This is a genomic window from Buttiauxella sp. A111 (assembly GCF_014189855.1).
GTDB classification, from domain to species: domain Bacteria; phylum Pseudomonadota; class Gammaproteobacteria; order Enterobacterales; family Enterobacteriaceae; genus Buttiauxella; species Buttiauxella selenatireducens.
In genome coordinates this window covers 342,766-573,451 of the sequence record NZ_BJFN01000003.1, presented here as the reverse complement: position 1 = coordinate 573,451, position 230,686 = coordinate 342,766, and the positions used below count along the sequence as shown (strand labels likewise).

At 51.3% G+C, this 230,686-nt stretch carries 207 protein-coding genes, 1 other RNA gene and 1 other annotated feature (2 of these 209 running past the window's edge); of the genes, 114 read left to right on the top strand and 94 right to left on the bottom strand.

The window, feature by feature from the left end; translation table 11 throughout:
- Positions 1 to 519, bottom strand: partial view of an exonuclease subunit SbcD gene (sbcD, locus tag BSPA111_RS11970; RefSeq protein WP_183271362.1) — the beginning only. Its footprint begins 699 nt before the window's first position; 519 of the gene's 1,218 nt are visible here — the first part of the coding sequence; the start codon lies at positions 517 to 519; its stop codon lies off the left edge, out of view.
- 202 nt (positions 520 to 721) lie between these two features.
- Here sbcD and phoB point away from each other — a divergent pair, with 202 nt between their 5' ends.
- The 4 genes from phoB to proY all read left to right on the top strand — a co-directional run bounded on the left by phoB (position 722) and on the right by proY (position 5,912).
- Entirely contained in the window at positions 722 to 1,411 is a 690-nt protein-coding gene (gene phoB, locus BSPA111_RS11965; protein ID WP_064549213.1) for a phosphate response regulator transcription factor PhoB, read from the top strand.
- Between the two features lie 22 nt (positions 1,412 to 1,433).
- Complete coding sequence (gene phoR, locus BSPA111_RS11960; RefSeq protein WP_183271361.1) at positions 1,434 to 2,741, top strand: phosphate regulon sensor histidine kinase PhoR; 1,308 nt, start codon at positions 1,434 to 1,436, stop codon at positions 2,739 to 2,741.
- Positions 2,742 to 3,150: 409 nt separating this feature from the next.
- Positions 3,151 to 4,473 (top strand): branched-chain amino acid transporter carrier protein BrnQ, encoded by a 1,323-nt coding sequence (gene brnQ, locus BSPA111_RS11955; RefSeq protein ID WP_183271360.1) that lies wholly within the window; start codon positions 3,151 to 3,153, stop codon positions 4,471 to 4,473.
- Between the two features lie 71 nt (positions 4,474 to 4,544).
- On the top strand, positions 4,545 to 5,912 hold the full coding sequence (proY, locus tag BSPA111_RS11950) for a proline-specific permease ProY (RefSeq protein ID WP_183271359.1): 1,368 nt from the start codon (positions 4,545 to 4,547) through the stop codon (positions 5,910 to 5,912).
- Between the two features lie 72 nt (positions 5,913 to 5,984).
- Here proY and BSPA111_RS11945 read toward each other — a convergent pair whose 3' ends face one another.
- Complete coding sequence (locus BSPA111_RS11945) at positions 5,985 to 6,278, bottom strand: YicS family protein (RefSeq protein WP_183271358.1); 294 nt, start codon at positions 6,276 to 6,278, stop codon at positions 5,985 to 5,987.
- Between the two features lie 184 nt (positions 6,279 to 6,462).
- Here BSPA111_RS11945 and malZ point away from each other — a divergent pair, with 184 nt between their 5' ends.
- From malZ to BSPA111_RS11925, 4 genes are all read left to right on the top strand, one after another.
- Positions 6,463 to 8,280 (top strand): maltodextrin glucosidase, encoded by a 1,818-nt coding sequence (malZ, locus tag BSPA111_RS11940; protein WP_183271357.1) that lies wholly within the window; start codon positions 6,463 to 6,465, stop codon positions 8,278 to 8,280.
- 141 nt (positions 8,281 to 8,421) lie between these two features.
- On the top strand, positions 8,422 to 9,063 hold the full coding sequence (locus BSPA111_RS11935; RefSeq protein WP_183271356.1) for a hydrolase: 642 nt from the start codon (positions 8,422 to 8,424) through the stop codon (positions 9,061 to 9,063).
- Positions 9,064 to 9,118: 55 nt separating this feature from the next.
- Entirely contained in the window at positions 9,119 to 9,661 is a 543-nt protein-coding gene (locus tag BSPA111_RS11930; RefSeq protein ID WP_183271355.1) for an antibiotic biosynthesis monooxygenase, read from the top strand.
- 23 nt (positions 9,662 to 9,684) lie between these two features.
- The gene (locus tag BSPA111_RS11925) at positions 9,685 to 11,553 is read left to right on the top strand and encodes an amidohydrolase (protein ID WP_183271354.1); all 1,869 of its coding nucleotides are present in this window, start codon (positions 9,685 to 9,687) and stop codon (positions 11,551 to 11,553) included.
- A 59-nt stretch (positions 11,554 to 11,612) separates the two neighbouring features.
- Here the strand turns inward: BSPA111_RS11925 and BSPA111_RS11920 are convergent, their stop codons facing one another.
- Together BSPA111_RS11920 and acpH are read right to left on the bottom strand one after the other, a co-directional pair.
- A complete protein-coding gene (locus tag BSPA111_RS11920) occupies positions 11,613 to 12,215 on the bottom strand; it encodes a peroxiredoxin C (protein ID WP_064549195.1) in 603 nt (200 codons plus the stop codon).
- A gap of 201 nt (positions 12,216 to 12,416) precedes the next feature.
- Positions 12,417 to 12,998, bottom strand: a complete 582-nt coding sequence (acpH, locus tag BSPA111_RS11915) for an ACP phosphodiesterase (protein ID WP_183271353.1) — start codon at positions 12,996 to 12,998, stop codon at positions 12,417 to 12,419.
- Between the two features lie 104 nt (positions 12,999 to 13,102).
- Here acpH and queA point away from each other — a divergent pair, with 104 nt between their 5' ends.
- From queA to BSPA111_RS11880, 7 genes are all read left to right on the top strand, one after another.
- Positions 13,103 to 14,173, top strand: a complete 1,071-nt coding sequence (gene queA, locus BSPA111_RS11910) for a tRNA preQ1(34) S-adenosylmethionine ribosyltransferase-isomerase QueA (RefSeq protein WP_183271352.1) — start codon at positions 13,103 to 13,105, stop codon at positions 14,171 to 14,173.
- 80 nt (positions 14,174 to 14,253) lie between these two features.
- The gene (gene tgt, locus BSPA111_RS11905; protein WP_064549189.1) at positions 14,254 to 15,381 is read left to right on the top strand and encodes a tRNA guanosine(34) transglycosylase Tgt; all 1,128 of its coding nucleotides are present in this window, start codon (positions 14,254 to 14,256) and stop codon (positions 15,379 to 15,381) included.
- Positions 15,382 to 15,402: 21 nt separating this feature from the next.
- Entirely contained in the window at positions 15,403 to 15,735 is a 333-nt protein-coding gene (gene yajC / locus BSPA111_RS11900) for a preprotein translocase subunit YajC (RefSeq protein ID WP_034457929.1), read from the top strand.
- 27 nt (positions 15,736 to 15,762) lie between these two features.
- Complete coding sequence (gene secD, locus BSPA111_RS11895) at positions 15,763 to 17,610, top strand: protein translocase subunit SecD (RefSeq protein WP_183271351.1); 1,848 nt, start codon at positions 15,763 to 15,765, stop codon at positions 17,608 to 17,610.
- A gap of 10 nt (positions 17,611 to 17,620) precedes the next feature.
- Positions 17,621 to 18,592 carry a protein translocase subunit SecF gene (gene secF, locus BSPA111_RS11890; RefSeq protein ID WP_183271350.1) on the top strand — a complete coding sequence of 324 codons (972 nt, stop codon included), beginning with the start codon at positions 17,621 to 17,623 and terminating at the stop codon, positions 18,590 to 18,592.
- Positions 18,593 to 18,733: 141 nt separating this feature from the next.
- Positions 18,734 to 19,099, top strand: a complete 366-nt coding sequence (locus BSPA111_RS11885; RefSeq protein ID WP_183271349.1) for a VOC family protein — start codon at positions 18,734 to 18,736, stop codon at positions 19,097 to 19,099.
- 71 nt (positions 19,100 to 19,170) lie between these two features.
- Positions 19,171 to 19,887 carry a YafY family protein gene (locus tag BSPA111_RS11880; protein WP_183271348.1) on the top strand — a complete coding sequence of 239 codons (717 nt, stop codon included), beginning with the start codon at positions 19,171 to 19,173 and terminating at the stop codon, positions 19,885 to 19,887.
- Positions 19,888 to 19,922: 35 nt separating this feature from the next.
- On the opposite strand, the gene BSPA111_RS11875 is transcribed toward BSPA111_RS11880, so the two are convergent.
- Positions 19,923 to 20,816 (bottom strand): nucleoside-specific channel-forming protein Tsx, encoded by an 894-nt coding sequence (locus tag BSPA111_RS11875; protein ID WP_183271347.1) that lies wholly within the window; start codon positions 20,814 to 20,816, stop codon positions 19,923 to 19,925.
- Between the two features lie 382 nt (positions 20,817 to 21,198).
- The gene (locus BSPA111_RS11870) at positions 21,199 to 21,759 is read right to left on the bottom strand and encodes a DUF3251 domain-containing protein (RefSeq protein ID WP_183271346.1); all 561 of its coding nucleotides are present in this window, start codon (positions 21,757 to 21,759) and stop codon (positions 21,199 to 21,201) included.
- 150 nt (positions 21,760 to 21,909) lie between these two features.
- On the opposite strand from BSPA111_RS11870, the gene nrdR reads away from it, so the two are divergent.
- The 6 genes from nrdR to pgpA all read left to right on the top strand — a co-directional run bounded on the left by nrdR (position 21,910) and on the right by pgpA (position 26,006).
- On the top strand, positions 21,910 to 22,359 hold the full coding sequence (gene nrdR, locus BSPA111_RS11865; RefSeq protein ID WP_064549177.1) for a transcriptional regulator NrdR: 450 nt from the start codon (positions 21,910 to 21,912) through the stop codon (positions 22,357 to 22,359).
- Between the two features lie 5 nt (positions 22,360 to 22,364).
- Complete coding sequence (gene ribD, locus BSPA111_RS11860; RefSeq protein WP_183271345.1) at positions 22,365 to 23,474, top strand: bifunctional diaminohydroxyphosphoribosylaminopyrimidine deaminase/5-amino-6-(5-phosphoribosylamino)uracil reductase RibD; 1,110 nt, start codon at positions 22,365 to 22,367, stop codon at positions 23,472 to 23,474.
- A gap of 85 nt (positions 23,475 to 23,559) precedes the next feature.
- A complete protein-coding gene (ribE, locus tag BSPA111_RS11855) occupies positions 23,560 to 24,030 on the top strand; it encodes a 6,7-dimethyl-8-ribityllumazine synthase (protein ID WP_183271344.1) in 471 nt (156 codons plus the stop codon).
- A 20-nt stretch (positions 24,031 to 24,050) separates the two neighbouring features.
- Positions 24,051 to 24,470, top strand: coding sequence for a transcription antitermination factor NusB (gene nusB / locus BSPA111_RS11850; protein ID WP_139878831.1), 420 nt, complete (start codon positions 24,051 to 24,053; stop codon positions 24,468 to 24,470).
- Between the two features lie 65 nt (positions 24,471 to 24,535).
- Positions 24,536 to 25,513: a thiamine-phosphate kinase gene (gene thiL, locus BSPA111_RS11845; protein WP_183271343.1), complete on the top strand. Its 978-nt coding sequence runs from the start codon at positions 24,536 to 24,538 to the stop codon at positions 25,511 to 25,513.
- Positions 25,500 to 26,006, top strand: a complete 507-nt coding sequence (gene pgpA / locus BSPA111_RS11840; protein ID WP_183271342.1) for a phosphatidylglycerophosphatase A — start codon at positions 25,500 to 25,502, stop codon at positions 26,004 to 26,006. Before thiL ends, pgpA begins: the two co-directional genes overlap by 14 nt.
- A 57-nt stretch (positions 26,007 to 26,063) precedes the next feature.
- Here the strand turns inward: pgpA and BSPA111_RS11835 are convergent, their stop codons facing one another.
- The 4 genes from BSPA111_RS11835 to xseB all read right to left on the bottom strand — a co-directional run bounded on the left by BSPA111_RS11835 (position 26,064) and on the right by xseB (position 30,170).
- Entirely contained in the window at positions 26,064 to 27,038 is a 975-nt protein-coding gene (locus BSPA111_RS11835; protein WP_183271341.1) for an aldo/keto reductase, read from the bottom strand.
- Positions 27,039 to 27,093: 55 nt separating this feature from the next.
- The gene (gene dxs / locus BSPA111_RS11830; RefSeq protein WP_183271340.1) at positions 27,094 to 28,956 is read right to left on the bottom strand and encodes a 1-deoxy-D-xylulose-5-phosphate synthase; all 1,863 of its coding nucleotides are present in this window, start codon (positions 28,954 to 28,956) and stop codon (positions 27,094 to 27,096) included.
- Positions 28,957 to 29,027: 71 nt separating this feature from the next.
- Entirely contained in the window at positions 29,028 to 29,927 is a 900-nt protein-coding gene (gene ispA / locus BSPA111_RS11825) for a (2E,6E)-farnesyl diphosphate synthase (RefSeq protein ID WP_183271339.1), read from the bottom strand.
- Positions 29,928 to 30,170: an exodeoxyribonuclease VII small subunit gene (xseB, locus tag BSPA111_RS11820; RefSeq protein WP_183271338.1), complete on the bottom strand. Its 243-nt coding sequence runs from the start codon at positions 30,168 to 30,170 to the stop codon at positions 29,928 to 29,930.
- Between the two features lie 191 nt (positions 30,171 to 30,361).
- Here xseB and thiI point away from each other — a divergent pair, with 191 nt between their 5' ends.
- Complete coding sequence (thiI, locus tag BSPA111_RS11815) at positions 30,362 to 31,813, top strand: tRNA uracil 4-sulfurtransferase ThiI (protein ID WP_183271337.1); 1,452 nt, start codon at positions 30,362 to 30,364, stop codon at positions 31,811 to 31,813.
- Positions 31,814 to 31,887: 74 nt separating this feature from the next.
- Here the strand turns inward: thiI and yajL are convergent, their stop codons facing one another.
- A complete protein-coding gene (gene yajL / locus BSPA111_RS11810) occupies positions 31,888 to 32,481 on the bottom strand; it encodes a protein deglycase YajL (protein ID WP_183271336.1) in 594 nt (197 codons plus the stop codon).
- On the bottom strand, positions 32,441 to 33,355 hold the full coding sequence (gene panE, locus BSPA111_RS11805; RefSeq protein WP_183271335.1) for a 2-dehydropantoate 2-reductase: 915 nt from the start codon (positions 33,353 to 33,355) through the stop codon (positions 32,441 to 32,443). Before panE ends, yajL begins: the two co-directional genes overlap by 41 nt.
- Positions 33,356 to 33,494: 139 nt before the next feature.
- On the opposite strand from panE, the gene BSPA111_RS11800 reads away from it, so the two are divergent.
- Positions 33,495 to 33,986: a YajQ family cyclic di-GMP-binding protein gene (locus BSPA111_RS11800; RefSeq protein WP_064516617.1), complete on the top strand. Its 492-nt coding sequence runs from the start codon at positions 33,495 to 33,497 to the stop codon at positions 33,984 to 33,986.
- A gap of 114 nt (positions 33,987 to 34,100) precedes the next feature.
- Here the strand turns inward: BSPA111_RS11800 and BSPA111_RS11795 are convergent, their stop codons facing one another.
- From BSPA111_RS11795 to BSPA111_RS11760, 8 genes are all read right to left on the bottom strand, one after another.
- Positions 34,101 to 35,471, bottom strand: a complete 1,371-nt coding sequence (locus BSPA111_RS11795; protein WP_183271334.1) for an MFS transporter — start codon at positions 35,469 to 35,471, stop codon at positions 34,101 to 34,103.
- A gap of 147 nt (positions 35,472 to 35,618) precedes the next feature.
- Positions 35,619 to 36,506 (bottom strand): heme o synthase, encoded by an 888-nt coding sequence (gene cyoE, locus BSPA111_RS11790; RefSeq protein WP_183271333.1) that lies wholly within the window; start codon positions 36,504 to 36,506, stop codon positions 35,619 to 35,621.
- 11 nt (positions 36,507 to 36,517) lie between these two features.
- A complete protein-coding gene (locus BSPA111_RS11785) occupies positions 36,518 to 36,847 on the bottom strand; it encodes a cytochrome o ubiquinol oxidase subunit IV (RefSeq protein WP_183271332.1) in 330 nt (109 codons plus the stop codon).
- Positions 36,847 to 37,461, bottom strand: a complete 615-nt coding sequence (locus tag BSPA111_RS11780) for a cytochrome o ubiquinol oxidase subunit III (RefSeq protein ID WP_183271331.1) — start codon at positions 37,459 to 37,461, stop codon at positions 36,847 to 36,849. Before BSPA111_RS11780 ends, BSPA111_RS11785 begins: the two co-directional genes overlap by 1 nt.
- Positions 37,451 to 39,442, bottom strand: coding sequence for a cytochrome o ubiquinol oxidase subunit I (gene cyoB / locus BSPA111_RS11775; RefSeq protein ID WP_183271330.1), 1,992 nt, complete (start codon positions 39,440 to 39,442; stop codon positions 37,451 to 37,453). Before cyoB ends, BSPA111_RS11780 begins: the two co-directional genes overlap by 11 nt.
- A gap of 20 nt (positions 39,443 to 39,462) precedes the next feature.
- A complete protein-coding gene (gene cyoA / locus BSPA111_RS11770; RefSeq protein ID WP_183271329.1) occupies positions 39,463 to 40,410 on the bottom strand; it encodes a cytochrome o ubiquinol oxidase subunit II in 948 nt (315 codons plus the stop codon).
- 473 nt (positions 40,411 to 40,883) lie between these two features.
- Entirely contained in the window at positions 40,884 to 42,359 is a 1,476-nt protein-coding gene (gene ampG / locus BSPA111_RS11765; protein WP_183271328.1) for a muropeptide MFS transporter AmpG, read from the bottom strand.
- Between the two features lie 48 nt (positions 42,360 to 42,407).
- Entirely contained in the window at positions 42,408 to 42,986 is a 579-nt protein-coding gene (locus BSPA111_RS11760) for a lipoprotein (protein WP_183271327.1), read from the bottom strand.
- Between the two features lie 310 nt (positions 42,987 to 43,296).
- Between BSPA111_RS11760 and bolA the strand changes: the two genes are divergently transcribed.
- The 9 genes from bolA (at position 43,297) to BSPA111_RS11715 (ending at position 53,813) form a co-directional block, all read left to right on the top strand.
- On the top strand, positions 43,297 to 43,614 hold the full coding sequence (gene bolA / locus BSPA111_RS11755) for a transcriptional regulator BolA (RefSeq protein ID WP_183271326.1): 318 nt from the start codon (positions 43,297 to 43,299) through the stop codon (positions 43,612 to 43,614).
- Between the two features lie 356 nt (positions 43,615 to 43,970).
- Positions 43,971 to 45,269, top strand: a complete 1,299-nt coding sequence (gene tig, locus BSPA111_RS11750; RefSeq protein WP_183271325.1) for a trigger factor — start codon at positions 43,971 to 43,973, stop codon at positions 45,267 to 45,269.
- Between the two features lie 321 nt (positions 45,270 to 45,590).
- Positions 45,591 to 46,214 (top strand): ATP-dependent Clp endopeptidase proteolytic subunit ClpP, encoded by a 624-nt coding sequence (clpP, locus tag BSPA111_RS11745; protein WP_034457992.1) that lies wholly within the window; start codon positions 45,591 to 45,593, stop codon positions 46,212 to 46,214.
- Between the two features lie 131 nt (positions 46,215 to 46,345).
- The gene (gene clpX / locus BSPA111_RS11740; RefSeq protein ID WP_034457994.1) at positions 46,346 to 47,620 is read left to right on the top strand and encodes an ATP-dependent protease ATP-binding subunit ClpX; all 1,275 of its coding nucleotides are present in this window, start codon (positions 46,346 to 46,348) and stop codon (positions 47,618 to 47,620) included.
- Positions 47,621 to 47,817: 197 nt separating this feature from the next.
- Positions 47,818 to 50,172: an endopeptidase La gene (lon, locus tag BSPA111_RS11735; RefSeq protein WP_183271324.1), complete on the top strand. Its 2,355-nt coding sequence runs from the start codon at positions 47,818 to 47,820 to the stop codon at positions 50,170 to 50,172.
- A 211-nt stretch (positions 50,173 to 50,383) separates the two neighbouring features.
- The gene (gene hupB, locus BSPA111_RS11730) at positions 50,384 to 50,656 is read left to right on the top strand and encodes a nucleoid-associated protein HU-beta (RefSeq protein ID WP_034457998.1); all 273 of its coding nucleotides are present in this window, start codon (positions 50,384 to 50,386) and stop codon (positions 50,654 to 50,656) included.
- Positions 50,657 to 50,890: 234 nt separating this feature from the next.
- Positions 50,891 to 52,762, top strand: a complete 1,872-nt coding sequence (ppiD, locus tag BSPA111_RS11725) for a peptidylprolyl isomerase (protein WP_183271323.1) — start codon at positions 50,891 to 50,893, stop codon at positions 52,760 to 52,762.
- A 163-nt stretch (positions 52,763 to 52,925) separates the two neighbouring features.
- A complete protein-coding gene (locus BSPA111_RS11720) occupies positions 52,926 to 53,291 on the top strand; it encodes a helix-hairpin-helix domain-containing protein (protein ID WP_183271451.1) in 366 nt (121 codons plus the stop codon).
- 123 nt (positions 53,292 to 53,414) lie between these two features.
- The gene (locus BSPA111_RS11715) at positions 53,415 to 53,813 is read left to right on the top strand and encodes a YbgC/FadM family acyl-CoA thioesterase (protein ID WP_183271322.1); all 399 of its coding nucleotides are present in this window, start codon (positions 53,415 to 53,417) and stop codon (positions 53,811 to 53,813) included.
- Between the two features lie 33 nt (positions 53,814 to 53,846).
- On the opposite strand, the gene queC is transcribed toward BSPA111_RS11715, so the two are convergent.
- Together queC and BSPA111_RS11705 are read right to left on the bottom strand one after the other, a co-directional pair.
- Complete coding sequence (gene queC, locus BSPA111_RS11710; protein ID WP_183271321.1) at positions 53,847 to 54,542, bottom strand: 7-cyano-7-deazaguanine synthase QueC; 696 nt, start codon at positions 54,540 to 54,542, stop codon at positions 53,847 to 53,849.
- Positions 54,543 to 54,637: 95 nt separating this feature from the next.
- Complete coding sequence (locus BSPA111_RS11705; protein WP_183271320.1) at positions 54,638 to 56,341, bottom strand: SgrR family transcriptional regulator; 1,704 nt, start codon at positions 56,339 to 56,341, stop codon at positions 54,638 to 54,640.
- A gap of 103 nt (positions 56,342 to 56,444) precedes the next feature.
- Between BSPA111_RS11705 and cof the strand changes: the two genes are divergently transcribed.
- Positions 56,445 to 57,266 (top strand): HMP-PP phosphatase, encoded by an 822-nt coding sequence (gene cof / locus BSPA111_RS11700; RefSeq protein WP_183271319.1) that lies wholly within the window; start codon positions 56,445 to 56,447, stop codon positions 57,264 to 57,266.
- Between the two features lie 157 nt (positions 57,267 to 57,423).
- Here cof and BSPA111_RS11695 read toward each other — a convergent pair whose 3' ends face one another.
- The gene (locus BSPA111_RS11695; RefSeq protein ID WP_183271318.1) at positions 57,424 to 58,476 is read right to left on the bottom strand and encodes a PLP-dependent cysteine synthase family protein; all 1,053 of its coding nucleotides are present in this window, start codon (positions 58,474 to 58,476) and stop codon (positions 57,424 to 57,426) included.
- A 114-nt stretch (positions 58,477 to 58,590) separates the two neighbouring features.
- Between BSPA111_RS11695 and BSPA111_RS11690 the strand changes: the two genes are divergently transcribed.
- The 5 genes from BSPA111_RS11690 (at position 58,591) to amtB (ending at position 64,620) form a co-directional block, all read left to right on the top strand.
- Positions 58,591 to 59,052 carry an Lrp/AsnC family transcriptional regulator gene (locus BSPA111_RS11690; protein WP_183271317.1) on the top strand — a complete coding sequence of 154 codons (462 nt, stop codon included), beginning with the start codon at positions 58,591 to 58,593 and terminating at the stop codon, positions 59,050 to 59,052.
- Positions 59,053 to 59,159: 107 nt separating this feature from the next.
- Entirely contained in the window at positions 59,160 to 60,938 is a 1,779-nt protein-coding gene (locus BSPA111_RS11685; RefSeq protein WP_183271316.1) for a SmdA family multidrug ABC transporter permease/ATP-binding protein, read from the top strand.
- Entirely contained in the window at positions 60,931 to 62,709 is a 1,779-nt protein-coding gene (locus BSPA111_RS11680) for a SmdB family multidrug efflux ABC transporter permease/ATP-binding protein (protein ID WP_183271315.1), read from the top strand. The genes BSPA111_RS11685 and BSPA111_RS11680 overlap by 8 nt, the downstream gene beginning before the upstream one ends.
- 253 nt (positions 62,710 to 62,962) lie before the next feature.
- A complete protein-coding gene (gene glnK, locus BSPA111_RS11675) occupies positions 62,963 to 63,301 on the top strand; it encodes a P-II family nitrogen regulator (protein ID WP_183271314.1) in 339 nt (112 codons plus the stop codon).
- Between the two features lie 32 nt (positions 63,302 to 63,333).
- Positions 63,334 to 64,620, top strand: coding sequence for an ammonium transporter AmtB (amtB, locus tag BSPA111_RS11670; RefSeq protein WP_183271313.1), 1,287 nt, complete (start codon positions 63,334 to 63,336; stop codon positions 64,618 to 64,620).
- A 166-nt stretch (positions 64,621 to 64,786) separates the two neighbouring features.
- Here the strand turns inward: amtB and tesB are convergent, their stop codons facing one another.
- Positions 64,787 to 65,647: an acyl-CoA thioesterase II gene (gene tesB / locus BSPA111_RS11665; protein ID WP_183271312.1), complete on the bottom strand. Its 861-nt coding sequence runs from the start codon at positions 65,645 to 65,647 to the stop codon at positions 64,787 to 64,789.
- Between the two features lie 215 nt (positions 65,648 to 65,862).
- Here tesB and BSPA111_RS11660 point away from each other — a divergent pair, with 215 nt between their 5' ends.
- Positions 65,863 to 66,441: a YbaY family lipoprotein gene (locus tag BSPA111_RS11660; RefSeq protein WP_183271311.1), complete on the top strand. Its 579-nt coding sequence runs from the start codon at positions 65,863 to 65,865 to the stop codon at positions 66,439 to 66,441.
- A 74-nt stretch (positions 66,442 to 66,515) separates the two neighbouring features.
- Here BSPA111_RS11660 and BSPA111_RS11655 read toward each other — a convergent pair whose 3' ends face one another.
- Entirely contained in the window at positions 66,516 to 66,827 is a 312-nt protein-coding gene (locus tag BSPA111_RS11655) for an MGMT family protein (RefSeq protein WP_183271310.1), read from the bottom strand.
- Between the two features lie 202 nt (positions 66,828 to 67,029).
- Here BSPA111_RS11655 and ffs point away from each other — a divergent pair.
- Positions 67,030 to 67,126, top strand: an RNA gene (gene ffs / locus BSPA111_RS11650) — signal recognition particle sRNA small type.
- Positions 67,127 to 67,371: 245 nt separating this feature from the next.
- On the opposite strand, the gene BSPA111_RS11645 is transcribed toward ffs, so the two are convergent.
- A complete protein-coding gene (locus BSPA111_RS11645; protein ID WP_183271309.1) occupies positions 67,372 to 69,348 on the bottom strand; it encodes an alkyl/aryl-sulfatase in 1,977 nt (658 codons plus the stop codon).
- A 280-nt stretch (positions 69,349 to 69,628) separates the two neighbouring features.
- On the opposite strand from BSPA111_RS11645, the gene BSPA111_RS11640 reads away from it, so the two are divergent.
- Positions 69,629 to 70,267 (top strand): helix-turn-helix domain-containing protein, encoded by a 639-nt coding sequence (locus BSPA111_RS11640; protein WP_183271308.1) that lies wholly within the window; start codon positions 69,629 to 69,631, stop codon positions 70,265 to 70,267.
- A 64-nt stretch (positions 70,268 to 70,331) separates the two neighbouring features.
- Here BSPA111_RS11640 and BSPA111_RS11635 read toward each other — a convergent pair whose 3' ends face one another.
- Positions 70,332 to 71,762, bottom strand: coding sequence for a PLP-dependent aminotransferase family protein (locus tag BSPA111_RS11635; protein ID WP_183271307.1), 1,431 nt, complete (start codon positions 71,760 to 71,762; stop codon positions 70,332 to 70,334).
- 90 nt (positions 71,763 to 71,852) lie between these two features.
- On the opposite strand from BSPA111_RS11635, the gene BSPA111_RS11630 reads away from it, so the two are divergent.
- The 3 genes from BSPA111_RS11630 to BSPA111_RS11620 all read left to right on the top strand — a co-directional run bounded on the left by BSPA111_RS11630 (position 71,853) and on the right by BSPA111_RS11620 (position 73,774).
- A complete protein-coding gene (locus tag BSPA111_RS11630) occupies positions 71,853 to 72,467 on the top strand; it encodes a YitT family protein (RefSeq protein ID WP_183271450.1) in 615 nt (204 codons plus the stop codon).
- Positions 72,468 to 72,502: 35 nt separating this feature from the next.
- Positions 72,503 to 73,324, top strand: a complete 822-nt coding sequence (locus BSPA111_RS11625; protein WP_183271306.1) for a GNAT family N-acetyltransferase — start codon at positions 72,503 to 72,505, stop codon at positions 73,322 to 73,324.
- Between the two features lie 96 nt (positions 73,325 to 73,420).
- The gene (locus tag BSPA111_RS11620; RefSeq protein ID WP_183271305.1) at positions 73,421 to 73,774 is read left to right on the top strand and encodes a DUF1428 domain-containing protein; all 354 of its coding nucleotides are present in this window, start codon (positions 73,421 to 73,423) and stop codon (positions 73,772 to 73,774) included.
- A 77-nt stretch (positions 73,775 to 73,851) separates the two neighbouring features.
- On the opposite strand, the gene norW is transcribed toward BSPA111_RS11620, so the two are convergent.
- Positions 73,852 to 74,985, bottom strand: a complete 1,134-nt coding sequence (gene norW / locus BSPA111_RS11615) for an NADH:flavorubredoxin reductase NorW (RefSeq protein WP_183271304.1) — start codon at positions 74,983 to 74,985, stop codon at positions 73,852 to 73,854.
- The gene (gene norV, locus BSPA111_RS11610; protein ID WP_183271303.1) at positions 74,982 to 76,421 is read right to left on the bottom strand and encodes an anaerobic nitric oxide reductase flavorubredoxin; all 1,440 of its coding nucleotides are present in this window, start codon (positions 76,419 to 76,421) and stop codon (positions 74,982 to 74,984) included. The genes norW and norV overlap by 4 nt, the downstream gene beginning before the upstream one ends.
- Before the next feature lie 218 nt (positions 76,422 to 76,639).
- Here norV and norR point away from each other — a divergent pair, with 218 nt between their 5' ends.
- The gene (gene norR / locus BSPA111_RS11605) at positions 76,640 to 78,154 is read left to right on the top strand and encodes a nitric oxide reductase transcriptional regulator NorR (protein WP_183271302.1); all 1,515 of its coding nucleotides are present in this window, start codon (positions 76,640 to 76,642) and stop codon (positions 78,152 to 78,154) included.
- A 24-nt stretch (positions 78,155 to 78,178) separates the two neighbouring features.
- Here norR and BSPA111_RS11600 read toward each other — a convergent pair whose 3' ends face one another.
- Positions 78,179 to 79,738, bottom strand: a complete 1,560-nt coding sequence (locus tag BSPA111_RS11600; protein WP_183271301.1) for an EAL domain-containing protein — start codon at positions 79,736 to 79,738, stop codon at positions 78,179 to 78,181.
- A 142-nt stretch (positions 79,739 to 79,880) separates the two neighbouring features.
- Between BSPA111_RS11600 and BSPA111_RS11595 the strand changes: the two genes are divergently transcribed.
- Entirely contained in the window at positions 79,881 to 80,603 is a 723-nt protein-coding gene (locus BSPA111_RS11595; protein ID WP_183271300.1) for a GntR family transcriptional regulator, read from the top strand.
- Here BSPA111_RS11595 and BSPA111_RS11590 read toward each other — a convergent pair.
- A complete protein-coding gene (locus BSPA111_RS11590) occupies positions 80,591 to 81,790 on the bottom strand; it encodes an enolase C-terminal domain-like protein (protein ID WP_183271299.1) in 1,200 nt (399 codons plus the stop codon). The genes BSPA111_RS11595 and BSPA111_RS11590 overlap by 13 nt on opposite strands.
- Positions 81,791 to 82,105: 315 nt before the next feature.
- Between BSPA111_RS11590 and BSPA111_RS11585 the strand changes: the two genes are divergently transcribed.
- A complete protein-coding gene (locus tag BSPA111_RS11585; protein ID WP_183271298.1) occupies positions 82,106 to 83,479 on the top strand; it encodes a PTS transporter subunit EIIC in 1,374 nt (457 codons plus the stop codon).
- Positions 83,480 to 83,568: 89 nt separating this feature from the next.
- Here BSPA111_RS11585 and BSPA111_RS11580 read toward each other — a convergent pair whose 3' ends face one another.
- Genes BSPA111_RS11580 through BSPA111_RS11565 form a run of 4 tightly spaced genes read right to left on the bottom strand, consistent with a single transcriptional unit; the run spans position 83,569 to position 86,878 of the window.
- Positions 83,569 to 84,240, bottom strand: coding sequence for a methionine ABC transporter permease (locus BSPA111_RS11580; protein WP_183271297.1), 672 nt, complete (start codon positions 84,238 to 84,240; stop codon positions 83,569 to 83,571).
- On the bottom strand, positions 84,225 to 85,016 hold the full coding sequence (locus BSPA111_RS11575; protein WP_183271296.1) for a methionine ABC transporter ATP-binding protein: 792 nt from the start codon (positions 85,014 to 85,016) through the stop codon (positions 84,225 to 84,227). The genes BSPA111_RS11580 and BSPA111_RS11575 overlap by 16 nt, the downstream gene beginning before the upstream one ends.
- Positions 85,013 to 85,822 (bottom strand): MetQ/NlpA family ABC transporter substrate-binding protein, encoded by an 810-nt coding sequence (locus tag BSPA111_RS11570; protein ID WP_183271295.1) that lies wholly within the window; start codon positions 85,820 to 85,822, stop codon positions 85,013 to 85,015. The genes BSPA111_RS11575 and BSPA111_RS11570 overlap by 4 nt, the downstream gene beginning before the upstream one ends.
- An 18-nt stretch (positions 85,823 to 85,840) precedes the next feature.
- Positions 85,841 to 86,878 (bottom strand): isopenicillin N synthase family oxygenase, encoded by a 1,038-nt coding sequence (locus BSPA111_RS11565; RefSeq protein ID WP_183271294.1) that lies wholly within the window; start codon positions 86,876 to 86,878, stop codon positions 85,841 to 85,843.
- Positions 86,879 to 87,199: 321 nt separating this feature from the next.
- Between BSPA111_RS11565 and ykgO the strand changes: the two genes are divergently transcribed.
- Complete coding sequence (ykgO, locus tag BSPA111_RS11560) at positions 87,200 to 87,340, top strand: type B 50S ribosomal protein L36 (RefSeq protein ID WP_183271293.1); 141 nt, start codon at positions 87,200 to 87,202, stop codon at positions 87,338 to 87,340.
- A 40-nt stretch (positions 87,341 to 87,380) separates the two neighbouring features.
- On the opposite strand, the gene BSPA111_RS11555 is transcribed toward ykgO, so the two are convergent.
- The 6 genes from BSPA111_RS11555 to acrA all read right to left on the bottom strand — a co-directional run bounded on the left by BSPA111_RS11555 (position 87,381) and on the right by acrA (position 94,375).
- A complete protein-coding gene (locus tag BSPA111_RS11555; protein WP_183271292.1) occupies positions 87,381 to 87,839 on the bottom strand; it encodes a YlaC family protein in 459 nt (152 codons plus the stop codon).
- Positions 87,840 to 87,941: 102 nt separating this feature from the next.
- A complete protein-coding gene (maa, locus tag BSPA111_RS11550) occupies positions 87,942 to 88,508 on the bottom strand; it encodes a maltose O-acetyltransferase (protein WP_183271291.1) in 567 nt (188 codons plus the stop codon).
- Positions 88,509 to 88,829: 321 nt separating this feature from the next.
- Positions 88,830 to 89,048 carry an HHA domain-containing protein gene (locus BSPA111_RS11545; RefSeq protein ID WP_121265420.1) on the bottom strand — a complete coding sequence of 73 codons (219 nt, stop codon included), beginning with the start codon at positions 89,046 to 89,048 and terminating at the stop codon, positions 88,830 to 88,832.
- Positions 89,049 to 89,077: 29 nt separating this feature from the next.
- The gene (tomB, locus tag BSPA111_RS11540) at positions 89,078 to 89,452 is read right to left on the bottom strand and encodes an Hha toxicity modulator TomB (RefSeq protein WP_034458068.1); all 375 of its coding nucleotides are present in this window, start codon (positions 89,450 to 89,452) and stop codon (positions 89,078 to 89,080) included.
- Positions 89,453 to 90,003: 551 nt separating this feature from the next.
- Positions 90,004 to 93,153 (bottom strand): multidrug efflux RND transporter permease subunit AcrB, encoded by a 3,150-nt coding sequence (acrB, locus tag BSPA111_RS11535; protein ID WP_183271290.1) that lies wholly within the window; start codon positions 93,151 to 93,153, stop codon positions 90,004 to 90,006.
- A 22-nt stretch (positions 93,154 to 93,175) separates the two neighbouring features.
- Positions 93,176 to 94,375: a multidrug efflux RND transporter periplasmic adaptor subunit AcrA gene (acrA, locus tag BSPA111_RS11530; protein WP_183271289.1), complete on the bottom strand. Its 1,200-nt coding sequence runs from the start codon at positions 94,373 to 94,375 to the stop codon at positions 93,176 to 93,178.
- A 142-nt stretch (positions 94,376 to 94,517) separates the two neighbouring features.
- Between acrA and acrR the strand changes: the two genes are divergently transcribed.
- Positions 94,518 to 95,159, top strand: a complete 642-nt coding sequence (gene acrR, locus BSPA111_RS11525; protein ID WP_183271449.1) for a multidrug efflux transporter transcriptional repressor AcrR — start codon at positions 94,518 to 94,520, stop codon at positions 95,157 to 95,159.
- A gap of 130 nt (positions 95,160 to 95,289) precedes the next feature.
- On the top strand, positions 95,290 to 98,670 hold the full coding sequence (gene mscK, locus BSPA111_RS11520; protein ID WP_183271288.1) for a mechanosensitive channel MscK: 3,381 nt from the start codon (positions 95,290 to 95,292) through the stop codon (positions 98,668 to 98,670).
- A 2-nt stretch (positions 98,671 to 98,672) separates the two neighbouring features.
- Here mscK and rsmS read toward each other — a convergent pair whose 3' ends face one another.
- From rsmS to priC, 3 genes are read right to left on the bottom strand one after another with little or no spacing between them, the layout of a single operon-like run.
- Positions 98,673 to 98,828 (bottom strand): pleiotropic regulatory protein RsmS, encoded by a 156-nt coding sequence (rsmS, locus tag BSPA111_RS11515; RefSeq protein WP_183271287.1) that lies wholly within the window; start codon positions 98,826 to 98,828, stop codon positions 98,673 to 98,675.
- The gene (locus BSPA111_RS11510; protein ID WP_183271286.1) at positions 98,829 to 99,077 is read right to left on the bottom strand and encodes a hypothetical protein; all 249 of its coding nucleotides are present in this window, start codon (positions 99,075 to 99,077) and stop codon (positions 98,829 to 98,831) included.
- A 38-nt stretch (positions 99,078 to 99,115) separates the two neighbouring features.
- Positions 99,116 to 99,652, bottom strand: a complete 537-nt coding sequence (gene priC / locus BSPA111_RS11505) for a primosomal replication protein PriC (protein ID WP_183271285.1) — start codon at positions 99,650 to 99,652, stop codon at positions 99,116 to 99,118.
- Positions 99,653 to 99,890: 238 nt separating this feature from the next.
- Here priC and BSPA111_RS11500 point away from each other — a divergent pair, with 238 nt between their 5' ends.
- From BSPA111_RS11500 to BSPA111_RS11485, 4 genes are all read left to right on the top strand, one after another.
- Positions 99,891 to 100,268, top strand: a complete 378-nt coding sequence (locus BSPA111_RS11500; RefSeq protein ID WP_183271284.1) for a DUF454 family protein — start codon at positions 99,891 to 99,893, stop codon at positions 100,266 to 100,268.
- A gap of 149 nt (positions 100,269 to 100,417) precedes the next feature.
- Positions 100,418 to 100,969: an adenine phosphoribosyltransferase gene (gene apt, locus BSPA111_RS11495; RefSeq protein WP_034458083.1), complete on the top strand. Its 552-nt coding sequence runs from the start codon at positions 100,418 to 100,420 to the stop codon at positions 100,967 to 100,969.
- A gap of 147 nt (positions 100,970 to 101,116) precedes the next feature.
- Entirely contained in the window at positions 101,117 to 103,033 is a 1,917-nt protein-coding gene (gene dnaX / locus BSPA111_RS11490; RefSeq protein ID WP_183271283.1) for a DNA polymerase III subunit gamma/tau, read from the top strand.
- Positions 102,366 to 102,430 (top strand) — a sequence feature (DnaX frameshifting element). (Overlaps the previous gene by 65 nt.)
- Positions 103,034 to 103,159: 126 nt before the next feature.
- The gene (locus BSPA111_RS11485; protein WP_124024797.1) at positions 103,160 to 103,489 is read left to right on the top strand and encodes a YbaB/EbfC family nucleoid-associated protein; all 330 of its coding nucleotides are present in this window, start codon (positions 103,160 to 103,162) and stop codon (positions 103,487 to 103,489) included.
- Between the two features lie 82 nt (positions 103,490 to 103,571).
- Here BSPA111_RS11485 and BSPA111_RS11480 read toward each other — a convergent pair whose 3' ends face one another.
- Positions 103,572 to 104,477 (bottom strand): LysR family transcriptional regulator, encoded by a 906-nt coding sequence (locus BSPA111_RS11480; protein ID WP_183271282.1) that lies wholly within the window; start codon positions 104,475 to 104,477, stop codon positions 103,572 to 103,574.
- A 110-nt stretch (positions 104,478 to 104,587) separates the two neighbouring features.
- Here BSPA111_RS11480 and BSPA111_RS11475 point away from each other — a divergent pair, with 110 nt between their 5' ends.
- From BSPA111_RS11475 to BSPA111_RS11445, 7 genes are all read left to right on the top strand, one after another.
- Positions 104,588 to 105,457 (top strand): pirin family protein, encoded by an 870-nt coding sequence (locus BSPA111_RS11475; protein ID WP_183271281.1) that lies wholly within the window; start codon positions 104,588 to 104,590, stop codon positions 105,455 to 105,457.
- Between the two features lie 65 nt (positions 105,458 to 105,522).
- A complete protein-coding gene (locus BSPA111_RS11470; RefSeq protein ID WP_183271280.1) occupies positions 105,523 to 106,200 on the top strand; it encodes an isochorismatase family protein in 678 nt (225 codons plus the stop codon).
- Positions 106,201 to 106,308: 108 nt separating this feature from the next.
- On the top strand, positions 106,309 to 106,914 hold the full coding sequence (recR, locus tag BSPA111_RS11465; protein ID WP_183271279.1) for a recombination mediator RecR: 606 nt from the start codon (positions 106,309 to 106,311) through the stop codon (positions 106,912 to 106,914).
- 115 nt (positions 106,915 to 107,029) lie between these two features.
- Positions 107,030 to 108,904: a molecular chaperone HtpG gene (gene htpG, locus BSPA111_RS11460; RefSeq protein ID WP_183271448.1), complete on the top strand. Its 1,875-nt coding sequence runs from the start codon at positions 107,030 to 107,032 to the stop codon at positions 108,902 to 108,904.
- A 277-nt stretch (positions 108,905 to 109,181) separates the two neighbouring features.
- The gene (gene adk / locus BSPA111_RS11455) at positions 109,182 to 109,826 is read left to right on the top strand and encodes an adenylate kinase (RefSeq protein ID WP_034458097.1); all 645 of its coding nucleotides are present in this window, start codon (positions 109,182 to 109,184) and stop codon (positions 109,824 to 109,826) included.
- 191 nt (positions 109,827 to 110,017) lie between these two features.
- Positions 110,018 to 110,980: a ferrochelatase gene (hemH, locus tag BSPA111_RS11450; RefSeq protein WP_183271278.1), complete on the top strand. Its 963-nt coding sequence runs from the start codon at positions 110,018 to 110,020 to the stop codon at positions 110,978 to 110,980.
- A gap of 63 nt (positions 110,981 to 111,043) precedes the next feature.
- Positions 111,044 to 112,348 (top strand): inosine/guanosine kinase, encoded by a 1,305-nt coding sequence (locus tag BSPA111_RS11445; RefSeq protein ID WP_183271277.1) that lies wholly within the window; start codon positions 111,044 to 111,046, stop codon positions 112,346 to 112,348.
- 140 nt (positions 112,349 to 112,488) lie between these two features.
- Here BSPA111_RS11445 and ybaL read toward each other — a convergent pair whose 3' ends face one another.
- Complete coding sequence (gene ybaL / locus BSPA111_RS11440) at positions 112,489 to 114,165, bottom strand: YbaL family putative K(+) efflux transporter (RefSeq protein ID WP_183271276.1); 1,677 nt, start codon at positions 114,163 to 114,165, stop codon at positions 112,489 to 112,491.
- 214 nt (positions 114,166 to 114,379) lie between these two features.
- A complete protein-coding gene (locus BSPA111_RS11435) occupies positions 114,380 to 115,588 on the bottom strand; it encodes an MFS transporter (RefSeq protein WP_183271275.1) in 1,209 nt (402 codons plus the stop codon).
- Positions 115,589 to 115,777: 189 nt separating this feature from the next.
- On the opposite strand from BSPA111_RS11435, the gene ushA reads away from it, so the two are divergent.
- The gene (gene ushA / locus BSPA111_RS11430; RefSeq protein ID WP_183271274.1) at positions 115,778 to 117,430 is read left to right on the top strand and encodes a bifunctional UDP-sugar hydrolase/5'-nucleotidase UshA; all 1,653 of its coding nucleotides are present in this window, start codon (positions 115,778 to 115,780) and stop codon (positions 117,428 to 117,430) included.
- Positions 117,431 to 117,591: 161 nt separating this feature from the next.
- Here ushA and BSPA111_RS11425 read toward each other — a convergent pair whose 3' ends face one another.
- The 4 genes from BSPA111_RS11425 to copA form a co-directional block, all read right to left on the bottom strand.
- The gene (locus BSPA111_RS11425) at positions 117,592 to 118,479 is read right to left on the bottom strand and encodes a GyrI-like domain-containing protein (RefSeq protein ID WP_183271273.1); all 888 of its coding nucleotides are present in this window, start codon (positions 118,477 to 118,479) and stop codon (positions 117,592 to 117,594) included.
- Positions 118,480 to 118,580: 101 nt separating this feature from the next.
- Positions 118,581 to 119,060 (bottom strand): Cys-tRNA(Pro)/Cys-tRNA(Cys) deacylase YbaK, encoded by a 480-nt coding sequence (gene ybaK, locus BSPA111_RS11420; RefSeq protein WP_183271272.1) that lies wholly within the window; start codon positions 119,058 to 119,060, stop codon positions 118,581 to 118,583.
- Positions 119,061 to 119,310: 250 nt separating this feature from the next.
- Positions 119,311 to 120,105 carry a TraB/GumN family protein gene (locus tag BSPA111_RS11415; protein WP_183271271.1) on the bottom strand — a complete coding sequence of 265 codons (795 nt, stop codon included), beginning with the start codon at positions 120,103 to 120,105 and terminating at the stop codon, positions 119,311 to 119,313.
- Between the two features lie 89 nt (positions 120,106 to 120,194).
- Positions 120,195 to 122,702, bottom strand: coding sequence for a copper-exporting P-type ATPase CopA (gene copA / locus BSPA111_RS11410; protein ID WP_183271447.1), 2,508 nt, complete (start codon positions 122,700 to 122,702; stop codon positions 120,195 to 120,197).
- A 234-nt stretch (positions 122,703 to 122,936) separates the two neighbouring features.
- On the opposite strand from copA, the gene cueR reads away from it, so the two are divergent.
- Entirely contained in the window at positions 122,937 to 123,338 is a 402-nt protein-coding gene (gene cueR / locus BSPA111_RS11405) for a Cu(I)-responsive transcriptional regulator (protein WP_183271270.1), read from the top strand.
- Positions 123,339 to 123,422: 84 nt separating this feature from the next.
- On the opposite strand, the gene BSPA111_RS11400 is transcribed toward cueR, so the two are convergent.
- The 5 genes from BSPA111_RS11400 to tesA form a co-directional block, all read right to left on the bottom strand.
- A complete protein-coding gene (locus BSPA111_RS11400; RefSeq protein WP_183271269.1) occupies positions 123,423 to 123,869 on the bottom strand; it encodes an NfeD family protein in 447 nt (148 codons plus the stop codon).
- Positions 123,866 to 124,780, bottom strand: coding sequence for an SPFH domain-containing protein (locus tag BSPA111_RS11395; protein WP_183271268.1), 915 nt, complete (start codon positions 124,778 to 124,780; stop codon positions 123,866 to 123,868). Before BSPA111_RS11395 ends, BSPA111_RS11400 begins: the two co-directional genes overlap by 4 nt.
- Positions 124,781 to 124,870: 90 nt before the next feature.
- A complete protein-coding gene (locus BSPA111_RS11390; RefSeq protein ID WP_183271267.1) occupies positions 124,871 to 125,725 on the bottom strand; it encodes a co-chaperone YbbN in 855 nt (284 codons plus the stop codon).
- 58 nt (positions 125,726 to 125,783) lie between these two features.
- Positions 125,784 to 126,554, bottom strand: a complete 771-nt coding sequence (locus BSPA111_RS11385) for an SDR family oxidoreductase (RefSeq protein WP_183271266.1) — start codon at positions 126,552 to 126,554, stop codon at positions 125,784 to 125,786.
- 28 nt (positions 126,555 to 126,582) lie between these two features.
- Entirely contained in the window at positions 126,583 to 127,212 is a 630-nt protein-coding gene (gene tesA, locus BSPA111_RS11380; protein WP_183271265.1) for a multifunctional acyl-CoA thioesterase I/protease I/lysophospholipase L1, read from the bottom strand.
- Between tesA and ybbA the strand changes: the two genes are divergently transcribed.
- The gene (ybbA, locus tag BSPA111_RS11375; RefSeq protein ID WP_183271264.1) at positions 127,180 to 127,866 is read left to right on the top strand and encodes a putative ABC transporter ATP-binding protein YbbA; all 687 of its coding nucleotides are present in this window, start codon (positions 127,180 to 127,182) and stop codon (positions 127,864 to 127,866) included. The two genes, tesA and ybbA, sit on opposite strands and share 33 nt — an antisense overlap.
- Positions 127,863 to 130,277, top strand: coding sequence for a putative ABC transporter permease subunit YbbP (gene ybbP / locus BSPA111_RS11370; protein ID WP_183271263.1), 2,415 nt, complete (start codon positions 127,863 to 127,865; stop codon positions 130,275 to 130,277). The genes ybbA and ybbP overlap by 4 nt, the downstream gene beginning before the upstream one ends.
- 46 nt (positions 130,278 to 130,323) lie before the next feature.
- Here the strand turns inward: ybbP and mnmH are convergent, their stop codons facing one another.
- From mnmH to ppiB, 5 genes are all read right to left on the bottom strand, one after another.
- Entirely contained in the window at positions 130,324 to 131,409 is a 1,086-nt protein-coding gene (gene mnmH, locus BSPA111_RS11365) for a tRNA 2-selenouridine(34) synthase MnmH (protein WP_183271262.1), read from the bottom strand.
- Between the two features lie 129 nt (positions 131,410 to 131,538).
- Positions 131,539 to 132,609 (bottom strand): 5-(carboxyamino)imidazole ribonucleotide synthase, encoded by a 1,071-nt coding sequence (gene purK, locus BSPA111_RS11360; protein ID WP_183271261.1) that lies wholly within the window; start codon positions 132,607 to 132,609, stop codon positions 131,539 to 131,541.
- The gene (purE, locus tag BSPA111_RS11355) at positions 132,606 to 133,115 is read right to left on the bottom strand and encodes a 5-(carboxyamino)imidazole ribonucleotide mutase (protein ID WP_183271260.1); all 510 of its coding nucleotides are present in this window, start codon (positions 133,113 to 133,115) and stop codon (positions 132,606 to 132,608) included. The genes purK and purE overlap by 4 nt, the downstream gene beginning before the upstream one ends.
- Before the next feature lie 138 nt (positions 133,116 to 133,253).
- A complete protein-coding gene (lpxH, locus tag BSPA111_RS11350; protein WP_183271446.1) occupies positions 133,254 to 133,973 on the bottom strand; it encodes a UDP-2,3-diacylglucosamine diphosphatase in 720 nt (239 codons plus the stop codon).
- Positions 133,974 to 133,987: 14 nt separating this feature from the next.
- Entirely contained in the window at positions 133,988 to 134,482 is a 495-nt protein-coding gene (gene ppiB, locus BSPA111_RS11345; RefSeq protein WP_183271259.1) for a peptidylprolyl isomerase B, read from the bottom strand.
- 188 nt (positions 134,483 to 134,670) lie between these two features.
- Here ppiB and cysS point away from each other — a divergent pair, with 188 nt between their 5' ends.
- Both cysS and BSPA111_RS11335 read left to right on the top strand, forming a co-directional pair.
- Complete coding sequence (gene cysS / locus BSPA111_RS11340) at positions 134,671 to 136,059, top strand: cysteine--tRNA ligase (RefSeq protein WP_183271258.1); 1,389 nt, start codon at positions 134,671 to 134,673, stop codon at positions 136,057 to 136,059.
- A gap of 104 nt (positions 136,060 to 136,163) precedes the next feature.
- A complete protein-coding gene (locus BSPA111_RS11335) occupies positions 136,164 to 136,826 on the top strand; it encodes a helix-turn-helix domain-containing protein (protein ID WP_183271257.1) in 663 nt (220 codons plus the stop codon).
- Between the two features lie 44 nt (positions 136,827 to 136,870).
- Here the strand turns inward: BSPA111_RS11335 and ahpF are convergent, their stop codons facing one another.
- Together ahpF and ahpC are read right to left on the bottom strand one after the other, a co-directional pair.
- Complete coding sequence (gene ahpF, locus BSPA111_RS11330) at positions 136,871 to 138,430, bottom strand: alkyl hydroperoxide reductase subunit F (RefSeq protein ID WP_183271256.1); 1,560 nt, start codon at positions 138,428 to 138,430, stop codon at positions 136,871 to 136,873.
- Positions 138,431 to 138,503: 73 nt separating this feature from the next.
- Positions 138,504 to 139,067 carry an alkyl hydroperoxide reductase subunit C gene (gene ahpC / locus BSPA111_RS11325; RefSeq protein WP_183271255.1) on the bottom strand — a complete coding sequence of 188 codons (564 nt, stop codon included), beginning with the start codon at positions 139,065 to 139,067 and terminating at the stop codon, positions 138,504 to 138,506.
- Between the two features lie 436 nt (positions 139,068 to 139,503).
- Here ahpC and opgB point away from each other — a divergent pair, with 436 nt between their 5' ends.
- Positions 139,504 to 141,792 (top strand): phosphatidylglycerol--membrane-oligosaccharide glycerophosphotransferase, encoded by a 2,289-nt coding sequence (gene opgB, locus BSPA111_RS11320; RefSeq protein ID WP_183271254.1) that lies wholly within the window; start codon positions 139,504 to 139,506, stop codon positions 141,790 to 141,792.
- Between the two features lie 150 nt (positions 141,793 to 141,942).
- Here opgB and BSPA111_RS11315 read toward each other — a convergent pair whose 3' ends face one another.
- The 4 genes from BSPA111_RS11315 to BSPA111_RS11300 form a co-directional block, all read right to left on the bottom strand.
- Positions 141,943 to 142,302: a DUF4156 domain-containing protein gene (locus BSPA111_RS11315; RefSeq protein WP_183271253.1), complete on the bottom strand. Its 360-nt coding sequence runs from the start codon at positions 142,300 to 142,302 to the stop codon at positions 141,943 to 141,945.
- Between the two features lie 257 nt (positions 142,303 to 142,559).
- The gene (gene gdhA / locus BSPA111_RS11310; RefSeq protein ID WP_183271252.1) at positions 142,560 to 143,903 is read right to left on the bottom strand and encodes an NADP-specific glutamate dehydrogenase; all 1,344 of its coding nucleotides are present in this window, start codon (positions 143,901 to 143,903) and stop codon (positions 142,560 to 142,562) included.
- A gap of 100 nt (positions 143,904 to 144,003) precedes the next feature.
- Entirely contained in the window at positions 144,004 to 144,681 is a 678-nt protein-coding gene (entD, locus tag BSPA111_RS11305; RefSeq protein ID WP_183271251.1) for an enterobactin synthase subunit EntD, read from the bottom strand.
- Between the two features lie 200 nt (positions 144,682 to 144,881).
- Positions 144,882 to 147,164 carry a TonB-dependent siderophore receptor gene (locus tag BSPA111_RS11300; RefSeq protein ID WP_183271250.1) on the bottom strand — a complete coding sequence of 761 codons (2,283 nt, stop codon included), beginning with the start codon at positions 147,162 to 147,164 and terminating at the stop codon, positions 144,882 to 144,884.
- A 279-nt stretch (positions 147,165 to 147,443) separates the two neighbouring features.
- On the opposite strand from BSPA111_RS11300, the gene fes reads away from it, so the two are divergent.
- Genes fes through BSPA111_RS11285 form a run of 3 tightly spaced genes read left to right on the top strand, consistent with a single transcriptional unit; the run spans position 147,444 to position 152,848 of the window.
- Entirely contained in the window at positions 147,444 to 148,667 is a 1,224-nt protein-coding gene (fes, locus tag BSPA111_RS11295) for an enterochelin esterase (RefSeq protein WP_183271249.1), read from the top strand.
- Positions 148,654 to 148,875, top strand: coding sequence for an MbtH family NRPS accessory protein (locus tag BSPA111_RS11290; RefSeq protein WP_183271248.1), 222 nt, complete (start codon positions 148,654 to 148,656; stop codon positions 148,873 to 148,875). Before fes ends, BSPA111_RS11290 begins: the two co-directional genes overlap by 14 nt.
- Before the next feature lie 7 nt (positions 148,876 to 148,882).
- The gene (locus tag BSPA111_RS11285; RefSeq protein ID WP_183271445.1) at positions 148,883 to 152,848 is read left to right on the top strand and encodes an enterobactin synthase subunit F; all 3,966 of its coding nucleotides are present in this window, start codon (positions 148,883 to 148,885) and stop codon (positions 152,846 to 152,848) included.
- Positions 152,849 to 152,949: 101 nt separating this feature from the next.
- Here BSPA111_RS11285 and BSPA111_RS11280 read toward each other — a convergent pair whose 3' ends face one another.
- The 5 genes from BSPA111_RS11280 to fepD form a co-directional block, all read right to left on the bottom strand.
- Positions 152,950 to 153,279 carry a HigA family addiction module antitoxin gene (locus BSPA111_RS11280; protein ID WP_183271247.1) on the bottom strand — a complete coding sequence of 110 codons (330 nt, stop codon included), beginning with the start codon at positions 153,277 to 153,279 and terminating at the stop codon, positions 152,950 to 152,952.
- A gap of 32 nt (positions 153,280 to 153,311) precedes the next feature.
- On the bottom strand, positions 153,312 to 153,626 hold the full coding sequence (locus tag BSPA111_RS11275) for a type II toxin-antitoxin system RelE/ParE family toxin (protein ID WP_183271246.1): 315 nt from the start codon (positions 153,624 to 153,626) through the stop codon (positions 153,312 to 153,314).
- Positions 153,627 to 153,742: 116 nt separating this feature from the next.
- Positions 153,743 to 154,543 (bottom strand): iron-enterobactin ABC transporter ATP-binding protein, encoded by an 801-nt coding sequence (gene fepC / locus BSPA111_RS11270; RefSeq protein WP_183271245.1) that lies wholly within the window; start codon positions 154,541 to 154,543, stop codon positions 153,743 to 153,745.
- The gene (gene fepG, locus BSPA111_RS11265; RefSeq protein WP_183271244.1) at positions 154,540 to 155,532 is read right to left on the bottom strand and encodes an iron-enterobactin ABC transporter permease; all 993 of its coding nucleotides are present in this window, start codon (positions 155,530 to 155,532) and stop codon (positions 154,540 to 154,542) included. Before fepG ends, fepC begins: the two co-directional genes overlap by 4 nt.
- Positions 155,529 to 156,524 (bottom strand): Fe(3+)-siderophore ABC transporter permease, encoded by a 996-nt coding sequence (gene fepD / locus BSPA111_RS11260; RefSeq protein ID WP_183271243.1) that lies wholly within the window; start codon positions 156,522 to 156,524, stop codon positions 155,529 to 155,531. The genes fepG and fepD overlap by 4 nt, the downstream gene beginning before the upstream one ends.
- Before the next feature lie 302 nt (positions 156,525 to 156,826).
- Here fepD and entS point away from each other — a divergent pair, with 302 nt between their 5' ends.
- Positions 156,827 to 158,128: an enterobactin transporter EntS gene (entS, locus tag BSPA111_RS11255; RefSeq protein WP_183271242.1), complete on the top strand. Its 1,302-nt coding sequence runs from the start codon at positions 156,827 to 156,829 to the stop codon at positions 158,126 to 158,128.
- A 51-nt stretch (positions 158,129 to 158,179) separates the two neighbouring features.
- On the opposite strand, the gene fepB is transcribed toward entS, so the two are convergent.
- Positions 158,180 to 159,145, bottom strand: a complete 966-nt coding sequence (fepB, locus tag BSPA111_RS11250; RefSeq protein ID WP_183271241.1) for a Fe2+-enterobactin ABC transporter substrate-binding protein — start codon at positions 159,143 to 159,145, stop codon at positions 158,180 to 158,182.
- Between the two features lie 83 nt (positions 159,146 to 159,228).
- On the opposite strand from fepB, the gene entC reads away from it, so the two are divergent.
- The 11 genes from entC (at position 159,229) to ilvN (ending at position 170,202) form a co-directional block, all read left to right on the top strand.
- On the top strand, positions 159,229 to 160,410 hold the full coding sequence (gene entC, locus BSPA111_RS11245; RefSeq protein ID WP_183271240.1) for an isochorismate synthase EntC: 1,182 nt from the start codon (positions 159,229 to 159,231) through the stop codon (positions 160,408 to 160,410).
- A gap of 10 nt (positions 160,411 to 160,420) precedes the next feature.
- Positions 160,421 to 162,037 carry a (2,3-dihydroxybenzoyl)adenylate synthase gene (locus BSPA111_RS11240; protein WP_183271239.1) on the top strand — a complete coding sequence of 539 codons (1,617 nt, stop codon included), beginning with the start codon at positions 160,421 to 160,423 and terminating at the stop codon, positions 162,035 to 162,037.
- Positions 162,038 to 162,051: 14 nt separating this feature from the next.
- Positions 162,052 to 162,912 carry an isochorismatase gene (locus BSPA111_RS11235; RefSeq protein ID WP_183271238.1) on the top strand — a complete coding sequence of 287 codons (861 nt, stop codon included), beginning with the start codon at positions 162,052 to 162,054 and terminating at the stop codon, positions 162,910 to 162,912.
- A complete protein-coding gene (dhbA, locus tag BSPA111_RS11230; RefSeq protein WP_183271237.1) occupies positions 162,909 to 163,661 on the top strand; it encodes a 2,3-dihydro-2,3-dihydroxybenzoate dehydrogenase in 753 nt (250 codons plus the stop codon). Before BSPA111_RS11235 ends, dhbA begins: the two co-directional genes overlap by 4 nt.
- Complete coding sequence (gene entH, locus BSPA111_RS11225) at positions 163,662 to 164,078, top strand: proofreading thioesterase EntH (protein WP_183271236.1); 417 nt, start codon at positions 163,662 to 163,664, stop codon at positions 164,076 to 164,078.
- A 332-nt stretch (positions 164,079 to 164,410) separates the two neighbouring features.
- On the top strand, positions 164,411 to 166,516 hold the full coding sequence (gene cstA, locus BSPA111_RS11220) for a pyruvate/proton symporter CstA (protein ID WP_183271235.1): 2,106 nt from the start codon (positions 164,411 to 164,413) through the stop codon (positions 166,514 to 166,516).
- Positions 166,517 to 166,664: 148 nt separating this feature from the next.
- Entirely contained in the window at positions 166,665 to 166,862 is a 198-nt protein-coding gene (locus BSPA111_RS11215; protein ID WP_034456870.1) for a YbdD/YjiX family protein, read from the top strand.
- Positions 166,863 to 166,877: 15 nt separating this feature from the next.
- The gene (locus tag BSPA111_RS11210) at positions 166,878 to 167,900 is read left to right on the top strand and encodes a GTP-binding protein (protein ID WP_183271234.1); all 1,023 of its coding nucleotides are present in this window, start codon (positions 166,878 to 166,880) and stop codon (positions 167,898 to 167,900) included.
- Between the two features lie 118 nt (positions 167,901 to 168,018).
- Complete coding sequence (gene ivbL / locus BSPA111_RS11205; protein ID WP_183271233.1) at positions 168,019 to 168,117, top strand: ilvB operon leader peptide IvbL; 99 nt, start codon at positions 168,019 to 168,021, stop codon at positions 168,115 to 168,117.
- A 111-nt stretch (positions 168,118 to 168,228) separates the two neighbouring features.
- Complete coding sequence (gene ilvB, locus BSPA111_RS11200; RefSeq protein ID WP_183271232.1) at positions 168,229 to 169,917, top strand: acetolactate synthase large subunit; 1,689 nt, start codon at positions 168,229 to 168,231, stop codon at positions 169,915 to 169,917.
- A 3-nt stretch (positions 169,918 to 169,920) separates the two neighbouring features.
- Complete coding sequence (gene ilvN / locus BSPA111_RS11195) at positions 169,921 to 170,202, top strand: acetolactate synthase small subunit (protein ID WP_183271231.1); 282 nt, start codon at positions 169,921 to 169,923, stop codon at positions 170,200 to 170,202.
- 38 nt (positions 170,203 to 170,240) lie between these two features.
- Here ilvN and BSPA111_RS11190 read toward each other — a convergent pair whose 3' ends face one another.
- From BSPA111_RS11190 to BSPA111_RS11180, 3 genes are read right to left on the bottom strand one after another with little or no spacing between them, the layout of a single operon-like run.
- The gene (locus BSPA111_RS11190; RefSeq protein ID WP_183271230.1) at positions 170,241 to 170,984 is read right to left on the bottom strand and encodes an anti-sigma factor; all 744 of its coding nucleotides are present in this window, start codon (positions 170,982 to 170,984) and stop codon (positions 170,241 to 170,243) included.
- Entirely contained in the window at positions 170,981 to 171,481 is a 501-nt protein-coding gene (locus BSPA111_RS11185) for an RNA polymerase sigma factor (RefSeq protein ID WP_255459267.1), read from the bottom strand. The genes BSPA111_RS11190 and BSPA111_RS11185 overlap by 4 nt, the downstream gene beginning before the upstream one ends.
- Before the next feature lie 27 nt (positions 171,482 to 171,508).
- The gene (locus BSPA111_RS11180; protein WP_183271229.1) at positions 171,509 to 172,042 is read right to left on the bottom strand and encodes a tetratricopeptide repeat protein; all 534 of its coding nucleotides are present in this window, start codon (positions 172,040 to 172,042) and stop codon (positions 171,509 to 171,511) included.
- 158 nt (positions 172,043 to 172,200) lie between these two features.
- Between BSPA111_RS11180 and BSPA111_RS11175 the strand changes: the two genes are divergently transcribed.
- Positions 172,201 to 172,629 carry an OsmC family protein gene (locus tag BSPA111_RS11175; RefSeq protein WP_183271228.1) on the top strand — a complete coding sequence of 143 codons (429 nt, stop codon included), beginning with the start codon at positions 172,201 to 172,203 and terminating at the stop codon, positions 172,627 to 172,629.
- A 62-nt stretch (positions 172,630 to 172,691) separates the two neighbouring features.
- On the opposite strand, the gene lldD is transcribed toward BSPA111_RS11175, so the two are convergent.
- The 5 genes from lldD to BSPA111_RS11150 all read right to left on the bottom strand — a co-directional run bounded on the left by lldD (position 172,692) and on the right by BSPA111_RS11150 (position 178,423).
- Entirely contained in the window at positions 172,692 to 173,873 is a 1,182-nt protein-coding gene (lldD, locus tag BSPA111_RS11170) for an FMN-dependent L-lactate dehydrogenase LldD (RefSeq protein ID WP_183271227.1), read from the bottom strand.
- Positions 173,870 to 174,655, bottom strand: coding sequence for a transcriptional regulator LldR (gene lldR, locus BSPA111_RS11165; protein ID WP_183271226.1), 786 nt, complete (start codon positions 174,653 to 174,655; stop codon positions 173,870 to 173,872). The genes lldD and lldR overlap by 4 nt, the downstream gene beginning before the upstream one ends.
- Positions 174,655 to 176,310: an L-lactate permease gene (lldP, locus tag BSPA111_RS11160; RefSeq protein WP_183271225.1), complete on the bottom strand. Its 1,656-nt coding sequence runs from the start codon at positions 176,308 to 176,310 to the stop codon at positions 174,655 to 174,657. The genes lldR and lldP overlap by 1 nt, the downstream gene beginning before the upstream one ends.
- 268 nt (positions 176,311 to 176,578) lie before the next feature.
- A complete protein-coding gene (locus tag BSPA111_RS11155; protein ID WP_183271224.1) occupies positions 176,579 to 177,958 on the bottom strand; it encodes a PepSY domain-containing protein in 1,380 nt (459 codons plus the stop codon).
- Between the two features lie 39 nt (positions 177,959 to 177,997).
- On the bottom strand, positions 177,998 to 178,423 hold the full coding sequence (locus BSPA111_RS11150) for a DUF2946 domain-containing protein (RefSeq protein ID WP_183271223.1): 426 nt from the start codon (positions 178,421 to 178,423) through the stop codon (positions 177,998 to 178,000).
- A 444-nt stretch (positions 178,424 to 178,867) separates the two neighbouring features.
- Between BSPA111_RS11150 and BSPA111_RS11145 the strand changes: the two genes are divergently transcribed.
- The 4 genes from BSPA111_RS11145 (at position 178,868) to BSPA111_RS11130 (ending at position 183,898) form a co-directional block, all read left to right on the top strand.
- The gene (locus BSPA111_RS11145; RefSeq protein WP_183271222.1) at positions 178,868 to 179,416 is read left to right on the top strand and encodes a fimbrial protein; all 549 of its coding nucleotides are present in this window, start codon (positions 178,868 to 178,870) and stop codon (positions 179,414 to 179,416) included.
- Positions 179,417 to 179,530: 114 nt separating this feature from the next.
- A complete protein-coding gene (locus BSPA111_RS11140; RefSeq protein ID WP_255459264.1) occupies positions 179,531 to 181,987 on the top strand; it encodes a fimbria/pilus outer membrane usher protein in 2,457 nt (818 codons plus the stop codon).
- A gap of 11 nt (positions 181,988 to 181,998) precedes the next feature.
- Positions 181,999 to 182,718, top strand: coding sequence for a molecular chaperone (locus BSPA111_RS11135; RefSeq protein WP_183271220.1), 720 nt, complete (start codon positions 181,999 to 182,001; stop codon positions 182,716 to 182,718).
- Between the two features lie 10 nt (positions 182,719 to 182,728).
- On the top strand, positions 182,729 to 183,898 hold the full coding sequence (locus BSPA111_RS11130; protein ID WP_183271219.1) for a fimbrial protein: 1,170 nt from the start codon (positions 182,729 to 182,731) through the stop codon (positions 183,896 to 183,898).
- 78 nt (positions 183,899 to 183,976) lie between these two features.
- Here BSPA111_RS11130 and BSPA111_RS11125 read toward each other — a convergent pair whose 3' ends face one another.
- The 4 genes from BSPA111_RS11125 to BSPA111_RS11110 form a co-directional block, all read right to left on the bottom strand.
- Entirely contained in the window at positions 183,977 to 185,029 is a 1,053-nt protein-coding gene (locus tag BSPA111_RS11125) for an NAD(P)-dependent alcohol dehydrogenase (protein ID WP_304502623.1), read from the bottom strand.
- 132 nt (positions 185,030 to 185,161) lie between these two features.
- Positions 185,162 to 185,584 carry a cupin domain-containing protein gene (locus BSPA111_RS11120; RefSeq protein WP_183271218.1) on the bottom strand — a complete coding sequence of 141 codons (423 nt, stop codon included), beginning with the start codon at positions 185,582 to 185,584 and terminating at the stop codon, positions 185,162 to 185,164.
- Between the two features lie 267 nt (positions 185,585 to 185,851).
- Entirely contained in the window at positions 185,852 to 186,418 is a 567-nt protein-coding gene (locus BSPA111_RS11115) for a LuxR C-terminal-related transcriptional regulator (protein ID WP_183271217.1), read from the bottom strand.
- 230 nt (positions 186,419 to 186,648) lie between these two features.
- Positions 186,649 to 187,767 carry a YbdK family carboxylate-amine ligase gene (locus tag BSPA111_RS11110; protein ID WP_183271216.1) on the bottom strand — a complete coding sequence of 373 codons (1,119 nt, stop codon included), beginning with the start codon at positions 187,765 to 187,767 and terminating at the stop codon, positions 186,649 to 186,651.
- Positions 187,768 to 188,008: 241 nt separating this feature from the next.
- Between BSPA111_RS11110 and BSPA111_RS11105 the strand changes: the two genes are divergently transcribed.
- Positions 188,009 to 189,256 carry a mechanosensitive ion channel family protein gene (locus tag BSPA111_RS11105; protein WP_183271215.1) on the top strand — a complete coding sequence of 416 codons (1,248 nt, stop codon included), beginning with the start codon at positions 188,009 to 188,011 and terminating at the stop codon, positions 189,254 to 189,256.
- A 42-nt stretch (positions 189,257 to 189,298) separates the two neighbouring features.
- Here BSPA111_RS11105 and BSPA111_RS11100 read toward each other — a convergent pair whose 3' ends face one another.
- From BSPA111_RS11100 to BSPA111_RS11080, 5 genes are all read right to left on the bottom strand, one after another.
- On the bottom strand, positions 189,299 to 189,553 hold the full coding sequence (locus BSPA111_RS11100) for a DUF1158 domain-containing protein (protein ID WP_183271214.1): 255 nt from the start codon (positions 189,551 to 189,553) through the stop codon (positions 189,299 to 189,301).
- A gap of 113 nt (positions 189,554 to 189,666) precedes the next feature.
- On the bottom strand, positions 189,667 to 190,320 hold the full coding sequence (fdnI, locus tag BSPA111_RS11095) for a formate dehydrogenase-N subunit gamma (protein ID WP_183271442.1): 654 nt from the start codon (positions 190,318 to 190,320) through the stop codon (positions 189,667 to 189,669).
- The gene (gene fdxH, locus BSPA111_RS11090; protein WP_183271213.1) at positions 190,316 to 191,200 is read right to left on the bottom strand and encodes a formate dehydrogenase subunit beta; all 885 of its coding nucleotides are present in this window, start codon (positions 191,198 to 191,200) and stop codon (positions 190,316 to 190,318) included. The genes fdnI and fdxH overlap by 5 nt, the downstream gene beginning before the upstream one ends.
- 11 nt (positions 191,201 to 191,211) lie before the next feature.
- On the bottom strand, positions 191,212 to 194,262 hold the full coding sequence (gene fdnG, locus BSPA111_RS11085; protein ID WP_183271212.1) for a formate dehydrogenase-N subunit alpha: 3,051 nt from the start codon (positions 194,260 to 194,262) through the stop codon (positions 191,212 to 191,214).
- Positions 194,263 to 194,447: 185 nt separating this feature from the next.
- A complete protein-coding gene (locus BSPA111_RS11080) occupies positions 194,448 to 195,356 on the bottom strand; it encodes a LysR family transcriptional regulator (RefSeq protein WP_183271211.1) in 909 nt (302 codons plus the stop codon).
- A 106-nt stretch (positions 195,357 to 195,462) separates the two neighbouring features.
- Here BSPA111_RS11080 and BSPA111_RS11075 point away from each other — a divergent pair, with 106 nt between their 5' ends.
- Together BSPA111_RS11075 and BSPA111_RS11070 are read left to right on the top strand one after the other, a co-directional pair.
- Positions 195,463 to 196,335 carry an MBL fold metallo-hydrolase gene (locus BSPA111_RS11075; RefSeq protein ID WP_183271210.1) on the top strand — a complete coding sequence of 291 codons (873 nt, stop codon included), beginning with the start codon at positions 195,463 to 195,465 and terminating at the stop codon, positions 196,333 to 196,335.
- Positions 196,336 to 196,348: 13 nt separating this feature from the next.
- Positions 196,349 to 196,999 (top strand): DsbA family protein, encoded by a 651-nt coding sequence (locus tag BSPA111_RS11070; RefSeq protein ID WP_183271209.1) that lies wholly within the window; start codon positions 196,349 to 196,351, stop codon positions 196,997 to 196,999.
- A gap of 24 nt (positions 197,000 to 197,023) precedes the next feature.
- On the opposite strand, the gene BSPA111_RS11065 is transcribed toward BSPA111_RS11070, so the two are convergent.
- Complete coding sequence (locus BSPA111_RS11065) at positions 197,024 to 197,953, bottom strand: LysR substrate-binding domain-containing protein (protein WP_183271208.1); 930 nt, start codon at positions 197,951 to 197,953, stop codon at positions 197,024 to 197,026.
- Between the two features lie 383 nt (positions 197,954 to 198,336).
- On the opposite strand from BSPA111_RS11065, the gene BSPA111_RS11060 reads away from it, so the two are divergent.
- The 7 genes from BSPA111_RS11060 to BSPA111_RS11030 all read left to right on the top strand — a co-directional run bounded on the left by BSPA111_RS11060 (position 198,337) and on the right by BSPA111_RS11030 (position 206,849).
- A complete protein-coding gene (locus BSPA111_RS11060; protein WP_183271207.1) occupies positions 198,337 to 198,942 on the top strand; it encodes an ankyrin repeat domain-containing protein in 606 nt (201 codons plus the stop codon).
- 164 nt (positions 198,943 to 199,106) lie between these two features.
- Positions 199,107 to 199,871: a DUF2877 domain-containing protein gene (locus BSPA111_RS11055; RefSeq protein ID WP_255459263.1), complete on the top strand. Its 765-nt coding sequence runs from the start codon at positions 199,107 to 199,109 to the stop codon at positions 199,869 to 199,871.
- A complete protein-coding gene (gene fdrA / locus BSPA111_RS11050; protein WP_183271205.1) occupies positions 199,849 to 201,399 on the top strand; it encodes an acyl-CoA synthetase FdrA in 1,551 nt (516 codons plus the stop codon). Before BSPA111_RS11055 ends, fdrA begins: the two co-directional genes overlap by 23 nt.
- Complete coding sequence (locus BSPA111_RS11045) at positions 201,396 to 202,808, top strand: DUF1116 domain-containing protein (RefSeq protein ID WP_183271204.1); 1,413 nt, start codon at positions 201,396 to 201,398, stop codon at positions 202,806 to 202,808. Before fdrA ends, BSPA111_RS11045 begins: the two co-directional genes overlap by 4 nt.
- A gap of 11 nt (positions 202,809 to 202,819) precedes the next feature.
- Entirely contained in the window at positions 202,820 to 204,367 is a 1,548-nt protein-coding gene (locus tag BSPA111_RS11040) for a xanthine permease (protein ID WP_183271203.1), read from the top strand.
- 127 nt (positions 204,368 to 204,494) lie between these two features.
- On the top strand, positions 204,495 to 205,445 hold the full coding sequence (locus BSPA111_RS11035; protein ID WP_183271202.1) for a carbamate kinase family protein: 951 nt from the start codon (positions 204,495 to 204,497) through the stop codon (positions 205,443 to 205,445).
- 15 nt (positions 205,446 to 205,460) lie between these two features.
- Positions 205,461 to 206,849 (top strand): amidohydrolase family protein, encoded by a 1,389-nt coding sequence (locus tag BSPA111_RS11030; RefSeq protein WP_183271201.1) that lies wholly within the window; start codon positions 205,461 to 205,463, stop codon positions 206,847 to 206,849.
- Positions 206,850 to 206,896: 47 nt separating this feature from the next.
- On the opposite strand, the gene BSPA111_RS11025 is transcribed toward BSPA111_RS11030, so the two are convergent.
- Both BSPA111_RS11025 and yahO read right to left on the bottom strand, forming a co-directional pair.
- Positions 206,897 to 208,357, bottom strand: coding sequence for a TrkH family potassium uptake protein (locus BSPA111_RS11025; protein WP_183271200.1), 1,461 nt, complete (start codon positions 208,355 to 208,357; stop codon positions 206,897 to 206,899).
- Between the two features lie 163 nt (positions 208,358 to 208,520).
- The gene (gene yahO, locus BSPA111_RS11020) at positions 208,521 to 208,799 is read right to left on the bottom strand and encodes a DUF1471 family periplasmic protein YahO (protein ID WP_183271199.1); all 279 of its coding nucleotides are present in this window, start codon (positions 208,797 to 208,799) and stop codon (positions 208,521 to 208,523) included.
- A 929-nt stretch (positions 208,800 to 209,728) separates the two neighbouring features.
- Here yahO and BSPA111_RS11015 point away from each other — a divergent pair.
- The 6 genes from BSPA111_RS11015 (at position 209,729) to BSPA111_RS10990 (ending at position 215,657) form a co-directional block, all read left to right on the top strand.
- Positions 209,729 to 210,844 (top strand): AI-2E family transporter, encoded by a 1,116-nt coding sequence (locus tag BSPA111_RS11015; RefSeq protein ID WP_183271441.1) that lies wholly within the window; start codon positions 209,729 to 209,731, stop codon positions 210,842 to 210,844.
- Positions 210,810 to 212,357, top strand: a complete 1,548-nt coding sequence (locus BSPA111_RS11010; protein ID WP_255459261.1) for an efflux transporter outer membrane subunit — start codon at positions 210,810 to 210,812, stop codon at positions 212,355 to 212,357. Before BSPA111_RS11015 ends, BSPA111_RS11010 begins: the two co-directional genes overlap by 35 nt.
- Positions 212,354 to 213,448 carry an HlyD family secretion protein gene (locus BSPA111_RS11005; protein WP_183271198.1) on the top strand — a complete coding sequence of 365 codons (1,095 nt, stop codon included), beginning with the start codon at positions 212,354 to 212,356 and terminating at the stop codon, positions 213,446 to 213,448. The genes BSPA111_RS11010 and BSPA111_RS11005 overlap by 4 nt, the downstream gene beginning before the upstream one ends.
- Positions 213,449 to 213,459: 11 nt before the next feature.
- Positions 213,460 to 214,482 (top strand): DUF2955 domain-containing protein, encoded by a 1,023-nt coding sequence (locus tag BSPA111_RS11000; RefSeq protein WP_183271197.1) that lies wholly within the window; start codon positions 213,460 to 213,462, stop codon positions 214,480 to 214,482.
- Between the two features lies 1 nt (position 214,483).
- Positions 214,484 to 214,909, top strand: a complete 426-nt coding sequence (locus tag BSPA111_RS10995) for an ion channel (RefSeq protein WP_183271196.1) — start codon at positions 214,484 to 214,486, stop codon at positions 214,907 to 214,909.
- Between the two features lie 283 nt (positions 214,910 to 215,192).
- Positions 215,193 to 215,657 carry an SgcJ/EcaC family oxidoreductase gene (locus BSPA111_RS10990; RefSeq protein ID WP_183271195.1) on the top strand — a complete coding sequence of 155 codons (465 nt, stop codon included), beginning with the start codon at positions 215,193 to 215,195 and terminating at the stop codon, positions 215,655 to 215,657.
- Between the two features lie 76 nt (positions 215,658 to 215,733).
- Here BSPA111_RS10990 and BSPA111_RS10985 read toward each other — a convergent pair whose 3' ends face one another.
- Positions 215,734 to 216,909, bottom strand: coding sequence for an ROK family transcriptional regulator (locus BSPA111_RS10985; protein WP_183271194.1), 1,176 nt, complete (start codon positions 216,907 to 216,909; stop codon positions 215,734 to 215,736).
- A 487-nt stretch (positions 216,910 to 217,396) separates the two neighbouring features.
- On the opposite strand from BSPA111_RS10985, the gene BSPA111_RS10980 reads away from it, so the two are divergent.
- From BSPA111_RS10980 to lysS, 10 genes are all read left to right on the top strand, one after another.
- A complete protein-coding gene (locus BSPA111_RS10980; protein WP_183271193.1) occupies positions 217,397 to 218,647 on the top strand; it encodes an extracellular solute-binding protein in 1,251 nt (416 codons plus the stop codon).
- A 57-nt stretch (positions 218,648 to 218,704) separates the two neighbouring features.
- Positions 218,705 to 219,607 carry a carbohydrate ABC transporter permease gene (locus tag BSPA111_RS10975; protein ID WP_183271192.1) on the top strand — a complete coding sequence of 301 codons (903 nt, stop codon included), beginning with the start codon at positions 218,705 to 218,707 and terminating at the stop codon, positions 219,605 to 219,607.
- Entirely contained in the window at positions 219,604 to 220,443 is an 840-nt protein-coding gene (locus BSPA111_RS10970; RefSeq protein ID WP_183271191.1) for a carbohydrate ABC transporter permease, read from the top strand. Before BSPA111_RS10975 ends, BSPA111_RS10970 begins: the two co-directional genes overlap by 4 nt.
- A gap of 28 nt (positions 220,444 to 220,471) precedes the next feature.
- Positions 220,472 to 221,422 (top strand): carbohydrate kinase family protein, encoded by a 951-nt coding sequence (locus BSPA111_RS10965; RefSeq protein WP_183271190.1) that lies wholly within the window; start codon positions 220,472 to 220,474, stop codon positions 221,420 to 221,422.
- Positions 221,423 to 222,511 (top strand): ABC transporter ATP-binding protein, encoded by a 1,089-nt coding sequence (locus BSPA111_RS10960; RefSeq protein WP_183271189.1) that lies wholly within the window; start codon positions 221,423 to 221,425, stop codon positions 222,509 to 222,511.
- Positions 222,512 to 222,687: 176 nt separating this feature from the next.
- Complete coding sequence (cadC, locus tag BSPA111_RS10955) at positions 222,688 to 224,217, top strand: lysine decarboxylation/transport transcriptional activator CadC (RefSeq protein ID WP_183271188.1); 1,530 nt, start codon at positions 222,688 to 222,690, stop codon at positions 224,215 to 224,217.
- A gap of 365 nt (positions 224,218 to 224,582) precedes the next feature.
- Positions 224,583 to 225,920 carry a cadaverine/lysine antiporter gene (gene cadB / locus BSPA111_RS10950; protein ID WP_183271187.1) on the top strand — a complete coding sequence of 446 codons (1,338 nt, stop codon included), beginning with the start codon at positions 224,583 to 224,585 and terminating at the stop codon, positions 225,918 to 225,920.
- Positions 225,921 to 226,002: 82 nt separating this feature from the next.
- Positions 226,003 to 228,150, top strand: coding sequence for a lysine decarboxylase CadA (gene cadA / locus BSPA111_RS10945; protein WP_183271186.1), 2,148 nt, complete (start codon positions 226,003 to 226,005; stop codon positions 228,148 to 228,150).
- A 59-nt stretch (positions 228,151 to 228,209) separates the two neighbouring features.
- Positions 228,210 to 229,679 (top strand): oligopeptide:H+ symporter, encoded by a 1,470-nt coding sequence (locus tag BSPA111_RS10940; protein WP_183271185.1) that lies wholly within the window; start codon positions 228,210 to 228,212, stop codon positions 229,677 to 229,679.
- A gap of 267 nt (positions 229,680 to 229,946) precedes the next feature.
- Positions 229,947 to 230,686: the start of a lysine--tRNA ligase gene (lysS, locus tag BSPA111_RS10935; RefSeq protein WP_183271184.1), read on the top strand. The gene runs 778 nt beyond the window's last position; only the first 740 of its 1,518 coding nucleotides appear in the window; its start codon is at positions 229,947 to 229,949; its stop codon lies off the right edge, out of view.

Sequence of the window (230,686 nt, the reverse complement as noted above, 5' to 3'; positions counted from 1 at the left end):
ACAAGCCGCGCGGAAACACTGCTGATAATGTTCGCTAATGGACTCCATTAATGAACGCTGCTTTTCGTGGCCGGATAAACCTGCCTGGCTGTTTTGAATATCGCGGGGACGCAGAAATGGAATGGGACAGAGAATAGCCCCCGGCTCGCCATCTTTCTTATTGAGCACCATAGCCTGTTGGCTGACATCGTGACGGGCGCTGGCGATGACATAAGTGTTAAGGCACGCCATTAATTCTCGCGATTCGTTAAGTGTTGCAACAGAATCATGGTTTCCCGCGAGAACCACCAGGGAACATCCGGTCGCCTGAAGCTGCACCACAAATCGGTTATACAGTTCACGGGCATAGCTCGGCGGAGAGCCGGTATCAAAAATATCCCCTGCGACAATTATTGCATCCACATCATGAACGACTGCGGCATTGAGCAACCACTCAAGAAAAGCCTGGTGCTCTGGGCCACGGCTTTTGGTATAAAAATTTTGACCAAGATGCCAGTCTGATGTGTGAATAATGCGCATAACCTGTCCAGTGGCTTAAAAGCGAAGTCTCGATTATAAAGGGGTGAGTCGAAAAACGTCATATCTGTCTGTGTCATAAATCAAAATGATGAGTCATCAAACAGTCATGTATTTCATAAATCTGTAATAAATCTGACGCATAATGGCGCCGCATTGAAACAACAATTACACCTTTGGGTATCTTCCTTAAGCAGGGCGAATCATGGCGAAGCGTATTTTAGTCGTAGAAGATGAAGCTCCAATCCGTGAGATGGTGAGTTTTGTGCTCGAGCAAAACGGTTTTCAGCCTGTAGAAGCGGAAGATTATGACAGTGCAGTAAATCTGCTTATTGAACCTTTCCCGGATCTGATTTTACTGGACTGGATGTTGCCAGGCGGCTCAGGTATTCAGTTTATCAAGCATTTGAAACGTGAGGCATTGACGCGTGAAATACCCGTGATGATGCTGACGGCGCGCGGTGAAGAAGAAGATCGCGTGCGAGGCCTTGAAGTCGGGGCCGATGACTACATTACCAAACCGTTTTCACCTAAGGAGCTGGTGGCTCGTATTAAAGCTGTCATGCGCCGAATCTCCCCAATGGCGGTGGAAGAGGTGATTGAAATGCACGGGCTAAGCCTTGACCCGTCATCACATCGCGTGATGACCGGTGAAAATCCTTTGGATATGGGCCCGACGGAATTTAAGTTGTTACACTTCTTTATGACGCACCCGGAACGGGTCTATAGCCGTGAACAATTGCTTAATCATGTATGGGGCACCAATGTTTATGTCGAAGACCGAACAGTGGACGTCCATATCCGGCGGTTACGCAAAGCGCTCGAACACAGTGGTCATGACAGAATGGTACAAACAGTACGCGGTACGGGTTATCGGTTCTCAACCCGCTTTTAACCCCTTAGCAGGAGAGTGACGCGTGCTGGAACGGTTGTCATGGAAAAGGCTGGTGATGGAGTTGGTGCTCTGTTGTATACCCGCCATCATTTTGGGCCTGATTTTTGGCCATTTACCCTGGTTTTTATTACTGGCAGTCACTGGACTGCTGGTTTGGCATTTCTGGAATTTGCTGCGTTTGTCGTGGTGGCTGTGGGTCGATCGCAGCATGACGCCTCCTCCCGGTCGCGGAAGTTGGGACCCGTTGTTATACGGCCTTCACCAAATGCAGTTACGCAATAAAAAGCGCCGCAAAGAGTTAGGCAATTTGATTAAACGCTTTCGTAGCGGTGCGGAATCATTGCCTGATGCCGTTGTGTTGACGACGGAAGAAGGGACGATTTTTTGGTGTAACGGGCTGGCTCAACAACTGCTTGGGTTACGTTGGCCGGATGATAATGGGCAGAACATCCTAAACCTGCTGCGTTACCCGGAATTTACCCGCTATTTGACGCAAAAAGATTTCTCTCGTCCATTGACGCTGGTGCTCAACAACGGACGTCATCTTGAATTTCGTGTTATGCCTTACAGCGACGAACAGTGGCTGCTGGTCGCGCGCGATGTCACTCAGATGCACCAACTGGAAGGGGCGCGACGCAACTTCTTTGCCAACGTAAGCCATGAACTTCGTACACCGTTAACGGTGCTGCAAGGTTATCTGGAGATGATGCAGGATCAGACGCTTGAAGGGCCGCTGCGTGAGAAAGCTCTTGGCACCATGCGCGAGCAAACTTCGCGAATGGAAGGTTTAGTGAAACAACTTTTGACGCTGTCAAAAATTGAAGCGGCTCCGGCCATGGTACTCAATGAAAAGATTGATGTGCCACTGATGTTGCGGGTGGTGGAGAGAGAAGCGCAAACTCTCAGCCAGCAAAGGCAGACGCTGCAATTCGATATTGATCCCGTGCTAAAAGTGTTCGGTAACGATGAACAGTTGCGTAGCGCGATTTCAAACCTGGTGTATAACGCGGTAAACCATACGCCGGAAGGGACGCACATTACAGTGGGCTGGAAGCGGGTGGCAGGCGGCGCATGCTTTAGCGTGACGGATAGCGGGCCGGGTATTGCTGCGGAACATATTCCACGCCTGACCGAGCGTTTCTATCGCGTGGATAAGGCGCGTTCGCGACAAACCGGCGGCAGTGGATTGGGACTGGCAATAGTGAAACATGCTTTAAGCCATCACGATGCGCGTCTGAATATCGAAAGCCAGCCTGGCAAAGGTTCGACATTTTCCTTTGTGCTGCCTGAGCGGTTAATCGTTAGCGAAAAAGAAGTGCAGACAGAGTAGCTGAATGCTTCTGTGTCAAAAAAACTTTCCACAGGCCAGCATACTGGCCTGTGTTTTTTTTTGTTCACTTGTAAATCAAAAACGCTTAATCGGTTATAATTTAACCACACAATAAACCATACTACTTTCTAACAGATAAACAAATATACTGACTTTAAGTCTAATTTAAGGAGATCAATCTGGTTTTAGGATCCCTTCTTGCCTTCATACGCTATAAGCGTTTTAATTGCGCCCCTGTGATTAGTAGACCGACTGGATTTGAGTGGTAATTCAAACAACTATTCTTCGCCACCGATCCCGGAAAGGATTTTTCGCTGTCGTCACTATCAATCACCGCTTTTATACCGAGTGACCAGGTATAAAAATTTAAATACTTTCAACACCACACACCCACAGGCTGCAAAACTTTATGACCCATCATTTAAAATCTCGAGACATTCTCGCATTAGGGTTTATGACCTTTGCGCTGTTTGTCGGAGCAGGCAATATCATTTTCCCACCGATGGTGGGGTTACAGGCGGGTGAACACGTTTGGATTGCGTCACTCGGTTTCCTGGTCACGGCTGTGGGCCTGCCGGTTCTGACTATCGTCGCCATTGCTCGTGTAGGCGGTGGCATTGATAGCCTGAGCTCACCGATTGGCCGTCGTGCCGGTGTGCTGTTGGCGACGATTTGCTACCTGGCTGTTGGCCCGCTGTTTGCGACACCGCGTACGGCTACCGTTTCCTTCGAAGTGGGGATTGCGCCACTGGTCGGCACGGGTGAACTGCCACTGTTTATCTACAGCGTGGTGTACTTCGCTATTGTTATCGCCATTTCACTTTATCCGGGCAAACTGCTGGATACCGTAGGGCATGTGCTGGCGCCGGTGAAAATTGTCGCGCTGTTGGCGCTCGCTGCGGGTGCAATGTTGTGGCCTGCGGGGGGGATCAGTACTGCGACTGAGGCGTATCAGAATGCCGCGTTTTCTAACGGTTTTGTGAATGGCTATCTGACCATGGATACCCTGGCGTCATTGGTCTTCGGGATTGTTATTGTTAACGCTGCGCGCTCGCGTGGTGTGACTGAATCCCGTCTGCTGACGCGTTATACCATTTGGGCTGGTCTGATTGCAGGTATTGGCTTAACGCTGATCTACCTTGCGCTGTTCCGCCTGGGTTCAGACAGTGCTACGCTTGTGGCTGACCAAAATGCCAACGGTGCTGCCATTCTTCATGCGTATGTGGCACACACCTTCGGTGGTGCAGGTAGCTTCTTCCTGGCCGCGTTGATTTTCCTCGCCTGTATGGTAACGGCAATTGGCCTGACTTGTGCGTGTGCTGAGTTCTTCAGCCAGTATTTGCCGCTGTCTTACCGTTCGCTGGTGTTTATCCTTGGCTTGTTCTCGATGGTGGTTTCTAACCTCGGGTTGAGCCATCTGATTCAGGTTTCGATTCCAGTGCTGACGGCGATTTACCCACCGTGTATTGCGCTGGTGGTGCTGAGTTTCACCCGTCCGTGGTGGCATAACTCGACTCGCGTGATTGCGCCGGCAATGATCATTAGTACATTGTTTGGCATCATTGATGGGATTAAAGCCTCCGCAATCAGTGACATTTTACCCGCGTGGACTTCACGCTTGCCGTTGTCTGACCAGGGCCTGGCATGGTTGCTCCCAACCATCATCATGGTAGTGATTGCCATCATATGGGACCGCGCTGCAGGGCGACAAGTGGCTCAAACAGCCCACTAAAAATTATAATTTTGTACAACCACGGGGCTCTGCTCCGTGGTTTTTTTTATTGTTAAGCAGGTATGGAATCAATGGAAAACGCTAATAAACTCAAGCGCGGCTTGAGTACCCGGCACATACGCTTTATGGCGTTGGGTTCGGCAATTGGCACCGGGTTGTTTTATGGCTCGGCAGACGCAATCAAAATGGCAGGGCCCAGCGTCTTGCTGGCCTACATCATCGGTGGGGTTGCTGCTTACATCATTATGCGTGCGCTGGGGGAGATGTCGGTTCATAACCCTTCCGCCAGTTCATTCTCACGCTATGCGCAAGATAACCTTGGCCCGTTGGCAGGATACATCACAGGTTGGACCTACTGTTTTGAAATCCTGATTGTCGCGATTGCCGATGTCACCGCATTCGGTATCTATATGGGACTGTGGTTCCCGGCCGTACCGCATTGGGTTTGGGTATTGAGCGTGGTGCTGATTATCTGCGCCATTAACCTGATGAGCGTAAAAGTGTTTGGTGAGCTGGAGTTTTGGTTCTCCTTCTTCAAAGTCGCTACCATCATCATCATGATTGCAGCCGGTATCGGCATCATCGTTTGGGGCATTGGAAACGGTGGCCAGCCTACGGGCATCCATAACTTGTGGAGCAATGGCGGCTTCTTCAGCAATGGCTGGATAGGCATGATTATGTCGTTGCAGATGGTCATGTTTGCCTACGGCGGCATTGAAATCATTGGTATTACTGCGGGTGAAGCGAAAGATCCACAGAAGTCTATCCCACGCGCTATCAACTCTGTTCCGTTGCGTATCCTGGTGTTCTATGTCGGTACGCTGTTTGTCATCATGTCTATTTACCCGTGGAACCAGGTGGGGACGGAAGGTAGCCCGTTCGTGCTGACTTTCCAGCATATGGGGATTACGGCTGCGGCAGGTATTCTTAACTTTGTGGTGATCACCGCATCGCTTTCAGCAATTAACAGTGACGTATTCGGTGTAGGCCGAATGTTGCACGGCATGGCAGAGCAGGGCAGCGCCCCGAAAGTGTTCGCCAAAACTTCTCGCAATGGTATTCCCTGGGTCACTGTGCTGGTCATGTGCTGCGCACTGTTACTGGCGGTAGTGCTCAACTACCTGATTCCTGAAAACGTCTTCCTGGTGATTGCTTCGCTGGCGACGTTTGCCACTGTGTGGGTTTGGATAATGATCCTGCTGTCGCAGATTGCCTTCCGACGTAAGCTTTCTCCTGATGAAACTAAGGCGCTGAAATTCCCGGTGCCGGGCGGCGTAGCAACCACGATTGTGGGCCTGGTATTCCTGGTATTTATCATTGGGCTAATCGGCTGGCATCCGGACACCCGCATCTCGCTCTATGTTGGCTGCGTGTGGATAGTATTGCTGCTGGTCGGCTGGATGTTTAAACGTCGTCAAATACTCGCCACAAACTCGTAGATAACGTCTTTAACGTTGTCGACAAAAGGTAGTAGTAGGGTGGATTAGCGTCAGCGAAATCCACCCTACTGTTTACATCTCCGGGCACTCTACTTTACTAATTGCATCCCAGTAGTTTTTCTCGTTGTTACGTTCGAGCGCAATTCTCGCGTCGCGAATGTAACGCTTGTTCTCCTCATTGGAGAGTATTTTATTTGCCCAATCATCTTCATTCATTTTCTTTTGCGGATGGCAGGTCTTTTTTAAGTCTGCGGTAATCTGTTGTTTATACTTTCCAAATTGTAGAGATTCATAAGCTGAGCTGGCCAAAGCATTGGTGGAGCAAAGTACGAGCAAAAGCAGGGAAAGGGTTCGGGCAAGAGTCATGACGATCTCCTTTTATCAGGGCGCATCGGCGGGAGTGTTTTCACTATAGGTTTCGCTAACTTATTAAGCAACTGGCGCTGTTTCTCCACCCCCGCTTTCCTCCCCCAATTAAAATAGTAATGATGAGTGATACACGCTCGCGCTGTGGCAAGGTGGCGTCAATTTATTATCTGGGGATGCGATTATGTTGAATTCCTGGCACCTTCCGGTGCCCCCTTTTATTCAGACACGTAAAGACAAGCTTTACATCACTTTATGGGTTTCTGGCGATGATTTACCGCATCGTGTGGTTCTGCGTTATGAAAAAGATAACGAGGAAACCTCGGTGCAGATGACTCGGCAGAAGGCAGCACCGAGTGATGGCATCGTCGCATGGCGCGGGGTGATTGATTTATCTGAAGGGCAGCCGCGTCGCCGCTATAGTTTTAAATTGCTATGGCTGGATAAACAGCGCTGGTTAACGCCGCAAGGATTGAGATCGATCCCTCCCGCACGCCTTGAGCAGTTTGCGGTCGACCTGCCTGATGACGGCCCGCAATGGGTGCAGGATCAGATCTTCTATCAGATTTTCCCCGATCGTTTTGCTCGCAGCGAACAACGCACACCAGAACAGGATCAGATCTATTATCACCACGCTGCAAAACGCGACATCATACTGCGTGACTGGAATGAGCCTCTCATCGCAGATGCAGGGGGATCAACCTTCTATGGCGGCGATCTTGACGGTATCAGCGAAAATCTCCCGTATCTGAAGATGTTGGGCGTGACCGCGCTGTACCTCAATCCTATTTTTACCGCTCCGAGTGTTCATAAATACGATACCCAGGATTATCGCCGCGTAGACGTGCAGTTTGGTGGCGATCACGCCTTTTTGCGTTTGCGCAAAAATACCCAGCGGCTGGGCATGCGCCTGGTGCTCGATGGCGTGTTTAACCACAGCGGTGATACTCACCAATGGTTTGACCGTCAACAAACTCACGGCAGCGGTGCAAGCCACAATCCGCAATCCCCGTGGCGCGATTTTTACAGCTATAACCAGGACGGGCAAGCCCTCGACTGGCTGGGTTATTCAAGCCTACCGAAACTGGATTACCACTCTTCCGCGTTGGTTGACGAGATTTACCAGGGCGAAGAAAGTGTGGTGCGCTACTGGTTACGTGAACCCTGGGGGATAGACGGCTGGCGGCTGGATGTTGTGCATATGCTGGGTGAAGCGGGCGGGGCAAAAAACAATCTACGGCATGTCTCCGGCATCACCAGGGCGGCGAAAGAAACCAAGCCTGATGCGTATATATTGGGGGAACATTTTGGCGATGCCCGGCAATGGTTGCAGACGGATGCAGAAGATGCGGCGATGAACTATCGGGGGTTCACCTTCCCGCTGTGGGGATTCCTTGCCAACACGGATATTTCCTACGATCCACAGCATATAGATGCACAAACCTGTATGGCGTGGATGGATGAATATCGTGCGGGGCTTTCTCATCAGCAACAACTGCGCATGTTTAACCAGCTCGACAGCCATGACACCGCGCGGTTCAAGTCAATCCTTGGTAAAGATGTGGACCGCTTACCTTTGGCTGTCGTGTGGCTGTATTGCTGGCCTGGTGTGCCGTGCGTTTACTATGGTGATGAAGTGGGACTGGATGGCAACAACGATCCATTCTGCCGCAAACCTTTTCCATGGGACCCGGATCAACAAGATCTACAATTGTTGGCGCTTTATCAACGTCTTGGCAAGTTACGCCACAAAAGCCGGGCCTTGCGCCACGGTGGTTTTCAGGTGATTTACGCCAATGGAGATGTGGTGGTATTTGCTCGCGTTTATCAAAATGAACGAGTGCTGGTGGCGATTAACCGTGCTGAGCAATGCGATGTGACACTGCCGTGGAATCCGTTGTTAAGCGGCATAAGCTGGACACGACTCGAAGGTGAAGCCCATCTGGATAATCACCAGTTGTCACTACCCGGTGTTTCGGTTTCCCTCTGGCATAACCTCTGACTCTGTAACCGGTTTCCCTTTTCGCCAGGCGAGGGGGGAAACTGGTGCTATTCTTATCTCTCCCCCCATTCACAAATACCTTTCAGGCTAGATATTTCCAGCGCTCATGCCCTTCGGGCCAACTGAATCTGAGGAAACACTATGTCTATACGTGAACTGATCGACCCGACTAATTCCACGCTGATTTTCATCGACCATCAACCGCAGATGTCTTTTGGCGTCGCTAATATTGACCGGCAAACGTTGAAAAACAACACGGTTGCGTTAGCTAAAGCGGGCAAAATTTTTAACGTCCCCACCATTTTTACCTCGGTAGAAACGAAAAGCTTCAGTGGTTATATCTGGCCTGAATTGCTGGCGGTTCATCCTGAAATTACCCCCATCGAGCGCACTTCAATGAACTCCTGGGAAGATGCGGCATTTGTCGCAGCGGTGAAAGCCACCGGGCGCAAGAAACTGGTTATTTCAGCATTGTGGACCGAAGTATGCCTGACATTTCCTGCGCTAATGGCGCTGGAGGAAGGGTTCGAAGTTTACGTGGTGACGGATACCTCGGGCGGAACCTCTGTTGATGCGCATGAACGCTCGATTGACCGCATGGTGCAGGCGGGGGCGGTTCCCGTGACCTGGCAGCAAGTGCTGCTTGAATACCAACGCGATTGGGCGCGTAAAGATACCTACGACGCAGTGATGGATCTGGTACGAGAGCATAGCGGCGCGTATGGCATGGGCGTGGATTACGCGTACACCATGGTTCATGGTGCCCCAGAACGCAAAGCCTGATGAATTGCCGCGGGATCTTTCCTACCTTCTATTTTCTTTCAATCAGGACTCGCTCATGGCTGACAACAACACTGTCACGCTGGTGATTACCCACGCTCTTAAATCAGGCCAGGCTGCGCGTTATGAGCAATGGTTGGCGAAAATTATGCCTGCTGCGGCGCGTTATCCGGGACATCTTGGGGTACATGTCATTCGCCCAACCGCCGGGAGCGATGTGTACAACATCGTTATTCGTTTCAATACGCTGGAAAATCTTACGGCTTGGACGAAATCGGCTGAGCGAGAGGCGCTGGTTGATGAGATAAAACCCGCCCTTCGCCTTGATGATCATCTGGAAGTTCGTACTGAAAACGCTTTTTGGTTCACCCCTGAAACCCCAACGCTTAAACGGCCTGCACAATGGAAGCAATTCCTGATAACGCTAGCGGTGATTTTCCCGAGTACCAACGTCATTCCACGTATCACCGGCCTGCTTTTTCCTTCGCTGCACGGCTCGCTTTTATTACATCTCATCAATGATGCGCTGGTCGTAGCACTCGTGGTCTGGCTATGGATGCCAATAATGACGCGCATCTTTGCAGGCTGGCTGAAAAAGTAACGTTTCACTGAGGAGAATGGGTTATGTCGCAATCTGCTTCATTAATTCTCACCAACGGTCAGTTTCATACACTCGACCGCGAAATACCGCTCGCTGAGGCGGTGGCTATCAAAGACGGCAAGATTATTGCCGTGGGCCAGGAACCGTGGGTGATGACCTTTGCGAGCGATGAAACGCAACGGATCGATCTCAAGGGCCATACGGTGATCCCGGGCCTTAACGACTCGCATTTGCACCTGATTCGCGGCGGGTTGAATTACAACCTGGAATTGCGTTGGGAAGGCGTGCCATCGCTTGCTGACGCACTACGTATGCTAAAAGAGCAGGCAATACGCACGCCGTCACCGCAATGGGTACGCGTTGTGGGAGGCTGGACAGAGTTCCAGTTTGCCGAACGGCGCATGCCAACGCTTGAAGAACTCAATGAAGCTGCACCGGAAACCCCCGTTTTTGTGCTGCATCTTTATGATCGAGCGTTGTTAAACCAGGCCGCACTCAAAGCGGTGGGCTACACCAAAGAGACACCCAATCCACCGGGTGGCGAAATAGTTCGTGACCGGAACGGTAATCCAACCGGCATGCTTATCGCGAAGCCGAATGCGATGATTCTGTATTCGACACTGGCGAAAGGGCCGAAACTACCGCTGGAAATGCAGGTCAACTCGACACGCCAGTTTATGCGCGAGCTTAATCGTTTGGGTATCACCAGCGCCATTGATGCTGGTGGTGGATTCCAGAATTACCCGGAGGATTATCAGATAATCGACCAGCTACATACCCAGAAACAGATGACGGTACGTATCGCCTATAACTTATTTACCCAACGCCCACAGCATGAGTTGGAAGACTTTGAAAAGTGGACCGATATGCTGAAACCGGGGCAAGGGACGGATTTCTACCGAGCGAATGGCGCGGGTGAAATGCTGGTGTTCTCAGCCGCAGATTTTGAAGATTTTTTGCAACCACGACCGGATTTGCCGGACGGCATGGAGCAAGAACTGGAGCGCGTAGTGCACCATTTGGTGGAGCATCGCTGGCCGTTTCGTCTGCATGCCACTTATAACGAATCCATCAGCCGGATGTTGGATGTATTCGAAAAAGTGGATCGTGAAATTCCGTTTAATGGTTTGCACTGGTTTTTTGACCATGCAGAAACTATCAGTGAAAAAAACATTGAGCGTGTTAAAGCGTTGGGGGGCGGGATTGCGGTGCAGCATCGCATGGCTTTCCAGGGGGAATATTACGCGGCTCGTTATGGAACTGAAGCCGTTAAACAGACACCACCAATTGCGAAAATGCTCGCTGCAGAATTACCTGTTGGTTTGGGGACGGATGCGACGCGTGTCGCAAGCTACAATCCGTGGACGGCGCTTTACTGGCTGGTGTCCGGGCGTACCGTAGGCGGTATGCAAATGTATGACGACAATAATCGACTTTCGCGTGATGTTGCGCTGGAGCTGTGGACTGCGGGTAGCGCGTGGTTTTCCAGTGAACGGGGTAAAAAGGGACGCATTAAAAACGGGCAACTGGCTGATTTGGTCGTGCTTTCAAAAGACTTCTTCAACGTGGTGGAAGAGGAAATAAAAGGGATTGAGTCGGTGTTGACGATGGTTGATGGCAAAGTGGTTTACGCAGCTGGCACGTTTACGCCACTGGCTCCACCACCGATTCCTGTACTTCCTGAATGGTCACCTGTTGTTAATGTACCTGGACATTATCGAGCCGACCCACCAGTCGCCGCAAAAGTGGGCATGCTTGCACAGGTTCATCAGTGTTGCGGGAGTTGTCGCGTGCATGGACATCAGCATGACGTGGCGCGTACTTCGGCCATTCCAGTTTCTGATGAAGGGGCATTTTGGGGTGTGATGGGGTGTTCTTGCTTTGCGTTTTAGCCTGATGACAAAAACAGAAAAGGCCGCTTGCGCGGCCTTTTTTCAAAAACGTTTAGCAATTACAGGCTAGAAACGTTTTCGCTCAGGTACTTAGCAACGCCGTCTGGAGACGCGTTCATGCCTTCTTTCCCTTTTTCCCACTGAGCTGGGCACACTTCGCCGTGCTCTTCGTGGAATTGCAGCGCATCAACCATACGCAGCATTTCATCAACGTTACGGCCCAGCGGCAGGTCGTTAACAACCTGGTGACGCACGATACCGGCTTTGTCGATCAGGAAAGAACCGCGCAGAGCAACGCCTGCGTCTGGATGTTCGATGCCATAAGCTTTCTGAATTTCACGCTTAATGTCAGCAACCATCGCGTATTTCACTTCACCGATGCCGCCTTTATCTACAGGGGTTTTACGCCATGCGTTGTGAACGAACTCGGAGTCAAAAGATACACCAACGACTTCTACGCCACGTTTCTGGAATTCTTCGTAACGCTTGTCGAACGCAATCAGTTCAGACGGGCAGACGAAAGTGAAGTCCATTGGCCAGAAGAACACAACGGTGGTTTTACCATTGGTGTGTGCTTTGAAGTTGAAGTTTTCAACGATTTCGCCACTGCCGAGTACGGCTGCAGCAGTAAAGTCAGGGGCTGGACGAGTAACCAGGACCATATGTACTCCTGTTAATTTTGTTAAAGTGAGTGTTAACGCAACGGGGGGGAGTATAGGGGCTGCAATCCCACTAACTCAAGCATACTGTGCCGATTAATCAGATAGGAATCACCTATCAAAAAATCGATATTTGTACAGCGGAGATCCAAAATAGCCCTTTTTTACAAAAGGGCAAGAAGTTAATAACCAGTGTGGGATCGGTTACAAACTTTTTTGTTCTGCCAACACCATCATGCGTGGGTAGAACTGCCAGAACAACTCTTCAAGCGCGTCGTAATGGGTATCAAGATCTTGCCAGGAAGCTCGCAAAGCATCGAGTTTTGGTCTACGGCTCGCCATACCATTGAGAACATTAGCAATAAACGCCATGTCGCTATAACGTTCAAGCCAGCGCTCATTCCACAGGTATTGATTAAGATTGATGAAGCGTTCTGGCGTATCAATTAAGAAGGGTTCGATATTGGCTCGTGCGTGCGCAACAAACTCAGGCAGTGGCATGTTTGGGCTGAGTGTGTGCCAGTGACGTGAGACAAAATGGTCCCACATGACATCCAGCGTTATAGGGGCGACACGGCGTGTTTCCGGGCGAAACCATTGCCGTGCTATCGCAACTTCCGGCAAACCATCGGTCAGCACATCCACGCGACGGTGCATATGGATACCCGCCACGACGTCGCCTGGATAACTTTCATTCGGGTTGCCACGGACAAAATCGGCGAGCAAATTTCCCAGAAGTGAGCTATCAGCAAGGCTTGCAAGATGTAAATGGGCGAGAAAATTCATAGTAACCTTATTCGTAAATGGCGTATGGGGAGGCTTATTCCTTGCAGGGAGTGTCCCCCGGCACTAGACTGTAGCGCCACTTTTTAAGTCTTGAGTTCTTTACCATGCGTGTTGCTGATTTTTCCTTTGAATTACCTGAATCCTTGATCGCCCACTATCCACAAGCACAGCGCAGTGGGTGCCGTTTGCTGTCACTGGAAGGGCCGACGGGTAATTTAACGCATGGCACTTTCACCGATCTGCTCGATAAGCTCAACCCTGGAGATTTGCTGGTCTTTAACAATACCCGCGTCATTCCAGCGCGCCTGTTTGGCCGTAAAGCCAGCGGCGGTAAGATTGAAGTCCTGGTTGAGCGTATGCTCGATGACAAACGCATTCTCGCGCATATTCGCGCCTCTAAAGCACCGAAACCAGGTGCAGAATTGCTATTGGGCGATGATGAAAGCGTACATGCCACAATGGTTGCGCGCCACGATGCGTTGTTTGAAGTGCAGTTTGAAGACGAGCGCAGCGTACTCGATATTCTCAACAGCATCGGCCATATGCCGCTGCCGCCGTACATCGACCGCCCTGACGAAGAGTCAGACCGCGAGCTGTATCAAACCGTTTATAGCCAGAAGCCCGGCGCTGTTGCGGCCCCAACTGCGGGTCTGCACTTTGATGAACCGTTGCTTGAAGCGCTGCGCAAGAAAGGGATTGAACAGGCGTTTGTCACGTTGCACGTGGGGGCGGGGACATTCCAGCCAGTGCGCGTAGACAGCATTGAAGACCACATCATGCACTCCGAGTATGCGGAAGTTCCGCAGGACGTGGTTGACGCGGTGCTGGCCTGCAAAGCGCGTGGAAATCGCGTTATCGCTGTAGGTACCACATCCGTTCGTTCGCTGGAAAGTGCGGCTCAGGCTGCACAAAATGACCTGATTGAACCGTTCTTTGGTGATACGCAAATCTTTATCTATCCAGGTTATCAATACAAAGTGATTGATGCGCTGGTGACCAACTTCCACCTGCCGGAATCGACTCTGATCATGCTGGTTTCTGCGTTCGCTGGTTATAAAAACACCATGAATGCTTATAAAGAAGCTGTTAACTCCGAATATCGATTTTTTAGTTACGGGGATGCCATGTACATCACGTACAATCCGCAGGCGATAAATGAGCGCCCAGGCGCCTAAATACTCAATTCGACGTCGCTGGTCTTTCCGACGACGTTTTGTCTTAACCATCAGACTGTTTCTCTGATGCTGGAGGAAATGTGAAATTTGAATTAGATACGACTGACGGACGCGCTCGCCGTGGCCGCCTGGTGTTTGACCGTGGCGTAGTAGAAACGCCTGCTTTCATGCCTGTTGGCACTTACGGCACCGTAAAAGGGATGACGCCGGAAGAAGTTGAAGCCACTGGCGCGCAGATTATTCTGGGCAACACTTTCCACTTGTGGCTGCGTCCTGGCCAGGAAATCATGAAGTTGCACGGCGACTTACATGATTTCATGCAGTGGAAAGGTCCCATCCTGACTGACTCCGGCGGATTCCAGGTATTCAGCTTGGGCGACATTCGTAAAATCACCGAAGCGGGCGTGCATTTCCGTAACCCAATTAACGGCGACGCGATTTTCCTCGATCCAGAAAAATCCATGGAAATTCAATACGATCTCGGTTCTGACATCGTGATGATTTTCGATGAATGTACGCCATATCCTGCTGACTGGGATTACGCTAAGCGTTCTATGGAAATGTCTCTGCGTTGGGCACAACGTAGCCGCGATCGCTTTGATTCCCTTGAGAATAAAAATGCGCTGTTCGGTATTATTCAGGGAAGTGTTTACGAAGATTTACGAGATATCTCGGTAAAAGGTCTGGTAGAGATAGGTTTTGATGGCTACGCTGTCGGCGGCCTGGCTGTAGGCGAGCCGAAGGAAGACATGCACCGTATTCTGGAGCATGTGTGCCCGCAAATCCCTGCAGATAAGCCTCGTTACCTGATGGGCGTGGGGAAACCGGAAGACCTGGTTGAAGGTGTTCGTCGTGGTATAGATATGTTCGACTGCGTGATGCCTACCCGTAATGCACGTAATGGTCACCTCTTTGTCACCGATGGTGTGGTGAAAATCCGTAATGCGAAGCATAAAGATGACACTTCGCCGCTGGATTCTGAGTGTGATTGCTATACGTGTCGCAATTATTCACGTGCCTACTTGCATCATCTTGATCGTTGCAACGAAATACTCGGCGCACGACTCAACACTATTCATAACCTACGCTATTACCAGCGTTTAATGGCTGGTTTACGTAAGGCCATTGAAGAGGGTAAATTAGAGCACTTCGTGAGTGATTTTTACGAGCGAACCGGCAAACCAGTTCCACCTTTGAATGTTGATTAATTTAATAATGAGGGATTTTTAATGAGCTTTATCATTTCTGATGCGGTAGCTGCAACAGGTGCTCCGGCGCAAGGTAGCCCGTACTCTTTGATTCTTATGCTGGTGGTATTTGGTCTGATCTTCTATTTCATGATCCTGCGCCCACAGCAAAAACGCACCAAAGAGCATAAAAAGCTGATGGACTCCATCTCTAAAGGGGATGAAGTGCTGACGACGGGTGGTCTGGTTGGCCGCGTAGTGAAAGTAGCTGAAACTGGCTATATCTCAATCGCGTTAAACGATACCACTGAAGTGGTTATCAAGCGTGATTTCGTAGCTGCCGTTCTGCCGAAAGGCACTATGAAGGCGCTGTAATATTCGTTTTTCCCTAAGGGAACTACCGTGCTAAACCGCTATCCTTTGTGGAAGTACATCATGCTGATCGTCGTGTTTATCGTCGGTCTGCTATACGCACTTCCCAACCTATATGGTGAGGATCCGGCAGTTCAGATCACTGGCGCGCGCGGCGTCGCCGCCAGTGAGCAAACGCTGATCCAGGTCCAGAACACCTTAAACGCAGAAAAAATCACCGCAAAATCTGTGGCCCTGGAAGAGGGTGCAATTCTTGCACGCTTTGACACCACTGATACGCAGCTGCGCGCTCGTGAAGTCCTGATGAGCGTATTAGGCGACAAGTACGTCGTTGCACTTAACCTTGCTCCGGCCACTCCTCGCTGGTTATCCGCTATCTCCGCAGAACCGATGAAACTCGGTCTTGATCTGCGTGGTGGCGTGCACTTCCTGATGGAAGTTGACATGGATACCGCTCTGAGCAAGTTGCAGGAACAAACCATAGATAACCTGCGCACTGACTTGCGTGAAAAGAGCATCGTTTACACCAACGTGCGTAAAGCCGATAACTATGGTGCTGACGTTATCTTCCGTGATAGTAAAACGCGTGATGACGCTCTATCTTATTTATCTCCACGCCATCGTGATCTGGTGATTTCCGCTCAGGGCAGCAACGCATTGCGTGCTGTAATGACGGACGCTCGTCTGAGCGAAGCGCGTGAATATGCTGTTCAGCAGAACATTAATATCCTGCGTAACCGTGTAAACCAACTGGGTGTAGCTGAACCTCTGGTACAACGTCAGGGCGCTGACCGTATCGTGGTTGAATTGCCTGGTATTCAGGATACTGCGCGTGCGAAAGAGATTCTCGGCGCGACAGCAACACTTGAGTTCCGTCTGGTTAACACTAACGTTGATCAGTCTGCGGCAACGTCTGGCCGTGTGCCAGGTGACTCCGAAGTGAAACAGACCCGTGAAGGTCAACCGGTTGTCCTGTACAAACGTGTGATTCTGACCGGTGACCATATCACTGACTCCACTTCCAGTACCGATGAATACAACCAGGCTCAGGTGAATATTTCACTGGATAATGCCGGTGGTAACATCATGTCTAACTTCACCAAGGATAACATCGGTAAACCGATGGCAACCCTGTTTGTGGAGTACAAAGACAGCGGTAAGAAAGATGCTACGGGCCGTGCAGTACTGATGAAACAAGAAGAAGTTATCAACGTGGCGAATATTCAGTCGCGCTTGGGTAACAGCTTCCGTATCACAGGAATTAGCAACCCGACTGAAGCACGTCAGCTTTCTCTGCTGCTTCGTGCAGGCGCATTGATCGCACCAATCCAGATTGTTGAAGAACGTACCATCGGTCCAACCCTGGGTATGGAAAACATCAAGCAAGGTCTGGAAGCATGTCTGGCAGGTCTGGCGGTTTCAATCATCTTTATGCTGTTCTTCTATAAGAAGTTTGGCCTGATTGCGACAACTGCATTGTTGGTAAACCTTGTCATGATCGTGGGGATTATGTCTCTGCTGCCAGGGGCAACGTTGACCATGCCGGGGATTGCGGGGATCGTGTTAACCCTTGCCGTAGCCGTCGATGCTAACGTACTGATAAACGAACGTATTAAGGAAGAACTTAGTAACGGACGTTCGGTACAGCAGGCTATCCACGAAGGCTATCAGGGCGCGTTCAGCTCTATTTTCGATGCTAACATCACGACGCTTATCAAGGTCATCATCCTGTATGCCGTAGGCACCGGGGCAATCAAAGGCTTTGCGATCACGACCGGTATTGGTGTGGCGACGTCCATGTTTACCGCAATCGTCGGTACCCGTGCCATCGTAAACCTGTTGTACGGCGGCAAACGCATCAACAAGCTGTCTATCTGAGGAGTGCGTTGTGGCACAGGAATATACTGTTGAACAATTAAACTACGGCCGTAAAGTCCATGACTTTATGCGCTGGGATTTCTGGGCTTTCGGCATCTCCGGATTCCTGCTAATTCTTTCTATCGTCATTATCGGTGTGAAAGGTTTTAACTGGGGTCTGGATTTCACCGGCGGTACGGTCATCGAAATCTCGCTGGAAAAACCAGCCGATTTGGACATGCTGCGTGGCGCGCTGGAGAAAGCGGGATTCCAGGATCCGTTGGTTCAGAACTTTGGTAGTAGTCGCGACATCATGGTGCGCATGCCACCTGCTCACGGGGAAACCGGTGGTCAGGTGCTGGGCAGCAAAGTGGTGAACGTGATTAACGAAGCGACCAGCCAGAATGCCGGTGTAAAACGTATTGAGTTCGTTGGTCCAAGCGTTGGTGCGGACCTGGCTCAAAATGGTGCTTTAGCGCTGTTAGCTGCACTGATTTCCATTCTGGTATACGTTGGTTTCCGCTTTGAATGGCGTCTGGCTGCTGGTGTGGTTATTGCGTTGATGCACGACGTGGTCATTACCCTCGGCGTGTTGTCGTTATTCCACATTGAGATTGACCTAACCATCGTCGCGTCGTTGATGTCGGTTATCGGTTACTCACTGAACGACAGTATCGTGGTTTCAGACCGTATTCGTGAGAACTTCCGTAAGATTCGTCGCGGTACACCTTATGAGATCTTCAACGTTTCTTTGACGCAGACTTTGCATCGTACGTTGATCACCTCTGGTACCACATTGGTTGTAATTCTGATGCTGTATCTCTTCGGTGGGGCAATGCTGAAAGGCTTCTCACTGACGATGCTTATCGGTGTTTCAATCGGTACTGTTTCTTCCATTTACGTCGCGTCCGCGCTGGCGTTGAAACTGGGCATGAAGCGCGAGCACATGCTGCAGCAGAAAGTGGAAAAAGAAGGTGCGGATCAGCCGTCGATTCTGCCTTAATCATCAGGTTGTTCACTGATAATAAAAACCGCAGCCATGGTGCTGCGGTTTTTTTTCGTCTGAGCAAAAGTCTACTGACAGTATGCTGTCAGTAGGGGTTAGTTAGACTCAATGTTGAACATCACCATTGAGGAGTTAAACATGAGCACTATCATCAATTGGTTTGAAATCCCGGTCGCGGATCTGGAACGTGCAACGGCATTTTATGAAGCTGTATTTGCTGCTGAATTTAAACGTGAGTCGATGTCTGGAATGGAAATGGCGGTCTTCCCGTATGAGGACCCGCATCCAGGCGGCGCACTACTGAAAGCCGATGCGTTTAAGCCTTCAGCGCAGGGAACCGTGGTTTATCTCCATGCCCCTGACTTAACGGCGATGCTTACACGAGTTTCTAAAGCTGGCGGGGAATGCGTCTTTGGTCCGCAGGTTTTGCCAGATAATATTGGCACGATTGCTCTTATTGTCGACACTGAAGGGAATCGAGTCGGGTTACATCAACCGGCCTGAGTACGGATATACTGAACAACAAACGCCTGCCGGTTATGCTGGCAGGCATGACATCTTCACAGATGAAGCCTATGAGCCGAAGAGCGGATCGTCTTTTTCAAATAGTACAAATTCTGCGTGGGCGTCGGCTGTCGACGGCGGCGCTGCTTGCCTCTCGCCTCGAAGTCTCTGAGCGTACGATCTACCGTGATATTCGTGATTTATCCCTTTCTGGCGTTCCCATTGAGGGGGAAACGGGATGCGGTTATCGCCTGCTTGCGGGCTATGATTTACCCCCTTTGATGTTTACCCCCACAGAAGTGGAAGCGCTGGTTGCGGCGATACGTTTAGTGCAAACGTGGAGTGGCGAAACACTTGCACAGGCGGCGGGCACAGCCGAGGAAAAACTGCTTGGCGTACTGACACCACAGCGACGAGTTGTGGCAGAGCGCTGCCGTATTATCTCTCCCGATTTTAATAAATACCCGCAGGTTAAAACCTGGTTTGACGTTTTTCATCGTGCAATCGGGGAGCTGCAAGTGCTTCATATCCGCTATGCAGATGAGAAGGGGAACGCATCGAGCAGGAATGTTCATCCGCTTGGGCTGACATTTTGGGGGGAAGTATGGTTGTTGGTAGCCTGGTGTGAAATGCGTGAGGATTACCGCAGTTTTCGGCTGGATCGCTGTTTGTCAGTCGATCCTACAGGGCAATATTTTTCTGAACGGCCAGATCGTTCTTTGGCTCATTTTATCCAGTTGCAGCAAAGCGAAGGGTGTTTGCCAGAGACAAAAAAACCGATCGGCTAAGTGCGGATCGGTTTTTTTAAATCTTCAGACGGTTATCAGAAGTTGTAGCCAACGACTAAGTAACCACCCCAACCGGTAGAACGTACGTTGAAATCACCCTCACCGAAGTTCAGGCTGGCATTATCCGCCCATTGCCCACCGTTGTGCCAGTAACGCGCGACAACTGAGTAGTGCCAGTGATCGTAATTCAGAGCAAGGATATGGCTGGAAGCGATAGAGTTGCTGGTACGAGCATGCTTGCCGTTATTGTCGATGAAATTGTCATCGCCCAGATCTGAACCCCAGTCGAAGTTGGTGAAACCGATGTAGCTCAGGTTACCGCCCCACAGGCTGGTAATTGGCACAAAGTATTTAACTTTGAAACGGTAGCCATCCCATTCGTTTTCGTTGGATGCGCCATAGTTCTGCCACTGGTATTTTGCATACACGTTCAGGGATAAGCTCATCGGCAGACCGGTTTCGATGTCGGTTCCCAGACCCATGTACCAGGTGCTTTGTTTGCTGGCTTCGTTGCCGTGCGCACCCATATCATAAATATAGTTGTTGGCAACGTACCACTCTTTGAATGGGCCAAATGCCAGGCTGGTGCCGGTCAGCTTATCAATAGAGAAACGTGGTTCGATCTCCATGAACATACGTGAACCGTCGTCCCAGACACCCTTGTCATTGCCGTTACCCCAGCCGAAGGTTTTTGGGATATCGATATAGCCATAAAAGTCTAACCAATCTTTTTTGGCAAACGCTTCATATTCCATGTAAACGTCGTTAGTGATCTGTGGACCAAAGCGGGTGTGGTAACTCCCCACAACGTTGACGCTTTGATGCCACCAATCAGAGAGATATTCGTCGTTTTTTGTATCTTCGGCGTGAGCCGTGAAAGAGCTTGAAAGCGCCAGAGCGGTACTAGCCGCCAAAATAATTTTTTTCATAATATTTATGCCACTGTTTTTTATACATGATTCCCGTGAGGGCAGGAGGCGAGTGATCACCCTTGGTCATTAACCATTCAGCTGGTTTCTTATTGACGCGCCTATTATAGAAATCCCTGCTCACAAAAATATGTTTCATTTCACATTATCGCCACATGCGTAATCGATTGCGTTCACGTTTGCGCACATTCAAAACGGGCGAGATTTTACCTGGTTCGTGAATTTAAGCAAATGGATGACCTGAAGTTACAAATTTATGTGACTCAGTTCACTCACTTTTGTGATGTCTTAATGGGGGTTTATCGAATGTCACTCGGGGAGATGTAACATAAAAATGTAAATGTTACTGAGGGTTAACCCCCGCAGCGCAGGGGATTGCCTGTTATTGGGCGGGTAACGCCTGGGAAGAATCAATCGGCTGGATGTCGTGAATGCGCACAAAACCCAACTGTTCAGGTGAAAAACCAGAAAGCACTAAGGGAATGCTGACATCACTCGGTGCAAGAACACTCGCGGGTGCATTGAATTGCTGCGACTGAACATTCACTTCCTGATAGTTATCGGTGGTGCCCTGAATTTGCCCCCATTCCACTTTGCCCGTAAATGCGGGAAGCGGATCGTTAGATTCACCCTTAATAATCAGCATCGCCCGGCTGCCGTTGTCTTGCGCGGTAACGCCGCTCAGGGACATTTGCAAATTACCTAACTGGCTGTTCAGACGCGCCGGAGTTTTCGAGCCGGGTAACAAATACACACCGGTTGTTGATTTGGCATTCAGCGCATTTTGCTGAGTCAGCTTGACAGTTTGGTCAGTGAGTTGTGTCATTTCTTTATTTAAAGAACCCACTTCGTTCTTCATCTGGCGCACTTCAGTTTGTTGGGCACACGCGCTAAGACTGACCAGACTGGTAACCAGGATAATTCTTAGGTAACTCTTTGTCATCACTAATTTTTCCTTAAAGTTTCTTCCTGATTTAAGCGTAGCTGGTCAGCAACAAAAAGTCATATTTCCAGGGATGACGTTGCATGCCTTTGTACTCCAGCCACTTCGCGGTAAACTATTGTTCATTTGACTAATCCTTCAGGACGCGCCATGCATTGCCCATTCTGTTTCGCAGTAGACACCAAAGTGATTGATTCCCGGCTTGTCGGCGAAGGGTCTTCCGTGCGCCGTCGCCGTCAGTGCCTGGTTTGCAATGAACGCTTCACGACATTTGAAGTGGCAGAGTTGGTGATGCCGCGTGTTGTAAAAAGCAATGATGTTCGCGAGCCGTTTAACGAAGACAAGCTGCGTAGCGGTATTCTAAAAGCGCTGGAGAAACGCCCGGTGAGTTCGGACGACGTGGAAATGGCAGTAAACCACATTAAATCCCAGTTGCGTGGAACCGGCGAACGCGAAGTGCCAAGCAAAATGATTGGTAATCTGGTGATGGAGCAGCTTAAGAAACTGGATAAAGTGGCGTACATCCGCTTTGCATCGGTTTATCGCAGCTTTGAAGATATCCGCGAATTTGGCGAAGAAATTGCCCGCTTACAGGATTAATGCTGATGTCGCTTGATGAAAAATTTATGGCTCGCGCGATGCAATTGGCGCGTCGTGGCCGTTTTACCACGACGCCTAACCCGAATGTGGGCTGTGTCATCGTCAAAGACGGTGAAATTGTTGGTGAGGGTTTTCATTTTCGCGCGGGTGAACCTCATGCAGAAGTACATGCTTTACGCATGGCGGGCGAAAAAGCACGCGGTGCCACGGCGTATGTCACGTTAGAACCCTGTAGCCACCACGGGCGCACGCCGCCATGCTGTGAAGCGTTAATTGCCGCTGGCGTTTCGCGTGTTGTTACCGCGATGCAGGATCCGAATCCGCAAGTTGCTGGCCGAGGATTATATGCGCTGCAACAGGCAGGTATCGAAGTCAGCCACGGTTTGATGATGAACGATGCTGAGGCGATAAACCGCGGTTTTCTGAAACGTATGCGTACCGGCTTCCCGTTTATCCAACTTAAACTGGGGGCTTCGCTTGACGGGCGTACCGCCATGGCGAGCGGCGAAAGCCAGTGGATTACTTCGCCTGAATCACGCCGTGATGTGCAGCGCCTGCGCGCGCAAAGTTCAGCAATATTAAGCAGCAGTGCCACGGTTCTGGCAGACAATCCTTCTTTAACCGTGCGTTGGAATGAATTAGATAGCGCGACTCAGTTAGCGTACGCCGAAGAAAATTTACGCCAACCCACGCGCATTATTCTCGACCGCGAAAATCGCGTCACGCCGCAGCACAAAATTATTGCTCAATCAGGGGAAACCTGGCTTGCACGGTGTAAAGCAGATGAGCAAAATTGGCCGGATGGCGTTGAGCAGTTTATCGTGCCAGAACATAACGGCCATCTTGATCTGGTGGTGATGATGATGTTGTTGGGCAAACGTCAGATAAACTCTATTTGGGTGGAAGCGGGCCCAACACTTGGCGGCGCGTTACTTCAGGCAGGCCTGGTTGATGAACTGATTGTCTACGTTGCGCCAAAATTACTGGGCAACGATGCGCGTGGCCTTTGTAACCTGCCAGGGCTTGAAAAATTAGCTGATGCGCCCGAGTTTAGTTTTAGCGAAGTCCGTCATGTTGGCCCGGATTTGTGCCTCCATTTGACGCCGCGATATTAGGGCCGTCAAAACGTAAGCAGACGCCAAAAGATTATGATAAAATCCGCCCCCCTGCGGGGCTAAACAGAACCCGTAAAGGAAGATTATGAACATTATTGAAGCAGCCGTTGCTACTCCAGACGCTCGCGTCGCCATCACCATCGCGCGTTTTAACAACTTCATCAATGACAGCCTGCTTGACGGTGCGATTGACGCCCTGAAACGTATCGGCCAGGTTAAAGATGAAAATATCACTGTGGTCTGGGTTCCGGGTGCTTATGAGCTGCCACTGGCGGCCGACGCTTTGGCGAAAACCAAACGTTACGACGCAGTGATTGCGCTGGGTACCGTTATTCGTGGCGGCACAGCTCACTTTGAATATGTTGCTGGCGGTGCCAGCAATGGCCTGGCACATGTTGCTCAGGAAAGTGGTATTCCAGTCGCCTTTGGCGTGCTGACCACTGAAAGTATTGAACAAGCCATCGAACGCGCTGGCACAAAAGCCGGTAACAAAGGTGCAGAAGCTGCACTGACCGCGCTTGAAATGATTAATGTATTGAAAGCCATCAAGGCCTGATTTTTTGTAAGGGGAAATCTGTGAAACCTGCTGCTCGTCGCCGTGCCCGTGAGTGTGCCGTTCAGGCGCTTTACTCCTGGCAGTTATCTCGAAATGACATCGCTGATGTCGAATACCAGTTCCTGGCGGAACAGGACGTCAAAGACGTTGACGTTAACTACTTCCGCGAACTGTTGGTCGGGGTGGCTACTAACAGCGCGTATCTGGATGGGCTGATGAAGCCTTATCTGTCTCGCCAACTCGAAGAGTTAGGTCAGGTAGAAAAAGCGGTTCTGCGTATCGCACTGTTTGAACTGTCCAAACGTGATGATGTGCCATACAAAGTGGCCATTAACGAAGCCATCGATCTTGCGAAAACCTTCGGTGCCGAAGACAGTCACAAGTTCGTGAATGGTGTACTTGATAAAGCTGCTCCGCAAATTCGTCCCCGCAAAAAGTAATCTCCAGGCCGGTTAATTCCGGCCTTTCTTTATCCTATATCCGTTTATATTCAGAGGCATAACGCATGGCATGCGGTGAGTTTTCCTTAATTGCCCGTTATTTTGATCGCGTAAGCAGTTCCCGTCGCGATGTGGAAACCGGAATTGGCGATGATTGTGCATTGCTGACGGTCGCCGAGAAGCAAACTCTTGCGATAAGTACCGATACACTGGTTTCGGGCATCCACTTCCTGCCGGATATTGATCCGCGCGATCTGGGTTTTAAAGCTTTGGCGGTGAATTTAAGCGATTTAGCTGCGATGGGCGCAGATCCGGCCTGGTTGACGCTGGCCATTACCCTTCCTGAAGTCGATGAAAGCTGGCTTGAAGCCTTCAGCGACAGCCTGTTTGAACAACTCGACTATTATGATATGCAGCTGATTGGCGGCGACACCACGCGTGGGCCACTTTCCATGACGCTTGGCATTCATGGCCTGGTGCCGGTTGGTCGCGCGCTTAAACGCAGCGGTGCACGTATTGGTGACTGGATTTACGTCACGGGGACGCCTGGCGATAGCGCCGCGGGTTTGGCACTCTTACAAGACCGTTTAACCGTCAAAGATCCCGTGCAAGCGGACTATCTTAAGCAACGCCATTTGCGCCCAACCGCTCGGATTTTGCATGGCCAGGCGCTGCGCGATCTGGCGAGCAGCGCAATCGATCTTTCTGACGGGCTAATTTCGGATTTGGGTCATATCCTTAAAGCGAGTGAATGTGGCGCGCGCGTGGATCTTGACGCACTGCCATATTCTGACGCCGTGAAAGCGAATGTCAGTGCTGAGCTTGCTCTGCAATGGGCGCTTTCTGGTGGCGAAGATTACGAATTGTGCTTTACCGTGCCAGAAATTAACCGTGGTGCGCTGGACGTGGCAATCGGCAATCTTGGCATTCCGTTTACCTGCATTGGTCAGGTAGGCCCTGCGTCTGAAGGGCTACAGTTCTTGCAAGATGGCAAACCGGTAACACTGGATTTAAAAGGATACGACCACTTTGCCTCGCACTAAAGATGTGGCTAAAAGCCGTCTAAAGCTCAGCAATCCCTGGCATTTGCTCGCAACCGGTTTTGGTAGCGGGTTAAGCCCGATTATGCCGGGCACTGCCGGGTCGCTCGCAGCGATCCCATTCTGGTATTTGATGACCCTGCTGCCGTGGCAACTCTACTCCATGGTTATTATGCTTGGCATTTGTATCGGGGTTTACCTCTGCCACCAGACCGCGCGCGATATGGGCGTTCATGACCATGGCAGTATTGTGTGGGATGAGTTTATCGGCATGTGGATAACCCTGATGGCGCTGCCAATCAATGACTGGCGCTGGGTTGCTGCGGGCTTTGTGATTTTCCGTATCTTCGATATATGGAAGCCGTGGCCAATCCGCTGGTTTGACCGCAACATTCACGGCGGTATGGGGATCATGGTGGATGATATCGTCGCAGGTGTTATATCTGCGGGTGTTATTTATCTGATAGGCCATCACTGGCCGATTGGATTGTTCTAAGTAATACCATCCTCACCCCAGCCCTCTTCTTGAGGGTAGGGTGAGGACATTGAATTGTTACTTAAAACCGACCTTTTCATGTGGGCGGTAAACAGCTTCCAGCTCGACAATCTCTTCAGGTTTCAGCGTTAAATCCACGGCTGCCAATAAATCATCCAGTTGATGTTCGCGAGAAACGCCAATAATTGGCGCAGCAATCCCCGGCTTGCTGAGTAACCATGCCAGCGCCACTTGCGCACGCGTAACGCCTTTATCTGCCGCAACATTCGCCAGTCGTTCTGCAATCAACGCGTCGTTATCCTGGCTTCCATCGTACAGATTTTTACCGACTTCATCCGAGACTGAGCGTGCGGTGGTGTCTCCCCACGGGCGAGTCAGTTTGCCTCGGGCCAATGGGCTCCACGGGATCACCGCAATCCCTTGTTCGTAGCACAGCGGCAGCATATCGAGTTCTTCTTCACGATAGATCAGATTGTAGTGATCCTGCATGGTGACAAAACGCGCCCAGCCATGTTGATCCTGCAAAGCCAGCGCCTGAGCCAGCTGTGAACTGTGCATCGATGAAGCACCGATATACCGTGCTTTACCCGCTTTCACCACATCATTAAGCGCCTCGAGAGTCTCTTCAATTGGCGTGTTGTAATCCCAGCGGTGAATTTGCAACAGATCGACGTAATCAGTTCCCAGACGTCGCAGGCTGTCATCTATCGAACGTAAAATCTGCGCACGTGTTAGGCCTTCGGGCAAATCGCCGACCTGAAAGTAGACTTTGGTGGCAAGGACCGCATCTTCACGACGCATGAAATCTTTCAGGGCACGCCCGACAATCTCTTCGCTGCTACCGTCGGAATAGCTATTGGCGGTATCAAAGAAATTAATGCCGTTATCGATGGCGTGTTTGATGATGAGGCGGCTGCTCTCTTCGGGAAGCGTCCAGGCGTGATTGCCACGGTCTGGCTCACCATAGGTCATACAACCCAGGCAAAGACGGGAAACCTTGAGGTCAGTTTTTCCTAACGTGTTGTATTGCATGGTTCCACTCCAGTTATGCAGGATACTTTAAGCATAGCAGGAGTGGAGGAGGGGATTATTTAAGCCAGGCGCGGATCCTTGATTCCATACCTTCAGCATTAAGGCCGATAGCCGCGCGGGCCTCATCCTGTGTGCCTTGCGGGATAAAGAAATCAGGTAAACCGATATTCAGCACGGGAACCATTTTACGGTTCGCCATCAGAACTTCATTGACACCGCTACCCGCGCCACCGATGACGGCATTTTCTTCGATGGTGACCAGTGATTCGTGGCTGGCTGCCAGCTCAAGAATCAGCGCTTCATCAAGCGGCTTCACAAAACGCATATCGACCAGCGTCGCATTGAGCGATTGTGCAACGGCTTCGGCTTCGGGCAGTAAGGTGCCGAAGTTCAGCAGGGCGATTTTTTCACCTTCGCGTTTCTTCAACCCTTTGCCGATCGGCAGCGATTCCAGCGGCTGCAACTCTGCGCCGGTGCCATTACCGCGCGGGTAACGCACGGCTGATGGGCCGTCATTGTAGTGATAACCGGTGTGCAGCATCTGGCGGCATTCGTTTTCATCGCTTGGCGTCATGATGACCATTTCTGGAATGCAGCGCAGGAAGGAGATGTCGAACGCGCCCTGGTGGGTTTGCCCGTCAGCACCGACTATTCCCGCGCGGTCAATGGCGAATAACACCGGCAGCTTCTGGATGGCGACGTCGTGAATCACCTGATCGTAAGCGCGTTGCAGGAAGGTTGAGTAGATCGCGACTACCGGTTTGTAACCGCCAATCGCAAGACCTGCCGCAAAAGTCACGGCGTGCTGCTCTGCAATCGCGACATCAAAATATTGCGATGGATACTGGCGTGAAAACTCCACCATGCCTGAGCCTTCGCGCATTGCAGGCGTCACCGCCATCAGCTTGTCGTCTTTTGCTGCGGTTTCACATAACCAGTTGCCGAAGATTTTCGAATAGCTTGGCAGGCCACCGGCAGCTTTTGGCAGCGTGCCACTTTGCGGATCAAATTTAGGCACTGCATGGAAGCTGATCGGATCTTTTTCCGCAGGGGCATAACCACGACCTTTCTTGGTCATGATGTGCAGGAATTGCGGGCCATTCAGGTCACGCATATTTTTGAGCGTATTCACCAGGCCTATAACATCATGGCCATCAACCGGGCCAATGTAGTTAAAGCCCAGCTCTTCAAACAACGTACCCGGCACCACCATGCCTTTCAGGTGTTCTTCAGTACGTTTCAACAGTTCTTTAATCGGCGGCACACCGGAGAAGACTTTCTTCCCGCCTTCGCGCAACGAAGAATAAAGTTTGCCGGAAAGCAGCTGTGCGAGATGGTTGTTTAGCGCGCCGACGTTCTCGGAAATCGACATTTCATTGTCGTTGAGAATCACCAGCATGTTCGGGCGAATATCACCGGCATGGTTCATCGCTTCAAATGCCATACCTGCGGTGATTGCGCCATCACCAATCACACAAACGGTGCGACGGTTTTTCCCTTCTTTTCCGGCTGCAACCGCGATACCAATGCCCGCGCTTATTGAGGTGGAAGAGTGGCCCACGCTCAACACGTCATATTCGCTCTCGGCGCGCCATGGGAAGGGATGCAACCCGCCTTTCTGGCGGATAGTGCCAATTTTGTCACGACGGCCAGTAATGATTTTATGCGGATAAGCCTGATGGCCGACATCCCAGATTAACTGGTCGAACGGTGTGTTATACACATAGTGAAGCGCTACGGTCATTTCTACCGTGCCAAGACCTGAGGCAAAGTGCCCGCTGGAACGGCTTACGCTATCGAGCAGGTAGCGACGCAGCTCGTCACACAGTTTCGGTAAGCTCTCTTTTGGCAACAGGCGTAACTCTGGAGCAGATTCCACCAGTGCGAGGGTCGGGTATTTGGCAATATCAAAACTCATTAGAAACTCATCGTGGTGTTTACCCTTCATCCTTCAAGCCTCTGCCTGAATGCCAAAGGGTAAGTTAATAATTATTTATCACGTTGGATTATATAGCTCGCTAACGCTTCCAATGCGGTAGTGTCTAACGACTGGCGAGCAAGTCCTTCCAGCGCCCGGAGAGATTCCTGATAGAGATCCCATGCTTTGGTTTTGGCATTTTCCAACCCAAGCAGTGCAGGGTAGGTACTTTTACCGAGTTGCTGATCGGCTCCCTGGCGTTTACCCAGTGTTGCGGTATCACCGATGACATCGAGAATGTCGTCCTGTACCTGGAATGCCAGGCCGATACTTTCAGCATAATGATCAAGCAAAGGCAGGGCGTTACGGCCTGCATCACCTGCGCTCAATGCGCCCATCCGAACAGCAGCACGAATTAACGCACCTGTTTTATGACGATGAATACGCTCAAGGCTTTGCATATCTGCATGCTTACCTTCGGCTTCCAAATCCAACGCCTGGCCACCGCACATTCCAGCAACGCCACTGGCCGTTGCCAGTTCTTTCACCATCGCGAGTCTGTCCGCAATCGCCACACCAGGCATTGGGGCATCACTTAGTATAGAAAACGCCAACGTTTGTAGGGCGTCACCGGCTAAAATGGCGCTCGCTTCACCGAATTTGATGTGGCAAGTCGGTTGCCCGCGGCGTAAATCGTCGTCATCCATGGCCGGTAAATCGTCATGGATCAATGAATAAGCGTGGATGCACTCAATTGCCGCAGCTGGAGCATCCAGGGTTTCTTGCGCTATGCCGAACATTTCCCCGGTCGCGTAGACCAGGAACGGGCGAAGTCGCTTGCCGCCAAATAGTGCGCCATAGTGCATTGCCTCAACCAGAGGAGTGTTCTGAAACGGCAGCGGCGCTAAAAAACGCAGCAGCGCATCGTTGGCCCGCTGGGCTCGGGCCTGCAACTGATGGTTAAAATCCATTTACTCGTTTTCCGCGGTAAAGGGCTTGAGTGGGGCGTCTTCGCTATCGTTTAGCAGGATTTGCACGCGTTGTTCCGCTTTCTGCAGTTTCACTTGACCCTGACGCGCAAGTTGCACACCACGTTCAAATTCATTTAACGCCTCTTCGAGTGCTAAATCGCCGCTCTCAAGACGAGTAACTATCTGCTCAAGCTCCACAAGCGCAGTTTCAAAGCTGGCCGTGACTTCGGTTTTTTTCGGCATAGTGAATGTCTGACTCTAATAATTTTTGCGACTCTGCCATGGTAGCGGAGTCATTTGTGTAACGCTATGGCTGACTGTTAGTGATATACTTTTGCGCCTCGGATGTAACGGCGCACTCGCCGCTGCAATTCTTTAAGTCCTTCAGCCCGCATATTTCATTATGTATGGCTCACCAACAAATCATGAGCGCCATGAAGTTTATCATTAAATTGTTCCCGGAAATCACAATCAAGAGTCAATCTGTGCGCATACGCTTTATTAAGATGCTCACCGGGAACATTCGTAACGTTTTAAAACACTACGATGAAGAAGGTCTGGCGGTTCTCCGCCACTGGGACAACATCGAAGTTCGCGCCAAAGATGAAAACCAGCGTATCGCCATTCGTGAAGCGCTGACCCGTATTCCAGGTATTCACCATATTCTGGAAGTGGAAGATGTGCCGTTTACCGATTTGCACAATATCTTCGAACAGGCGCTGGAACTTTATCGCGAGCAACTCGAAGGCAAAACCTTCTGCGTGCGTGTGAAACGTCGTGGTAAGCATGAGTTCAGCTCTATCGAAGTTGAACGTTATGTTGGTGGCGGCCTGAATCAACACATTGAATCAGCTCGCGTAAAACTGACCAAACCGGATGTCACGGTTAATCTGGAAATCGAAAACGACCGTCTGCTGCTGGTAAAAGGCCGTTATGAAGGTATTGGCGGCTTCCCGATTGGCACACAAGAAGATGTGCTGTCGCTGATTTCCGGTGGTTTCGACTCCGGCGTTTCCAGCTATATGCTGATGCGTCGTGGCTGTCGTGTGCATTATTGCTTCTTTAACCTCGGCGGTGCTGCGCACGAAATTGGCGTTAAACAAGTTGCGCATTATCTGTGGAACCGCTTTGGTAGCTCCCACCGCGTGCGTTTCGTGGCGATTAACTTCGAACCGGTTGTGGGTGAAATCCTCGAGAAAGTTGAAGACGGCCAGATGGGCGTGGTGCTTAAGCGTATGTTCGTGCGTGCCGCTTCACGTGTTGCTGAACGCTACGGCGTACAGGCGCTGGTGACGGGTGAAGCGCTGGGTCAGGTTTCCAGCCAGACGCTGACTAACCTGCGTTTAATTGACAATGTTTCCGATACGCTGATTCTGCGTCCGCTGATCTCTCACGATAAAGAGCACATCATCGATCTGGCGCGTGAAATTGGTACTGCTGATTTTGCGCGTACCATGCCGGAATACTGCGGTGTTATCTCTAAAAGCCCAACAGTGAAAGCGGTGAAGGCGAAGATTGAAGCGGAAGAAGCCAACTTTGACTTCTCTATTCTGGATCGCGTGATTGAAGAAGCGACCAACATCGACATCCGCGAAATCGCCAACCAGACCAAAGAAGTGGTGACGGAAGTTGAAACCGTTGACGCATTTGGCCCAAATGATGTGCTGCTGGATATTCGTTCTATCGACGAACAAGACGAGAAGCCATTTAAGCCAGAAGGCGTAGAAGTTGCTTCACTGCCGTTCTATAAGTTGAGCACCAAATTTGGCGATTTGGACCAGAGCAAAACCTATTTGCTATGGTGCGATCGTGGTGTGATGAGCCGTTTGCAAGCGCTGTATCTTCGTGAGCAAGGCTTTGAGAACGTGAAGGTTTACCGCGCTTAACACCCTCATCCCAACCTTCTCCCTGAGTGAGAAGGAGAAAACCCGCTTCCTCTCCCGCCTGGGAGAGGGCGGTTTTAGTAATCCCGATAGCTGTAAATTCCCGCCGCCATCACCAGTTGTTGTGAAACCTCATGGGCTTTTTCACGGCTCACCAGTAAATCGATAATCTTCAGTGCAAAATCTATTGCCGTGCCTGGCCCCTGGCTGGTCAGCAGGTTGACGCGTGGATCCCAGACAATGCGTTTATCTTGCCATTGGGATTCTGGAATCGTCTCTTTCAAGCCAGGAAATCCGGTCATGTTTGCGACCGGGAACAGCTCATGCGGAACTAATACCGTTCCGGCTGCGGCACAAATGGCGGCGACAATGCGTCCTGATAAGTGAAACTGGCGTACGGTTTCAACCAATAGCGGGCTATCGCGGAAACATTCCGCACCTTTTAAACCGCCGGGAAGCACGATGATATCGAACTCACCGTCAGCCACTTCAACTAATGGCGCATCCGCCAGCAGTTTTACCCCACGCGAGCAGGTAATGGTCAGATTACCGTCACTGGCAACGCTCGCAGTCGTGACGCTAATTCCGCCTCGCACCAGAAGATCAATGGTAGTAACAGCTTCTGTTTCTTCAGTTCCAGGAGCCAGGCAAACCAGTGCTCGAGCGCTCATACTCATTCTCCTTACGCTTTATCAGCTCATACAAGCGGTTGTTCACCGGCACGCAAAGGCCATGAACGCGCGCGCGTTGCAGTAAATAACCAGTAATGTAATCAATCTCAGTGTGGCGTTGAACCCGCACGTCTTGCAGCATCGACGAGATGTTCTCGCCAGTGCTTTCGATAACTTCGCCAACATAGAAAAGCAGCGCTTCGGCAGAGGTGTGATGCCCTTCGCGCTCCATCACTATGGCGACTTCGTTGCATATATCGCTCACTTCATCCTGATGATGGCGCAGTTCACCATTCGGGCAATTGTAAAGCGCGGTGAGGGGGTTAATCACACAATTCACCGCGAGTTTCTTCCAGCTCGCCGCAAGGATATTGTTGTGCCAGGCCATATCCGGCAGCGTGCGATGCAGAATATCGGCGAGATAGCTAAAATCGCGGCCTGCTGTATTACCTGGGCCAATGTGCGTTGTGCCATTGGCGACGTGAATAATAATATTGCCATCGCGACGCGCCGCATGGGTTGTGACGCCGGTTAAAAGTGGCTGGCGCAACGACTGCAACTCTTCAATGGTTCCCATTCCATTATGCAGTAGCAGAATAGGGCAATGGGACGGAAGTTTGGTGGCCAGCGTTTTCACTGAGCCGGAAACCTGCCAGGCTTTTAGTGTCACCAGCAATAAATCGCTGCTGGCGAGAAAGTCAGGATCGTTGGCGGTGAGCGTTTGATTGAACACGCTACCGTCAGTTTCGACCACGTTGACATGACAAAAGGGCTGCGGGACTCGCAACCATCCTTGAACTTCATGTCCTTGCTTATAAAGCGATGCCAGCCAAAGTTGACCGAGCGCACCGCAACCTAGCACGGTGATTTTCATTTTGCCTCCCCATCTGCACAAAGCCGCAGATGTTTTTGCTTAATCTATATTATACAGGGCTCTCTCCTGCTTTAACGGGTTGTTTTGCTCGGCCCAGCAGGTATTATGCAACGCAACAAAAAGAGAGGGAGAAGAAAGCATGCCATCTTTTGACATCGTGTCTGAAATTGATATCCAGGAAGTGCGTAACGCGATTGAAAACGCGGAACGTGAGGTTGCAACTCGTTTTGACTTCCGTAATGTGCCGGCGACATTTGAACTGAATGAGAAAAATCAGTCCATTAAAGTTGCCAGCGAGTCTGATTTCCAGGTCAACCAACTGTTGGATATTCTTCGTGCCAAGCTGCTTAAGCGTGGTATCGAAGGGGCTTCGATTGATGTGCCAGAGGAGTTTGTGCACAGCGGTAAAACCTGGAGCGTTGAAGCTAAGCTCAAGCAGGGCATTGAATCGACTATCGCCAAGAAAATTGTGAAGCTGATTAAAGACAGCAAGACCAAAGTTCAGGTGCAGATTCAGGGCGAAGAACTGCGCGTAACGGGTAAATCCCGTGACGATTTACAGGCCGCAATGGCGTTGGTTCGTGGCGGGGATTTGGGACAACCGTTCCAGTTTAAAAACTTCCGCGACTGATTCTGGTACGCCCTCACCCCGACCCTCTCCCCCGGGAGAGGGGGAAAGATAATTGTCCCCTGTCCTGAAGGAGAGTGGGAAAACCGGACTGTCCCCTCTCCCTCAGGGAGAGGGCTAGGGTGAGGGTTGTTTCACTAACTGTTCAATCTCAAACCGGTTCGTCAGCTTGCTGTCTATCTTCACGTAAGCGCTACGTTCCTGAGTAATAATATTCACTTCACTCACGCCTGCCTGAGTCAGCAGACGCTGCTTCAGTGTTTCGTCGTCGGCCACATCTTCAGGTAATTCAATCCGTAGACTTGCCACGTAAGGCGGTTCGGTCATGGTGCTGCTCACCAGTAGCCACACCATCGCCAACAACGCACCGGCCAGGAACACGGTTTGCGAATCAAATAATCCATCAATCCATCCACCGAATGAACCGCCAATCGCCACGCCCAAAAACTGGCTGGTGGAGTAAATTCCCATCGCCGTGCCTTTGTAACCCGCAGGCGATTCTTTGCTGATAAGCGACGGTAAAATGGCTTCCATCAGGTTAAAGGCGAGGAAGAACAACTGCACACCTAACACCAGTTCCCAAAAGTGCGGGCCCGAACCCCACAGCACAATTTCAGCAATCAGCAGTAGCGCAACGCAGCCCACAAACACGCGTTTCATGCGGCGTTTTACTTCGGCATAAATGATAAATGGCACCACGGAGACGAACGAAATGAGCATGGTACAAAGATAAACTTTCCAGTGCTCCGACGCTGGGAAACCTGCTTGTTCAAGCTGACCGGGGAGGGCAACAAATGTCGACATCAGCATAATGTGCAGGCACATAATGCCGAAGTTCAGCTTCAGTAATTTAGGTTCTGCCAGCACTTTGCTAAAGCAGCCTTTCACCATGCCGGACTCGCGGTTTAACACATGGCTTTTGGTGTTCGGAACCACCCACAGGGTGATCAAAATGCCGCAGCTTGCCAGAATCGCAATCATCCAGAACAGCGCATTTAAACCCAGACTGTGCGTAATGATTGGGCCAAGCACCATGGCGATGGCAAAGGTGACACCAAAACTGACGCCGATAAATGCCATGGCTTTGGTACGATTTTGCTCGCGCGTTAAATCAGAAAGCAGCGCCATTACGGCGGCGGCAATCGCACCGGAACCTTGTAATGCACGGCCAAGAATCACGCCCCAAATCGACGTGGAAAGTGCCGCAATCACGCTACCGAGGACAAAGATCAGTAAGCCACCCACAATAAGCGGTTTGCGGCCAATACGGTCAGAAAGCAGGCCAAAGGGGATCTGGAAGATAGCCTGTGCCAGGCCATAAATTCCGATGGCGAGGCCAATCAGCGCTTCGCTCGCGCCCTGTAACGCCATGCCGTAAGTGGTAAGAACCGGCAGTACCATAAACATGCCGAGCATGCGCAGTGAAAATACTGAGCCTAAACCCCACGTCGCACGTAATTCGACGGGCGTCATTTTGTAATCGTTCATTACCACCTCAGATAAAAAGCAGGTCTTAGTGTAGTGCGTGGGCAGGGGAGGGTAAATGTCTAGTTATTGAAAAGATATTACATGAGGGAATGATTGATGAAACTAATAAAAAAGGGCACCGAAGTGCCCTTTCAAGAGGTTCACGACTTACCAGACGTAAGTCAGCAGATTATGTGAATCTGGCACCATGAAATCGACCGACATCATCACGCTGAGGGACGTGATCGCGACAATAGAAAAGACGAACAATTTGCGCGCCCAGACTTTGTCGTCTTCCACTTTATATCCCCGTAATGCCATGCCCAACCACCAGACGCTTACCGCAGCAGCCACCACCAGATATTTATATCCAGCGTAACCGCCAAGAGACAGCATCAGCGTTGCGACAGCAAACGCAATGATATACAGCGTGATGTGGTTCTTCGCGACCGAAATGCCTTTAACTACGGGCAGTACCGGGATGTTCGCGGCCTGGTAATCTTTAAAGCGGAAGATAGCAATCGCATAGGAATGCGGCATCTGCCACAGGCTAAAGATAGCCAGCAGGATCAAAGCACCGGTATCAAACTCGCCGGTCACAGCACAGTAACCAATCACTGGTGGTGCTGCGCCCGAAAGGCTGCCAATCAGGGTGCCGTAGACAGATTTGCGTTTCATGTACAGGCTGTATACGCCGACATACACCACAAAGCCCATCACGCCTAACCACATGGCGAGCGGATTAGCACCAAACCACAGCAGCATGAAGCCAGCAATACCCAACAAGGTGGCGTATACCAGCGAGGTTTTCGGCGCAATCAGACCCTTGACCATAACCCTGTTCTTGGTTCGCTCCATCTTACGGTCGATGTCGCGGTCAATGAAGTTGTTGTAGACACAACCTGACGCCACGACCAACGACACCCCGACGAGAGTGGCGAAAAACAGGGAATAATCAATGCTGCCCTTTGAGGCCAGTAAAAATCCCCCAATGACAGAGATCAAATTGCCGAAAATAATTCCTGGTTTGGTTACTTGCAGGTATCGCTTTATCATATAAACCGCTCTTAATGAACCATCATGTTCTGGTTGAGGTTCCACATAATCCAGATAGAGCCGACCACCAGAATGGCGATTATCAGCGCGGTAAAGACAAAGGCCACCAGGTTCCAACGCTCTTCAGAAGAGGTGTTCATGTGCAGGAAGCACACCAGGTGAACCAGAATCTGTACCACTGCACTTACCAGTACCACGCCGAGAATCATGGCGTGGGAGGCAGTACCTGTCATTACCATCCAGAACGGGATTGCCGTCAGGATAATCGACAGGATAAAACCGGTCATATACGTTTTAACGCTACCGTGGTGGGCGCCTGCGTGTTCAGTTGAATGACTCATTACATCGCCCCCATCAGGTAAACAACAGAGAATACACAGATCCATACAACGTCCAGGAAGTGCCAGAACAAGCTCAGGCACATCAGGCGAGTACGGTTAGCGCTGGTCAAGCCGCGGCGGTAAACATGGAACATCATCAGCGCCATCCAGACCAGACCAGAAGTTACGTGCAGACCGTGCGTACCGACCAGAGCAAAGAAGCCTGACAGGAAGCCGCTACGATCCGGGCCATAACCTTCAACAATCAGATGATGGAATTCATAGATTTCCATCCCGACGAAGCCCGCACCAAACAGGAAGGTCAGCGCCAGCCAGGAGATAACCTGGCTTTTGTTGCCTTTGTTCATGGCGATGATCGCCATGCCATAGGTGATGGAGCTGAACAACAGCAGGGCAGTTTCGACCAGCACAAACGGCAGTTCGAAAATGTCTTTCCCTGCCGGGCCGCCGGCAGTGCCGTTCACCAGAACGGCATAGGTAGCAAACAAGCAACAGAACAGAATGCAGTCGCTCATCAGGTAGATCCAGAAACCAAAGACTTTATTGGTTCCTGCATCGTGATGCCCATGCTCCGCGGCGTGGGCGTTAGCGTGAGTGAGAGTTTCAGTTGACATTTTTCAGCCCTGCTTTGGTAATTTCATCGAAATGCTGGTTTTCCAGTTTTTCGACTTCCGCAACCGGAACGTAGTAATCCACATCTTCGTCGAAGCTTTTTGCAATCCAGGTGATGATGATGCCGGCAAAGCCAACAATCGCCAGCCACCAGATGTGCCAGATCATCGCGAAACCAAACACGGTAGCAAACGCGGCAATAATGATGCCCGCAGCGCTGTTACGTGGCATATGAATCTCTTCATAATGCGTTGGCTGTTTGTACGCTTCACCTTTCTCTTTCATTTCCCAGAATGCATCACGCTCATGAACGTGTGGCAAGTGAGCAAAGTTGTAGAACGGAGGAGGGGAGGATGTTGCCCACTCCAGCGTACGGCCACCCCATGGGTCACCAGTCAGATCGCGGTTCTGCTCACGGTCACGAATAGAAACGTAGAACTGAATCAGCTGCGACAGGATACCCAGTGCAATCAAGCCTGCGCCACAAGCTGCAATGACCAGCAGGGTGTGGAACTGTGGATCGATTTGCTGGCTCAAACGACGGGTCATACCCATGAAGCCCAGCACGTACAGTGGCATAAACGCGACGAAGAAGCCGATAATCCAGAACCAGAAGGCGCGTTTGCCCCAGGTTTCGTTCAATGTGAAGCCGAACGCTTTTGGCCACCAGTAAGTCAGACCAGCGAAGCAACCGAATACAACACCACCGATAATGACGTTATGGAAGTGAGCAATCAGGAACAGGCTGTTATGCAGTACGAAGTCAGCACCTGGAACCGCTAACAGAACACCGGTCATGCCACCGATAGAGAAGGTGACGACGAAGCCAATGGTCCACAGCATCGCGGAGTTGAACACGATACGGCCCTGGTACATGGTGAACAGCCAGTTGAAGATCTTCACCCCTGTCGGGATGGCGATAATCATGGTGGCGATACCAAAGAAGGCGTTGACGTTCGCGCCGCTGCCCATGGTGAAGAAGTGGTGCAGCCAAACGATGAACGACAGTACGGTAATCGCGATGGTCGCCCACACCAGTGAGGTGTAACCGAACAGACGTTTTTTCGAGAATGTCGCAACCACTTCTGAGAACACACCAAACACCGGCAGCACCAGAATGTAAACTTCTGGATGGCCCCATGCCCAGATGAGGTTGATATACATCATCATGTTGCCACCCATATCATTGGTAAAGAAATGGGTGCCAAGGTAGCGGTCAAGGGTTAACAGTGCGACGGTCACGGTAAAGATAGGGAATGCCGCGATAATCAGTACGTTGGTACACAGCGAAGCCCAGGTAAATACTGGCATTTTGAACATCGTCATGCCAGGTGTACGCATATTCAGGATAGTAACGAAGAAGTTAATACCTGTTAATGTCGTACCGATACCCGAGAGCTGTAGACTCCATATCCAGTAGTCGACCCCGACACCCGGACTGTACTCAATGCCCGATAGCGGTGGATATGCAACCCAACCGGTCTGTGCGAATTCACCCACCCCAAGGGACAGGTTAACCAGCACCACACCCACAACGGTGAACCAGAAGCTCAGGTTGTTCAGGAATGGGAAGGCAACGTCACGCGCACCAATCTGCAACGGCACGACAATGTTCATCAGGCCGATAACAAATGGCATCGCTACGAAGAAGATCATGATTACGCCGTGGGCGGTAAAGATCTGGTCGTAGTGATGAGGTGGCAGGAAGCCTGCTTCTCCAGCGGAAGCCAGAACTTGCTGGCTACGCATCATAATGGCGTCGGCAAAGCCACGCAGCAGCATGATTATCGCAACAATCACGTACATTATGCCGAGGCGTTTGTGGTCAACCGAGGTGAACCACTCTTTCCATAAATATTCCCACTTACCGAAGTAAGTGATAGCTGCAACTAGCGCCAGTCCTCCGACGATAATCGCGGCCACCGTAACCATGACAATGGGTTCATGGAATGGGACTGCATCCAGTGTAAGTTTTCCGAACATCGTATTATTCCTCGGCCCCTTTAGTGAGAGGTTTGGGCGTTACTCATGTCCATGCCTTCCATTCCTTCGTGCGCTGCGTGCTCGCCTTCAGGTTGGGTCATGTCCATGCTCTTCCCGTGCTCCATGAATTTGTTAATAACGTCTTTAAACAAATCAGGTTTAACAGCGGAGAAGTATTCGACTTTGTTGTATTCGCTTGGTGCTGCAAGCTTCTCGTAAGTTGCCATGTCATTCATGACTTCCGGAGATTGTTTCGCTTTAGCGACCCATTGGTTAAAGGTGTCCATATCCGGCGTGGCGATAGCCTTGAACTTCATACCGGAGAAACCTTTACCGCTGTAGTTAGACGAAATACCGTCGTAGGTGCCTGCTTCATCTGCAATCAGGTGCAATTTGGTCTGCATACCTGCCATTGCGTAGATCTGGCTACCCAGTCGTGGAATAAAGAAGGAGTTCATCACCGAGTTAGAGGTGATTTTGAATTCCACCGGGGTGTTGGCTGGGAAGGCAATTTCATTCACCGTCGCAATACCTTGCTCTGGGTAGATGAAGAACCATTTCCAGTCCATAGCGATAACTTCAATGGTAACCGGCTTCGCGTCGTGAACCAGCGGTTTGCTTGGCTCAAGGGCGTGCGTGGTTTTCCAGGTCAGAACCGCGAGGAAAATGATGATAAGGATGGGAATCGTCCAGACGACAGCTTCAACTTTGTTGGAGTGGGACCAGTTGGGGCTGTATTTGGCGTCTTTGTTTGATGCCCGATATTTCCAGGCAAAACCGATAGCCATTGCGATAGCTGGGATAACGACAATCAACATCAGCCCAAGAGCTGTCAGTATCAACGAACGTTGTTCCAGTCCAATTTGTCCTTTGGGGTCCAGAAGTGCAGAATCACAGCCACTGAGTAAAAATGTGCCTGCAATTAATGACAACCATCCCAAACTTTTATTGTATTTCCTGAGTCTCATTTAACGACCTCAATTCCAGGGAGCTCTATTGTCGTTTAAAGTGTGAAGGCATTTTACGGGAAGGTTACATTACTGTAAACATGAATGGCATGGTGTCAGTGTGGTGTTACCAGGTTCTGCCGACAATGTCACATAGAATGCAACAAACTGTAAAATATCGAGATAGCCCGCATGCTGTCTGGGTTATAACGAAAACCCGCCTTGTCGTAAATAGTACAGGTTAATTGGTATAACCAATCATTTTAATAAACATAATTTTAACAAATTAGCATCAATTGATAAACGAAATGATCTACAAAATAATTTAGGCAAAAGCTGAATCGGTTAAATACAGGGTGAAAATAATTTTCCTGCTAATAATCTAAAAAAGAGTCTTGCTTTCGATAAATAATTCAGCCTGGAGAGGGGTGTTTATTAATTAATCAATATAGTCACGCTGCGCAACTTATTATTTCTGGAATAAATCAGAGCGTTTACATTAAAGCTGTTTTACGTAATGCCAGATAATCAAGCACCCCGCCAAACACAATGCCACCGATAGCGAACAACGCTCCCCATTCCAGGAACTGGATGTTGAACGCCCAGTTTGTCAGACCTGTCGCATTGGTAATCAGCACCACTAACCAGACCGCCAGAAGTGCACATCCCAGCGTTAAGGCACGTAGAGCGATGCGATAGGCTGAAGAAAACTCGCTTCGTGGGATGAAGCTATCGTTATTCTGGGTGTATTCGAGGGTCGTTTTACAGACCAGTAATAACAAGATGCCCGGAACTGCTGCCACCACCGAGAATAAGTAAAACGTCGGCCAACCCTGGGCTTCGACAAACCAACCGGCTATCGGTCCCACATAAACACGCCCTACCGCTGACAGGGCAGAAAGTAATGCAAATTGAGTCGCAGAAAACGATTTATTACACAGCGTCATCAGAAGTGCGACAAATGCTGCCGTACCCATACCGCCACAGAGATTCTCAAAGAAAACCGCCGTTGCCATGCTGATCATATGTTTATCGGTAATCGAGAGGATCCAGTAACCAGCATTGGATACCCCCTGCAAAATGCCAAATATCAGTAAGGCGCGGAACAGCGACAGGCGCTGCATCAAAATACCGCCATAGAGGGCACCGATAATTGTGGCAATCAGACCCAGCGTTTTATTCACCATGCCGACTTCACCGGCGTCAAAACCCACACCGCGAATCAAAAATGTCGTCGTTAAACTCATGGCGAATGCATCGCCAAGCTTATACATCACAATCAGCAGCAGAATCAGCCATGCATTGTTGCGGCCAAAGAAATCACGCAACGGGGCGACCACCGCTTGTTCCAGACTTCGGGGGACGGGTATCGCGTCTGTTGGTTCCGGGGCGAGTAAAGTGGCGATAATACAAGGCAGCATCAGTGCCGCCATCAGCCAGTACATGCCTTGCCAGCCAAGGTATCTGTCCGCAAGCCAAAGTGCTAAACCGCCAGAAACCAACATCGCCAGACGATAACCCAACACGCTGATTGCAGCACCCGTGCCACGCTCTTCGGCTGGGAGAACATCTGTTTTCCAGGCATCGAAAACGATATCTTGCGAGGCAGAGCAGAAAGCAATAATGACCGCCAGCGCCGCCATCCAACGCAACTGTGAACCCGGTTCCAGGAAACCCATTCCGGCAATCGCAATCAGCAGCAGAACCTGAGTAATAAGCAACCAACCACGACGTCGACCCAACAACGGCGGCGTATATCTGTCCATCACTGGCGACCACAGGAACTTAAACACATAGGCTTGCCCGACGAGCGAGAAGAAACCAATGGTTTTAAGATCGATATTCTCAACCGTCATCCATGCCTGAAGTGTGCCGGACGTGAGGGCGAGAGGGAGGCCAGAAGCAAAGCCTAAAATCAAAAGGATGGCTGATTTTGGCTGCTGAAAAAGACGAAGATAATGGTTGGGCATACTTTGCTCTAAAACCAGCCCGCATGATGCGGACTGGTGAGGTATTAATTAACGAGCGTTCTGCTTAATAAAATCATGAACGCTGGTGTCCTGGGCCATATCAGCAATGGTATCAGTCAATACAGAGTTTACTGCATTGGCGATATTCTTGTTGGTGGCCTGGAACGCACCTTCTACGTTGTAGTTAGAACGGTAGTTTTTGGTCATCTTTGTGCCATTTTTGGCCGTCGCAATAATCACGATATCGGCTTTAGTGGCGATGTTGTATCGCACGCTGCCCTGAGAGACGTCTGCATACAACTGGTTTACGATGATTTGTAAGTCTACCGGGCTGTTAGGCCCAATCATATAACCACGGGCAGTCATCTGTTTTTCCAGAACTTCTTGCAGCAGGAAACGCAGATCACGAGATGGGGTCAGTGTAACCAGTTGGTTATCACGAGTGACTTTTGCCAGAGCCTGGTCTTTACGTTGATCCGCACCGTTGATGCTCACAGTTACGCCCATCAGGCTTGGATCTTGCTGTGGCAGGCTGATAGTTGGTGAAACATCAATAGTGGTTGGAGGTGTTGCACAGCTGGCCAGCATAAAAATGGCAACCAACGGGAATAATAATTTTTTTAACATGTTCGCTATCTCAATGTACTCAAGGGGCAGGCAGATAAAAAATCACGCCATCATAACACTGCATGTGCCCAGTGGAAGCAGTTAACGCACGTAATTTCATCGCGTTGCGCTTTTTCTGAGCGGTTGCAAAGCTATCTGACCATTTTGCCCGTGATTAGTGCCGTAATCACATTAAGCTACAGGGGCTTGGGGAAGGAAATCGGACGAAAGCTAAATAATTGTTGAAATTCCGTTATTAAAACGGCTAAAAGCGGCTAACATTTAAAGGGATGAGTGGCATCTCTACTCTACGCAGTCGAGGAGAAAGTTCATGATGATGCGCGAGCAAATAGAATCAAAATTAAGGGCAGCGTTTGAACCCGTGTTCCTGGAAGTCGTGGATGAAAGCTATCGTCACAATGTCCCGGCGGGTTCAGAGAGCCATTTCAAAGTGGTTTTGGTCAGTGACCGTTTCGCTGGTGAGCGTTTCTTAAATCGCCATCGAATGATTTACGGAACATTGAGTGCCGAACTTTCTACCACCGTTCATGCATTAGCCCTGCACACCTACACAATTAAAGAATGGGAAGGTTTGCATGATACTGTTTTAGCCTCTCCACCTTGCCGTGGAGCTGGATCAATCGCCTGAAGTTAACCTTCAGGCTTGCAACTTAGGGAACTTTTCCTTTATGTTGCGGTATATGAATCGTGTTTTATTAAACGGCCTGCGGGCCGTTTTGTTTTGTCTTAAATCGCCCTTGTTGTTCCAGGGTTTGGGCAATAAATCCAAAAGAACTGTGAAAAGGGCCGCAGCAACACTGTGTTGCCGTTCTCGACTCACCTTGGTGATGCCGCTATAATGCTGCGTCTTATTTTTCGGAATGTCTTCGGGACGATTCTGACGACAGGGAATGTGATTCTGATTCAGAAGGCATCCCGGTTCTGTGGAGCACAAATCAGCGCTTCCAGAGTTGACCGAGCACTGTGATTTTTTGAGGTAACAAGATGCAAGTTTCAGTTGAAACCACTCAGGGCCTTGGCCGCCGTCTCACGATTACTATCGCTGCAGACAGCATCGAAACCGCTGTAAAAAGCGAGCTGGTCAACGTGGCAAAGAAAGCCCGTATCGACGGTTTCCGTAAAGGAAAAGTGCCGATGACCGTTATCGCACAACGCTATGGCGCTTCTGTTCGCCAGGACGTGTTGGGCGAACTGATGACCCGTAACTTCGTTGACGCGATCATCAAAGAAAAAATCAATCCAGCTGGCGCACCGAACTACGTTCCAGGCGAATACAAACTGGGCGAAGACTTCACCTATGCGGTTGAGTTTGAAGTGTACCCAGAAGTTGAGCTGCAAGGTCTGGAAGCAATCGAAGTAGAAAAACCGGTTGTTGAAGTGACTGACGAAGACGTTGATGCAATGCTGGACACCCTGCGTAAGCAGCAGGCGACCTGGAAAGAATCAGAAGCTGCTGCAACTGCAGAAGACCGCGTAACCATCGACTTCACTGGTTCTGTAGACGGCGAAGTATTCGAAGGCGGCAAAGCGTCTGACTTCGTACTGGCAATGGGCCAGGGTCGTATGATCCCAGGCTTCGAAGACGGTCTGGTTGGTCATAAAGCTGGCGAAGAGTTCACTATCGAAGTGACTTTCCCAGAAGATTACCACGCTGAAAACCTGAAAGGTAAAGCGGCTAAGTTCGACATCGTTCTGAAGAAAGTTGAAGAGCGTGAACTGCCAGAATTTACTGAAGAATTCATCAAACGTTTCGGCGTTGCTGATGGTTCTGTTGCAGGTCTGCGTACCGAAGTGCGTAAAAACATGGATCGTGAGCTGAAAGGCGCTGTGCGTAACCGCATCAAGTCTCAAGCAATCGACGGTCTGGTTAATGCGAACAACATCGACGTACCAGCTGCACTGATCGACGGCGAAATCGACGTTCTGCGTCGCCAGGCTGCACAGCGTTTCGGTGGCAACGAGAAACAAGCGTTGGAACTGCCACGTGAGTTGTTCGAAGAACAAGCTAAGCGTCGTGTTGTTGTTGGCCTGCTGTTGGGTGAAGTGATTCGTACCCACGAGCTGAAAGCTGACGAAGAACGCGTTAAAGGTCTGATCGAAGAAATGGCTTCTGCCTACGAAGATCCGACTGAAGTTGTTGAGTTCTACGGCAAAAACAAAGAACTGATGGACAACATGCGTAATGTTGCTCTGGAAGAACAAGCTGTTGAAGCAGTACTGTCTAAAGCGAAAGTGTCTGAAAAAGCGACTACCTTTAGCGAACTGATGAACCAGCAAGCGTAAGCATAATTTTTGGCATCATCGCCAAAATATTGCTGCATCAAGCCCGTCACCCACAGGTGGCGGGCTTTTTTTATCAGTGACTCCCTGAAAACCCATCAATAAAACGCAGTTTCAGGGTTAGCGTAACAAGAAAAGGTTGTTATGCTTGAAACAGGGTAAGCTCATCCCCATAAATACGGGTATGGCTAGAAATGAGGATCCCTGACTGATAATCCGTCCAATTAAGGTTGCGAGGCGCGCAAGGAGCGTAGTCTTCTTTTTGCGTCTCAAGTAGAATCAGTGCATCAGGTATCGAAGGCTTAATTATTCCAGGAGACGGAAATGTCATACAGTGGCGAAAGAGATCAATTTGCACCCCATATGGCCCTGGTGCCGATGGTTGTTGAACAGACATCGCGTGGCGAGCGTTCATACGATATCTATTCCCGTCTGCTCAAGGAACGTGTCATCTTTATGACAGGCCAGGTCGAAGACCATATGGCTAACCTGATTGTGGCGCAGATGCTGTTTCTGGAAGCAGAAAACCCAGAAAAAGACATCTATCTCTACATCAACTCACCGGGCGGCGTGATTACTGCCGGTATGTCTATCTACGATACGATGCAATTTATTAAACCAGATGTCAGCACTATCTGTATGGGACAAGCCTGTTCTATGGGCGCTTTCCTGCTGACCGCTGGGGCTAAAGGTAAGCGTTTCTGCTTGCCGAACTCACGCGTGATGATTCACCAGCCGCTGGGTGGCTATCAGGGACAAGCAACGGATATCGAAATCCATGCGCGCGAAATTCTGAAAGTGAAAGCTCGTATGAACGAACTCATGGCGCAACATACTGGTAAGTCTCTGGAAGAAATCGAAAGAGACACCGAGCGTGACCGTTTCCTCGCTGCAAGCGAGGCGGTAGAGTACGGATTAGTTGACTCAATCCTGACTCACCGTAGCTAACGCCCGAAAACAGTGAGCCGTATACTATAGTTGAAGTAGCGGCTCCTGGCGCGCTTACGATTGGCTGCGCCGTAGAATGGCACTTGTGCCGGACTTGTACGGTGCAAAGAAACAGAAAAGAGGTTTTACCGATGACAGATAAGCGCAAAGACGGTTCAGGCAAATTACTGTACTGCTCTTTTTGCGGCAAAAGCCAGCATGAAGTGCGTAAACTGATTGCCGGGCCGTCAGTGTATATCTGCGATGAGTGTGTCGATTTATGTAACGACATTATTCGCGAAGAGATCAAAGAAGTCGCGCCGCATCGCGAACGTAGCGCGCTGCCGACTCCGCATGAAATCCGTCACCATCTCGATGATTACGTCATCGGTCAGGAACAGGCTAAGAAAGTCCTGGCGGTTGCGGTTTACAACCACTACAAACGTCTGCGTAACGGCGACAGCACCAACGGAATCGAACTGGGCAAAAGTAACATTCTGCTCATCGGGCCGACGGGTAGCGGGAAAACCCTGCTGGCTGAAACCCTGGCACGTTTGCTGGATGTTCCTTTCACCATGGCAGATGCGACAACGTTAACCGAAGCGGGTTACGTGGGTGAAGACGTAGAAAACATCATCCAGAAACTGCTGCAAAAATGTGATTACGATGTGCAGAAAGCACAGCGCGGTATCGTGTACATCGATGAGATCGACAAAATCTCCCGCAAATCTGATAACCCGTCCATCACCCGTGATGTGTCTGGTGAAGGTGTGCAGCAGGCGTTGCTGAAACTTATCGAAGGTACTGTTGCAGCGGTTCCACCTCAGGGTGGTCGTAAGCATCCACAGCAAGAGTTCTTGCAGGTTGATACCTCTAAGATTCTGTTTATCTGTGGCGGCGCATTTGCAGGCCTCGATAAAGTTATCGCAAACCGAGTTGAAACCGGTTCGGGTATCGGCTTTGGTGCGACAGTAAAAGGCAAATCTCAGAAAGCCACCGAAGGGCAGTTATTAGGCCAGGTTGAGCCAGAAGATTTGATCAAATTTGGTCTGATCCCTGAGTTCATCGGTCGTCTGCCAGTCGTTGCTACGTTGACTGAACTGAGCGAAGAAGCGCTGATTCAAATCCTGAAAGAGCCGAAAAACGCCCTGACCAAGCAATACCAGGCGTTGTTCAATCTGGAAGGTGTGGATCTGGAATTCCGTGACGAAGCACTGGACGCGATTGCTAAGAAAGCAATGGCACGTAAAACCGGTGCTCGTGGTTTGCGCTCCATCGTTGAAGGCGCTTTGCTGGACACCATGTACGATCTTCCATCAATGGAAGACGTCGAGAAAGTGGTGATTGACGAATCCGTTATCGACGGTCAGAGCAAACCATTACTAATTTATGGTAAACCGGAAGCGCAACAAGCATCCGGTGAATAATTCGCCAAAATAACCAGTCAGTTAGTATAAAAAGGGGGATTTATATCCCCCTTTTGTTTTTCCTTCATTCCTGGCATTGAATGCTCTGGAAACATCCCCATATACTGACTTACTTGTTGGTGATGCCAGATACCCGTGAGGTATTAAGCAGAGAGCATCCCCCATCACCAGGCGGACCTTAACTAAGAGAGAGCTCTATGAATCCTGAGCGTTCTGAACGCATTGAAATCCCCGTATTGCCGTTGCGCGATGTGGTGGTTTATCCGCACATGGTAATTCCACTGTTTGTCGGGCGAGAAAAATCCATTCGTTGCCTGGAAGCGGCCATGGATCATGATAAAAAAATCATGCTGGTGGCGCAGAAAGAAGCCTCGACAGATGAGCCAGGTGTAAATGACCTGTTCTCAGTGGGTACCGTCGCATCCATCCTGCAGATGCTGAAACTGCCAGACGGCACCGTTAAAGTGCTGGTTGAAGGGTTACAGCGTGCGCGTATTACCACGCTTTCTGACAACGGTGACCATTTCTCAGCTCAGGCTGAGTACCTGAATTCGCCAGCTATCGAAGAGCGCGAACAGGAAGTGCTGGTGCGCACCGCGATTAATCAGTTTGAAGGCTATATCAAACTGAACAAAAAAATCCCGCCAGAAGTGCTGACATCGCTGAACAGCATTGACGATCCTGCTCGTCTGGCAGACACCATCGCTGCACATATGCCATTGAAACTGACTGACAAACAGTCCGTTCTCGAGATGTCCGATATTAACGAACGTCTTGAATATCTGATGGCAATGATGGAGTCAGAAATCGATCTGCTGCAGGTTGAGAAACGTATTCGCAACCGCGTCAAAAAGCAGATGGAAAAAAGCCAGCGTGAGTACTATCTGAATGAGCAAATGAAAGCGATTCAGAAAGAACTCGGCGAAATGGACGACGCTCCAGACGAAAACGAAGCGCTAAAACGCAAAATCGACGCGGCTAAAATGCCGAAAGAAGCGCGTGAAAAAACCGAAGCGGAACTGCAAAAACTGAAAATGATGTCTCCAATGTCTGCGGAAGCAACCGTGGTTCGTGGTTACATCGATTGGATGGTGCAGGTGCCGTGGAATGCGCGCAGCAAAGTGAAAAAAGATCTGCGTCAGGCGCAGGAAGTCCTCGATACCGATCATTACGGCCTTGAGCGCGTGAAAGATCGTATCCTGGAATATCTCGCAGTCCAGAGCCGCGTAAATAAACTCAAAGGGCCAATTTTGTGCCTGGTTGGGCCTCCAGGTGTGGGTAAAACCTCACTGGGCCAGTCCATCGCTAAAGCGACAGGGCGTAAATACGTGCGTATGGCACTGGGCGGCGTGCGTGACGAAGCGGAAATTCGTGGCCACCGTCGTACTTATATCGGTTCCATGCCGGGCAAATTGATTCAGAAGATGGCGAAAGTGGGCGTTAAAAACCCATTATTCCTGTTGGATGAAATCGATAAAATGTCCTCAGACATGCGTGGCGATCCGGCATCAGCACTTCTGGAAGTTCTTGATCCAGAACAGAACGTGGCGTTCAACGACCACTATCTGGAAGTGGATTACGATCTGAGCGACGTCATGTTCGTCGCAACGTCTAACTCCATGAACATTCCAGCTCCGCTGTTGGATCGTATGGAAGTGATTCGTCTGTCCGGTTACACCGAAGACGAAAAGCTGAACATTGCTAAACAGCACCTGCTGACGAAGCAAATTGAACGTAACGCATTGAAGAAAGGCGAAATCACGGTTCACGATAGTGCTATTACTGGCATCATTCGTTACTACACTCGCGAAGCGGGTGTCCGTAGTCTGGAGCGTGAAATCTCCAAACTGTGCCGTAAAGCCGTTAAACAACTGCTGCTGGACAAAACGCTGAAGCACATCGAAATTGACGGCGATAACCTGAAAGATTTCCTTGGTGTGCAGCGCTTTGATTATGGCCGTGCAGACAGCGAAAACCGTGTAGGTCAAGTAACAGGCCTTGCGTGGACTGAAGTAGGTGGTGATTTACTGACCATCGAAACCGCTTGTGTGCCGGGCAAAGGCAAGCTGACTTACACCGGTTCTCTGGGTGAAGTTATGCAGGAATCTATCCAGGCAGCGTTGACCGTGGTGCGCGCGCGTGCAGAGAAATTGGGCATCAATGCTGATTTCTACGAAAAACGTGACATCCACGTTCACGTACCAGAAGGTGCAACACCGAAAGACGGCCCAAGCGCGGGTATTGCGATGTGTACCGCGTTGGTATCTTGCCTGACAGGTAACCCTGTTCGTGCAGATGTAGCGATGACCGGTGAAATCACGTTGCGTGGTCAGGTGTTGCCAATCGGTGGTTTGAAAGAAAAACTGCTGGCAGCACACCGTGGTGGTATCAAAACTGTTCTGATTCCGGATGAAAATAAACGTGATCTGGAAGAGATTCCTGACAATGTTATCGCCGACCTGGATATCCATCCGGTGAAGCGCATCGAGGAAGTTTTGGCTCTTGCATTGCAGAACGAACCCTACGGAATGCAGGTTGTAACCTCAAAATAGTGACCTGACGCATATTCGGTCAATAAAATCAGAGCTGGCGGGTGAATTGTCACTTGCCAGCTTTTTTTTGTGTCGCTACTTTAGATCGCTGGGGATGCATGTCATTAACAACGGGTGTTGTAAGGGCATGACAGGCCTGATATAACTGCTGCGCGGTCGCACTTTGAAGGATATCTGGTGCGATATAAATTATAAAGAGAGGAAGAGAAGAGTGAATAAATCTCAACTGATAGACAAAATTGCCGCAGGTGCTGATATTTCTAAAGCCGCGGCTGGACGTGCATTAGACGCTGTGATTGCTTCTGTTACTGAATCTCTGCAATCTGGGGAAGATGTGGCACTGGTTGGCTTTGGAACTTTTGCTGTTCGTGAACGTGCTGCCCGTACCGGCCGTAACCCACAAACAGGCAAAGAAATCACCATCGCTGCTGCCAAAGTACCAGGTTTCCGTGCTGGTAAAGCGCTGAAAGAAGCTGTGAACTGATTTATCGTCCGATATTTAGGGCAACGCTAGTCAAAGTTAGGTCAGGGCGCATCATTAGATGTGCCTTTTTTTATGCCTGATGACTAATTTTGTGCATGTTTGATGATTTGAACCCATTTTCTTGTCACAATACCCGCTAGCACGCAGCGGCACAGCAGTACGCATATTCAGGGATGCCCATTTAGCGACTGCGCTGGGTTTACCATTCACACTACAGTGGAGTGTTGTTACACCATGATGGACAATTTACGTACGGCGGCAAACAGCCTCGTAATCAAGATAATTTTCGGCATCATTATCGTGTCATTCATTTTGACTGGCGTGAGTGGCTACCTGATCGGTGGTGGCGCCAACTACGCCGCAAAAGTGAATGGTCAAGAAATTAGCCGTGGCCAGTTTGAAAACGCCGTTGCGAGCGAACGTAACCGCCAACAGCAGCAACTGGGCGAACAGTTTTCTGTACTGGCAGGCAACGAAGGCTACATGAAGCAGATGCGTCAGCAAGTGCTGTCACGCATGGTTGATGAAGCGTTGATGGATCAGTATGCCAAACACCTTGGCCTGAGTATCAGCGACGAACAAATCAAACAAGCCATCTTTAAAGAACCTGCATTCCAGAACAACGGCAAGTTTGATAACGCGCGTTATACCTCCATCCTCAACAATATGGGGATGACGCCCGATCAATACGCGCAAGCACTGCGCAATCAGCTGACCACTCAGCAACTGATCAATGCCATCGTTGGCACTGACTTCATGCTGACGGGTGAAACTGATGAGTTGGCGGCTCTTGTGTCACAGCAGCGTGTGGTTCGTGAAGCCACAATCGATGTGAATGCACTGGCTGCTAAGCAAGAGGTTACCGAGCAGGAAATTAACGCCAGCTACGAGCAAAACAAAAACAACTACATCGCCCCTGAGCAGTTCCGGGTCAGCTACATCATGCTTGATGCGGCTTCTCAGAAAGTTGAAGTGGCTGATGCTGACATCCAGTCTTACTACGACCAACATCAGGATGAGTTCACTCAGCCTCAGCGTAACCGCTACAGCGTGATTCAAACCAAAACTGAAGCCGAAGCTAAAGCGATTCTTGACGAGCTGAACAAAGGTGCTGACTTTGCTGCACTGGCTAAAGAAAAATCCGCTGACATCATCTCTGCTCGCAAAGGTGGTGATATGGGTTGGCTGGAATCAGGCACTACGCCGGACGAGCTGAAAAACGCAGGTCTGAAAGATAAAGGTCAACTTTCTGGCGTGATTAAATCGTCTGTCGGTTTCCTGGTCGTACGTCTGGACGATGTCGTGCCTGCGCAAACCAAACCGTTGTCTGAAGTTAAAGATGCGATTGCTGCGAAAGTGAAACAAGAGAAAGCAGTTGATGCTTACTATGCTCTGCAACAGAAAGTGAGTGACGCGGCAAGTAACGACAACGAATCTCTGGCAAGCGCTGAAAAAGTAGCGGGTGTTAAAGCTGTTGAGACAGGTTGGTTCGGCCACGACAACTTGCCTGCTGAACTTGACTTCAAACCCGTTTCTGACGTTATTTTCAATGGCGGTCTGGTTGGCGCTAACGGCACACCAGGTAGCAATTCTGACATCATCACTGTTGATGGCGACCGTGCTTTCGTTGTGCGTGTCACAGAACATAAAGCTGAAGCTATTAAGCCGTTAGCTGAAGTTCGCGAGCAGGTTATCGCGCAGGTTAAACATCAGAAAGCTGAGCAACAAGCGAAGCAGGATGCAGACAAACTTCTGAACGCGCTGAAACTTGGCAAAGGTGACGAAGCGATGAAAGCCGCTGGTTTAAGCTTCGGTGCTGCAAAAACGCTGACTCGTACTGGCCAGGACCCAATCAGCCAGGCTGCTTTCATGGTGCCATTACCGGCTAAAGACAAGCCTTCCTTCGGCGTTGCAAACGATATGCAAGGTAACGTTGTTCTGTTAGCGGTGGATGAGGTTAAACCTGGCGATATGCCAGCAGACCAGAAGAAAGCAATGGTTCAAGGTATCACCCAGAACAATGCCCAAATTGCTTTCGAAGCGTTGATGAGTAATCTGCGCAAAGAAGCGAAAATTAAGATGGGTGACAGCATCGAACAGCAGTAACGTTCTTCGGCGTTGCTCGCACTCCATTGCAATGCTCTGCAACATTCAAAGGCCGCTTTCGCGGCCTTTTCCACATTTAAATATTGCCATTTGTCCCTGTTTTTTTCTCCCGTTAAGGTGGCTTTGCTGTCAACACACAAGGAGGAACAGCATGAAACCAGGAATCAAAAGTGGAATAAAAACAGTTTGTATCGCCGTCGCACTTATCGGTGCCAGCGCGTGTTCACAGGCAATCGCTGCCCCAACGGCTGCCAGGAATGAGACTGCTCAACAGCACGTTGAAAAAACACCGACCACACCCATCACCACGGCAAAACCAGGCGATGCTGACGATGGCGTTGTGAGTATTAACACCGCTAGCGCAGAAGCTCTTGCGCAGGCGATGAATGGTGTGGGCCTGAAAAAGGCGCAATCGATCGTGAGCTACCGTGAAGAGTACGGCCCATTCAAAGCGCTTGAGCAATTACAGGAGGTGCCAGGGATTGGCAGTGCGTTGGTAGAACGCAATCTGTCTCACATTAAGCTTTAACGCTTAGTGAGCACAGCTCGCGCAGTCTAAAAAGTTTGCTATGCTAAATCACAGGTCATACCAGTTTGGTGTGGCCTGTTTACCTCGCCTGTTTATTAAAACTAAAGATAGGGTTTTAGCGCTATGCAAACACAAATCAAAGTTCGGGGTTACCATCTTGATTTCTATCAGCATGTTAACAATGCCCGCTACCTTGAGTTCCTCGAAGAAGCCCGATGGGAAGGGTTGGAAAACGCGGCCGGTTTCCAGTGGATGACGGACCACAACATCGCGTTCATCGTGGTAAACATCAATATTAACTATCGTCGTCCGGCAGTGCTTGGCGATGTGTTACGCATTGAAAGCGCATTACAGCAACTCAATGCTAAAAGTGGCGTTTTAAGTCAGGTTGTTAAACTTGAACCTGAAGGTGAGATTGTGGCTGACGCGCTGTTGACATTCGTGTGTATCGATTTGAAAACGCAGAAGTCGGTTCCGCTGGAAGGGGAATTGCGCGAGAAGCTAGTACAAATGATGGAATAAGCGGTTGGGCGTGGCGAGGCCACGCCCACTGAATTACTTCAGACCCGTTTTTTTCTTCATGGCTGCCATCACCGCTGGTTTATCCGCCAGATAATGGTTTAGCCCGTTAGAACGAAGGTTGCAGGCAGCACACTCACCACAGCCATCGCCCTGAATGCCGTTGTAACATGTCAGGGTATCGTTACGTACCAGATCCAGTTGCAGCCAATAATCTGCCAGCGCCCAGGTTTCTGCTTTATCCAGCCACATCAGTGGGGTTTCAAAACGAACATCACGACCCATGCCGAGGCTTACGGCGTGATTCAACGCTTTCACGAATTCATCGCGGCAATCCGGGTAGCCTGAGAAGTCTGTTTCACAAACGCCAGTGATGACCGCTTCGGCCTCAACCTGATAAGCATAAATGGCCGTGAGCGTCAGGAACAGGATATTGCGACCCGGCACGAAGGTGCTAGGAATACCATTTTCTGACGGATCGTAATGGGGTACTGGAATGTTGTCGCGCGTCAGGCTACTGACCGCTAATTCATTCAGCAAGGTGACATCCAGAACTTTATGGGCACGAGCACCCAGTTTCAGCGCGAGTTCACGGGCAACGTCAATCTCAGCACGGTGGCGCTGGCCATAATCAAACGTCACACAGTGGACTTCATCATACTGTTTTAAAGCCTGAATCAGGCAGGTTGTGGAGTCCTGACCACCACTAAAGACGACAACTGCACGTTTCATGTGTATTCCTGTAATATCCCTGCGTCTTGAAGTCGCTCGGGTCTAAATGCATAAAAATATATGTTAACGCCAGAGTAAGTGGCTGCCCAGCTTCTTCACACCATAGTGGGAGGAGGTAACCACGCACGGGTAAAATCGAACCATCCCCATGCGTTGAGTTCAATGCCATTCACGCCGGGTGGCGCACTGATTTGGTAACGGTAATTAAACAGTGGCGATACGATGGCGTCGCGCATTAATCCGCTGAACACGTCTTGCAAACCCGTGCTGCGGGCATTTTCGTCCGGGTGGATTTGTACGGTATCAAGCGTAGCCTGCAAATGTGTGTACTGGCTTTCCGTGAGAACCGCAGGCCACAGGACATCACTGCGCAGCCACTGCTCCAGCGTATAAACCGGTGCTTCACCAATCAATCGGTCGCCCATCATTAAATCCGCGTCTGCTAATGCTTCACAGTCGGTCCAGTTTTTTGCGTCGTGGAAAATTAGCGTTAATTCACAACCTAAAGCAGCAAGATAAGTTTTAAGCTGTTGTGCCATTACGTGCAATTCAACCGGCAAATGATAAAGCAACGTCAAGCGTGACGGGAGTGTCACCGCGTTGCGCTTTGTCCATTCCGGGATTTTCCAGCCTGGGATCATCTCGTGGCTTGGCATGATCAGCGATTCATCGACGGGCAGACTGGCGATAAGCTCTTGCTGGTGGATGATCTGCATCAGAAAGCGCGCCTGCTCTGGTGACAGATTACCGTTCTGCTTTACCGCCAGATAACAAAAACCGAGGCTGATGCTATTGCTGACGGGGCGCAGATGCACCAGTTCATCCTGTTGGCCAATGGCAATTTGCACCGGATGGCGGCAGCTGGTGCCCAATTCGGTATCGAACAGTTGCGGGGTTATCCAGTATTCCACCGCTTTGAGTAGCGGATGGCTGAGATGGTAAGACTCAAAACTCTCGATACGCACCAGATTCTCTTTAAAGCTGTTGATGCGAAATGGCCCACAGCCAATTTGCGTATCTTCCGGATGCGCCAGACGGCTGCAATAACTTGCCAGACGATGAGCCAGCCAGTAATCGGGGCTATGCAGCACAAAACGGATGCACTGCGTATGGGCAAGTTCAATGCTTTTCACGCTGACGAACAGCCGCCGCATTGCCGGGAGTGCCAATAGCATCATCAAACGTTGTTGGAGCTGCGTGGTTTCTACTGGTTCGCCATTGTGCCAGTGAAGCGTGGAGCGAATAAAAAAATACCAGTTCAGACCGTCTTCAGAGACTTCCCAGTGATGAGCCAGATCAGGTTGTGGAAGGGCGTTAGAAGAGGTGAAACGGGTGAGACCAGCAAAAACTTGCCCAGCCAAATGCTGTTCAGCACGGCCCGGCAGAAACCCCGGTTGCAGAGGTTCCAGCGGACGGTAATAAGGAATACGCAGCGTTGGCGTATCATTTTGCCATTGCCCACCGAGAAACGGTTGCAGCAACTGGCGCAATTGTTCCGGTGCGATTTGCGCCAGTTCAAGAGCATTCTGGTGCTGCCCTTTGTGCAACACCTGCTCCATCATTCCTGAACGAACGCTCTCCGGTGTCACCAGAAAGGTGAGAGTTCCTCGTTTCCCACGTCCTGATTGCGACTGCCAGGTTAACCAACCCGCGTCTTGCAACTGATTGAGTAACGTTCGCACATGCCGCTCACTGCAAAAACAGCGGCCAGCCAGCTCTGCGACAGTCACGAGTTGGTCTTCACCCGCAGAAGGCTGCCATAAACGCTGAAATTGGTTTAGTCGATTTAATAGTCTCAACGGTATAAACCCGGAACAATTTTCAGAAAGTATTCACTATTAGTTCCGTATATGCCAGGTGATACTGCCAACTGTGTTTTAGTCGTCACAAACTGGAGTGAACATGGCTCGTCTGGCTGCATTTGATATGGATGGTACGTTGTTAATGCCCAATCACCATTTGGGTGATGAAACGCTGCGTACCCTGAACCGTCTGCGTGAAGAACGCCAGATGACTCTTGCGTTTGCCACTGGCCGCCATGTTCTGGAAATGCGCCATATTCTGGGCTCTCTGTCGCTGGAAGCATTTTTGATTACCGGCAACGGGACGCGAGTTCACTCAATGGAAGGAGAGTTACTGCATCGGCAGGATCTCTCTGCGGAAGCGGCAGAAACAGTGATCCATGGGGCGTGGGATACTCAGGCAAGCCTGCATGTATTTAATGACACCGGCTGGTTAACCCAATATGAAGTTGGGGAAATGCTCAATGCTCACGTTTACAGCGGCTTCAGCCCGAAAATTGTCGATGTTAAGCGCATACCGTCTGATGAAGTGACCAAGATTTGTTTCTGTGGTCCTCACGACGATCTTCTGCGTCTGAAAGTTCAGTTGGAAGAGGCTCTGGGCGAGCGCGCGTTTCTCTGTTTCTCTGCGGTGGACTGCCTGGAAGTTTTACCGATTGGCTGCAACAAAGGATCGGCACTTAAGGTATTAAGTCAGCACCTTGGCCTGACGATGAAAGATTGTATGGCGTTTGGCGATGCGATGAACGACCGCGAAATGCTCTCAAGCGTGGGCCATGGTTTGATCATGGGTAACGCGATGGCGCAACTGAAAGCAGATTTACCGCATTTACCTGTTATTGGTCACTGCAATAAACAGGCTGTTTCTCATTATTTGACGCATTGGCTGGATACACCAAACCTCACTTATTCCCCCGAATGATAAGGCCTTAAGCCAGCCGGGCTTTTAGCCCGGCATTTTTTATCCCCGTCATACTTCAAGCTACAGGGGCGTTGGCTGCACTCACTTACCCGAATCACTTACTTGAGTAAGCTCATCGGGATAAGCTCCCTTGCCGCCTACCTGTAACTCGAATTATTTAGGGGATTGAAAGTAATTGGTTTATTTCACGTTGCCACGGCAACACATCACCGATATTTTCCTTCACCCATTCCGCGTTGTAATAGGATTCCAGATAACGTTCACCGCTGTCGCAAAGTAGCGTCACAATGGAACCGGTGCGTCCTTCAGCACGCATACGCGCGGCTAGCTGCAACACTCCCCACATATTTGTCCCGGTGGATGCGCCAACTTTGCGGCCCAGCACGGTTTCCAGCCATTGCATCGTGGCAATGCTCGCCGCATCAGGGACACGCATCATTTCGTCGATGACATCCGGAATGAACGACGGCTCGCAGCGTGGGCGACCAATCCCTTCAATTTTACTGCCCACTGCGCTGCGCAAGCTGCAATCACGTTTCTGCCAGTAATCCATGAACACTGAATTTTGCGGGTCGACTACGGCCAGTTGCGTTGGGTATCCCAGGTAGCGCAAATAACGGCCAATGGTCGCTGACGTGCCGCCTGTGCCTGCACTCATCACGATATAATCGGGCACCGGATGCGGTTCATGTTCCATCTGGCGGAAAATACTGTCGGCAATATTGTTATTACCTCTCCAGTCGGTCGCACGTTCAGCATAGGTGAACTGATCCATATAGTGGCCGTTTAGCTCACGTTCCAGCATTTCTGATGCCGCGTAGATTTCACACGCGCTTTCCACGAAATGGCAGCGTCCACCGTAAAACTCAATTTGTTCCACTTTACGTTTAGCCGTGTAAGAGGGCATGACGGCGATAAACGGCAACCCTAACAAACGGGCAAAATAGGCCTCTGAAACGGCGGTTGAACCTGAGGACGCCTCAATGATGGTCGTGCCTTCTTTAATCCAACCGTTACATAAACCATATAAAAATAGTGAACGGGCAAGACGATGTTTAAGGCTGCCAGTTGGATGAGTACTTTCATCTTTCAGGTAGAGCTGAATACCGGGAAATCCAGGTAACGCAAGACGGATCAAATGTGTATCCGCGGAGCGTTGGTAATCGGCGTTAATTTCGCTTATAGCGTGGTTTACCCAACTAGTCGTCATGATGTTGCCCGTTTGTTTATTTGTGCCTAGAGTAATGCAAAAAGAAGATAAAAAAGTTGCCTTTTAGCCTTTCAGGGGCGTTCAATGGAGAAAAAATTTCTCCTGGAATACGTCATGTTAGATAAAATTGACCGCAAGCTGCTATCCTTGCTGCAAAACGACTGCACCCTCTCTTTGCAGGCACTCGCTGATGCCGTTAATCTGACTACCACACCCTGCTGGAAACGCCTGAAACGGCTTGAAGATGACGGCATTATTCGCGCAAAGGTCGCGCTTTTAGACCCGGAAAAACTTGGCCTTGGTCTGACCGCATTTGTGCTGATAAAAACCCAGCATCACAGTAGTGAGTGGTACTGCAAATTTGTCGCGGTCGTCGCGCAGATGCCAGAAGTGCTTGGTTTCTGGCGGATGGCGGGAGAGTACGACTACCTGATGCGTGTGCAGGTAGAAGACATGAAACGGTATGACGATTTTTACAAACGGCTGGTGAACGGCATTCCTGGTTTAAGCGATGTGACTTCGAGTTTTGCCATGGAACAGATAAAATACACGACGGCTTTGCCATTAGAGCGCTGAATTATACCCGTCATACTTCAATTATTTAGGGTATTCACGTTCCCGGCCTCAATAGAATTTATTTCTCTGCCTGACATCGGCGGACAGTACTTCAGGAATCTGACTGCGTGCGATTATTTGCTCAATTAAGCTGGTACTTCACCCGCGAATGGCGACGCTATCTCGGGGCTGTCGCCTTGCTTATTATCATTGCAATCCTGCAATTGGTGCCACCAAAACTGGTGGGCGTGATTGTCGATGGTGTCACCCAACAGCGCCTCTCCGGAAGCGATGTGCTGATGTGGATTGGTGTGATACTTATCATTGCGGTGATCGTCTACATACTCCGTTACGTCTGGCGTGTGTTGTTATTCGGTGCGTCCTACCAGCTTGCTGTTGAATTGCGCGAAGATTATTACCGTCAGCTAAGCCGCCAGCACCCTGAATTCTATCTGCGTCACCGCACTGGTGATTTGATGGCCCGTGCAACCAATGATGTCGACCGTGTGGTTTTTGCCGCAGGCGAGGGCGTGCTCACTCTCGTTGATTCGCTGGTGATGGGGTGTGCGGTGCTTATCGTGATGTCGACGCAAATCAGCTGGGAACTCACGTTACTCGCATTACTGCCAATGCCCGTTATGGCGCTGGTTATCAAACGCTATGGCGACCAATTACACCAACGTTTCAAGCTTGCCCAGGCGGCATTCTCAACGCTTAACGACAGGACGCAGGAAAGTTTATCCAGCATCCGCATGATCAAAGCATTTGGTCTTGAAGACCGACAATCCGCACTGTTTGCCGCCGAAGCCAAAGATGCCGGGCAGAAAAACATGAGAGTAGCGCGGGTCGATGCGCGCTTTGACCCGACGATATATATCACCATTGGTACGGCAAACCTGCTCGCGATTGGTGGTGGCAGTTGGATGGTGATTCAGGGATCGCTGACTCTTGGTCAACTGACCAGTTTTGTGATGTACCTCGGCCTGATGATTTGGCCGATGCTGGCGCTGGCGTGGATGTTCAATATTGTTGAACGTGGCAGTGCGGCGTACAGTCGCATTCGCAGCATGTTATCCGAAGCGCCATCAGTCCCTGATGGCGACAAAGAAGCCCCAGCCGGTCGCGGCACCGTGGAGGTGAATATTCAGGCGTTCCACTATCCGCAAACGGCACGGCCAACGCTTGAAAATGTCACCTTTACCTTAAAACCGGGCGAAATGTTGGGGCTATGTGGGCCTACGGGAGCCGGGAAAAGTACGATTCTGTCTCTTATCCAGCGCCATTTTGACATCGACCAGGGCGAGATTTGTTTCCATGGGATCCCACTCGTACAGATGCAGCTCGACTCCTGGCGCAGCCGTCTGGCGGTGGTAAACCAGACGCCATTCCTGTTCTCGGATACGGTGGCCAGCAACATCGCGCTGGGTAAACCAGGCGCAACGCAGCAAGAAATTGAACATGTTGCCAGGCTTGCCAGCGTTCACGACGATATTCTGCGTTTGCCACAAGGTTACGAAACTGAAGTTGGCGAGCGTGGTGTAATGCTTTCTGGCGGCCAGAAGCAGCGTATTTCTATCGCCCGCGCGTTATTACTCGATGCGGAAATCTTGATCCTCGATGATGCCCTTTCAGCCGTCGATGGACGAACCGAACACCAAATCCTGCATAACCTGCGTCAGTGGGGCGAAAACCGCACGGTTATTATTAGCGCGCACCGTCTGTCGGCATTGACCGAAGCCAGTGAAATCCTGGTCATGCAGCACGGGCATGTTGCCCAACGTGGTAATCACGATGTGTTGGTGGGAATGCCGGGTTGGTATCGCGACATGTATCGTTATCAACAATTGGAAGCGGCGTTGGATGATGCGCCAGAAACGACAGCAGACGAGGAACCCGCCAATGCGTAAATCAATACAGCAATGGCCAACCATAAAACGCCTGCTGGCTTATGGCTCACCGTGGCGTAAACCGCTCGCAGGTGCGGTGGTCATGCTGTGGATTGCTGCTGCCGCTGAAGTCAGTGGCCCGATTATTGTGAGCTACTTCATCGATAATATGGTCTCTGAGCATCGTCTGCCTGTCGCGGCGGTAGCGGGGCTGGCGACAGCCTATCTGCTGCTGTCTATCTCGGCTGCGGGGTTGCATTACTGGCAAGCGTTATTGTTTAACCAGGCCGCCGTTGGCGTGGTGCAAAAACTGCGTACTGACGTGATGGATGCCGCGCTGCGCCAGCCGCTCAGCACCTTTGATACGCAGCCTGTTGGGCAATTAATTTCCCGCGTCACCAACGACACAGAAGTGATTCGTGATCTCTACGTGACGGTGGTTGCGACCGTATTGCGAAGTGCCGCCTTGATTGGCGCGATGCTGGTGGCGATGTTTAGCCTCGACTGGCGCATGGCGTCGGTGGCGATTTGCATCTTCCCCGCCGTCATTATCGTGATGTTCATCTACCAACGTTACAGCACGCCGATTGTTCGCCGGGTACGCAGCTATCTGGCTGATATCAACGATGGCTTTAACGAAGTCATCAATGGGATGAGCGTTATCCAGCAGTTCCGCCAACAAGCGCGTTTTGGCGAACGCATGGGTGCGGCGAGTCGTTCGCACTATCTGGCGCGGATGCAAACCCTGCGTCTTGATGGTTTTTTACTGCGCCCGTTGCTGAGCCTGTTTTCGGCGATGGTGCTGTGCGGCTTGTTGATGCTGTTTGGTTTTACCTCGGTCGGGACTATCGAAGTTGGCGTGTTATACGCATTTATCAACTATTTAGGGCGTCTTAATGAACCCCTAATCGAACTCACCACACAACAATCGATGCTGCAACAAGCGGTGGTTGCAGGTGAACGTGTCTTTGAGTTGATGGATGGTAAACGCCAGGATTACGGCAACGATAATCGCCCGCTGGAAAGCGGCCATATTGAAGTCGACAACGTTTCCTTTGCCTATCGTGGCGATCGCCTTGTGTTGCAAGACATCAACCTTGATGTTCCCGCGCGCAGTTTCGTGGCGCTGGTGGGGCATACCGGCAGTGGGAAAAGTACGCTGGCTAACTTGCTGATGGGCTATTACCCACTGACCAGCGGTGAAATTCGTCTTGATGGTCGTCCGCTGGACACGCTGAGCCACAGCGTGTTGCGTCAGGGCGTTGCGATGGTGCAACAAGATCCGGTGGTGCTGGCTGACTCCTTCTTTGCCAACGTGACGCTTGGACGCGACATCAGCGAAGCGGCAGTCTGGCAGGCGCTGGAAACGGTGCAACTCGCAGAACTGGCGCGCACCATGAGTGAGGGGATTTATACGCGGTTGGGAGAGCAGGGTAATAATTTGTCTGTCGGCCAGAAGCAATTGCTGGCACTGGCACGTGTGCTGGTCGACGCCCCGCAGATTTTAATCCTCGATGAAGCGACAGCAAATATCGACTCCGGCACCGAGCAGGCCATTCAGCATGCGCTGGCGGCGGTGCGTGAGCACACTACGCTTGTGGTGATTGCTCACCGTCTGTCAACGATTACTGATGCTGACACCATTCTGGTGTTGCACCGTGGGCAAGCCGTTGAACGCGGGACGCACAGTGAACTGCTGGCGCAACAAGGCCGCTATTGGCAGATGTATCAACTGCAACTGGCGGGTGAAGAATTAGCGGCGGCCACTCGTGAAGAGACCGCGACGGCCTGACGCACCAAAAACACGCATAAACCCAATGGGCATCCCCGTTGGTGCAGAAAAGAAACGCACCATGCACTTAAATGGTGCGTTTTTATTATCTAAGAAATTTCTTAATCCCAGTCATCGTAATTTCCAGCCATTGAATCCTTATACAGCGCGGTTTAACGCGCTGAAAATGCCTGTTTTTCATTTTTGGCATGGCCTTTGCTTTATCTAAACCGTGTTGTAGAGGCAATTACCCAATTCTGACTGGAGGGGATCTATGAAGCTGGTTACCGTGGTTATCAAACCGTTCAAACTCGAAGACGTACGCGAGGCGCTGTCTGCAATCGGTATTCAGGGGCTGACTGTGACCGAAGTTAAAGGCTTTGGCCGTCAGAAAGGTCATGCCGAGTTGTACCGCGGTGCTGAGTACAGCGTCAATTTTCTCCCAAAAGTGAAAATTGATGTGGCAATTGCCGATGATCAACTCGACGAAGTGATTGATGTCATTAGCAAAGCTGCCTATACCGGCAAGATTGGTGATGGCAAAATTTTCGTTGCTGAACTGCAACGTGTCATCCGCATTCGTACCGGCGAAGCCGACGAAGCCGCACTGTAATCGTCTTGCCACTCGTGAAAGGGATGGAAAAAATGAACAAATTAGCCTCTACCTTAGGCGTTGTAGCCCTGGCACTTGCGCCGTCAATTGCTCTGGCGGCACCGGCTGTGGCCGATAAAGCAGACAACGCCTTTATGATGATTAGCACCGCATTGGTGCTGTTTATGACAATACCTGGGTTGGCACTGTTTTACGGCGGCTTGATTCGCTCTAAAAACGTGCTGTCGATGTTGACGCAGATAACGGTCACATTTGCACTGGTTTGTGTGCTGTGGGTGGTTTACGGCTATTCATTGGCCTTTGGCACCGGTGGCAACTTCTTTGGTAACTTCGACTGGCTGTTACTGAAAAATATTCAACTCACCGCGTTGATGGGGTCTTTCTACCAATATATTCATGTTGCGTTCCAGGGGTCCTTCGCGTGTATCACCGTGGGGCTTATTGTTGGCGCGTTAGCTGAACGTATTCGCTTCTCTGCCGTGCTGATCTTCGTTGTGATTTGGCTGACGCTCTCTTATGTGCCGATTGCGCATATGGTGTGGGGCGGCGGTTTGTTGGCAACGCATGGCGCAATGGACTTCGCGGGCGGTACAGTCGTACACATCAACGCCGCGGTGGCGGGGCTGGTGGGGGCTTACTTGATTGGTAAACGCGTGGGTTACGGTAAAGAAGCGTTCAAACCGCATAACCTGCCAATGGTGTTTACCGGTACTGCCATCCTGTACTTCGGTTGGTTTGGCTTCAACGCAGGTTCTGCGAGTGCGGCAAACGAAATCGCAGCACTGGCCTTTGTGAACACTGTTGTGGCAACCGCAGCGGCAGTCCTTGGTTGGGTATTTGGCGAGTGGGCATTGCGTGGCAAGCCTTCTTTGCTGGGTGCGTGTTCTGGTGCTATCGCAGGTCTGGTTGGCATCACTCCCGCGTGTGGCTATGTCGGCGTCGGCGGTGCTCTGATTATCGGTATCGTGGCAGGTCTGGCGGGTTTGTGGGGCGTAACCCTGCTGAAAAAATGGCTGCGTGTGGATGACCCTTGCGATGTGTTTGGTGTCCACGGCGTGTGCGGTATCGTAGGCTGCATCATGACCGGTATCTTTGCATCAACCTCTCTGGGGGGGGTGGGCTACGCAGAAGGCGTGACCCTGGGTCATCAGGTACTGGTGCAGTTGGAAAGTATCGGTGTGACGATTGTCTGGTCCGCAGTTGTTGCGTTCATCGGCTTTAAGGTTGCTGACCTGACTGTGGGTCTGCGTGTACCAGAAGAGCAAGAGCGTGAAGGTCTGGATGTGAACAGCCATGGCGAGAATGCTTACAACGCGTAATTGTTTCCCCTCACCCTAACCCTCTCCCAAAGGGAGAGGGGATTGGCCGGATCTCATCTGCACGAGGGAGAGGGGAATGGCCGGTTCTCATCTGCACGAGGGAGAGGGGATCGATCAGTTTCCTCCCTCTCCTGGGGGAGAGGGCCGGGGTGAGGGCGCCCTGACCCTAACCTCGCTTACGCATCACACCTTCCTGCACCGTTGACGCCACCAACACGCCATCGCGTGAATAAAACTCCCCGCGAACAAAGCCACGCGCGCTGGAAGCCGACGTACTTTCCACGCTATACAACAACCAGTCATTCATATCAAACGGGCGGTGGAACCACATTGAGTGATCGATGGTCGCCACTTGCATACCCGGCTCAAGGAAACCAACGCCATGTGGCTGAAGCGCGACGGGAAGGAAGTTAAAATCAGAGGCATAACCCAGCAGATACTGATGTACGTGTAATTCCGTTGGCATTTTACCGTTGGCTCGCATCCACACCTGACGTACCGGCTCATCAACATGCCCTTGCATAGGGTTGTGGAATACAACCGGGCGGATCTCGAGTGGCTTTTCACAGAGAAACTTCTCTTTCAGGCTCTGTGGCAGCAACTTTTCAAACGCCATGGCGATTTCTGTTTCTGACTTCAGATTTTCCGGTGCAGGAGCCCCTGGCATGGCTTTTTGATGTTCAAAGCCAGGCTCTGGCGCCTGGAAAGAGGCGGTCATATAGAAAATAGGTTTGCCATTTTGGATCGCCGCAACGCGTCGTGCGCTGAAACTATTGCCATCACGCAGAGTTTCTACGTCATAAACAATAGGCTTTGAGCTGTCCCCTGGGCGCAGAAAATAACTGTGGAAAGAGTGCACCAGGCGTTCTGTTGGCACGGTTTCTTTGGCGGCATACAGCGCCTGGCCAACGACTTGTCCACCGAAAACCTGACGTAAACCTAAGTCCTCGCTCTGGCCACGAAAAATACCTTCTTCAATCTTTTCCAGATTGAGTAATGCCAACAAATTGCTGAGCGCCTGACTCATAAAAGGTCCTCAATGAAATAATAAAAATCGCGCAATTGGCCTGATTATAACAGGTTTCCAACAATCGCCACCCAGTGGCCCGACCTGATCTTGTGTTACGGTTTTAGGCAAAAATCAGTGATATGTGCCACACTTAGCGTGATAAGTATGTTTAACCACTCATTACTTGTGGGCCAACAGCCTGCTGGTGCATTGATGATAAGGAGAACAAATCAATGAAACTTGTGCACACGTTAAGTGGTTTAGCCATTGCTGTTGCGATGGTGGGATGCGCGCATAATAAAAGTGCTGACATCCCGACGCCAGCCCCTGCTGCAACGACTTCATCAGCAGCATCTTTAGCGCAGTCTGATATTCAACAGCCAAATGTTTCGGGGACGGTCTGGATTCGTCAACGTATCGCGTTACCGCCAGATGCAGTGCTTACGGTGACATTATCTGATGCATCTTTGGCGGATGCGCCGTCAAGAGTGCTGTCGCAGAGAGCTGTCCGTACGGAAGGGAAACAATCGCCGTTCAGCTTTGTGTTGCCGTATAACCCAGCAGATGTTCAACCTAACGCGCGCATCATTCTGAGCGCGGCAATCACCGTGAATAATCAGCTAATGTTTATCACCGATACCATTCAACCGGTAATAAACAATGGGGGAGTTAAAGCGGATCTGACATTGGTACCTGTTCAGCAGACGGCAGTTCCAGTGCAGGACAACGGTGGCGCAGCAACGACCGTTCCGTTGACATCCCCGACTCAGGTTAACCCTTCGTCAGCGGTACCGGCTCCAACGCAGTTATGATGCTAAGCGTTGCCGAGTAAAGTGTGGTTTTCAATCCACGACAACTCACTTAAGCGCCTCCTTCGAGGCGCTTTTTAGTAATTCCAGCGATAACGCTGCATATCAATTTGCCCGTTGCCAGACACCATAATTCCCTCTGAAAGCAACGCTTGCCGCTGGCGTTGTAAATCCGGGCCGGTCAGAGAAATCGTGCCATGACGGTTCACCACGCGATGCCAGGGTAATTTACTGCCTTCAGGTAGGCGCTTGAGAACACCGCCTACTTGCCGCGCGGCGCGGGGGGAACCTGCCAGCCGAGCCACATCGCCATAGGTCGTGACGTGACCTTCCGGTATAGCAGCGATAATCTGATAAACGCGCTGCGGGAATGAATCGTTATTTTCCATAGCTAACTCCATTTACCCTGCGCTTTGAAGTCACCCGGGTATAACAGCCTGAGGGTAAGGATAATCGTCGTGCGCTAAACTAGAAAGAAAAACAGGGGCTGCGCAAGAAAGCAACACCTGACCGCTCCTTGCTTGCAATTGCCTGGGGCAACATGGATAATGCGCCAGCGCGTTAGGTAACTAGCGCTCTCAATGGGGGCCCTGTTGGTTCTCCCGCAACACTAATTTGTGAATTCGGTCAGGTCCGGAAGGAAGCAGCCGCAGCAGATGACGTGTGTGCCGGGATGTAGCTGGCAGGGCCCCCACCCAATTCTGCCTCCCTGAGATTTCCATTCCATTCTTCTGCTTACTTTTCCTTTCGGGACAACGTTGATTCTCTCATTTTAAAGCTATGTGAACGCCTGCCTTTTATCGATATCGTTTGAGGGAAGGGTATTGCTGGAAATGAGCGGGTAGAGAGAGGAATTGTTGCTTTGAGGCGTTGTGGGGAATGATAAAGAACTGCAAAAAAAAGCCCTGCGACATACGCCACAGGGCTTTTGCATTATGGGGTAACGATATTGAACCAGAATTCAAAGTTATCCATAAAACCTAGCATCTCGTTCATCTTCTCACTGTTGCCTGTCACCTTAACCTCACCTTTATCCACCGCCTGTTTAAGCGTTTCTTCTTTAAGGATGATTCTGTTAAGCGTATCTCTGTTCAAGGAGAATGTTGCATCGGCATCTTTTGCTTCGGTGTTAGCGGTATGGTTTAACACCCCATTTTCCAACTCCAGCTTGTATTTGCCGCCATCGCTACCTAAGTCGATGTTAAACACCGCTTTGGTATCACCCGCCTTCTCACCATTGATATGTACCGCCAAATAATCGAAGAACATTTCTGGCGTCATTGCCTTAACGGTGTCAGGGCTGGCAGTATTTGGCGTTGGGCCAATTCCCACGCCATTTCGTAGTTCTTGAGCACCAGTCAGGTAGAAGTTGCGCCATGGGCCAGATTCAGCCTGATAGCCCATTTGCTCCAGTGCATCGGCTTCAAGGTTTCGCGCAGTTTTGTTGCTCGGATCGGCGAACACGACTTTGCTCACAACCTGAGCGACCCAGCGGTAATTGCCCTGTTCAAAGTCAGTTTTGGCTTTCTGAAGGACAGCATCAGCACCTCCCATGTATTCGACGAATTTCTTTGCAGAATCTTCTGGTGGCAGCTCGTCTAACGTTGCCGGGTTGCCATTAAACCAACCGAGATAAAACACATAGGTGGCTTTTACGTCGTGGCTGACGGAACCGTAATAACCACGGCTTGCCCAAGTTTTGGCTAAGTTTGGCGGCAATTTGATTTTTGCTGCAATTTCGTCGCGTGTCAGGCCCTGGTTTGCCATACGCAGCGTCTGGTCATTGATGTAACGATACATATCGCGCTGGCCTTTCATCAGGTTCACGACATTATCTTTACCCCAGGTTGGCCAGTGGTGTTGGGCGATAATAATTTCGGCATCGCTGCCCCAGCGATCAATTGCGGCGTTGATATATTTGGACCAGGCCAGCGGATCGCGGATTTTTGCCCCACGCAGAGAATAAGTGTTGTGCAGAGTGTGAGTAACATCCTCCGCCGCTTCGATCATTTTCTTCTCTTTGACATACCACAGCATTTCAGATGGAGCTTCAGAACCTGGCGCCATCATAAAGTCATAGGTCAGTCCGTCGATAACTTCTTCCTGCCCCGTGTGTGTTATGTAGTTTGTTGGCGCCAATAAGGTCACGGTACCTGCAGAAGTGGTAGTCCCCAATCCTGCACCCACCTGGCCTTTTGAATTAGCAGGTAAAAGATTGCCGTACATATAGCTTGCGCGACGACTCATGGCGTTACCCGCCATGATATTTTCGTCAACAGAGGCTTCCATGAACCCCTGCGGGCCATAGATTTTAACTTTTCCCGCCTTTACATCGGCTTCATCAACAACACCACGAACACCGCCGTAATGGTCAACGTGGCTATGGGTATAAATAACGGCAACTACCGGTTTTTTACCGCGATTTTTGTAATAAAGATCCATGCCGACTTTAGCTGTTTCTGCGGAAACGAGCGGGTCAATGACGGTAATGCCTTTTTTACCCTCGATAATCGTCATATTGGACAAATCAAGGTTACGGATCTGGTAAACACCGTCAGTCACTTCAAACAGACCGCTAATATTGATGAGTTGAGACTGACGCCAAAGGCTCGGGTTTACTGTATCTGGTGCTTTATCGCCTTCTTTAATGAAAGCATATTGTTGAGGATTCCAGACAACATTTCCTTTCTCACCTTTAATAATACTTTGTGGAAGTGCGGCAATAAAACCTTTATGCGCATTGGCAAAATCGGTTTTATCCGCGAAGGGAAGCTGGTTGTAAATTGCTTCATTGGCGCGTTTGGTTGCTGCCGTTGCTTCTTTTGTCGGCGCAGGAGTTGCCGCTGTTACTGACATGGTGACCAGTAAACCCGCGACAGCCAGACTACTGGCTATCAGATTCAATCTCATTAATTCAACCTCTAAGTGGCAATGTTATGTATTTGACGAATCAGAGTCGCCATAGCGAGAGTAAATATATTTTTTAAGCACAATCTAATATTGACGATTGATGTAGGTTAAAAAATCTATTCACTATTTCGTCAATTTTAGTGGATTGTTTTAAAGCACAATAGTCCCAAATGGGACTGTGCGTTATTAATAGGGGGCGAAATAGAAACTTTAGTCGGTACAGACATCCCACCCTCAGTTGCACTATACTGCAACAACTGATTGTATATTTGGGGAGCCTATGAAAGCTGATTTTGAAAACATTCACTTCTGTTATCAATCACTTGATTTGAGAGGCTTTATTGTTGATGTTTGTGAAAAAGGCGAGAAACTCATCTTTTCAGATAAAGAAAAAATAGAGCCAATATCTGGTTTTATTTACTTTCCCCTGGAGGGTTCAGTCGCCATATCCCATGCGGAAAGTGAACTCACTATTGGCAATGTCATTGAACTTATGCCAATTGGCCTAATGGAAAGGTATTGCCCACAACTCAACTTTGAATATAAATGCATGACACCTGTTGAAATGATTAAAATCTCCTGGCAGGATTTTGATGGTATCTTTTTTCAAAATGCTGAGTATATGCAGGTGTTATCAAAAATTTTGATTTTTATGACCATATTCTCTTTGGAGCTTCATTCTGAGAGGAAACAGTTGACAAGTTACCAAACGATTAAACCGATGTTATATCGTTATCTATACAGATCGAAGACATTCCCCAACGAAAGCGAAGGTCTGGCGAATTTTATTATTCGACGTACCAAATTATCGCGTACGCATGTGTTTCGTGTGCTGGCGGACTTAAAGGAAGGGGGATATATTTCAGTGAAAAGTGGCAAGTTGATTTCGATTAATAAAGTATTACCTGAAGATTATTAAAAAGTGGCAATTTATCTTAACCGGGTGCGGGTTTAATACTCATCGCACCCAATTTCGCCTCCCGCTAAACCACTGTTCTCCTTAAATATTCATCCCGCGTTTGTGCCAGGTTATCCCAAATCGGCTTTAATCGCTCCAGTGCTGCGCGCATTTGCGTGGGTTCAAGAGTGAATGGCAATCTCAAATATCGTTCAAATGCCCCTTCGGCTCCAAAACGTGGGCCTGCGCCAATGCGAATACCGATGGATTCCGCGCTGGCGGCAAAGACGGTTGCCAGCGGTTTTGGCAGTTCAATCCACCAGGATAATCCTCCTTCCGGGACAACGGTTATTTTCCAGTCCGGGAATATCTCTTTGATTGCTTCACCGCAGGCATCTCTATGCTGGCGCAGCATGTCGCGCCGCCCAGGCAGGAAGTTATCCGCTTCGTTAAATAAGTGGATGGCAGCGAGCTGTTCCAGAACCGGCGAGCCTAAATCCAACGTGTCGCGGATTTGAATCAGTGACGCAATGGTCCGCGCTGAGGCTCTGATCCAGCCTATCCTCATACCGCCCCAGAAACTTTTTCCGCCCGATCCCAGGGTGATTATTCGATCATCGTTATCAAAGGCGGCCAACGGTGGCGGTGGTGGGTTGTCAAACCACAGATCGACCATGGTTTCATCAACCACCACCGTGGTGCGCGTACGGGCAGCCATTTCGGCGATAGCGATACGCGTATCCACATCCATACAACGCCCGGTGGGATTATGGAAATCGACAATCAAGTAGGCTAACCGTGGAGAGGTTTGCGCAATGGTGGCCGCAAGCCCCTCAGTGTCCCACCCCTGTTCAGTCAGGCTTACGGGAACGGCACGGCAGGACGCACCTTTAATTGCCGTCAGCGCCATCGGATAAGTGGGGTGATCCATGACTACGCGATCGCCAGGGCCAGTCAGCAGTCGCAGTATCAACCCAAAACCACTCAGTGCGCCATTGACGATAATAATCTGATCGGCGTGAGTCGGCAGCCCTCGGGCAGCATAGCGTTGTGCGATAACCTGACGCAGTTCCGGCAACCCCTGCTGGTTGTAACCGGTCGAACCCAAATGTTCGGGCAAGGCAATCAACGCGTTGGCATAGGCCTGATGAATTTCGGGCCCCGCAGCAAGCGCTGCGGTGGAGAGGTCTAACGTTGCCCCTCGACCGGGGAGTGGCGAAACAGCTTGTAGCCCTTCCGGTAGCATGGTGACAGACCCCGAACCTTGTCGGCTTGCCAGGTATCCTTCATCACGCAATTGTGCGAGCGCGGTCGCTACAGTGGTTCGGCTAACGCCGAGCGCTTTTGCCAGTTCACGTTCACCCGGTAGGCGGCTATCGAGTGGCAAACGCCCATCCAGAATCAACAACCGTAGCCCGTCTGCCAGTTGGCGATAAACCGGGGTGCGGGTTAATTCCTGATGCCAGTTTCCCAGCAATTTTGTCAGAGATGAAGAACCGGTTCTGCGCTGCGCCATAGCAATCCACTTTGTATTAACTGGACCTTAATTTCAGATCCATTTTGCGTAAAAGTAAAGCCACAAAAGAACACTGAGGTGAAGAAGATGATCGCTCGACGCTTGCTGCAACTTTATACCGGCCTGGTACTGTATGGTGTATCCACGGCGATGTTCGTGCGGGCCAATTTAGGTGCTGATCCCTGGAACGTTTTCCACCTCGGCGTGGCGCGGATCTTCTCTTTAAATATTGGCATGGTGATGATCGTGGTGGGTGCGCTGGTGTTGCTACTGTGGATCCCGCTGCGCCAGAAACCAGGGCTTGGGACAATCAGCAACGTGATTGTGTTGGGTCTGGCCGCTGATGCCGCACTCGTCTTAATGCCGCCGATTGAATCGATGGTGATGCGCAGCATTTTACTGTTGGCTGCCATTCTGGTGAATGCGATTGCGACTGGGATGTACATCGGGGCAGGGTTTGGCTCCGGCCCGCGTGATGGTTTGATGACCGGGATTAATGCACGCACCGGTTGGTCAGTACGCAGCGTACGGACGGCGATTGAGTTAACCGTCTTACTGGCCGGTTGGTTGATGGGAGGCACGTTTGGTGTCGGTACGGTGCTGTATGCGCTGGCGATTGGCCCGTTTATCCAACTCTGTTTGCCGTGGTTTCGCATTCAGACTCGTTCGCAAAAAAACCTGGTTGAACCGACTATTGTGCCCTAATGTTGAAGCCAAAACCCCGATTCGATGAGGTAACAATGCATAGCGAGGTCATCAGCAACGCGGCGGCACACTGGAATAGCTATCAGCTTGCAGACATTTTGTCCCACTGTTTTGAAGGATATCTGGTCCCTTTCACCATTGACGGTGAAACCTTTGCGATGCGTTTTGCGGCAGAAGATATGAGTCTTAATGACAGTCGAGTCTGGACGCAAAATGGCGAACCGAAAGCGCTGGCGATCATCAGTCGACGTGGGCAAACCAGCCGTCTTGCCGCCTTCGCGATTCGTCCTGAGTTACGCGGACAAGGGTTCGGCAGACAATTTATGCAGCAGTTGATCGATGAAGCGCGTGCGCGTGGTGACCGAAGCATGTGGCTGGAAGTCATTGTCGGCAACGACTCTGGACTTGCGTTGTATGAACGCATGGGATTTGTGCGCCAGCAGACTCTGGTCGGGTTTAACGCCGTCAGTGCTGCGCTGTTTACACAAACGGGCGAATTGCAGGAAATCGACCCGCTGGTAATGGCAAACAAAATGATGACCGATGCCAACCTGCGATTGCCATGGCTGAGTGCGCCAGAAACGCTCTATAAATTACCGGGCAAAGCGTTCGTGTTAAATGATGTGGCGTACGCCATGGTGGCGACTGCTCCTCAAGGGTTCAGAGTGCGCATGCTTTATGTTGACCCAGCCGCGCGAGGTCAGGGCCTGGCGAAAAAATTGCTGACGCTGCTGCGCGAACGTTTTAGCGGGCTTTATACCGCAACGGCCATTCCCGAGCCCATTGCGCCGGTTTTCTTAAGTAGCGGCTACCGTCAGGATCCCATTACGCAATATGAAATGTTGCTCAAACTTTGAGCGGGCGGCATTCATTCTTAACGACTAAACTTATCAATCGTAATCATCACGGGTGGAAAACATCTACCCGTCTTCCCCACACCGTGGAGGTTTACAATGCCTTATGTTGATGGTTTCGTTGTTGCTGTACCGGCAGCAAATAAAGATGCGTATAAGGAAATGGCTGCCAAAGCCGCACCGTTATTTAAAGAATTTGGTGCACTACGCGTCGTGGAATGTTGGGCTGACGATGTGCCCGATGGCAAGCTCACTGATTTTCGTATGGCGGTAAAAGCTGAAGAGAGCGAAGAAGTTGTTTTCAGCTGGATTGAATATCCATCTAAAGAAGTGCGTGATGCCGCGAATGCCAAAATGATGTCTGACCCACGGATGAAAGAGTTTGGCGAATCAATGCCATTTGATGGCAAACGCATGATTTATGGTGGCTTTGCGCCACTGCTCGACGAGTAAATCGGGCGGGGGGCGCTAACGCCGACCGCTTTTATGCAGAGTGGATGCGCTTAGCGTCATCCACCCTGTAAAAACAGTTAAACCTTCAGCTCGCGTAACAATCCAAATGCCTGTTTCATATGGGCTTCACTCACAATAAACGCCCGCAATTGCTGCTCGATATCATAACCTTTCGCGATTAAACCTTGCGGCTCGACTGAAATCTGCCAGTGCAAATCACTACGCTGCGTTTCGCCCGCCAGATGCAACGGCAATTCAGGTGTTTTCACTTTGACCAGCATGGCTGGAAGTGCAAGACCATCAGTGGCACCCAACAAATTTTTGGCAAGCGTCATGGCGCTATATTGAATCGGTTGCAGGAACGGCAGTACCTTGCCGTCTATTTCTGCACAATCTCCGAGTGCGTAGATATTGGTATCAGAAGTCTGCAACTGGCGATTGACCTGAATACCGCGATTCACATCAAGACCGGCATGTTGCGCCAGCCCGATATTGGAACGCAGGCCAATCGCGGCGACAACCGCATCCACATTGACCATTCTTCCATTACTCAGCGTGGCATTAATACCCTGTTCTGTTTTTGTCAGTGATTCAAGGCGCTGATTAAACAACAGTTCCACGCCCATTTGATTCAGTCGATGCTGAAGGCGGCTGCTGACTTCCGCAGGCATCAGCGAGGCGAGCAGGCTGGCAGCGTTATCCACCAGAATCACCTGTTTGCCCGCGCGACAAAAATCCATCGCCAGTTCAGTACCAATCAGGCCACCGCCTAAAATCATCACCCGGCGGGAGTCACGCAGCGATGATTCACAGGCCATAAACTCTTGCTGGCTGTTAAGTGTCAACATCAGCTCTTTACCCTGAATGGGCGGAAGCAGGGCGCTTGAACCGGTTGCCAGCACCAGTTTGTCATACGGCCATTGCTGGTCACCGCATTTAACCAGACGTTCTTTACGGTCGATAGATGAAACCCAGCTATTGGCGTTCAGCGTGAGATTAAACTGCTCGGCAAACTCCCCGGCACGTTGCCGGGTGAGATCGTCTGCACGTTGGTTCAGGCTCATTACGTGGCTGAGATCGGGTTTGTTGTATTCATCCATACTGTCGGCGGCAATCAGGCGTACAGGAACCTGCGCATCATGCTTGCGGATGTTTTTAACCAGTTGGCGGGCGGCAAAGCCCGAACCGATAATCACAATGCCATGTTTCATTTTGCCTCCGTTGCCAGTACATCAAACACGTCTTTGCCGAGCGAGCATTCCGGGCACAGGAAGGTATCAGGCACTTCGCTCCACGGGGTGCCAGGTGCGACGTCCTGCATTGGCTCGCCGGTGGCGGGATCGTAAATCCACTGGCAAACGCTGCACTGCATTTGTGGACCTAAATCGGCGCAGGTTTTCACTTCAGCAACGTTTACCTGCTGTGGAGCAGCAGGTGTTGAAACCAGCGGAGTCAGCGCCCACTGACGAGCAATTTCGCGGCCATGCTGGCGGCAGACTTCCAGCGCGTCGAGGTCCGGACGCCATTTGGCTTTCAGGCTCATCGACATTTCAAAACCCGCATCCTGTAAGCGTGTAGAGAGGCGGTCTACCGCGCCGCCGCTCCAGCCGTGAGAACCGAAGGCGCTGGCACGTTTATTACGGAAACGCAGGCCTGTCATTTCCTCAACCAGTCCGGCAATTTTTGGCATCATCACGTTGTTCATGGTGGAGGTGCCGACCAGCACGCCCTTGGAACGGAAGACGTTGGTGAGAATGTCATTTTTGTCGCTACGGGCCACGTTAAAGATTTTTACCGCCACACTGGGGTCAACTTCGTTAATCCCCTGAGCAATGGCATCAGCCATCATGCGGGTATTGTTGGACATGGTGTCGTAGAAAATCGTGATTCTGTCTTCCTGATAATCTGCCGCCCATTTCAGGTACATTTCGACAATCTGAGTTGGGTTATCGCGCCATACCACACCGTGGGAAGTGGCAATCATATCCACCGGCAGGTTAAAGCCGAGGATCTCGGTAATTTTCGGCGTCACCAGGCGGCTGAACGGCGTCAGGATGTTGGCGTAGTAGCGCTGGCACTGTTCGAACAGCTCGCTTTGGTCGACTTCGTCGTTGAACAGGCGTTCATCGCAGTAGTGCTGGCCGAAGGCGTCATTACTGAACAGCACCGCGTCGCCTGTCATATAGGTCATCATGCTGTCAGGCCAGTGCAGCATTGGGGTTTCCACGAAGATCAGTTGTTTACCGTTACCGATATCGATGCTGTCACCGGTTTTCACCACGTTGAAGTTCCATTCAGGATGGTGATGGTGGCCGGTAATGGAATCAATGGCGTTAGCCGTACAGTAAATTGGGGTATCCGGGATGCAGGACATCAACTCCGTCAGTGCGCCCGCGTGGTCTTCTTCCGCATGGTTGATGATGATGCAATCAATATCTGCCAGGTCGATTTCGCTACGTAAGTTCTGCACAAACTCGCGGCTGAATTTGTGGTCGACGGTGTCGATCAGCACATTTTTTTCTTCACGGATAAGATAGCTATTGTAGCTGCTGCCACGCAGCGTTTTGTATTCGGTGCCGTGGAAATCACGCACTTCCCAGTCACGTTGGCCAACCCAATGAATGTTGTTTTTTACTAAAATAGCCATCTGTCATACCTCAAAAAGAATTAAAAAAATGATGCTTGTGCTGGATATATTACAAATGGCGTGCCAACTTTTTATTTTGTTGATTTTAAAGTGATTTAATGAAATTGGATAAAATTGAGTTGTCATAATGACAATATAAAGAAATGTCGTTTTGACAATTGAATTGTCTTTTTGACTACTGAAAGGTAAGTTAGCGAAATCGTTTTATGGAGCCGCTTATGAGCCTGTCTATTACTTCCCTTGCCAATATTGCTATCGAACTGCAAAGCGGCATTTCACATCAGGATCGCTTTGCCCGTTTGATTCGCACCCTGCGCCAGCTTTTAGGTGGCGATGCGACGGCATTGCTGCGTTACGAAGCGCGGCAATTTCGTCCGTTGGCCATTGATGGGCTGGCGGAAGATGTGCTCGGACGGCGCTTTGATTTAGATGCACATCCACGTCTGGAAGCCATTGCGCGGGCGGGAGATGTGGTGCGGTTCCCGGCAGATAGCGAACTGCCCGATCCTTACGATGGGCTCATTCCCGACCACACCGATTTAAAAGTGCATGCTTGCCTCGGCCTGCCGCTGTTTGCCGATCAAAACCTGATTGGTGCGTTAACCGTCGATGGTATGGACCCTTTGCAGTTCGATCATTTCAGTGATGAAGAGTTACGTTTGATAAGCGTTCTGGCTGCAGGTGCATTGAATAATGCGATGCTAATGGAACAACTTGAAAATCAAACGCCTGCTGTAACCATGCTTCCCGTCGCCGGTAAAACCAGCAGCACCGAAATGGTCGGGTTATCTGCGGGAATTATGCAGCTTAAGAAAGAGATCGAAATCGTCGCTGGTTCCGATCTCAATGTGCTGATCACCGGGGAAACGGGCGTCGGCAAAGAGCTGGTGGCGCGGGCAATTCACAGTGGTTCGGCGCGTGCCGCCAATCCTCTGGTGTATCTCAACTGTGCGGCGTTGCCGGAAAGTGTGGCGGAGAGTGAGCTGTTCGGCCACGTAAAAGGGGCATTTACCGGAGCTATTCACCATCGCACGGGCAAATTTGAGATGGCGGATAACGGCACTCTGTTTCTGGATGAAATCGGGGAGTTGCCGTTAACGCTTCAGGCAAAATTGCTGCGCGTTTTACAGTACGGCGATATACAGCGTGTGGGCGATGACAGCAGCCAAAGAGTCAATGTGCGCGTGCTGGCGGCGACCAATCGTGATCTCAAACAGCATGTGTTGGCAGGGGAATTTCGCGCGGATTTGTTCCATCGTTTAAGTGTGTTTCCGCTCCATGTTCCCCCATTGCGCGAACGAGGCGACGATATCACGCTATTGGCGGGGTTTTTCTGCGAGCAAAGCCGCGTAAAAATGGGGCTTAAACAGGTGGCGTTGAGCGATACTGCACGTGATTTACTGCGTCGTTACGACTGGCCAGGGAACATTCGCGAGCTGGAACATGCGCTTTACCGCGCGACCGTGTTAGCGCGTTCAGGCAAGCCGGACGGTGAAGTCTGGCTTCAACCGCAACATTTTCAACTGAGCGAAGCAGATACCAAACCGGCTGACATTCAGGGGGCAACAGTGCCGGTGGTGGATAATTTGCGTACCGCGACCGACGATTTCCAGCGCCAGATTATTATCAGTACGCTGGATGCCAACGCCGGAAACTGGGCGGCGAGTGCCAGACAGCTTCAATTAGATGTCGCCAATTTACACCGCCTGGCAAAACGCCTTGGCGTGAAATAGTGTCTGGCATTTTTCAGATGCGTTTCATCCCCTGGCGCTATAGTTTGCGACCCATTCGATGAACTTATCTTTTGGCAGGGCTTTACTGAACAACCAGCCCTGGCCGTACTGCACACCCTGAGTACGTAACCAGGTGGCCTGGACGGGGGTTTCGATCCCCTCGGCGACCATTAAAATCCCCAAAGAGTTGGCCATTTCAATGATATGCGGAGTGATATTTTTATATCCAATCGCGTCTACAAATGACTTATCTATTTTCAGAATATCGACATCAAGATCCTGTAAATAACTCAGGCTAGAATAGCCCGTGCCAAAATCATCAATATAGATTGCATGACCAGCCTCGCGATATTGCGCAATTATCGGCGCGGTCACTTTCGGATCGGCAAAACCGCGCTCGGTAATTTCAAATGCTATTTGACCCGGTTTGACGGAGTAACGTGACAAATAAGGGATGATGACTTCCAGTATATGTAAGCTCCGGACATCGCGGGTGCCTAAATTAACTGAAATATGATAATCAGGATGTTGGTGAAGCCACTCGCCTAGTTCGAGGAATATCAGTTCAATGACTTGCTCTGTTAATTGCGTGACCAGACCGGTATGTTCTGCCAGCGGAATAAATACATCCGGAGTGAGCATGGTACCGTCTTGCTGCTGCCAGCGAATTAATGCTTCTGCACCGACACTTTCGCCACTTTCAAGATTCACTATAGGCTGGTAAACCACGCGTAACTCATGGTTTTTGATGGCATCCATCAAACGATTTTGAGGCGATAACAGCCGACGTAAAACACGAAGTAAGAACCATCCTGTGGCGAAGCTGATGATTAATCCCACAGGTAGCCAAATATAGAGTTGCTGATACCAGGCTTCGGTCAGCGGTTCCACTGACGCCCAGGCGATCATAGCCAGGCCAAGATTCTCATCCCGACGAATGACATAGATATTATTATCGCTTTGAAACTCTTCTGCGCCCTGTGCCAGCGGCGTGCGCCAGTCATCTGAAACATAGGTACTATTTGTGGCGATAAGTTCGTTTTTACCCAGACCCACCATCGCAATATTGAGCGTATAACTACCGAAAGGGAGCACATCAATAAATGACATTGGGTCGACTAACGCAATATGCGGCGGTTTGCCGATAAAAATCATCTTGCGTTTAAAACCCGGTATCGGGGGAGTGGTATACCACGCACTAAAGCCGTGCTCACCGATGCGATCAGGTTCGCCTAACCGTTCATTGTAGGCAAACGATTCCAGCGAACTGCACAGAATACGGTTATCTTTTTCAAGCATCACTTCTTGCACATTACGATATTCAAGGGCGGTACGGCGCATGGCTTCAGCGTGTGCGTGAGAGCAGGTTTGGTCTTTAAAGCGGTTAATATCGTCAACGGCAGAAATAGCGTCGTCGATGACTTGCGCAGTACGCATCAAAGCGTGGTCGGCAAATTCATTCAATTCATTATGAAAAGCTTGTTCAGCCTTACGATGAGCAAGATAAATGCTCAACAAAATGGGAAGCAATACGGCCAAAATAAGGATACCGCTGACCAGGCTGATGAGCTTTCGGGACGTCATTCTGGTAGACCCCGTTATGAGAATAGTTTTTATAATGATTTTACATAGAAGAGGTTAGTCTATCTCACATGTTTGAGGGATGTTATGTTTTCATGCTAAGTGAGCATGAAATCTTTAGACGCGAGCATCTGGTGAGCATTGAATGAAGAAAAAAGAGTTTGTTATCCAGGATTTGTTGAGCAAAATTTATCAGCATAATGATTCGCAACGACGCAAATTACCCCCAGAGCGTCAGCTTGCAGAAGAATATGATGTTTCGCGTTTCACTATTCGCAAAGCCCTGGAAAGGCTGGTGAGTATTGGGGTGGTTGAAATTATTCAGGGGTCGGGGATTTGGATTAATACACAAGCCCGTAATAACCCGCTGGTATATAACTCCATTACCGAAAAACGTTTTGATCAGATGGCTTTTCGTATGGTCAATCTTCATAAAAAGCTACCGAATCGCGAAGAGCAGCAAGTCTTTGGTGTGGATGAAAATGCGTACATCTGGCAGTTTTGCCGCTTGCGATATGTCGATAATCAAAAGGTGCAAATTGAGATTTCACGAATGCCTGTGCAGGATTTCCCCGATCTTAATCAGCAAGTGATTGAACGATCCATTCAACAATATGTGCTCAGTAAAGGATTTCGAATTTCGCACCTGCTAACCAGTTATCAGGCCGTATCGATTAGCAAGGAACAGGCAGCATTACTGGAATGTAAAAAAGGGATCCCGGCGATGCATATCATTAACCGCGGGATCCTCGAAGGGGGACGAGTATTTGAAATCAGCGAAATCGTCGATATCAATTATTCCTGTACTTATGTCATCCCCTATAACCATGACAATTTGGCCTGGCGGCAGGGCACTCAGGGAGTATGAATGGCCCCGTTGGGTAAGCGGCTCTGCGTCCACTCATGTGGGCGATACTCCACGGGGAAGGCCTCTGCTTTTTGTTGGTCGAAGCTCACGCCAATACCAGGTTTTTCAATAGGATAGATATATCCTTGCTCAGCGACTGGCGCGCCGGGGAACACCGATTCGGTATTCGGTTGATTCGGGATAAATTCCTGAATCGCCGCATTGTGCAGATGAATATTTAAATGCGTATTCACCGCCACGCCAATCGGTGTCATATCTCCGGGGCCATGCCAGGCCAGACGCACTCCAAATGCCTGGCAAAGAATGGCGAGTTTTAGCGCAGGCGTTATCCCGCCGATTTGCGAAACGTGGCAGCGGATAAAATCGATGCGCCGATTCACAATGAGATCATGCCATTCAGCCGGGTTATTAAACAGTTCACCCATTGCCAGTGGAATGCTGGAGTGCGCGCGGATTTGTTCTAACCATGCACTGTGTTGTGGCGGCAGAATATCTTCGATAAACCAGGGTTGGTATGGTTCGAGTGCTTTTGCCAGTTGTACCGCCTGCTGTGGGAATAAACGTTCATGCACATCATGCAGAATATGGAACTGGTTGCCGTACTTCTCGCGTAGCGCTTTGAACATCGCCACGGTATTCGCCATGTATTCATCCTGGCAATAATACGCTCCAGGGGTTGGCGATTTCGTGGCATGCAGTCCTTGTGGCGTACCGCCGTAAAAACCTAACTGACAGCGAATATAGCGATACCCTTGCGCCAGCAGTTTGTCGACTTCGAGGAATAATCCTTCCAGCGTTTCACTGGCGGCGTGGCTGTAAGCGGCGATAGCGTCTTTCGATTTCCCTCCCAGAAGTTGATACAGCGGCATATCTGCCAGTTGGCCTTTAATATCCCAAAGCGCCATGTCAACACCGGCAATCGCGTTGTTGATAACCGGGCCGTTGCGCCAGTAGGCGTTGACCGTCATCATTTGCCACAAGTCTTCAATGTTGTTGGCATCACGCCCGAGAAGTAACGGTTTGAGGTATTCGTCGACCATCGCTTTGACGGCCAAAGGGCGCTGCTGGAAAGTGGCACAACCGTGGCCAATCACGCCTTTATCGGTGGTGACGCGCACCGTGACCAGGTTGTGGCGGTCAGGACGGGTGATGAAACATTCGATATTTTCAATAATGGTTGGTTTCACAAAATTACTCCACACCCTGGAATTATTTAGGGCAGTTCATGGGTGGTGACTTATTCAATGTCGGCTTCTGTTATTTACTATCACCTTATTTTTGTGTGCGGGTAAATGTTTTTTTTGCATATTTTTATTGGTCAGGAAAAGAGGCGTGATGCACGTAAAAACCATACCAATTATCGTCTTTTGGTGGTTTAAGCGCCTTTGTATTGGCTAATTGTGATGTTGTTCAAGTTTTATTGGTTTGTTTTTGTGTTTGTGATTCCCTACCATCATTGGCATTCAACACATAACAATAAGCAATTTTTTCGGGAGTGACAGATGGGGACTCGTGATGCCATTAATAATATTATCCACCTGATAGGTGGTGCAGATAATATTAGTAAAGCCTGGCACTGTATGACGCGCTTGCGCTTCTCTTTGATTGACGAAAATAAAATTGATCAGTCTGAGATTAAAAAAATCCCTGGTGTTTTAGGGGCGCAAATTCAGAGCGATCAATTCCAGATTATTATTGGCCCGCAGGTAAACAGTTGGTACGAGCAATTGACTCAAGTGCTCGGTTCCGCCCCTGGACAAACCGCGTCAACCCAGCAAAAGAAAGCACGTAAGAGCCTGGTATCAATGTTTATGGATACGGTGTCAGGTGTGTTTGGTCCGATTGTTCCCGCGATTGCGGGGGCCGGGATGATTAAAGGCCTGCTGGCGGGGCTGATCGCACTGAAAATGGTTTCAGCGAAAAGCGACACCGTGATCGTAATAGATTTGATTGCGAGCGGTGTGTTCTACTTTTTGCCATTTTTCCTGGCGATTTCTGCCGCGCGTATCTTCAAAACCAATGAGTATCTGGCTGCTGCGGTTGCTGCATGTTTGATGTACCCGTCGCTGATTGAAGCGGCGAAGGCGCTGGCAACCCATTCACCTAATGCCGTCGATGCGTTCTATTTCCTGAACGTCGTGCCTGTTTCGGTATTTAACTACGCTTCAAGCGTTATCCCGGTTATTTTCTCGGTTCTGGCACTGAGTTACATCCATCGCTGGGTGGATAAAGTCATGCCAGATATTTTGAAAACCGTGTTTACCCCAACGCTCACCCTGTTTCTCGCCGCATTGGTCGCGCTGGTGGTGATTGGGCCGCTGGGGATTTATCTGGGCAAGGCGCTGGCGTGGTTTATCGAAGGTTTGTTTGGTGTCTCAGCAAGTTTTGCCGGTCTGGTTGTCGGTGCGATTCGTCCGGTGGCCATTTTGACGGGTATGCATCACGCGATGACGCCCATCGCCCTGCAAAACTTTACCGACCGTGGTTATGACATGCTGATGCCAATGATGTTTATGGCCAATATGGCGATTGCGGGTTCCACTTTTGCTATCTGGAAGCAGAGCAAATCACGTGAAGAGCGTGCGGTAGTTCTGCCTGCGGCGATTTCGGCTCTGCTGGGGATTACAGAACCTGCGCTGTTCGGCGTTCTGACTCGCTATAAAAAAGCGTTTATTGCCGCAACGGTGGCAAGTTCCATCGCTTCGGCATTCATCGCCTTCTTCGGTGTGCGTTTGTATGGTTATATTTTATCGAGCATTTTTAGCCTGCCTGCTTACATTGGCCCGTACTTTATCTTCGCACTACTGGGCGTGGCGCTGGCACTAGGATTATCGTTTACCATGACGACGTTGTTGGTGCGCGAAAAGGCTGAGTGATAAGGGTCCAGGAAGGGTAAACATAGCGTCACATGCCAAAGGTAAATGGCGCTATTGATTACCCACCCTAAAAAAATCAAAGGATTATGCTAACGTCGGTGTGCCAGACGGCGTACTAAACGGTCACCGACACTTTGTACTATTTGCACCATCACCACTAAAATCACCACGGTGCCGACCATGACCTGATCGTTAAATCGCTGGTAACCGTAACGGATCGCCAAATCCCCCAGTCCACCGCCGCCAATCACTCCCGCCATTGACGAAAACCCAATCAACATCACTACCGTGAGCGTGATCCCCGCCAGCAGTGCCGGTAGCGCCTCGGGTAACAACACTTTTCCGATGATATGCCAGACATTGCCACCCATCGATAAAATGGCTTCGATGCGGCCTTTGTCGACTTCATCTAATGCGTTTTCCACTACCCGCGCAAAAAACGGAAATGCGCCAATCGTAATGGGAACCACCGCCGCAGTACTGCCCAACGTGGTGCCAATAATAATGCGAGTGAATGGGATTAAGGCAATCAACAGCACAATAAACGGCAGTGAACGCCCGACATTCACCACACTGCCAATAATCTGATTAAAGACCGGCGCGGGTAGCACTCCGTCGCGACGAGTGAGAAACAGTAATACCCCAAGCGGTAAACCGATAATCACGGTAAACAGCGCCGCAAGCCCGACCATGTAAAGTGTATCGAGGGTGCCATCAAGCAGTAATGACCATAAATCCTCCCATGCTAAGCGACTTCGCATAACACTCTCCCGGATACACCAATCCGGCGTAAAAATGCTTGTTCGGCGGCGTCGCCAGGCAGCAATGCCTGACGCAGACGGGAATAGGGGGTAGCCAGCAATTCAGATAATGAACCGCTTTCAACTAGCCTGCCGTTTTCCAGTAGCGCTGCGTGATCGCAAATCGCTTTCACGACCTCCAGTTGATGAGTAATCAGCACAATCGTGACGCCCAGCTTACGGTTGATATCCATTAATAGCGCCAGCACAGAAGCGGTGGTTTCGCTGTCTAATGCGCTGGTCGCTTCGTCACAAAGCAAGACATCAGGGTGCGCGGCAAGCGCCCGAGCGATGCCGACGCGTTGCTTTTGCCCACCAGAAAGCTGTGAGGGGAAAGCCTGCGCTTTATCGCTCAGGCCGACTAACTCGAGCAGTTCTGCAATGCGTTTCTGGCGAACCTCACGCCGCTGGCCGGCGATTTCCAGCGGCACGGCAATGTTGTCAGCCACAGTGCGTGCATGAATCAGATTGAAGTGCTGGAACACCATGCCGGTGCGCTGGCGATGAGTGCGCAATTCACGGTTATCAAGCGTGGTGATATCCACTCCATTCATCAGAATACGGCCCGATGTGGGCCGTTCCAGTAAGTTTAAGCAGCGAATCAAGGTACTTTTCCCGGCGCCACTGCGCCCGAGAATGCCGTAGATTGCGCCATCCGGTACGGTTAGCGAGATATCGTCCAGTGCCGGTTGGCCTGCTCCGGCGTACACTTTGCTCAGCCGCTCGAGGGTAATCATGATTGCGGAGTGGCGACCGGGATCACTGAGCCGTTGAATTGCTGGCGAATAAATTCAGCAACCTGCGGTGATTGCAGATCTTTCGCCAACTCTTTGATTCGCGGATCATTAGCCAGGTTTGGATTGGTGACCAGAATATTGGCGTACGGATTGTGCGTCGCACTTTCTAGCCCCAGCGCATCCTTCGACGGCGTTAATCCAGCCTCCAGCGCGTAGTTGCCATTGATTACGGCCAGATCAACATCATCGAGCGAACGCGGCAGTTGTGGTGCTTCGATCTCAACGATCTTCAGCTTCTTAGGATTGCTGGCGATATCACGTGGCGTGGCTTGATTCACTGAGGCATCTTTAAACTCTGATTTCAGCGTGATAAGCCCCTTGTCCTGCAAAAGATAGAGTGCGCGACTCAAGTTGGTGACGTTGTTCGGCAGGGCAATGGTGGCGTTTTCGGGAACCGACTTCAGGTCTTTATATTTGTGTGAATAGATACCAAGCGGTTCGATATGCACGGTCGCCGCGACGGTGAATTTTTTACCCAGCGCTTTTTCCTGATCGCGCAAATAGGGGACGTGCTGGAAATAGTTAGCGTCGACATCGCCGTTCGCCAGCAATTCGTTGGCATTTACGCCGTTACTCAACTCAACTACTTTGAGCTTTAAATTCGGATCGAGCTTTTGCACAAACGCGAGGATTTCTGCATGGGGTACTGCATCAGCCGCGATGCGCAAGGTTTCTGCTGCGTGAGCGCTGAAAGCCAGAGTCAAAGACAGCGCGATCCCTGCCAGTTTAAAAGAGGCATTTTTCATGGTGTTTTCCTTTAATGTTTAAGCGATGAGTTCAGTGCTGTTACGCAAGACATCCGGGTAATAACGTTCCGCCACGTCGGGATGCGAACGTAGGCGACCTTTTAGATAATTCCATCCAACATCACGCAGTAACGGGTTGCGAGGATCACTTTCAGGCCCATGAGCGTGTTGTGCGAGTTCAGGCGGCAATGCATAAACTGGGACGACAGCGTCTAATTGAGCGCCGAGGAAAAATGCAATCGACTGGCGTTCCTGGCCCGGCGGTGGGGAAATAACCCGATGTACCGTCGCCCGTAAATAGCCATTGGTGGCAAGCTCCAGCAATTCACCGATATTCACCACAAAACTACCAGGCAGAGGGGCGGCATCTATCCAGTTATCCGGCGAGACTTCGACCTGCAAACCCTGCTGTTGGTCTTGCAACAGGAAACTCAGGAATCCTGAATCTTTATGGGCACCGACACCCTGATTGCCCTCCGTAGCCTGCAGGCCTGGATAGCGAATCAACTTGATGTGTTCGTTGGGTTTATTGCCGTACAGGTTATCGAAGCTGTTCGCTGGAAGTTCTAACGCCTGCGCAAAAGTACGCAGTAGTTTGAGTGCGACAGCGGTCATTTCGCGCTGAAATTGCAACAGGGTAGGTTTCAGAGTCGGTAACGATTCTGGCCACAGATTTGGGCCTTGTAATCGCAGCCAACCGTGCTGCGCGTCGTTGATCGGAAGTGCCGGGCGTTCAGCGCCGATATCAAACTGTTCACGCCAGTCTGGTTTGCCGCGTGTTAATTCGCTGGCGGCGCGGTTGTAACCACGAAAATGAGGGGAGTTGATCATCGCCACTTTTTGTTTTTCCTCTTCGGGCAAAGAGAAAAACAGTCGCGCTTCATTCTGAACGGCCTGTTGCAGCTCAGGGCTGACACCATGATTAATCAGGTAGAAGAAACCGATGTCACGAGCGGCATGGCGTAATTGTTTAAGAAATGCCGCACTATCGGTGGCGGTGCCATTAAGGGCTAAGAGATCGAGTATTGGCAAGGCCTGGGTCGTTGTTTGGTTCATGATGAACTCCGCTTAAGACAAATAATTTCCAGACGAATTCTGATTTTTTGGCACAACAACATTTGCCTCGACAACAACAGCGCTGATTCATGGTTTATCCCTTTCTGGAATGAAGATGTGTTCGTGGAAATGACATTGCCGCAAGCCTGTCTCGCCGCCCAATATTGTTATCTTCTAAGTTATGGCGAGTTGGGGTTCTAAGCATTTGCAGAATCTGGATATCGACGCCAGGGAGGGTTTTGTTGGCAAACGGGCTTGCAATTTTCCCGTTCACTCTTTATTTTATTGTTATGTTATAACATTTAAATGAGAGCAAAGGTTATGCAGGTTCTGAATTCATTACGCAATGCAAAGCAGCGTCATCCGGATTGCCAGATTGTAAAACGCAAAGGACGGCTGTATGTGATTTGCAAAAGTAATCCGCGATTTAAAGCGGTGCAGGGCGGGAAGAAGCGACGTTAAGACAAGGGGCTTAAGCCCCTTTCTATACAACTCGGGAAGGTTAAGAACGCTCGAGTGAGAAGATATCGTAAAAAGAGAGTTCGCCTTTCGTGGCAACCATTTTATGCAGTAGCGATTTTTGTTGTTCGTCAACACCAGGGGAATGCAGGATTTTATCAATCAACGTCGATGGGACGTTGCGCGTGTTGTACCACTCGCCGTTGTAGCAAACGCGTAAATCAAGCACATCAATATCGTCGTAGCGATAGCGGGGGTTCACATCAAAAAAGAAGAAGCCATTCAGTAGTGCAAACAGGACCACCAGTAACCAGACCGAGCCTGCCAGGGTGTCCGACTCCAGCATCACCCACAGTGTGGCAAACCAACCTACCCACATACCGATAAACAGGCCCGGATGTTTGCGAATGAAGCTGATGCTAAAACGTGGACGGTTGTCGCGTTTTTCATCGGTATTAAGTTGCTCGATAGTATCGGTGAGCAGGCGCTGAATTTCGGTCATTATGGGCCTTCTGAACGGAAACACGACAGGCAGAGAACAGCTATTCTAAGAAGCCCTGTAAGGGTAAAAAAGTAACAGTTATGCCAAAAAAAACCATAACAGTTACGGGCTGACGACAGGAACCATTTTAATCACACGCGCTGGGTTTCCTGCCACCACAGCATTGGCTGGAATATCTTTCGTGACCACTGAGCCTGAGCCAATCACTACGTTATCGCCGATGGTGACACCGGGATTGATGACCGCGCGTCCGCCAATCCAGACGTTATCGCCAATCGTGACGGGCTTGCCAAACTCAACGCCACTGTTGCGTGTTTCTGCATCCAGCGGATGGGTTGCAGTATAGATATGAACACCAGGCGCCAGCATGCAGTTTTCGCCAATGTGAACCGGACAAACATCAAGAATGACGCAGTCAAAATTGGCGTAGAAGTTTTTGCCGAGAAAAATATTGTAGCCATAATCACAGCGAAACGACGGCTCAATATATGCATTAAGACTTTGACCGAGAAGTTGCCCCAGCAATTCTGCACGAACCGCCTGTTCATCCGGCGCGGTGTGATTAAAGCGATGAATCAAGTGGCGAGCTTTGATGCGGTCATCACGAAGTTGTTGGCAATCAGGGCGATAAAGCTCGCCTGCAATCATTTTCCGTTTTTCTTCACTCATAGTGATGCCTTTAATCAATAGACAGAACAGGCGTTACCGTAAGCGATTCGCTTGTGATTAATAAAAGCGTTGTTTCTTTTTGTGATTTTAATCACACAGTTAATGTGTGTTCGACAATCACAGAGAATGAACTGCGACAGACGTATGCAACCGCTGGGCTTACTGATGTACCGACGACCATCGTGTGTCACGCACGACAACGCAATCCAGCGAATAAAGCGAGTCAACCGCAATATGAGTTAAATTGGGTTATAGCATCCGTGTCCTAAGGCTACAGCAGCATTCGGTTTAAATCTTGAACGTAATAACATTTACGAAGTATTAGCGGATAAATTTCCATACAGAAGGTGGTATTTTATCGTAAAGCTTATTCATAGTGAGTTCAGCGAGTCGATGGTCAGCAGCTGAATAAAATACCGCCAGTTCATTATCTGATAATTCGTATTTATTTTTTTCAATTACACGTTCTAAGGTATCAATTGTTTGGCAGCGTCGCAGGCGCATCAAATAATCGGTCTTAGTTAATGGTTTAGTTGTCATGAAATCACCTTATACATCTTGTAATATTTTTAAAAGGAGAGACTTACAGGGTTAGCGCGGCTCTCTGTGACGAAACATCGGAATAATCGATTCCCGGACTTACGCCATTTCTGCAAGTCTTGTGCGTTGATGCCGTAGTTGCTGAATAGCATAAATGTATCGTCCAAATATTCGTCAATTTGTTCAATCAATTTACTCTCATCATCGTACTTAATTTTGTAATTAAGTGCGAAGGCAGCTATGTGCTCAATCAATTCATTCAACTGCAAGTTAATGGCCGAAGTAGGATCATTAACCCAACCATGATTACTCTCGCCAAGGTTGGTAAGGCAGTCATGATACAGGTTTTCGCAGAGAAATTTAAGCTGCGCAATATCATGCCGTTTTGGTGAGTATTCGTCCATAATGCAGCCCCTTTTATCGAAGAAATTTGATAAACACTACGCGTTGGGGTGGACACACCTGGATGAGGTGGGGATCAATAACAACGATTATTCCATATACTTTCACTATAAATCAATCCGCGGTAGATTTCCTTTCACTATTACGAAAAATTACATTTGTATCAAACCGGTTTACGCTAACGTAATGTTTATAAAGACTTTCACACTTTTTATAAGCATTGTCTTTTAAAACACATTTTATAGGTCATTAAAAAATAACTTTATTTTCAATGGGTTGTCTTGATGCTGCTGCAATGCTTTGTGGATGATCATAAATAAATAACAGGATAAGAATATTCCTAATAAAAAAGCATGAATCTCTACTTGCAAACTCACCACTTAGTTTAAGAAATATTTTGTCATGATATTCGAGAGAGATATCATCTGAATCGCAACATTTTGAAACTTTTAGCAGAGAAAGTAAGCCGCTTTCACTATTTAATAATACGACAAATTAGGTGAGCAGATATAAAAAAGGCCGCTTGCGCGGCCTTTTATTTACAGTTCAGAACTTACTTGTGATGCTCAATCGGGTGAGCGTGCTCAAGGTCTTCACTCTTACGACTGAAGCGACGGCGCACAACCACGAAGAACACCGGTACGAAGAAGATAGCCAGGACAGTTGCAGTCACCATCCCGCCCATTACGCCCGTACCTACGGCGTTCTGCGCACCGGAGCCAGCACCGGAGCTGATTACCAGCGGCATTACCCCGAGGATAAACGCCAGTGATGTCATCAGAATCGGACGCAGACGCATACGAACGGCTTCGAGCGTAGCTTCAATCAAGCCTTTGCCTTCTTTCTCCATTAAGTCTTTGGCGAATTCCACGATAAGTATCGCGTTCTTCGCCGACAAGCCAATGGTTGTCAGCAGGCCTACCTGGAAGTACACGTCGTTGGTCAGCCCACGTAAGGTCGCGGCAAGTAACGCACCGACAACACCCAATGGAACAACCAGCATGACCGAGAACGGAATTGACCAGCTCTCATACAATGCTGCCAGACACAGGAATACAACTATCAAGGAAATGGCATACAGGGCAGGGGCCTGGTTACCAGACAGACGTTCCTGATATGACATACCCGTCCAGTCATAACCGATACCGGTTGGCAGTTTGCTGGCCAATTCTTCCATCATGTTCATCGCTTCACCGGTACTCTTACCCGGTGCAGCCTGACCAAGGATTTCCATGGAAGGCAAGCCGTTGTAACGTTCCAGACGTGGTGAACCGTATTCCCAATGCGCAGTAGAGAACGCAGAGAATGGCACCATCTGACCGGTAGAACCGCGTACATACCAGTTGTTGATATCGCTTGGCAGCATACGGAATGGTGCATCAGCCATCAGGTAAACTTTCTTCACACGACCACGGTCGATGAAGTCGTTCACGTAGCTACCACCCCATGCAGCACCCAATGTGGTGTTGATATCGCTGATAGACACACCCAATGCTTGCGCTTTTTCCTGGTCGATATCGACTTTAAACTGCGGCGTATCTTCCAGACCGTTTGGACGCACACCCACTAACAGGTCAGGGTGTTTAGCAACTTCACCAAACAATTGGTTACGCGCCTGAGTCAGTTTTTCGTGTCCAAGGTTAGCCTGGTCAATCAACTGGAAGTCGAAGCCCGTTGCTGTACCCAGTTCCACGATAGCTGGCAGGTTAAATGCGAATACGATGGCATCCTGGATTTTTGAGAACTGGGCACTGGCGCGAGCAGCAATCGCCGGAACCTTGTTCTCTTCACCTGGACGTTCATCCCAATCTTTCAAGGATACGAATGCCAGACCGGTGTTCTGTCCCTGACCAGAGAAGCCAAAGCCGTTAACGGTAAATACGGAGTTAACGTTGTCTTTCTCTTTTTCCAGGTAGTACTTGCTCACGTCATCAAGAACGGCTTGTGTACGCTCTTGTGTCGCACCCGCAGGCAACTGAGCCATGGTCAGGAATACACCCTGGTCTTCATCTGGCAAGAAGGAGCTTGGCAGACGAATAAACAGGAGAGCCATACCCACCACAATCAACAGATACAACACCAGGTAACGACCCGTGCTACGCAAAATGTTACCGACGCTGTCGGTATAATGATGCGTGCTCTTATCGAACATGTTGTTAAACCAGCCGAAGAAGCCTTTCTTCTCGTGGTGTTCGCCTTTAGCAATCGGTTTAAGCAAGGTGGCGCAGAGTGCTGGTGTCAGAATCATTGCTACCAGAACAGAAAGCACCATTGCCGATACGATGGTAATAGAGAACTGACGATAGATTGCCCCTGTAGAACCGCCGAAGAATGCCATCGGTATAAATACCGCTGACAGTACCATCGCGATCCCGACCAGAGCGCCCTGAATCTGCTCCATTGATTTGCGTGTGGCTTCTTTCGGTGGCAATCCTTCTTCCACCATCACACGCTCAACGTTTTCTACTACCACGATGGCGTCATCAACCAACAGGCCTATCGCAAGCACCATCCCGAACATCGTTAGGGTGTTTATCGAATAGCCAAAGACGGCAAGGATAGCGAACGTCCCCAGCAATACCACCGGCACGGCAATCGTTGGAATCAATGTGGCGCGGAAGTTCTGCAAGAACAGATACATTACCAGGAACACCAGCACGATTGCTTCAACGAGGGTTTTTACTACCTCTTTGATAGAGATTTTAACGAATGGCGTGGTGTCATATGGATAAACCACTTTCAGACCCGCCGGGAAGTACGGTTGCAGTTTTTCAACTGTGGCACGTACCGCGTTAGCAGTATCCAGGGCGTTAGCACCGGTTGCCAGTTTAATACCTAAACCAGATGCGGGCTGGCCGTTGTAACGTGCGACAACGTTATAGTTCTCGCCGCCCAACTCAACTTTTGCCACATCTTTAAGCAGAACACGTGAGCCATCTTGATTCACTTTCAGCAAAATTTTGCTGAACTCATCGGCAGATTTCAAACGGGTCTGAGCAATTATTGAGGCGTTAAGTTGCTGACCTTTAACCGGTGGAGTACCACCTAACTGACCTGCTGCTACCTGGGCGTTCTGCGCTTTAATAGCATTAATAATATCGACCGGGGTGAGCTGGTAGTTATTCAGTTTGTTCGGGTCCATCCAGATACGCATCGCGTACTGAGCACCAAACAGCTGAACATCACCGACACCACGAGTACGGCTGATAGGGTCTTTAATGGTCGCGCCAACGTAGTCCGAAATATCTTCCTGTGTCATGGAGCCATCGGTGTTGATCATACCGAGAACCATCAGGAAGCTACTGGAGGACTTCTCAACGCTAACACCTTGCTGCTGTACTTCTTGAGGAAGCAGCGGCATCGCAAGTTGCAATTTGTTCTGAACCTGAACCTGTGCGATATCCGCGTCAGTACCAGAGTCAAAAGTAATGGTAATAGTTACAGAACCAGAGGAATCACTGGAAGAGGACATGTACAGCAGGTTGTCGATACCGTTCATGTTCTGTTCGATAACCTGTGTAACGGTATCCTGTACCGTTTTCGCATCCGCACCTGGATAGTTTGCTGAGATCGAAATCGCTGGTGGCGCAATGGTTGGATATTGCGCGATTGGCAATTTCATGATCGCAAGCCCGCCCGCCAACATAATAATGATGGCGATTACCCAGGCAAAAATCGGGCGATCGATAAAAAACTTAGCCATGTCTTAACGTCTCCTGTTTAAGTTAAGACTTCGTTTGTTCAGTCTGAGCGCCAGCGGCTACTTGATCCTGGCTTTTATCTTCTGCCGCTATTTCCTGCGCTTTTACCTGAACACCGGGTTTAACTTTTTGTAAACCGGTCACAATAACGCGATCGCCATCCTGCAACCCATTGGTTACCAGCCATTTATCGCCGATAGCCTGTGTTGCTGTAATATTACGGACTTCAACTTTGTCATCTTTGCCAATCACCATCGCAGAAGCATCGCCACGTGGTGTACGAGTGACACCTTGTTGTGGAACGAGCAGTGCGTTTGGATTGGTCCCTTCTTCCAGCTGTGCGCGGACAAACATGCCCGGAAGCAGCGTTTTATCTGGGTTAGGGAAGATGGCACGCAGTGTGATCGAGCCGGTGCTCTGGTCAACGGTGACGTCAGAAAACTCTAAAGAACCTTCTTGTGGGAACGCAACACCGTCGTTTGTGACTAACTTCACTTTGGCTTTGCCGTTTTCTTGCTTCAGTTTTCCGTCAGCCAACTCTTGCTTAAGGCGCAAGAAATCGTTGCTTGATTGGGTCACATCCACATAAATCGGGTCGAGCTGTTGTACGGTAGCCATTGCAGTTGCCTGACCGCTAGTGACCAGCGCGCCTTCAGTAACATCAGATTTACCAATGCGGCCACTGATCGGAGAGGTCACTTTGGTATAAGCCAGATTAATACGAGCCGTTTCAACAGCGGCTTTAGCGGCAACGACAGAAGCATTTGCCTGTTGAGAATCGGCAAGCGCGGTGTCGTAGTCTTGTTGACTGATGTACTTAGTGCCCAACAGTTTCTGATAACGCTTCAACGTCAGCTGCGCAATATTTGCACTTGCTTGAGCTTTCGCGAGGTCACCTTTGGCGCTGTCATATGCGGCCTGATAAGTCGCAGGGTCGATTTGGTACAGCGAAACGCCAGCTTTAATTTCACTCCCTTCTTCAAAGTTGCGTTTCAGAATGATGCCACTGACCTGTGGGCGAACTTCTGCAATACGATAAGCACTGGTACGGCCCGGAAGCTCAGTAGTTATCTGCAAAGGAGCACTTTTCAGAGTGACGACACCCACTTCTGGGGTATGCGGCGCACTCTTTTGTGCTTCTTTGTCATTACATCCTGTAAGCACTAAGCTGCCTGAAAGCATCAGAACGGCCGCCAGAGGCGTAAACCCTCTGTTTTTGTTCATATGTAAACCTCGAGTGTCCGATTTCAAAGTTGTTCAATGGATCAAATGTCCACAAACCCATTGCTGCGTTTATATTATCGTCGTGCTATGGTACATACATTCACAAATGTATGTAAATCCAACCACCTTACTTTCCCCATTTATGGCACGAAAAACCAAACAACAAGCGCTTGCAACTCGCCAACATCTTCTCGATGTGGCAATTCGCTTGTTTTCTCAACACGGTGTGTCCTCAACTTCGCTGGCTGATATTGCTAAAGCGGCCGGTGTTACCCGTGGTGCAATCTATTGGCATTTCAAAAATAAGTCGGATTTGTTTAATGAAATCTGGGAGCTAACTGAATCCAGTATTGGTGATTTAGAGACTGAGTATCAGGCAAAATTTCCTGACGATCCACTTTCTGTTGTAAGAGAGTTATTAATTTACATATTGCAAGCAACTGTCGCTGATGAGCGTCGCCGCTTAATGACAGAAATCATCTTCCACAAATGCGAATTTGTTGGAGAACTGGCGGTGTTACAACAGGCCAGACGCGAATTTTATCTGGAGGGAAAGGAGCGAATTGAAAATTCGTTGCAGCGTTGTATTGATGCAGAAATGTTACCAGCCGATTTGCGGATTCACCTTGCCGTTATTTTGATGCGCAGTTATATCACTGGGCTCATCGAAAACTGGCTGCTTGCGCCAGATAGCTTTGATTTACACGGTCAGGCAGAAGACTACGTTGCTATTTTGATAGAAATGCTTCAAACCTGTCCAACCCTTCGTACTACCCCACATTAAAATTATGCTTATTAGGGCAATTCCGAAGCGAGTTGACCAAGGATTTTCTGAAAAGTCGTGCTAATCTGAACGCTCGTATTTCGTCTTTAACTCGCCATCCATTCGGCCTGTTCTAAAACACTGTCAAACTATGCCGCAACTCTTGTGTTCACTGTATTCACGTCGCATACCAGCACGGTTTTTATTTATCGCGTTTATTAGCCTGTTTTGTCTGCTGGCGCAGCCAGTTTGGGCGAAAAATAATAATAACGATCTCCCGAGCCGCGATGAAATTCAAAACCAGCTGACCGCGCTTAATAAGCAAAAGACGCTGTCACCTAATGACAAACTGACACAACAAGATCTCAATGAAACGCTTGAGGTTTTGGACAAAATTGACCGGATCAAGGATGAAGCGGCAAAACTCCATCAGCAGATCAGTGAAGCGCCAAAAACGCTGCGCAAAGCAACGGATGCTCTAAACGAACTCAAAAATCAGCGAGAAGACCAGGCCAATGAAGAGGCTGAAATTGAAGCGCTGAGTTTGCGCCAGCTCGAGTCTCGTCTGAATGACTTGATGACGGATTTACAGAATTCACAAAGCGATTTAGCCACCTGGAATAGCCAACTGATTTCACTGCAAACGCAACCAGAGCGCGTGCAGAATGCGATGATGGCTGCTTCGGCTCAGCTTGAGGCAATCCGTAATCGCCTGAATGGAGTCACGCCTGGTGCTGCGGAATTGCGTCCAAGCCAGCAAACATTGTTACTGGCGCAGCAGGCGTTACTGAACGCGCAACTGGACCAGCAGCGCGACAGCCTGAAAGGCAACACGCTGTTGCAAGATACTCTGCAAAAACAGCGTGATTACACCAACGCCCATATCAACCAGATGGAACACACGCTGCAACTGTTGCAAAAAGCCGTCAGCAGCAAGCGCCTGACGCTGACCCAGCAGACTGCGCAGGAAGCCATCGACTCGGAAGATACCGTTAAAATTCAGCAGAATCCGTTGGTGAAACAAGAGCTGGATATTAACCACCAGTTAAGCCAACGCCTGATAGACGCCACTCAACATGCTAATGAGATGGTGCCGCCGAGCATCCGCATCAAAAACACGTTGGATCGTGCACTGCAATCAGAACGCAATTTGAAAGAGCAAATTGCAGTCCTGAAAGGCAGTTTGCTGTTATCGCGCATTCTCTATCAGCAGCAACAGCAGAACATGCCTTCAGCGGAAGACACAGAAGACCTGACCAATCGTATTGCGGATATTCGCCTCGAGCAGTTTGATGTCAATCAGCAGCGTGATGCACTGTTCCAGCCTGATGACTTAGTGGCGAAAATAGAAGAAGGGCACACCACTGACGTCACGCCTGATGTCCACGACGCGCTTTTGCAAATTCTGGATACTCGCCGTGAATTGCTGGATCAGTTGAATAAGCAGCTCGGCATGCAATTAATGCTGGCCATCAACCTGCAGAATAATAAGCAGCAACTGCAAAACGTGACGAAATCGCTGGACCAAATTCTGACCGAGCAGATTTTTTGGGTCACCAGTAACAAACCGATGGATTGGGACTGGCTGAAATCGTTGCCTTCTTCGTTACGCGATCAGTTTAAAAATGCCCATCTCAATATTAAAGGGCCGGAAAGCTCGCTAAAAATACTCACCATTCTGCTGCTGATGGTTCCAACACTGTTGCTGGCCGGTGTTATTCGCTGGCGTTTTAAAGCCATTGATCGCTATTTGGAAAAGCAGGCAAGTCGGGTTGGGCAACTGCGTAACGACAGCCAAATGCTAACGCCGAAAGCCATAGCGTTGACGCTGGTGAAAGTCTTACCCGGCGCGTTGATTATCTATGCCATCGGCTTAGGGTTTGCCGGAATAGATATGAACATCAGCGAAACCATGCTGGCATTCTGTAAACAGCTTTCTCTGTCCTGGCTGGTCTTTGGCCTGACGTACCAGGTGCTTTCGACCAACGGCGTTGCTGTCAGCCACTTTAATATGTCGCCACAGCAGTGCAGCCATTATCGCCGCCAATTGGTGCGAATCGGTTGTGCACTGTTGCCGCTGTTATTCTGGTCGGTGCTGGGTGAACGTTCTCCGTTGCATTTGGTTGAAGATGCGCTGGGTCAGCTTATTATTTTCTTCAACTTGTTGCTCATCACTGCATTGGTCTTCCCGATGTGTCGTGAAAACTGGCGCAACAAAAACAACCACACCATGCAGTTGTTTACCGTCACGGTGATGGGCGTGGTGCCTGTGGTGTTGATGGTGCTGACAGCGATGGGCTATTTCTATACGACTTTGCGCCTTGCGGGACGTTGGATAGAAACCATCTATCTGGTTCTCATCTGGAACCTGGTTTACCAAACTGTACTGCGCGGGCTGAGTGTAACGGCGCGTCGTATGGCGTATCGCCGCGCTGTGTTGCGCCGCGAAAATCTGGTGAAAGAAGGGGCTGAAGGTGGCGAGCCGGTAGAAGAGCCACCGTTGGCGCTTGATCAGATCAACCAACAAACCATGCGCCTTGCCATTATTGCTCTGTTCGCATTGTTTGCGCTCTTCTTCTACACCATTTGGTCAGATTTGTTTGGGGTATTCGGTTATCTCGATAGCATCCAGCTGTGGAGCTATAACGGCACGGAAGCGGGTGCTGCGGTGGTGAAAAACGTCACCATGGGCAGCTTGTTATTTGCGGTGATTGCTTTCGCTATCGCCTGGGTGTTGATTCGCAACTTACCCGGTTTGCTGGAAGTACTGGTGCTTTCACGCCTGCAAATGCGTCAGGGCGCTTCATACGCCATTACCACCATTCTTAACTACGTGATTATTGCTGTTGGCGCGATGACCATTTTTGGCTCGCTCGGTGTGTCGTGGGATAAATTGCAATGGTTGGCGGCAGCGTTATCGGTCGGTCTGGGTTTCGGTTTGCAGGAGATATTCGGTAACTTCGTTTCCGGCCTGATTATTCTGTTCGAACGCCCGGTGCGTATCGGCGATACGGTGACCATCGGTACCTTCTCGGGAAGTGTCAGCAAAATTCGTATTCGTGCCACCACGATAACTGACTTCGATCGCAAGGAAGTGATCATCCCGAACAAAGCGTTTGTTACGGAGCGATTGATCAACTGGTCGCTGACCGACACCATTACGCGAGTGGTTATCCGCCTTGGCGTCGCTTACGGCTCCGATCTGGATAAAGTGCGTGAAATCTTACTCAAAGCGGCGCATGACCATCCGAAAGTGATGCACGATCCTGAGCCGACGGTATTCTTCACCACCTTCGGGGCAAGCACATTGGATCATGAATTACGCTTGTACGTGCGTGAGTTGCGCGATCGCAGCTATACCGTTGATGAGCTGAACCGGACCATCGATCGCCTGTGTCGCGAAAATGACATTAACATCGCCTTCAACCAACTCGAAGTTCATCTGCGTAATGAAAAAGGGGATGAATTGACCGAAGTGAAACGCCACAACAATGGCAAAACGAACGGCGGCGACATCGTTCCGGTACAGTAAAATCAGCGGGAAGCGTTCTCTTCCCGCTTACGTAAAAAATCCTGACGGACAATCTCAAGCGCCGCAAGCGCGGTTTCCGTCGGGATTTCATGTTGTTCCAGTAGCATGATCAAATCGACAGCCAGTTTCACTTCATCGGGTGCATTTTCCAACGACATTTAATTAATCCGTAATTTGCGAAATAAAAAGAGAAATAACAGCGATCCGGCAAATGCAGCTAACAGTGCGCGCAGATCAAGCGTTGCCAGAGTACCCATATTAAAAGCAGTACAAATGTAGCCACCGATAAGTGCCCCCGCAGTGGTTGTCACGATAGCAACCGCAAACACGCCGCTTCTTGCCGGGAACAACACTTTCATCACCACCGCGACCAGAACACCCGTCACCAACCAGGCAAGTAGTCCCATGGCTCTCCCCCCGTACAGCAAACCCATAATAAGTATAGTTAGCTTAGCCCACGTTCCCGTCGTTCAATCGCACGTTCGATACGCGCAATGGCCTGGCGGCAGCGTTGCAGGCGGCCTTCAAGGGCGGCGAGCTCTTTTTGCAGTTTTTGCTGTCCAGCGAGAGTGGCTTGAATAGAAAGCTGGCTTTCACGATCGCTAATCATACTTTGCAGGCGGCGTTCGTAATCCTGATGCGTGGAGAGTTTCTCATACAGGTTTTCGACAACCGGCGGCTGGGGATCGTTTTTACGCATCTGCAAGGTCGCTAGTTCACGCTGCAATGCGGCAATTTGCGCCACCAGTTTTTCGGCAAGGTACGCAACTTGATCCGCTTTGCCGACTTTCACGCTAAGCTGTAACTGTGCGTGATTTGCCTGAACTTCGGTCAGATAATCTTTTAGTTGCGTACTGTGAGTGGAAAACAGTTTACGATCAAAGCGTGCTTGCGAGGCGCGTTGCAACGAAATGGGCGCAATGGCCTGCGCGAGTTCCGCGACGCGAATATCCAAAGCTTGTAACAGCGCAGCGGTTTTCACAAAATGACTCTCCAATACGACTCATATTTATACCCTAAATAATTCAAGTTGCAGGACTAAAACGCCAGTGCGTTTTTGAACAGCGCTTGCGCTGGCCCCGAAGGGGCGAGGCCACAGGCCGAGTAACGCGGCAAGGGAGCTTATCCCCAGGAGCTACTTGAGTAAGTGACTGGGGTAAGTGAGTGCAGCCAACACCCCTGCAGCTTGAAGTATGACGGGTATATTAATGGAATAGGGAATGAAACGGACTATATTAATCATCATTGGTTGGCTGGCGGTAGTCCTTGCGACGCTGGGAGTCGTATTACCTTTACTTCCCACAACCCCTTTTTTACTTCTGGCAGCCTGGTGTTTTGCCCGTTCCTCGCCACGCTTCCACCACTGGCTACTCTACCGCTCATGGTTTGGCAGTTACATCCGCCATTGGCAGCAGCATCGTGCCTTACCACCCGGAACTAAACCCAGGGCATTGATTTTTATTGTTTTAACTTTTGCTGTGTCCATTTACCTGGTCAACATTCTTTGGGTCAGACTACTCTTATTGATGATGATGTGCGCGTTGCTGTTCTGTATGTGGCGGATGCCGGTAATTGACGAAAAGCAACAAAAGCCATAAAGCGCATTTGCTGTGGTTGCAATTGTTGTTTGCAGACAGTAAATTCGACCGCTTTCGAGCACGGTATGATTGATTAATGAATCACCGATAGTGTATTTATTAAACAGATACGTGCTTAGTTAGAACCCCGTTTTTAGCAGGCATTAATTATGACCGCGACTGCGCAGCAGCTTGAATATCTGAAAAACAGCATTAAAAGCATTCCAGACTACCCGAAGCCTGGGATCTTATTCCGTGACGTTACCAGCTTGCTTGAAGATCCGAAAGCCTACGCCACCAGCATCGAATTATTAGTCTCACGCTTTAAAGATGCCGGTATCACTAAAGTGGTGGGTACTGAAGCGCGCGGCTTTTTGTTTGGCGCACCGGTTGCGCTGGAATTAGGTGTCGGTTTTGTGCCGGTGCGTAAGCCAGGTAAACTGCCACGCGAAACGATCGCGGAGAACTACGAGCTGGAATACGGTACCGATCAACTGGAAATCCACGTTGATGCAATCGAGCCGGGCGACAAAGTTCTGGTCGTGGACGATTTGCTGGCCACAGGCGGCACCATTGAAGCGACCGTTAAACTTATCCGCCGTCTGGGTGGTGAAGTGACCGATGCCGCATTTATCATCAATCTGTTTGATATTGGTGGTGAGCAGCGTCTGGAAAAAATGGGCGTGAAAAGCTACAGCCTCGTACTTTTCCCTGGCCACTGAGTTTAATCTCACCTCTGCAACGCACCAGGCCGGGCGGATAAGTACAACGTCATCCGCCAGGACATCAAACAGCCTCGCCCGATGGGTGAGGCTTATGTTAGCATTACCCCTCGAATTCACCTTCCCGCGATGTAGAGCCTATCTCGAATGAGCTACCAGGTCTTAGCCCGCAAATGGCGCCCACAAACTTTTGCTGATGTCGTCGGCCAGCAACACGTGTTGACTGCGCTGGCTAATGGCTTATCCATGGGCCGAATCCACCACGCCTATCTCTTTTCAGGGACGCGCGGCGTGGGTAAAACGTCCATCGCTCGCTTGTTGGCGAAAGGGTTAAATTGTGAAACCGGCATCACTGCCACCCCTTGCGGTGTGTGCGATAACTGCCGCGAAATCGAACAAGGACGCTTTGTTGATCTGATAGAGATTGACGCCGCCTCACGCACCAAAGTCGAAGACACTCGTGACTTGCTGGACAACGTTCAGTACGCACCGGCGCGTGGCCGCTTCAAGGTCTACTTGATCGATGAAGTCCATATGCTTTCCCGCCACAGCTTCAACGCGCTGTTGAAGACGCTGGAAGAGCCACCTTCGCATGTCAAATTCTTGCTGGCGACAACCGATCCGCAAAAGTTGCCGGTGACTATTCTTTCCCGCTGCCTGCAATTCCACCTGAAAGCGCTGGATGTCGAACAAATCCGCCATCAGTTGGAATACATTCTTGGCGAGGAGAAAATCACTTCTGAAACTCGCGCGCTGCAACTGTTGGCGCGTGCTGCGGATGGCAGCCTGCGTGATGCATTAAGTCTTACCGACCAGGCGATTGCCAGTGGTGATGGGCAAGTGACCACTGCGGCTGTCAGCACCATGCTCGGTACGTTGGATGACGACCAGGCTCTGGCGCTGATAGAAGCGATGGTGCAGGCCAATGGTGAGCGAGTGATGAGCTTGCTTAACGATGCCGCCGGTCGCGGTATTGAGTGGGAAGCGCTGCTGGTAGAAATGCTGGGCTTGCTGCACCGTGTGGCCATGGTGCAACTCTCTCCGGCTGCATTGGGCAACGACATGGCGGCAATCGAACAGCGTATGCGTGAGCTCGCGAGAGTCGTACCGCCTGCTGAAGTCCAGTTGTATTATCAAACCCTGCTGATTGGTCGCAAAGAGCTCTCCTGGGCTCCCGATCGTCGTATGGGCATTGAGATGACACTGCTGCGTGCGCTGGCGTTCCATCCGCGCAAACCATTACCAGAACCGGAGCAACCGCGGCAAGTGGCGAGTATTCCTGTCGTCAATCCTGTTCCGGTTCGACAACAAACTTCACCTCCGCCACGGCAAAATGAAACCCCGTTGCCGGACACCACAAGCCAGGTGCTGCAAGCGCGAACCCAGTTAATGCGCCAGCAGGGAGCCAACAAAGCAAAAAAGAGTGAGCCGGCAGCGCCAGATCTAGCGCGGCCGGCAGCTAAAACCACCGCTCTGGAACGTTTAGCCTCGGTAACCGAGCGTATTCAGTCCCGGCCATCAGTGGCAGAAGAAAAACCTGCCGAGAAGCCAGAAGCTTATCGCTGGAAGTCGCAAATTGTTTCTGATGTTGTTGAAGAACCGGTTGCGACACCAAAAGCATTAAAGCGCGCGCTGGAGCATGAGAAAACACCAGAGCTGGCGCAGAAACTGGCATTGGAAGCCATCGAGCGTGACCGTTGGGCGGCGGAAATTAGCCAACTGGTGTTGCCAAAACTTGTGCAGCAACTCGCGTTAAATGCCTGGAAAGAGCAGGATGGAAACCGAGTTTGTTTGCACTTACGCCCGGCATTAAGGCATCTGAATTCACCGTCGGCGCAGAAAACGCTGGCTGATGCGATGAGTACTTTTAGCGGAGAAACTGTTGAGCTGACTATTATTGAAGATGATAATCTTGCACAACGTACCCCGCTGGAATGGCGTCAGGCTATCTACGAAGAGAAGCTTGCACGTGCGCGGGAATCTATGAGTACTGATAACAATATCCAAACGCTGCGTCGTTTTTTTGATGCGGAGCTGGATGAAGACAGTATTCGACCAATTTGACAGGCTGGTTACACCGGTTTGTTGTAAACCCTGATAGCCGTTAATTGTTATACCCATCAACACCCCTACAGCTTGAAGGATGATGGGGAAATGCGATTAATCGGCCCGAGCAAAAGAGAGAAGACTATGTTTGGAAAAGGCGGTCTGGGCAACATCATGAAGCAAGCCCAGCAGATGCAGGAAAAAATGGCCCAGGTTCAGGAAGAAATCGCCAACATGGAAGTCACCGGCGAATCAGGTGCGGGTCTGGTAAAAGTGACCATCAATGGTGCGCATAACTGCCGTCGTGTGGAAATCGATCCAAGCCTGATGGAAGACGATAAAGAGATGGTAGAAGACCTGGTTGCAGCGGCCTTCAATGATGCAGCTCGTCGTATCGGCGAAGCGCAGAAAGAGAAAATGGCTGGCGTTTCCAGTGGTATGCAGTTGCCGCCAGGCTTCAAAATGCCATTCTGATTTTGATCCCCTCTCCTGGGGGAGAGGGTCAGGGTGAGGGCGTCCTGTCGTCAAAGCGACGCCTCACTTTTTTACCCCGTAATCACTCTTCATCAAACGCCGCATAACTCTCCACCAGAAAATCAATCAGTGCTCTGACCGCCGGTAACTGCCCGCGACGTGAAGGAAACACCAAATGAATGATTTCCCGTCTTGTACGCCAATCCGGTAACAATCGCACCAACGTTCCATCCAGTATCTGCTTCTTAATCATCAATATCGGTAGTTGAACAATCCCTACGCCCGCCAAAGCAGCCGCCCGTAGTGCAATCATATCGGTGGTCACAAAACGTGGCTTATGGTGCAGGATCACTTCCTGATTATCCGGGCCAAATAGACACCATCGGTAAATCTGCTGTGGTTTGGAGAGTGCCAGGCTCGGCCAGTGTTGTAGATCGGCGGGTGACAAGGGTTGCGAAAATTGCTCAACTAACTCAGGGCTGGCAACCAGACACATATTGCGATCGGCCAGTTTGCGCATCACCAGGTCACTATCTTCCAGTGGTAATGGGCGAACGCGTACCGCCAAATCGACGTTTTCATTCAATACATCAACCTGGCGATTTGTCTCCTCAAGCTGCACCGTAACCTGCGGATACATCGTCATAAACCGCGCCAGCATATCCCCAATATGCACATGCAGCAGGGCAATCGGACACGTCAGGCGAATAAGCCCACGCGGTTCGGCTCGCAGCGTGTTTATCGCCTCTTGTGCCGCTTCGGCCTCAATAATCATCGCTTTGCAATGGCGATAAAAAATCTGCCCGGCCTCCGTCACGGTGAAGCTGCGCGTTGAGCGCTGAATAAGCCGCGTTTCCAGACTCTCCTCCAGCAAGGCGATACGCCGACTTAACCGGGATTTTGGAATGCCAATCGCGCGGCTGGCGGGAGAAAACCCCTCAAAATCGACCACTTGCACGAAGTACCACAGGTCGTTGAGATCTTGCATCGTTATTGTCCTGTATATGGAACACTGAGTTCATTTCTGGAGTCTACCGGGATTTTCGTCTTATGAGTAAGCTTTAACTCAACAGAAATCGACACTCAATGGAGATAACGATGAAATCAATTTTAGGCGTGTATTCCGCACCGGCTTCCCACTGGGTGGGTGATGGATTCCCGGTTCGTTCACTGTTTTCCTATTCGAAATTTGAAAAGCAACTCAGCCCATTCTTGCTGCTGGACTACGCAGGCCCGGCGGATTTTAAACCGAGCAACAAAGGGCAGCGTGGCGTTGATGTGCATCCGCATCGCGGTTTTGAAACGGTCACCATCGTCTACAAAGGTGAAGTGGCGCACCGTGACTCCACCGGCAGTGGCGGGGTAATTGGCCCCGGTGATGTGCAATGGATGACGGCCGGTAGCGGGATTTTGCACGAAGAGTTCCATTCACCAGCGTTCAGCGAGAAGGGCGGCACCCTGGAAATGGTTCAGCTGTGGGTCAATCTGCCTGCGAAGGACAAGTCAACGCCACCAAACTACCAGTCGATTACGGATGCGGATATTCCGGTGGTGACATTGCCCGATAACGCAGGTCAGGTGCGTGTTATCGCGGGTGAAATGGATGGCAGTAAAGGCCCGGCACGCACGTTTTCACCGCTGCGCGTACTGGATGTGCGTCTGAATGCGCAAAGCACCACGCAACTGACGCTGCCTGACGGCTGGAACACCGCATTGGTTGTGCTGAAAGGCACGGTGCAGGTTAACGGTGAGGAAATTGCTCGTGAGGCGCAGCTGGTGGTACTGGATGCAAAAGGCGAAACCGTCACGCTTGAAGCCAATAACGACGCCGTTGTGCTGGTGCTGAGCGGTGAGCCACTCAATGAGCCAGTGGTGGGTTACGGGCCGTTTGTAATGAACACTCGTGAAGAAATTAAAGAGGCTATCGACGATTTCAATCAGGGTCGTTTTGGCCAGTCCATAGAGTAAAAAATCACGGCTATCGCTCCGGTAGCCGTTCTTTACGCACTATTTCACTATCAGAGGATACGAATATGACACCTGCAAACTTTAACGGACAAATTCCGACCATTGATGCCAACGATGCAGTCATGCTACTCATTGACCACCAGAGCGGTTTGTTCCAGCTAGTACACGACATGCCGATGCCTACGTTGCGCACCCACGCCACAGTACTGGCAAAAATCGCGACGCTGGCCAATATTCCGGTCATCACCACCGCTTCTGTGCCGCAAGGCCCAAATGGTCCGCTGATCCCTGAGATCCACCAATATGCCCCTCATGCGCAGTATGTGCCGCGTAAAGGTGAAATTAACGCCTGGGATAACCCTGATTTCGTTGCGGCAGTCAAAGCAACGGGGCGTAAAACGTTAATCATTGCGGGCACGGTGACCAGCGTTTGCATGGCGTTTCCGGCAATCAGCGCGGTTGCCGAAGGCTTTAAAGTCTTCGCGGTGATCGATGCTTCAGGCACTTATTCCAAAATGGCGCAGGAAGTCACCCTGGCGCGAGTAGTACAAGCGGGCGTGGTTCCGATGGATACCGCAGCGGTTGTAGCTGAGATTCAGCACACATGGAACCGTGAGGATGCAATGGAGTGGGCCAGCCTTTGGGGCGGTGTCTTTATTGAATATGGCTTGCTGATGGAAAGTTACCAGAAGGCGCAAGATGTGGTGACGAATCAAGAGTCTCTGGATTCTCAGCTCGCTTAAATAAATTCCCCCTGTGCGAGACATCCCGCAGGGGGACTATCTTTTTCTATACCCGTCCGCTGGGCTAATGTTAGGCTATGTCCCACTCTTTTTTCAGAAGTCTGAGCGATGCAAACCAGTCCTTTACTTACCGTCCTTATGGAATCCCTGCGCTGCTTGCCAGGTGTTGGCCCGAAGTCAGCTCAACGTATGGCGTTCGCGCTTCTGCAACGCGACCGCAGCGGCGGAATGCGCCTTGCTCAGGCGTTGACCCGCGCCATGTCTGAAATCGGCCACTGTGCGGATTGCCGTACTTTTACCGAACAAGAAGTCTGCGCAATTTGTTCCAATCCACGCCGCCAGGAAAATGGCCAGATTTGCGTGGTGGAAACGCCTGCGGATATCCATGCGATTGAAGCGACGGGACAATTCTCTGGACGCTATTTTGTGTTGATGGGGCATCTTTCACCGCTAGACGGCATTGGCCCCCAGGACATCGGTCTCGACAGGCTGGAACAGCGCCTTGAGCACGAAACCATCAAAGAGCTCATCCTTGCGACTAACCCAACGGTTGAAGGTGAAGCCACCGCGAACTATATCGCCGAACTGTGTGGGCAATATGGCGTAGATGCCAGTCGTATCGCGCACGGTGTGCCAGTGGGCGGCGAGCTGGAAATGGTTGATGGCACCACGCTTTCGCATTCTCTGGCGGGACGCCACAAAATTACGTTCTAATTGAAAATGGGGAGATTCTTTTCTCCCCCGCTTGAAATCTCCTCTGCTTATCCTCATATCTCCCTCAACGTTTTCATCACCCCTGTATTTTGATTTTGTTGAGGTATCAATGACCATGAAAGGACAAGAGACACGTGGCTTCCAGTCTGAAGTGAAACAACTTCTGCACCTGATGATCCACTCCCTCTACTCAAATAAAGAAATTTTCCTGCGTGAGCTGATCTCCAACGCCTCCGATGCGGCAGACAAATTGCGCTTCCGCGCGCTGTCCCAGTCCGATCTTTACGAGGGTGACGGTGAGCTGCGTGTGCGTGTCTCATTTGATAAAGAAAAACGCACTCTGACGATTGCTGATAACGGCATCGGTATGACGCGCGACGAAGCGATTGATCACCTCGGGACCATTGCAAAATCTGGCACCAAAGCCTTCCTCGAATCCATGGGTTCTGACCAGGCGAAAGACAGCCAGCTTATCGGCCAGTTTGGTGTGGGCTTCTACTCTGCATTTATCGTGGCGGACAAAGTGACCGTGCGTACTCGTGCGGCTGGAGTTCCTGCGGATCAAGCCGTGTTCTGGGAATCTGAAGGTGCGGGTGAATATACCGTTGCGGATATCACCAAAGCTGATCGCGGGACTGAAATTACCTTGCACCTGCGCGAAGGTGAAGACGAGTTCTTAGATGACTGGCGTGTGCGCTCTATCATCGGTAAATACTCCGATCACATTGCTCTGCCGGTTGAGATTGAAACTCGTGAAGAGAAAGATGGCGAAACTATCCTCGGCTGGGAAAAAATCAACAAAGCTCAGGCGCTGTGGACCCGTAGCAAGTCTGAAATTAAAGACGAAGAGTACAACGAGTTCTACAAGCATGTCGCTCATGACTTCACCGACCCGCTGACCTATAGCCACAACCGCGTGGAAGGGAAACAAGAGTACACCAGCTTGCTGTACATCCCGTCCCAGGCGCCGTGGGATATGTGGAATCGCGATCATAAACACGGCCTGAAACTGTACGTGCAGCGCGTGTTCATCATGGACGACGCAGAACAGTTCATGCCGAACTACCTGCGTTTTGTTCGCGGCCTGATAGATTCCAATGACCTGCCGCTGAACGTGTCGCGTGAAATTCTGCAAGACAGCCGTGTGACTCAGAACCTGCGTAGTGCGCTGACCAAACGCGTATTGCAGATGCTGGAAAAACTGGCGAAAGACGACAGCGAAAAATACCAAACCTTCTGGAAAAACTTTGGCCTGGTGCTCAAAGAAGGCCCTGCTGAAGATAATGCGAACCAGGAAACTATCGCTAAACTGCTGCGCTTTGCGACGACGCATACCGATTCCGCTGCACAAACTGTGTCGCTGGAAGAGTACGTCTCACGCATGAAAGAAGGCCAGGAGAAGATTTACTACATCACCGCTGACAGCTATGCGGCCGCGAAGAGCAGCCCGCACCTGGAGTTGCTGCGTAAGAAAGGCATCGAAGTTCTGCTGCTTTCTGACCGCATCGATGAGTGGATGATGAGCTATCTGACTGAGTTCGATGGCAAAGCATTCCAGTCAGTCAGTAAGACTGATGAGACGCTGGAAAAATTGGCTGACGAAGAGACGCCAGAAGCGAAAGAAGCTGAAAAAGCGCTTGAGCCATTTGTTGACCGCGTGAAAACGCTGCTGGGCGAGCGTGTTAAAGAAGTGCGCCTGACGCACCGTTTGACCGACACGCCTGCTATCGTGACCACTGACAGCAACGACATGAGCACGCAAATGGCGAAATTGTTTGCCGCTGCGGGCCAGGAAGTGCCAGAAGTGAAGTACATCTTCGAGCTGAACCCGGATCACGGTCTGGTGAAACGTGTTGCAGATACACAGGATGAAGCGCAGTTTGGCGAATGGGTCGAATTACTGCTCGACCAGGCGCTGTTAGCTGAACGTGGCACCCTGGAAGATCCAAACCAATTCATTCGCCGTATGAATCAGTTGCTGGCTTCCTAAGTTTTTCCCTCACCCTAACCCTCTCCCTCAGGGAGAGGGGACTGGATCGAGTATTTCCCCTCTCTTGTGGGAAATAGATCGAGTAGTTCCCCTTCTCCTGTGGGAAATGGATCGAGTTTTCTCCCTCTCCTGGGGGAGAGGGCCGGGGTGAGGGCATTTCAAATCAACTAACACCACCTGAAATACCTGCCATTCTTGAGGTGAATACGCCTTTAATGGTAAGGTCATCGCCTCAAATCTAAATACACAAAAATCCAAACGAATGGGGAATTACGCAATGCGTATTATTCTGCTTGGCGCTCCGGGCGCAGGTAAAGGAACTCAGGCTCAGTTCATCATGGAGAAATATGGCATTCCGCAAATCTCCACCGGTGACATGCTGCGTGCCGCAGTAAAATCTGGCTCAGAGCTGGGTAAACAAGCAAAAGACATCATGGACGCCGGGAAACTGGTTACAGATGAACTGGTTATCGCGCTGGTGAAAGAGCGTATTACCCAGGAAGATTGCCGCAACGGTTTCCTGCTTGATGGTTTCCCTCGTACCATTCCACAGGCTGATGCGATGAAAGAAGCGGGCATCAACGTGGACGTCGTTCTGGAATTTGCAGTACCAGACGAACTGATTGTTGAGCGTATCGTCGGTCGTCGCGTACATGCGCCATCTGGCCGCGTTTATCACGTCACCTTCAATCCACCAAAAGTGGAAGGCAAAGACGATGCAACCGGCGAAGAGCTGACCACCCGTAAAGACGATCAGGAAGAAACCGTGCGTAAGCGCCTGGTGGAATATCATCAGATGACAGCTCCGCTGATCTCTTACTACAGCAAAGAAGCGGAAGCGGGTAACACCAAATACGTAAAAATCGACGGCACCCGTAAAGTGACCGAAGTTAGCGCAGAGTTGGCTAAAATCCTCGGCTAACCTTACCCGTTATCTTTCAAGTTGCAGGTGTGTGAGCTGCCTTCCTGCACCTCGAAACCTTTTGGGTCGATAAAAATACCAGGACTTGTTCCTGGTATTTTTTTATCCATTTTTTACCCTTTCACTGTAATCGGTTCTCCTGTGCCACTTTTACGTTACAATTATCAGCAATTTGTTGATAAGGAGTGGAAATGAATCAGGAAAAAGTGGGTATTTTACTGGCAAACCTTGGCACACCTGATGCTCCTACTCCGGCGGCGGTAAAACGCTACTTGCGCCAGTTTCTTAGCGACAAACGCGTCGTTGATACCCCGCGTCTGCTGTGGTGGCCACTGCTGCGAGGCGTGATTTTACCGCTGCGCTCCTCACGGGTTGCAAAGCTGTATCAGTCCGTCTGGATGGACGAAGGCTCGCCGCTGCTTGTTTATAGCCGACGTCAGCAAGTCGCTCTTGCAGCGCAAATGCCGGGTACCCCAGTCGCGCTTGGCATGAGCTATGGCTCACCGTCATTGAAAAGTGCAGTGGACGAACTTTTGTCTCACAACGTTGATCACATCGTCGTGCTGCCGCTGTATCCACAATTCTCTTGCTCGACTGTCGCCGCAGTCTGGGATGAATTAGGACGCATTTTTTCCAACTACCGTTCGCTGCCGTCGATTTCCCTGATTCGTGACTACGCCGATAACACCTCCTACATCAATGCGCTGGTGGCTTCGGTCAAACACTCTTTCGCCCAGCATGGTGAGCCGGATGTTTTGCTGCTTTCCTACCACGGAATTCCGCAACGCTATGCCAACGAAGGCGATGATTACCCGCAGCGTTGCCGCGACACCACGCGCGAGTTGCTTTCCGCCCTCGAACTGCCACCAGAAAAAGTGATGATGACCTATCAGTCGCGTTTTGGCCGCGAGCCGTGGCTGATGCCGTATACAGACGAAACGCTGAAAATGTTGGCTGAAAAAGGGGTGAAACACATTCAGGTCATGTGTCCTGGTTTCTCCGCCGATTGCCTCGAAACTCTCGAAGAGATGGCGGTGCAAAACCGTGAAGTGTTCCTCGAGGCGGGTGGCACCAAGTATGAATATATTCCTGCCCTCAATGATGACCCGGCGCACATCGCAATGATGATGAGTCTTGTAGAAAAATATCGCTGATCCCGCTTTTGGCCGTTAATGTGCTACCATTTCCGGCCTGATTAGCTACTTCCGAACAACATCATGAAATTTCCCGGCAAACGAAAATCCAAACACTACTTCCCGGTGAGCGCGCGCGATCCTTTACTGCAACAGGCTCAGCCTGAAAATGAAACTGGCACTTCCTGGGTCGTCGGGATCGATCAAACGCTGGTGGATATCGAAGCCAAAGTGGATGACGAGTTTGTACATCGATACGGTTTGAGTTTCGGCCATTCACTGGTGATTGAAGATGATGTGGCCGAAGCGCTATATCAGGAGCTGGTGCAAAAAGATCTGATTACTCACCAATTTGCCGGCGGCACCATTGGTAATACGATGCACAACTATTCGGTTCTGGCCGATGACCGCTCTGTTCTGCTGGGCGTAATGTGCAGCAATATCGAAATCGGTAGCTATGCCTACCGCTACCTGTGCAATACCTCCAGCCGTACTGACCTCAACTACCTACAAGGTGTGGATGGTGCGATTGGCCGCTGCTTTACGCTGATCGGCGAGCAGGGTGAACGTACCTTTGCCATTAGCCCGGGTCATATGAACCAGCTACGCGCCGATAGCATTCCTGAAGAGGTCATTGCCGGTGCGTCTGCGCTGGTTTTGACTTCATATTTGGTGCGTTGCAAAGACGGCGAGCCCATGCCGGAAGCGACTATGCAGGCCATCGCTTACGCGAAAAAGTACAACGTACCGGTGGTGCTGACGCTGGGCACCAAATACGTTATTGCCGAAAACCCAGAATGGTGGCAGGCATTCCTGAAAGAGCATGTCTCGATTCTGGCGATGAACGAAGAAGAAGGGCTGGCGCTGACAGGTGAAAATGATCCGCTGCTGGCGGCCGATAAAGCGCTGGATTGGGTCGATTTAGTATTGTGTACCGCGGGTCCGGTCGGGCTGTACATGGCGGCCTTTACTGAAGAGTCAGCTAAACGCACCACACAACATCCGCTGTTGCCAGGAGCAATCGCTGAATTTAACCAGTACGAATTTAGCCGTGCCATGCGCCATAAAGATTGCCAGAACCCGATGCGTATTTTCTCTCATATCGCACCTTATATGGGTGGGCCTGAGAAAATTATGAATACCAATGGCGCGGGTGATGGCGCGCTGGCGGCATTACTGCATGATATTACGGCGAATAATTATCACCGCTCTAACGTGCCAAATTCCAGCAAACATCAGTTCACCTGGCTGACTTATTCGTCTTTGGCGCAGGTGTGCAAATATGCGAACCGTGTGAGTTATCAGGTATTGAACCAGCATTCTCCGCGTCTGACGCGGGGGTTGCCAGAGCGCGAAGATAGTCTCGAAGAGTCTTACTGGGAGCGTTAATCACCACGTTTTTTTGCCCTCACCCTAACCCTCTCCCACAGGAGAGGGGATAGTCCGGTTTTCCCCTTCTCCCGCAAGAGAGAGGATAACCCGTTTTTCCCCTTCTCCCTGGGGGAGAAGGTCGGGATGAGGGCGAAAACTTAACCCGTCACCGTTTCCTGAACCACCGGCTTATCCAACATCCCCATCATCGTATTGGCGATCTCACGCTCGCCCATCACCACCTGATTCGCACCACGCTCGGTGATGTAATCCACCTCATCGTCATAATGGGCGCGGGCAATGATCTCGATGTCCGGATATTTCGCGCGCGCTGTCGCGACAATCTCACCGGCCTCGTAACCGTTCGGAATCGTCAATAACAACCAACGTGCACAATCAAGATGGGCGAGATTCATGATCTCTTCATTGGCTGCATTTCCGAGTACAGCTCGGATCCCACGCTCGCGCAATTCATCAACCCGGCTACGGGAGGTTTCAATCACCACTAACGGAATACCCTGAGCCATTAACTTTTCACCCAGCAAACTCCCTACGCGGCCAAAGCCCACCAGCAGCGCGTGATTGCAAATATCCACCGGGATCTGCTTCTCGTCCTCGATGGCCTCTTCCAGGGTTTGCTCTTCCAGGGTTTCGGTTTTTGCGAGATAACGCTCAAGTACCGCAAACAAAATGGGATTGAGCATAATCGACAAAATCGCACCGGCCAGCACCAAATTTTGCCCGGTCTGCGGTAACAGATTGAGCGCCATGCCCAGACCCGCAAGGATGAACGCGAACTCACCAATTTGCGCGAGGCTTGTGGCGATGGTTAATGCGGTACGTTGTGAATGGCCGAACAGGCGCACCAGGAAGAAGGCGGCCACAGATTTGCCAAAGATGATGATAGCGACGGTACCGACTACCGCGAGTGGTTCCTGAATCAGGATCATCGGGTCGAACAACATACCGACTGAGACAAAAAACAGCACTGCGAAAGCGTCGCGTAGCGGCAGTGTGTCATGGGCGGCACGATGGCTGAGTTCAGACTCATTGAGCACCATCCCGGCGAAGAACGCACCCAACGCAAATGACACATCAAACAACTCGACCGCGCCAAAGGCGATGCCAAGCGCCAGGGCGAGAACGGCCAGCGTAAACAGCTCGCGTGAACCGGTAGCCGCGCTCCGCGCCAGGATCCAGGGGACCAGCCGGCGGCCTACAATCAGCATAATCGCGATAAATGCCACTACTTTGCCGATGGTCAGCCCCATGTCCAGCGCCAGAGTCGCAAAACCGACGTCGCCTTTTTCCATCATCCCCGCAACAGCAGGCAACAGAACCAGCGTTAATACCATCACCAGATCTTCAACAATCAACCAGCCAATCGCGATTTGCCCGCGCTGGCTGTCAATTAATTGCCGCTCTTCAAGCGCACGCAGTAACACGACGGTACTGGCGGTAGAAAGACACAGGCCGAACACGATACCGGTCATCAGCGACCAGCCCATCAGCGATGAAAGCGCCATTCCCAGTAGCGTCGCCACACCAATCTGGGCGATAGCTCCTGGGATGGCGATGGCCTTTACCGCCATCAAATCCTTTAAGGAGAAATGCAGACCGACGCCAAACATCAGCAGGATCACACCCAACTCAGCAAGTTCAGGAGCAAGCTTCGTATCCGCGACAAAACCTGGCGTAAAAGGGCCAGCTAATACCCCAGCTAACAAATAGCCCACCAACGGTGATATGCGCAGTTTGTTAGCAAGCATACCGAGTAAAAAGGCCAGTACGAGGCCTCCGACAATGGTGGTGATAAGCGGGGTGGCGTGGTGCATTCCGTCTCCTTGCGTAAGTGTTCAAATCCAAAAAGCTACTTTTAGTTTATGACAATTTTTCCATCGATGTAGATGTAAAATCAGCGAATATTGGATATAAGGCGCATTTAGACAAAAAGCAGCGTCTGATGGGAGTTTTATACGCTTAATTTAAGAAAGGTCTGGAGATATGTGGCGGGAGTGATGGGCCAGAGCGTCTCTCTGGCCCTTATAACTATGACTTATGTCGATTGTCAGGCAGGAATATGGTCAGTATCCCAAGAAGTGGCAGGAAAGCACATATTTTATAGACTAACTCGATACTTGTATGGTCGGCTACCAGGCCGAGTACCGCAGCCCCCAAACCGCCCATACCAAAGGCAAAACCGAAGAACAGCCCGGAAACCATACCGATGCGTCCTGGCATCAACTCTTGCGCATAAACCAGAATTGCTGAAAATGCCGAGGCGAGGATAAAACCGATAATAACCGTCAGGATCCCCGTCCAGTACAGCGAAACATACGGCAGGAAAAGGGTGAATGGCGCGACGCCGAGGATTGAACCCCAGATAACATATTTACGGCCAATCTTGTCGCCGACCGGTCCACCAATCACCGTACCTGCTGCCACCGCAAACAAGAAGGCAAACAGGTGGAACTGGGCGTTCTGCACCGACAAACCGAATTTGTGCATCAGGTAGAAGGTGTAATAGCTGCTGATACTCGCCATATAAAAATACTTGGAGAAAATCAGCACCAGCAAAACGGTCACCGCCTGAATCACTTTTTTGCGCGGCAGCGGGTTAACCACCGGCGCGGCTGTTTTACCTTTAGCCATGCGATGTTGCGCGGCATACCAGCGGCTAATCTGCAGCAATACAATAATCGCCAACAGGGCAGCCAACACAAACCAGCCGACGTTACCTTTACCGTATGGGGCAATGATCAGCGCAGCCAGCAACGGGCCGAGTGAGCTACCAAAATTGCCGCCAACCTGGAACAGCGACTGCGCAAGGCCATGACGACCACCGGATGCCATACGCGCCACCCTGGACGATTCCGGGTGGAATACCGAAGAACCTGTGCCCACGAGCGCTGCCGCCAGTAGCACCATCGGGAAACTACCGGCCAAAGCCAGAATCACTAAGCCGCAAAGTGTGAAGCACATACCAATCGGCAATGACCATGGCATCGGGTATTTGTCGGTGTAGTATCCTACTACCGGCTGAAGCAGTGATGATGTGACCTGGAAGGTCAGCGTTATCATCCCGATCTGGACAAAACTCAGCGAGAACTCGCTTTGTAAAAGCGGATAAAGCGCCAGAATGAGCGACTGAATCATATCGTTGAGCAAATGCGAAAGGCTGATTGCTCCAAGAATTCCGAACGCAGTGCGCGCCTTTTTAGGCTCCGTCGCCGCGAGAGTTTGTTCCGAGATTGCCATAAGTACCTGTAATAGATTTGATTATTATATTTTAGAACGGCTCACGGGAGGAACCGTAGAATATCGTTACCCTGCTAACATACCTTCTGAAAAGTTCCGAAGAAAGTCACAATCGTGAAAAGTTATTTGTCTATGCTAGTAGCTGTCTGCTATTGGTGCGGAAGTATTTATTGAATATGGAGATTTGCGATGAAGTTCGTAGTGAAAGGGGTGGCCACAGCATTGCTGATGGCAGTTAGCCTAACCAGCGCGTCTGCACTGGCGTGGGAAAAAGATAAAACCTATAACATCACCATTCTGCACACCAACGATCACCATGGTCATTTTTGGCGTAACGAACACGCGGAATACGGGCTGGCTGCGCAAAAAACTCTGGTCGATAGCATTCGTAAAGAGGTGGCAGAGCAGGGAGGCAGCGTACTGCTCCTGTCTGGCGGTGATATCAACACTGGTGTTCCTGAATCCGACTTGCAGGATGCGGAACCTGATTTCCGTGGCATGAACCTGATTGGCTACGATGCGATGGCTATCGGCAACCATGAATTTGACAACCCGCTCTCTGTTTTACGCCAGCAAGAAAAATGGGCCAAATTCCCGCTGCTGTCGGCCAACATTTACCAGAAAAGTACCGGCGAGCGCCTGTTTAAACCGTGGGCTATCTTCAAGCCACAGGGTATTAAAATCGCGGTTATCGGTTTAACCACGGACGACACGGCGAAAATTGGCAATCCGGAAAACTTCGTCGACATCGAATTCCGTAAACCGGCGGATGAAGCGAAACTGGTGATTCAGGAACTGCAATCGACTGAAAAACCAGACGTCTTGATCGCGGCAACGCATATGGGCCACTACGATAACGGTCAACATGGTTCTAACGCGCCAGGCGATGTGGAAATGGCTCGTAGTTTACCGGCTGGCGCGCTGACGATGATTGTGGGTGGACACTCGCAAAACCCAGTTTGTATGGCTGCCGAGAATAAAAAACAGGTTGATTACGTACCCGGCACACCTTGTGCACCGGATCAGCAAAACGGGATCTGGATTGTTCAGGCTCACGAATGGGGCAAATACGTTGGCCGTGCTGATTTTGAGTTCCGTAATGGCGAAATGAAACTGGTGCATTACCAGCTTATCCCAATCAACCTGAAGAAAAAGATAACCTACGATAACGGTGAAAGTGAGCGCGTACTCTACACGCCGCAGATCCCTGAAAACCAGCAGATGCTCTCACTGCTGACGCCATTCCAGAATAAAGGTCAGGCACAGCTGAATGTTAAAGTTGGCAGTGTTAACAGCCACATGGAAGGCGATCGCAGTAAAGTACGTTTTGTGCAAACTAACCTTGCGCACCTGTTGCTTGCGGCACAAATGGCGCGCACCAGTGCAGACTTTGCCGTCATGAGCGGTGGCGGTATCCGTGATTCTATTGAAGCCGGAGACATCACTTATAAAGACGTGCTGAAAGTGCAGCCATTTGGGAATACCGTCACGTATATCGATATGACGGGCAAAGATGTGGTCGAGTATCTGAGCGCGGTTGCGCAGAAGAAACCTGACTCTGGCGCGTATCCGCAGTTCTCAAATGTCAGCTTTGTGGCAACAGCCGCAGGTCTGCAAGATTTGAAAATCAAAGGTGAGCCAGTAGATCCCGCAAAAACTTACCGTATGGCGACATTGAACTTTAACGCTTCCGGTGGCGATGGATATCCAGAAATCGACAAAAAACCGGGCTACGTGAATACCGGTTTTGTGGATGCGGAAGTGCTGAAACAGTACATTGAGCAAAATTCTCCGCTTGATGTGAATGCTTACGAGCCGAAGGGGGAAGTGAGCTGGCAGTAAGAGCATTTCCCCTCACCCTAACCCTCTCCCAAAGGGAGAGGGAACTGACCGGTGTTCTCGCTGGCCTGGTTTTCTCCCTCTCCCAAAAGGAGAGGGGACTGACCGGTGCTCTCACTGGCCTGTTTTTCTCCCTCTCCTGGGGGAGAGGGCTGGGGTGAGGGCTATTTCAACGGCAACAAAATATCCGTTTGCTGCGCATGTTCCGGGTGATTTTGATCCAGTTCCAGGTAGCGGAAATAGACCGGGAAATCGCGTAACTCCTCACCGCTTTGCGGCAACCACTGACGGTAAAGATAGTAAACGCTATCACTGATGCGCTCGTAGGCACCGACATGCCGAACCACTGCACAACGGCCACCGGGCAAGGTTTTACAGATAACACCCTGCGGATTTTCTGGAACCATGCCGTTGGCTTCTTTGCTTAACTCCCCGCAAACATCGAAACGAAACTCTTCACCCGGAGTTGTCGCCGGGTCGCTGTACGGCACACCATAAGTCCCATGCGTAATGTAGTCTGAAAGCCCTGAAGCTTTACGCCACTCAATAAACGTCGCAACCGTATTATTGACCCGCATCGGGTCACCAAGATGTTCCAGCACTGCCACCTTCATCGGTTCGACGGTAATAATTTTCACATCCATATTTTCAAGCCTCTGCTGATTTTCCCTTCCGGGAAATTGAAAATGTACATGCCAGTCAACCCAGACAGGAGCTTTGCGAAACTCGCTGGGCGTCAGGCCGAAGGTATTTTTGAAGGCTCGGGAAAATGATTCAGGATTTTCAAATCCGGCATCAAGGGCAATGTTAATGACTCTTTCCTGTGGGTCGTTTACCAGCCGGAAAGAGGCCCTTTTTAACCGCATTAGCGTGATGTAACGGCTAATGCTGATTCCACAAAATTGGCTGAATTGCCGATGAAAGTGAAAACGCGAAAAACAGGCGACTTCGCTGAGTTGCTCGACGGTTAGCGCGCTGTCCAGATGCTGTTCGATATAGGCAAAAACTTGCTCAAAACGCCGGGCATAAAGCTGATGTCTTTCGCTATTCATTATTCCTCCCTCAAGGCGTTTACTGTGCCAGTGACTGATGGCGCAGTCCTGACTGATATTGCTCTTTATTTAGGGTATGGGAGGATTACCTGGTTAGTGCGTCAATCGCGGCGGGCAATCTCTGCAAAGGTCGCATTCAGCAGTTTTGCGAGATCAGCGGCGGCCAGTTCAATATCCAGCCCGCGCTTGCCTCCTGAAACATAGATAGAAGGAAAATTCTGCGCGGGAGCGTCGATGACTGTCGGCAGGCGTTTCTTTTGCCCCAGAGGACTAATGCCGCCAACCAGATAACCGGTGATGCGCTGTGCCACCATCGGATCGGCCATATCGACTTTCTTGGCACCCAGTGCTTTAGCCACTTTCTTTAAATCCAACTGTCCGGAAACAGGCGTAACGGCTACTGCAAGTTGCTTCATATCACCGTTGATGGAGACCAGTAACGTTTTGTAGACTTGCTCCGAATTCAAACCCAGCTTTCGGACGACTTCGTCACCAAAATTTGTCTCATTGGGATCGTGGTCGTAAGCATGTAATTGAAATGAAATGCGGTTTTTTTCGAGAAGTTTTACTGCTGGTGTCATATAACCTTCCTGGTGGCTTTGTCTTAAAAGCGCACGATCTAGTAAACAACGTGATATGTTTTATAAAAATTATATTGAGACTTAATAGTGATAGCGTAAATCGTCACATTGAGCGACAATTCCATTTCTGGCCATTAAATTGGTTAGAAGAACAACAATAATATACAAATTCCTCTTTGACGGGCCAATAGCGATATTGGCCGTTTTTTTATCTCTCGCCACCGTCCTGCCATTCGTATTATTGCGGGTCTCACTTCAATAGCTCGGGTAAATTTCCCTTTCCATACAAATGCAATGCGCCAACGGCAACGACATAGCGCCCGGCGGGCAATTGCTGCAGGAAATGCTGCCACGCAAGATTACGCTGATGCATCAGTACATCGTAGAGTTCGTCGCCAAACGTGTTCGGCAATTGCACATTCCCACGCTGTGGCGGTGCTTCCAGCCACCAACTGATCATCATTTGCAGCAGGCGAGCATTCGTGTGCCAGTGCGTTAGCGTGTCGGTTAACAGCGGCATACCGCCATCGGGCAAACGGGTGAGGATATCAATTTGATGCTGCGCACCTTCCAGCTCAATAACGGGAACCGCCATCGCTTTTGCCGCTTCCAGTAACTGAAAATCAATCCCGTAATTGGCACGCAAACCGAGGCGCTGCGCCTGGTGAGCTTGCAGTACCAGGGCTATTTGCCAGGCCGGTTGGTTATCAATTTGGCTCAACGGGATGCCCAACTCCTCGATTAGCGACATCACCTGTGCCCAGTTTTCGGCAGACAGGCGCTGCTCTAGCGGCAGGTCATCGGGAATATCGGGGAAGGGGGAATCGCTCTCAGTAATATCAGCCTCAACAATCAGCGCGTCGGCATCCCTGAGTTTGTTAATCAACTTCTCGGACAGCGGCGCCATGTCGCATGTGCCCATGTGAATACTGCCGAGTAGGTGCAGCGAGCGGTTACCTGGAAGTGTGATATCAAGCGCGGGCCAGGGATAAGTCGCGGCAGTGAAGCGTGAGAAAAGCGTGCTAATTCTTTGCAACAGACCCATATAGCTGATTTCCTGGCTAAAAAGTCATGCTACCGCTGCAATGCGTTGGGCGCAAATTTCCCCACTCCAGGTGGAGTGGGGAAGCCAGGTTAGTCTTTCGGTTTAAAGCGCAACAAACGGTTGGCGTTGCTCACCACGGTAATGGATGACAGCGCCATTGCTGCTCCGGCAACCACCGGGTTGAGTAACGTGCCGGTCAATGGATACAAGATCCCGGCGGCAATTGGGATCCCCAGGGTGTTATAGACAAACGCCCCTAACAGGTTCTGCTTCATATTGCGGAGCGTTGCTTTGGATATCGCCAGCGCGTCAGCAACCCCAACCAGACTGTGGCGCATTAAGGTAATGGCGGCGGTTTCGATAGCAACATCACTCCCACCGCCCATCGCAATCCCTACTTCAGCCTGCGCTAAAGCTGGCGCATCGTTGATACCATCGCCGACCATCGCGACTTGTCGACCTTGTTGTTGCAGCTTTTTAATCGCATCCGCTTTGCCGTCCGGCAGAACACCTGCAATCACTTCGTCAATACCGGCTTCTTTGGCAATCGCGTTAGCTGTTGTTGGGTTATCCCCGGTCAACATCACCAGACGATAGCCGTTACGGTGCAAGCGTTGCAACGCGCTAACGCTGTCAGCGCGCAGGGGATCGCGGATGGCAAATAATGCGACCAGTTTGCCATCTACCGCTAGCAGAACCGGTGTTGCGCCACGACTGGCCTGAGCTTCAATTTCTGCCGCCATCTGGGCGGTATCCACATTTTGCTCATCCATCAGCGCTTTGTTGCCGAGTAACAACTGATGCCCTTCGGTTTCACCGCTGACACCCAGCCCACGCAAGGTGCGGAAGGCATTCACTTGTGGCAGTTCTACACCGTCTGTTTTATCAAGAATCGCGCGTGCCAGTGGGTGGCTTGAGCCTTGTTCCAGTGCGCCCGCCAGCCTCAACGTATCAGCTTCAGACCAGTTGTTGTCAGTTATGACCGCGACCACTTGCGGTTTGCCCTCGGTTAGCGTCCCGGTTTTATCAAAGACGATAGTATCGAGTGTACTGGCACGTTGCAGCGCGTCGGCGTCGCGGACTAAAACACCAAACTCAGCGGCACGACCCACGCCAGAAATAATCGACATCGGCGTTGCCAGGCCCAGCGCACAAGGGCAGGCAATAATCAGCACGGTAGTCGCAATGACCAACGTATAAACGATTTGCGGAGCCGGGCCGAAGAAGTACCAGATTGCGGCGCTAAACAACGCAATGAGCACGACGACTGGAACAAATACCGCCGAGATTTTATCGGCAAGCTGGCCGATTTCCGGCTTACTGCTCTGCGCCTGGCGCACCATACGGATAATACGTGAAAGCGTGGTGTGGCTACCTGTTGCGGTAGCGCGGAACAGCACGCTACCGTCTTGCACCACGGTTCCTGCGTGAATCGGCTCATCAGTTGATTTTTGTTGCGGCACTGGCTCGCCGGTCAGCATCGCTTCGTCAAACCAGGCTTCGCCTTGGGTGATTTCACCATCGACCGGCACGCGGTCACCGGTCGTCAACCGCAGTACCATCCCTGCGGTCACTTCAGCCAGAGGGACACTTTTCTCACCTTCCGCAGTGACCACTCGTGCGGTAGGCGGCGTTAAATCCAGCAGGCGTTCCAGCGCTTTCGAAGAACGTTGGCGGGCGCGTTGCTCCAGCATATGTCCGAGGTTAATCAGACCGATAATCATCGCACTGGCTTCGTAATAAAGATGGCGTGCTTCCATCGGGAAGTGCTGCGGCCAAATGTTGACGGTAATGGAGTAGATCCATGCGGCACCGGTACCCAACGCGACCAGCGTATCCATGGTGGCGGTTTTGTTGAGCAAGCTTCGCCAGGCACTGCGATAGAAATGCCCACCGGCAAACACCATGACGCCTAGCGTGACAATGCCGATAGCCAGCCACAACGAACGGTTGTCATCGGTAACCATCATATTGTCACCGAACATTCCCCACACCATCACGGGAATACCGACGGCCAGCGCCAGAATTGCCTGCCAGCGGAAACGTTTAACGGCAGCATTGGCGGTTTCTTGCTGACGTTCACGGCGTTTCGCATCATCTTCAATGGCTTCAGCGCCGTAACCTACGCTTTCAACGGCTTTAACTAATGATTCGGCGGAGGCAGAGCCCATAATCAGGGCGCTGCGCTCGGCAAGGTTTACCCGCGCCATGCTGACACCGGGGACGTTTTGTAACGCACTCTGTACCCGGGTCACGCAACTGGCGCAGCTCATCCCGTTGATCAACAACTGTTGGCTATCGTCGTCATCTTTGGTGGCTGTCGGAAGCGAGTTGGATGCCGCTGTCAGTGCTTCCGACGGGATTGATGACTCTGCCAGCGGATCAGCCTTTGGGTGGCGAGCCTCCGTCGCGTCGTATCCGGCTTGTTTCACGGTATTGATTAATTCGTCAAGGGAAGCAGTGCCCGTTACGCTGGCGTGAGTTTGCGTCACCTCGGCTTGTTCAACGTCAGGCCGCTGTTCCAGGCTTTCCTTAACGCGTTTAACGCAATGACCACAAGTCAGGCCATCAAGGTTGAGATCGATTATATGAGACATCATCAGACTCCTTGTATCCCCATTGTCTTACAAATTGCAGATGCGTTGGCTACGTTCACTCACCCGAATCACTGACTTTAGTCAGCTCATCGGGCTTCGCTCGCTTGCCGCCTTCCTGCAATCCGAAATCCCTCGGGTATATAATTGGATTATTGAATTTTACTCGTCGAAGTTTTTTTCATGACTTACTATAAAGCTTAAACCTTCCAGTCAGGGGAAGGTCAAGGGGGGAAAGTGAATATTAGCGATGTTGCCAAAAAGACCGGTTTAACCAGCAAAGCGATTCGTTTTTATGAAGAGAAGGGGTTAGTGACCGTGCCGAACCGTGGCGAAAACGGCTATCGGACTTACACGCAAAAGCATCTTGATGAGCTGACATTACTGCGCCAGGCGCGCCAGGTCGGGTTTAATCTTGAAGAGTGCGGGGAACTGGTTAACTTGTTCAATGATCCGGCGCGCCACAGTGCGGATGTAAAAGCGCGCACTTTGCAGAAAGTCGCGGATATTGAGAAACACATCAGTGAATTGCAGGCGATGCGTCAGCAATTGCTCGCGCTTGCGGAATCATGCCCAGGTGATGACAGCGCTAATTGCCCCATCATCGATAATCTTGCGGGATGTTGCCACCGCCAATAATGGCGGTGAATGTCGCTCGCTAATCCACCCTGCAATGGTTTTTCGTCAGTCGGATTAGCGTGGCGACATTCTACAATACACGCGCTAAACGGCCTGTATTTTCAACGTGATGCCTTCAACAGCCACCACCACGACTTCAGTGCCTGCGGCTAAATCGCTCTCAGCCATCACCGGCCATGAACTATCGGCTACGCGCACATGGCCTCGGCCATTCACCAGGGTCGTCTCCAGACGCAAGTGCCTGCCAATGAGTTGATGACCGCGCTGATTGAGCACTTCACCCGGCTCTTGCTGCTTACGTGTTGACAGCCAGCGCCACCACAAAAAAGCAGCAACCAGCGTGAGAATGGAAAAGCAAACGCCTTGCCATTCCCAACCCAGTGGCACAACCCATACCAGCAAACCGGTCAGCACTGCTGCAACGCCGCTCCACAGCAGATAACCGCTGGCGCCGAGCATTTCAGCGGCCAGAAGCAGGCCACCCAGCGTCAGCCAGAAGATATGTGCGTGAGCAAACAGCAGGGTTATCATTTTTTACGCTCGTTACCGCTTTGCGCGATAAGTTCGCTAATACCGGCAATCGACCCCATCAGGCTGGTGGCATCCAGCGGCATTAACACCACTTTGCTGTTATTGGATGAGCCAATGTGCTGCAACGCGTCGGTGTATTTCTGGGCAACGAAGTAGTTAATCGCCTGAATATCCCCTTTGGCGATAGCTTCGGACACCATTTGCGTCGCACGAGCTTCCGCTTCAGCACTACGTTCACGAGCTTCCGCTTGCAGGAAGGCAGACTGGCGTTCACCTTCCGCTTTCAGGATTTTCGACTGCTTATCCCCTTCGGCTTTAACAATTTCAGCCTGGCGGATCCCTTCGGCTTCCAGAATATATGCACGTTTAGTACGCTCGGCTTTCATCTGAGCATTCATCGCGTCAATCAGTTCAGCCGGTGGGCGCACATCACGGATCTCGATACGGGTGATTTTGATACCCCATGGATTTGTCGCTTCATCCACGATATGCAGCAGGCGCGTATTGATGTTGTCACGCTGCGATAGCATTTCATCAAGCTCCATAGAACCCAGCACCGTACGAATGTTGGTCATGGTGAGGTTAATGATGGCGAGTTCAAGATTACTGACTTCATAGGCCGCACGCGGCGCGTCAACAACCTGAATAAAGCACACGGCATCGATGGCGACGTTGGCGTTATCTTTAGAGATGACTTCCTGGGAAGGGATGTCCAGCACTTGCTCCATCATATTGATTTTGCGGCCAATGCGGTCCATGAACGGCACCACAAGGCTTAAGCCTGGCATCAGAGTGTTGGTGTAACGACCGAAGCGCTCCACTGTCCATTGGTAGCCTTGCGGCACGATTTTTACCCCGGCGCCGACGATAATCAGCGCGACGAAGATCAGTACAGGAATGACGATTAACATCAAAAAAACCTCCATTGTTATTTTGATGTAAGTCTAACGCTTAACGCTGAAATTTTCTGCGACTTCCTTGTCCTGAATAAGCTTTTTGAATTAATAGAGCAACGAATAAATTTGGCGGCGATATTTAGATGCCAGTGCGTCACCTGTTCCGAGGGCGGCAAGGATTTCCATCATCATTTTGCGCACTTGCCCGTCTGCTGCACCGAGATCTTTTTTCAGATGGGTATACAGCAATTCCAGCGCTTCTTCATTGCGCCCGACCTGATGCAATTGCAGCGCCAGTTGGCTGGCTAACAGTGCATTTTCAGGATCTTGCTCAACCTGTTGTTGCAGCAATTGGATCTCGGGGGTATCAGCCGCTTGCTTTAGCAGCTCAATCTGCGCGACCAGCCCTTGATAACGGCTATCCTGGTCCTGTAACGGAATGGTTTTAAGCACCGCTTCAGCGTCTTCGCAACGCGTCAGTGCGATTTGCACTTCCGCCAGCATCAGGCCAATTTCGCTGTTTTGGTTAGACAATTGCCACGCATCTTTGAGCAACGGCAACGCTTCAGCGTGTTTGCCTTCTTGCATCAGTAGCATGGCTTCTTGCGCTTTCAACTCTTCTTCACGCGGTAGCACTTTTTCCAGCAGGGCGCGAATCGCTTCTTCTGGTTGCGGCCCCTGGAAACCGTCTACTGGTTGGCCATTCTGGAACAAGTACACGGTAGGAATGCTGCGCAAACCAAACTGTGATGCGACCATTTGCTCGGCATCGCAGTCCACTTTGGCAAGCAGAAACTGCCCCTGATACTGTGCGGCAAGTTTGTCCAAAACTGGCGTGAGTTGTTCGCAATGCTGGCTGCGCGCCGACCAGAAGTAAAACAGCACCGGCGTAGTAACGGATTGTTCTAGCGTCTGGTGCAGGTTCGCTTCGGTGATATCGATATTGTACTGTGCAGACATGAGTCACTCTCTTTTCAAGATTTGTTTTTTACATGGGGGTTGGCGGCGGGTGCTTCAACTAACCACGTAAAATTTTATCTAACATGCGACCCGGTAACAGACGACGCAACCATGTTAAAGCATGGGCAACTAACGTGACCGGATAGCGTAATTTTGGATTCGGGCTCTCAAAAGCATGGCGCACTTTTACCACCACTGCTTCCGGGCCAAGCGTAAAGCGTGCGGCGATCCCCGGATTTTCTACCGGATGGTCGGCTTGCGTCTGGTTTACGTTTTGCGAAAACTGCGTACGAATGGGGCCGGGCTCAATCAAACTGACTTTAATACCGCTGTGATGCAGTTCCATGCGTAGCGCATCAGACCAGGCTTCCAGCGCATATTTGCTGGCAGCATAGGCTCCACGACCCGGCGTGGAAACCAGTCCCATGACTGAACTGGTCATCACAATTCGCCCTTCACGATGCGGGAGCATCGCCGGAAGCAGCAGCATCGTCAGTTGATGGGTGCCAAATAAATTGGTCGAAAATTGCTGCTCAAGCTGTTCGCGCGTAAGCGTTTGTAGCGGCCCATAAACACCATATCCGCCATTATTAAACAGCCCGTACAGGCGATTACCCGTAAGCTCGATAACCTCTGCTGCCGCTGCTTGCACGCTTTCAGGGGAGTCGAGATCGAGCAATACTCCGGTAAATCCGGCCTGATTCATGCGTTCAACATCTTCGTTCTTGCGGCAGGCGGCCAAAACGCGGTAACCCTGTTGTTTTAAATCTTGTGCGCAGGCAAGACCAATACCGCTGGAACAACCTGTAATTAAAACTGATTTTTGCATAACTTTACCCGCGCGAAGCTCCGATTGTTCATGAGTCGTGTTTTACTAAAGGTGCCAGACGGGAGGACATCCAGTCGGCGATAAACGGTTGGGCATCACTGTTCGGATGTATGCCGTCATCCTGCATCCATTGCGGTTTCAAATAGATCTCCTCCATAAAAAATGGCAGTAGAGGTATAGAAAACTCTTTGGCAAGTTGCGGATAAATAGCGCTAAACGCCTCATTATAACGACGACCGTAGTTTGCCGGCAGACGTATTTGCATCAGCAAAGGTTGTGCCTTTGCTGCTTTCACATCGGTGATTATCTGGCGCAGACTTTTTTCGATGGCTTGTGGCTGAAAACCACGCAGTCCATCGTTGCCACCAAGTTCAATTAAGACCCAGCGAGGCTGATGTTGTTTCAGTAGCGCTGGTAGCCGCGCCAGCCCTTGCGGTGCGGTGTCGCCACTAATACTGGCGTTCACAACTTTGGTATTTTGCTGGTGCCATTTCGCATCCAGCAGCGCAGGCCAGGCCGCGGTTGCAGACATTCTATACCCGGCACTCAGGCTATCACCCAAAATCAGCAACGTGTCCGCATGTGCGGCGCGAATGGTCAAGAAAGCCAGAAACAGGAAGGGCACATGCCAGCGGAAAACATTGTTGAAGTTCATCATCTTAGTAAGTCCGTGGGTCAGGGGGAACATCAGCTCTCCATCCTTACTGGAGTTGAGCTGGTTGTCAAACCGGCGCAGACCATTGCGTTAATCGGGGAGTCAGGTTCCGGGAAGTCTACACTACTGGCGATCCTCGCAGGGTTGGATGATGGCAGCGACGGGGAAGTTCACCTCTGCGGCCAGCCGTTACACACCATGGATGAAGAAGCGCGAGCGGCGCTACGGGCGAAAAACGTCGGTTTTGTGTTCCAGTCATTCATGCTTGTGCCGACGCTCAACGCGCTGGAAAACGTCGAACTCCCGGCGCTACTGCGCGGTGAAAACGACGCCTCCAGCCGTGCGCAGGCCAAAGCCTTGCTCGAGCAGCTCGGGCTTGGCAAACGTATGGATCATCTTCCGGCGCAACTTTCGGGCGGCGAACAACAACGTGTGGCGCTGGCTCGCGCGTTTAATGGACGTCCTGGCGTGCTATTTGCCGATGAGCCTACCGGCAATCTCGACCGCCACACCGGCGACCGCATTGCGGATTTACTCTTTTCTCTGAATCGTGATTTCGCCACCACGCTGATCCTCGTGACCCATGATGAACAACTGGCTGCACGCTGCGACCGCCGCCTGCGTCTGCGTGAAGGTAAATTGTGGGAGGAAGCATGATTGCTCGCTGGTTCTGGCGCGAATGGCGCTCGCCATCATTACTGATTGTCTGGTTGGCGTTAAGCCTGGCAGTGGCGTGTGTACTGGCGCTGGGGAATATCAGCGATCGCATGGAACAAGGGCTTAATCAGCAAAGTCGCGATTTTATGGCGGGCGACCGCGCATTGAGAAGCTCGCGTGAAGTGCCGCAAGAATGGCTGGATCAAGCAAAAAAAGAGGGGCTGAAAGTTGGTAAGCAACTGACCTTTGCCACCATGACGTTTGCTGGAGACACGCCACAACTGGCGTCGGTAAAGGCGGTAGATGAGATCTATCCGATGTATGGCCAGCTCGACACCAACCCGCCGGGTTTGAAGCCAGAGCCGGGAAGTGTGTTGCTGGCACCGCGTTTAATGGCCCTGTTGAATCTCCATGTCGGGGATTCGCTGGATGTGGGTGACACCACGTTGCGTATTGCTGGAGAGGTTATTCAGGAACCCGATTCCGGTTTTAACCCGTTCCAGATGGCACCGCGACTAATGATGAACCTGGCTGATGTGGAAAAAACCGGAGCGATACAACCGGGCGGCCGCATCACCTGGCGCTACAAATTTGGCGGTACGGCGCAGCAGCTCGATAAGTTTGAAAACTACCTGCTGCCGAAGCTGAAGCCTGAACAACGTTGGTACGGCATGGAGCAAGATGACGGCGCGCTCGGGAAATCCCTCGAAAGGTCGCAACAATTCTTGCTGCTGTCTGCGCTTCTGACGCTGCTGCTGGCTGTCGCCGCCGTTGCTGTGGCGATGAACCATTATTGCCGCAGCCGTTACGATTTAGTGGCTATTCTGAAAACCCTTGGGGCCGGGCGTGCTGCACTGCGTAAATTGATTATCGGCCAATGGCTGATGGTGCTGGCACTCGCCGCGATAACCGGTGGTGCAGCGGGATTGGTGTTTGAGGCGGTGTTAATGCGCCTGCTGAAGCCTGTTTTACCTGCGGCACTTCCGCCTGCAAGCTTATGGCCGTGGGTGTGGGCCGTCGGCTCAATGGTGGTGATTTCATTGCTGGTGGGTTTGCGCCCTTATCGCCTGTTACTGGCAACGCAACCGCTAAGGGTTTTACGCCGTGACGCGGTGGCAAATGTCTGGCCTTTGAAAATCTATCTGCCGATTATTACGTTAGTCGTGGTGGCGCTGTTAGCCCTGCTGATGGGCGGAAGCACACTGCTGTGGGCGGTACTGGCGGGAACGGTAGTGCTGGCGGCGCTGTGTGGCATTGTTGGCTGGGGCGTGTTGAAACTGCTGAAAAAGCTGACGCTGAAAAACCTCGCGCTGCGTCTGGCGGTGAACCGACTGCTGCGCCAGCCGTGGGCAACGTTAAGCCAGCTCGCGGCGTTCTCGCTGTCGTTTATGCTATTGGCCTTATTGTTGGTGCTTCGTGGCGATCTGCTCGACCGCTGGCAGCAACAATTACCACCAGAAAGCCCGAACTATTTCCTGCTAAACATTGCTACTGAGCAAGTTCAGCCGGTGAAGGAATTTTTGGCTGAGCACCAGATTATCCCGGAGTCGTTCTACCCGATAGTGCGCGTGCGCATGACGGCGATAAACGGAAAATCGACCGAAGGGAATCCGGATGAAGCGCTCAATCGAGAACTGAATCTGACGTGGCAGAGCCAAAAGCCGGCGCATAACCCAATACTCGCGGGCTCCTGGCCGCCGAAAGCGGGTGAAGTGTCGATGGACGAAGGTGTCGCGAAACGGCTGAAAATAGGACTGGGTGATACCGTCACGTTTATGGGCGATACCCAGGATTTCTCCGCCAAAGTCACCAGCCTGCGTAAAGTCGACTGGGAAAGCCTGCGTCCTAACTTCTACTTTATCTTCCCGCCGGGTGCGCTTGATAACCAGCCACAAAGTTGGTTAACCAGTTTCCGCTGGGAAGGGAAGAACGGCATGTTGACGCAGCTTAACCGTGAATTCCCAACGGTCAGCTTGCTGGATATTGGCGCGATTCTGCGCCAGGTCGGGCAGGTGCTGGAGCAGGTCAGTCGAGCGCTGGAAGTGATGGTGGTGTTGGTGACGGCATGTGGTGTCTTGCTGCTGCTGGCCCAGGTTCAGGTCGGCATGCGTCAACGCCATCAAGAGCTGGTGGTGTACCGCACGCTCGGAGCCGGAAAACGCCTGCTACGCACGACATTGTGGTGCGAGTTTGCGGTGCTGGGTATGGTGTCCGGGCTGGTTGCTGCCATCGGGGCTGAAACCGCGCTTGGTCTGCTGCAAACTCGGGTGTTTGATTTCCCGTGGGAACCTGACTGGCGGCTGTGGGTTATTCTGCCTGTGAGCGGCGCGGTGTTGCTTTCGCTCTGCGGTGGTTGGTTAGGTGTGCGCCTGTTGAAAGGTAAAGCGCTATTCCGCCAGTTTGTTGGCTGACAACGACATGGGCTGGCGTTGTGTTAAACGCCAGCCCAGCCACTGATTAAGTCGCGTCACGCAGCCAGGCTTCCACCTGCTGATAGTTGCCGCGAAACACAATGTTGTCCGCTTTTTTGCTGAGCTGATAGCGATACATCGGGTCGTAATACTCTTCGAGCAGTGGCGAAAGCCACGCAAGATGCCCTTCAACAGACCCCGTTTTACGTTGCAGCACCAGCGCGTCTTCCAGTCGTGCGGTGAACTGTGCAAAACGCTCCATTCCAAGACGGCGGCGAATGGCGAACAAGCCATGATGCAGATACTCGCCGTAGTTTTGCCAGGCGGTATCTTCGTCGTGTACCGACAAAAATGCTTCACTCATTTGCTGGAAATATTCGGTTTTTAAACGCTCTAAACGCTGCTCAAATGGTTCATCAATCACCACAATTGGAGAGCGTAACATCTGTTCCCTGAAGCATTCCGGGATATGGCGCGAACCAATCATCCGGCCTTCATCTTCAACAACCCACCTTCTTTGCGGGCCGTCACTTTTCTTAAGCAGCGTCACCGCCAGGTTATTTTCAAAGTTGGTCTGTGAGGGTTGTTCGACAATGGTGCGGCCAAATGACGAACCGCGATGATGAGCCAGCCCTTCAAGATCGATACCTGTCGGCAGTGAACGGATTAGAATCGTTTTACCGCCGCCTGTATTACCGCTGACCAACACCATAGGCCAACGTGAGCGAGACTCAATCACATCCATCGCATAGTGGCGCAGCGCCTTATAACCGCCTTCGACCAGCGGATAGTCGACACCCGCTTCACGCAGCCATTGCTGAACCAGATGGGAGCGCAGGCCGCCTCTGGCACAGCACAGATACCCCTGCGGATTCTGGCGACAAAGTTCGAGCCACTTCTGCAAACGGGCTTCACGAATTTCACCCTGTACCAGACTGTGACCTAACTCAATCGCTGCTTGTTGCCCACGCTGTTTGTAGCACGTACCCACTTGCGCTCGCTCATCATCTGACATCAGCGGCAAATTCAGCGCGGCAGGCATGGCCCCCTGGGTGAATTCAACCGGCGCACGCACGTCGATAAGCGGAATATCGGCGCGCAGCAGATGTTCATAATTTTGGGTGTTGGTCATACCTAAACCTTAAGACGAGTGGGGGCGAAACGCTGGGGATTGTGCGCTTTGATAGCGAAAAAAGATAGTTATGGGTCGGATGGAGGAATTTGTAGGGCGGATAAGCGCAAGCACCATCCGCCGCTATGACTATAAGGCGAGCTGACTCTGCGCCCAGGAAATCCCGCTTGCGTATTCCGCAGGTAATAGTAGCACCAGCGCTTCAAGCGACGCGCCAAGTCTGCCGGTATCGCTGTCATTGAGATTGAGATGGCCCACTTTTCGACCTTCACGCACTTCTTTGTCGTACCAATGCAAATGCACTAACGGCAGTTTTAGCCAGTCGTAATTCAGGTCTGTGCCGATGAGGTTAACCATCACAGACGGTGAATTGACAACAGGTTGTGGCAGCGGCAGATCAACGATGGCGCGCAGATGCAATTCAAACTGACTGATGGATGCGCCGTTTTGCGTCCAGTGCCCGCTGTTGTGCACGCGCGGGGCGAGTTCGTTAATCAACAAACCGGCTGGCGTGATAAAGCACTCCATCGCCATGACGCCCACATAATTCAGCTCGTGCAAAATGGCCGACAGCATCGCTTCTGCTTGCTGCTGTTGCTCGATGTTGACCTGTGGGAAAACCACGCTGGTGCGCAGAATGCCGTCCTGATGCAGGTTATGCGTTAGCGGGTAAAATACGGTTGTGCCGTCATGCCCACGAGCACCCACGAGAGAAACTTCACCAGAGAAATTAATACCTTGCTCGACGATACATTCGCCGTAGCAATCATCGGGTAGCTGGTTGGTTTCCTGGCTGCGCAAACGCCACTGTCCACGCCCGTCGTATCCACCGACGCGGCGTTTCACAATCGCCAGTTCGCCCAAATTCTGGAATACATTGGCCCATTGGTCGCGGCTGGAAAGCAATTGCCACGGTGCGGTTGCCAGTTTGAGCTTATCGAACAGCTGCTTTTGCGTCAGGCGGTCGGCAATTATCGGGAACACATCGCGGTTCACAAACGCATTGTGGCGAGCCAGTTCGCGGGTGAGGGCGGTTTCAGGCCAGCGCTCAATTTCAGCGGTAATCACGCTTTGTGCAAACGGAACGGCTTCGGGTTCGGCATCTAAGCCAACCGGATAAACTGCGATACCCAGCGGTTCGCCCGCCTGGCGTAACATCCTGCCTAATTGACCGTTACCCAGCACGCAAACCCGTTTCATGCTTCACCCCGTGGGTCTGGGTTTTCCAGCACTTCGTCGGTTTGGCTTTGACGCCAGTTTTGCAGGCGTTGATTGAGTGCCTGGTCGTGCAGCGCCAGGATTTGGGCGGCCAGCAGTGCGGCATTAGCGGCACCCGCTTTACCGATAGCCAGCGTCCCGACCGGAATACCACGCGGCATTTGAACAATAGAGTAGAGACTGTCGACGCCGCTTAATGCAGCGCTTTGGACTGGCACACCCAGCACTGGAACCAGGGTTTTTGCCGCGATCATGCCCGGTAAATGTGCCGCACCGCCTGCGCCCGCAATAATCACCTGATAACCGTTGCCGCTTGCCTGTTCGGCAAAGCTGAAAAGTTTATCGGGAGTGCGGTGAGCGGAAACCACTTCAACATGGTGTGGGACATCAAGGGTGGTGAGGATTTCTGCGGCAAACTGCATGGTGGCCCAGTCACTTTTGGAACCCATGACAATGGCGATACGCGCCGGGGTCTGGTTGGAGGACATGCGTCTCAAAACTCCTGTGGGTATGCAAACATCACCGAACGTGGCTCGAACGGTCAGAAGGGTTCAGAGAATAGCATGAACATAGAGCAAGGAAAACGGTTGCGTGGCTGCGAATGCGGCAAAAAGAGGTGATTTTGTTTAGAAAGAGAAGGGGATGAGCTCCACATCTTCGGCGGTCACTCTAATCATCGACCCCTGCGTATGCCAGGCACCTAATACGCAGCGAAATGCGGGTTTGCCGTTAGCCGTTAGCGGGTGAATTTCCGGGCGATGAGTATGGCCGTGGATCATCCACTGAACCTGGTGACGGGTAAGGGCATCAACAACGGCGTGTGGATTCACATCCATAATCGCCATCGATTTACTGCTGTTGGACGCTTTACTGTTAGCACGCATTTTGGCGGCGACGCGTTTGCGAATAAATAGCGGCAGGGCGAGAAACAAACATTGCAGCCAGGGCTGGTGGACTTTCTTGCGGAAGGCCTGATAACCGTGGTCGTCGGTACAAAGTGTGTCGCCGTGTAGCAGTAACATATTGCGACCGTATAAATCGACAACCTGTTCTTCGGGTAACAACGTCATTCCGCTCAAGCGTGCAAAACGTTTACCGAGCAGGAAATCGCGGTTGCCATGAATAAAGAAGCAGGGCACACCGGAATCAACCAGGTCTTTGATAGCAAGGGCAATTTGGCGATGCAAAGGTTCGGGGTCATCATCACCAATCCAGGCTTCAAACAGATCGCCAAGGATATAGAGTGCGTCAGCTTCCCGCGCTGAGCCCGCCAGAAAACGCAGAAAACCGGCGGTAATCGCCGGTTCTTCTGAACACAGATGCAAATCTGCGATAAAAAGCGTCATCGCCATGGGGCGAATTATTCGCTTACGGTTACGCTAGTGATAACCACGTCTTCTTTAGGAACGTCCTGGTGCATACCGCTGCGACCGGTGGACACGCCTTTGATTTTCTCAACGACGTCCATACCTTCAACGACTTCAGCAAATACGCAGTAACCCCAACCTTGCATGCTTTCGCTGCTGAAGTTCAGGAAATCGTTATCAGCTACGTTAATGAAGAACTGAGCTGTTGCAGAGTGTGGAGCCTGAGTACGAGCCATTGCCAGCGTGCCTTTGGTGTTTTTCAGGCCGTTGTTCGCTTCATTCTGAATGGTGTCTTTGGTCTCTTTCTGCTTCATACCTGGTTCAAAACCGCCGCCCTGGATCATAAAACCATTGATCACACGGTGGAAAATGGTGTTGTCGTAGAAACCTTCGCGGCAGTAATCGAGGAAGTTTTTAACAGTAATCGGCGCTTTATCATCAAAAGTTTTGATTACGATATCGCCGTGATTAGTATGAAAAGTAACCATGCTGTGTATCCTATATTAGTCAGACAGTGTTCAGGCAGACGGTGCCGTGACACAAGGTGGTTGTTATAGCATAACTGCGTCCTGTACGTCAGTAAGCGATAACCTCGCAAAGCACACTGCATCCGGATAAAATTATGGTTTAATATAGCCAATTGCATTGTTTCGACACACTTACATGGAATCCCCTGATGTTAAAAATCTTCAATACAATGAGTCGCCAAAAAGAGGAATTCAAACCTATTCATGCCCAAGAGGTTGGCATGTACGTGTGTGGTATCACCGTTTACGATTTGTGTCACATTGGCCACGGCCGTACTTTTGTTGCCTTCGATGTCGTCGCGCGCTACCTGCGTTATCTCGGTTATAACCTGAAGTACGTGCGCAACATTACCGATATCGACGATAAAATTATTAAACGCGCTAACGAAAATGGCGAAGATTTTGTTGCGCTGGTTGACCGCATGGTGGCTGAAATGCACACCGATTTCGACGCGCTGAATATTTTGCGTCCGGACAGCGAGCCGCGCGCGACAAAACATATCCCAGACATCATCGAAATTGTTGAACAGCTTATCGAGCGTAATCATGCGTATGTTGCCAGCAACGGCGACGTGATGTTCTCCGTTGAATCCGATGCGGATTACGGCAAGCTTTCCCGCCAGGATTTAGAGCAATTACAAGCGGGTGCGCGTGTGGAAGTTGAAGCCAACGTGAAGCGCAATCCGATGGACTTCGTGCTGTGGAAAATGTCTAAGCCGGGCGAACCAAGCTGGTCATCGCCATGGGGTGAAGGCCGTCCTGGCTGGCACATTGAATGTTCCGCAATGAACTGCAAACAGCTTGGCAATCATTTTGATATTCATGGCGGCGGTTCAGACCTGATGTTCCCGCACCACGAAAACGAAATTGCACAGTCAACCTGTGCGCACGGCGGTGAGTACGTCAACACCTGGATGCACTCCGGGATGGTGATGGTCGATCGTGAGAAAATGTCTAAATCACTGGGCAACTTCTTCACTGTGCGTGACGTGTTGAAGTATTACGATGCAGAAACCATTCGCTACTTCCTGATGTCCGGTCACTATCGCAGCCAACTGAACTACAGCGAAGAAAACCTGAAGCAGGCGCGCACATCGTTGGAACGTTTGTACACCGCACTGCGTGGCACTGACGCCAGCGCTCAACCCGCCGGTGGCGAGGCGTTTGAAGCCCGTTTCCGCGAAGCGATGGACGATGACTTCAACACGCCGGAAGCTTATTCCGTGCTGTTTGATATGGCGCGTGAAGTCAACCGACTGAAAACAGAAGATGTGAACGCAGCAAACGGCCTGGCGGCGGCGTTGCGTCAGCTTTCAGCCGTGCTGGGCTTACTTGAGCAAGAACCAGAAGCTTTCCTGCAAAGCAGCGTGCAGGCGGATGACGGCGAAGTGGCTGAAATCGAAGCGCTAATCAAACAGCGTAACGATGCGCGCCAGTCGAAAGATTGGGCGCTGGCAGACCAGGCTCGCGATCGTCTGAACGAAATGGGTATCGTGCTGGAAGATGGCCCGCAGGGGACAACCTGGCGCCGGAAATAAGTTTCTGAATCCTGTTCACCAGAAAATAATGACAAGAAAGCGGCGCAAGCCGCTTTTTTTTATAAACTAGTATAAGGATGGCAGGAATTAAACAAGGCTAATTCATGGGCATCATAAATACCGAGAATCATGAAACACCATTCCCTTCATTTTATCCCCCAAGACCAACCGTTGAGTTAGATTGTGTGCAGAAGGCGCTATGGTCGCAAGGAAAGGAACAGGAATTCCATCCCGGCGAAGATATTTATGCCGTTAAGGGCGATGAAAAATCGATTTATCTGTTCACCGAAGGGCATTTTACGTTTGTTCGTGCAAAAGATGGTCTGGTGATTTCATCCCTAAGAGGCGGATTAGTTTACGGCATTGCTGAGTGCTTGCGTCCGCGAGGCGGTTTCTCTCTGAGAGTGGAAGAAGCCTGCAAAGCGATTGTCGTGCCCGCCGAACGGGCATTCGAAATTTTTACTCAGCAGCAGTTGTGGGAAAGTGTTGCCCATTTAATGGCCTGGTTTGTACAAAATATTACTTTGCGCGAAGAACATCTGGTTGGAGTGAGCGCGTATGTGATGATTCGCAGTAAATTGCTTGAGCTCCATCTTCAGCCGAGCGAGTTTCGCGCCAAAACAAATGTAGTGGATTACATAAAGGACCGAACTCAACTGGCGCGCAGCACTATTATGGCCATTTTGAGTGAATTACGGCGTGGCGAATATATCGAAATTAAACGCGGCAAGCTGATAACAATTAAATACTTACCGAAAGACTATTAAAAAAGGCCCAACAAGTGATGGGCCTTTTTCATAAATAAGCGGTTTTATGAATTGCGAATCAAATAATCAAATGCGCTCAGAGAGGCTTTCGCACCTTCGCCGGTCGCGATAATGATTTGTTTGTACGGGACGGTAGTGCAATCACCCGCAGCAAATACACCCTTCACGGTCGTTTCACATTTCGCATCAATGATAATCTCGCCCATGCGGTTGCGCTCAACGCTGCCTTCCAGCCAGTTCGTGTTTGGCAGCAGGCCGATTTGTACGAAAATCCCCGCCAGTTCAATCTCGTGAACGTGTTCAGTAATACGATCTTTGTACTGTAAACCGGTGACTTTCGCGCCATCGCCTTTCACTTCCAGCGTTTGCGCATTCAGAATGATGTCGACGTTTTTCAGGCTGCGAACTTTATTCTGCAAGACCTGGTCGGCTTTCATTTCTGGTGCGAATTCCAGCAACGTAACGTGTTCGACAATACCCGCCAGATCGATTGCTGCTTCAACGCCTGAGTTACCGCCACCGATCACCGCCACGCGTTTACCTTTAAACAGTGGGCCATCGCAGTGTGGGCAATACGTCACGCCTTTGGTGCGGTACTGTTCTTCGCCTGGAACATTCATATTGCGCCATTTCGCACCGGTCGCAATGATGATGCTGCGAGCACTCAGCGTTGCGCCGGATGCAGTTTGGATCTGATGCAAACCACCTTCGGTTTTCGCCGGGATCAGTTTGCTGGCACTTTGCGTGTCGATAACATCCACATCGTAATCATCAACGTGTGCTTTCAGTGCGCCCGCCAGTTTTTGGCCTTCAGTCTTCGGTACGGAAATGTAGTTTTCAATATCAACGGTATCTAATACCTGGCCGCCAAAACGCTCGCCCATCAGGCCGGTACGAATGCCTTTACGTGCGGAGTAAACCGCTGCTGCCGCACCCGCTGGGCCGCTGCCGACAATTAACACATCGTAGGCTTCACGTTTATTCAGCGCTTCGGCAGCTCGTTTTTCAGCACCGGTATCAATCTTGCCGACGATTTCAGCCAGCGTCATACGTCCCTGGCCGAACTCTTTACCGTTCAGGAATATCGCTGGCACGCCCATGACGTTGCGCTCCTGAATTTCATTCTGGAACACACCACCGTCAATCGCCGTATGGCTGATACGCGGGTTCAACACGCTCATCAGGTTCAGCGCTTGTACCACGTCCGGGCAGTTGTGGCAGGAGAGCGAGTAATAAGTTTCGAAATGGAAATCGCCATCGATTTCGCGGATCTGCTCAAGCAAATCTTGCGACTCTTTCGACGGATGTCCTCCGATCTGCAGCAATGCCAGCACCAGAGAAGTAAATTCGTGTCCGAGTGGAGAACCTGCAAAACGCGGGCCCTTATCGGAACCTGGATTAGTAATCAGGAACGACGGTTTGCGCACCGGCAAATCGTTATTAATGCTGAAAGAAACTTTGTCAGAAAGCTCGGCGATTTCTGCCAGTAATTCACTGACTTTTGAAGATTTAGGGCTGCCATCCAGAGTTGCAATTAACTCAACAGGTTTAGTTATTTTCTCAAGATAGGCTTTGAGTTGGGTTTTCATATTAGTGTCGAGCATGATGCGTCTCCCTAATGGCAAGAAAAAATCGGCTGCAAGCGCAGCCGATAAGCGTTACTGAATGTGAAGCGGTTTAAATTTTGCCGACCAGATCTAAAGACGGAGACAGTGTCGCTTCGCCTTCTTTCCATTTAGCCGGGCAAACTTCACCTGGGTGAGAAGCCACGTACTGAGCGGCTTTCACTTTACGCAGCAGGTCTGATGCGTCACGGCCAATGCCTTCAGCTGTCACTTCGATAGCCTGAATAATGCCCTGTGGGTCAACGATAAAGGTGCCCCGGTCTGCCAGGCCTTCGTCTTCACGCATGATTTCGAAGTTACGAGTCAGTGCACCAGTTGGGTCGCCGATCATCGCGTATTTGATTTTAGCGATGGTGTCAGAGCTGCTGTGCCATGCTTTGTGGGTGAAATGGGTGTCTGTAGAAACAGAGTAAATATCCACGCCCAGTTTCTGGAATTCGTCGTAATGGTCAGCAACATCGCCCAGTTCAGTTGGGCATACAAAAGTGAAGTCAGCTGGATAGAAGAAGAAAACGCTCCAGCGACCTTCTACGTCCTGCTCGGTAACTTCAATGAATTCACCGTTTTTAAAAGCGCTGTTTTTGAATGGTTTGATTTTTGTATTAATTAAAGACATCTGTACTTCCTCCGTTTTGCGATGGGAGAAAGATAACCAAGTTTCGCGTTTCGCTCTAATGGGTAGGTTGTATTGAATTGATAAGTAATACCTACCAATCGAAACGACAGGCATAAAAAAAGCCACCCCTTGCGGAGTGGCCTTTTAATGTTGCGCGTTACAATTCCACTTTAAAAAATCATAACAGCGGCGGGATTAAATCACTGATGCGCTGAACGGGTCAATCCACTCAAGCGTTGTATTAACGATGGTTCTAATAGCTGGCAGCTATTAATCATGCACGTCGATGACGTCCGGGATACGTACAATTCCGAAATGCATGTCACTTTCATGTCAGAGAAATTGCAGGAGTGTGACAACACAGCTAGATTTAGCGCACATACGTTTTTATGTACATTTTTGCGCAATGGCGCAGGTTAATTTCGAGGGTTAGGCGTTGTCGGAAATGTTTTCAATTGTGTTGTTTGTCGCAGCCATTGCCGTGTACGCCGTTAAAGCTGGACGTAACGTTTGGTGGTTTAGTGTCATCCTGCTTATTTTGGGATTATATATCGTCCTGAACGTGACGTTTGTCGCCAGTAACTACTTCACCGGTGAAGGCATCAACGACGCGGTGCTTTATACCCTGACCAGCAGCCTGACGGGCGCCGGAACAGGCAAATACATTCTTCCAGGCGTTGGGGTGTTTGCTGTCCTGGTCGCCGTATTTGGTGGTTTGGCCTGGATTCTGCGTCGCCGTAAAGGCTATCCCCATCACTTTGGATATAGCCTGCTGGCAATTGTTTTGGCGCTGGCCTCGGTCGATGCGTCACCTGCTTTTCGCCAGGTGACAGAACTGGTTACATCACAAACTCGCGCGGGTGATTCTGATTTCGATGTTTATTACAAAGTCCCCCATGGCACCATTAATAATCCGAAACTTAACCTCGTTTATATTTATGGCGAAAGTCTTGAACGCACTTATCTGGAACCGGAATACTTCCCTGACTTAGCGCCGGAATTAACGGGGCTAAAAAATGAAGGAATAGATTTCAGCCATACCGTGCAATTACCCGGCACTGATTACACCATTGCCGGAATGGTCGCTTCACAATGTGGTATTCCATTATTTGCGCCGTTCGAAGGGAACTCATCGGCTTCGATGTCGAGTTTCTTCCCAAAAAATATCTGCCTGGGTGACATCCTGAAAGCCTCGGGTTATGAAAACTACTTTATGCAGGGCGCAGACTTGCGTTTTGCTGGCAAAGACATCTTTTTACAGTCTCATGGTTTCGACTATATGTACGGGGCTCAAGAGCTGAAAAGCATGGTTGCCGACCCAAACTACCGCAATAACTGGGGCTTCTATGACGATACGGTGCTGGATGAAGTCTATGAAAAGTATATTGAACTGTCGAAAGCAAACAAACGATTCTCACTGTTTACGTTAACCGTCGATACGCACCATCCAGACGGTTTTATTTCAAAAACGTGCAAGCGTCGCAGTTACAATTTTGACGGCAAACAAAACCTGTCGTTTGGTGCGGTAGCCTGTAGCCAGGAACATATCGCCGCGTTGATCGAAAAGATAAAAGCGTCACCGTATTTTAAAAATACTGTGATTGTCGTTTCTTCTGATCATCTCGCCATGAATAACACCGCCTACAAATACCTTAATCAGCACGATAGAAATAACCTGTTCTTTATTATTCGTGGTGATAAACCGCAGGCAGACCTGGTGCCAGTAAAACGCAGTACTCTGGATAACGGAGCAACGGTGCTGGATGTTCTGGGGGGCGATAATTATCTTGGCTTGGGGCGCAGTAGTTTGTCTGGGCAGTCGATAGCCGCCGTATTTCTTAACGTAAAAGAAAAGGTGATGGCGTGGAAACCCGACGTCATTGATCTGTGGAATTTCCCTAAAACAATTACCCAATACGAGATAAACCAGCAGAAAAACACCTTCAGCTATTCTGGAGCGCATTTTAAAATGCCATTGCTGCTGCGTATTCTGGATAAGAAAATCGAGCCATTACCGGAAAGCGAATATTCTGCACCGCTGCGCTACCAACTGGCTGATTTTAAAGAAAACGACAAATTTGTTTGGGCCGACCGCTGCTTCAAAATGGCGCGTTTGTGGGAGCCAAAACTGGCACTTTCCACCGGTCTGTGTGTCGCCCAGGGGCAAATGGGCGGGCAGCCATCAGTGCGTTTAATTGAACAACCGCAGGAGCAACATGCGGTGCAATTTACCCAGCAAGCCACCGACAAGGCGCGTTTTAAAAATAATGTGGCACTGCTGAAACTGGATGAAAACGCCATTCGCTACCAGGCCGATAGCTTTATTTTCAATATCCCTGGCGCTCCGCAAAACGTGAAAGCGTTTACCGGGATTTCCCGTCCTGAAAATTGGGGGCGCTGGTCAAATGCCAATCTGGCACCGGAAGTGAAAATCGAATATGCCGAGCCGTTGCCGGAGAAATTTGATCTGGTCATTACAGCCAAAGCATTTGGCCCAAATATCGGCCAGCCGGTGCCGGTAAAAGTGGGAAGCCAGCAGCAGACGTTAACACTTGGCGAAGAACTCAGTACCACTACGCTGCATTTTGATAATCCTGAGCGCAGTAGCCTGGTGGAAATTATTCCGCCACAGCCTCAGTTATCGAATGAAGGTAATATTCTTGGTCATGAGCCGCGTAAGCTGGGGATTGGAATGGAAGATATTAAAGTGGTGCCAGCGGCGTAGAATAAAACGGCCCTCATCCCGGCCTTCTCCCCCAGGAGAAGGGGAAGGTCAAAACAGCTCGCCCTCATCCCAGCCTTCTCCCCCAGGAGAAGGGGAGAAACGGTTACCCCGCACGGGAGAGGGCTGCCTGCTTCGCTAAGCACAGACGCATTACTCAGGGCAGCGATACACATTCCCGGTCAGCGTTACGTTTGTTTGCTCGCTGCTGCCGGAGCCGTTATAGGCGCTGCCGGTCTGACCTGCACGCTGAGTCAAAATAGACACCACATTGCCACCCATATTAGCTGCCTGGTTTTTCAGGTCGTTACGCGCACCGGTTTCCAGGTTACTGTTTGATGTCCAGCCGCCGGTCACGAAATTCCCCTGGCTGCCGGTTACATCGCCGAGGAATTTACACTCTTTGCCTGGCTCGTTGTTGGTTACGCGCACGTGTTGAGCCTGTGAGTTCACGCTGTTAGCACTGCACCCCGCCAGCAGAACGGCCAGTGTAATAAGAGTTAGTTTTTTCATCGTGTTTCCTGGTAGGTATATTCAAATGCAAATAGATGCGCTGAATAATATCGACAGAAAAAAACTACCGAACGAGAAGATTCTTAAAACAGGAATGCCAATTGAGGGAATAAATAAAATTCGATTAATCGTTGAGGTGCCGTTTATTGATGTAATTAAATTTTTGATTTTTATTGGGGAATTAAAGAATGGATGTTATTAAACTGCGAAATAATAATTATGGCGCCCGGTAATCTACCAGGCGCCATAGTTAAATATTATAAAATACCTTGCCCTGCCATTGCGTCAGCCACTTTCACAAAGCCCGCAATATTAGCGCCGCGAACATAATGCGTTTGCTTATCTTCACCGCCGTAATTCACACAGGCTTCGTGAATATCCAGCATGATGTGATGCAGACGGACATCCACTTTTTCAGATTTCCAGCTCAGGCGAGCGGCATTCTGCGCCATCTCAAGGCCTGATGTTGCCACGCCACCCGCGTTAGCGGCTTTGCCTGGTGCAAACAACACGCCCGCATCAATAAACAGATTGGTGGCTTCAATGGTGGTCGGCATATTCGCGCCTTCAGCCACTGCTTTCACACCGTTGGCAATCAGCGTGCGTGCCGCGTCGGTATCCAGTTCATTTTGCGTGGCACACGGTAGCGCGATATCTACCGGCACGTTCCACGGTTGCTGGCCTTCGAGGTATTGCAGGCCGAACTCTTTTGCATAATCGGCAACACGCCCGTCACGGCTGGATTTGATTTCAGTCAGACGTGCCAGTTTCTCGGTGGTGAAGCCTGCTTCATCAACGACGGTGCCGTTGGAGTCAGAAGCGGTAATGACGCGAGCTCCCAGAGAGAGTGCTTTTTCGATGGCATATTGCGCCACGTTGCCGGAACCAGAAACGGCGACGCGCATCCCTTCAAAGCCCAGACCATGACGCTTGAGCATCGCATCGGTGAAATAGATTAGGCCGTAACCGGTGGCTTCCGGGCGAATCAGGCTTCCGCCAAACGAAAGGCCTTTGCCGGTGAACACGCAAGCTGTGTTGTTGGAGAGTTTTTTCATCATCCCCGCCATAAAGCCCACTTCACGCCCGCCAACACCAATATCACCTGCCGGGACGTCAGTATCTGGCCCCAAATGGCGGTACAGCTCAAGCATCAACGCCTGGCAAAAACGCATGATCTCGCCTTCGCTTTTACCTTTAGGGTTAAAATCGCTACCGCCTTTACCCCCGCCCATTGGCAGCGTGGTAAGTGCGTTTTTGAACGTTTGCTCAAAGCCTAAGAATTTCAGAATGGAAAGGTTAACGGATGGATGGAAGCGCATCCCGCCTTTAAATGGTCCAATCGCGGAGCTGAATTGCACACGCCAGGCGCGGTTCACCTGGACCTGATTTTTGTCATCAACCCAGGTCACGCGGAACTGAATCACACGCTCGGGTTCGACTAAACGCTCCAGCAGCGCAGAGCGACGGTATTGAGGATTTTGTTCGAGGAAAGGCCACAGTGTGGTCATGACTTCGCGTACTGCCTGAGCAAATTCAGGTTGGTGTGGATCGCGTTGTTGTACAGAAGAGAGGAACGATTCCAGAGAAAGCGAATTTTCCATAGATTAATGAGTCCTTGTTATAAGTGATGTTATAGATATGTGTGTTCTTTCGAATATAACATTCACTTATTACCGAACCGCAAGTAATTTCTCTTTATCCTCACTCAAACCGTATTAATGTTATTAATTGCGTAGCGTTACCTTCCCATATTACTTTGAATTTATTGCCTTTTTGATAGGAGCCGAGTGGCTGATTGAGCGTCATAATCATGTGTTTTTGTTCAATTTTACATATTGATGCCGCTGAAAAATCAAAGTAGCGCCCGACGTGGCGAAACAAAGCTTTAAATAAACTTTCTTTGGCTGAAAACACTAACGTTAACGCGTAATTAAAGGGGAGGGGGGATGCAGCAAGAAGTTCTCTCTCAGCGCTTTCAATAATTCCGTCGTAAATATCCCACGCCACCGCTGGCGCAATGATTTCTTCGTAGTCGATTCCCATTCCCACACGCAAAAGGGGATCATCAGCCACAACCGTTGCCAGCGCGACATTACCGCTGTGCGTAATACTGCCGGTAAATCCGGGCGGCCAGCAAGGTTCGCGGTGTAAACCGATTCCGGGAACAAAATCTGTTACTCCATGAAAACGCAGCGCTTCACGGGCGGCAATTCTGCCGGCCAGATGTTCGGCCTGGCGCTTTCTCGACGCGTGAGACAAACGTGGGTGATGGGGCAGCCACAGCAAATCGTGTGGCTCAAGTGTGGAAGCGTCAAAATCGACGCGGAAAAGGCGCTGGGTGGTGCCGGGGAACGTAAAGTTTGAAGCCTGGATTTGCATAATACTCTGCCTGAAAGGGCTGCCCTCACCCTAACCCTCTCCCACGGGGAGAGGGGATAGTCCAAACCGGGTTTGGTTTTCTCCTTCTCCCTGAGGGAGAGGAGTCTATCGATTTTCACCTTCACCCACGGGGTGAGGGGATGATCAATTTTCTCCTTCTCCCTCAGGGAGAAGGCCGGGATGAGGGCGGTTTTGCACACTTAGAAGTGGGTATTCAAACTCACATAATAAGTACGACCAGACTCGTTATACGTTGCGGCACCTGCACCGTACATATAACCGGCATCGCCGCCTGTGGTTTGGGCATTACCCGCGCGCCAGTGACGTTCGTCGAACAGGTTATCAATCCCCGTCGTCAGACTGATGTTTTTGGTCGCATCCCAGGTTCCACTCAGGCCAACAATGCTATAAGGGCTAACTTCGTTGGTTTCAGGTCCTGTTGCAGGCTGGCCTTTGTAGTTGTACTTCTTCGGTTGCTGTTTGCCATACCAGGTAAAGGTCGATTGCACAGAAATATCCTGACGAATCTGCCAGCTCAGCATGGAGTTCAACGTATATTCCGGAATAACCGACAGGCGCTCGCCGGTTTCTTTGTTCTTACTTTGCAGCATGTAGGTGACGTTATTGGTCCAGTTTACGGTGTTTGAAACGGGTACGTTCAATGTCCCTTCCAGGCCTTCAACAACGGCTTTAGGAATATTTTCCCACTGATAAATATCCGTTTTAGTGCTGCCTTTTGAGGTCTGACCGATAGGCGCGTAACCCGCTTCAATCTTGTCGCGGTAGTCGTTACGGAACCAGGTCACACCGGCAAGCCAGCCGTCACGTTTGAACTCAAGGCCGATCTCTTTGTTGATGCTGGTTTCAGCTTTAAGATCTTCGTTACCCATCATGTAGCAACCCACGCCGGTACCGCTGGCGTAGCAACCCTGACCTTTGCTGTACAGAATGTAGTTCGGGTTGGTTTGATACAGGCTCGGTGCTTTATACGCCTGGGCGATACCCATTTTCAGAGTGAAGTCGTCGCCCAAACCTTGAGACAGGTTCAGAGACGGGCTCCAGTTGTTACCCACAATGCTGTGATGATCAAAACGCAGGCCCGGCGTCAGCATGGTGCTGTCCGTCAACTCCATGTTGTCTTCAGCAAACAGAGAGAAGATTTCTGCCTGGGAGTAAGGGCTACGGTTAGTCCCGCTCATGCCAGGAATGTTGCCACCCATAAAGGTCTGATTGTTCGAAGACAGATCCTTCATTTTTTGCTGGTTCCACTCGGTACCCAGCGTCAGGTTCTGGTTGAAAACGAGATCAATCGGAATATTCACTTCGCTGTGCAATAGCACATCGCTCAGGTCGATATCACTGAATTTATCGCTGGAGAAGATCCCCTCAGTGCCGCCCGCCAGCCCTTCCTGCATACGCGAGTTACGGGTGTGTTCGTACTGCACCCAGTTGCTGGTTGTCAGGCCATTATCCCAACCGCCGTTCCAGGTCAGTGAGTAGCTCTGGCGATAAAGACGGTTAGTTTCGTTGCCGTAGTTATCTTTAACGATTTGGTTGGTGTTGGTGTTTTGCGTATCGCCGGAATACAGGTTGCCCTGGCGGCTGTAGCCCGCTTCAAATTCCAGTGACTGCATCGGCGCAAAGTCCCAGCGCACCACGCCATTCACGTCTTTATTGGTCACGCCTTCGCGGCCTGCTGGCAGCGTATCAGCGTAAATCCCGGTACGTTCAGATTGGTGACCCTGGTTAATGTCCCAGGCATCGGCCTGGGTTTTATCCAGATTGCCGTATAAACGGAAGCTGAAATCTCCGCCCAGCGGGCCGCTCAGGCTAAAGTTGGTTCGTTTGGTTGAGCCTTCATCATTGTGCTCAGGCGCATTGAGGTAGGTGTTCCAGGAACCGTGCCACTCGCCGCTGCCTTTTTTGGTGATGATATTCACCACACCACCGGCGGCACCGTTGCCGTAACGTGCGGCGGCAGGGCCACGGATAACTTCAATACGTTCAACCATTTCTGGTGGAACCCAGCTTGCATCGCCGCGCGTATCACGCTCGCCACGCCAGCCCAGACGCACCGAGTTACGGCTGGTGACCGGTTTTCCATCGATGAGAATCAGGGTGTTTTCCGGGCCCATGCCGCGAATATCAATCTGGCGACCGTTCCCGCGCTGGCCGCTGGTGGAGTTACCGGTGAGGTTCACGCCCGGCATGGTGCGGACGATTTCGGAAATATCACGTGCCGGTGGGCGCTTTTTCAGTTCTTCAGCGGTGATGGTTGAAACGCCTGGTGCCTGCAAGTTTTGCTCGGCAGCGGTAACCACCATGGTGTCTTCGTCTGCGGGATTCTGTGTGTTGTCAGTGTCTGCCGCAGCGGTCTGAGCCGTTGCGGATGTCGCTTGTTCTGCTGCAAAGGCAGGTTGAGCGACACCGTATATCCCCAAATTAATTAGCATTGCGAGGGAATAGTTAATTTTTTTATTCATTATGGCGGCCTGCTTTTCCGCTGAGCCCGGTGTCATTCCATTCCCAGAGGGAGCGGGCGCAGCATGATTTCACGTATTGATACCGAGATCTGTCCGGCAACGGCCCCGAAATGAGGGATTTGCGCGTTCAAGTTCGGCAATTTATTGTTTTTGCACCAGGAAGCTGGTAGCCCAAAGCGCGGAAATACGCTATTGCAAATGCAAATAATTATCAATAGTATTATCAATATATTTCAGCTTTATTGATCGTTATCATTAATTTCATAGGGTTATGTGGAAGTGACAATTTTGCTTACAGGAAGTGAGGGCTGGTGGCAGGAAAAGCAGATGCAGGGAATTCCGCTCATTACCTGCGAAAATGATGGCCAGTGTGCCGTCACCTTCTTGTGGCGAGATCCGCAAGGCTGTGAAAAAACCTCACCGATTAAACGGGTCTGGATTTATGTCACGGGCGTCACCGACCATCACCAACGTTCTCGCCCACAAACCCTGGAGCGCGTGCCCGGAACGGATGTCTGGCAATGGCAAACTCAACTCAGCAGCACGTGGCGCGGTAGTTATTGTTTCATCCCATCGACCCGTGAAGATGATTTCCCACCGGAAGCCTTTGACGGTATTGCGGCCGAACGTATAGCGCTGCGTGAAGGCTGGCGCAAACTGCTGCCGCAGGCAATTGCCGATCCACTCAACTCTGAAAGCTGGCTCGGTGGGCGAGGGCATCCGATGTCGGCGCTGCATCTTCCTGATGCGCCAAAACAAGCAGGTTGGGACAAACCGAATACCCTGTATGCCGCTCCACTTTGTATAACCTGGCAAAGTCAGCGTCTGGATAATCAACGTAAGGTCTGGATATTCTCAACCGGTGACGCGCAGCCAGAACAGCGCCCGTTAGCCATTTTGCTCGATGGGCAATTTTGGGCGGAAGGTATGCTGGTGTGGCCTGCGCTACAGGCTCAAACGGATGCCGGCGCGCTGCCGCCAGCGGTTTACGTGCTGATTGATGTTATCGACAACGCGACTCGCAGCAACGAACTCCCGTGTAATGCTCAGTTCTGGCAAGCGGTTCAGGAAGAGTTATTACCGCAGTTACGCGAGCTAATTCACTGGAGTGAAAATCCAGAAACGACTGTGGTGGCCGGGCAAAGTTTTGGCGGGCTTTCATCGCTTTACGCCGCCCTCCACTGGCCGGAACAATTTGGCTGTGTGCTGAGCCAGTCCGGCTCTTACTGGTGGCCGCGTCGTGAGACAAATCAACAAGGCGGATTGTTAATACAGCAACTCGAAGAGGGGTTTGCGTGTGACAAACCGCTGCGCATCTATCTTGAAGCCGGGGTCAGAGAACCTCTCATTCATCAGGTTAATCAACGTTTATTCCCCTTACTACTACAAACACAGCGAGCTGTTTTCTACCGTCAGGTTGACGGTGGGCACGATGCGCTTTGCTGGCGTGGTGGTTTGACGGATGGATTAGCATGGCTTTGGAGTGAATATGGAATTCAGTAACCCTTTCGACGCGCCGCAGGGACGTTTTTTTATCCTTGAAAATACGCTACAGCAGTTCAGCTTATGGCCTGAACATTGTGCATTACCTGATGGCTGGGTGGGGGTTTGCGAACCTGCATCAAACGAAGAATGCCAGCGTTGGCTACTCGACAACTGGACACAGCTGCAACCCGCAACATTTGCGAAAGAAGGGGTGAACGGTGAGTGAATTAACCATGGTAGAGCAGCAAACCGACACCTTGCCGCTGGTGGCGGCGCAGCCCGGCATCTGGATGGCAGATCAGCTTTCGCCACAGGCGAATGCGTGGAGTGTGGCGCATTACGTGGAATTAAACGGTGAGCTTAACGAAACGCTTCTGTGCCAGGCAATCATTGCAGGCATGAAAGAAGCCGATACCCTTTGCATGCGTTTTAGCGAAGTGGATGGTGAAGCGCGCCAGTGGATTGATCCCGCCACAATTTTTACGCCACCCATTTGCCGCGACCTGCGTGACGAGGCTGAACCTGAAGCCGTAGCGCTGGCTTTCATGCGCGACGATCTCGAGCAGGATTTACGCATCAATAGCGGTAAGCCGCTCTACCATCATCAACTGTTGCGTGTCAGCGAAACGCGCTGGTTCTGGTATCAACGTTTTCATCATTTGGTGGTGGATGGCTTCAGCTTCACCGCAATTACCCGCCGAATTGCCAATATTTATAGCGCGTATTGCCAAAACCAGGCGCCGGAACCCAGCCCGTTTACCCCCTTCAGCGAAGTGGTTGCGGAATACGAACATTACCGCACAACGCCAGCCTTCCAGCGCGATGCCGCATTTTGGGCAAGTCATGCTAAACAGTTGCCGCCACCTGCCACGCTATCAACACAGCCGTTGACTGGCACGGGCTCCTCTACGCAGTTGATTCGCCAGTCGCTCAGTTTTGATAATGCCGATTTCTGCGCCCTGGTGGAAAACGCACGTCTTCACAACCTGACTGCCGCCGATATGGCATTAGGTCTGGTGGCCTTGTGGCTCGGGCGTTTAAGCGGCCGCGCTGATTATTCTGCGGGCTTCATCTTTATGCGTCGCATGGGTTCCGCAGCATTATGCGCAACCGGCCCGGTGTTAAACGTGCTGCCGTTTGGCGTGAGTATCGAACCGAACTTTACGCTGCCACAGCTCGCGGAAAATATTGCGAAAGAACTTAAAAGCATGCGCCGTTATCAGCGCTACGACGCCGAACAAATCCAGCGCGACCTGGGGAAAATTTCCAGCGGTGAACCGCTTTATGGCGCGGTGCTGAACCTGAAAATGTTTGATTACCGCCTCGATTTCAATGGCATCGAAGGCATCACCCATCAACTGGCTTCCGGCCCGGTTCGCGATCTGGAAATTGCGCTCTATATCAGCGAACAAGGCGAGTTCTCCCTTGAAATGCTGGCAAATTCAGACCGCTACGATGCACAGACTTTGCAGCAACATCTCGCTCGTTTGCCGCTACTTTTGCGCCAGTTTGCGGTCAATCCCGCATTACGTTGTGTTGATGCCCAACTGTTGCACGATTGCGAAAGCGCATTACTCGAAAGCGTCAATGCCACGCAAGTTTCCGTTCCTGAAACCACGTTAAGTGCGCTGATTTCCGAACAGGTACGGCGCACGCCAGAAGCCCCCGCGCTGGCCGATGAAAACCACAAGTTCAGCTATCGCGAGATGCACGAACAGGTGCAGGCTTTGGCGCATCAGCTTCTCGAACGTGGCGTGAAACCCGGCGATGTGGTTGCGGTGGCGCTGCCTCGCTCAGTGTTTTTATCACTGGCATTGCAGGCCATTGTGGAGGTGGGTGCCGCCTGGTTGCCGCTGGATACCGGTTATCCTGACGATCGCCTGCATATGATGCTCGAAGATGCGGCTCCGCGTTTGCTGCTGGCATCAGACGATCAATTGCCGCGATTTAGCACCATCAACGGTCTGCAAACCTTCTGCTATCAGAATATGCTGCCAACGGATGATGTGCTGGACCTTCAGAATCTCTCGTCCCCAGAACATACCGCGTATGTGATTTTCACTTCCGGTTCTACAGGCCGTCCGAAAGGGGTCATGGTGGGGCAACAGGCCATCGTTAACCGGCTGTTGTGGATGCAAAACCACTATCCATTGACGCACGATGATGTGGTTTTACAGAAAACGCCGTGCAGTTTTGATGTCTCAGTATGGGAGTTTTTCTGGCCGTATATTGTCGGTGCTCAGCTGGTGATGGCGCCGCCAGAAGCGCACCGTGATCCGGAGGCGTTGCAGCAGTTATTCGCTCGCTACCGTGTGACGACCACGCATTTTGTTCCGTCGATGTTGAGCGCGTTTGTCGCAGCGTTAACCGACGACGCAGCGATTGCGAGTTGCGCCACTTTGCGCCGAGTTTTCTGTAGCGGCGAAGCACTGCCGACCGAGCTTTGTCGCCAATGGGAACAACTTACTCATGCGCCATTGCACAATCTTTACGGGCCAACCGAAGCCGCCGTTGACGTGAGTTGGTATCCGGCATTTGGCGATGAATTAGCTCAAGTCACTGGCAGCAGCGTGCCGATTGGCTGGCCGGTGTGGAATACCGGTTTGCGGATTCTGGACTCGGCGATGCGTCCGGTGCCAGTGGGGATTGCAGGCGATCTTTATCTCACCGGTATTCAACTGGCGCAGGGCTATTTATCTCGCCCGGATCTGACTGCCAGCCGCTTTGTCGCCGATCCTTTTGCCGCAGGCGAGCGGATGTATCGAACAGGAGATGTGGCGCGTTGGCTCGAAAACGGTGCCGTGGAATATCTCGGGCGCAGCGATGATCAGTTGAAAATTCGCGGCCAGCGCATTGAGTTGGGTGATATCGACCGTGCTTTGCAGGCATTACCGGATATCGCGCAAGCCGTCACTCATGCCTGTGTGCTGAATCAGGCGGCGGTAAGCGGTGGTGATGCACGTCAGTTGGTGGGGTATCTGGTGTCGGCTTCGGATAAGGTGTTGCCCGTTGATGCGCTGCGCGAGCAACTCAGCGCCGTGCTACCTGCGCATATGGTGCCTGTGGCGTTGATCCAATTGGATGAATTCCCGCTGAGCGCCAACGGAAAACTGGACAGAAAAGCCTTGCCGTTGCCTGAGCTGGCGTTGCGTGGTTCCGGACGTGCGCCTGAGTCGAACCTTGAAATCGTCATAGCAGATGCTTTTTCCCAGCTACTGGGCTGCGATATTCAGTCTGTTGACGACGACTTCTTTGCTCTCGGCGGCCATTCATTGCTGGCGATGCGCCTGGCGGCAGAGTTGCGCCGCACTCTTGTAAGGCCAGTGACGGTTGGGCAGGTGATGGTGGCATCCACCGTCGCCCAGCTCGCACAAACACTGGCGCAAGAGCAAAGCGAAGAAGAAGCCAGTCGAGCAGGTTTTGATACGGTGCTGCCTCTGCGTAAAAGCCATGGGCCAACGTTATATTGCTTCCATCCTGCTTCTGGTTTTGCGTGGCAATTTAGCGTGTTGCAGCGTTACCTCGACCCACGCTGGTCAATTATCGGCATTCAGTCGCCACGCCCAACAGGCCCGATGCAGCACGCCGAAAATCTGGCACAAGTTTGTGAAACACATCTGCAAACCCTGCGCGAACTCCAGCCGCATGGCCCGTATTACCTGATGGGATATTCGTTGGGTGGCACGCTGGCACAAGGCATTGCTGCACGGCTTGAGGCGGCAGGTGAAGAGGTGGCTTTCCTTGGTCTGCTCGATACCTGGCCGCCAGAAACGCAAAACTGGGCCGAAAAGTGTGCGAACGAACTCGATCCGGCGGTGTTGGATGAGATCAACCGTGAGCGTGAAGCTTTCGTTGCGGCTCAAAAAGGGCAGGCAAGTGACGCATTATTCCATGCCATCGAAGGCAACTACGGCGATGCGGTACGCTTGCTAAGCACCGCGCAAAGTGTGCCGTTTAGCGGCAAAGCCACGCTGTTTGTGGCGGAGCGAACGTTACCGCAAGGAATGGACCCGCATAAGACCTGGGCTCCTTGGATAGGTGAACTGGACGTGTTCCACCTGGATTGCGCCCATGTCGATATTATTTCCCCGAAGGCGTTTGAGGAGATTGGGCCGGTATTGCAGCGGGTGTTAGATACCCAGCGCCTTTCAAATTGCAGGGGTGTTGGCTGCTCTCATTCACCCGAATCACTTACTTGAGTAAGCTCATCGGGACTCATTCGATTGCCGCCTACCTGCATTTCGAAGATGCTTGGGTATAAATTAAGTGGCGAATGAAGTTTCTTCATTCGCCGCTTCTTTTATGCAGCCCGGGTTTTGCGTTCCAGCATCTCACTGAGTGTGATGATGCGGCTGATCTCTTCCTGGGTGCGAGGATCGTTCTGGATTTCCCAGATATCCACATTGGTTTGCAAATTGAGCCAAAAATCCACGGAAGTATCAAACGCCTTAGCCAGTCTGAACGCCATGTCAGGTGTCAGTTTGCTGTTGTTATTGAGCAGCTTACTGACCGTGTTGCGATGTACCTGGAGCATATCAGCCAGATCGGTCACCCGCAGGCCAGTAGGTTCGAGATACTCGTATAAAAGCACGTCGCCGACGGTGGTAGGTTTACGTTGTGCCTGGACCATTATTCATCCTTATTGTGCTGTTTCTGACCGAATCATCTATACAATTTGTAACTGTGGTCATCGAGGTAAATATCGTGCGCTTTACCATCGCGCCAGATGAAGATCAGTCTGTACTGGCTGTTGACGCGTATTGATGAATAGCCATTTAACGGTGCTCTGAGATCTTCGTAACGATTTGCAGGAGGCGATCGCAAATCCTTATAGGTTACGGCTGCATTAATTAAATCTAACTTGCGTGCCAAAGTGCTGACGATATCGGAAGGAATTTTTCGATGATGTCTGGTGAACAAAAAGAAATCTTCAAGCCATGCATCTCTGAAACTGCTTATCGTGCGCATCTTCTCCATGATGCTGGTTCCATCTAAGTGATCGGATGGGCAGTAAAACATGAATTGCACTTTTGCACAGTTCAAGTGTGCGCCTTTGCGAAGCACTACGCAAACTTTTAATCAGTTAATTTTTCTTACCCGCGTCCCAAAGGCACAACTAGCGGCGTATGCGCCACAGGGTCTTCAATAATCATGCAGCGCAGGCCATAAATCGCCTCGATAAGTTCCGGGGTGACAATCTCGGTCGGTGCGCCTTCGGCCACAATTTTGCCATCGCGCAGGGCGATTAAATGCGTGGCGTAGCGGCAGGCCTGGTTCAAATCGTGCAACACTGCCGCAAGCGTAAAGCCTTGTTTTTGGTTCAGCTCACGGAGTAATTCGAGTAAATCAATTTGATGGCTGATATCAAGCCAGGTCGTTGGTTCGTCCAGCAGCAGGATGGATGTTTCCTGTGCCAGCACCATGGCAATCCAGGCGCGCTGTCGCTGGCCGCCGGAAAGGGTGTCAACCGGCTGATCGGCTAAATCTTCGATATTGGTCGCTTTCAACGCCCGCGCCACCGCCTGGCTGTCCTCTTCCCGCCAACGGGAAAACATCGGCTGATGCGGATAACGCCCACGCGCAACCAGTTCTGCCACGCTAATATCGCCCGGTGCGCTGGCGTTTTGCGCTAATAGCCCTACGCGTCGCGCCACCTCTTTAGTCGCGAAACGGTGTATTTCATTGCCATCTAACCAGACCTGGCCTTGCATCGGTTTCATCAGGCGGCTTAGCGTGCGCAGTAGTGTCGATTTGCCACAACCGTTGGGGCCGATAATTGCGGTAAATTGCCCGTCGGGGATGGCGACGGTTAAACCCTCTGCCACCACATGATTGCCATATCCCAGCGTCAGTTTTTCGCCATGTAGGCGCGATGGTGAGGAAATCTGACTCATTTCTTACGGGACTCCTGAATCAACAACGCAATTAAATAGATGCCGCCGAGGCTGACTGTGACCACTCCAACCGGCAGCTGATACGGCATGAAGAGTTGCTGGGCGCAAAGGTCTGCCGCCAGCAACAAAGTGGCACCACATAAGGCCGATTGCATCAGACCCCAGCGTGAGGTGCCGCTTAACCGGCGGGCAATGTGTGGGGCGACGAGAGCGATAAATGAAATCGGCCCGGCAAGCGCTGTCGCTGCGGCAGTCAGGATGACGCCTGTTAACATCAGCAGCAGGCGCGAACGCTCAACCGAAACACCCAATGCACAGGCGCTGTCATCGCCCATTTCCAGTAAACGCATACGGCGAACCAGTAACGCGCCTGCGATTAACGCCAACAACATCAACGGTGCGGCAGGGTAAATTTTGGCCCACGTCAAACCGTTGAGCGAACCGGCATTCCAGAGCCCAGCGGATATCGCGGTTTCCAGCGACGCGTGCAGTAACAGCCAGGTGTTAAACGCCACCAGCATGGCGCGAACGCCGATACCGATAATGATTAAACGGAAGGTTTCGATACCGTTACGCCAGGCGAGCATCCACACCACCAGCGCGGTGAAGATACCGCCAGCCATTGCTGAACCGGCAATCGCTGTCTGATGCTGACCAAACAGCACCATCGCCACCAGCACACCGCTCCAGGCACCGGTGTTAAAGCCCATGACATCCGGGCTGCCGAGGGGGTTGCGCATCAGCGACTGGAAGATGGCACCGCTTACGCCGAGTGCCGCGCCAATCAACAGCGCCATCATGACGCGCGGCAAGCGCCATTCGACCACCACTAAAGAGATATTGCGCGGCGCGAAACCGAGGAGTGCATCGATAACCTGGCGGGCTGAGAGCGGCAATACGCCACTGCCCAGGCTCCATAATCCGAGCGCACAGCTGAGAACGAATAAACACAGGCAACTCATTAACAGGCGAGGGGAAGGGGAATTCATTGCCCGACTCCTTTGCGGCTGCGGCGCACCAGATAAATCAACATCGGCGCACCGATAAACGCGCTGACGACCGAAACGCGCAGCTCGCCCGGCACCAACATGCGGCCAATAATATCGGCGAAAAGTAACAGTGCCGGGGTGGCAATCAACGTGGCGGGAAGTGACCAGCGGTGGTCAGCGCCCATCAGCCAGCGCGCCAGGTGCGGCATCATTAGGCCGATAAAAGCAATCGGCCCAACGGCGGCGGTAGCACTGCCACACAGCAACGTAATCGCGACTAAACCCAGTAGTTGGGTACGCGCAACTTTGCTGCCAAGTGCGGTCGCGGTGTCGGTGCCCATGCTCAGGCTGTTTAGCGAACGGCTGATAAACAGTGCAATCGCGCAGCCCGTCAGTACCGGCAGCACGATAATTTTCAGGGTTTCGAGGGTGCGAATATCCAGCGTTCCGGCTTGCCAGAATCGTAACTGGTCATAGACCACCGGATTTAACAGCGCGATGCCGTTGCTCATGCCTTCAAGCACCGCGCCAAGCGCCACGCCCGCAAGCGTTAAGCGCACCGGACTCAACTGCCCACCGCCCTGGCTTCCGGTAAAAGCCACCACCAGTGCGGCAGATAATGCGCCAGCAAACGCCAGCCCAAGTAGCGCAACCGGCGATGAAAGGCTCCACACGGCGGCACCCAATACAATGGCAAAGCTGGCACCGGCATTGACGCCAAGCAGGCCGGGATCGGCGAGAGGATTACGGGTCAGAGTTTGCATCAACGCGCCCGCAAGTCCGAGTGCGCCTCCGGCGAGAATGCCTGCCAGTGTGCGGGGGAGTCGGGCATCAAGCACGATGGTGCAATCAGCACTTTGGCACTGGCCGCTGAGTGCATCCATAACCACTGCAACGGGCAGCGATTTTGCGCCCAGCAGCAGGCTGAGAGTTGCCATCAATAACAGCAAAAACAATAAGATCAGCAGTATTGATAACCGCGAGACAGACATAACGTTCTTTCCCTGAAAAATTGCCCTCATCCCAACCTTCTCCCACAGGAGAAGGAGAAAACCGTACAGCCCCTTTCCCTTAGGAGAAGGAGAAAACCGCATATCCCTCAGGCGAAGGCGAACACCGATTTTTCCCCTCTCCCTGGGGAGAGGGTTAGGGTGAGGGGGGATTTGTCCCGCCAACATAAAACATTATCTGACGGTAAAATTAATGATAGTTATTATCATTATCACTCTTATTTGTTTATGTTAGCATGAGCCGCCTCGCACCTGGAAAGAAAAATTCGCTTTAAGGCCATGTAATGAACCGCAATTCTTTGTTGCTCAATCTGAGTTTGCTCAAGACCCATCCCGCTTTTCGCGCTGTTTTCCTCGCCCGTTTTATTTCAATTGTGTCTCTGGGGTTACTCGGCGTCGCGGTGCCGGTACAAATCCAGACGCTGACCGGCTCTTCCTTGCAGGTTGGGCTTGCGGTGACGCTAACCGGCAGCGCGATGTTTATCGGCCTGATGATGGGAGGCGTACTGGCTGACCGTCACGAGCGTCGTCGTCTTATCTTGCTGGCGCGCTCTACCTGCGGCGTGGGTTTTATTGGCCTGACGATTAACGCCGCTTTGCCGGAACCCTCGCTTGCCGCGATTTACCTGCTTGGCGTGTGGGATGGCTTCTTTGGTGCACTGGGCGTGACCGCATTATTAGCCGCAACACCCGCGCTGGTGGGGCGTGAGAATTTAATGCAGGCGAGCGCGATTACCATGCTTACGGTGCGCCTCGGTTCAGTGATATCACCGATGATCGGTGGGCTGTTGCTGGCGTCCGGCGGCGTGGTGTGGAACTACGCGCTGGCGTCAGTCGGCACCTTCATTACGTTATTGCCGTTGCTGAGTTTGCCAAAGCTGGCGCCGCCGCCGCAAGCGCGTGAAAACCCGCTGCTTTCGTTGTGGAACGGGTTACGTTTTCTGGTCGGTAACCCGGTTATTGGTGGCATTGCGTTAGTTGGCGCGTTGCTGACGATGGCGAGCGCGGTGCGCGTTCTCTATCCCGCGCTGGCAGGCTACTGGCAGATGAGTGCGGGCCAAATCGGTCTGATGTACGCCGCCGTTCCACTGGGTGCGGCCATTGGCGCATTGACCAGCGGGCGCATTGCCCATCATGCCCGTCCTGGCCTGATTATGCTGGCGGCGGGGATTGTTTCGTTTATCTCGATTGGCATGTTCAGCCTGATGCCGGTTTGGGGGCTTGGACTTGCCTGCCTTGCGCTGTTTGGCTATCTCAGTGCGATCAGTTCTTTGTTGCAGTACACCTTAATTCAGACGCTGACGCCGGACGGGATGTTAGGCCGCATTAACGGTTTGTGGACCGCGCAAAACGTGACGGGTGATGCGATAGGTGCCGCTATTTTAGGAAGCCTGACGGTGGCGATGACGCCGGTTGCTGCGGCAAGTTCGAGCGGGCTGGCATTGACGGTGTGCGGGGTTGTTCTGGCGATCGTTCTGGTGCAATTACGGCGTTATCAGCAAGCCGCTCCGGCTGAAGTGGTCTCTTCCCCTTCTCCTGGGGGAGAAGGAAGGGATGAGGGCGTCCAGGCCGATAACCGACGCTGATATTCAGGCAACGAATCCCCTCACCCACAGGAGAGGGGATTGTCCCGTATTCTACTTACTGGCAAATAACTGACTCATGCGCGCGAGTATCTGAGTGGCACTGTAATAATCCAGACGGAAAGTTTCGGTGCCCAGCGCATAAACACGCTTCTGTTGAACGGCGGGCAGATGCGAGAGCAAAGGGTTGTCTTCCAGCGCCGTGGCGTCTTTCTCATCGCTGGCGAACAGGAATAAGCTCTCGCCATTCAAACCCGCTGCCAGGTTTTCACCGCCGAGTTGCACGATGTCATGGCGCTTGCCCATGCTTTTGCTGGCCTGAATGGCCGCAGGCAACGTCGATAGTGTAAAGCCAAGTTGCTGGAGTAATTTCCCTTGCGCGGATTGCTCAGTCCACAGGTTCGCTGAGTGAGAAGCGGGCGTGTAAACCAGCGCGGTGACGGGCTGCGGCGGCAGCACCATGCGCTGTTTGGCTTCGTTTAATTGCTTATCAAAGCTTGCGATACGCTCAGCGGCTTGTTTTTCGTGCCCGGTTATCTCGCCAAGTTGAGTCAGTAATTGCTGCCAGCTTTTGTCGTCGTAATTAATCACCAGCGTCGGCGCAATCGCTGAAAGCTGGTCATAAAGGGCGAGGGCGGAATCACCGCCGGTGGCGCTTATCAAAATCAGGTCAGGCATTTGTGCGGCCACGGCTTCGGCGCTGGCTTCACCAATATATAAACGCTGAACATGACGCGCTTTAGCCACATCGCCCCACTGGCGCAAGAAACCTTGTGAATCCCCCATGCGATTGCCAGGCGTAGTCGCACCACTTGCCACTACCGGTGCGTCAATCGCCAATAGCGAACCGGTCAGCGTTACGCTTGTGGAAACAATGCGCACAGGAGCCTGCTCCAGCGTGTGTGTGCCGTGGCTGTCGGTAAGGGTTCGGGGCCAGTCACCGGCATGAGCGAGGTGGCTCAAACTTAACAATACAAGTGTGGGAATTGTTAAAAAAAATTTGACCTTTGTTGACAGCATGTACTTTTCTCTTTAGGTTACGACCCAGAAAAGCAAATGATAATCATTATTACTATCTTTTGTCATGTTTTTACGGAGAGTTCATGGAAACGTTACTGGCTGAGGAACGACTCGAGAAACAGCTAACACCTTGTGCAAATAGCTTTTTCTTTATGTCGCCATATCGGAGTTTTTCAACAAGCGGCTGCTTCGCTCGCCTTGATAGCCCGGCGCTGGATGGCGCAAATCCCCATGGTCACCTGCAAACAACATTGCGTGAAGCGTTTGAAAACGCCAAAAAACACGGTATCGAAAAGCCCGTGGTGGTCGGCGCCATTCCGTTTGATCCCCGCCAACCTTCAGCCCTGTTTATTCCCGAACGCTGGCAGCCGTTCTCACGCGCCGAACGACAGAACGACGCCCGCCACACCGGCGCGTCAAAACCGCTAAACATTGCTGCGCGTAAAGCGATTCCCGAACAAGACAAATTTATGGAAATGGTGGCGCAGGCCGCCGCCGCAACAGCGCAGCCAGATATCGACAAAGTCGTGCTCTCGCGCCTGATTGATATCGAAACCCAAACACCGATTGATCTCGATGGGCTGCTCAATAATTTGATTAGCCAAAACCCAACCAGCTACAACTTCCACGTCCCGTTACCGGACGGCAGTTCACTGGTGGGGGCCAGCCCGGAATTGCTATTACGCAAATCCGGCAAGAATTTTAGTTCGTTACCGCTGGCAGGTTCCGCCCGTCGCGACAGAGAAAATATCCAGCACGACGCAGAGATTGGCGCGCAACTGTTGCGTTCCACCAAAGACCGCCACGAACACGGACTGGTGACGCAGGCGATGCAGACGGTTTTGCAGCCGCACAGCCAATCGTTGACGCTCTCTGATACACCGGAACTGATCACCACGCCGACGTTATGGCACCTCGCCACTCCGATTTACGGCCAGATTAAAGACAGCCAGGACAATGCGTTATCGCTCGCCTGTTTGCTGCATCCCACGCCTGCACTGAGCGGCTTCCCGCATGATGTGGCGCAAAAACTCATTGCCGAACTGGAACCGTTTGATCGTGAACTGTTTGGCGGCATCGTCGGCTGGTGTGACGCCGAGGGTAACGGTGAGTGGGTGGTCACCATTCGCTGTGCGCGCGTAGGCGGCAATCAGGTGCGTCTGTTTGCGGGTGCAGGCATCGTGCCTGCGTCGTCGCCGGAATCGGAATGGCGAGAAACCGGCGTCAAACTATCCACCATGCTCCGGGTATTTGGGCTTAATTAAGGACGATTTTATGGCTATTCCTTTTACTCGCTGGCCGAACGAACTGGCTGCACTCTACCGTGAAAAAGGTTACTGGGCGGATTTGCCGCTGACCGATATCCTCAGCCGCCACGCGAACAATGACGCGATTGCGCTTATCGACGGTGAACGCCATTTCAGCTATCGCGAACTCGAGCAGGCAGCAACGCGCCTGGCATCGGCACTTAAACGCCGTGGTTTGACTACCGGCGAAACGGCACTGGTACAGCTTGGCAACGTGTCGGAACTGTACATCACGCTTTTCGCGCTGCTGAAAATTGGCGTGGCACCGGTGAACGCACTATTCAGCCACCAACGCACCGAAATGGAAGCCTACGCAAAGCAAATTGAGCCGGTGGTGGTGATTGCCGACCGCAAACATAATTTGTTCGCCCATGACGATTTCCTGGATGCGCTGTGCGAACAAAATCCGTCGCTGCGTATGGCGGTTTTGCTCAATGAAAACGATCGTGAACGTTCACTGAGCGCATTGATTAATGAGCCGGAAGAGAACTTTGTTGCCACACCATCGGCGGCAGACGAAGTGGCCTTTTTCCAGCTTTCCGGTGGCAGCACCGGCACACCAAAACTCATTCCACGCACGCACAACGATTACTACTACAGCATTCGTCGCAGTGTAGAAATCTGCCGCTTTGATGCGAATACTCGTTTCTTGTGCGCGATTCCTGCGGCGCATAACTACGCGCTCAGTTCGCCGGGTTCTCTGGGCGTGTTTTACGGCGGTGGGCGCGTGGTGCTGGCAAATGACCCGAGTGCCACACTGTGCTTCCCGCTTATCGAACGCCATAAGATCAACGTCACCGCACTGGTGCCTCCTGCGGTCAGCCTGTGGCTACAGGCGATTGGCGAGTGGGGGAGCAATCAGGCCCTGGAGTCGCTACAGCTTTTGCAAGTGGGGGGCGCGCGTTTGAGCGAAGTGCTCGCGGCGCGTATCCCTGCTGAAATTGGCTGCCAGCTACAGCAAGTTTTCGGCATGGCGGAGGGGCTGGTGAACTACACGCGCCTTGACGATGACAACGACCACATCTTCAAAACTCAGGGCAAGCCTATGTGCCCGGACGACGAAGTTTGGGTTGCAGATGCTGATGGAAACCCGCTCCCGCACGGTGAAGTTGGCCGCCTGATGACGCGCGGGCCGTATACCTTCCGTGGCTATTACCGCAGCCCTGAACATAACGCCCAGGCCTTTGATACCAACGGTTTCTACTGCTCGGGCGATCTGATTTCTATTGCCGAAGACGGTTACATCACGGTTCAGGGGCGCGAGAAAGATCAAATCAACCGTGGCGGGGAAAAGATCGCCGCCGAGGAGATCGAAAACCTGCTGTTACGCCATGAAGAGATCATTCACGCAGCACTCGTTTCGATGGAAGACAGCTTGCTGGGCGAGAAAAGCTGCGCGTTTATCGTCGGCCTTCGCCCGTTCCGCGCCGTAGAGATTCGCCGTTATCTGCGCGAACTCGGCATTGCGGATTTCAAGCTGCCCGACCGCATTGAAATTGTTGAGCATCTTCCGCTAACCGCCGTGGGCAAAGTGGACAAAAAATGTTTGCGCCAGTTGATTGCTGATAAGCAACTGGCTTCCTGATTGACGGAGAATTTATGGCTATTCCAAAACTGAACGCATACACCTTACCGACGGCAGCTGACATTCCAGAAAATAAAGTGAGCTGGGCATTTGAACCCGAGCGTGCGGCGTTGCTGATTCACGATATGCAGGAGTATTTCATTGATTTTTGGGGCGACAATTGCCCGATGATCCAGCAGGTTATCGCCAACATTGCCGCGCTGCGTGAATACTGCAAACGCCACAATATTCCGGTCTATTACACCGCGCAGCCTAATGCGCAAAGCGATGAAGATCGTGCGCTGTTAAACGACATGTGGGGGCCGGGCTTAAACAAACACCCTGAGCGCCAGAAAGTGGTGGCAGAACTGGCCCCGGATGAGCACGACACGGTGCTGACCAAATGGCGCTACAGCGCGTTTATCCGCTCCCCGCTCGAGCAAGCCTTAAAAGAGACGGGCCGTAACCAATTGATCATCTGCGGCGTGTACGCCCACATCGGCTGCATGACCACCGCAACCGATGCATTTATGCGTGATATCAAACCGTTTATGGTGGCCGACGCGCTGGCTGATTTCAGCCGCGAAGAACACATGATGGCGCTGAAATACACTGCGGGCCGTTCCGGTCGCGTGGTGATGACTCGCGACTTGCTGCCAGAATCAGCCCCGCAAAGTAAAGCGCAATTGCGCGAACTGATATTGCCGCTGCTTGATGAATCTGACATTCCTGAAGACGACGAAAACCTGATTGATTACGGCCTGGATTCAGTACGCATGATGGCGCTGGCAGCGATTTGGCGCAAAATCCACGCGGATATCGACTTTGTCATGCTGGCGAAAAAACCGACTGTTGACGCCTGGTGGGCGCTGCTGTCACGGGAAGTGCAGGCATGAAAATCGACTTTAGTGGCAAAACCGTCTGGGTAACCGGGGCGGGCAAAGGCATCGGCTATCACACGGCGCTGGCGTTTAGCGAAGCGGGCGCGGACGTTATCGGTTTGGACCTTGCCTTCCCGCTGGAGGTTTACCCGTTTGCCACCGAACAGCTTAACGTAGCGGATGCAGGCCAGGTGGCGTGCGTATCTCAGCGTCTGTTGACCGAGAAACCGCAGTTGGATGTGTTGGTCAATGCGGCAGGTATTTTGCGTATGGGGGCAACCGATGCGTTGCCACTGCAAGACTGGCAGGACACCTTCGCGGTTAACGTCGGTGGTGCGTTCAATCTGTTCCGCGCCGTGATGCCGCGCCTGCGTGAACAGCGTAGCGGGGCGATTGTGACCGTGGCTTCTGACGCAGCCCACACGCCGCGCACCGGAATGTCTGCCTATGGCGCGTCGAAAGCGGCGCTGAAAAGCCTGGCGTTAACGGTTGGCCTGGAACTGGCTCCATTCGGCGTGCGCTGTAATGTGGTGTCGCCGGGCTCGACCGATACCGACATGCAACGCACGTTGTGGAAAACACCGGACGCCGAACAGCAGCGCATTAAGGGCTTCCCGGACCAGTTTAAACTGGGTATTCCGCTGGGCAAAATCGCCCGTCCGCAGGAGATCGCCAGCACGATTTTGTTCCTCGCTTCAAAACACGCCAGCCACATCACCTTGCAGGATATTGTGATTGATGGCGGCGCTACGCTTGGAGCTTAAATGAGCATCTGGAAACGCGAAATGACGCTTGAGGCGTTAAACCAAACCAGCAAAGGGACGATGGTTGAGCATCTCGGCATCGTCTACACGCGCATGGATGGTGAAAGCCTGGAAGCTGAAATGCCGGTGGACACGCGCACTCAGCAGCCGTTTGGTTTGCTGCACGGCGGCGCATCGGTGGTGCTGGCGGAAACGCTGGGTTCAATGGCTGGTTTTCTGACGACCAGCGAAGGGCAGTGCGTAGTGGGAACGGAAATTAACGCCAGCCACCATCGTGCCGTGGCGTCAGGCTCGGTGCGCGGGGTGTGTAAGCCGCTGCACCTGGGGAAATCTTCCCAGGTGTGGGAAATTGCTATTTTTGACGCACGCGATAAGCGTTGTTGCACCAGTCGTTTGACGACGGCGATATTGGGTTAAACCACCCTCACCCTGGCCCTCTCCCTGAGGGAGAGGGGAAGGATCGAGTTTTGATTTTCGCCCTCTTCTTGAAGACGAGAGGATTGACTGAGTTTTGATTTCCCCCTCTCCTGGGGGAGAGGGTTGGGGTGAGGGCATTCTTTGATTTTCTCGACCAGCAAGGAGTGAGTGCACTCCAGAATCTCCCCACATAGTGATCACCTTAACAAGCTGATGTAAAGACCTGGTCAAACCACTGTATTCTAACGTTTCATTATTGTTAAATCCGCGTGATTGTTCTAGAACAAAACGGTAACACCCTCTGCTTCTGGCCTGACACATGGAAAACAATTATGAATAACCCAGGGAAACACCTCGTCTGGGCGGTGCTTGCACTGATAGGTGCATTCGCGCTCGGCTATATCGCACTCAATCGTGGCGAGCAGATAAACGCATTGTGGATTGTGGTTGCCGCAATCTGCGTTTACCTCATCGCTTATCGTTACTACGGCCTGTTTATCGCTAAACGTGTCTTAACCGTTGATGCCACTCGTATGACGCCAGCTGTGCGCCATAACGATGGCCTGGATTATGTCCCGACGGACAAAAAAGTGTTGTTCGGTCACCATTTTGCCGCGATTGCTGGAGCGGGTCCGCTGGTCGGGCCGGTGCTTGCCGCGCAAATGGGGTACTTGCCTGGCATGCTCTGGTTATTGGCGGGCGTGGTGCTGGCCGGTGCGGTACAAGATTTTATGGTGCTGTTTGTCTCAACCCGTCGTGACGGGCGCTCGCTGGGTGAACTGGTGAAAGAAGAGATGGGCAACACCGCGGGCGTTATCGCGCTGGTCGCCTGTTTTATGATTATGGTCATCATCCTGGCGGTGCTGGCGATGATCGTGGTGAAAGCCTTGACCCACAGCCCATGGGGGACATACACCGTCGCATTCACGATTCCGCTGGCGCTGTTTATGGGCGTGTATATTCGCTATCTGCGCCCAGGGCGCATCGGTGAAGTGTCGGTTATTGGTCTGGTGATGCTGATCTTCGCCATCATCTCCGGCGGCTGGGTGGCGGAAAGCGAAACCTGGGCACCGTACTTTGACTTTACCGGTGTACAACTGACGTGGATGCTGGTGGGCTACGGTTTTGTGGCTGCGGTTTTACCGGTTTGGCTGCTGCTGGCACCGCGTGATTATCTCTCTACCTTCCTGAAAATCGGGACCATCATTGGCCTGGCAATCGGCATTTTGATCATGCGTCCTACGCTGCAAATGCCATCGCTGACTAAATTCATTGATGGCACCGGCCCGGTCTGGACGGGTGACCTGTTCCCGTTCCTGTTTATCACCATCGCGTGTGGTGCAGTTTCTGGCTTCCACGCACTGATCTCTTCCGGCACTACGCCGAAAATGCTGGCTAACGAAAACCAGGCCTGTTTCATCGGTTACGGTGGCATGTTGATGGAGTCGTTTGTGGCGATTATGGCGCTGGTGGCCGCCTGTGTTATCGACCCAGGCGTGTACTTCGCGATGAACAGCCCAATGGCGGTACTGGCTCCGGCTGGCACCACGGATGTAGTGGCGTCAGCGGCCAGTGTTGTCAGCAGTTGGGGCTTCCAGATTACCCCGGAAACCTTAACTCAGATTGCTAATGACGTCGGCGAGCAAAGCATTATTTCTCGTGCGGGTGGTGCACCAACGCTTGCAGTGGGGATGGCGTACATACTGCATGGCGCATTGGGCGGCCTGATGGATGTTTCATTCTGGTACCACTTCGCCATTCTGTTTGAAGCCCTGTTTATTCTGACGGCGGTAGATGCCGGGACGCGTGCGGCACGCTTTATGTTGCAAGACCTGCTGGGGGTTATCTCCCCAGGCCTTAAACGTACAGACTCGTTGCCTGCGAACTTACTGGCAACCGCGCTTTGCGTCATGGCGTGGGGTTACTTCCTGCATCAGGGCGTTGTTGACCCACTTGGCGGTATCAACACCTTGTGGCCGCTGTTTGGTATCGCCAACCAGATGCTGGCAGGTATGGCGCTGATGCTGTGTGCGGTCGTACTGTTCAAGATGAAGAAACAGAAGTACGCGTGGGTGGCACTGCTGCCAACGGCCTGGCTGCTATTCTGTACTCTGACGGCAGGTTGGCAAAAAGCGTTCAGCCCGGACAACAAAGTGGGCTTCCTCGCGATTGCTAACAAGTTCCAGGCGATGATCGACAGCGGCAAGATCCCGGCGCAATACACCGAGTCGCAGCTTTCTCAACTGGTGTTTAACAACCGTCTGGATGCGGGTCTGACGATCTTCTTTATGGTGGTTGTGGTGGTGATTGGTCTGTTTGCGATTAAAACCGCGCTGCAAGCGCTGAAATCGGACACGCCAACCGCGAAGGAAACACCATACGAGCCGATGCCAGAAGATGTTGAACAAGTTGTAGCGCAGGCGAAGAGCGCGCACTAATTGAGATTGGCCCTCCGCCCTCACCCTAACCCTCTCCCCCAGGAGAGGGGACTAAACCTCCTTTCCAGGGAGTGAGGGGATCGCGCTTCTCCCCCTCTCCAGGGGGAGAGGGCCGGGGTGAGGGGGACCAACAAGAACAGGAGTCACCATGTTCGACACCCTCGCGAAAGCAGGAAAATATCTCGGCCAGGCCGCTAAACTGATGGTTGGCGTTCCTGATTACGATAACTACGTGCAACACATCCGTCTGACGCATCCGGAACAGACGCCGATGACTTACGAAGAGTTTTTCCGCGAGCGTCAGGATGCGCGATACGGCGGTAAAGGCGGCGCTCGTTGCTGTTAATCTAAGGAATATGACATGAATCAAGCGGTATCTGTCACCCTCTTAACGGGCTTTCTCGGCTCCGGGAAAACCACACTTCTCAACTATTTTCTCGCCCATAACGGTAACGAACCCGTCGCCATTCTGGAAAATGAATTTGGTGCCGTAAATATCGACGGAGCCTTACTCAAGAGCGGTGAAAACGTCAACGTCGTGGAATTAAGTAACGGCTGCGTCTGTTGCAGTGTGCGAGGTGAGTTCACCGCAGCACTCAGAGAAATGCTGGCAAAGCGCGCGGCGGGTCAGTTGAAATTTGAACGGTTGATTGTTGAAACCACGGGTCTTGCAGACCCCGCGCCTATCGTCCAAACCTTCTTTGTTGATGATTATTTACGTGAAGCGTTGCGTCTTGATGCCGTCATCGCGTTGGCGGATGCAGAGCACATCTCTCGCCAGTTGGATGAACATGCAGTTGCCGCGGCACAGCTCGGTTTTGCCGACAGAATTTTGCTGACTAAAGCGGATCGCGTTGACGATGAAACCAAACAGCTGGCGCTGGAACGTATTCATCGGATCAACAACAAAGCGGATCTTTTTGAGATCGTGAACGGTGAATGCCCGGCAGATCACTGGCTCGATCTTAATGCCTTTGAACTGACCGATAGCATCGAGATGTCCGCAGAATTCCGTGTGATCCGCGCAGATTTGAACCATCTCGTTAGCTTCCAGCCGTTCCGTAAACCCTCGGCAAAACGCTCATGGGATGATGCGATTCAGGCTCACGTATTTGATGCCGGAATGCTGGATGTGAAAAAAATTGGTGCGTTTATGGAAAGCTGTATCGCCCGTTTCGGCAACGACATGCTGCGTTACAAAGGTGTTCTGGCGATTGCCGACCATCCCCAGCGCCTTATTGTTCAAGGTGTGCATAAAGTGGTGGGCTTTGATTATGGCTCGGCCTGGCATCCAGACGAATCACGGGTTTCACGCCTGGTGATTATCGGGCGTTATCTGCCGATTGACGAACTTCGACAGCAATTTGCGGCAACAACCATTTAAGTACTGTGATCTCACGCACGGTTTTTAGCGTCGATGAATAAAGCGGTTGTACGAAACGAAGCAGTGTGGTTGTATAAATTTCGACGTTAAAAACGCACAACACATATTCAGGACCCAAATGACTACATTCACTCGCAACGCTAACCTACTACTAACCGCGCTACCAGCCGCGGTGGTCGTCGTGCGTGTGGTGGTGGTCGTCGGCAATGCGCCGTAGGGTCTGAATCAACGCATCGATTCCAAAACCCCGCCGGCGCAAACCGGGCGGGGTTTCTTGTTTTAGTCCCCCGGCCAAAAGCGAAACGGCATAAGAAGAAGGACTGGAGCAATGGCAATATCGGAAAACCCACCGCAAGCACACCGTATTACGGGCGCACAATTAATTGTGCAACTGCTTGAACATCATGGCATTACCACCATCAGCGGTATTCCCGGTGGCACCGTCCTGCCGCTCTATAACGCACTCAGTCAAAGCCAAAAAATTCGCCATATTCTGGCGCGTCACGAACAAGGCGCAGGCTTTATGGCGCAGGGGATGGCGCGAACGCAGGGCAAAGCCGCCGTATGTATCGCCTGTAGCGGCCCTGGTGCTACCAACCTGGTCACAGCCATCGCCGATGCGCGCCTCGATTCCATCCCGCTGGTGTGCATTACCGGCCAGGTGCCAAAATCGATGATTGGCACCGATGCGTTCCAGGAAGTCGACACCTACGGCATCTCCATTCCTATCACCAAACACAACTACCTTGTCCGCGATATCACCGAACTGCCGCAGGTCATCTGCGACGCGTTCCGCATTGCTGAGTCTGGCCGCCCTGGCCCGGTATGGATTGATATCCCAAAAGATGTCCAGACCGCTGAAATCGATATCAGCGCACTGCCGCCTGTTTCAGCCCATACTCCAGCGCCCCAGTGTGAAGCACAGCAAATTGCCGATGCGGTTGAGATGATTAACCAGGCGCAGCGCCCGGTATTGTATCTGGGTGGTGGGGTTATCAATGCCCATCGCCGCGCCCGCGAACTGGCTGAAAAAGCGAACCTGCCGACCACCATGACGCTGATGGCGCTCGGGACGATCCCAGCGAAACACTCGTTATCTCTGGGCATGCTGGGCATGCATGGAGCGCGCAGTACCAACTACATTTTGCAGGAAGCGGATTTGCTGATTGTCCTGGGCGCGCGTTTTGATGACCGCGCGATTGGCAAAACGGAAGAATTCTGCCCGAACGCAAAAATCATTCACGTTGATATCGACCGCGCCGAGCTGGGTAAAATTAAGCAGGCGCACGTGGCGATTCGCGGGGATGTTGGTGAGGTTCTGGAGCAATTACTGCCAAAAGTCGAGGCCCAACCCCGCCTGCAGTGGCTGCAACAAGTGGCGGGCTTGCAGCAGGAATTCCCGTTCAATATGCCGGGTGCCGACAATCCATTAACCCCTTATGGTCTGATTAATGCGGCTGCTGCGTGTGTTGATGACGAAGCGATTATCACTACCGACGTAGGGCAACATCAAATGTGGGTGGCTCAGGCGTATCCGCTGAACCGACCGCGCCAGTGGCTGACTTCTGGCGGCCTGGGGACCATGGGCTTTGGCCTGCCTGCCGCAGTGGGTGCGGCATTAGCCGAACCCAACCGCAAAGTCCTGTGCTTCACCGGCGACGGCAGCATCATGATGAACATTCAGGAAATGGCGACCGCTGCCGATCATAATCTGGATGTGAAAATTATCCTGCTGAACAACCAGGCGCTGGGGCTGGTACACCAACAGCAAACGCTGTTCTACCAGCAGAATGTTTTTGCGGCGACCTATTCTGGACAAACGAACTTCCTGAAAATCGCTGAAGGTTTTGGCCTCGCCACCTGCGATTTGAACGCCGCAGAAAACCCGCAAGCGGCGTTACAAGACGCCATTTCGCGCCCAGGCCCATGTCTGATTCATGTGCGCATTGATGCCAGTGAAAAAGTATTCCCGATGGTGCCGCCAGGCGCTGCCAACATTGAGATGATTGGAGAGTAAGCCATGCAACAACTAACCGTTATTCTGGAACTTACGGTGAGCAACCATCCGGGCGTGATGTCTCACATTTGCGGCCTGTTTGCCCGCCGTGCTTTTAACGTCGAAGGGATCCTCTGTCTGCCCTTGCCGCAGGGTGATCAGAGCCGAATCTGGCTACAAGTCGCGGACGACCAGCGCCTCGAGCAAATGATAAGCCAAATCGACAAACTCGAAGATGTGGTGCAAATCAGGCGCGACGCTGACGGTGCGGGCGTGTTTGGTAAGCTGGCAGCATTGGTGCAGTAGGATTTTGGGCGGATGGCCGAGCGTGCTATCCGCCCCGATTACGCGCCAATAGCTTGTTGTAAATGCCCGGCAATCTCACTCATATTTCCCGCAGATCCATGCCCAATCACCATAAACTGATGGGTTTTATCGGCCCAAAACACAATGTTCATGCCCAGCCTTTGTTCACTTTTGGCAGCCATGGGTTGGCCTGCGTTTCCTGTAATGCACAGGGCTAATGGGCCGCTGGCCGGATCAAGCCAGGTAATTTGCGCAATACGACGATCCTCATAAGCCAGCGTCCGTGCGTTTTTCAGTGTGGCGTCAGGCAACATCATTTTTTCGCTCGTTAGCGTGAGTCCTAATTGCTGACCCGTCGAGTGCAGTTGGTTTTCCAGTGCTTCAGGCAATGGTGTGTCTACTAGTGTTTCTGGGGTATACAACGCCATGTACTGAGCGACTAATTCGCGCCAATTTTCTTCAGGTTGAGAGAAGTGCAGAAAAGCACGATCGCCAATCACACCTAAGGCCAGAAAACTCACCGCTGCGGCAATAAGCTGGCGTCGGGATACCGCAGCCGTTGGGGGAGTGAGATAGGCCGGCAAGCGAGGGGCAGGAGCCGCATCCAGCAGGGGGGCGAAAGCGGATTTAAACGGTAGACTGCTGCGCTCCAGGAGCACCAAACGTTCAGCCAAAAGCGCATCATGACTCAAGCGTTCTTCCAGCGCCTGACGCTCGGTTGGGCTCAGTTCATTATCCAGATACGCCACCAGCAGCTCATCGGTATTGACAGTAATTGTCATGAACCTTCTCCTTTTACAGAGCGCGAATCAGGCTGAAGTGCTCGGTCCTGAGATAATGTCAGCCGTGCGGTGGCGAGCCTGCTCATCACGGTTCCGACAGGAACATTGAGAATTTGGCCCGCCTCGCGATAGGACAACTCTTCCACATACACCAGAAATACCGTGTCACGCTGGGCTTCGGGTAAACGAGCCACTCGTTTCATCACGTCGTTTGTCCAGATAGGGTCGTCGCAGCTTTCGCTTCCCGTGAGTTCGTCGATATCCACAAAACCTTGCCCGCGGCGGATAAGCTGCGAGCGCACTTCATTGAGCCAGATGGAGTGCAGGATGGAAAAGAGCCAGCTATCCATCCTGCTGCCCACTTCAAACTGTGCGGCGCGTTCAATGGCTCGCACACAGGTGGCCTGCACTAAATCATCGGCAATATCTCGCTGATGGGAGAGCACCAGCCCATAACGCCACAGGCGTGAAAGGTATTGCGCAAGGTCACGGCGTATCGCTTCGCTACTAATTTTTGCCTCCGATTATGATTCGGGATGGCCGTCGATGGCTGCGGACAAATCGCGATACTCCTCACAACTGGTGCCACACAGGGATTTGATGGCGGCAAGCTGTTCACGAGCGAGATCGGGACGATTTTTTATCATGTACGCTTCCCCCAGATATTCGCGGACTTTGGGGTATTTCGGATCAAGCGCCACAGATTTTAAATAATAGCTGATCCCTTCGTCGGTACGGCCCAGTTTGCGGGTGGCATAGCCGCGATAGTTCAGGGCTTCTGCGGTGTTTTGATCTTTCAAAGTGTTGAGCATATCCAGCGCTTCCTGGTAGCGGCCCGCTTTTGCCAGTGCGTACGCATAATCGGTGCGGGATTCATCCCCAATCATCCCGCCTTTATCGACCATGCATGTTTTGGTTTTCGAGTCATAAATTTGCCCTTTAGGGCAAGTTGGAGGAACCGGTTCGTCGTTGCTACCTCCCATTGCCTGAGCGTAGCCGGAAAACAGCAGAAAACTGGTCGCCATAGCGGGAAGGAGTTGGCGGTATAAACGCTTCATGATAGTACCCTCGTGGTGTTCGGTAACCAGTAAACACTCGGGACCGCGAATTTATTCGTTTTATTTTTCTTCGCTGCAAGGATTGTTCTGAGTTGCCGGGCAAGCCCGTATTCAACTTCTATACTTGATGTTCGTGTCAATAAAAGAGGAGCGATTACATGACCATTCATAAGAAAGGGCAGGCTCACTGGGAAGGTGACATTAAGCGCGGTAAAGGGACTGTTTCCACCGAGAGCGGTGCGTTAAAACAACAGCCCTATGGTTTTAACACGCGTTTTGAAGGCGTTGCCGGTACCAATCCGGAAGAGTTAATTGGCGCGGCGCACGCAGCCTGTTTTTCGATGGCACTTTCGCTAATGCTTGGCGAAGAGGGCTATACGGCGGAAAGTATCGATACGACAGCCGATGTCTCGCTGGATAAAACCGACGGTGGCTTTGCCATTACCAAAATTGCGCTAACCAGCAACGTCAAAGTGCCGAACGCGGATAGCGCGTTGTTCGATAAAATTATTCAGAAAGCCAAAGCCGGTTGCCCGGTATCGCAACTGCTAAAAGCTGAAATTACCCTCGACTACAAACTTAACTAATACTCAGCAAGCGCTGTCCCCGGTAAATCCCGGCGGCAGCGCCGCATTTCCGTATCGCAAGCCTAGAAACCCGCAGCCATTGCGTGCGGCGACAGAATCTCTTTCAGGCCTTCACGCACCAGCAGCTCTGGGCTGATTTCAGCGATAGATTTTACTCCGGTCAACGTCATCGCAACGCGCATCTCTTTTTCAATCAGATTGAGCAGATTGGTCACACCCGCCTGGCCATGGGTCGCCAGCGCGTACAGATAAGCGCGACCCAACAATACGGTGTCAGCACCGAGTGCAATCATGCGCACCACGTCCAGGCCATTACGAATACCGCTATCGGCAAGGATCGCGATATCCCCTTTTACCGCATCGGCAATGGCGGGCAGGGCGCGGCACGACGACAATACGCCGTCGAGCTGACGGCCACCGTGGTTGGAAACCACAATCCCATCAGCCCCGAAACGCACCGCATCTTTGGCATCTTCAGGGTCGAGAATACCTTTGATGATCATCGGACCGTCCCAGAACTCGCGGATCCACTCCAGATCGCTCCAGGAAATTGACGGGTCGAAGTTATTCGCCAGCCAACCAATATAATCTTCAAGACCCGTGGGTTTACCCAGATAGGCAGAGATATTCCCCAAATCGTGCGGGCGGCCATTCAGGCCCACATCCCATGCCCATTGCGGGTGGGTCACGGCCTGCCAGTAGCGACGAAGTGCGGCATGTTGCCCACTCATGCCCGAGTGCGCGTCACGGTAACGTGCGCCTGGAGTGGGCATATCCACAGTAAAGACCAGCGTAGAACAACCTGCGGCTTTGGCGCGCTCCAGCGCATTGCGCATGAAGCCACGATCTTTGAGCACGTAGAGCTGGAACCACATTGGGCGGTCAATCGCAGGCGCGACCTCTTCAATCGGGCAGACGGAAACCGTAGAAAGCGTAAACGGAATACCTTTAGCGGCGGCTGCTTTCGCCGCCTGAACTTCGCCACGGCGTGCGTACATCCCGCACAAACCCACTGGTGCCAGGGCAACCGGCATCGACAGCGTCTCATTAAACAGTTTGGTCTCAAGGCTCAGTGCGGACATGTTTTTCAGCACGCGCTGCTTTAACGCTACCTGCGCCAGGTCGTCAACGTTACGACGCAATGTATGTTCAGCATAAGCCCCACCGTCAATGTAATGGAACAGGAATGGCGGCAGAATGCGTTTTGCAGCGGCGCGGTAATCAGTTGCAGCAGAAATAATCATGGAATTTCGTCCCTTTTTACGTCGGTATCTTCATCGGGCAGGCGGCTGATCCGCGCCTGTCGAGCTTCGTCTTCATGCAGGTTTTTGATGGTGGTATGGACAAACCCGAGGTGGGTTTTCGCCGCGAGGCGTGCGCGTTCAGGATCGCCGGCCAAAATAGCCTGCAGCAGTTCGTTATGTTGTTCGGTGAGCCCCGCAAAAATAGCGGGCACGGTGTACATGCGTTGGCGGCTGTGCATCACAGAAGATTGCAGCAGGTCGAAAAAGCCGCGCATCGTCTGAAGTAACACGATGTTATGCGAGGCTTCGGCAATCGCCAGATGAAAGCGCACATCGGCCTGGGCGGCCAGATCAGGATCGTCGCTTTCTTTGAATTTCACCGTCGCGTCAAAGCAGGCAATGAGCTTCTCTTTATCAGCCGGGGTTGCACGCATTGCGGCATACCAGGCGGTGCTGGCTTCTATTGCGTGCCGCGCTTCCAGAATGTCATAGCGATAGTTTGGATCGTTCTCAACCAGCGTTTTGAGTGGCTGCACGATGCGTTGCTCAGACCAGGCCTGAACTTCGTAACGCACAAACGTACCGCCGCCACGACGGCTAATTAATACGCCTTCGCTGATCAGTTTTTGAATGGCTTCACGAAGAGATGAACGCGAAACGCCCATCTCGGCGGCCAGCTGGCGTTCGGCGGGCAACCGCATACCCGCCTCCAGCTTACGTTCGTTAATTAATGCTTTTACGCGCTCAACCAGATGGTCGGCCAGGCGCGGTTGGTTGCTCATCAAGGGATCATCCAGGTTAAGACATAGGCCTGAAGCGTTGTGATAACGCCGACCATGCAGGTGAAAATCAGGCTGTGTTTGACGGTGAAGCGGAACAGGTCAGATTCGCGACCCACCAGGCCTACAGCCGCACAGGCGATGGCGATGGACTGTGGCGAAATCATCTTGCCGGTTACGCCACCGGTGGTGTTAGCCGCAACCAGCAGCAGATCGGACACGCCGATTTGTTGCGCGGTTGTTGCCTGTAATGCCGCAAACAGCGCGTTGGAAGAAGTATCTGATCCGGTCAGGAATACCCCCAGCCAGCCCAGGAACGGCGAGAAGAAAGTAAATGCGTGGCCGGTATGAGCCAGCGCCAGAGCAAGCGTTGCCGACAGACCGGAATAGTTTGAGATGAACGCGAACGCCAACACCATGCCAATCGAGTAAATAGGCAGAGCCAGTTCTTTCAGCGTTTCACCGAAAGTTTCGATCGCAGCTTTCGGCTTCATGCGCAGATAAACAATGGAGATAAGTGCAGCGACCAAAATCGCAGTTCCGGTTGCAGAGAACCAGTCAAACTTATAGACCGCGGCATAGGCCATGCTGTGCGCCACGACAGGTGGCATCTTCTCAACCATTTTGTCGAGGAACGGCACGGAGATGTTAAACACCCAGTCAGCCATGGCGCCGCCCGGTGCGAACAGCGCTTTAAACGGTGGAATACTCCACAGAGTGACGGTCGCCGTCAGGAAGATAAACGGCATCCAGGCGCGCACCACCTGGCCTAAAGTGTAGTTTTGGCGAGCCAGAGTTTGGTCGGTAACCGATGCGCCAATATCGCCAAAGCGGAAGATTCGAACGGGCTTCCAGACGCGCAAGAATGCCGTCAAACACACCAGAGAAACCAGCGAAGAGATAATATCCGGCAGTTCCGGGCCAAGGAAGTTAGAGCTGAGATACTGTGCGATAGCAAACGATCCGCCCGCTACCATCACCGCAGGCCACGTCTCTTTAATGCCGCGCCAGCCGTCCATAATCGCCATAATCCAGAACAGCACAATAATTGTCAGGAACGGCAACTGGCGGCCCACCATCTGGCCGATTTCAAAGCTGTCGAGACCGGTAACCTGGCCCGCAACAATAATGGGGATCCCCATCGCACCAAACGCGACCGGCGCGGTGTTCACTATCAAGCACAGGCCTGCGGCGTAGAGCGGGTTAAAGCCCAAACCTACCAGCAATGCGGCGGTAATCGCCACGGGTGCGCCGAACCCGGCAGCCCCTTCCAGAAACGCACCGAAAGAGAAACCGACGATGAGCATTTGCAGACGTTGGTCGGGCGTGATGGACAGAATCGACGAGCGAATAATGTCGAACTGCCCGGTTTTCACCGAGATTTTATAGACGAATACCGCTGCGATAATAATCCACGCAATCGGCCACAATCCGTAGAAGAAGCCGTAAACCACTGACGATAAGGCGCGGTCAACCGGCATGCGGTAGAAAAACAGGGCAACGAGCAATGCCAGGCCAACAGTGATGGTGGCGGCGGTATAACCTTTCATGCGCAATTTAATCAGCGCAAAAAAGAAGAAAATAATCGGAATAGCAGCGATGAGGCTTGATAGCCAGATGTTCCCTGCCGGGTCGTAGACTTGTTGCCAGGCTTGCATGCAGGACTCTCCAGAAAGTGATGTACTTATTATTTTTCGCTTTATTGGTAGGACCAATCTGGCGATGTAGGGGAAGTAATGCGTAAAGGTTAATCTTTTGTTAACCGATGGCAATAAGCGTGTAACTAATTTTGTTGGTATGGGTAAACCAGTCACATTTTTGGCTGGATTGGTAGGACCAATATTTGAGGGGGATTTGAAGCAGAAGTGTTAGCACCACCCGCCGGTTTTACCTTGTTACCGGCGAATGGCATTTTGATGACCTGCTCTATGAGGTCTGCGGTTTAAGGGCTTGTATCCGCCAGCGAGCAATATCAGTGGCGATGAACAACAGCAGACTGACGCCCATCACCGGCAAAGCCATGCCCAATAGCAGGGCAATAATCACCATGACGCTGCGCCAGACGAGTGGCAGAGCAAGCCACGCCTCGCTGAGTGTTTGTGCGGGATGGCTCGCAGACATTGCCGGGCGTCTGAGCCACCACATGCGGTAACCCAGAAGGATCATCCCGCATAGACCAAAACCAAACGCTGCCAGCAACAGCTGATTCGGCAGCCCGAATAGCACTCCCATGTGAGCATCAATTCCCCAACGTGTGAGTTTGGCAACCATTGGGAAATCAGCGAAATAAGTCCGGTCGATGACCTTAAAGCCATTCGGATCGACCGCCGCCGTATCGACGTGAGTCGGCCACGCGCGGTCAATTTCAGTCACAGTCCAGGCTTTGCCTGCTGAACGCGGTGCGCGGATTTCCACCTTGTCAGATTCAATTCCCGCAGCGCGAGCGGCGTGGAGCACCTTGTCCCAGTGACTGTCATTCGTTTCAGGCATCACCATTCCCGGCATCATGGCGTGATGTTCCGCGTGAGGGTCGGAGTGCTGATGGCTTGTTTGCGGGCTCAGCGCGGTATTGACCTGCGGCGTCATCCAACCCAGCGAACTGCGCATTTTGTCGATATTCTCTCCTGCCCACTGTGACCAGGTCAGCCCGGTTGCGGAGAAAAAGAGCAGCCCGAGCAGTAGCGTGCTACCCAGCGTAATGTGCCAGTGGCGTGCTTTTCTTTGCGGGGTCTGCCGCACTTTCCGCACTCTTTTTGGGCGTGACGTTAACCACAGAATCACGCCACCTAATGCGGCAATCCACAGCCACGAAGCCGCCAGTTCGCTGTAAATACGCCCTGTTTCTCCCAACAATAAACCGCGATGGAATTGGTCAATCCAGGTACGCAGCGGGAGCACACCGCTGGTGCCGTACACCGTCATATCTCCCTGAATGGCCAGTGAGGCCGGGGCGACAAAAATAGCTCTCGATTCGGACTCCCCTAATGCCGGGTCGACAAACTGCACGCGTGTTGTATCGCCAGTTTGCGGGGCAGGGCGCACAGCGTAAATAGCAGCATCTTCGCCGATATATTTGCGTGCTGCGGCAATTTGCTGTGAAAGGGGTTGGTTTTCTCCAGCATCCTTGGTGTGCAGTGCCTGATGATAAAGCGCATTCTCAATTTGTGGTGTCAGTACATAGAGTGTGCCCGTCAGGGCTGCGACGAAAATAAACGGGCCGATAAACAGGCCGATGTAAAAATGCAGGCGACGCACAAGCGTTAGCAGCGCTCCACGACAGGCGAGCTGAGAGTGATTCACAGACATAGTTATCCTCTGTAGAACAGTGACGTTAATGGGTATTTTTTAACGAAACGGCACGACAGGAGGGGCGCGGGGCAGAGCGTCGGCATCGTCATGCTGAGCCAGAAGTGGGGCGATAACGGGTGGGGGGAGTACGCGTGAAATGCGCCATGCCAGCCAGATAAAAGGAATAAACAGCCAGACAATCAGCGGGATATGCAACAACAGTTGACAGTATCCACAGGCAATATCGTCCATCAAAGATGCGCCTGCACCCGGCATCAGATGCGAAGAGGCGGGCATTTTCATTGCCCCCATTTCCATCATCTGGCTACTTGAGTGGCCTGCCATCTGATGTTCACCGTCCTTCGCGACCCGCGAGTGCTCCAGTGATTTTGAAATCACAGGGGCGATAAAAAGCATCAGCATCGCCAGCAACGCGAGCGCTGATAACCATTTATGGCGCGAAAGAGTGAAAAGTGACGGCAATCGGGCAATTCGCAAGTGGCTTTTTGTTGCCGGATTGTACCCTGGTGGCGGTAGGTTGTTAAAAAATAGTTAGTGATAATGTTCGCTTTTTTTGGTCAGAGTTGAGGAGGCCTTTGCTGACAACCGATCTTATCGAAATGCACACCTGTTTGAATGTTTAAACGTTAATGCATTATTTAAATCGATTTGTAAAAAGTCTGATTCTAATTTGTTAATACGACAAAAATTAAATCTTCTCATTCATAATCTGAATATTTCTGGTGCAATTAATTAATCGGTATTTTTTAATCAATTCAAAATCATTTAGATCGGCTTAATAAATAACAAAGCAATGCTAATAGCTGGTGCTCTGGTCGATGGATATAATTATTGAAATTCGAGGTGATTATCTTGGATCTCATTGCTTATTTAATTCAGCTCAAATAGTAAATTAAGGAAAATTATATGACGTTTAAAAAACTAGCACTGTTATCAGTGTTAGGTGCCATGTCTTCTGGCGCAATGGCTGCGGACGGGGATATCACATTTAATGGCGAAATCACTTCGTCAGCCTGCACTCTCGAGGGCTTCAATGGCATTGCTGTAACCAGCGGTGTTATGGATTTATCACCGGTTAGTACCAGCGCTTTCTCCACTGGCAACCTCTATGCCGGGATGACGGATTTCACCATTGATCTCAAGGGTTGTACAACCACCACGGTGAAAAATGCCCAGGTAAAATTCAGTGGCACACCTGATCCCGTTGACGGAAGTATTTTGAAAAATATAAGTACTGATGTTAATCCAGCCACTGGTGTTGGCATTGCAATTCTGGAAAATAATGGTTCAACACCGATTGATATTAACGGTGTCAATCCTTCAGAGAAGCAATTATTGACCACTGGGAAAACTGCTCTGAAATTCAAAGTGGCTTATAAAGCGAATACCTCTACGCCAAGTGTTGGTGTTGGAAAAGTTACAGCGAAAAGTTTTGTCGATATTGTTTATAACTAATTCTGTTTTCTCTCTGGGTTATTAAAGCGGGTAGGTATTATGGTAGTTAATAATTATTGTTTTATTATTGCTATCATTCTACCCGCCTTATTTCCTTTTTACGCTAATAGTGAAATGAATAAGATTGAAGATACTCAATCGGACTCATCTTTCGATAGCGATTTTTTACGAACATCGGGTCAGTCAATTCCGCCTCAGTTTTATTCACCTGATACTCTGCAACCAGGGCAGAAAGAGGTTGAAATTGTCGTCAATGAACATTCGGTGTTTAAAACTAAAGTTAATTTTATTAGCGTTGCTGATAGCAAAAGTGCCATACCTTGTCTGACTCCGGCAATATTACACAGCAGTCAAATCAGCAGCCAGGATCTGAGCGAGACGGGTAAATATGATGATCAAAGCTGCCTGAATCTCACGTCTCATTGGCCGGAAGCAAAAATTCAGTACGATGAATCTATGCAGCAACTGTTAATCACCGTGCCACAGGCGGCAATGACGACTTCGCAGAAAGCCGAGATGATCGATCCTTCGCTGTGGGATGATGGTGTTAACGCACTGCGCCTGAGTTATTCCAGCTATGTTTACCACACCGAAAATCATGGTAACGATAGCAGTGACAATTCCAGCAATAATAGTGCTTATTTAGGGCTGAATTCTGGTTTGAATTTAGGAAGCTGGCGTTTTTATAGTTTTGACACCTTTAATAAATCACAAGACGGTTGGGAAAATAACCATGATCGCGCTTATGCGGAACGTGATTTGGCCAGTTTAGTTTCCCGAATGACCGTCGGGGATGTTTATGCAAATACCTCCAGCGACGTGCTGGGTGTATTACCGATACGCGGCATCTCTCTGGAAACGAATAATCAGATGCTGCCAAATGATACGTTTAATTACTCGCCGATCGTTCGTGGGGTGGCAAGAACTAACGCCCGTGTCGTTATCCGCCAGCGCGGAAATATTATTTACAGCCAGACGGTTCCTGCGGGAAGTTTTGCTATTACCGACTTAACCAATGGGCAAATTGGCGCTGATTTAGATGTCACGGTTGAAGAGAGCGACGGGAGCAAGCAGGAGTTTGTTGTTCCTTATACCTCGCTCCCGGACATGCTGCGCCCCGGCACCTGGCGCTACAGTTTAAGCGCAGGCCGTTATCGTGACGACTCACTTTCCCAGCAGCCTCTGGTTAGCCAGGCGAGTCTGCAGTATGGCTTTGACGTTATGACACTGAGCGATCTGCTGCTCGTGGGTGAGGGTTATCAGTCCTCGGCTATTAGCGCGGGTTTTAATATGGGGGTTTGGGGAAGCGTTTCGTTTGACTGGGCGCTGGAACATCATCAAAACCAGCCGGACAACAGCCAGGCTGAAGCCATGGATAGTACCGGTCATGTGCTTCGCGCACAGTATGCGCGTCGATTCGATGACACGGATACGTCATTGCAACTCATGGGCTATCGGTATCAGTCAGGCGATTTTATGGACTTCTCTGACTATGCCCGCTGGCGTTGGCAGAATTCAGATGACGACCAGACGCGTTATTCCAAAAAGAGTGAAATACAGGTGACCCTGAACCAGGGGATGGGCGAGTACGGAAACGGATATTTCACCCTTGATCGTAATAGTTACACCGACACCGACCGTAGAGATACATCGGTAACGCTGGGTTACAGCGCGCAAATTAAGAAAGTTAACGTCGGGCTAAGTTACAGCTATCAGGCTGCCTATGATGGATCGGAGCCTGGCGACCGTATGCTGTCGTTGAACTTCTCTGTGCCATTAGATGCCGGGGATAAAAACAGCCGTAATGTCTCTTTCACCACGACCAATGGTAACAACACCAGCAGTTCGCAAATGGCAACTCTTTCCGGGACGGGGCTTGAAAGTGCGCTGAATTACAGCCTTTCGGCACAGCACAATGAATTCGGTTACACCCCTTCGGCGTCGATGGGCTATCGCAATAGCATGGCGAGCTTTAATGCCAGCGCAAGTGTCGGCCCGCAAACCAGGCAATATTCTGCTGGGGTAACGGGTGGGGTGGTGGCTTATCGCGATGGCATCGTTCTTTCGCAAATGCTGGGGGATACGGTGGCCATCGTTGAAACACCGGGTGCTGAGAATATCGCAGTGGAAGGGCAACCCGGCGTTAAAACGAACCGCTGGGGGAAAGCTGTTGTGCCTTCCATCATGCCTTACCGTGACAATGCATTGTCATTAAATACCCGGCAGGCGGCGGAAAATATTGAATTACTGGACGGTGGCATTGGGGTTATTCCCACTCACGGTGCCGTTGTTGTGCGCCAGTTTCAGACGCGGGTTGGACGCCGCGCATTAGTCAATCTACAACTCGCAGATGGAAAACCGGCACCTTTCGGGGCGGCGGTGTGGCAAGGAAAATCACAGGTCGGCATGGTTGCTGATAACGGTTTGCTCTATCTCAGCGGAGTGCTTGCTGAGGACAACACAGTGATACGTGTTGATCTCGATAACCATACCCAATGTGAATTTACGTTACCGGCGGCAAAAAATTCGGCAGAGCCCTGGTATCAACAAATCAATGCCATTTGTCGCTAACCGGAGAATCTATGAAATTTAAAACTTTTACCACCACCGCCCTGAGTCTTTTATTACTTAGCAGTGCCGCTCATGCTGCTATCCGCCCTGCATTGACGCGCGTTATTGTTCAGGAAAGTGATAAAGAAACATCCGTCAAATTGCTTAATGACGATAAAGAGCATCCTTATTTAGTTCAGTCGTGGATTGAGGATCTTAATGGCAGTGATAAAAACCTGCCTTTTGTCCTCACACCGCCATTATTTAAAATGAACGCTGGCCGTGAAGGGAAATTACGTATCGTATTAATTCCGGGGAAAATTCCGCAGGACCGCGAATCCGTTTATTGGTTGTGGATTCAGGAGGTTCCTTCGGTAACTAAAAGTGCCGGAAACCAGCTCCAGTTGGCGATTCGTACACGGTTAAAAGTTTTTGTGCGCCCTGAACATTTAAACGCCAACCCGGCTGACACCGCCGGGCAACTAAAATGGCAAGTTCAGCATGACGGTAATAAATCCTGGCTGGTGGTAACCAACCCTTCTCCTTATGTCGTCAGTTTCTCTGAGCTTTCAGTGACCAGTGCAGGTAAAACGCTACCCTTTGCGGATGTACACGCCATGGTTCCCGCGAAAGGTGAACAGCGCTACGAAGTTCCAGCGCAGGCTGCTGGTAAATCTGCGGAGCTGAATTCCTCTTTAATCAATGATTTCGGCGGCGACACTCCGGTGCAGCATCAGAAATTGACTTTCTAACGAGGCACCTATGAAACGTGTCCATTTACCCCCGATTATCGCTTCCGTATTCGGGCTGATACTGTTCGTTATCAGTTGTGGCTCAGCGCTGGCCGCGTCAGGACTAAGTTGCGAAATTGATACGGGAGGCGCGGCACCTTTTTCACCGTTTACTCGTGCGCACCCGATTGCGGTCGATGAAGATTTACCCGATTACTCGGTGATCTTAAACGTCGACTACGCCTATTTTTTGCCGAATATGCGTTTGAGTTGTACAACCAATGGTGCGTATGTTGCCCCTCCCGTAGGGTTTGATGGATATGTAACGTTAAAACTCAAGTCGGTGAATGGTAAACCACTAAACTGGATTGGTGAGGCCGACACCAGCAATAACGGCATAAAACTTAAAATGTTTATTAAGGCCACGGCGATCAGTGGAGAAACACCGCCGAGCAGTTATCCATCGGCTGCAATGATGCCGGGTAAAAGCCTTGGGGCTGAATATCCGATTGTGAATATTGGCCCTGACACATCGCTGGTGCAGTTTGGTGCGCAACATAATAGTGAGAAAACGCAGTATAAATTCGACCAGGTTTATAACTATGCGATTGAGTCAATGCGCGTTGAGTTGATTAAATATGGTTGGGTCGAATACAGCGAGTTACCTGTTATTCCGCCAGGATACGATTTAGTTTTTACCGTTGATGGTTTTGCGGGAAGTACTGATATTAGTGTGCCGCTTGGCAGCGGGGTTTATATGGCGGCACCTTCATGTTCGCTGGATAACCCACATCAAACGGTCGATCTCGGTTCATTTTCTAAACGAAGTGGTGAATCCTTGCCATTGGTTGGTAACCGGACTTTGTTTGGTATCAGTTTCACCTGTAGTACGTTCACCAGCCATATGGAGCTCACTTTCGACGATGCGCATACCGCTAAGTCACTGCAAGCAAGGTTAAATGCTTATGATGCCAGTGGCGGATTAAAAGCTTTAGACGGTGTGGGGATTGAGCTTTACGATCAGGACGATAAACCCGTTGTACTAGGCGTTCAAAACGATCTTGGGGCTTTTCGTAAAGGTGCAAACAGCGTGAAATATTCGGCCGCTATTGTACAAACCGCCGATGATATTACAAAAGATGGTCAGCCGTTTACCGGTAAAATTACCGGTAAGGCCAATGTGACGATTAGCTATTATTAATTATCGAACTTTAAGAATAGAACAACAGGATAGTGTGGTGAAATAGCGCCACACTATCCTTCCTGTTTATTTAAACGTCTATTTAAGCGTGGCCATATCGATGACAAAACGATACTTCACGTCGCTTTTTAACATCCGTTCATAAGCCTCGTTAATCTCCGGAATCTTGATCATCTCAATATCTGAAACAATTCCGTGCTCGCCACAGAAATCCAGCATCTCTTGTGTCTCTTTAATCCCACCAATACAGGAACCCGCAACCGAACGGCGGCCCAGAATCAGCGGCAGCGTGCTAACCGGCGGTTCAATATTGCCCAGCAACCCGACGTACACCAGTGTTCCATCAAGCGTAAGCGTTGGCATATACGGGTTAATGTCGTGATCGTAAGGTACGGTGTCGATGATTAAATCGAACTGGTTCTTCGCCGACGCCATTTGTGTTTCATCCGTGGAGAGCACAATGTGATGCGCCCCTAAGCGTCGAGCATCCGCCTCTTTGCTGGCCGAACGGGTGAACAGCGTGACTTCAGCCCCCATGGCGCTTGCCAGTTTCAGCGCCATATGACCCAGCCCACCCAGCCCAATAACGGCGACTTTACTGCCTTTGCCCACATTCCAGTGGCGCAGCGGTGACCAGGTGGTGATACCGGCACATAGCAGTGGTGCCGCCCCTTTCAGATCCATACCTTCCGGCATTTTCAGAATAAAATCTTCCGAGGCAATAATGGTTTGCGAATAGCCGCCATAAGTCGGCTGGTGGTCATGGCGGTCTACGCCATTGTAAGTCTGCACGTTGCCTTCTTCGCAGTATTGCTCCAGGCCTTCTTTGCATGGATGACAAGTTCGACAGGAGTCCACCATGCAGCCTATTCCTGCGTAATCGCCTGGCTTGAATTTCGTCACGTTGCTGCCAATTGAAGCCACGCGGCCAACCACTTCATGGCCTGGCACTAACGGATACTGACTAAAGCCCCAGTCGTTACGCGCCTGGTGAAGATCGGAGTGGCACACACCGCAGTACATCACTTCAATGACAACATCATCAGGGCGGGGTGTACGTCGCATAAATTCGAACGGAGCAAGGGGAGCATCTGCGGATTGGGCAGCATAGCCGAGCACTTTCATCGTCATGTTTGTTCTCCGAATTGGGGGGCGATACCCAAAATAATTGAAGTTGCTTCAAGGCGGCAAACTCATGAATCCCCGGGAGCTTACTCAAGTAAGTGACTGGGGTGAGTGAGTGCAGCCAACGAAGAAGCAGCTTCAAGAATGAAGGGTATCTTTTTTATATTGATCGTCGCTGACATGCTCCATCCATTCAACGGGGCTACCGTTCAGTGACTCAGCAATCGCGATATGGGTCATGGCATTGTCGGGCGTTGCACCGTGCCAGTGCTTTACGCCTTCGGGTATCCAGACAATATCGCCCTGGTTTATTTCACGAATTTCTGCACCCCATTCCTGTAGCCAGCCATGACCGTGGGTAATAATCAGGGTTTGGCCAAGGGGATGGGTATGCCAGGCGGTACGCGCACCGGGTTCAAAAGTGACGGTTGCGCCGCCAGCGCGTGCTGGGGGAGTGGTCTGGAAAGGTGCGTCAATACGGACTCTACCTGTGAAGTAACTTTCCGGACCCGATTGAGAGGGCTGGGAGCCCGCCGGGGTGATTTTCAGCTTTTCTTCCATTTTTCCTCCACGTCGGCATTTGCTGCCGGGTTAAATGGACAACAGTGACTCTGAAGTATAGGAAACTCGTCCAGGCTTGCCGTGTTATCCGGAAATGAAACATTATCATCCCGGAAGTTTGGCGATTAGCCCGCTAAATACGAAAGGAGCTATGAGCTGAATTCATGAGTCACTGCATAGTGAAAGTCTTTGAGCCCGGTCTGGCGGCAAGTTTGCGTCGTGCCGCTGTGGCGTAAATCGACTCTTTTTCCTGCGAGGAGGAATCCATCAACGCTGATGGATGAAAGGATGAATGGTCAAATTACGCATGTAGTATTCATTAAAGTTCGAGAAACCACTTTTTTTAATCGCAATTTGTTTGTGGTGGCTCACCGTTTTTATCGAGATCCCTAGCGTGTCTGCGATGTTTTTGGGCTGAATGCCTTCCAGCAGCATCGATACCACTTCAACTTCACGATGTGAATGTGTATTTCGATAGTAATGTTCGGAGTTCAGGAATTTATCTTTTTTATTTTGCCTCAGCAAAATATTATGCAGTTCACTTATTGCTACCGTGGGTGGAATAAGTATGCCAGTAGGTGAGATATTATTTAATTTCAGGATATAAAATACCTGCTTTTCAACGATGAAATAATTAACTGAGTTGGTGTTAATTTCTTGCGATCTTAATTCATCAAAGAGTTCTTTTAACTTATTGTTAGCTATATGCTTAACATTGAACGTGACGTCATCCTGACAAAAAGTGGATAAGAGGTGTTTTACACCGGGTAATAAATAACGGTTGTCGCTCAATATAAAAATATTTTTCATCAGGAAATTTGATGAGTGAGTCATGTTTTAAATCCTTTTAATAAGACATTCAATAATGGAATGTTGTGCTATTTTTTTTGTTGTCAATGAAGTGGTGATTATTTCGCGCAACTTTAACATGGTTTTTCAGGAAGTAAATAATCTGTTCATTAAGCTTTGGTTAAAGAATAATTTAGGATGGCTAATTATATTTATATCTCAATTACTTTGAGGGTAATAGTTACCCTCTATAGTTTAAAATCAGAAAAATAAATTTACTCCCTTGCCCAAATTTCACAATGTTTGCGCACCAACTCGGTTAATAGCCCGCCTTCGGTAATAAATTGACGGATGCGACGAGTGTCACTGTCGTTGTGGCGAACGTAGCCCTCAATCGCTTCTAACGCCGGGGTCGCCTGTAGTGGCGCGGCGTAAGGTGCGAGAGTATCAAGCAGTGGCAAAATGTCTTCTGCCAACGTGCGTTGTTCACCATTGCGGACATCAGTCAGCATCCCTTCAAAGCCAAAACGGCAGGCCTGAAAACGGTTAAAACGATACAACAGATAATCTTCAGAACGTGGAACAAACGGACGTTCGCTAAGCAGCCAATGCGCCAGCGCCTGAATAAAACCGGCAATATTAATCGCACGCGTGATGGTTAAAGGTGTATCCATCACGCGCACTTCAACCGTGCCAAAGTGTGGGCTGGGGCGAATATCCCAATGCAGGTCTTTCATCGACTGCACGATGCTGCTGGACTCGAGGCGCTGGTACATCCATTTAAACTCTTGCCAGTTGCTTACGAACGGGGCAGGGCCGTTGTCCGGGAAGGAGGAAAAAATATTCAGGCGTGATGAAGCATAGGTGGTATCACTGCCCTGAATATATGGCGACGATGCAGCGAGGGCGATGACGTGCGGAACAAAGCGCGATAATCCATGCATTAAATAGATAGCATCTTCTTCGTTTTCGCATCCGACATGAACGTGTTGGCCAAAAACAGTGGCCTGCTTCATTAAATAGCCGAATAGCTCAAGTGTCTGGTTATAACGTTCACTTTGGCACACTTCCTGGCGCTGCCATTTTTGAAACGGATGCGTCCCTCCGCCGCAAATAGCCAGATGATGTTGGCTTGCCACCTGCAAGACGTGCTGACGCAAGCTGGAAAGCTGCGAATTCGCCTGTGCGATGTCAGTACATACGCCCGTTGCAATTTCCAACATGCTTTCAGTGATGTCATGTTTGACCTCACCTTCGGTCACAACGCCAGTTAGCGCGTCAATCAGCAGCGATGAGTCCTGGCTGAGATCGTTGGCGGGCGGGCTGATGATTTGCAATTCCAGCTCAATACCGAGTGTGTAAGGGTCAGAATGGGCAAAATCACTAAGTGGCATACTGTCATCTCGCTTTTTGCACCCGCGCTGAGTGCATTCGTGCGTTTAGTATAGCCAGCCGTGTGGAATTCACCCTCTGATAATCCAGCCGGATTTATATCGTTATTATTTTTCTTAAATACCCTTTTTCATCAAAGCAATAAAAATCTTGTAAAGAATATTCAGGAAATTAAAAACGCAATAATGGTTGCAGATGAATTTGTCACCCAGCATTATATGCGTTGTTTAGGAAGGAGTGATTATGAAAGATTTGGTTTCATTTTTAAGTAATTTCGGGATTATTCTTGATCCTGCTACGTCGATATTAGTGGTACTGGCTATTATTTTTATAATCGCTTTGGTGGTGCATTTAATTCTTCACAGAATAGTGTTGCGAGCCTTTGAAAAACGGGCAAAATCCAGTCAGCATTTATGGCTGCAAATCATTACAGAAAACAAGTTATTTCAACGCGTTGCTTTAACCCTGCAAGGGGTGATCGTCAATATCCAGGTGGTGTTGTGGATGCAGAAAGGCAGCGACATCAGCACGATATTGATCATCTGCGCTCAGCTGTGGATTATGTTGTATTCGTTGCTGTCATTATTTTCTCTGTTGGATGTTATTTATAATTTATCACAGAAATTTACTATTTCGTCGAATATCCCGCTGAAAGGAATATTCCAGGGTGTGAAACTGATCGCCTCTATCGTTATTGGTATCATGATTGTCTCGCGCATCATTGGCCAGTCGCCCGCTATTCTGATAAGCGGTCTGGGGGCGATGGCTGCGGTACTGATGTTGGTATTCAAGGACCCGATTCTGGGGCTGGTTGCCGGTATTCAGCTTTCGGCGAACCGTATGTTGAAATTGGGCGACTGGCTGGAAATGCCTAAGTATGGCGCGGATGGTGCGGTCACCGATATTGGTTTGACCACCGTCAAAGTCCGTAACTGGGATAATACCATTACCACGATCCCAACTTATGCCCTGGTTTCTGATGCGTTTAAAAACTGGAGCGGAATGTCGCAGTCTGGCGGTCGTCGAATTAAGCGCAGTATTAATATTGATACCACCAGTATTCATTTTCTGTCTGTAGATGAAATTGAGCGGTTAATGAAAGCGAGATTATTGAAACCTTATATGGACTCGCGCACGAAAGAAATTGAAGATTATAACCGCACACATAATAGCGACGGGGTTTCTGTACTTAACGCCCGCAGCATGACTAACGTCGGGACATTCCGGGTTTATCTGACGGAATATCTGCAAAACCATCCACGTATTCGTAAAGACATGACCTTAATGGTGCGTCAGTTAGCGCCGGGTGCAGAAGGTTTACCCATCGAGATTTATGCTTTCACCAATACGGTCGTGTGGCTGGAATATGAAGCGATTCAGGCCGATATCTTCGAGCATATATTTGCCGTAGTCGATCAGTTTGGTTTGCGTGTTCATCAGGCGCCGACCGGTAACGATATTAGATCGATTGCCTCATTGGCTGGCCGTTAATCTCTCTTTTTCAGGCGGTATTTCACCGCCTGAAATTCTTCTCTACGCATCTCTGTCGATTGAAAACCAACGTCTCCAGATAAAGCGAATCACGAAGTATTCGATAGCACCCAGGGCCAGAAACCATACACAGAAAATGAGCGTGTACAGCTGGTTTAAATCCTGCAAATGGAATGTCGCTATCAATTTTTTGGCGAGATCGAGCGTCAGCGCAGGGGCTGGCAACAGCAGGCAAGATAAAAAGGCCAGCAGCAAAATTCCGCCAGCACTCATCAGGGTTTCGAGAGGGTGTTTCATGTTGTTACGCCGCGGTTAAATAAGACAGTTAAAACCTATTGTCCGGGAAAATAACCGCTGATTCAAATCGGTGCTTCCCCGGCAGAAAATGCCGGGGAAGTAGGGCAGAACAATTACAACCCTTCGGTGCTCTCTTTCTTCGCTTCTTTGGCAAGAATCGCGCGATACCAGCGTGGATGGTGTTTCTGCGCCCAGCGACGGCTCACTTTGCCGACGATCATCCCTTTAATCGACCCTTTCACCCAGAACGCCATATACATATGAATCAGAATGGCGTGAATCAGAATAATGGCGACGGTGGCGTGGATCAGCAGGCTGTAGCGCACCACTTTCATCGGGAAGAAATCGGCAAAATAGGGCCGCCAGATAATCACTCCGGTCACCAGCAGCACGAAAATCATGCTCATGATGGTCCAGAACATCATCTTCTGCCCGGCGTTATATTTGCCGACATCCGCGACTTTATGCTCGTTGCCTTTCAGCACTTCGACAATATTTTTAATCCACGGCCAGTCCTGCTTTTCCGGGATATTGTGATGCACGAAACGCGCAAACATAAACATCAGCGCCACAAAAATCAGCACGCCAAAAAACGGGTGCAGAATACGCCCCATTTGCGGCGTACCAAAGGTTTGCGTCAGCCATTGCAGCGTCGGGAAGAACAACGCGATGCCAGAAAGCGCCACCAGGAAGAAGCAGATGACCACCGTCCAGTGGCAGGCGCGGTCGATAAACTTGGTCCTGACAATCGATTTGCTCTGCTTAATCATGATGTTCCTCCTCGTCTTCATCCACCTCTTCGTTCGGCCCGATGCCAATGTAATGGAAAATCAGCCCGGCAAAGGTGGCGATAAAACCTGCCGCCGATAACGGTTTGAGGATCCCTTTCCACAGGTTAACCGGCAGGTCGATTTGCGGGTCTTTCGGTAGATTGTGATACAGCTCCGGCTGGTCAGCGTGATGCAGCACGTACATGACGTGAGTGCCGCCCACGCCCTGCGGGTTGTAGACTCCGGCGTGCGGATAACCGCGTTTTTGCAGCTTCGCCACGCGCTCGTCGGCCACGTCGAGCATCTCCTTTTTGGTGCCAAAATGAATGGCACCCGTCGGGCAGGTTTTCACGCAGGCCGGTTCCTGGCCCACGCTCACGCGATCGACGCACAACGTGCATTTATAGACGCGGTTATCGTCTTTATTCAGGCGCGGAATATTGAACGGGCAACCGGCGATGCAATAACCGCAGCCAATACAATGTTCCGACTGAAAATCGACGATACCGTTGGCGTACTGGATGATGGCACCGGCAGACGGGCACGCCTTCAGGCAGCCCGGATCTTCGCAGTGCATGCAGCCATCCTTGCGGATAAGCCACTCCAGCTTGCCGTTTTGCGTGGTTTCGCTAAAGCGCATTAACGTCCAGGATTTGGCGCTCAAATCGGCGGGGTTATCGTAAACCCCGACGCAATGACCGACTTCATCGCGGATGTCATTCCACTCAGAACAGGCGACCTGGCAGGCTTTGCAGCCAATACAGCTTGAGACGTCAATCAGCTTGGCGACTTCTTCCTTGAAGTCACGAGCCTGCGGCGGCGGCGTAATCGCGTTAGTAGCCGAACGCTTGATAATATCCTGAGATTGCATGGACATGAGTTCGCTCCTTACGCCTTCTCAATGTTGACCAGAAACGCCTTGTACTCTGGCGTCTGCGAGTTGGCGTCACCGACTGACGGCGTGAGCGTATTGGCGAGATAGCCTTTACGCGCTGTACCTTCAAAGCCCCAGTGCAGCGGAATACCGATGGTTTCCACTTCCTGCCCGCCTGCGTTCAGCGTTTGCAGGCGCTGCGTCACCACTGCAACCGCACGTATAAAGCCGCGTTTGCTGCTGACTTTCACGTGGTCGCCGTTGGCAATGCCTTTCGCTTTCGCCAGCTTCTCGCTGATTTCCACAAACTGTTCCGGTTGCACGATGGCGTTAAGCCGCGAGTGCTTGGTCCAGGTATGGAAATGCTCGGTCAAACGGTAGGTGGTGCCGACATACGGGAACTCGTTGCGTTTACCCATGCGTTTAGCATCGGCTTCGTACAGGCGAGCCGCCGGGTTCGACACCACGTTCGGGTGCAGCGGGTTGGTGCCGAGTGGCGTTTCAAACGGCTCGTAGTGTTCCGGGAACGGCCCTTCCGCCATTTTGTCGATGGCAAACAGGCGGCCTAAACCTTCCGGCTGCATGATAAACGGCCCGGCTTCGCTGCCTGGTGGAATCGTCACGGCAAAGTCTGGAATGTCGTTGCCGACCCATTTCGCCCCGTTCCATTTGATCAGCATCCGTTTCGGGTCCCACGGTTTGCCTTGTGGATCGGCTGACGCGCGGTTGTAGATAATGCGGCGGTTCATCGGCCACGCCCATGCCCAGCCCAGCGTGTTGCCCAGGCCAGACGGGTCGGCGTTGTCGCGGTTCGCCATCTGGTTGCCTTTCGACGTCCAGCTTCCGGTGTAAATCCAGCAGGCGGATGCGGTCGAACCGTCGTCACGCAGCTGTGCGAAAGAGTCCAGCAACTGGCCTTTTTTCACCAGCAGTGCGCCCGTTGGGTCGTAGAGATCTTCCAGCGCATAGCCGTTGCTCTCTTTAGCGACCTCTTCGGATTCTGGATGGTCCGGCATGTCGTAATGCCAGCTCATTTTCAGCAGCGGTTCTGCACCTTTGCCGCCTTCAGTGCGATACATCTCGCGCATCAGGTGATAAACGCCCGCCAGAATTTCACCGTCGGTGCGGGCTTCGCCTGGTGCGTCCGCGCCTTTCCAGTGCCACTGCAACCAGCGCCCGGAGTTGGCAATCGAACCGTCTTCTTCGGCAAAACAGGTCGATGGCAAACGGAACACTTCGGTCTGGATTGCCGCCGGGTTCACGTCGTTCATCTCGCCGTGGTTCTGCCAGAAGTTAGAGGTTTCGGTCACTAACGGATCGATAATTACCAGATATTTCAGCTTGCTAAGGCTTGCGACGATTTTGTTTTTGTCCGGGAACGACGCTACCGGGTTAAAGCCCTGGCAGATGTATCCCGTGACTTTATTGCGGTCCATCATGTCGAAGTATTTGAGCACGTCGTAAGACTGATCCCACTTCGGCAGCCAGTCGAAGCCCCAGTTGTTCTCTTTGCGGGCATCATCGCCATAGAACGATTTCATCAGGCTGACGAAGAACTTCGGATAGTTGCTCCAGTAGTTCACCTGGCCTGGCAGCGTCGCTTTTGGCGTGTTGGCGGCAAGATAGGTTTCAAGGCTCGTTTGCTTCTCAGATGGCAGAGTCAGGTAACCCGGCAGGCTGGTGGAAAGCAGGCCGATATCGGTCAAACCCTGAATGTTGGAGTGCCCACGCAAGGCGTTCACACCGCCGCCCGCCATGCCCATATTGCCAAGCAGCAACTGGATCATCGCCATGGTACGGATGTTCTGCGCGCCCACGGTGTGTTGCGTCCAGCCCAGCGCATACAGGAAGGTGGTGGTGCGGTCAGCCGCACTGGTGGAGGCCAACACTTCACACACTTTCAGGAAATCTGCCTGCGGCGTGCCGCAGATGTGTTCGACCATTTCCGGCGTATAGCGCGAGACGTGCTTTTTGAGCAGGTTCCACACGCAACGCGGATCGGTCAGCGTATCGTCACGTTTCGCATAGCCGTTTTCGTCAAACTGATAGTTCCAGCTTGTTTTGTCGTACTGGCGTTTTTGCTCGTCATAGCCGCTAAACAGCCCGTCATCAAAGCTAAAATCATCGCGCACCAGCAGGCTGGCGTTGGTGTAGCTTTTGACGTACTCGGCGTTGATTTTGTTATTGGAAATCAGGTACAGCAGCACGCCCGACAGGAAAGTAATGTCGGTGCCGGAGCGAATCGGCGCATAAATATCCGCCACCGAAGCGGTGCGGGTAAAGCGCGGATCGACCACAATCAGCGTGGCGTCGTTGTTGTTTTTGGCTTCCATCGCCCAGCGGAAACCCACTGGATGCGCTTCAGCGGCGTTGCCGCCCATCACCATCACAACGTTGGCGTTTTTGATATCAACCCAGTGGTTGGTCATCGCACCGCGACCAAATGTTGGAGCAAGACTTGCTACCGTTGGTCCGTGTCAGACGCGCGCCTGGTTATCTACCGCTAACATGCCGAGTGAGCGCACAAATTTTTGCGTCAACATGCCGGTTTCATTGCTGGCCGCAGAGGCGCACAGCATGCCGGTGGAGAGCCAGCGGTTGACCGTGACATCTTGCTCATTCTTCTCAACGAAGTTGGCATCGCGGTCGTTTTTCATCAGGCGGGCGATACGTGAAAACGCGTCATCCCAACTGATGCGCTGCCATTTATCGGAACCTGGTGCGCGATATTCCGGGTAGCGCAGGCGGGTTTCGCTGTGGATGTAATCCAGCAGGCCTGCGCCTTTTGGGCATAACGCCCCACGGTTCACCGGGTGATCCGGGTCACCTTCAATATGGAAAATGCTGGATTTAGCGTTTTTCGCGCCATCACCCAGGCTATACATCAACAATCCACATCCTACGGAGCAGTACGTACAGGTATTGCGGGTTTCCTTCGCGCGCATAAGCTTGTAATTGCGCACCTCCGCGAGAGCCGCTTTGGGTGCAAAACCCAGAACCGCGGCTGTTGTTCCTGCCATACCGCCGGCACAGATTTTGAAGAATTTTCTGCGACTGACGTCCATCGTAACCTCACTGTTATGACGTATGAATGGCCGCGAAAATACCAACAGTTGCCGGTGGGTTATTGAGCAAAATCAAGCCAATAAACATTGAGTAGCGAAACACTCCTTAAGAGGTAGATGAGATGCGCGTTTAATAACCACTATTGATGCAGGGATATGTGTAGGCTGAGTAACACGACACAGCGTTAACGCATCATCTTCAGCCACTGCTCATCTGAGGCAAACCATGCCACCAGAAAATCCAGCATTGCACGCAGCGCCGCAGGCATCTGTTTGCGGGAGGTATAGATGCCGTAAATCTCCATTTTCTGCGGCTGGTAGTCGGGTAATAACTCAACCAGTTCGCCTGTTGCCAGCAGCGGGGCGGCTGAATAATACGGCTGCATTGAGATACCGGCGGCTTGTAATGTCCCGGCCAGCAACACCACGGATTCGTTGGCACTAAGATTGCCACTGACGGCGACGCTTGATTGTTCACCGTCGCGCTCGAAATACCACAGGCTTTTGCCAAACCACGAATAGGTCAGGCAATTATGACTGGCGAGATCTTCGGGATGTTGCGGCATGCCGTGCGCGGCCAGATATTCCGGTGAGGCGCAAACAACGGATTGGCATATTGAAAGCGGGCGGGCAATCAGATTGGGGTCGAGTTCATTGGTGATACGTAGCGCCAGATCGATGCGCTCTTCCACCAGGTTCACCGTACGGTTGTTCATCTGCAAATCAACCGTCACTAACGGGTGTTGTTTCAGGAACTGAGTCACAGCGCCCACCAACGCGGTTTGCCCCAGCGATTGCGAACAGGTGATGCGTAACAAGCCACGAATTTCATCGCTTTGCGGGTCTTCAACCCTGTCTATATCGTTGGCAACGTCGAGCATTTTGCGTGAAAGTGCCAGCGTACGCTCGCCCGCGTCCGTCAGGCTCAACTTGCGTGTGGTGCGATGCAAAAGCCGGGCGCCCGCCCACTCTTCCATTTGCGCCAGATACCGCGTGACCATAGCGCGCGACATCTCAAGCTGTTCAGCGGCGGCAATCATGCTGCCTCGTTCGACGATGGTGATAAAGACGTTTGCTGCCGTAAGGCGATCCATGATTCGTCCGATTTACGCAATGAATAGTTGCTTATTATCGGGTTTTTGTCTCGATTTGTGCAACGTAAGATGTGCCCATCATTTATGACCAATCAGGACATCGACCATGTTTAAAAATAAAAAACCACTACTGGCACTGGCTCTTATTGGCGTCAGCACCTGGGCGAATGCCGCCAGCCCATTGAAGATGGACGTCTATAATCCCGGCGAAAAGAGCGTTTTCCCAGTCTCCTCCGAAATAATTAGCGGCGAACATGAAGTGGTGCTGATCGATGCTCAGTTCCAGGGTAACGATGCCGAGCAACTGGTGAAGAAAATTAAAGCCACCGGCAAAATATTGACCACGGTTTATATCAGCCATTCAGACCCTGATTTCTACTTTGGGCTCGATAAAATTCATGCCGCGTTCCCTGACGCTAAAATTGTTGCGACACCGGAAACTATCAACGCGATTGAGTCTTCAAAAGAGGGCAAACTGGCGTACTGGGGACCGATTCTGAAAGACAATACGCCGCAGACGATTATCGTCCCGCAGCCTTTGTCGGGTAACCGTTTCACCGTTGATGGGCATCAGATTGAAGTGAAAGGCAACACGGCGGATCGCACCTTCGTCTGGGTTCCTGCGTTAAAAGCGGTGGTCGGGGGAGTGCCTGTTTCTGGCAACAATATTCATTTATGGGTCGCGGATACGCAAACCGCGAAGTCTCGCGCCGACTGGCAGCAAACGCTGGAAAGCATTAAAGCGCTGAAGCCGAAAGTCGTGGTGCCAGGGCATTTCTTACCGGGTGCGCCGCAAACGCTGGAGTCTGTTACCTTCACGCAAAACTATCTCACCGCGCTGGAAGTGGCTTTACCCAAGGCAAAAGATTCGGCAGAACTGATTGCGATGATGAAAAAACAGTACCCAAATCTGAAAGATGAATCGAGCCTGGAACTCAGTGCGAAGGTGCTGAAAAACGAAATGAAATGGCCGCAATAATACGAGGTAAATCATGAGCACAACGACCCTGCATTACATTTTCGATCCGCTGTGCGGCTGGTGTTACGGTGCCGCACCGTTAGTGGATGCCGCCCAGGCGGTTCCTGGCCTTGCCATCACTTTGCACGGTGGCGGCATGATGGTGGGCAGCCACCGTCGCAAAATCGATGCGCAATGGCGCGGTCATGTGATTGAACATGATGCAAGGATTGCCGCCATGACCGGGCAGCCGTTTGGCGAGGCGTATATCAACGGTCTGTTGCTGGATACCACCGCGATTATGGACTCAGCACCGCCGACCTGTGCGATCCTCGCCGCTGAAAAGCTCGCCGGGCGAGGGCTGGAGATGCTGCACCTGATTCAGGTTGCGCATTATCAACAGGGTAAACGTGTAGCGGATATGTCAGTGCTGGAAGGGTTAGCACAAGAGGCCGGATTCTCTGCGGATGAATTTATGCAGGAAATGGCGTTAATTGAGGCAACTACGCTTGCTGACCATATCGCCCAGAGCCGTGCGCTGCTGGCAAAAGTTCAGGGGCCAGGGTTCCCCACTTTCGTGCTGGAAGATGCGCAAGGCCAGTTGCATGACCTTCCGGTCGGGCAGTACCTTGGCGATGCGCAGGCGTGGCAGGCCTTACTGCGCGAATACGTTAGCGCCCAGTAAATGTGAATGACCGTGCAAGCATCGCTACTCCCGATGCAGCAAATCCCCATAAATCTCGGCCAGTAACCCGCCCGCCGCAAACTGCTTTTTAATCCACTGGGTGACTTGTCCGGTGGCGGCGTGTTGGGTTGCCAACAACATGCGTGAATGCTGGCGCGGGTTGTTTATCTGGCGCGTGACCAGCAGGCCGCTTTCTTGCGCTTCACGAACCATGTAATCAGGCAAAAAACCTACCCCTTCTCCCAAAATCTGGCACTGGCATTTGGTGTTAAAGTCCGGCACCAGAATCGCTTCCTGGCCGTGCAGTAACCAGCCCACTTTTTTATTGAGCGTCAGCGCGGTGTCTTCCACCATGATATTGGGATACAGGCGCAACTGGCTTTCAGAAATAGGCTCCGGCATAAACGCCAGCGGGTGGGTCGGGGCGATGGCAAATTCCCAGCGAATCGCACCGATTTCGGTGTAGTCAATGCCGCCGCCGTCGAGCAGCGTATCCGGCGCGCCAATCGCAATATTCGCCTGATTATTGATAATCGCGTCCCACACGCCGTTGTAAACCTCGGTGGTAATCGTAATCAGGCAAGTGGGAAACTGTTTCTTGAGAATTTGCAGCAGTTTTGCGGTGTGGCGCGGGGTATAGAGCAACTGATTGATGCAAATGCGCACCTTCACTTCAATTCCCTGCGAGATGGTATCGACGCCGCGTTTGATGGCATGGAAATCGTTAAGCAGCTCAGTCGCCTTGCGATAGAAATAGTAGCCTGACTCGGTTAATTCGATGCTGCGCGTGTTACGCACAAACAGCACCACATCGAGGTAAGTCTCAATGCGTTTGATGGTGTAGCTGACGGCAGAAGTGGTGACACCCAGCTCCACGGCGGCTTTGCTGAAACTGGCGTAACGGGCAGTCGTGGTAAAAGCCTGGAGGTTTTCTTCGGTGAAAATAGAGTTCATGACGCGATTTCCCTGGGCAGACGAATTGTTGAATGTATTTGTATTCCTTATGATCCACGGTCCAGTCTTGAACCGTATTTAACACTGCCGTTACAACTGATTTGAAGAGTATCACACTTCTTGAATCCTGTTTTCCCCGCTATCGACAAGGGCTTGAGGCGTCATGGGCAGTCGGTACTAAAGTGCGGTGAAAACGGTTTTGTCATAGGCAAAACATTGCGCTGAAGCACATTTTACTCACACTGTTGAATTCTATTCAACAATGCTGCCATTAACGATGAATGATTTTTAAGCGGATGTTAATACCACTGAAGTGTTGCTATTCTCAGCTTATTGGGATTCATCAGATATATATCAAAGCAGGGGAGTATGGGAGTATGGACATGTCTCAGAAAGAACTCATTGCAGAATTTCTAAATGCAGCACAGCTCGGGCAGTTGGAAAACCTCAAACAATGCCTCAACGATGGCGTGGATATTAATGCCACTAATCGCCAGGGACGCACCGCAATTACACTCGCCAGTTTGCACAAAAAATATGATTGCATCGAGTATTTAATCGCAGCCGGTGCTGATATTAATAAACAAGATGAAACTTGCTTCAATCCATTCCTGCTGAGTTGCCTGAATAACGACCTCACATTATTACGACTGATATTGCCAGCAAATCCTGACCTGAATGTATTATCTCGTTTTGGTGGTGTTGGAATTACCCCTGCCAGCGAAAAAGGCCACGTCGAAATTGTGCGTGAATTAGTGACGCGCACGGAAATAAACGTCAATCACACAAACTTTGTTGGCTGGACGCCGCTACTGGAAGCCATCGTGCTTAATGACGGCGGCCCTAAGCAGCAAGAGATCGTCAAGCTGCTGCTGGACCATGGTGCAAATCCGCACATGACCGACAAATACGGCAAATCTCCGCTGACGCTTGCGCGGGATAAAGGTTATCACGAGATTGCTGAATTGCTGGTAAACGCCGGCGCGTAAAACACAGGAGATGTACTATCGCAGGCACGATTGAGCGGCAGTGCTTCCTGGCTATAACGGCAGATAGTGCGTTTTTAAATTTATCTTTTACAAACGGTTACGTAGAGCAGGTGTTTTCAAGGGCGGTGAATATTCACCTCCCTGACAGACAACAGATTTTCACCTTGCTGAGCACCCATTGTGATAACGCACCGAACAGCTGCCGTTTAGCACTTGAGCATTGTCAGGACCTATTTCGGCCCGGTGAACGGGTAAGTTTTCACAGTAACGGCATTGATATTGGCAACGATAAACGCATTGATTTATCGCGCGCTACACGCTGGCAACCCTATGCACTTTATTTGAGCCCACAGCGTAGACAAGAAATTGACTGGCAAGGTCTGGCGCAAATCACCCAGGCCAGTGTGGTGCAGAGTTCGTCATTATTTTATTTTCAGAGCGATAATATTTTTTATCAGGAAATGAGTCGTTTGCTGCAATTACACCGGGCGAAACTTATTTTAGCGCTACGGGAAGATAATTATTTTGCTATTGAAAATGAAATGACCGCGTTGTTGGGATTAGGCATTGGGCTGACACCTACGGGCGATGATTATCTTTCAGGATTAAGTGCAGTATTATTTATTAATGGGCATCCGGCCAATAAATATCGCTCGTTATTTATTTCTGTATTAGCGCGCGCCAGGAATCAAACCACGCTTCTCAGTGCCATTACGCTGCGGGAAGCTATTGAACAACGCTTTCGTGAAAGTATCCATGATTTTATTTATCACGCACTGAACGGCGAACAACAAAATATTCAGCAGTTTATTAATGAAATTAAAAAAATAGGGTCAAGTTCAGGTTGTGACATGCTTTGCGGCATGGCAGATGCCTTCGCGTTGACCCGATATGACGGAGGAAATCATGTCAACCAGGATTGTGATTAAAAAGAATACCTATTTTGATTCTGTCTCACTGATGTCCATCTCAACCAAAGCTAACCAGCTGGAAGGGGTTGATCAGGCGTTTGTGGCAATGGCCACCGAGATGAACAAAGGCGTGCTGAAAAACCTCGGCTTGTTAAACGATGAGCTCGAACAGGCGAACAATGGCGACCTGATGATCGTTATCAAAGGTGCCAGCGACGCGGCAAACGAGGCCACACTTGAGGCTATCGAAGGGTTGTTCACACGAAAAGACAACGGTGGTTCGCGCCACGAAGCTCGATACGCAACACTGACCAGCGCAAGCAACAACGTGCCTGAAAGCAACCTCGCAGTGATTTCTGTTAACGGCGCATTTGCTGCCCGCGAAGCGCGCCAGGCGCTGGAAAATGATCTCAACGTGATGCTGTTTTCCGACAACGTCTCCCTTGAAGATGAACTGGCACTTAAACAACTCGCGCACAGCAAAGGCTTGCTGATGATGGGGCCTGATTGCGGCACCGCGATTATCAATGGTGCGGCGTTGTGCTTTGGCAATGCGGTGCGTCGCGGATCTATCGGTATCGTGGGCGCGTCGGGAACCGGCAGCCAGGAACTCAGCGTGCGTATTCATGAGTTTGGCGGGGGTGTTTCTCAGCTCATCGGCACAGGCGGACGTGATTTAAGCGAGAAAATCGGCGGCATCATGATGCTGGATGCGATTCAGATGCTGGAAGATGACGCGCAAACCGAAGTGATTGTGCTGGTCTCAAAACCGCCTGCTGAAAGCGTCGCGCGTAAAGTGCTGCAACGTGCGCAGGATTGCCGCAAGCCAGTTGTTGTCTGCTTCCTCGGGACAAAAGAGACTCGCGCAGATGAACCGGGCTTACAGTTTGCCCGTGCCACTAAAGAAGCCGCGCTAAAAGCCGTGTTGCTCACAGGCATTAAAAAGGAATCGCTGGATCTCCACCCGCTCAACTGGCCGCTTATTGAAGAAGTTCGTGCCCGTCTGAAGCCTGAACAGAAGTACATTCGTGCGCTGTTCTGCGGCGGTACGCTGTGCGACGAAGCGATGTTTGCCGCACTGGAAAAATACCCGGACGTTTACAGCAATATCCAGCCAAACCCGGAATATCGCCTCAAAGACGTCAACGTCAGCATTGCCCACACTTTCCTGGATTTTGGTGACGATGATTTCACCAACGGCAAACCGCACCCGATGATTGACCCAACCAACCGCATCAGCCGCTTGCTGCAAGAAGCGCGTGACCCGGAAGTTGGCGTGATTGCGATGGATTTCGTGCTGGGTTACGGCTCGCATGAAGATCCTGTCGGCGTGATGCTTGATGCCATCAAAGAAGCGAAAGCTATTGCTGCCCGCGATGGGCGTCATCTGGAGATTTTGGGTTACGTCCTGGGCACAGATTTGGACACCCCTTCGCTTGCCCAGCAGTGCCAGATGCTGACGGATGCTGGCGTGATTTGGGCAAGCAGCAGCACCAACACCGGTCTGCTGGCGCGTGAGTTTGTCTGCAAGGAGAATGCACAATGAGTTTGTTCAACCAACCGCTGAACGTGATTAACGTCGGTATTGCGATGTTTAGCGACGATTTGAAAAAGCAAAATATCCCCGTGACTCAGTTGGACTGGACGCCGCCGGGGCAGGGCAATTTAGACGTGGTTAAGTCATTGGATGCCATTGCCGGACCTGCACTTGCGGAAAAAGTGGCGACGGCCAACAAGCTTGCCGTTGAACGTATCATCCAGTCCCATCCTGTGCTGATCGGCTATGACCAGGCGATCAACGTGGTGCCGGGCATGACCCGCAATACGATTCTGCACGCCGGGCCTCCGGTTGTCTGGGAAAAAATGTGCGGCGCGATGAAAGGCGCGGTTACCGGCGCGTTAGTCTTTGAAGGGCTAGCCGCAAACCTGGAAGACGCCGCAGAGCTTGCCGCATCGGGCGAAATCATCTTCTCGCCTTGCCACGAACACGACTGCGTAGGCTCGATGGCGGGCGTGACTTCCGCTTCGATGTTTATGCATATCGTCGAGAACAAAACCTACGGCAACCGCGCTTACACCAACCTTAGCGAGCAGATGGCGAAGATCCTGCGCATGGGTGCCAATGACCAGAGCGTGATCGACCGTCTTATCTGGATGCGCGATGTGCTGGGCCCAATGCTGCGCGATGCGATGAAGCTCGCAGGTGAAATCGATTTACGTCTGATGCTGGCGCAAGCGCTGCATATGGGTGATGAGTGTCATAACCGCAACAACGCAGGTACGACGCTGCTGATTCAGGCGCTGACGCCGTGGATTATTCAGACCGACTTCACCGTGGCGCAGCAAAAAGAGGTGTTCGATTTTGTCGCCAGCAGCGACTACTTCTCAGGCCCGACGTGGATGGCAATGTGTAAAGCGGCGATGGACGCGGCGCACGGCATCGAGTACAGCACCGTCGTCACCACCATGGCGCGTAACGGTGTGGAGTTTGGCCTGCGCGTAAGCGGGCTACCTGGTCACTGGTTTACCGGCCCAGCGCAGCAGGTGATCGGCCCAATGTTTGCTGGTTACAAGCCCGAAGATTCCGGCCTGGATATTGGCGACAGCGCGATAACCGAAACCTACGGCATTGGTGGTTTTGCCATGGCGACGGCCCCGGCGATTGTTGCACTGGTGGGCGGCACTGTGGACGAAGCCATTGATTTTTCGCGCCAGATGCGCGAGATAACCCTCGGCGAAAACCCAAATATCACCATTCCACTGCTGTCGTTTATGGGAGTCCCGACTGCCATTGATATTACGCGCGTGGGCGACAGCGGCATTTTGCCGGTGATCAACACGGCCATTGCCCACAAAGATGCGGGTATTGGCATGATTGGAGCCGGGATTGTGCATCCGCCGTTTGAATGTTTTGAGAAGGCTCTGCTCGCCTTTAGCGGGCGTTACTCTTTCTGAGGGAAACAGCAATGAATAGCATCAAGCTGGAGTGGAAACGTGGTGACTGGGCAGCGTATTTCGGGTTAATGACTAATAACCTGACCAACTTGCTGACCATGATGGGATTGCTCATTTTCGTTGTGGGTATTCCGACCGAAATTGTTTATGGACGTATTGCGCCAGCCTTCGGGCTGGCGGTACTGGTCGCAAGCGTGTGCTACGCATGGTTTGGTTTGCAACTGGCAAAGGAGACAGGGCGAAAAGACGTTACCGCGCTGCCATCCGGACCCAGCGCGCCTTCGATTTTTACCGTGACATTTTTGGTGCTGATGCCGGTTTATCAGCAAACGGGTGATGCCGAGTTTGCGATTCAAATTGGCCTGGTGTGGTGCTTTGTTGAAGCGATGATTCTGGTGGGCGGTTCGTTCCTTGGCGAAACCATCCGCAAGATGATCCCCCGCACCGTGTTGCTGTCGTGTCTGTCTGGTTTAGGGCTGCTGTTGCTGGCCATGAACCCGATGTTACAGGCTTTCGAAGCACCAACGGTTTCATTCATCGTGCTGTTGCTTATCTTCATTAACTGGTTTGGCAAAAAGCCTATTTTTGCCCGCATTCCGACCGGTTTGCTGCTGCTGGTTGCCGGTACTGCGCTGGCCTGGATTTCAGGTCTGCAAAGTCCGGAAGCCATCAAAGCGTCAATGTCATCGTTCGGGTTTAACCCGCCATCGATTCATGTTGATAGCTTCCTGCAAGGACTGCCACATGCGCTGCCTTACCTCGCATCCGCGGTGCCGTTGGGCCTGGCGAACTACATTTTCGACCTGGAAAACATCGAAAGTGCTCACGCCGCAGGGGATGAATACAACACGCGTAAAGTCATGCTGACCAACGGGCTGGCGTCAACGCTCGGTTGCCTGATGGGGAACCCGTTCCCGGTCACGGTGTATGTCGGTCACGCAGGTTGGAAAGCGATGGGCGCAAGTATCGGTTATACGCTGGCGTCAGGTGTGACTATGTTTATCGTGCCGTTGTTCGGGCTGGGGGCGTTTATGCTCGCCATTATTCCGATGACTGCGATTGTGCCGATTCTGGTGTTTATCGGTGTGGTCACCGCCAACCAGGTGGTGCGCGAAACGCCGAAAATTGAGGTGCCGGTTATCTTTATCTGCCTGTTCCCGTGGATAGCCAACTGGGCATTGACCATGGTGAATAGCGTGATGGCAGCCGCAGGAACGTCGGCGGCGAAAATCGGCCCGGAAGCACTGGCTCACAAAGGCGTGTTTTATCAAGGGTTGGTGCATTTGGGTAACGGCGCGCCGCTGGCCAGTATGTTGTGGGGCTGCGTGGCTATCTTCGCCATCATCAACAAACCGTTACGCGGCGCGATTGCGGCGGCAGTCGGTGCGTTGCTGGCCCTGTTTGGCGTGATTCACGCACCGATGGTTGGCATTGCGCAGGGCAGTTCGCTGATGTTCGTCACTGCGTATTTGATGATGGGCGCAATGTTTGTGGTGAAGCATGTGTTGGACCGACGTGAAGCGGCGGCGACTGCGGTGACTGCGGTTTCAGATAGCTAAATTTTCCCCTCACCCTAACCCTCTCCCCCAGGGAGAGGGAACTGTCCGGTTTTCTCCTTCACCAGGTTTCCCCCTCTCCTGGGGGAGAGGGCCGGGGTGAGGGCGACCAACCCTACAAGGAAAACACATGAAACAACTCGTAGTCGTCGCCATCGGTGGCAATAGCATCATCAAAGACAACGCCAGCCAGTCGGTTGAACATCAACAAGTGGCAGTAAAAGAAGTCGCTCAGACGGTGCTGGAAATGCTCTCATCGGATTACGACATCGTGCTGACACACGGCAATGGCCCGCAAGTAGGGCTGGATTTGCGTCGTGCGGAAATCGCCCATGAAAAAGAAGGGCTGCCACTCACACCGCTGGCAAACTGCGTGGCGGATACCCAGGGTGGCATCGGTTATTTGATTCAACAAGCGCTCAATAATCGCCTGGGGAAACAGGGCGATAAAAAAGCGGTCACCGTGATTACGCAAGTGGAAGTGGACCCCAACGATCCGAACTTTGCCCATCCCACTAAACCGATAGGCGCGTTCTTTAGCGAACAGCAGTGTGAAGCGCTGAAAGCCGTGCACCCTGACTGGCAGTTTGTCGAAGACTCCGGGCGCGGGTATCGCCGGGTGGTGGCCTCACCGGAACCTCAACGCATTGTTGAAGCCGATGCCATTGGGGCGCTTATCAAACAAGGTTTTGTGGTGATTGGCGCAGGCGGCGGAGGCATTCCCGTGATTCGCACCGTGGAGGGCGACTACCAGAGCGTGGATGCGGTTATCGATAAAGATCTCTCGACCGCGCTGCTGGCCCGCGAAGTGAAGGCGGACATTTTGGTTATCACCACCGGCGTTGAGAAAGTGTGTATTCACTTTGGCAAGCCAGAACAGCGAGCCCTCGACGAAGTGACGGTCGAGCAAATGGCAGAATTTAGTGCGCAGGGGCATTTCCCGCCGGGAAGCATGCTGCCGAAAATCACTGCCAGCCTTGCGTTCCTGCGTAATGGCGGCAAGCGCGTCATTATCACTACACCGGAAAAATTACCCGCCGCACTGCGTGGCGAAACCGGGACTCATATTGTTAATGCTTAATAGCGGGAGAAATCGATGAATAATGCAGAAAAAAGCCGTCGCGAGTTTTTAAGCGGTGGGACAAAAGTGGCTGCGGCCTGCGCACTTTTTGGTGCCACCGGTTCAATGGCGTATGCTGCAAAACCCGCAGCCACCGTTTGTGAGACCGATAACCGCATGAGTGCCATTAAAGAATCGCATTATTACCTCGACAACGTTCTGCTGGAAGCAGGGTTTGTGCGCGACGGGCAGAATGTCGTGGGAACGGAAACCGAACTGAAAACGCTCGAAATTAAAGACGGCGTTATTGCGGCATTGCTCGCAAATAAACAGCATCCAGACGCCACGCTGCCGCACTATGACGTGTCGGGCAAACTGCTGCTCCCCGCGATGCGTGACATGCACATCCATCTGGATAAAACATTTTACGGTGGGCCGTGGCGTGTGCATTCGCGTCCGGCAGGCACCACCATCCTGGATATGATTGCCCTTGAGCAAAAACTGTTGCCGGAACTGCAACCGGTTACCCAGGAACGCGCAGAAAAACTGATTGATTTGATTCAGTCGAAAGGCTCGACCATTGCCCGCAGCCATTGCAACGTTGAGCCGGTTTCCGGGCTGAAAAATCTGGAAAACCTGCAAGCCGTGTTAGAACGCCGCAAAGCCGGTTTTAGCTGTGAAATTGTGGCGTTCCCACAACATGGTTTGCTGCATTCAAACTCGGTGGCGTTGATGCGTGACGCGATGCAAGCGGGCGCGCACTACGTCGGCGGGCTTGACCCGACTAACGTCGACGGCGCGATGGAAAAATCGTTAGATACGATGTTCCAGATTGCTATCGACTACAAAAAAGGCGTGGATATTCACCTGCATGAAACCAGCCCTGCGGGCATCGCGGCGGTGAATTATATGGTTGAAACCGTTGAGAAAACCCCGGAGCTGAAAGGCAAGCTGACCATCAGCCACGCTTTTGCGCTGGCAATGATGAACGAAAAAGAAGTGGACGCTATTGCCACGCGTATGGCCGCGCAACAAATCACCATCGCATCCACTGTGCCGATTGGCACCATGCATATGCCACTCAAGCAGTTGCAAGAAAAAGGCGTGTTTGTGATGACAGGCACCGACAGCGTTATCGACCACTGGTCGCCGTATGGTTTGGGCGACATGTTGGAGAAAGCTAACCTGTATGCGCAGCTCTATATGCGTGTGAGTGAAGAGAATCTTTCCCGATCGCTGGCGATTGCCACCGGTAATGTGCTGCCGCTTAACGACAAGGGCGAACGCGTGTGGCCAAAAGCGCAAGATGAAGCGAGCTTTGTGCTGGTAGACGCATCGTGTTCTGCCGAAGCTGTCGCGCGTATCTCACCACGTACTGCCACTTTCCATAAAGGCAATTTGGTTTGGGGTGAACTTAGCGTGTAAAGGGAAGCATCCTGCCCGGTAAAAAGGGCAGGATTTTCGTCAGGCAGTTAACTGCGCCAGAACGTTCTTGATAACAGAATCAACACCGGATAAATCTCCAGTCGCCCCAATAGCATGGCGGCGCACATCAAGTATTTTGCGCTATCGCTCAGAGTGCCAAATCCTGCGGCCGTTTCTCCAAATCCCAGCCCCATATTGTTGATACATGCCGCGACGGTGGCGAAAGAGGTTAAGAGGTCATATCCCTGCAGGTTGAGCATCCAGATAAAAAAGCAGGTGCAAACGACATAGAGGAAGAAGAAGCTCCACACCGAGCGCAATACCCGGTCGTTAACCGGCGAGTTGCCAACACGAATACTCATAATGGCGCGCGGATGCGCCAGTTGATGCACTTCATGGCGGCTTTGCTTAAATAACACCAGGAAACGGAGCGCTTTAATACCCCCGCAGGTTGACCCCACGCAGCCGCCAAAAAAACTGGCCGATAACAGCAAAACGATGGTGTGTACCGGCCAGGAGGCGTAATCAGCCGTCGCCAGGCCATTGTCGGTGATCATCGAACTGGTGAGGAAAAAGGCATGCACAAACGACGCGGGCAGGGAGTACATTCCTGCGCGCCAGACTTCGAGGGTGATAATCAGAATGACTATGCTTGCGACCAACAGGAAGAATCGCAGTTCTGCACTCTTGAGAAACGGTTTAAAACTGCGGCGTGACAGAGCCACAAAATAGAGCGTGAAGTTGATCGCCGAGAGTAACGAAAACCCTCCAGCCACCAGTTCAATCGCGTAGCTGTCGTAAAAGCCAATGCTCTCTGTACGGGTCGAAAACCCACCAAGTGAAACGGTAGAAAGGCCGTGGCAAATCGAATCAAAGAAAGGCATGCCCGCCAGCCAGAACGCAAACGTACAGGCGGCACCCAGTAGCAAGTAAGTCAGCCACAGGCTTTTCGCGGTATCGGCAAGGCGTGGGGTGAGGCGCTCTTCTTTAAATGGCCCCGGCATTTCAGATTGATACAGTTTCATCCCCCCAATGCCAAGCAGAGGGAGCACCGCGACGGCGAGCACGATAACGCCTAACCCGCCAACAAAATTCAGCTGTGCGCGGTAATAGAGAATCGACTTTGGCAGGCCTGATACGTCGTTAAAAACCGAGGCTCCGGTGGTCGTAATGCCCGAAACGCCTTCAAATATGGCATCGGCAAGTGACACATTGTAGCTGTCGTCAAGCCAGAGCGGCATCGCACTGATAAGCGAAAAGAGCAGCCAAAACAAAACGATGATGATAAATCCATCGCGCGTTTCAAGCTGAATGTTTGTGCGCCCGGTAACCGCCCAGCCTATCCCGCCAAGGGAAAAGGTGATGATAAACGTATAAAAAAAACCAAACAGGCTGCGATCTTTCTCAATTAATGCCAGCACCATGGGGGGGATCATGGTCAGGCTGTAGAGCACCACTAAAAAAGCGCAGAGGTGAATCACGATTCTAAAACGGGTTGATATATACATCAGATAAACCCAGATACCTGCGTTATTCAGGTATTTCAATCAAGTACGGATGGCAAAGTATAGGGTACTTGGGTGGGGAAAGTGGTCTGTTATGGCAGGATTCGGGAAAATAGACTAATGGGCAACGCATAAGTTGCCCATTTTCAGTTAATCAGTTCGGCGCTTACTTCTTGTTGTACACATCGGCTGTGCCGTGAATTTTATTCTCGGTATCAGCAGACGTCACAACGTAAAACTTGCCACCCAACTCATCAGCTTTTTTGGATAGCTCAGCTTTGGCATCACTAGGTGCCGTTTCACCGCTGGTGGTGATAGTGCCGATTTTCACATACTCATCTTTATGGCTGTTATACGCTTCCTTCGTCAGCAACTCAGCTGAGATGGCGCCAAAAGACACCGCGCCCAAAGCAAATGTTGCAATAATGACTTGCGCTATTTTCATGACAAACCTCATTTTATTGGTTGTGGAAAATACAATGCGATCCCTACGCTATTGACTATGGTCCAGTTTTTGAGTTTTGCCAGTTTTTTATTGTTTAAAAATAAACAAATAGACATTTCTCAATGCCGTTTAAGTCGTTAAGCGTCGATAAGCTAGTTTCTAATGACTTTGTGAGCGGGACGCTAACCAGTCAAAGGAAAACTGTTGTAGGGTGGATTTGCGTGAGGGGCATCCCTCATCAAGAATAAATCAGTTTGACAGTTTTTATTGTCATTGCCGGGCGTAAAGCCCGAGTAATAAATTAATTTTATTCCAGATAATTAATGTTTATTTAAAAATAAGAAACACATTGTGTTTTTTTACACTTCAGTGGTGATTTTTAATTACCGTGCTAACGGAATAACGTAAGTGTTTCTATCGTTTGGCTTTGTATGAGTTGACCAATTTTCTACTCCCGTAGAGCGAAGTCATCAGGGGTTGTAAAGCATATAACGCAGGCGTGTGCTGGGCTGTAAATGCTATCTCTCTCATTATTTAGTGGTATTTTTTCCGGTTCGAAAGCATTACAACTGCTTACATAACACATGCTAATAAAAAATGGCTGTTTGTAGATTTTAATTCTGATTAATTACCTTTAGTGCAGTTATAAATACTATGTAAAAACAAAATCACGATTATATTGAATGGTTTTTTGTGTTTGTTTTTAGGTATTAAACTATTCACTCCTTCCGTACTACCCATTCTTTGCAAGTGTGCCTGTTTGTTCTATCATGGAAATAGTGGAATGAATTCAATGAGTATTGAGTTCATTCCTATCACTGAAATAATCGCTCGCCTATTTTAATGCAATACCAGCTATCCGCTGGCCTGCCTTTATTGTGCCAGGTCAGGATAACTACGTGGTCACTATTAATTGGAATAACCTCATCATGGAAAATAACGAACTATCCACCGTCGTCGAGAAAAGACTGGTTGCCAGATTTCTGGATATGTTCATCAAGCTTGTTCTTATCCTGGGACTAGGGTCTTTCTGTTTTACCGTCCTTTCACCTTTCATGAATATGTTGCTGTGGGCGCTTATTTTGGCGGTCACTTTGTATCCTTTGCATCAGCGTTTTGCATCTCGAATGGGTGGCAAACAAGGTTTGGCTGCCACGGTACTGGTGCTGCTCGGCATCGTATTAATCGTGTTGCCAACTATCGCCATGCTCTCTTCACTGGGTGATAGCGTAAGCCACCTTGTGGAAAGGGTCAGCAGCGATAGCCTGGTTATCCCGGCACCTTCTGCTCACATTGCCTCGATTCCGGTAGTGGGTGGGAAAGTGTACGTTTTGTGGCTCAAGGCTTCGACTGATTTACCAGGTCTTATCAGCAGCTATCGTCCACAGCTGGGGGACATCGCTAAACAGGTCGTTGGTGTGCTGGCGAGTATGGGCGGTGGATTGCTCGGTTTTGTCTTCTCCTTCATCGTGGCCGGGATCATGATGGCCTGGGGAGCGGCTGGTGCACTGAGCGCCGATCGCATCGCCATACGCATCACCGATACACAAAGAGGCCTGGCGTTGACCAAACTGTGTACCGGCACCATTCGTGCCGTTGCGATGGGGGTTATCGGGGTCGCCTTCATTCAGGCACTGTTGGCGGGTATTGTCATGGCCGTAGCGGGCATTCCTGCTGTGGGCATCTTCTTTGTTCTGGCGCTGATTTTGGGTATCGCTCAGGTGCCGGTTATCCTGGTCACGGCTCCGGCTATTGCCATTATGTGGATGACGGGCGATCACGGAATGGTGATGAATATCGTCTTTACCGTGCTGCTGCTGATTGCGGGTATGGCCGATAACGTGCTTAAACCTTTGCTGCTGGGACGCGGTGTAGATGCGCCGATGCCTGTGGTGCTGTTAGGCGCTCTGGGCGGTATGGCAGCCAGCGGTATTCTGGGTATGTTCGTCGGGGCGACGTTGCTTTCCATCGGTTATCGTATCTTCATGGCCTGGGTCAACCAGGGTCCAGATGGCCTGGCGGCGAGCGGAAAAGATGCTCAATGACAGCTTTTTTGGGCGCTTCCTGTTTACAGGGGGCGCCTGCCTGGTGTTGTCCGCATGTACTGTTCTGGGGCCTGATTATAAGGCCCCAAAAGTTCCGGAAATGACCCAGTGGCAGCCATCAACCCAGGGTATCTCTTCCCGGACATCCTCGCAAAACTACGATCAGTGGTGGATTCAACTCAACGATCCAACGCTGACGGCGCTTATCAATGAAGCTTTACGCAAAAACCCTGACGTGAAGATTGCGGGGCTGCGTCTGTTGGAATCACGCGCCCAACTGGGGATTGCTGAAAGCTTACTTGGCCCGCAGGCAACCATCGGAAGTGGTGAGGTGATTACTGGCGGCCAGCACCGTGACAACCGTTACATTTCAAGCACCAACTATGGCGCAGGCTTCAATCTGGGCTGGGAAATTGATTTTTGGGGCAAATTCCAGCGCGGTGTTGAATCGGCCGATGCGAGTTACTTCGCAACGCTTGCTCAGTACGATGATATTCAAGTGCTGATGGCTGCACAGGTGGCGCAGATTTATGTGAGTATCCGCACGCTAGAAGCGCGCCTGGACATTACGCGCAGCAACGCCAAAATTCAGCGGCGAAGCCTCGAGATTACCGAGAAATTGTTCCTGAGCGGCAACAGTGCCGAACTGGATGTGCAACAAGCGAAAACCCAATACTTGTCGACGCTCTCCAGTATCCCTCAGCTTGAAACCAGTCTTCGCCAGAGTCAAAACGCGTTGAGCGTGCTGCTGGCACGAAAACCAGGGCCGCTGCCAGAAATGGCGACGAATACAGGCGAGCTTCCGCAAGGCAATTTGTCGTTGGTGTCAGAGCTGCCCGCCGACTTGTTACGTCGTCGACCTGATGTGCGCGTCGCCGAACGCCAGCTGGCTGCTCAGTCGGCACTTATTGGTGTCGCAGAAGCCGAACTCTATCCTTCAATTTCGCTTATCGGCAGCGTCGGGATCAGCGGACGCAATGGCGGCAGCAACTCGTTATCCTGGGCTGCAGGGCCGACCTTCAGTTGGAATCTGCTCGATCAAGGGCGGCTCGGTAATCAGGTGCTGGTACAAGACGCTCGATTCCTGCAACTGCATGAACGCTATCGGGATGCCGTGTTCCAGGCCGCGCGTGAAGTCGACGATGCGGCCACCGCTTACGCCAATGGCAAAGATGAAATCGAGTTGCTGACCCAAACTGGGGAGGCGGCTAACCGTTCTCTGGATATTGCCAATACGCAATATCGCGAGGGGATGGCTGACTTCCAGCGCGTACTGGATTCGCAAAGAGCGTTGTTCAATCAACAAGAACGTCTGGTGAACAGCCGGGGCGCACTGATGCGCGATCTGATTACGCTCTACAAAGCACTGGGTGGTGGCTGGGAGAAAGGGCGTCAGCGTCCGTTGGTAGACAAAGAAACCGATGCCCATTTACGTGAGCGGGATGACTGGATCCCGTTGCTTGATGCTCCTCTGCCAGCAGCAACCGATCTTAAAGAAGGTAAACAGCAATGACCGAACCCTCATCCCCGGCGGGAAAAGCCAGTCGTCGCGGCGTATTAACGCTCCTCGCCGTGATCGTTTTACTGCTCTGCTGGTATTTAGCGGCCGACAGGCTCACGCCCTATACCTCACAGGCCAGAATTCAGGCATTTGTGATCCCAATATCCGCAGAAGTCTCAGGCCAGATCCAGAAAGTGTATGTGAAGGACAATCAACGGGTGGAACCTGGCGATCGGCTGTTCGAACTTGATCCGGAGCCTTACGACATCGCACTGTCAAAAGCGCGCTCGGATTATGAAACGGTTCTGAGCTCGGTCAAGGCAAACTCTGAAACGATTGTTGCCGCCAAAGCCGGTTTGCAGGCGGCGACAGCCGCTTATCAGAATGCGGCCAAAGATGCTGAACGCCAGGAGCGTCTGTATCGGGAAGACCCCGGTACGATTTCAGTTCGTCGTCTTGAAGTCGCGCAAGCCACACGTGAAACCGCGCGTAGCTCGATGGCCGCCGCAGCGGCTGATGTACGCCGTGCCACTGAAGCGGCAGGCCTTGCGGGTGAAAACAACTCCCAGCTTCTGAGTGCGCGTTCAGCGGTACATAAAGCCGAGTTGGACAGGAAAAATACCGTCGTCGTTGCCACCAATCGTGGCCTGGTGACGGATTTGCGCACTGATATTGGTCAGTTCCTCGGGGCTGGCGCACCGGTGATGACGCTGGTGGCGATTAACGATGTCTGGATTAGCGCAGACATGACCGAGAACAACATTGGCAACGTGAAGCCTGGTGCTGAAGTGGCCATTCTGCTCGACAGCATGCCCGGCCATATCTTCACAGGGCAGGTGCGCAGTATCGGTTATGGCATCAGTGCCTCCCAAAGCCAGCCAGCGGGCGTGCTGCCAACGGTCGACAATAACCGCGATTGGTTGCGTCAGGCACAGCGTTTCCCGGTGAAGATTGCGTTTTCAAAAGATGACTTCCCCCCAGCCGAAGGTTTACGGGTGGGCGGGCAAGCCGATGTGCTGGTGTACGCGAACGGCAGTGGCCTGATGAGCTTTTTAGGTAGCATCTACATCCGGTTGATGAGCCTGTTCTCGTATATCTACTAAGGTGCTGCACCATGCATAACGGAGATCGCGCGGTACTGAGGATAGGCTTCGGAACAGCCATTGCGGCGTTGGTCTGTTTTGGACTTGCGCTACCGATGCCCCATCTGGGGTGCATCATGGCCTGGATTGTGCTGTGTCAGGGCAAACCGTTACCGATCAAAAAAGGGATCGTGGTTGGCATCGTGCTGATGGCGACCATGATTGGCGGGGTGTTGATGGTGCCCTTACTGACGCATTATCCGCTGCCTGCACTACTGTTCACCGGCTTGCTGCTTTATCTGCTGATGTTGATGGGGCTGGCGGGAAAAGGCACTCAGGCGATGCTGCTGATAACGGCTGTCACCATTATTCCGATTGCGGGTCTTATTGAACAGTCACTCGCTATTGGGATCGCTCAGATGATGGGCCTCGGCATTATTATCGGCACGGTGGTTAACCGATTTGCGCTGGCGCTCTTTCCTCCGCATCCCACACCGGCTGCGGCGACGAAAGTGTCGCTTCCACCTGACTCTCCACATCAACTGGCCTTACGCGCGGTACTGATTGTGTTGCCGGTCTGGCTTCTGGCCTTGAGCAACCCCGCTTTCTATATCCCGGCGGTGATGAAGACCGTGATGCTGGCGCAGCAAACCAACACGCTGGCTGCAAAGCAGGTGGGGCGAGAGCTGGTATTTTCGACGCTGATGGGGGCGGTGCTGGCGGTGGTGATGTGGTTCGGGCTGAGTATCTGGCCGTCGCTACTGATGCTGGTGCTGTGGCTGGCACTGGTCAGTTTGTGGGTTGCCCGACGCATGGTGCGGCTAGTGGCGAACCGGTTCACACCTTCTTTCTGGAGTAATGCCTGGGTCACTTGTCTCATCTTGTTTGGCCCGGCGATTCAGGATAGCGCTGCGGGTAAAGACGTCTGGTTGGCATCCGCCATGCGTTGCTCTTTATATGTTGCGGTTGCCCTCTATGGTTGGGCATGTGTTGTGATTATTGAACGCTGGCACCCGAGTGGCCAGCCCGCGGTGGAAGCCACCCCAGGAGAGTAATATGTTGCTGGTTTTACTGACGGGGATGCCGGTCATCCTGCTAAATATGCTGTTGCAGTCGTGGGTGTCTATCGGCTGTATTCGTTTTTACATCAAACGCTTTCACCAACGAGAAGGGATGTTCGCGGGGGTATTGGCGCTGTTTGGTATCATCATTATCGTTCTGATGGGGAACTTGCTACAGATTTTGCTTTGGGGAATGTTGTTCCTGTGGCTGGGGGAATTCTCCACGCTGAAAGAAGCCGTTTACCACTCAGGCGTTAACTTCGCCACGCTGGGTTATGGGGATATCGTCATGAGTCCTCAGTGGAAACTGCTGGGCCCGCTGGAAGCGGTGAATGGCGCGCTGATGATTGGTCTGTCTGGTGCCAGTATGCTGGCGGTGTTGCAGCATCATATCCGCAAGCAAATCGGGCAGTTTAAGTAACTCAATGGGCGAAGCTTGTTATTGAAGCCTCGATGAAGAAACCCTCTTCGTCGAGGCTTCAAATAAAATGATGAGCTACAATAAAGAAGATATGAGTTCGCTGTTCGCGTGGCGGTTTTTCTAGATTTCATAATTATTTCATCGTATTAAATATTTTTTTCCCTTCTTGGTTTCTCCAATTATCACATTAAGTGCATGCAGCTAATTATATTTAATTTGCTTTTTTCATTAACGTTTTTAATGACATACCTATTTTAGGTAAATTCATAGTGGAAAGATTAAAATGAATAAACTCATTGGTTTTGCCGTTTCGCTCACGCTACTTTCCGGTTCTGTCTTTGCTGCACCTGCATCCACACCTGCGCCCGAATGTGTGAAGGTCGATAAAGCTCAAATAGAAGGTTTGTTTGATAAGTGGAACGAGTCTCTGAAAACCGGGAATGCGAAGACGGTTTCTGAGAACTACCTCAGCGATGCGGTTTTGCTGCCAACTGTCTCTAACCAGGCGCGTTTAACTGACGCGGAACGCATTGATTATTTTGAGCACTTCCTCGCGAAGAAACCGACCGGGAAAATAGACACCCGTACCATTCGCCTGGGCTGTAATAAGGCTATAGATACCGGCACCTACACGTTTACTTTCGCCGATAAGTCTACTGTTTCAGCGCGTTATACCTTCACCTACGCGTGGGATGGCAAAGAGTGGAAAATCTCTACGCACCATTCTTCGGCTATGCCAGAGGGTTGATAGACAGAAACGGTGCAGGGGGCGGGCGGACTGCCACTGCTCCCCGCATATTTATATATCCTGCTATTCCGCGCCGCTATTTCAGCAGGACTTCATATTGCGGGTTAAATTCATCGAATATCGGTAAAGCGGCGGCACCTAATGCGGGCGTATCGCTGCCGGACATGCCAATGCGAATTCTGGCCGCTTTCGGATACCGGCTGCGCACGGAATTATACAGCGGTGTCAGGCGGTTAATCAGCTTTTCAACCAGCGGTTGCGGCATCATCCCCCCGATAATCACGCACTGCGCATCGAACACACACTCCATAATATTAATCGCCTGGCATGCGGGTTCGACGGCGGTATCCAGCCAACTCTCGATTTGCGTTTCATCGACATTCAATAAATCTTCAGGCATGGCCGTCATCGGGTCGAGATCACAGGCTTCGTACGCCGCCTGTAACGACACATAGCGTTCCAGGCAGCCTTTATTTCCGCAATAGCAGTCACGGCCGCCCGGTTGCACCACCATATGGCCGATTTCGCCCGCATTGTGTGCATGCCCGGTGTAAATCCGCCCATCGGTAAAGATCCCCGCCCCCAGGCCCGTGCCGATATACAGATAAACGAATGAGGATAATTGCCTGGCGACACCGTGAAAACGTTCGCCAATGGCGGCGACCGTGGCGTCATTTTCCAGCGTCACCGGCCACCCGGTTAACGCACTTAAACGCGCTTCGATATCGACATTATCCCAGCCGTGGAGCGTGGTTGGCCCTTGCGAGGAGATACCTTCAACCCCAAAGGGGCCGGGCATGACGACACCGATGCCTAATATTTTTCGCCAGTCGATTTTCACCTGTTGGCGCATTTCTTGCTGTATGTGATCGATAAGGGCAAGCGTGGGTTCTGGCTGAGGTTTCTGCACATGGACAAGTTTGCGAAAGCGGACCTGCCCGGTGAGATCGACCAGCACAACCAGCAGCGATTGGTGATCAAGATGGATGCCGATGGAATAGGCGCTATCAGGATTGAGTGTCAGTGGCGTTGCGGGTTGGCCACGCCCGCCCTCACGACGCGGCAGGTGTGAGGACAAAATGCCTGACTGTTCGAGTTCGGTCGCGATGTTGGACACCGTTTGGGGCGTGAGTGACGTGAGTCGGGCGATTTCAGCGCGGGTGAGTTCCCCGTTGAGGCGGATAGCTTCAATGACGACCCGACGATTGTGGGCGCGGGCGTGTTCAAGATTGGTGCCAGAAGTGGTTATCATGGCCATGTATCCAGTGGCGAAACCATGTCAGTAATATAGCAATCAAATTGATTTTATATACCCTAAATACTTCGAGCTGCAGGGGTGTTGGCTGCACTCACAAACCCCAGTCACTTACTTAAGTAAGCTCCCGGGGATTTGCTCCCTGGCCGCGTTACTCGGCCTGTGGCCTCGCCCCTTCGGGGCCAGCGCAAGCGCTGTTCAAAAACGCACTGGCGTTTTAGTCCTGCAACTCGAATTATTTAGGGTAGAAATACAATGAATTGAATTTGACGGTGGCATCACAGCTTTGAATGTTATTGCCATGTTAATGATGTTCGCCAGTTACTATTCATTATGAAGCTTTTCGGTTTTGCTTTTACCACTCCAGTAGCAATACATCATTCGGCAGGGACGCAGGGCTGGCTTCAAGGCCGGGCCATTTTTTTTAGTCAATTAAAGCAATCAAATTGATTTAATCAACTTAACCCTGTTTCGGAGAATGACGATGAGCCTACGATTTACCCCTGCGGCCACCTTGTGCGCCCTCTCTGTACTCACGATGGGATACACCGCCAGCGCGCTTGCTGAAACTACGCTCAGTGCGCTGTTTATGACTCAGGCCGCATACAGCGAAGCGGATATCCGCGCGATGACCGCCGACTTCACCAAACAGCATCCGGATATCAAAGTGAATCTGGAGTTTGTCCCATACGAAGCCCTGCACGACAAAATTGTCGCGGCGCGAGGGGCGGGGGACAAAGGTTATGACGTGGTGCTTTTTGACGCCATTTGGCCTGCGGAATTTAACAAGTTTGGCCTGTTGCAGGACGTGACGACCCGTATCCCTGCTGACGTGAGCAGCAAAATTTTTGACGGTGCGATCTCCACCGTGACCTACAAAGACAAACGTTGGGGGATGCCGTGGATCCTCGATACCAAATATCTGTATTACAACAAAGCGATGCTGGCAAAAGCGGGGATCACCACGCCACCCGCCACCTGGGCTGATGTTGAGAAGCAGTCAGCGATCCTGAAAGAAAAAGGCATTGTGAAATACCCGCTGGTCTGGAGTTGGTCGCAGTCTGAAGCGTTGTTGTGCGACTACACGACGCTGGTGTCGGCGTTTAAAGGTGAGTTCTATCAAGACGGTAAGCTGAACTTCACCAATGCGGGTTCAATGAAAGCTATCGATTACATGAAACAGACGCTGGATAAAGGGCTGACCAACCCGAACTCCCGCGAATATCTGGAAGAGGACGTGCGCAAGTCCTTCTCCAACGGTGATGCGGCTTTCGCGCTGAACTGGACGTACATGTACAACATGGCGAACGACCCGAAACAGAGCAAAGTCGCGGGTGATGTTGGCGTGATCCCAGCCCCGAGTGAAACCGCAGGCGGTGCGTCTGGTGTGAACGGTTCGATGGGCCTGGGCATCGCTAAAGCCAGCGCGCACCCGGATCAGGCGTGGGAATACATCAGCTACATGACCTCACAGCCGGTTCAGGATAAATACGCCAAACTGAGCCTGCCCATCTGGAAATCGTCCTATGACGATCCGGCCGTACAGAAAGGTCAGGAGCCGCTGATTGCCGCTGCGAAAACCTCGTTGAACGTGATGCTCTCTCGCCCGGTGACGGCGGATTACTCCCGTTTGTCGAATATATTGCAGCAAAACATCCAGGCCGTTTTGCAGGGGAAAACCCCGGCGAAAGAGGGGATGGCCACAGCCACAGCCGCCGCCGATCGTTTGCGCTAGGTTTTTTAAAAGCCAACACGCCCGTCATGGGTGAACGATGACGGGCAGGGAATTTATATGCTGACTTTACGCCAACGAGAGAAACGTCAAGCCTGGCTGCTACTCGCACCCATGCTGATCATGATGTTTTTGCTGACCGCCTGGCCGCTCGTGCGCACGCTGTGGCTCAGTTTTACCGATGCGGGTTTGATTGGCGATGGCACAGCACCAGGCTGGGTGGGGAGCGAAAACTTTCTCTATGCGCTGACGGACCCCGACTTTCGCGAGGCACTCTGGCGAACGCTGTACTTCACCGCGGTTTCGGTGATTTTCGAAGGCATTATTGGCGTGCTGACGGCGCTGTTGCTCAACCAGCAGTTTTGGGGACGTAGCGTGCTGCGAGTGCTGGTTATTTTACCCTGGGCGCTGCCGACTATCGTCAATGCCACCATGTGGCGGCTGAATTTCAACCCGGATTACGGCAGCATCAATGCCTTGTTAACTCAGTCAGGGGTGATTGATAACTATCGCAGTTGGCTTGGCGACCCGTCGTCCGCCATTAATGCGGTGATGTTCGCTGATATCTGGAAGAACTATCCGCTGGTCACACTGCTGGTCCTGGCCGCGTTACAGACCATCCCGGACGATTTATATGAGGCTGCACGCCTGGACGGGGCATCGGCCTTCCGTCGTTTTCGCAAAATCACCTTCCCGGCGATTGCCGCCCCGCTGGCTGTTGCGCTGATTTTACGCACTATCGACGCGTTTAAAGTTTTCGACATCATCTACGTGATGACCCGTGGTGGGCCGCTGGACAGTACCAAAACGGTGAGTTTCTTTGTCTACCAGGAATCTTTCAGCTATCTGCGCGCCGGAAGCGGGGCCGCTTACGCGATACTCATGACGCTGATTTGTGCCGTACTGATTCTGATTTATATGGTGATGTTGTTACGCCAGCGTCGTTCGGGGGGCATCGAATGAAACAGAGAATCCGGCTTATTCTGCGCTATGTTGCCGCAGCACTTCTTGCCGTGTCTATTCTGGCGCCGTTGTTCTGGATGTTTCTGATGAGCGTCAGTTCAGCGGAGGATTTGACCCGCGTTCCGCTGGAGTGGCTGCCGCGCCAGTGGGATTTCAGTCGCTATGCCAGTCTGTTGACCCTGGAAGCGGGGCAACCGGGGGCTTTGTTCCTGCATGCCCTTGGCAACAGCTTGCTGGTGGCCTGCGGTGCCACGCTGATTTCGTTGCTGCTGGCTATACCTGCGGCGTACAGTTTTTCACGCTATCCTGGGCGCGATATCTGGCTGTTTGGTGGACTTGCGATTTACATGGTGCCTCCGGTGGCGTTCGTGCTGCCGCTGTACTTTATTCTGGAAAAGCTGGCGCTGCTCAACACGCACATTGGGCTGATTCTGGTGTATTGCTCGATGATCATTCCGTTCCTGACCTGGATGCTGAAAAACCAGTTTGATGCTCTGCCCATTGATATTGAGCAGGCTGCGCGTCTTGACGGGTTGCGCTACTGGCAGGTTTTACTGAGGATAACTTTGCCGTTGGCAAAACCCGCACTCGGCGCTTCGGCCATGTTCGGCTGGTTGCTGGCCTGGGATGAGTTTTTCTACGCGCTGCTATTTACTAACAATATTAACGCCCAGACATTACCGGTCACGATTGCGGGTTTCACCGCCGGGCGTGCCACCGATGACGGCCTGATTGCCGCCGTCGGTATTCTTGCGGCTATTCCGCCGCTGTTTATTGCTCTTTGGCTGCAAAAAACGCTGGTGAGCGGGCTCACCGCCGGCGGCAGTAAAGGATGAATGCCAGCATCATGGGAAATGCAAAATAATGAAGAAACCAGAAACCCGCGCCACCCTGTACGTGGTGGGCAATATTAATGTGGATTTAATCATGAGTACGCTGCGTGAATGGCCGAAAAAAGGCACCGAAGCGATGCTTGAAAGCAGTTCTCTGCGCCCGGGGGGGTCCGCTGGAAATTGCGCACTGGCGCTGGCGGCACTGGACTCGCCTTACCGTTTAGTCGCCAATCAAGGTAACGATCAGTTCACCTTTTGGCTGGCGAGCCTGTTTCCTGAAAGTGCACCACACTGGCCAACCTATGAGTGCGAAACGTCGCTGACGTTTGGCGTGACGCATCCCGACCACGAGCGCACCTTTTTCAGTAACCAGGGACACATTGTCCGTCTTTCTATGCAGGATGTTCTGGCGCAGATCCCTGAAACCGCACAGCCTGGCGACTGGGTGTTACTGTGCGGAACCTGGCTGTGTACTGCGCTGTATGCCGAATACCCACAATTGTTGGCAGCACTAAAAGATCGCGGATATTTCGTTGCCGTCGACAGCGGCTGGCCACCGCAGGACTGGAGCAATGCCCTGCGTGAGCAAACCGCAACATGGCTGCCGTTTTGTGATGCACTGCTGCTCAATGAAGTCGAAACCCTGGGACTGGCTGATACTTCTCAGCTTGATGAGGCCGCGCGCCGCTTGCTGGCAAAAATGTCAAATAATGCATTTTGCGTTGTGAAGTGTGGGCCGGATGGGGCGCGTTTATGGGCGGCGAATCTTGCACTGCATCAGCCTGGGCAGCCGGTTGAGGTGGTCGACACCATTGGTGCCGGGGACAGCTTCAATGCCGGTTTTTTATCCGCGTTGATCTATGGGCTACCCCTCGCCACGGCGCTGAAATGGGGTGTGCGCGTGGCGGGGTGTGCGATCAGCAGTTCCCCGCGCCGTTATCCTGACTGGCAATCACTTTTTGGCCTCGTGGAGAAGACCTGAATGGCTCTGGTTGAACTGGTAAATGTCGCCAAGAATTACGGCAAAGTGCAGGTGCTAAAACCCCTGAATCTCACCATTCCGGACGGCAGCTTCACCGTGCTGGTCGGCCCGTCAGGGTGTGGAAAATCGACGTTGCTGCGCTTGCTGGCCGGGCTGGAGTCACTGACCGACGGTGATATTTTGCTCGATAAGCAGCAAATCAATGATTTCGACCCTGCCGACCGTGATATCGCGATGGTGTTTCAAAGTTATGCGCTCTATCCGCACCTGACGGTTGCCGAGAATATGGCCTTCCACATGCAGGTGAAGAAAGTGCCCAAAGCCGAACAAGAGGCGAAAGTGCAGCAGGCGGCGACCGTGCTGGGCATTGGCAATCTGCTAAAACGCTTGCCGAAAGATTTATCCGGCGGCCAGCGCCAGCGTGTGGCGATGGGGCGTGCGCTGGTGCGTAACCCAAAAGTCTTTCTGTTCGATGAGCCGCTGTCAAACCTTGATGCGCAACTGCGCATGGAACTGCGGGCGGAAATTAAATCGCTGCATCAGCAGTTTCGTACCACCACGGTGTACGTGACGCACGATCAGATCGAGGCGATGACGCTTGCCGATAACATCGTGGTGATGAAAGACGGTTTTATCGTGCAGCAGGGCGACCCATTGTCGATTTACGACAGGCCGGCGAACACTTTTGTGGCCCGGTTTATCGGTTCGCCGCCAATGAATTTGCTTAAAGGCGTATTCCAGAATATCGACGGAAAACCGGGCGTGGCCTGCAATCAGTTGTGGTTCCGGCTTCCGGAGAAATGGGCGCGCAAGGCAAACAGCCATGAAGGCGAACCCGTGACGCTTGGACTGCGTCCGCACGATTTGAAACCCGTCGCGCAAAGTGAGTTGCCTGCAGCAACGTTGCGCTTACTGGAAGTCACCGGTGAGAGCAGTTTGCTGCACATCGACTGGAGCGGTTTCCCACTGCATGTTCAGTTCGCGGGGCGTATTCGTGCCAGTCGCGACCAGACTTTGTATCTGGAAGCCAACAGTGAAGCGGTTCATCTGTTTGATGCGCAGACGGGAGAGCGGCTCGCGGAAGGGTGAAATGCTCTAAGAATTTTAGCGGTTGTTAATGCGGCGTTTTTTATCATTTTTAGATATAAAAAACGTTTATTTTTAATAAACATAGTGATATGTAATGCGTTAAGGTGATGACCCCTATCAAAAATAGGGGGTGGAATTGTGTTATCATCCGGCCTTTTCTCGTTGGGCCCTTTTTTATGCAACAACCTGTAGTTCGTGTGGGGGAGTGGCTGGTAACACCTTCTGATAATCAAATCAGCCGGAAGGGACGTCAGCTTACTCTTGAACCGCGTTTAATCGATCTTCTGGTTTTCTTTGCCCGCCACCCTGATGAGGTGCTCAGCAGGGATGAGCTTATCGATAACGTCTGGACGCGAAACGTGGTCACTAGCCACGTCGTCACGCAGAGTATTTCCGAGCTACGCAAGTCATTGAAAGATGGCGGAGACTGTAGCCTGGAATACATCGCGACGGTGCCGAAGCGAGGTTATAAGCTGACGGTGCCGGTTGTCTGGTGTACGGAAGAGGGTGAAGTACCCGCGCCTGTTATTGCGCAATCGGCGTCTGCCGCGGTTGCGGATCTTTCGGACCCCGCGTCTGCCGCAGAAATACCGCAAGGCTTGCCGCCATCCGCGAAACCGCAGAAGCCTAAGCGTGCCTCGGCATTTTGGGTCTGGCTGCTGTTTCTGCTGGCGTTAGGAACGTGTGTCGCGCTGGTTGCGCTGTCGACGATAGACTCGCCAAAACCGCGCAATAAAGCCCGTTTGCTTTTGAATCCGCGAGATATTGATATCCATCTGGTCAAGGGCGGTACTTGTACCAACTGGGCATCGCAGGAGGCCTGGGCGGTCGGGCTGGGTAGCCTGATGACGACCTCGCTGAACACGTTCTCCACCTTTATGGTGCATGATAAAACCAACTACAACACCAATGAGCCAAGCAGCTCAGGTAAAACGCTGACCATTGAGTTCGTTAACCAGCGGCACTATCGCGCACAGCAGTGCTTTATGTCCGTGCAACTGGTGGATAACGCCGACGGTTCCACGATGATGGACAAGCGTTATTTCATCACCAGCGACAACCAATTGACGATCCAAAGCGACCTGATGAGTAGCCTGTCGGTAGCCCTGAAACAGCCGTGGCCAGAACGCATGCAGGCCATGCTCAAGCTTTATCAGCCGTCAGATAGCTCGGCAATAACGCATTTTTACCAGGCGCATCAGCTATTAATGAATGGTGATGTGGATTCATTATATAAAGCCAGCCAGGTGCTTGATGATGTGATTAAAGACTCTCCTGACTTTTCATACGCTTTTGCGGAGAAAATGTTGGTGGATGTATTACGCCATTCGCAACAAACGCTGGATAAAGAACAACTCAATACGCTGTATGCCGAAATAAAACAGCTAGGGGAGATGCCGGGAATTAAAGATCTGGCGGTTTATTATCAAATTAAAACGGTCTATCTGTTAGGTCAGGGGAAAATCGATGAGGCATACAGTGCCATTAATACCAGCATCGAGATGGAAATGTCGTGGATGAATTACGTGCTGCTAGGTAAAGTCTACGAGATGAAAGGCCAGAACCGTGAAGCGGCAGATGCTTATCTGACGGCTTTCAATTTACGTCCGGGTGATAATACCTTTTACTGGATTCAAAACGCTGTATTCCAGACCTCCGTTACCAACGTTGTTCCTTATCTCGACAACTTCCTCGCTTCAGAATAAGTAAACCCTCATCATGTTCAGGATATTGGGCATGATGAGGTTAAACTTATGTTTCTCATGAGCAACCCAATTGTTATCTATGTTTATCTTATTATGGCAATAACATAACACAATCTTAACTCGGTAAGTGTGTTGTAAGTTACTGTAAATAAACGTTGTTTATGTTTTTTTGATATCAGCATGTCATCCTTATATGTTAATTGAAAAAGCTCAACTTATCATTTGTCTGATGTTTGGTGATATTTCACTTTATCTTTAGGACTTATTTTTTCTGAATCAGTAACCTTATCGGCAGTGGGTCGGGCCAATACATGTTTCACCAGGATTGCCTGTACCGCCCAAATAAACTTAGGAGATAAGCAAACATGGGTTCTGCCAAGAAGATCGGGCTATTTGCATGTACCGGCGTTGTCGCCGGTAATATGATGGGGAGCGGTATCGCATTATTACCTGCTAACCTCGCAGGTATTGGTGGTATTGCTATTTGGGGTTGGGTTATTTCAATTATTGGTGCGATGTCTCTGGCTTATGTATATGCCCGACTGGCAACCAAGAATCCACAACAAGGTGGCCCAATTGCCTATGCCGGGGAAATATCTCCAGCATTCGGCTTCCAGACCGGCGTGCTTTATTATCACGCAAACTGGATTGGTAACCTGGCAATCGGTATTACCGCTGTTTCTTATCTCTCTACTTTCTTCCCGGTTCTGAATGACCCAATTCCTGCCGGTCTGGCGTGTATTGCTATCGTATGGATATTTACCTTTGTAAATATGCTCGGCGGTACCTGGGTCAGTCGTCTGACAACCATTGGTCTGGTACTGGTATTAATTCCGGTGCTGATTACCGCGATTGTGGGTTGGCACTGGTTTGACGCGGCAACCTATCAGGCAAACTGGAACACCTCCAATACCACTGACAGCCATGCGGTGATTAAAAGTATCCTGCTTTGCTTGTGGGCCTTCGTGGGTGTTGAATCCGCAGCCGTGAGTACCGGTATGGTGAAAAATCCAAAACGTACCGTTCCGCTGGCAACCATGCTGGGAACGGCGATGGCGGGTATCGTTTACATTGCTGCAACTCAAGTTATTGCCGGTATGTATCCTGCGGCTCAGATGGCGGCATCAGGTGCTCCGTTCGCTATCAGTGCGTCAACTATCCTTGGCGGCTGGGCAGCTCCGATGGTTTCCGCATTCACTGCCTTTGCATGTCTGACTTCTCTGGGTTCCTGGATGATGCTGGTAGGCCAGGCGGGTGTCCGTGCTGCAAGCGACGGTAACTTCCCGAAAATTTACGGCGAAGTGGATAACAACGGTATTCCGAAGAAAGGTCTGCTGCTGGCTGCGGTGAAAATGACGGCGCTGATGGTACTGATCACGCTGATGAACTCCAGCGGCGGTAAAGCTTCTGACCTGTTCGGTGAACTGACCGGTATCGCGGTACTGCTGACCATGCTGCCTTACTTCTACTCTTGCGTTGACCTGATTCGCTTCGAAGGTTTCAACATTCGCAACTTCGTGAGCCTGATTTGTTCTGTACTGGGTTGCGCGTTCTGCTTCATCGCCCTGATGGGTGCAAGTTCCTTCGAACTGGCCGGGACCTTTATCGTCAGCCTGATCATCCTGATGTTCTACGGTCGCAAAATGCACCAGCGTCAACACGCTAATGACGCCACCGACAGCTCAACCGCTGACGCGCATTAATCACTAACCCCTTTTCCTGGAGCGCCTTCCTGAACCTGTCACACCGTGATGGGAGGGGCTCCCCATATCTGGAGATTCTACTATGAACGTTATCGCAATCATGAATCACATGGGCGTCTACTTTAAAGAAGAGCCTATCCGTGAACTGCATCGCGCCCTTGAACGCCTGGACTTCCGCATTGTTTATCCAAACGACCGCGAAGATTTGTTGAAGCTTATCGAAAACAACGCCCGTTTGTGCGGCGTGATCTTCGACTGGGATAAATACAATCTGGAATTGTGCGAAGAGATCAGCAAATGCAACGAATACATGCCGCTGTACGCATTCGCGAATACCTACTCCACACTGGACGTTAGCCTGAACGACCTGCGTTTACAGGTTCGCTTCTTCGAATATGCGCTGGGTGCTGCGGAAGACATCGCAAACAAAATCAAACAGAACACCGATGAGTACATCGACACGATTCTGCCGCCACTGACCAAAGCGCTGTTCAAATATGTCCGCGAAGGTAAATACACTTTCTGTACTCCAGGACATATGGGCGGTACTGCATTCCAGAAAAGCCCGGTAGGCAGCATCTTCTATGATTTCTTTGGTTCAAACACCATGAAATCAGATATCTCTATTTCGGTTTCTGAATTGGGTTCACTGCTGGATCACAGCGGCCCGCACAAAGAAGCAGAAGAGTACATCGCTCGCGTCTTTAACGCTGAACGCAGCTATATGGTGACCAACGGGACTTCAACCGCGAACAAAATCGTCGGTATGTATTCTGCACCTGCGGGCAGCACCGTACTGATTGACCGTAACTGCCATAAGTCTCTGACTCACCTGATGATGATGAGCAACATTACGCCGATTTACTTCCGTCCAACCCGTAACGCTTACGGGATCCTCGGTGGTATTCCACAGAGCGAATTCCAGCGCGCAACTATCGCAAAACGCGTTAAAGAGACGCCGAATGCGACCTGGCCGGTGCACGCAGTTATCACCAACTCCACCTATGATGGTCTGCTGTATAACACTGATTTCATCAAGAAAACCCTGGATGTTAAATCTATCCACTTTGACTCCGCGTGGGTGCCATACACCAACTTCTCACCAATCTATGCCGGTAAATGCGGGATGAGCGGTGGCCGTGTGGAAGGGAAGGTGATTTATGAAACCCAGTCTACGCACAAACTGCTGGCGGCGTTCTCTCAGGCTTCAATGATCCACGTGAAAGGCGATATCAACGAAGAAACCTTCAACGAAGCCTACATGATGCACACCACCACTTCTCCACATTACGGTGTTGTTGCTTCTACCGAAACTGCCGCTGCGATGATGAAAGGCAATTCCGGTAAGCGTCTGATTGATGGCTCTATTGAACGTTCTATCAAGTTCCGTAAAGAGATCAAACGCCTGAAAGGGGAATCTGAAGGCTGGTTCTTCGACGTCTGGCAGCCAGAGCATATCGATGGTGCGGAATGCTGGCCGCTGCGCTCTGACAGCGCATGGCACGGTTTCAAAAACATCGATAACGAACACATGTATCTTGACCCGATCAAAGTCACTATGTTGACTCCGGGCATGAAGAAAGACGGCACCATGGATGAGTTCGGTATTCCGGCAAGCATTGTGTCGAAATACCTCGACGAACACGGCATCATTGTTGAGAAAACCGGTCCATACAATCTGCTGTTCCTGTTCAGCATCGGTATCGACAAAACTAAAGCACTGAGCCTGCTGCGTGCGCTGACCGATTTCAAACGTTCGTTCGACCTGAACCTGCGTGTGAAAAACATGCTGCCATCTCTGTACCGTGAAGATCCTGAATTCTATGAAAACATGCGTATTCAGGAACTGGCGCAGAACATTCACAAACTGATTGCGCATCACAACCTGCCGGATCTGATGTTCCGCGCCTTCGAAGTGCTGCCAAGCATGATGGTGACTCCGTTCGTTGCTTTCCAGAAAGAGTTGCATGGCCAAACCGAAGAAGTGTATCTCGATGAGATGGTCGGTCGCGTTAATGCCAACATGATCCTTCCGTATCCTCCAGGTGTTCCACTGGTAATGCCAGGTGAAATGATCACCGAAGAGAGTCGTCCGGTGCTGGAATTCTTGCAGATGCTGTGCGAAATCGGCGCTCATTATCCGGGCTTCGAAACCGATATCCATGGCGCATATCGCCAGGCGGATGGTCGTTATACCGTTAAAGTGCTGAAAGAAGAAAACAACAAGTAATTGAAGCTCCAGGGGAAGTGGCTTGCCACTTCCCTTTTTTCACGCAGCAAGGAGACCTCATGAAAACACCCTCACAGCCGCGCGCGATCTATTACATCGTCGCGATTCAAATCTGGGAATACTTCAGCTTTTACGGCATGCGTGCCTTACTCATCCTTTATCTCACCCATCAGCTTGGCTTTGATGACAGCCACGCCATCAGTCTTTTCAGCGCTTACGCTTCTCTGGTTTACGTAACACCTATTCTTGGCGGCTGGCTTGCCGACCGCCTGCTCGGCAATCGCACGGCGGTCATTGCCGGTGCGCTGTTGATGACGCTCGGCCATGTGGTGCTGGGCTTTGAATCTGATTCAATCTGGAGCTTGTACCTCGCGCTGGCGATCATTATTTGTGGCTATGGTCTGTTCAAATCCAATATCAGTTGCCTGCTCGGCGAACTGTACGCCGCTGACGACCATCGTCGCGACGGCGGTTTTTCGCTGCTTTACGCGGCGGGGAACGTAGGATCGATTGCCGCCCCGATCGCCTGTGGACTGACGGCGCAGTGGTATGGCTGGCATATCGGTTTTGCACTGGCGGGGATCGGCATGTTTATCGGCCTGCTGATTTTTTTAAGCGGACATCGCCATTTCAGCCACACCCGTGGCATCGACAAACAGGCGCTGTGCGCCGTGAAGTTTGTGCTGCCAACCTGGGGTTGGTTGGTGGTGATGCTGTGTGTGGCACCGGTGTTTTTCACGCTGCTCCTCGAAAATAACGGGGCCGGTTATCTGCTGGCGATCGTGTGTCTCTTTGCGGCCCAGATGGTGGCGCGGATCATGGTGTCATCGCCGCAGCACCGTCGTGCGCTGTGGCAAATCGTTCTGCTGATGCTGACGGGCACACTGTTCTGGGTTCTGGCCCAGCAGGGCGGAAGCTCTATCAGCCTGTTTATCGACAACTTTGTTAGCCGCCGCTTGCTCAATATTGAAGTGCCGACGGCGCTGTTCCAGTCGGTTAACGCTGTTGCCGTCATGGCGGGTGGCGTAGTGCTGGCGTGGCTGATTCGCCCAGAAGGAAAGACCCGTTCCGTGCTTCGCGTGTGGCTGAAATTTGCCTTTGGCCTGCTGATGATGGGCTGTGGATTTATGCTGCTGGCGCTCAATGCCCGTCATGGCACCGTCGATGGTCACGCTTCAATGGGGCTGATGGTGGGCGGACTGGCGCTGATGGGCTTTGCCGAACTGTTTATTGACCCAGTGGCCATGGCGCAGATCACCCGTCTGAATATGCCGGGCGTGACCGGCATGTTGACCGGAATTTATATGCTGGCGACCGGAGCCGTCGCGAACTGGCTGGCGGGCCTGGTAGCGCAACAGACTACCGAGTCACATATCAGTGAAACGGCGATTGCCGCTTACCAGCACTTTTTCTCGCAAATGGGCGAGTGGACGATTGGCTGCGTGGCGGTGATTGTGCTGTTGGTTATCGCAGGCCGGCTGCTGTTTTCCCCGCCGGTCCCATGTTTGCATGAATCCCGAGGCGATTAATTTTTACCCATACAGAGAGCAGGTGTAAGCCTGCTCCTTGCACTGCGTCATAGTTAGGAGGAGGATATTCTGGTAATAGTGTAGAAAGTCGATGAAATAACTTTAGTTTGTTTGTGTCTGAGTGATATCAGACTGAAATTAGACCTGGTTAAGTAACATTCTATCGCTCGATATTTGACGATGATGCCTGAGAGCGATTGTACTCAGGATAGTGGCCAGGTTCACTTTATCGAAACAAGTATGAAAGCAGGGTTATGAGGAACCAACATGTCTGAACAACAAGCACAACGTGCCGATGAGGCAATTGACCTTAATAATGAACTGAAAACCCGCCGTGAAAAGCTGGCTCAACTTCGTGAGCAGGGTATCCCATTCCCGAATGATTTTCGTCGTGACCATACCTCTGACCAATTGCACACTGAATTCGATGGCAAGGATAACGAAGAACTCGTCTCCCTGAACGTTGAAGTCTCTGTTGCTGGTCGTATGATGACCCGTCGCATCATGGGGAAAGCTTCTTTCGTTACCTTGCAGGATATGGGGGGCCGTATTCAGCTGTATGTCGCCCGTGATTCTCTGCCGGAGGGGCTCTACAACGAACAGTTTAAAAAATGGGACCTTGGCGACATTATTGCCGCGCGCGGTACGCTGTTCAAAACCCAAACTGGTGAGCTTTCTATTCATTGCACCGAGTTGCGTCTGCTGACGAAATCGCTGCGCCCGTTGCCGGATAAATTCCACGGTTTGCAGGATCAAGAAGCGCGTTACCGTCAGCGTTATCTGGATTTGATCTCCAACGACGAATCGCGTCACACGTTTAAAGTGCGTTCGAAAATCCTCGCCACGATGCGCCAGTTCATGGTGGAACGCGGCTTTATGGAAGTCGAAACCCCAATGATGCAGGTGATCCCAGGCGGCGCATCTGCACGTCCGTTCATCACCCATCACAACGCGCTGGATATGGATATGTATCTGCGCATCGCGCCGGAACTGTATCTGAAACGTCT

What these genes read in the sequence shown, in the direction of transcription:
- cyoE (WP_183271333.1), bottom strand. Translation starts at nt 36,506, where the DNA reads ATGATAAAGCGATACCTGCAAGTAACCAAACCAGGAATTATTTTCGGC.
- BSPA111_RS11555 (WP_183271292.1), bottom strand. Translation starts at nt 87,839, where the DNA reads ATGACCGAAATTCAGCGCCTGCTCACCGATACTATCGAGCAACTTAAT.
- BSPA111_RS10985 (WP_183271194.1), bottom strand. Translation starts at nt 216,909, where the DNA reads ATGATAACCACTTCTGGCACCAATCTTGAACACGCCCGCGCCCACAAT.
- nrdR (WP_064549177.1), top strand. Translation starts at nt 21,910, where the DNA reads ATGCATTGCCCATTCTGTTTCGCAGTAGACACCAAAGTGATTGATTCC.
- BSPA111_RS11795 (WP_183271334.1), bottom strand. Translation starts at nt 35,471, where the DNA reads ATGAACGATTACAAAATGACGCCCGTCGAATTACGTGCGACGTGGGGT.
- ppiD (WP_183271323.1), top strand. Translation starts at nt 50,891, where the DNA reads ATGATGGACAATTTACGTACGGCGGCAAACAGCCTCGTAATCAAGATA.
- BSPA111_RS10960 (WP_183271189.1), top strand. Translation starts at nt 221,423, where the DNA reads ATGGCTCTGGTTGAACTGGTAAATGTCGCCAAGAATTACGGCAAAGTG.
- yahO (WP_183271199.1), bottom strand. Translation starts at nt 208,799, where the DNA reads ATGAAAATAGCGCAAGTCATTATTGCAACATTTGCTTTGGGCGCGGTG.
- BSPA111_RS11580 (WP_183271297.1), bottom strand. Translation starts at nt 84,240, where the DNA reads ATGCGAAGTCGCTTAGCATGGGAGGATTTATGGTCATTACTGCTTGAT.
- BSPA111_RS11570 (WP_183271295.1), bottom strand. Translation starts at nt 85,822, where the DNA reads ATGAAAAATGCCTCTTTTAAACTGGCAGGGATCGCGCTGTCTTTGACT.
- BSPA111_RS11335 (WP_183271257.1), top strand. Translation starts at nt 136,164, where the DNA reads ATGGGCATCATAAATACCGAGAATCATGAAACACCATTCCCTTCATTT.
- BSPA111_RS11005 (WP_183271198.1), top strand. Translation starts at nt 212,354, where the DNA reads ATGACCGAACCCTCATCCCCGGCGGGAAAAGCCAGTCGTCGCGGCGTA.
- fdrA (WP_183271205.1), top strand. Translation starts at nt 199,849, where the DNA reads ATGTCAACCAGGATTGTGATTAAAAAGAATACCTATTTTGATTCTGTC.
- lldP (WP_183271225.1), bottom strand. Translation starts at nt 176,310, where the DNA reads ATGCAAGCCTGGCAACAAGTCTACGACCCGGCAGGGAACATCTGGCTA.
- purK (WP_183271261.1), bottom strand. Translation starts at nt 132,609, where the DNA reads ATGAAACGGGTTTGCGTGCTGGGTAACGGTCAATTAGGCAGGATGTTA.
- gdhA (WP_183271252.1), bottom strand. Translation starts at nt 143,903, where the DNA reads ATGGAAAATTCGCTTTCTCTGGAATCGTTCCTCTCTTCTGTACAACAA.
- BSPA111_RS11175 (WP_183271228.1), top strand. Translation starts at nt 172,201, where the DNA reads ATGACCATTCATAAGAAAGGGCAGGCTCACTGGGAAGGTGACATTAAG.
- BSPA111_RS11115 (WP_183271217.1), bottom strand. Translation starts at nt 186,418, where the DNA reads ATGACTCACTCATCAAATTTCCTGATGAAAAATATTTTTATATTGAGC.
- BSPA111_RS11025 (WP_183271200.1), bottom strand. Translation starts at nt 208,357, where the DNA reads ATGTATATATCAACCCGTTTTAGAATCGTGATTCACCTCTGCGCTTTT.
- BSPA111_RS11040 (WP_183271203.1), top strand. Translation starts at nt 202,820, where the DNA reads ATGAATAGCATCAAGCTGGAGTGGAAACGTGGTGACTGGGCAGCGTAT.
- acpH (WP_183271353.1), bottom strand. Translation starts at nt 12,998, where the DNA reads ATGAATTTTCTCGCCCATTTACATCTTGCAAGCCTTGCTGATAGCTCA.
- phoB (WP_064549213.1), top strand. Translation starts at nt 722, where the DNA reads ATGGCGAAGCGTATTTTAGTCGTAGAAGATGAAGCTCCAATCCGTGAG.
- BSPA111_RS11030 (WP_183271201.1), top strand. Translation starts at nt 205,461, where the DNA reads ATGAATAATGCAGAAAAAAGCCGTCGCGAGTTTTTAAGCGGTGGGACA.
- clpP (WP_034457992.1), top strand. Translation starts at nt 45,591, where the DNA reads ATGTCATACAGTGGCGAAAGAGATCAATTTGCACCCCATATGGCCCTG.
- BSPA111_RS11595 (WP_183271300.1), top strand. Translation starts at nt 79,881, where the DNA reads ATGAAGAAAAAAGAGTTTGTTATCCAGGATTTGTTGAGCAAAATTTAT.
- ybaL (WP_183271276.1), bottom strand. Translation starts at nt 114,165, where the DNA reads ATGCACCACGCCACCCCGCTTATCACCACCATTGTCGGAGGCCTCGTA.
- tesB (WP_183271312.1), bottom strand. Translation starts at nt 65,647, where the DNA reads ATGAGTCAGGCGCTCAGCAATTTGTTGGCATTACTCAATCTGGAAAAG.
- BSPA111_RS11075 (WP_183271210.1), top strand. Translation starts at nt 195,463, where the DNA reads ATGTTTAAAAATAAAAAACCACTACTGGCACTGGCTCTTATTGGCGTC.
- BSPA111_RS11875 (WP_183271347.1), bottom strand. Translation starts at nt 20,816, where the DNA reads ATGAAAAAAATTATTTTGGCGGCTAGTACCGCTCTGGCGCTTTCAAGC.
- ybbP (WP_183271263.1), top strand. Translation starts at nt 127,863, where the DNA reads ATGATTGCTCGCTGGTTCTGGCGCGAATGGCGCTCGCCATCATTACTG.
- BSPA111_RS11800 (WP_064516617.1), top strand. Translation starts at nt 33,495, where the DNA reads ATGCCATCTTTTGACATCGTGTCTGAAATTGATATCCAGGAAGTGCGT.
- BSPA111_RS11620 (WP_183271305.1), top strand. Translation starts at nt 73,421, where the DNA reads ATGCCTTATGTTGATGGTTTCGTTGTTGCTGTACCGGCAGCAAATAAA.
- acrR (WP_183271449.1), top strand. Translation starts at nt 94,518, where the DNA reads ATGGCACGAAAAACCAAACAACAAGCGCTTGCAACTCGCCAACATCTT.
- BSPA111_RS10940 (WP_183271185.1), top strand. Translation starts at nt 228,210, where the DNA reads ATGAAAACACCCTCACAGCCGCGCGCGATCTATTACATCGTCGCGATT.
- BSPA111_RS11080 (WP_183271211.1), bottom strand. Translation starts at nt 195,356, where the DNA reads ATGGATCGCCTTACGGCAGCAAACGTCTTTATCACCATCGTCGAACGA.
- BSPA111_RS11215 (WP_034456870.1), top strand. Translation starts at nt 166,665, where the DNA reads ATGTTCGACACCCTCGCGAAAGCAGGAAAATATCTCGGCCAGGCCGCT.
- malZ (WP_183271357.1), top strand. Translation starts at nt 6,463, where the DNA reads ATGTTGAATTCCTGGCACCTTCCGGTGCCCCCTTTTATTCAGACACGT.
- BSPA111_RS11105 (WP_183271215.1), top strand. Translation starts at nt 188,009, where the DNA reads ATGAAAGATTTGGTTTCATTTTTAAGTAATTTCGGGATTATTCTTGAT.
- BSPA111_RS11060 (WP_183271207.1), top strand. Translation starts at nt 198,337, where the DNA reads ATGTCTCAGAAAGAACTCATTGCAGAATTTCTAAATGCAGCACAGCTC.
- ilvN (WP_183271231.1), top strand. Translation starts at nt 169,921, where the DNA reads ATGCAACAACTAACCGTTATTCTGGAACTTACGGTGAGCAACCATCCG.
- BSPA111_RS11925 (WP_183271354.1), top strand. Translation starts at nt 9,685, where the DNA reads ATGTCGCAATCTGCTTCATTAATTCTCACCAACGGTCAGTTTCATACA.
- BSPA111_RS11575 (WP_183271296.1), bottom strand. Translation starts at nt 85,016, where the DNA reads ATGATTACCCTCGAGCGGCTGAGCAAAGTGTACGCCGGAGCAGGCCAA.
- BSPA111_RS11155 (WP_183271224.1), bottom strand. Translation starts at nt 177,958, where the DNA reads ATGTCTGTGAATCACTCTCAGCTCGCCTGTCGTGGAGCGCTGCTAACG.
- BSPA111_RS11660 (WP_183271311.1), top strand. Translation starts at nt 65,863, where the DNA reads ATGAAACTTGTGCACACGTTAAGTGGTTTAGCCATTGCTGTTGCGATG.
- BSPA111_RS11210 (WP_183271234.1), top strand. Translation starts at nt 166,878, where the DNA reads ATGAATCAAGCGGTATCTGTCACCCTCTTAACGGGCTTTCTCGGCTCC.
- dxs (WP_183271340.1), bottom strand. Translation starts at nt 28,956, where the DNA reads ATGAGTTTTGATATTGCCAAATACCCGACCCTCGCACTGGTGGAATCT.
- BSPA111_RS11930 (WP_183271355.1), top strand. Translation starts at nt 9,119, where the DNA reads ATGGCTGACAACAACACTGTCACGCTGGTGATTACCCACGCTCTTAAA.
- BSPA111_RS11000 (WP_183271197.1), top strand. Translation starts at nt 213,460, where the DNA reads ATGCATAACGGAGATCGCGCGGTACTGAGGATAGGCTTCGGAACAGCC.
- norV (WP_183271303.1), bottom strand. Translation starts at nt 76,421, where the DNA reads ATGGCTATTTTAGTAAAAAACAACATTCATTGGGTTGGCCAACGTGAC.
- mnmH (WP_183271262.1), bottom strand. Translation starts at nt 131,409, where the DNA reads ATGACCAACACCCAAAATTATGAACATCTGCTGCGCGCCGATATTCCG.
- BSPA111_RS11510 (WP_183271286.1), bottom strand. Translation starts at nt 99,077, where the DNA reads ATGGGACTACTTGCCTGGTTGGTGACGGGTGTTCTGGTCGCGGTGGTG.
- acrA (WP_183271289.1), bottom strand. Translation starts at nt 94,375, where the DNA reads ATGAACAAAAACAGAGGGTTTACGCCTCTGGCGGCCGTTCTGATGCTT.
- BSPA111_RS11235 (WP_183271238.1), top strand. Translation starts at nt 162,052, where the DNA reads ATGGCTATTCCAAAACTGAACGCATACACCTTACCGACGGCAGCTGAC.
- cadB (WP_183271187.1), top strand. Translation starts at nt 224,583, where the DNA reads ATGGGTTCTGCCAAGAAGATCGGGCTATTTGCATGTACCGGCGTTGTC.
- BSPA111_RS11680 (WP_183271315.1), top strand. Translation starts at nt 60,931, where the DNA reads ATGCGTAAATCAATACAGCAATGGCCAACCATAAAACGCCTGCTGGCT.
- BSPA111_RS11300 (WP_183271250.1), bottom strand. Translation starts at nt 147,164, where the DNA reads ATGAATAAAAAAATTAACTATTCCCTCGCAATGCTAATTAATTTGGGG.
- cyoB (WP_183271330.1), bottom strand. Translation starts at nt 39,442, where the DNA reads ATGTTCGGAAAACTTACACTGGATGCAGTCCCATTCCATGAACCCATT.
- BSPA111_RS11760 (WP_183271327.1), bottom strand. Translation starts at nt 42,986, where the DNA reads ATGTTAAAAAAATTATTATTCCCGTTGGTTGCCATTTTTATGCTGGCC.
- BSPA111_RS11640 (WP_183271308.1), top strand. Translation starts at nt 69,629, where the DNA reads ATGAAAGCTGATTTTGAAAACATTCACTTCTGTTATCAATCACTTGAT.
- BSPA111_RS10965 (WP_183271190.1), top strand. Translation starts at nt 220,472, where the DNA reads ATGAAGAAACCAGAAACCCGCGCCACCCTGTACGTGGTGGGCAATATT.
- copA (WP_183271447.1), bottom strand. Translation starts at nt 122,702, where the DNA reads ATGTCTCATATAATCGATCTCAACCTTGATGGCCTGACTTGTGGTCAT.
- BSPA111_RS11715 (WP_183271322.1), top strand. Translation starts at nt 53,415, where the DNA reads ATGCAAACACAAATCAAAGTTCGGGGTTACCATCTTGATTTCTATCAG.
- ahpC (WP_183271255.1), bottom strand. Translation starts at nt 139,067, where the DNA reads ATGTCTTTAATTAATACAAAAATCAAACCATTCAAAAACAGCGCTTTT.
- BSPA111_RS11415 (WP_183271271.1), bottom strand. Translation starts at nt 120,105, where the DNA reads ATGGGTCTGTTGCAAAGAATTAGCACGCTTTTCTCACGCTTCACTGCC.
- BSPA111_RS11545 (WP_121265420.1), bottom strand. Translation starts at nt 89,048, where the DNA reads ATGACAACTAAACCATTAACTAAGACCGATTATTTGATGCGCCTGCGA.
- norW (WP_183271304.1), bottom strand. Translation starts at nt 74,985, where the DNA reads ATGAAACATGGCATTGTGATTATCGGTTCGGGCTTTGCCGCCCGCCAA.
- BSPA111_RS11180 (WP_183271229.1), bottom strand. Translation starts at nt 172,042, where the DNA reads ATGAAGCGTTTATACCGCCAACTCCTTCCCGCTATGGCGACCAGTTTT.
- ribE (WP_183271344.1), top strand. Translation starts at nt 23,560, where the DNA reads ATGAACATTATTGAAGCAGCCGTTGCTACTCCAGACGCTCGCGTCGCC.
- BSPA111_RS11435 (WP_183271275.1), bottom strand. Translation starts at nt 115,588, where the DNA reads ATGGCAATCTCGGAACAAACTCTCGCGGCGACGGAGCCTAAAAAGGCG.
- BSPA111_RS11395 (WP_183271268.1), bottom strand. Translation starts at nt 124,780, where the DNA reads ATGTTAATCGTCATTCCTGTACTGATCTTCGTCGCGCTGATTATCGTC.
- ribD (WP_183271345.1), top strand. Translation starts at nt 22,365, where the DNA reads ATGTCGCTTGATGAAAAATTTATGGCTCGCGCGATGCAATTGGCGCGT.
- BSPA111_RS11400 (WP_183271269.1), bottom strand. Translation starts at nt 123,869, where the DNA reads ATGATAACCCTGCTGTTTGCTCACGCACATATCTTCTGGCTGACGCTG.
- BSPA111_RS11015 (WP_183271441.1), top strand. Translation starts at nt 209,729, where the DNA reads ATGGAAAATAACGAACTATCCACCGTCGTCGAGAAAAGACTGGTTGCC.
- yajL (WP_183271336.1), bottom strand. Translation starts at nt 32,481, where the DNA reads ATGAGCGCTCGAGCACTGGTTTGCCTGGCTCCTGGAACTGAAGAAACA.
- thiI (WP_183271337.1), top strand. Translation starts at nt 30,362, where the DNA reads ATGAAGTTTATCATTAAATTGTTCCCGGAAATCACAATCAAGAGTCAA.
- lpxH (WP_183271446.1), bottom strand. Translation starts at nt 133,973, where the DNA reads ATGACGCTTTTTATCGCAGATTTGCATCTGTGTTCAGAAGAACCGGCG.
- ushA (WP_183271274.1), top strand. Translation starts at nt 115,778, where the DNA reads ATGAAGTTCGTAGTGAAAGGGGTGGCCACAGCATTGCTGATGGCAGTT.
- norR (WP_183271302.1), top strand. Translation starts at nt 76,640, where the DNA reads ATGAGCCTGTCTATTACTTCCCTTGCCAATATTGCTATCGAACTGCAA.
- ykgO (WP_183271293.1), top strand. Translation starts at nt 87,200, where the DNA reads ATGCAGGTTCTGAATTCATTACGCAATGCAAAGCAGCGTCATCCGGAT.
- BSPA111_RS11190 (WP_183271230.1), bottom strand. Translation starts at nt 170,984, where the DNA reads ATGACAATTACTGTCAATACCGATGAGCTGCTGGTGGCGTATCTGGAT.
- BSPA111_RS11645 (WP_183271309.1), bottom strand. Translation starts at nt 69,348, where the DNA reads ATGAGATTGAATCTGATAGCCAGTAGTCTGGCTGTCGCGGGTTTACTG.
- BSPA111_RS11785 (WP_183271332.1), bottom strand. Translation starts at nt 36,847, where the DNA reads ATGAGTCATTCAACTGAACACGCAGGCGCCCACCACGGTAGCGTTAAA.
- cysS (WP_183271258.1), top strand. Translation starts at nt 134,671, where the DNA reads ATGTTAAAAATCTTCAATACAATGAGTCGCCAAAAAGAGGAATTCAAA.
- lon (WP_183271324.1), top strand. Translation starts at nt 47,818, where the DNA reads ATGAATCCTGAGCGTTCTGAACGCATTGAAATCCCCGTATTGCCGTTG.
- BSPA111_RS11945 (WP_183271358.1), bottom strand. Translation starts at nt 6,278, where the DNA reads ATGACTCTTGCCCGAACCCTTTCCCTGCTTTTGCTCGTACTTTGCTCC.
- BSPA111_RS11485 (WP_124024797.1), top strand. Translation starts at nt 103,160, where the DNA reads ATGTTTGGAAAAGGCGGTCTGGGCAACATCATGAAGCAAGCCCAGCAG.
- BSPA111_RS11045 (WP_183271204.1), top strand. Translation starts at nt 201,396, where the DNA reads ATGAGTTTGTTCAACCAACCGCTGAACGTGATTAACGTCGGTATTGCG.
- queC (WP_183271321.1), bottom strand. Translation starts at nt 54,542, where the DNA reads ATGAAACGTGCAGTTGTCGTCTTTAGTGGTGGTCAGGACTCCACAACC.
- proY (WP_183271359.1), top strand. Translation starts at nt 4,545, where the DNA reads ATGGAAAACGCTAATAAACTCAAGCGCGGCTTGAGTACCCGGCACATA.
- cof (WP_183271319.1), top strand. Translation starts at nt 56,445, where the DNA reads ATGGCTCGTCTGGCTGCATTTGATATGGATGGTACGTTGTTAATGCCC.
- tomB (WP_034458068.1), bottom strand. Translation starts at nt 89,452, where the DNA reads ATGGACGAATACTCACCAAAACGGCATGATATTGCGCAGCTTAAATTT.
- glnK (WP_183271314.1), top strand. Translation starts at nt 62,963, where the DNA reads ATGAAGCTGGTTACCGTGGTTATCAAACCGTTCAAACTCGAAGACGTA.
- cadC (WP_183271188.1), top strand. Translation starts at nt 222,688, where the DNA reads ATGCAACAACCTGTAGTTCGTGTGGGGGAGTGGCTGGTAACACCTTCT.
- thiL (WP_183271343.1), top strand. Translation starts at nt 24,536, where the DNA reads ATGGCATGCGGTGAGTTTTCCTTAATTGCCCGTTATTTTGATCGCGTA.
- BSPA111_RS11140 (WP_255459264.1), top strand. Translation starts at nt 179,531, where the DNA reads ATGAATAAGATTGAAGATACTCAATCGGACTCATCTTTCGATAGCGAT.
- panE (WP_183271335.1), bottom strand. Translation starts at nt 33,355, where the DNA reads ATGAAAATCACCGTGCTAGGTTGCGGTGCGCTCGGTCAACTTTGGCTG.
- BSPA111_RS11635 (WP_183271307.1), bottom strand. Translation starts at nt 71,762, where the DNA reads ATGGCGCAGCGCAGAACCGGTTCTTCATCTCTGACAAAATTGCTGGGA.
- rsmS (WP_183271287.1), bottom strand. Translation starts at nt 98,828, where the DNA reads ATGTCGTTGGAAAATGCACCCGATGAAGTGAAACTGGCTGTCGATTTG.
- BSPA111_RS11120 (WP_183271218.1), bottom strand. Translation starts at nt 185,584, where the DNA reads ATGGAAGAAAAGCTGAAAATCACCCCGGCGGGCTCCCAGCCCTCTCAA.
- BSPA111_RS11125 (WP_304502623.1), bottom strand. Translation starts at nt 185,029, where the DNA reads ATGACGATGAAAGTGCTCGGCTATGCTGCCCAATCCGCAGATGCTCCC.
- BSPA111_RS11870 (WP_183271346.1), bottom strand. Translation starts at nt 21,759, where the DNA reads ATGACAAAGAGTTACCTAAGAATTATCCTGGTTACCAGTCTGGTCAGT.
- entH (WP_183271236.1), top strand. Translation starts at nt 163,662, where the DNA reads ATGAGCATCTGGAAACGCGAAATGACGCTTGAGGCGTTAAACCAAACC.
- BSPA111_RS11280 (WP_183271247.1), bottom strand. Translation starts at nt 153,279, where the DNA reads ATGGTCCAGGCACAACGTAAACCTACCACCGTCGGCGACGTGCTTTTA.
- ppiB (WP_183271259.1), bottom strand. Translation starts at nt 134,482, where the DNA reads ATGGTTACTTTTCATACTAATCACGGCGATATCGTAATCAAAACTTTT.
- BSPA111_RS11880 (WP_183271348.1), top strand. Translation starts at nt 19,171, where the DNA reads ATGAGCCGAAGAGCGGATCGTCTTTTTCAAATAGTACAAATTCTGCGT.
- BSPA111_RS10970 (WP_183271191.1), top strand. Translation starts at nt 219,604, where the DNA reads ATGAAACAGAGAATCCGGCTTATTCTGCGCTATGTTGCCGCAGCACTT.
- BSPA111_RS11070 (WP_183271209.1), top strand. Translation starts at nt 196,349, where the DNA reads ATGAGCACAACGACCCTGCATTACATTTTCGATCCGCTGTGCGGCTGG.
- BSPA111_RS11445 (WP_183271277.1), top strand. Translation starts at nt 111,044, where the DNA reads ATGAAATTTCCCGGCAAACGAAAATCCAAACACTACTTCCCGGTGAGC.
- BSPA111_RS11500 (WP_183271284.1), top strand. Translation starts at nt 99,891, where the DNA reads ATGAAACGGACTATATTAATCATCATTGGTTGGCTGGCGGTAGTCCTT.
- cadA (WP_183271186.1), top strand. Translation starts at nt 226,003, where the DNA reads ATGAACGTTATCGCAATCATGAATCACATGGGCGTCTACTTTAAAGAA.
- BSPA111_RS11695 (WP_183271318.1), bottom strand. Translation starts at nt 58,476, where the DNA reads ATGACGACTAGTTGGGTAAACCACGCTATAAGCGAAATTAACGCCGAT.
- htpG (WP_183271448.1), top strand. Translation starts at nt 107,030, where the DNA reads ATGAAAGGACAAGAGACACGTGGCTTCCAGTCTGAAGTGAAACAACTT.
- dhbA (WP_183271237.1), top strand. Translation starts at nt 162,909, where the DNA reads ATGAAAATCGACTTTAGTGGCAAAACCGTCTGGGTAACCGGGGCGGGC.
- BSPA111_RS11780 (WP_183271331.1), bottom strand. Translation starts at nt 37,461, where the DNA reads ATGTCAACTGAAACTCTCACTCACGCTAACGCCCACGCCGCGGAGCAT.
- queA (WP_183271352.1), top strand. Translation starts at nt 13,103, where the DNA reads ATGCGTGTTGCTGATTTTTCCTTTGAATTACCTGAATCCTTGATCGCC.
- fdxH (WP_183271213.1), bottom strand. Translation starts at nt 191,200, where the DNA reads ATGTCCATGCAATCTCAGGATATTATCAAGCGTTCGGCTACTAACGCG.
- entS (WP_183271242.1), top strand. Translation starts at nt 156,827, where the DNA reads ATGAACCGCAATTCTTTGTTGCTCAATCTGAGTTTGCTCAAGACCCAT.
- amtB (WP_183271313.1), top strand. Translation starts at nt 63,334, where the DNA reads ATGAACAAATTAGCCTCTACCTTAGGCGTTGTAGCCCTGGCACTTGCG.
- brnQ (WP_183271360.1), top strand. Translation starts at nt 3,151, where the DNA reads ATGACCCATCATTTAAAATCTCGAGACATTCTCGCATTAGGGTTTATG.
- BSPA111_RS11130 (WP_183271219.1), top strand. Translation starts at nt 182,729, where the DNA reads ATGAAACGTGTCCATTTACCCCCGATTATCGCTTCCGTATTCGGGCTG.
- BSPA111_RS11390 (WP_183271267.1), bottom strand. Translation starts at nt 125,725, where the DNA reads ATGTCTGCACAGTACAATATCGATATCACCGAAGCGAACCTGCACCAG.
- BSPA111_RS11565 (WP_183271294.1), bottom strand. Translation starts at nt 86,878, where the DNA reads ATGAACCAAACAACGACCCAGGCCTTGCCAATACTCGATCTCTTAGCC.
- recR (WP_183271279.1), top strand. Translation starts at nt 106,309, where the DNA reads ATGCAAACCAGTCCTTTACTTACCGTCCTTATGGAATCCCTGCGCTGC.
- BSPA111_RS11035 (WP_183271202.1), top strand. Translation starts at nt 204,495, where the DNA reads ATGAAACAACTCGTAGTCGTCGCCATCGGTGGCAATAGCATCATCAAA.
- BSPA111_RS11275 (WP_183271246.1), bottom strand. Translation starts at nt 153,626, where the DNA reads ATGGAGAAGATGCGCACGATAAGCAGTTTCAGAGATGCATGGCTTGAA.
- BSPA111_RS11135 (WP_183271220.1), top strand. Translation starts at nt 181,999, where the DNA reads ATGAAATTTAAAACTTTTACCACCACCGCCCTGAGTCTTTTATTACTT.
- ampG (WP_183271328.1), bottom strand. Translation starts at nt 42,359, where the DNA reads ATGCCCAACCATTATCTTCGTCTTTTTCAGCAGCCAAAATCAGCCATC.
- purE (WP_183271260.1), bottom strand. Translation starts at nt 133,115, where the DNA reads ATGTCCTCCAACCAGACCCCGGCGCGTATCGCCATTGTCATGGGTTCC.
- BSPA111_RS11835 (WP_183271341.1), bottom strand. Translation starts at nt 27,038, where the DNA reads ATGCAATACAACACGTTAGGAAAAACTGACCTCAAGGTTTCCCGTCTT.
- BSPA111_RS11145 (WP_183271222.1), top strand. Translation starts at nt 178,868, where the DNA reads ATGACGTTTAAAAAACTAGCACTGTTATCAGTGTTAGGTGCCATGTCT.
- fepG (WP_183271244.1), bottom strand. Translation starts at nt 155,532, where the DNA reads ATGAATTCCCCTTCCCCTCGCCTGTTAATGAGTTGCCTGTGTTTATTC.
- BSPA111_RS11425 (WP_183271273.1), bottom strand. Translation starts at nt 118,479, where the DNA reads ATGAATAGCGAAAGACATCAGCTTTATGCCCGGCGTTTTGAGCAAGTT.
- BSPA111_RS11920 (WP_064549195.1), bottom strand. Translation starts at nt 12,215, where the DNA reads ATGGTCCTGGTTACTCGTCCAGCCCCTGACTTTACTGCTGCAGCCGTA.
- BSPA111_RS11285 (WP_183271445.1), top strand. Translation starts at nt 148,883, where the DNA reads ATGGTAGAGCAGCAAACCGACACCTTGCCGCTGGTGGCGGCGCAGCCC.
- fepD (WP_183271243.1), bottom strand. Translation starts at nt 156,524, where the DNA reads ATGTCTGTCTCGCGGTTATCAATACTGCTGATCTTATTGTTTTTGCTG.
- ilvB (WP_183271232.1), top strand. Translation starts at nt 168,229, where the DNA reads ATGGCAATATCGGAAAACCCACCGCAAGCACACCGTATTACGGGCGCA.
- mscK (WP_183271288.1), top strand. Translation starts at nt 95,290, where the DNA reads ATGCCGCAACTCTTGTGTTCACTGTATTCACGTCGCATACCAGCACGG.
- lldD (WP_183271227.1), bottom strand. Translation starts at nt 173,873, where the DNA reads ATGATTATTTCTGCTGCAACTGATTACCGCGCCGCTGCAAAACGCATT.
- BSPA111_RS11885 (WP_183271349.1), top strand. Translation starts at nt 18,734, where the DNA reads ATGAGCACTATCATCAATTGGTTTGAAATCCCGGTCGCGGATCTGGAA.
- entD (WP_183271251.1), bottom strand. Translation starts at nt 144,681, where the DNA reads ATGCAAATCCAGGCTTCAAACTTTACGTTCCCCGGCACCACCCAGCGC.
- ybbA (WP_183271264.1), top strand. Translation starts at nt 127,180, where the DNA reads ATGCCAGCGGAAAACATTGTTGAAGTTCATCATCTTAGTAAGTCCGTG.
- acrB (WP_183271290.1), bottom strand. Translation starts at nt 93,153, where the DNA reads ATGGCTAAGTTTTTTATCGATCGCCCGATTTTTGCCTGGGTAATCGCC.
- tig (WP_183271325.1), top strand. Translation starts at nt 43,971, where the DNA reads ATGCAAGTTTCAGTTGAAACCACTCAGGGCCTTGGCCGCCGTCTCACG.
- ivbL (WP_183271233.1), top strand. Translation starts at nt 168,019, where the DNA reads ATGACTACATTCACTCGCAACGCTAACCTACTACTAACCGCGCTACCA.
- BSPA111_RS11480 (WP_183271282.1), bottom strand. Translation starts at nt 104,477, where the DNA reads ATGCAAGATCTCAACGACCTGTGGTACTTCGTGCAAGTGGTCGATTTT.
- BSPA111_RS11385 (WP_183271266.1), bottom strand. Translation starts at nt 126,554, where the DNA reads ATGCAAAAATCAGTTTTAATTACAGGTTGTTCCAGCGGTATTGGTCTT.
- clpX (WP_034457994.1), top strand. Translation starts at nt 46,346, where the DNA reads ATGACAGATAAGCGCAAAGACGGTTCAGGCAAATTACTGTACTGCTCT.
- hemH (WP_183271278.1), top strand. Translation starts at nt 110,018, where the DNA reads ATGAATCAGGAAAAAGTGGGTATTTTACTGGCAAACCTTGGCACACCT.
- entC (WP_183271240.1), top strand. Translation starts at nt 159,229, where the DNA reads ATGGAAACGTTACTGGCTGAGGAACGACTCGAGAAACAGCTAACACCT.
- tesA (WP_183271265.1), bottom strand. Translation starts at nt 127,212, where the DNA reads ATGATGAACTTCAACAATGTTTTCCGCTGGCATGTGCCCTTCCTGTTT.
- ispA (WP_183271339.1), bottom strand. Translation starts at nt 29,927, where the DNA reads ATGGATTTTAACCATCAGTTGCAGGCCCGAGCCCAGCGGGCCAACGAT.
- cyoA (WP_183271329.1), bottom strand. Translation starts at nt 40,410, where the DNA reads ATGAGACTCAGGAAATACAATAAAAGTTTGGGATGGTTGTCATTAATT.
- maa (WP_183271291.1), bottom strand. Translation starts at nt 88,508, where the DNA reads ATGAGTGAAGAAAAACGGAAAATGATTGCAGGCGAGCTTTATCGCCCT.
- BSPA111_RS10975 (WP_183271192.1), top strand. Translation starts at nt 218,705, where the DNA reads ATGCTGACTTTACGCCAACGAGAGAAACGTCAAGCCTGGCTGCTACTC.
- lldR (WP_183271226.1), bottom strand. Translation starts at nt 174,655, where the DNA reads ATGAGCAACCAACCGCGCCTGGCCGACCATCTGGTTGAGCGCGTAAAA.
- BSPA111_RS11600 (WP_183271301.1), bottom strand. Translation starts at nt 79,738, where the DNA reads ATGACGTCCCGAAAGCTCATCAGCCTGGTCAGCGGTATCCTTATTTTG.
- cstA (WP_183271235.1), top strand. Translation starts at nt 164,411, where the DNA reads ATGAATAACCCAGGGAAACACCTCGTCTGGGCGGTGCTTGCACTGATA.
- BSPA111_RS10980 (WP_183271193.1), top strand. Translation starts at nt 217,397, where the DNA reads ATGAGCCTACGATTTACCCCTGCGGCCACCTTGTGCGCCCTCTCTGTA.
- BSPA111_RS11100 (WP_183271214.1), bottom strand. Translation starts at nt 189,553, where the DNA reads ATGAAACACCCTCTCGAAACCCTGATGAGTGCTGGCGGAATTTTGCTG.
- BSPA111_RS11470 (WP_183271280.1), top strand. Translation starts at nt 105,523, where the DNA reads ATGACACCTGCAAACTTTAACGGACAAATTCCGACCATTGATGCCAAC.
- BSPA111_RS11935 (WP_183271356.1), top strand. Translation starts at nt 8,422, where the DNA reads ATGTCTATACGTGAACTGATCGACCCGACTAATTCCACGCTGATTTTC.
- BSPA111_RS11010 (WP_255459261.1), top strand. Translation starts at nt 210,810, where the DNA reads ATGGCCTGGCGGCGAGCGGAAAAGATGCTCAATGACAGCTTTTTTGGG.
- fepB (WP_183271241.1), bottom strand. Translation starts at nt 159,145, where the DNA reads ATGCTGTCAACAAAGGTCAAATTTTTTTTAACAATTCCCACACTTGTA.
- fepC (WP_183271245.1), bottom strand. Translation starts at nt 154,543, where the DNA reads ATGAGTCAGATTTCCTCACCATCGCGCCTACATGGCGAAAAACTGACG.
- ahpF (WP_183271256.1), bottom strand. Translation starts at nt 138,430, where the DNA reads ATGCTCGACACTAATATGAAAACCCAACTCAAAGCCTATCTTGAGAAA.
- BSPA111_RS11690 (WP_183271317.1), top strand. Translation starts at nt 58,591, where the DNA reads ATGTTAGATAAAATTGACCGCAAGCTGCTATCCTTGCTGCAAAACGAC.
- BSPA111_RS11655 (WP_183271310.1), bottom strand. Translation starts at nt 66,827, where the DNA reads ATGGAAAATAACGATTCATTCCCGCAGCGCGTTTATCAGATTATCGCT.
- BSPA111_RS11065 (WP_183271208.1), bottom strand. Translation starts at nt 197,953, where the DNA reads ATGAACTCTATTTTCACCGAAGAAAACCTCCAGGCTTTTACCACGACT.
- bolA (WP_183271326.1), top strand. Translation starts at nt 43,297, where the DNA reads ATGATGATGCGCGAGCAAATAGAATCAAAATTAAGGGCAGCGTTTGAA.
- BSPA111_RS10995 (WP_183271196.1), top strand. Translation starts at nt 214,484, where the DNA reads ATGTTGCTGGTTTTACTGACGGGGATGCCGGTCATCCTGCTAAATATG.
- BSPA111_RS11110 (WP_183271216.1), bottom strand. Translation starts at nt 187,767, where the DNA reads ATGCCACTTAGTGATTTTGCCCATTCTGACCCTTACACACTCGGTATT.
- BSPA111_RS11240 (WP_183271239.1), top strand. Translation starts at nt 160,421, where the DNA reads ATGGCTATTCCTTTTACTCGCTGGCCGAACGAACTGGCTGCACTCTAC.
- BSPA111_RS11585 (WP_183271298.1), top strand. Translation starts at nt 82,106, where the DNA reads ATGGGGACTCGTGATGCCATTAATAATATTATCCACCTGATAGGTGGT.
- dnaX (WP_183271283.1), top strand. Translation starts at nt 101,117, where the DNA reads ATGAGCTACCAGGTCTTAGCCCGCAAATGGCGCCCACAAACTTTTGCT.
- BSPA111_RS11290 (WP_183271248.1), top strand. Translation starts at nt 148,654, where the DNA reads ATGGAATTCAGTAACCCTTTCGACGCGCCGCAGGGACGTTTTTTTATC.
- apt (WP_034458083.1), top strand. Translation starts at nt 100,418, where the DNA reads ATGACCGCGACTGCGCAGCAGCTTGAATATCTGAAAAACAGCATTAAA.
- ybaK (WP_183271272.1), bottom strand. Translation starts at nt 119,060, where the DNA reads ATGACACCAGCAGTAAAACTTCTCGAAAAAAACCGCATTTCATTTCAA.
- BSPA111_RS11475 (WP_183271281.1), top strand. Translation starts at nt 104,588, where the DNA reads ATGAAATCAATTTTAGGCGTGTATTCCGCACCGGCTTCCCACTGGGTG.
- BSPA111_RS11315 (WP_183271253.1), bottom strand. Translation starts at nt 142,302, where the DNA reads ATGAAAAAACTAACTCTTATTACACTGGCCGTTCTGCTGGCGGGGTGC.
- BSPA111_RS11625 (WP_183271306.1), top strand. Translation starts at nt 72,503, where the DNA reads ATGCATAGCGAGGTCATCAGCAACGCGGCGGCACACTGGAATAGCTAT.
- xseB (WP_183271338.1), bottom strand. Translation starts at nt 30,170, where the DNA reads ATGCCGAAAAAAACCGAAGTCACGGCCAGCTTTGAAACTGCGCTTGTG.
- BSPA111_RS10990 (WP_183271195.1), top strand. Translation starts at nt 215,193, where the DNA reads ATGAATAAACTCATTGGTTTTGCCGTTTCGCTCACGCTACTTTCCGGT.
- yajC (WP_034457929.1), top strand. Translation starts at nt 15,403, where the DNA reads ATGAGCTTTATCATTTCTGATGCGGTAGCTGCAACAGGTGCTCCGGCG.
- adk (WP_034458097.1), top strand. Translation starts at nt 109,182, where the DNA reads ATGCGTATTATTCTGCTTGGCGCTCCGGGCGCAGGTAAAGGAACTCAG.